A 227,119-nucleotide genomic window follows, 5' to 3' on the forward strand; every position below is an offset into this window, starting at 1 on the left:
CCAAGAGAAGACATCGTCTTATCAACGCAGTCTCATTCGGCCCAATACCCTGGTCAAGGTGCTGCCCGACGTCTCCAAGCAGGCGTTGGATGCCATGCTGGAGGAATTCAAGGAGCTGGAGCCGGTGTTCGATGCGCTTCGCGAAATCGGCAAAACGCCGTTCAACGCGGCCGAAGCCGATTCCGTTTCGGGCATGAATACGGAGCTGCTTGACCTTGCGCTGGAGGTCGGCCTTCTGGGTATCCATGAAGGCACCGAGCGTGCTCCGGAGCGGTATCGCGTACCTGAACTCTATCGCCTGGGGCTTGGGATGGCCCGCAAGGGACAGGCATGAATGCCCAGTTGATGTGTCATCGGTATCTACGGCCCCCGGCTGGGGGGACGTGAAAAACCTGGAGGAAGATACCATCACCGAGAAGCTCAGGGACAACACCCTCGCCGGCGGCCCCGTGGAGAGCAGCGTGGCCTACCACGCCCCCTTCTACCACCCGGATCGGGCGCAGGACTACCGCACAGCCTGAGCCATCTTCCAGCAACGCCATTCCGAGAGCTGAAGGAGACGTCATGTTCCAACCGGGCACCTGGGTCCAGACGCACCCGGGCCGAGTCCAAGCGGAGGGCCGCCCGCCGGGCGGGATGAGGGGCCAGTCAGACACCGGCTCGGCGGCTGGCTTACGCCCCCCTCACCCCGGCCCGCTCTCCCGGCGGCGAGACGGTGCCAGTGGGTTGCGGCTTGTTTCCGTCCTGGGGGGATGAACTGATGCTGCCCTCCGTCGTCGCCAGCGAACTCCAGGACGCCATCCGCCGCTTTCTGCAGGCCACCTTCCCCATGACTACCCCGGGTTTCCGGCGTGACGACGGCAGCACCATGCTGGACGATCTGCTGGCGGATCCGCGGGCCCTCTTCCGGGGTCCCTACCTCAGCCTGGGGCTGCCTTTTCGCCGGATGGGGGAGGGTGATGAGTTGCCCTTCGAGTACCTGGAGCTATCCTTCACACCCTACCGCCATCAGCAACGGGCCTTCCAGCGCCTGTGCGGCCCGAGCCCCCACTCAACCCTGGTGGCCACGGGTACCGGCTCCGGCAAGACCGAATGCTTCATGTTGCCCATCCTGGACTACTGCGCCGGACAGAAGGGCCAGGGCGTCAAGGCCATCGTTATCTATCCCATGAACGCCTTGGCCACCGATCAGGCACGGCGCTTCGCCCGGGAGATCCATAACCGCCAAGGCCTTCGAGGCAAGGTGAGTGTGGGGCTCTACGTAGGCGACCAGGAGCGGACGCCCCGGAAAACTATGGCGCCGGACGACGTGATCACCTGCAAGGAAACGCTGCGGGAGTATCCCCCGGACATCCTGCTCACCAATTACAAGATGCTGGATTTCCTGCTCATGCGCCCCCGGGACCAGCGCCTGTGGCGCTTCAACGAGCCGGGAAGGCTGCGCTACCTGGTGGTGGACGAGTTGCACACCTTCGATGGTGCCCAGGGAACCGATCTGGCATGCCTGATCCGCCGCCTGCGGGACCGCCTGGTGCCCCAGGCGGACCTGGCCTGTGTGGGTACCTCGGCCACCCTGGGCGGCGCCAGCGCGGCCCGGGAATTGGTGCACTACGCCGAGCGGGTGTTCGCCGGCCCCTTCGGCGAGGACGCGGTGATTCTGGAGGATCGCCAGACGGCGGATGAGTTCCTGGGCGAAGCGCCAGTAGAATTCACCGAGTGGCCCACCAGCGGCGTCAACCGGGCCATCCGCCCGGAACTCCACGACTCCGCGGTCGATTACCTGCGCGCCCAGGCATTGCTTTGGTTTGGTGCCGCGGCCCCCGAGCTGGATGCGTCAGAGCCGACAGGGGCAACGAAGGCGCGCTTCGATCTGGGGAACCGCCTCAAGGAATGTGCCGCCTTCAGGGAGCTGGTCTCCCGCGCCAATTCCATCATAGACATCGGGCCCCTGCTGGCGGAGTGGGAGGCCCGGTTCCGAATCGGCCCTACCCAGGCCCGACAGATGCTGGAGAGCCTGCTGGCACTGGTCTCCTGGGCGCTTAGGGCCAAGACGCCGGGTGTCGAACCGGGAGGTGAGGATGACGGCGGGCCATTGGTGGATGTGCGCGCCCAGTTGTGGCTGCGGGAGCTGAGCCGCCTGGTGGCCGTCGTAGGCCGGCGGCCGACCCTCCACTTCGCCGATGATCTGACGGAGCTGACGAGCCCGCTCCACCTGCCGGCCGTGCACTGCCGGGAATGTCATGCCACGGGCTGGGTATCGGTGCGTGAGCCCAGCGAGGGCCGTCTGGAATCTGACCTCCAGACCATCTATCGGGCCTACTTCGCCCGCCATCCTGATGTCTCATTGTTGTTTCCCCTGGACAATGATCCACCCACCGGCGAGATCAAGGGCATCGATGCTCTCGCCTGCCCGCAGTGCGGGCAGATCTTCTCCAGGCGCGACGCCGACGCCTGCCCGCAGTGTGGCGCCGGGGAGGTTGTCCGGGTGTGGGAGCCCAACATGCGCCGGACCGTAAGCAGGGGCGACCAGAACCAGCAGCGCAGCCATCACGACTGCCCGTTCTGTGCTGCCGCCGAGGGCCTGAGCCTCATCGGCTCCCGCGCGGCATCGCTTTCCAGCGTGCTTATCGGCAAGCTTTTCGCCACGCCCTACAATGACCACCGCAAGCTGATCGCCTTTTCCGACGCAGTCCAGGATGCTGCCCATCGGGCCGGCTTTTTCGGGGCCCGCACCTACAGCACCCTGGTGCGGTCGGCCATCGCCCGTTTTATCCATGCCCAGGGCGAGGGCATGCCGCTGTCCATGGTGGCGGCGGAAACCCCACGCTACTGGCGCAACCACGTTGCTGATGACGAGACCTTCGTGGGTACCTTCATCGCACCCAACATGGAGTGGCTGAGAGGCTACGAGCGCTTGCGGGAAGATGGACATTTGCCCACCCCCAGCGACCTGCCACAACTGGTGGAGGAGCGTCTGACCTGGGAGGTCTTGCAGGGCTTCGGACTGCGGGCACGCATCGGCCGCACCCTGGAGCGTTCCCTCACCGCGGCGGTAGGGGTGGACGAGAATACCCTGCGGGAGAGCGCGCGCCGGCTCGCCACGCGGCTTGGCGAGGAGATCGGCACCCTGCGCGGCCTTGGCGAGGAACCCACTTATCGGTTCCTGCAAGGGCTGTTGTGGCGGCTGCGGGTACAGGGGGCCTTCTACCATCCGCTGCTGGACGGTTATATCCAGGCCCGGGGCAAGCCCTACGAACTCTACCGAACGCCTCAGATGCCCAACTATGGTGGCGCCGCGCGGCCGCCGGCGCTGGTCACCCTGGCCCGGCTTTGTGATTCCTTCACGGCGCTCCACCACGAGGGCCAGTCCTGGTATTACGGCTGGTTCAACAAGGTGATGGCGCTCGATGAGGCCGTGCTGGCCTCCGCCGAGTATCGCCAGGTGATGTCTCTGACGGTGGAGCACCTGACCCGCGACGATTACCTGGTGGAGCGCCACACCACCGGCGAGTCGGTTTGGGGGCTGAACCCGGGACAATGGATCTGCACCACGGCCGTGGACGACTTGGCCTGTCATCGTTGCGGCCACCGCATCCAGGTGCCGCGGGAGGACCGCGCCGCATGGCAGGATATGCCTTGCCTGCGCGCCGCCTGCGCAGGCGCCTACCAGCCTGCCCCTGCCGGCCGCCCCGAGCGCGTCATCGGGGCCGGCCCGCCTCACCGGCTGGTGCCTGCGGAGCACACTGGCCTACTGGACGCGGACCTCCGCCACGAGGTGGAGCAATCCTTCATGCGCGGCACCGCGGCCTGGGATGTCAACCTGCTGTCGGCAACTCCCACCCTGGAGATGGGAATCGACATCGGGGACCTGTCCAGCGTGCTGCTGTGCTCGGTGCCTCCCGCCCAGGCCAATTACCTGCAACGGATCGGGCGTGCCGGCCGGCGGGACGGTAACGCCCTGACCGTCACGGTCGCCAATGCCCATAAGCACGACCTCTATTTCTTCTCCGATCCTCTCGCCATGCTGGCCGGCGAAGTGCGTCCCCCGGGCGTTTTCCTGGAGGCCACCGCCGTGCTGGAACGACAGCTCATCGCCTATTGCTTCGACCGCTGGGCGGCCACCGGCATCGATGATACCGCCATCCCGGGTCAACTGCGGGTCGTCCTGGATGGGTTGGAGGCCACGGGCGGGGAACGTTTCCCCCAGTCTTTACTGCAATTCATCGAGGGCGCAAGGGCCGATATCCTGCGCGGGTTCCTCGCACTATTCCCCGACCTCACCGAAGAAGCCCAGGAGCCTCTTCGTGCCTTTCTTTATGGTACCAAGGACAAGTCGGGGCTCGCCCATCGACTGACAAACCGTCTCTATCAGTTGGTGGACGAGCGCCATAGCCTCACCAAGCGCATAGACCGCCTGAAGGATCAGAAGAAGCGCCTGGAAAACCAACCCCAGGACGAGGCCGTGCGGGAGGAATTGGACGGTTTGGAGGCGGAGCGCGGTGCCTTGCAGGCCCTGCGGCGGCGCATGAACGCCAAGCCTACCCTGAATTTCTTTACCGATGAGGGCCTGCTGCCGAACTACGCCTTTCCCGAGGAGGGCGTGACCATCAATTCGGTGATCCTGCGGCGAATTAGCCAGGCGGAACGCACCGGCGATGATGCGGGCCAGCGGTACGAGCGCATCAACTTCCAGATGCAGCGCCCCGCCCAAGCCGCCCTGAGCGAGCTGGCTCCCCTCAGTCGCTTCTACGCCGTAGGACGGGAGGTGGAGATCGACCAAGTGGACCTGTCGGTCAGCCAGACCCAGGAGTGGCGACTGTGCGACCGCTGCCACTACACCGAGAATCTGGCGGAGAGCGGTGATCCCCACAGCGTGTGCCCCCGTTGTGGCAGCCCCCAGTGGGCGGACGCTGGCCGCAAGCGTACCCTGCTGAGGTTGCGCCAGGTGTTCGCGACCGCCGATGACCGCACGAGCCGCATCGGTGATGACAGCGATCAGCGGGCGCCCTCGTTCTTCAACCGCCAGATGCTGGTGGACGTGCCGCCGGGTTCCGCGACCCACGCCTATCGGTTGGCGGCCGAGCAGTTGCCCTTCGGTTTCGAGTACGTGCCGCGGATGCGACTGCGGGAGATCAACTTCGGCCAGCCGGAAGGCCAAGCCGAGGAATTCGCCGTGGCCGGAGAATTCAGTTCCCGGCCCGGCTTTCAACTCTGTCGCCATTGCGGCAAGGTGCGCCGCAACGCCCGCGGCCGGCGTCCCACGTTCCAGCATGCCTATGATTGCCGCCTGCGCCGGCCCGGTGCGCAGGAGAAGGACGAGGACTACTTCGACAGCCTCTACCTGTTTCGTGAGTTGGAGTCTGAGGCAGTCCGCATCCTCCTGCCCCTGGCGGAAGTGGGGACGTCCGGCAAACGCCTGCACTCCCTGATCGCCGCCTTGAGCCTCGGCCTGCGCCGTTACTTCCGGGGCAATGTGGACCATATCCAGCTGGCCCACCATTCCGAGCCCACGGGTGGCGAGAGCCGCAAGCACTACCTGGTGCTTTACGACAGCGTGCCGGGGGGAACGGGCTATCTCAAGGAGTTGTTGAGAAGACCGGAGAACCTGATGGCGCTCCTGCAGGGGGCCTATGACGTCATCAGCCGCTGTGGGTGCCGGGAGGAGGAGGGCAGGGATGGTTGCTACCAGTGCCTGCTCGCCTATCGGGAGAGTCGCAGGATGGACGAGATCTCCCGCCAGGCGGCCGAGGAGATCCTTGCGAAGATCCTGGCCGAGGCGGATACCCTTCAGCCCATCGATGGTCTGGGATCCGTGGACATCAACGCGCTCCTGGAGAGCGAGTTGGAGCAGCGCCTGGTGAACGCCCTGGGCAACGCGCCGGGCGTGACGTTGTCGCCCGAGTTAGTCAATGGCAAGCCGGGCTTCTTCCTGACCATTGGCGGCCCGGGTACCGGATTCGAGCGCGCCGCCGCCTGGAAGGTGGAGCCCCAGGTCAACCTGGGGCCGGCCCACGGCGTCGCCACCAATGTGAAGCCGGACTTCGTCCTGTGGCCGTTACGCGAGCGGCCCGGGCTGCTGCCCGTTGCGATTTTCGCGGATGGTTTTCAATACCACTATGCCAAGCTCGCCGACGACACCCTGAAGCGCCAGGGCCTGTTGGACAGTGGGAGGTTCCGCGTCTGGAGTCTGGGCTGGCATAACCTGCCCATCGCCGGCATGAAGCAAATGAACCCCGCCGAGCATCTGCTGAAGACCGGCCAGCAGTCCATGATGCAAGAGCTCTGGAGCAGGCTGGCCGCGCAGGGGGGTTGGTCCCATTACATGGAGTACTCGAGCTTTATTGCCGAGGGCCCCTTTCGCTGGCTGCTCGCGTACCTCAGCGCTAGCGACGATGCGCTCGACCGGCTCCGGCATGCCGCGCTCTCCCGCACCATCGGCTGGCTGGACCCGCGGAGCCGTCGGGACCCCGAATACCGGCGGGCGATGCTCGCGGAACTCTCCACCCAACTGCCGGGCCACGTACACGAGTGGCTGGGCAGAACTTCAGAGGATCCGTCGCTACTCGGGGGCATGCTGGCGGCCGCAGGGACCTTGGAAGGCGAGATTCGTGCAGTGTGCCGGCTGCCGTATAGCGCCATGGAGCAGGCCAAGCAAGGGGTACTCGAGCCACTGTGCGGAGAGGTGTCCGTACATGTGGCCATCGATGACGTCCATGCCCGCCAGGACAAGGACTTCGAGGGTGTGTGGAGTGGCTTCTGGGGTTGCGCCAACCTGTTGCAGTTCCTCCCCGCCTTGACCCTGTCGTCAGCCACCGGGGTGACACAGGGCATCTATCCTATTTGGACAACGCCGCCCAAGGGTGAGGTGGCGGCTGCAGGACAGTCGGAAGCAGCGGATGGCAACTGGCGGGAGGTGGCCGACCTGTCCGTATTCGGCGAGGCCATCCTGTTGCTGAAGGCGCAGGGGCTGCCACCCCCCGAGGTCGGTGTCGAGCTGCTAGATGGCTCCGGCGAGGTGCTGCCCGAGCTGGAGTTGGCATGGCGGGACCAGCGCCTCGCGGTAGTGGAAGAGCTGGGTTCAGATGCACAAAAAACGTATGAGCAGATGGGCTGGACCCTGTTCGTAGGGCTCGACGAGACGGTCGCCCGGGAGCTGGCGGGGCGGCTCGGTGAATAAATGGCACAAGAAGGAGCAGGAGGGTGAATGAAATGAAGCCGATGGTGGCCATCTACGACGACTTCCTGGAGGCCTATGCCGCCATCCCCAAGGCTCAACAGAAGAAGGTGATGAGCTTCGTCACCAAGTTCCGGCATGGCCCGTTCAGCTCCGGCATCAACTACGAGAAGATCAACGACGCCGCCGATCCGAACTTCCGATCCGTTCGCATCGACCAGGACTACCGCGGGATTGTGCTGAGCCCCGAGCAGGGCAACGTCTACATCCTGCTGTGGGTGGCCAAGCACGATGATGCCTACGATTGGGCCCGGAACCATACCTGCCAGGTGCATCCCGAGACCGGCAGCCTCCAGCTATTCGAGTCGGCAACCGAAAGTGCCTTGGCCCCCGATGCCGCGAAGCCCGACGCGGACACGGCGCCACCCCTTTTCGATCTGCGTGACCGGGAGCTTCTGCGCCTGGGTATACCGGAGAATCGGCTCGACTTGGTCAAGTCCCTGCGTACGGAAGAAGCGCTGGAGGCCATCGAAGATCAGCTGCCCGTGGATGCGTTCGAGGCCCTGTACCTGATCGCGGCAGGGAGCGACCCAGAAGAGATCATGCAGGAGTATGCGGCAAAACAGGCCGTGGATACCTCGGACTTCGCAGCTGCCCTGCAGCGGAACCAGTCCCAGCGCAGCTTCTGTGTGGTAGAGGATGACAAGGAGCTGGAAGCCATGCTCTCCGCGCCCCTGGAGAAGTGGCGCGTGTTCCTGCATCCCTCCCAGCGGCGTCTTGTGGAGTGGAACACCAACGGCCCGATCCGGGTGCTGGGTGGGGCCGGAACAGGCAAGACAGTGGTGGCCATGCACCGCACCCGCTGGCTGGTGCGCCAGGTGCTGGCTGCCACCGACAAGAGGGTCCTGTTCACCACCTTCACGGCCAATCTGGCCACCGACATCAAGGAGAACCTGCGCAAGATCATGAAGCCGGAGGACCTGCAACGGGTGGAAGTGACCCACGTGGACCAGTGGGTGAGCCGGTTTCTGAAGCAGCACAAGTATCCGCACCAGATCGTCTACGACAGCCAGCAGAAGTACAGGAGATGCTGGCAGTTGGCGATGGACGCGAAGCCAGCCGAGCCCGACTTGCCCGAGAGCTTCTTCAAGGAGGAGTGGGAGCGAATCATCCTCCACCAGCGGATCACCGACCGCAAGGAGTACTTCCAGGCCAAGCGCACGGGACGTGGAGTAGCCCTCACGCGCGCGCAGCGCGCCGCTATCTGGCCAGTCTTCGAGGAGATGAGGATTCAGCTCCACCAGAAGGGCCTGCGCACCATAGAGGACGCGACCCAGGACGCTGCGGACCTGCTGGACGGCGGCCAAGCCTATCCACCCTTCGCCGCCGTGGTGGTGGACGAGGCCCAGGACATGGGCCCGGAGGTCATGCGCCTGATCCGCAGGCTGGCGCCAAAGGGAGGAAACGACCTGTTCATCGTCGGTGACGGGCATCAGAGAATCTACCGCCGCCGCTACGCCCTGAGCGCCTGTGGCATCGAGGTGCGAGGGCGCAGCCGCAAGCTTAGGATCAACTACCGGACCACAGAGGAAACCCGCCGGTTCGCGGTTTCCGTGCTGGAAGACCAGCCGGTGGACGACCTCGACGACGGCACTGACACCGAGTCCGGCTACCGCTCACTGATGCATGGTGAGCCCCCCCAGGTGAAAGGGTTCTCGACGCAGGCGGAAGAGTTCGAGTGGCTGGCGGAAGAGATAGGACGCCTCCATCAAGCCGGCGAGCCCCTGAAGAACATCTGTATCGTTGCACGCACCAATGCCCTACTGGAGGCCTACGAGGCCGCGCTGCAGGAGCGTGGCATAGCGTGCGCCCGACTGAGCCGCAAACAGCCCGACGACCGCAACAGGGAGGGAGTGCGCCTGGCAACGATGCACCGGGTAAAGGGCCTGGAGTTCCGCTACGTGATCATCGTCGCGGTAAACCACGACATTATCCCGCTGCGCCATGCGGTCCAGAGCACGGAGGATCCCACCGAGCAGCGCGCCACTGAGCTAACCGAGAGGGCCCTGTTGCACGTATCCGCGACGCGAGCGATTAATGCGCTGGCGGTCACTTATTACGGGGCGCCAAGTCCGTTTTTACACGAGAGTTAGCTCAGAAGCGGAGCGCATGGGTATTGGAGAACTGGCTGTGCTCAAGTATCGCGGGGGGGTGGCCGATACTGAGATTGCATGGTACAGAAGTGATTACTTGGCTCCGTGTTTCTGAGCAGAAACGCCTGCCTGTGACACACGGCGGAAGATGGTCTCTAACCGGTGATCCAGGGTAGGGACAAGGCCTGAATGGAGGAGTGCCAGGATGAGTAAGTCATTAAAGCCGCGGTCGGTTTTCGCGGAATCTGAAGACGGGCGAGGCATGTTGAACGGTTCGCTGCCAGAGGTCGTGGTCACTTCCATGTATGAATATGAGGACATCCTAGAGAACTTTGCTCTTAATCCCAAGAAGGGCCTCGAGTATCAGCGGCTTGCCGAGGCAGGTGATCCGAAAGGCCAGTTCGCGTTCGCCATGTACGCGTTGCATGGTTACCCACCAACCTGTTTCACGGATGGTATGGCTTGGATGAGAGCCTCTGCTCAAGGTGGCTTCCGTGCGGCTCAGTATTTTCTGGGGCGCTTCTACTCGGCCCCCGTCCGAGAGGAGGCTGAAGTGCAGGCCGCTTGGGCAGCGAAGATCTTGGCAGAGATATTCGATCAAGGTGCTGGAGTGCCCAGGAACGCCGGGGTTGCGAGCCGGTGGTGGGAGATGTCGGCACACTGGAACGAGTTTATCCCTGATTCTGTAGTCACCGGGCAGCAGTTGGCGGAAAGAGTGGCGGGCGAGCCCTGAATCGGCGAGGAGTGGGGTGCAGGGTCCGCATCAGTGCCCGGGCGGCCGGGGGCTGTAACTTTGGGTGTCGTTTGTCGATGAGGAACCGTACCTTTGTGGTGAAGGCTATCCGGCCTGTCTAAGGTGTCGCAGCCCCGTTCGGCATCCGGGGATGCCTTCCAGGCGCTCTTGAGGCAGCTGCCCGGGGATCAGAACACTCCAGATCAACCTGATCGTTGGCGCCGCCGCCACGTTCGTGACCCCCGTCACATTTGGGTACGCCGGGGTTGTCCCCCAGGGGTTGGGGGAGTAATATTTCCACTGCGCCGATTTGAGCCGACAGCTTGCGGGCGCTTTATAAATGCAGCTAAAGCGGAAGACACCCGTTCTGGCTGCGCCGAACGGGTTTTTTTGTGCCGCCGATTTGAAGCGACAGCTTGCAGGGGCGGGATAACAAGTACTTGCTAAAGCGTCAGCGGTCCGACTTCTCCCCCGGGCCCGCTCACGCGGGTATCTGACCGGGGAGTCCAAGGAGTCGAACCATGCCTGAGTTTGCCGTCGGTGACCTCGTCATCCTCCAATACCCCGACCATTACTTCCGTTACGACGGCGTCCACGCCCTCGTTATAGCGCTCCTTGACCACGGTGCGGAGTACTGGGTCCAAGTGTTGGGCGGGCCAATGTTCCGCTGTGAGCCCCACCAGTTGCGCCGGCCGGACTTCGATGAGGAGGAGACCTCATGCGACGTGGCGATGGTGAGCGCGTGAAAGGGAAAGCCATGTCCAGTCAATTCGATGTCATCGACCACGCCATCATCAGCGATTACCTGGAGGTGGCGCGCCCGCCCGGGGCCGCGGACATCGACCTCGGGTTGCACCTGTACGCCCGGATCGAGCGTGGGCGCGACCTGCTGGGTGGCGAGGAGAATCCGCTGGAGTGGAGGTTCGACGATTTGAGCATCAGCAACGCCGTCGCGCGCCTCGTTCTCGCGCCGGTGGTGGACCAGGTGCAGGCGGTGGTGCCATACGAGAGACGTGTGGAACGGATGCGCCCGTCGCCAGTGGTCTCGCAGTTCCTGTTGGCGGTGCGCTGGCATGACAGCGGTCCCAATCCCTCGCTGGAGGGCTACACCCTGGGCTACCTGCCGGAGTACGAACAGTACGTCCTGGTTGCCTCCCGCAAGGGGGGCTTCTGGTACGGGTACAGTGACCGAGCGGTGGCCGCCATGCCGGCGGATCGGCCGGCCCCCGAGGCGGCCGAGGCCCTACTGGTCGAGTGGTGGACCGTCCTGCTGAGTGGACTTCCATCGCAGCCATGGGAGGAGGTCTGGGCGGCCGGGAGCGTCGATGAGGTCCAGGCGCTGGCTTGGGCATCCCGGGTATGGGGCCCTGAGCTGGTGGAGGCTATCAACCGGGACCCGCGCCAACCCGGGCCCCGGCCGGACCGGGAGCGTAGCGTGGCGGCCCTTGACGCCATCGTCGCGCGGCGGCGAGCGGCCGCGGCGGACAACGTCACGCCCCTCCCTGGCGCCGGGAGATACCGAGTCTTCAAGGGCACCGCCGCGCTTGCCAGTACCTGCTTCATGGAACTTCGCCCCGGGCGCGGAGATGGGACCTACTGGCACGAGAGCGCCCTCTACGTCGACGAGGAGGACTTTCACATTGCCGACTTCGCCGTGAGGCGGCACCTGCGGAGCTATGACGAGTACAACACGGACAACAACCTGCCCAGGGTCCTGGGCCTGCGCGTGGCGGCCGACTGGGAGGCCGCGGCAGGGGCGCTGGAGGAGGGCTCGGCCGTGGCCCGGATGTACCGGGACCTGGCCGCCGGGCTGCGGGAGATGTACGAAGACGAAGAGTGGATCTGCATCATCGGGATTTAACTTTCTGCAAGGAGGAACACAATGGAAATCATGTTTCCAGAATCGGATATCCATGGGCTCGGGTTATCGCTTGGAGATTGGCGGTTCGCCATACCACCTTCCGATGTCCCCGTAGACACTGACCTTGATTACTGGCTGGGGCAGTCCCAGGACGGCCGCGTCTGGGGATTGGCCGCCACACCAAGCGGTGTAGAGGAGGGCGATTATCCACAGCCGGAGGTGCTGCTCCTGCTCCTGGACCCGCCCAAACGCCAGCCCGGGGCCATCTCCAGCATTCTGTTCAGGGTGTGCTTCGCGGGGAAGGAGGAGTCCGTGGAGGACATCCTCCGCAGCGCGCCGTTCCAGTCGTACCGTTCGGTCCGAGACTTTCTCCCGGGCCTGCCGGCGTCCTGGCTGGATTTACCCGCGACCTTGTCCATCCGGTTCGAGGTATCGGAGAACGGTGGGGTCGGCCCCGATACCTTCGAGGAGTACTACCGCAATTCATTGGCGGGGGCCATGCGTGTGCTGACCGAGGAGCGGTTATGGGGCGTCCTGGTCGGCTACTCCCTGTCGGTGCAGGAGGTGGTGCCGTTTATGGGCTGGAACGTGGACTGGCCCCTCTCCCGGAGGGGTAGGGACAGGCCGACCCGTCGGGAAAAGGAACAGGGAGTGGCACCCTGGGAGCGCGAGGACAACAGCACGTTGTTCACCGTCTACCAGGTTACGCGCCGCGTCGGTTATGGGCTTCAACCGCACTGCTGCGCCGACACCTCGCTGCGTCTCGAGGTGGGCGGCCGCACGCCTGAGGAGGCCACCGAGAACTGGCACCAGTGCGCCCGGTTGCTGAGGCGGGTGAAGAGGGGGCTCGTGTGAGGGGCTAGAAGTTTCCTGGAGCCGACAGTCAGCGCCGCGTGCAAAAGCACGACGGTTAGCACAAACGGGATCGTCTCAAGCTTCGTTCCGAATTAGTTCAGCATGTTCTAAGTTTGAAGATGGCAGGAGTGGCTTGTTCTTCTGAGAGCTGCTTGTATGGACCAAGGAGATAATTCACGGAAACGAGAGGTGTCGGCCATGATTCCTGAAGAAACCGCAGGTGTTCTTGCAGTCGCGCAAACCGCACTGCTGGGAACTGCTGTGTATTTTATATACAAGTTAATAAAAGGTTCGAGCACCAGAGAAACACGATTCTATTATCCGCGCCTCTGGAGCGCTGCGGCAGGAGGTATAGCAACATTCGTTACCGTGCGCACCGCTTTCCTTAGTTCTGAGACTTATCCATTATCTGTAGTGGTGCAATTGTGGATGGGAATATTCGTACCACTGGCGGAAGGCGCCATTATTTCGGGCATCGGCTACGAATAATTTAGAGGCCGTGCTGGGAAGGCCCGCGCAAAGCGTGTTGCCCGGAAAGAATGGAAGTAGGACATAGGAAGCGATACAGCGGGGGAGTCATCATGTTCGAGGCTTGTCCAAAATGCGGAAAAAAGAAGAACAAACTCCTGAAGTGCTCACACTGTGGTTTTCAGCACTCTAAAAGAGAGGCTCCATACCGTAAAAAGTACGCATCGGGAGCCGCCTCGAAAGATACTGGTTCATATGAGGAGAGAGGTAAACCCGTGAAGTCGAAGAAAAACCGAGGGAAGACAGGCTTAAGTTATACGAAGCAGGAGTTGATGCGTGAGATAAAGCGTCTGGAATCCCTGTTAGCTTCCAGGCATGCTACTGATATCTATAAGAGCAGAAGACGGCTAAGGACGCTAAAAATTGAATATACACATCGGATTTCGGGATATCGACGACCGCCACGGATCGTCTCGGGCGGCGGCACAGGACTAAAGCGGTAGAGAAGGTGTAAAAGTGGAAAGCAACGGTGTCCGGCTTGCCTCACAGGTACGCCATCAACATGGGGCATAGCTGGCTCTCATAGAGCGCCAGGGAGGCGGGTTTGTGAAAACAGTGTTTGAAGAACCTCAGCACTTGGCGGCTCACCTTGGAGGTATAGCGGAACACCGGGGTGCTCCAGTCGGGGCGAGCGGTCCCGTCTGTTGCCGCGGTCTGCCGGCGGTCCTGTTTGCGCAGGGCCTTCTCGTCCTCGACGCCGTGCTGACCCATGGTGCGGTGCACCAGCATGGCCACGAGGAGGGAAGTGATGATGGCCAGGCGCACCTGGTTGTCGATGGCCACGACACTGGCGCCCCAGGCCTTGGCCTGGCTGAAGTCGTTCTTCCAGGTATCGAAGCACTTCTCCTCTTCCCAGCGGCGGGAATACAGGAAGGCGACGAGGCCGGGCTCGAGGTCGAAATCGTTGGTGAGGAACTCCACGAGGCGGCCGCGCCGGGAGCGGAAGGTGACCAGCTGCCAGAAGGCCTGGGAGCTGCCCAGGGTGATACGCAAGTCCTTCACGATGCCTTCGTTGACGGCGATGTCGGCCACCGGCAGGGTCTCGGTGGAATCGATGCGCAGGTTCTTTTTCATGCGGGTCACCAGCGTCACGCCCAGGCCCTTCTTCTTCTGGTCCCAGAAGCGGGCGTCGATGAAGGCGCGGTCGACGAGCCACAGGGCCTTCCTGTGCCGGGTCATGGCGTGCGAATGCCTCATGTCCGATGGTAGTCTGACGCCATGTGCACCCGCTACATCACGCCAGACCAACGCGCGATAGAGAGCTATCTCTCTCACGTGCCGCCGTGGTGGCGACAGAGCTTCGATGTCCGGATCACCAACTTGGTTCCCGTTGTGCGAGCCACTGCAGACGGTGAGCGGGCCCTTGAGCAGATGTACTGGACGCTCCTGCCGCCGAAGTCTGACAAGAAGGCCTGGCGCATGCCGACGTGGAATCTGAGGGGCGAACGGCTCGAGGAGAGTCGGATGTATGCCTCACCTTTCAAATCCCGGCGCTGCGTGTTGCCGGCAGCCGGATTCTACGAGTGGCCCGAGGTCAACGGCGAGAAGCAGCGGCACTGCATCCGCCCAGCGGACGGCGGCATGTTCCTCTTCGCAGGTCTGTGGAACCCCTGGGCATCGAAGGACGGGACTGAGGAAGGCGCCACCGTGGGCATCATCACGACCGACGCCAACGAGTTCATGAGGCCGCTCCACAACACAGGCAAGAATCCGTATCGCATGCCGGTTATCGTCGACCCGCAGCTGGGGGACACTTGGATGTTCGGCGAGGTTGAGGATGCCAGAGAACTCGTTGGGCCGTGTCCGAACGAGTGGCTGCAGGCCTACCCCGTACCGCGCAACCTGGGGAACGAACCTGCGCAGATGGAGCCAGTCGGAGATGTGCTTCGTCCCGGAAGGAGTGCGTAGAAACTACGTTACCAAATGTGATCGCTTCTTCTAAAAGCGAAACTGTCGGAAAACTTTACAGTGGTTCGAGCCCTCCAGGACGCGAATTCCTGGATTGGCGCGCTTCTTCTATTGGCGAACCCTGCTGGGCCCTCGACGGGGGGATAGTCAGTCACTTTGCCCTGGATGTGGTGGCGAGTAGAATCTGCCTAACGCTTTCCAATGACGGTTAACGTCGCGGAGATCTCTCCGGTACATCAGCTGCTCCCAAGCGCTCTTGGCTATAGTAATCGCATGGAAGCCTTCCACCTTTCCCCATCCCCCGTCCTGCGGGGGATACCTGCCACACCTACAAGCTAGGCTGCCAAGAACATGAAGCCAGTGCGTTTTTTAAGGGGCGCCGGCGAGATGCGATGTCCGATGGAAGGGCGGAGCGTCTTGGATAGACGGAAACCTTTCGTGTTTAAACACGGGAACTTTGCTACCCCATGAACTACTAGGCTGCAGATTAAGTACACGGAGTATTGATGCAGATAACAGAACTGAAGACGGTGGCATAAAAAGAGGTTGCGATGAAAAACATCTGCTGGTTGATTCTAATATTTGTCACACTGCCAGCTTCGGCAATTGGAGAAGGCCTGGAAAAATCCTACGAAAAACACAACAGCAAAGACATGGCCGGATGGAAAAAAGATATGGCCGGATGGAAAGGTATTGTTTTTATTTGTTCTATCGATTCAAGTGATAAAGTTCTTGAAAAAATATGTCGTCGGGCAGAAACAGATATTGAGTTGTTAGCTGCAAGCAATAATGTGCCTCTGAAAGTCGTAGATGCAAATAAATTTGCACACGCCGTGTTTTTTGCGTCCGCAAATGATTTTATAATTCTTGAATATGAGCTAATGGCAACCCAAAGCAGAGGCAATTATGATGCGAAGGCTGTACATGCTCGCCTTACATTTGAAGCTTTCTATTTAAATGCAATAGAGAAAGACTCAAAACCTACTTCTACCAATAATATCCCCAGATCTGGCTATTTAGAGTTATGGTCGCGAAGCGTTATCGGTTCTGGTACGCCGAATGGTATTGTGGAGCCGTTTAGTAACGGTGCTGAAACGCATATTAAGAAAGCATTGATTTTGTATTTGAAGTACAGCAAGTAATGCCTAACAATCACATCAAATTCGCTCCCTTCGGTCGCCGAACGCTTGTACCTCGTGCCGTTTATGTGTGGCGTTAGCTGCTGATACCAAATGAGCAATTTCCGCTACCGCCTAAGAGAAACCGTAAGAATCTTAGCTGTGGGCGAAAATGATGTAAAGAATAGATTGGAGTTAGCCTGTAGCAAACATCTATTTATGGCCACTCCCTTTTTTGAGCCAGATCTTCCAGACTATTTTAAATTTAAATACGACAAAATAATTGAAAGTCTTACACAAAAGGAATGGGGTGTGCTAGAAATAAAAGGTGACAGACTTCGGGCCACATTACATAGAATGCATAAGAAAACGGCTTCAAATATCGCACTAGATATTTTGGTACTCTATATAGAATACGAAGAATATGTTCATGGCAATTTTCTACAGGAAAAAAGCAGCTAAACTGGTCAAGTTCGCCCGCTGCACGGGTTGGGGCCTCTGGTTAGCTGCCTTTCCTTACCTATCTCGTTAGGCGAATAAAGCGATCAGCGGGCTTTAAAACGATGCTAATTGAGCTTGGGCCCCAGAAGATTTCTGCGATAATTGGCGCTGTTATGGTACTGACTAGCTGCGGTGATCCCGGTCCTCCCGAAGACGAGGCATATAATGTTGGTTATGACATGGGTCTTGCCGATGAATGCAGTCATCGCGGGGTTTTAAAACAACCAATGCCTTCGGCATACGGTGATTCTTTAGATGAGGGTAAAATGGCGTCAGCCTTTCAAAGAGGATATTGGGCAGCACGAAATGAGACACGGCCATGCAAATGAAGCCAATGTACAATGTGCAGTTATCGCCTAAACAGGCGCTCCATTCGCGTAAATGAGCTTGGTCGTTAAGGAAGAATGATAATTAGCATGGATCTCAAATCAAAGTCTGTCGAGTTCCAGATTCCTATTGACCATTTTCGTGGATCTTATGCATGGGGCGTAGGAGCAAGGGAGAGTTTCCTGAATAACCTTGCGCTGCACCTTCGGGGTACGATAACTAGTGGCCCAACGCTGGTAGGAAAGATCGCGATAATAGATATTGAAGCACTAAAGGGAGAGGAGCCCAGCTCTTATGATAAAGAGTGGTTTAATGAAACAGTGGCCATAGGTCAAGTGAATGTTGGCGGGAATACCTTGCGCGTACACGCTAATGTTGCACGCTCCGGCATCCAATTCATGCTTAATCTTCTTAATTCATCTAAAGAAGCAGAGTTGGTGATGACTTGTCTTCCGTTGGAAGATAATGGCTTCGGGGGCCAGAAAAGCGACTTACTGAGAATATCTCTAGATTTAGGACGGTAGGAAACAGATCTAACAGCCACCTCCAACGTGACGCGGCATCGCTGCTCGCTTGAGGAGAGGCTTTAGGGCTCGCTTCTCCCAATACCGAAACGAGGTGACCTCACGTCCTTGAATTCGTCCCAACCTCCGGGCAACCGTTCCAGGATCGCGTCAGTCCGGACGACAACAGATATTGCCTTGATCAATACAGGCATGGACACTCCTTGCTTGCCGGCTTTGAGAATTCCGACAGCCAGGTAGAGAGCAGGCAAGCGGGCCTTGCGGTTGGACGCCGCCCGTCGAAGAAACAACCGCGCTCCGGTATCATGCGGCCGTCGTCATCATGCACGACCGGCGCCTCGTGCAAGGGCAGGTATTGCCCGGCAGTCAATACATTTCAGATCGCTCGGGTGCCGGTGACGATTCACATGACCGACCGATTACCCAGCATTCAACGAGTCCAATGAATAGCCCTAAAGCCCCGGAAATCCTTCAGATCCCCGTCGCCGAATTCGATGTATCCACGCTGCCCGCGAATGCGCGCACGCCCGGCACGGAGGCGTTCGAGCAGGCTGTGCTGACCTACTTGGCGCTCAGGTATGCCGAGCGGGGATGGGCCGCGGCCGTAACAGTGGACGATGGGTACATCCGGGTGGTCGCCGTCCCTGAGCAGGGGGTGGAGCCGAAGCACTATGTGATCGGCCTGTTGCAGCATGGCTTCCTCGAGGACGCCCTGCCGATGCTCGAGGCGCTGTACGGCATGCTCGATGACCCGGACATCGCCTACAACTACGGCATCTGCCTCAGCGAACTCGGCCGCACCGATGAATGCATCGAGCCGCTTAAGCATTGCCTTCGACTCGACCCCACCTACGCGCATTCGGCCGTGGGTCTTGGGGTGGCCTATGCACGAAGCGGACGCGACGAGGAGGCCGCAGAGACCCTGCGCAACGCGCTGGAGCTGCAACCGGGCGATGCGTTCGCGCTGCGCAACCTCGCCGCGGTTCTGGGCCGGCAGGGCAAGCTGGCCGAGGCGTTGCCGTTGTTTCGTCAGGCGGTCGCCGCCGCACCGGACCAGCCGGAAGCGCTTTACAACCTGGCCCAGTGTCTCGAGCAGCTGGGTGGCGGCCACCGCGGTGAGGCGGAGGCTTTGTACAAGAAGCTGATTCAGAAGTTTCCGCAACACGCGGTCGGCGATGCCGCCATCAAGGCCGCGAACCGCATGTCCAACGAAGACCTGCACCGTGCGGTCGATGGCAAGCCGCGGCCTGATGCGATCCAGTACATGCTGGGCGCCATGGAGACCTTTGCGAAGCTGCCACGTGAAAAGAGCGGAGAGGTGGTAATGGAGATCGCCAAGCTCGGGCAATCCGGCCTTTCGATTAATGAACCGGGCAAGCGACACACGCTGCAAGCCCTGCCGGGGGACTACTCCGGCTTGCAGCTGCTGTGCCTGATGCACGTCGGCTTCCGGCTTTTCGATCCCAATACCGATCCGGGTACCGGACTGCAGCGGGAGTACGAAATCGCCAAGGGCATGCAAAGCAAGCCGAAATGAGCGCTATCCCGAAGCCCTACCTCGAGATTATCGAACCGCTGATGGGGGCGGCCAGGGGCTTCCTTGAACAGGGTGAGTCGCTGGTCCCGTTCGCCTTTGTCGGCACCTTGAGCACGCAACAGGTACACCCGGTGAAAATGGATGCAACGAGCGAGGCGTGCAAGGATGCCTCGGCGCGGGAGATCCGCGCGCTTGCCCACACTTATGCGGCCGACTTCGTGTTCGTGATCATGGAAGCGTGGTCGTTGCCGCCGAAAAAAGCCGCGCGCATCGACGACATCCTGGACCGCTACGGCTCGATCGGCGCCTCATGTTAGCGGCTGAGTAAATCCGCGCATAAATGGCGAAGGTCGCAGTCGCGGGTTCAGGCGGCGTGACTCGGCCTCAGCGCGGATAGGTCGCCTCGACTCAAGCCAGGTCACGCCGCCGGGGTGGGCTTAAGAGTCGGCTCAGAAGATCAAGTCATCGTCGTCGACTTCAAAGGTCGTTATGCGGTCTTGTTGCATGAGTTCGACCAGCTGCCGATCGTATCGGCTCCAGATGGCATCGCGGAGTTCGTCGATAAAGTCATCAGATCGCCAATGCCTGCTCTGGTGTCCAGTCGTCCGGTATCGGGGGATGGGTCATGGTTGGGCTCCTTTGTTGGATTTGGCTGCGGATTGGCGCCGCTGCGCCTGTTGCTGCTGTCGCTCCTTGGCCTCCTTGAGCCGGTAGGATTCACCTTCGATAGTGAGGATCTCGGAGCGGTGTACCAGCCGGTCCACGAGGGAGACCACGCAGGAGGCGTTGGGAAAGACTTCACCCCATTCGGCGAAGGGTCGGTTGGTGGTGACCAGGGTGGATTTCTCCTCGTAGCGGCGGGAGACGATCTCGAACAGCAGATCGGCATGGCGATTGGAGTAGGCGAGATACCCCACCTCGTCGACCGCTAGCAGTTGAGGGCGGGCGTAGCGGGCGAGGCGCCGCTTGAGGGCGCTGTCGCCATCCTGGGCGGCCAAGTCATTGAGCATCTGGCCGGCGCTGGTAAAGAGGACGCTGTGGCCGGCCAGCACCGCTTGATGGGCGATGTTGCGGGCCAGGGTGGATTTGCCGACCCCGTTGGGTCCCACCAGGATGATATTGACCGCCTCGGTAAGGAAGTCGAGGCGCATCAGCTCACTGACCAGTTCCCGGTCGCAACGGCTGGGCCAGCCCCAGTCGAAGTCGGCCAGGGGTTTGAAGCGGCCCAGCCGCGCCCCTTCATGCGCCGCTCGAGGCTGCGGTCGGCACGTTCTTCCTCTTCCCACTGGATCAGGGACTCGACCCAGCCAGCGTCGGCGTGCTCCTCCCAATGGCTCAGCAGGCCATGGAGCTTGAGGGCCGTGGCCCGTTCTTTCAGGGATGGGTTAGGGATCATTGGGGCTCCTCCTGGGCGTCGTCTTCGGCTTCGGGCGGGGTGGACTGCAAGGCGTCGTAGCCGCCCAGATCATGGGTGCGTACCACCAGCCCCCTGGCGCGCGCGTGGTCGATGCGCACTCCCACCCGGGGCGGCTGGTTTCTCGCCTCGCGCCTCCGCTGCAGGGCGATGCGCACGCCGTTGGGGTGAGCGACCCCGTGGGCCAGGCTCTCCTGGATGGCCGCTTCCAGCTCGGGGGCGCCGTAGGCATCGAGGAGGCGCAGCAGGGCGGCGGTGATGGCGCCGAGGTTGTCGCCACGCTCAGCGGCCTGTATGAGTAACTGCCGGCTGGCCGGTGCGGCCTGGGCCAGGTGGTCCTGGCCGCGATGATGCCGGGCCTGGCGTTTGATCTGGACCAGTGCCTCGATGTGTTCCGGCTGTTCGATCTGCCGGCCCTTGTCGTAGCTGCGCGGGTGGCGGGCGATGACGTCTCCGCCGTCGAGGATCCGCACCTCGGTGGGTGAGGCCGAGACGGTGAGGGTGCGGCGCACATGGGTGTGGGGCACGCTGTAGTCGTTGCCCTCGAAGCGCGCGTAAGGGGTCTTGCCGATGTGGACCTCGACCCGCTCGTCGGTGGGATAGGGGTTATCGGGCAGCGCCAGCAGGGGCTCCTGCTCGAAGGCCTGGCGCACCGAGAGGGCACGGTCCTCCGGGCAGGGCCGGTCCATGGCCCAGCCGTTGCACCAGGCCTCGGCCTGGGCATTGAGGTCATCGATGTCGGTCCATTGGCGGGCCGGCCAGAAATTATCGCGTATCGTGCGGATGGCGCGTTCCACCCGCCCCTTCTCGTTGCCCCGGGCCACCGCCACCGGACGGGGCTCGAAGCGGTAGTGGGCGGCGAACTCGAGCAAGGTGGGATGGAAGCGGATGGCCTCACCCTGGCGCTCCAGCACGGCGCTTTTGAGGTTGTCGTAGAGCAGGACCTTGGGCAGGCCGTTCGAGGCGGTGAAGGCCGCCTCATGGCCCCGCAGGAAGTTGGCCATCTTGGCATCGAGGAAGAAGCGCAAAAAAATGCGCCGGGAGTAGCTGAGCACCATGACAAAGGCCATCAGGGCATGGGTTGCGCGGCCGATGGTGAGCTTGCCGAAATGGCCCCAGTCGATCTGTCCCTGGTCGCCGGGCAGGGTCTTCAGGCGCAGAAAGGCCTCGGGCCGGGGGCGTGGCCGGTAACAGGCGAGCTGATGGCGGAAGTGGTCGGGGCCGCCGGGGTAGCCCCGTTCACGCACCATGCCGTAGAGGCGGCTGGCGGTGAGCGTGGGGAACTGGGCCAGGGTGTCGGTGATGAACGGCAGATAAGGATCGATCATCGACGGCTGCGCAGCCCGCTCGACCTTCGGCATGCCGGCCTGGGAGAGCACCCGATTGACGACGTTGTGGTGTACGCCCAACTGGCTGGCAATGGTGCCCACCCGCCACTTCTCGACGTAGTGATAGCGCAGGATCTGCGCCTCTTGTTCTTTGCTGATGGCCAATGCGTTTCTCCTCATCTCGTGGCCGGCCGGCTCAAGGGGGCTGAGCCCGGGCGCCTGGTGGCCCCTGTCGGGTGACTGTTCCAAGCGCAGCAGCGGCGGTGGCGCGATGAAGCGGGCCGGTACGCAGGAAAGGTCCGCACTCACGGCCGCAGAAGTGGCAGCGAATGGGCGCCATCATCGGCGCGCCATCCGCACCGCGGCGGCCAGCCGGCCTCGCCGGAACGGGGGGTAGTGGATCATGAGGGGGCGGGGCCGGGGAACCCTGATGCGTCACTTTCTGCCTTCTCGCCCGGTAGCGGCGTTGCCGCTCGGCATGCTTGTGCCGGCCCTGGCGGCTCTGCTGGTAGCGCCAGCCGGCGGCCCGCAGAGACGCGCTTCGTGCCACCTGCGCACACCCCTCAGGGCAATAGATGTTGCCGCGGTCACAGCCGCTGCAGATCATCACTTGACGGTGACAACGGGCGCAGTTGTACAGGCGTGCAGAGTTCTCCATCGGCGATCCAGGCCGATGAGGACTTGATTGTCAGGGGAAAACGAGAAATAGTGTGCGGGCTCGTGCTCTGCACGGCCCGGGGTGCGATACCGGGATCGACGGCCAAGTCAATTAGACCCGGTATCGCACCTGTCTCAACGGCCCCTCTTCATCTACCCGATTCCGGCACTCTTGTCACCGGTTGCTCGCGGCCGCCCGCCTGCCGGCTCAGCGACTGATTGGCCTACCAATCAATCCTTCGCCAGATATGCGCGGGTTTTTACAGCCAGCTACACCTCACCGTACCGGATCGATGTGGTGACGTTCTCGCTCGAAACCCGGCACGGCATCTGGGTGGCCCAGGCGCCCATCAAGCCGAAGGGCGTCTCAAAGAAGCGGCGGACCTTCGCCATGCCGGAATTCCGGCTATTCACCGAGGCAGAAGGGCGGTTCGTGGATCTATTGCCGGAGAAGGACGGGGAGAACAGAGCGGCGGGCGGGCTGCATTAGGCCGCTGCGACCATGGCGTAGGCGGTACACTGGGGATCATTGCCGAAGGCGCCGAGCACCAGCGCGCTATAAATGCGCCGTTGCAGGAGATCGGCCGACACCGGGCGCGTACGGCGCGGTAGTAGCCGTTGGCGCAGTTCTCCACCGCGGATCTGCCCAGTTCAGCCGCCGAGCGGCGGGGATGTCCCACTCGCTGCGCCGCAGGCTCGCCATTTCGGGTGGGTCGACAGGCGGGGATATTCGCAGCATAGTGTGCATGACTCCGGTAAGGTTGGTCGCTCAGGTGCTTTTACCTGCGGTAACAGCATGCCGATATAAACCTGAGGCGATCAGGAGGATAGGCAAGCAAGCATCTCGGAGGCAGAAGGAATCCCGTTCTCTTTTTGGGTCGGTTCTTCTATGACCGAAACCGTCTCCCGGCGGGCTCGTCGGCTAAAATCGCTTTTCAGGACGGAGCGCCCCATTTCCAGATAGAACGTTTCGTTACAACCGCCATGTCTTAGCTCAGTGTTCTGAACAACGGCCGATCACAGTATTTGTATCGCCGAAGTGATTTGCTATTAGGTAATCGATGAAGTGTTTCTATTAAAGTTTATGAGCACCCCAAACAACGGCGGGGATAGCTACGGTGCACAACGCAAGGACGTTCTCGAAAGACGTTAGGTGCCAACAAGTATGGCTAAGCCGAGAAGAACTCATCAGGCATTTCTTGCTTTACTGCAAGGAAAAGAGGCAAAGGGCCTCGCAGTCACTACTGCCGAAATCTTGGCCGCGACAGAATGGAAAGCGGTGTCGCTTGAGACCTACGTCAATAAGGGTCAGCTATCCGAGTATTTAAGCCAAATCGATGAAGGAAAATTCGCGGTCGCTAACACGTTGGCAGTCGACCCGCTTACCTTTAGTCGCAAGCTCTCTCAGAGCAAGCACCGCCGTGAACTGGGCTTTAACTGCAAATCCGGACTCGCAAAGGCCTTACTGAAGAAATCACGCGACAACATGATCTTGGCGCTCGAATTATACAACCGGCCTTCGCTGGAGAACCGACTTGACTCTTTCGTCCTTTGTTTCTGTGTTGCGTGGGAACAGCTTTTGAAGGCGATCATCATAGAACGTGATGGAGAGGGATCGATATTCAAGACCAGCACTAGGTCAGGGGCAATCCGAGAAACGATTTCTCTCCGAGAATGTTTGAATAGGCAATATAAGGAAAATAGCCCTATCCGCAAGAACGTCGCGCGAATTACTTATTACCGCGATCAGGCTGTCCATTTACTTATGCCAGAAGTTCAGGGAATAATGTCGCGTATATTTCAGTCGGGGATCATGAACTACAGTACGGCGTTCCAAAAGTTTTCCGAGCAGCAGTTTCTACCAACATCGCAAGCGGGGATGCTTTCCATAGTCGGCGATTTGGGCAGTTCATCGAATGCGGCAATTATCGCGAAGTACGGACAAGCGGTGGGGAAGGAGCTGATATCGATATCAGAGGCTCTGGAATCGGAAGCCAAGAATGTGGACGATATACAGTTTGCAATTCCTCTCAATGTAAAGCTGGTGTTCGCAACAGATGATGATCAGGGCAACATGGTTACGCTCTCGAAAGCAGAAGCAGGCATGGAAGGTCTCGCGAACGCCATCGTCGTGGAGAAACCAGTCGACCGTAGCAAAACGCATCCATTTCGGGCTACCGACGCGGTTAAGGAGATTAATCGACGACTAAAGGAGCGGTACAGCGAAGACGTTTTGAGAGAATACTTAAAGGCTGGCAAGGCCAAGCCTGACCGTACGAGCATAAATGAATTCGATTTTCGAGCGCTTGCCTACAAACTAAAATGGCGAAACAGCAACAACTCTGAACACTACCTGCACAAGAACCCGGAGACACGGTACTATTCCGACTCGGCAGTAGAGAAGTGCATCGAAAAGATCATGAATACTAAGGGTTTCCTCGGTAGCGCGCGGGCCAGTGCTAGTGCAAAGAAATAGTCGCGCATAACCAGACGCGGAACGTCACTCAATTCCATGGCCTACATCAGGCTTTCAATTCGCTATGCGATCCGCCAACTGAAGAATATTCTCTTCTAGCGCTGGCTTACGTAAGCGCCGCGTGATTGTGGGTGAATATGGAGCCACCCAAGTACAGTGAACGGGGACGCTTTCAAGCGTCCGTGCACCACCCCGCCCACGCCTTCATCAGCTCCCGACGGCGCTCCAATAGGTCTCCCCGCTGGTAGGCCGCCTCGGTCTTGCTGTCCAGCACGTGGGCCAGGGCCGCCTCGGCGAGTTCGCGGGGGTAGTTGGTGTGCTCGGCGGCCCAGTCCCGAAAGGTGGACCGGAAGCCGTGGACGGTGATGTCGGTGCGCTCCAGGCGCCGTAACACGGCTGTCAGGGTCATGTTGCTGAGCGGCCGGCCGCGTTTTGACCCGGGAAGACGTAGGGTTCCTCTTCTATATGGGGCAGGCCCTCCAGGAGCGTCACGGCATCCTCGGGGAGTGGCACTCGGTGAGGGCGGTTGGCCTTCATGCGTTCGGCCGGGATGGTCCAGACCTTCTGGTCGAGGTCGACCTCATCCCACCGGGCGCCAAGTACCTCCCCCGAGCGGCAGGCGGTCAGGATGGTGAACTCCAGTGCCTGGGCTCCGAGGCCGTCCTGGGCGCGGAGCAGGGCCATGAAGTCGGCCATCTCGGCCCAGGGCAGGGCCGCGAAGTGCTTCACCCGCTTCACCTTGCTCACCTTCGGGAGCAGGTGGTCGAGGTGGCCTCGCCAGCGGGCCGGATTGGGGCCCGTGCGTTGCTCCAGGGCGATGGCATAGTCCAGGACCGCCTCGATGCGCTGGCGTACGCGTGAGGCCGTCTCCGGCTTCTCTGTCCAGATGGGCTTCAGGACATTGACGACCGCGTCCGTGTCCACCTGGGAAACGTCCAGGTCACCGAGGGTGGGAAAGGCGTAGCGCTCCAGGGTCGAGGTCCACTGGGCGGCGTGCTTGGCGTTGCGCCAGCCGTGCTGCTTTGATTCGATGAGCGCGGTTGCTGCGGCGAGGAAGGTGGCCCGCTTCCGTGCCCTGTGCTTTCCTCTGGCCTCCAGGGGGTCAACCTGATCCACCAGGTGAGCCCGCTGCTCTTCGGCCTTCTTGCGGGCCGTGGCGAGGTCGATGGTGGGGTAGGGGCCGAGCCCCATGTCCCGGCGCCTGCCGTTCAACATGTAGCGCAGGGTCCAACTCTTGGTGCCGGAGGGCTGGACCACCAGGTAGAGCCCGCGGCCGTCGGCATGATAGCCTCGCTTGGCGGTCTTGACCTTGGCGGCGCTCAGCCAGTAGGCCCCACTCCGCTTGGGGCGTCGTGTCTCTGTCATCCCATCAAAACGGTCGAATCGTCGTGGCAGGCTTAGCATGTTTCGGTCTTAGCCCAGTTCAGCGCACCTTGGACCGGAACGGCGGCCAGCGGGCGGCGAGGTTGGCAGGATCCGGCCGGACGGGTTGGATGCTGTGGGCAAGGGCGGGGAGGACGGGTGGTATTTGGTGCAAAAAGGGTGCACCAACCTGCTCAAACAGTCTTAAACGAACACAAACGCCAGTCTAGTGAAGTGACCTTAAGCTATTGTTTTAAGGGAGAATATGCAGCCTTTCGTTTGTGCTGATTTGAGTCCAGGGGGGACTTGAAAACCGGCGACGGGCGACCGTCCGTGGGTTCGAATCCCACCCTCTCCGCCATTTGCAATGTGGGCCCGTGAGCTCTTTCCTTTTCTGTGCTATTCCGCGGGTGAAGTGCCTGCACTAATCGATCCTCTCGGGCGCTATTCGCCGCCATGATCGGCAACGCAGGCATCCGTAACGCGTTGTAATCTTAAGAGTGTCAGGGAAAGTGGATTGTGTTAAGTTGATTTTGCAAGGCCATGGAGATCCCGTGGCAGGTGGCCGGCTCCGGGTTCTGACCCTGTCCCTTCGCCATTAGGAACCATTGCCTATCAATCCGATTTCGTCACCCGCGCGCCGCGGGGCCGCGGGAGCGTTGAGCGGGCATTCCCGGGATTTGGTCGCACAAGGAGGTCCATTGATAGAGCCACCCTCTCCCCAGCCAGGCGCCGCGAACGCCGTCCCCGACAGTCGGGCGCGCTACCGCGGCGCCTTGCTGGGCCTCGCCGCCGGGGATGCCCTGGGCACCACGCTGGAGTTCGAGCCACCGGGTACCTTCACGCCCATAACGGACATGGTGGGGGGTGGACCGTTCGGCCTCGAGGCCGGCGAGTGGACCGATGACACCGCCATGGCCCTGTGCCTGGCGGCGAGCCTGGTGGAGTGTGAGGGCTTCGATCTGGTGGACCAGATGGAGCGCTACGTGCGCTGGTATCGTAACGGCTATATGAGCGCCACCGGAAGCTGTTTCGACATCGGCCATACCGTGGCCGCAGCCCTCGCCCGTTTCGAGTCCCGCGGCAACCCCTTCGCGGGGGATCGCGCCCCCCGTTTCGGCGGCAATGGGTCCCTGATGCGTCTGGCCCCCGTGCCCCTGGCCTTCGCTCATGACCCGTACGAGGCCATCCGGCTGGCCGCTGTCATGTCCCGCACCACTCATTCGGCTGCGGAGCCCGTGAGCGCATGTCGCTACCTGGCCGGGCTCATGGTGGGGGCGCTGCGGGGCGTGCCCAAGGAGCGCTTGCTGGCCGCCCGTTACAGCCCCATGCCCGAGCTGTGGGACCATCACCCGCTGGCGCCGCGCGTGGATGCCGTGGCGGCCGGCTCTTTCAAGACCCGCCGGCCTCCGGATATTCGGGGAACGGGTTACGTGGTTCAAACCCTCGAGGCGGCGTTGTGGGCCTTCTGGACCACCGACGATTTCGCGTCCGGGGCCCTGGCGGCGGTCAACCTCGGCGAGGACGCGGATACCACCGGCGCCGTCTATGGCCAACTCGCCGGGGCCTGGTACGGCATCGACGGCATTCCACGGCCCTGGATCGACCGCATTGCCATGAAGGAACAGATCCTCGATCTGGCGGACGGGCTCCTGGCCTTGGCCACGGCTCCGGCCCTTTCCGAGGTGCCTTGACGAGCCAGCCGTCCCGGGCCCGCCCGAGGACGGGAACCCGCGAGTAAACATCGAGCAAAGCCTTTCCTGGCCGTGCTCAGTCGCGCTTGTGGGGCGTAGGTCGGCGTAATCCTCCGCGCGACCGTCACTGCCGCATACCCTGCGTCCTTCGGCGGTCGGTCTTCCCCCCGGCCGTCGTAGGGGAGCGTAGTAATACGCATGTCTATCCGTACACATTCCACTTAGCCTTCAGCCACGCGGCGGCTAGGCTAGACCCTACGTCGAGTGATGGCATCCAAGGGCCATGCTTTGCGAACTGTACGATTCGATTATTCCAACCCGTGGTCTCTGTGGAGGAGACAATAATGCTGAAATCCGCTCTTGAAAGAGATATGAAGGCGCGACCCTTCGAGAAGCCCATGAGGGAATTCGGGGAAGTGTTGAAAGACGATGAGGGGCTTTACAAACGGTTGAGCGACACCCCCAGCAAAGAGAGTTTCATGACGCTGTATCTGGATATGGCGGCCGAGCGGGGCTTCAACTTCAGCCATGACGATCTGGAGGTGGCCGTGCAAGAACAGAAACAAGGCCAGAACTGGATAATTCCCCCGAAGATCCAGCGTCTTGTCCGGGAACGTTTCTGAGCCAACCTATTTCGAGCGCAGGAGGAAGGATCATCATGAGTGATGAAATAACGACCGACGCCGGCCGCATCGTGGGTAGCTGGAACGGACAACACGTGAATGATCTGGAACAGGAGCTGCAACGTATTCGTCAACAGATCCAGACGGAAGGCACCAAGGAACGTCTGGTGGCCCGTGAAATGCCTCACCGGGATCAACTGCCCGAGGACCTCCACAACTTCAAGGCATATCACATATGGGGATGTGACGTCCAAGGCAACTGTCTGGTGGGAACGCACGCAAATCGCGTGGAACCCGTAGAAAAGGTAAGGACGTTTTCATTGATCGACCATCATTAATTAATGGTTCATGTTCCCTGGTTGAACATAACGTATGCTAAGGTCCCCTGAGTGGTGGAAACGGTATACATTTCTGACTTCAAGAGGCGAGCCCTGCATCGTCCTACGGAAGAGGATGCCAACGCGATTCTGTCTCGTGTGCAGGAAATCGCCAAGGAGATCGTAGCACCGGGCAGTGAGGAAACGGACAAGCAGGCCCGCTGGCCCGCCGAGGGGCTACGGGCATTGCAACATGCGGGGCTCGGTGGCCTGGTGGTGCCGCCCGAGTATGGTGGAAAGGGACAGGGCCTGCTGACACTGACCAAGGTATGCGAGATCCTCGGCAGGGAGTGCGCCTCCACCGCCATCTGTTTCGGCATGCATTGCGTGGGGGCATCGGTCATTGCGGCCAATGCCACCCTGGATCAACAGATCCGCTACCTGGCTCACATCTGTGAGGGCCGGCATATCACCACCCTGTCCCTGAGCGAGTCGGGTACGGGCGCTCACTTTTATTTTCCCAAGACTGCCCTGGAATATGTCGACGAAGGGCATTTTCTGTTGCGGGGCGGCAAGACCTTCGTCACCAATGGGGGCCAGGCGGACTCCTATGTGGTTTCCGCGGTGGCCGCGGATCCCGAGGCACCGGTAGGCCAGTTCTCCTGCGTGGTGGTGGATGGTGACGCCGCGGGTATCAAGTGGGGACCGCCGTGGGAAGGCCTGGGGATGCGGGGCAACTCATCGCGTTCCATGGAACTGGATGGGGTCAGGATTTCCCGCAACAACCTGCTGGGGAAGGAAGGTGACCAGATCTGGTATATCTTCAACGTGGTCACACCCTATTTCCTGGTGGCCATGGCCGGTACCTTCCTGGGGGTGGCGAGCACCGCGCTGGAGGAGGCGCGCCGGCACATGATGCGGCGCTATCATGCCCACACCGGGGGCAATCTGGCCCAGTCCACCGTGCTCCAGCACCGGCTGGCCGTCCTCTTCGGCATGGTCGAGCGCACGCGCGCCCTCGTTTATCGCTCCGCCAGCCGTTACGATGCCGGCGAACCCGATGCCCTGGTGGCTGTTATGGCGGCCAAGGCGGAGGTGGCCGATTGCGCCGTCCAACTGGTCAACGAATCCATGACTCTGATGGGGGGTATCGGATACCGAGACGGTTCGCGGCTGCATCGCCTGCTCCGAGATGCGCGGGCGGCCCATCTCATGTCGCCTACTACCGACGTGCTTCGCGTGTGGATAGGCCGGGCATTGCTGGGCCAACCCCTGTTCTCCGATTAATTGCCGTGAAATCGCTGGCCCCGGACAATCAGGAGGTGGTGGGCTGCGCAAGCATTGTCGGGGTCGATCCGCGATTGCTGGAAAAGATCGACCGCATGTTTCCCGACGACCTCGTCGTGGATTTCATGGATGATCTGGAAGAGCTGTTCCAGCAGCTGGAAAGCGGGGACATGCTGGTTGATGCCGTGGTGTTGGGCATGGGGGCCGAGGACGCCGTGCGGGCGGCCCAGCGCATCAACACCTACGACAAGCTGATCCCGGTGCTTATCCTGGCCGCGCCGGCCGTCAGCGAGGAACTCAAGCGTACCCTGCTGTTCAGTCCCTTCCTCGGCAATGAGGTGGCCGTGTGGCCCACCGACGACATGGACATCCTGCCCGCCGCCCTGCGTGATGCCGTCATTCGTCGCCGCCAACGGTTACGGTATCGCGATACCCTCTCCAATGCACAGATCCGATTGGAGAAGTTCCCCCTCCAGAAGCCCGAGGCGACCCACTACCTGGACCGGTTGCTCGATTATGCCCCCGTGGGCGTGGTGACCGTGGATCTCGAGGGTACCATCACCACCCTGAACCGCCGGGCTCAGGAACTGCTGACGAGTACGGAACGTCCGGTGCTCGGCCAGCCCTTGGGCGCCTTCTTCGCGGCGGCGGAGCGCGAGCGCCTGGTCACGCTGCAGGAACGATGCGCGGCGGATGACAAGTATCAGGGCCGTGCCGTGCTCGAGATTCATTCTCTCGCCGGTGAGGCATCGTATATCGAGGTGACCATCGCGCCGCTGGCCTATCGCACGGGGCAGCGGGGTTTCATGTTGATCCTCCAGGATGTCACTTCGCGAGTGGAGGCCGAGGAGGACATGGGCCGCCACGTTACGGTTTTGCGCAAATTTCACGGCATCATTTCCTCCGAATCCCTTTCCTTGGAGGAGAAACTGGACGAAGTATTATGCCTCGGCTGTGAGCAGTTCAGGTTACCCGTAGGCGTACTGTCGCGCATCGACGGTTCCTACCTCGATGTGTTGCGTTCCGTCGGTGGAGAGAATCGGTATCCGGCGGGCGCACGGTATCCGATAGATCAGACCTACTGCGGAAAATCCATCGTGGCGCCGGAGCCGCTGGCCATCGCCAATGCGGGGGAAGAGCCGGAATGGGCCGACCACCCGGCCCATCGTGGTGCGGGCCTCGAGGCCTATATCGGCACCGTGGTGCAGGTCGACGAGGGTGTCAATGGCACGCTGTGTTTCCTCGGCGAGAGTCCCCGCAACAGGCCATTCACCTCCGCCGACAACGAACTGTTGAAGCTCATGTCCCGCTGGGTGGCGAGCGAACTCCAGCGGGAGCGCGCAGATGCGCGCATGCGCAAGCTGTCGGGGGCGCTGGAGCAGACGGCCGATATCGTCACCATCACCGACCGTAACCGCTACATCGAGTACGTCAATCCGGCGTTCGAGCGGCTGACGGGATACGCGCAGCAGGAGGTGCTGGGGCGCAAGACCCATTTCCTGCGTTCCGGCTTCCATAACGCCGTGTTCTACAACGATTTGAACGATACCATCAATAAGGGGGAGGTGTATCGGGGTACCCTCACCAACCGGAAGAAAGACGGTACCCTCTATTACGAACAGAAGACCATCAGTCCGCTCAAGGACCGCAATGGCGAGATCACCCACTTCATATCCACCGGCCGGGATATCACCGCCCTGCTGGAAGCCGAGGAGAAGGCTCGGGCGCGGCAGGCGGAACTCACCCATGTGGCGCGTTTGAGCACCCTCGGGGAGATGACCTCCGGGTTGGCCCACGAGTTGAATCAGCCCTTGTGTGCCATAACCACCTATGCCCAGGGTTGCCTGCAGATCCTTCAGCGCGGTGACTGTGAGCCGGAGCGGGTGCGCTACGGTCTCAAGCAGGTGGTGAAACAGGCGGAACTCGCCGGGGGAATTTTCCGCCACCTGCGGGACTTCGCCCGCAAGGGCGAGATGCACCGGGAGTCGCTGCGGATGGCGGCCATCATTGAGGAGGTACTGGACTTCGTGAGCGCCGAGGCGCGACAGAAGATGATGGACACCCATGTGGATTTGCCGGCCGACCTGCCTCCCGTGTATGCCGACAGCATCCAGGTGGAGCAGGTGCTGCTCAACCTCGTGCGCAACGCCTTCGATGCCCTCGCCCATCTCGATGCAGGCGAACGGCGGATCTTCCTGGCCGCCTTTGAAGACCCGGCCGGATTCGTGACGGTGGAGTTCAGGGATACCGGTCCCGGCTGCCCGGCGGGCACGACCGAGCGCCTGTTCGACCCCTTCGTGACATCCAAGCCCGAGGGGTTGGGTATCGGCCTGAGTATCAGTCAAAGCATCATCGAGAGCCATGGCGGCAAGATGTGGCTGGCGGAGAACTCAGCCGGCGGGGCGGTGTTCCGGTTCACACTCCCCGTGGCCGTCGAGGCGGGCACTGGACATGCCTAGGAAGCCGAACGGTGGCCGCACGACCGTGCATGTAGTGGATGACAATGCGGCGGTGCGGGATGCCATCTGTTGGCTGGTAGAGCAGGTGGGCCTGATGGGCAGGCCTTATCCGTCGGGCCAGGAATTTCTGGCCCAGTGCGATGAGAACTGTCGCGGCTGTCTGGTGCTGGATATCCGGATGCCGGGTATGAGCGGGTTAGAGTTGCAGGATCGGCTGCAGGGACTGGGTGTCCATATGCCGGTCATCATCATCACGGGCCACGGTGACGTGCCCATTACCGTGCGTGCCATGAAGGCCGGTGCCTTCGAGTTTCTCCAGAAACCGTTCAACGACCAGGAATTGCTGGATTCCATCCAGGCAGGCCTGGACCGCTACGCCGCGGTATGGGATAAACAGGACGAAGAGGCGGCCCTCCGGGCCAATCTGGCGAGCCTCACGCCGCGGGAATGGGAGGTGCTGGAACACCTCGGCCTGGGCAAACCCAACAAGCTGATTGCCTATGAGATGGATCTCTCGGTCAGAACCGTGGAGGGCTATCGCGCGAAGATCATGAGCAAGCTCGGCGCCCGTACCATTGGTGAACTCATGCAGATCGTACTCGACGCCGGGCTCGATAACCGGGATAAGCACTGAAGAGAGCCCGACGGGTTCTTGGCCTTCCGGGGGCGGTAAGACGATTACCACTATCACCGAGCCCACGATAGGCCCGCAACCCATACGATTGAACGCCCCCGCCTACCGGGACCCTAACGTCGCGCCTGGCGTCGCGGCCATCAGACCCTACTGTAGATCACGCTGCCCCGATAAGTAGTTTTACGGCTGTTCGGACCTGCCCTCCAAACTTTATAAATGACTACAGGTAGGTAACCGCATCGTGTCGATGCGGGAATCACCACAGATGTTTCAATATCACTAGGAGGAGCAGTAAAAATGCGCAAGCTAATCTTCGGACATTTGGTCTATATGTATACGCCCATCGGCCTGCTGGCCTGTTTGGCCGGTGTACTCCTCGGAGGCCCCTGGGTTTGGATCGGCGCCGGCATATTTGCCGTCAACATCGTCATGGATACCGTCTCCGGTATCTTCCACACCAGCGGTGCGGCGACGGACCGCAAGGGGCGTCCCGCCGGGTGGGGGCCGCTACTGAACCTAATCATGTATCTTCAGCTGCCCGTTTTCATCTCGCTGCAGCTGGCCCTCGCATGGCGGGTGTTCCAGTATGTGAGCGGCGTGCCCGTGGAGCCTATGGTAGTTACCGGCACAGTGTTGGGTAACGAGTACAGTGTGGCCTACACCAACGGGATTACGGGGCTGGGACTGATGGGCGCGACCCTGTCGGTGGCCCTGCACCAAGGGTTGGGCATCATCTTTGGACACGAACTGTCCCATACCAAGGGCATCGGCTTCCTGATCTCCCGCTGGATCATGGCCCTGTCGGGTGCCGCCCACTTTTGTTTCGCCCACGTCTACAACCATCATCTGGAACTCGGTCGTGCGTGGCTCGGGCCAGAAGGCAACAAGATGGGTGACGATACCGATCCGGCCACCGCGCCGCGCGGTCGCAGCCTCTACAAGCACTTCATCGTCTCCTATGTGGGCCAGTCCTACTTCGGCATCATGACGGAGAAGAAGCGTCTCACCCGCCAGGGCAAGAGCTTCCTCTCGCCGTCGAACCGCTGGATTCGGGGTTACCTCATGAGCCTGCCGACGGTGGCCTTGTTCGCCGGAGCCGGTTATATGGGCGGTGGCACCGAGGGTCTACTGGTGGGCCTCGGCGTGATGCTGTACGTGTGGGTCATCTCCAACTTCGAACTCGAGGCCCTCAACTACATGGAGCATTACGGCCTCATCCGCGTGAAGGACGAGCCCATCGAGTACCGGCACTCCTGGGATAACGACAATGCCTTCACCAGCTGGGCATTCATCGAAATCGGTCGCCAGGCCGATCATCATGACCGCGGTGAAACCCACTTCTGGGAGCTGTCCAGTGTCGGTGGCGCGCCTGAAGGGGCACCCAACACGGGCATGGGCTATTACGCGGAGTTCGTGCTGGCCCTGGTGCCGCCCCTGTGGCACTACGTCATGAAGCGCAAACTGGCCATCTGGGATCGTGACTTCGCCAGCCCCGCCGAGCGCAAGATCGCGGAAGAGATAAACAGGAAGGTGGGCTATGAGGTCGATCCGAAGGAGGTGGATGGTCGTAACCTGACGGTGAGCTACGCGATGTAACTAATAGCGAGCGGAAAAAAGGAGTCTGCGGCCGTCGCTGAACGGCCTCAGACTTCCTCTACCCTGAAGAAGACGGATAACTGGAGAACAAGTATGAGCGCAACGAGTGAGGCAGTGACTCACCATCAGGCCGCAGAGTCGGCCAGCCTTTACGAACGTTTGGGCCGGCGCCCCGGCATCGAAGCCATCGTCGAGGATATATGGAATAACCACATCAAAAATCCCCTGATAAACAAACGTTATGCCGCGAGCGATCCGAACGAGGTCAAGCGCCTGGTGACGGAGATGTGTTGTGCCGGATTCGGTGGGCCGGAATCCTACACGGGCAAGGATATGATCGCCGCCCACAAGGGCATGAACATCAACGATACGGAGTTCGTTGCGGTATGCGATGATGTGCTCGCGGCCCTCGACAAGAACAACGTGGGCCAGCGGGAGCGGGATGAGGTATTGTGCATCCTGTACTCACTGAAGCCCGAAGTGGTCTATCTTTAGTCCCGAACTCATTGGTCACGCAGACGTGTCGACCGCCCCCAGAGCCCAAGGATTTCTTATGCTTTTTGGATTATTCGCCCCCAAAGGGCCATTCGATGCGAAGGTGTCCCCCAGCGGTGAAACCATCACCGTAAAGAAGGGCGAGAATCTCCTGAAGGCGGGGCTCGAGGCCGGTCTGGCATGGCCCCACGATTGTCGCGTTGGCAGCTGCGGCACCTGCCGCACGAAGTTGTTGAGCGGCAAGATCAAGGAGCTGAACGACTTCAGCTACGTGCTGGATAAGGACGAACTGGACGCCGGTATGATCCTGGCGTGCCAGACGGCCCTGCGCAGTGACGTGGAGGTGGAGGTCCAACTGGATACGGACCATGTGCAGCAACCCATCAAGGTGGTCCCCGGCGTCATCGACACGTACAAACCGCTTACCCATGACATCGTGGAGATCGGCGTGCAGCTCGACGAACCCCTGCCGCTCTACATGGCGGGACATTACGCCGACATTGCGGTACCGGGATCCATAGACAAGCCCCGCAACTACTCTTTCGCCGAAGCTCCCGACGGCGGCGAGGTCCGGCATGTCTCGTTCTTCGTGCGCCTGGTACCCGGCGGCGAGATGACCACCTGGCTGCACGAGCAGGACCGTCAGGGCCAGCGGGTGCAAGTGAGCGGGCCCTATGGGACCTTCTTCCTGCGGGAGTCCGAGGCGCCCATCGTGTGCATCGCCGGGGGCAGCGGCCTGGCACCCATCAAGGCGCTGCTGGAGCAACTGGCCGCCGAGGGGTTCAAGCGCAAGACGGTGTTCCTGTTCGGGGCGCGTACCCAGAAGGATCTGTATTGTCTGGATGAGATGAAGGCGTTCGAGGAGCAGGGCAAGGGGAACTTCGAATTCATCCCGGTGCTGTCTGAAGAGCCTGATGACAGCGACTGGCGGGGGCGGCGCGGGCTGGTCACCGAATTCGTGGCGGAGGCGGTCCCCGATGTGAAGGCGTGCCATGCCTATCTCTGCGGCCCACCCCCAATGGTGGACGCCGCCATAGCCACTTTGGGGGAGCAGGGGCTTGGCAAGGAATCCATTTTCTTCGACAAGTTCCTGGATGCGTCCCATCTGCCGGGGGGACGCCACTAGCGAAACGCCGAATCGTTCAGCGTTTTCCGGCGATCCCCCCACGGTCAGGCGCCCGCTATACCCAGGGAGAAGTTTGGTTGTATCTTTCGCGTTATTTCGCGTCTTTCGTGGTTAATAAAAGGTTTTAGGCAGTTTCAAATCCCCAGGAAACGGGACAAGGGATATTGAAAGGTATCCTCATGACACTTGAGGGCATTCAGCACCCCGCTGCCCGAGAACAGGCGGACATCGTATTGACACAGGCTCACGACGGGGAACCGGTGCGCCAGTGAACAGTTGAATCGGGTTTCGAACGCCATCAGTTCGCCAAGGTCCAGGCCCTGGTCCAGGAACCAGGCCATATCGCCGAGGACCCGCAAGGCCTGACCACCATCACGCAGGGCCATGACGAAGCTGTATTCGAAATAGTCCAGCATCTCCTGCGCGCTCCCCATACCATCGCTCACCACCAGCTGTCCGCTTCCCACGGCTCGCTCCAGGTCGGGATAGACTTCTTGCAGGTTTTCGAGGATCGCATCTCGCGTTGGTGCCGTGGCCACGAGGTAGCAGATGTCTCCGCTATGCAGACCGTCGGCCAAAAAAGGCACGCTCAGCTTGAGGCGGCCGAGTTCGCTTTCGTAGAACGTACACAGATGGCTGCCGTATTCGATGGAGATGCCTTCCAGGGTGATGTGTGCCGAGGGCAGAGGCTGGTCTGACACGCGGCCGTTCAGGGCTGCGGGGGTATCCCTGTCTTCTACGAAGGCCTGCAGATCCTCGCGGCGGAATCTTCGTTCACGGCGACGGCCTACACGCGAGCACTTGAGGCGCCCTGAGTCGGTCCAGCGCCGGAGGGAGACCTCACTGACGTTCAGCAAGGCTGCAGCCTGCTTGATATTCAATAATGGGTCGCTCGATTCCAAGGCGTTCATCTCCATGGTCTGAGTGCGAGCGAGTGCCGCCCCATCTCCACACGTGATGCAAACATCGGCCCGGAGCCATCCTCGCTGGCGTCCCGAGGCCCTTTGGTACCGACTCCGCGCTTGCTCGGAACCGCCGGTGGTGGCCGGTGAGGCCCGGCAGATTGCCATGCACAGCATGATAACTTGATCAGGATAGTTATCAATACTACGCTTTGTTCATCATTAATGCTCACAAAATGGATTTATGTCATCCATGAAGGAGTTTCTTATCATCGGTTGCCGTATTCAGATTTGCCGCCGCGCCGTGCTGGTGGCCCTGGTTGTGGGGACCCTGCTGAACCTCATCAACCATTATGACGTGGCGTTGGGCGCAGTCGTGGATATCGAGAAAGCGATGCAGATCGTCCTCACCTATCTCGTTCCGTACTTCGTGTCTACCCATGGCCAGGTCGTCGCGACGATAGGTGATCGAAACGCGTGAATCCACATGAGCCCCCGCCACCGCGTTCCCGCGGGCGGCGACAGTCAGTGGCCCGTGGACGTAAAACGATGAAAACCACCCAGGAGGATACATATGAATACCAGAATTGTAGACGGCGATTTCTATGGCGCCCTCAGCCATGCTCCCGTGAGGGCGGCCGGCAACGATGTGGACCTCAATATCTATCGCGGTGGGGGCGAGACCCAATACGGCACGTACCGATACAAGGCCCCTTTTTCCGGCCTGGTGCAGACCGGTTGGCCCGATGATCCGAAGACCGAGTGGACGGACGAATTCGATATTGCCTGGACCAAGGTCGGGGATGCGGGTCCCTTGTGTCTGTTCATCCACGGCGTACCGTGCAACCGCGGACAATGGGAGGAGGTGCAACGCTTCGTGGGCCGGTTCTGCGAGACCATCGCCATCGACATGCTGGGCATGGGTGAGAGTACCCAGCCGCGCATGTACGGGCGTAGGGACGACCAGGACAATGTCGAGCCCAACGAACGCTGGCACTGGAACAACGACGTGGATTATGTCGAGAAGCTGATGCAGCATGAGTATCCGGGGCGCAAGTTCATCCTCATCGCGGATGACTGGGGCAGCGGCATCGCCTCACATTATGCGGCCAGGCACAACGATCGGCTTGAGGCGCTGATCCAACTCGACGCCATCACCTTCGATGGTTACCCGGTCAACGAGATCCAGGCCATTGGCCGGGCCTCTCAGATCCCCAATAACCCGGAGGGCGACGCCATGTTCGCCCAGCTCTTCGGGGCCTTCGATCAGACTCTGGTGCAGATCCTCAAGACCATGGTCTGGAACCCCGCCGTCTATAACCAGTACAAGGTTCGGTTACTGACGTTTCCTTATGTCGAGGTGGACTACCATCGCAACGGCGCGGGCGACGGGTTAACAGACGTGGCCAAGTCCGTCACCCTGCGCCAGAACGTGCACAATATGCGCGTGCTTGCCGATCGGGCGGCGATCCTGAGCCCGGCCCTGCTTCTCCCCTATGATGCCGGCCGCAATCCCAACGGCGTCGATTACGGCAACATCACGGTACCGGCCCTCATCGCCTGGGGCGAGTTCGATAACATGATGCCGGCGGCTCAGACCCAGCGCTTCGCCCACGTGCTGGGTTCCGATGACGTGCAGATCGCCTATATCGCCCGTGCCGGACACTTTGCCCACACGGACCAGCCCCTGCTGGTCGCCGATACCATTCTCAATTTCGTACGCCGGGTCGCCGGACGCAGCGCGCTTGCGGATATCTACATCGGCAACGAAGGCATATGGAAGGGGGACGAACGGCAGATGATCGATGATCTTCGTGACATCTACGGGATAAAGGCCGCTCCCCTGGTGTGACCCGGGCGCCCCGGCAGGCACATCTTCGCCGGCCGTCCCCGGCGAGCCTTGTTGTAGCCGCCGGGGACGACTGGGGTACGGGCGCCACACTGCAGGGGCGTCCCCGGGGCCGGGATGACCGCCGCTTCCAGGATGGATGGGGGCCCTGAACCGCGCGACAAGCGCGGCCTGCGTAGATGTGCCCGTGGCGACCGTGGTAAAAAGGGGGCCAGCCAGTCCCACTGTCCCCGGAGACCCATGTTGCCATGAGCGAGCTATCCCACGTCGACCCCGAGGGCCGTGCCCGCATGGTGGACGTATCCGCCAAGGATGACACCGTGCGGGTGGCCACTGCCGCCGCCGCCGTGCGTATGCAACCCGCCACCCTGGCGTTGATTCTGGAAGGAGGCCACCACAAGGGCGATGTCTTCGCGGTGGCCCGCATCGCCGGGATCCAGGCGGCCAAGCAGACCTCGACCCTCATCCCCCTGTGCCATCCCCTGATGATCAACAGCGTGGAGGTGGAGTTGTCCGCCGATGTCCCGGCGGCCACCGTGCACATCCGCGCCACCTGCCGGGTCACGGGCAAGACGGGGGTGGAGATGGAGGCCCTCACCGCGGCCTCGGTGGCCGCCCTCACGGTCTATGACATGTGCAAGGCGGTGGACCGCGGCATGATCATCGAGGGCGTCCACCTGCTGGAGAAGATGGGTGGGCGCAGCGGCCACTGGCAGGCGTCGTCGTCATGAAGGTGCTGTACTTCGCCAGCCTGCGGGAGGCCGTGGGCACGGAATCCGAGGAGTTGGAGCCCGCGGCCCACGTGCGCAACGTGGGCGATCTGGTGGCGTGGCTGGCGGCGCGGGGCGAGCCCTGGAGCGGCGCCTTCGCCGCGGGCAACCGGGTGCAGTGTGCCGTCAACCAGGTGATGGCCCGCCCCGACACGCCCGTCTCCGCGGCCGATGAGGTGGCCTTCTTTCCCCGCGTGACCGGAGGCTGAGGCGGTGCAGGTACGGGTACAGACCGAAGACTTCGATCCCGGCCACGTGATCCACGACCTCGGGAACGGACGCCCGGACATGGGGGCCATCGTCACCTTCGTGGGGCTGGTGCGGGATATGAGTGGTACGGGCGCCGTCAACGCCATGACCCTGGAACACTATCCCGGCATGACGGAACAGTCCCTGGAGGCCATCGTGGCCGAGGCGGAGGCGCGTTGGGATCTGCAGGACGTCACGGTGATCCACCGGGTGGGGCGGCTGGAGCCGGCCGATCGCATCGTCATGGTGGCGGTGGCGAGCGCCCACCGCGGGGATGCCTTCGCGGCCTGCGAATTCATCATGGATTACCTCAAGACCCGCGCTCCCTTCTGGAAAAAAGAAGAGACCGCGCAGGGCGCCCGCTGGGTGGAGGCCAGGGACAGCGACGACAGCGCGGCGGCCCGCTGGGAGGACCGCGGATAAGCGGCGCCCCGCCATCGGCCCGCGGCGGATCCAACCAATCCTCTACATATTGGCCGGCGTTTTCCGGTTCCCGCCTTCCGCATAGTGTCGAATGGCGCCAATGAAATGCAGCGCCAGCAAAGCCGGGAGTAGATATATACCGATATTCACATGAAGCCATTCCATGGGCTCATGGATGATCGATAAACTCTCCAGCGGCAGACAAACGGAAAACCACCCAAAAACATTTAGGCATTCATTTTCGGTGAACAGATACATCGGGCCCGTAACCACTTGAAGCGCTATGAGAATCAATATCGCCCTGTGAGCTATATAGGCAGCCCGGCGTTCCAGCGCGCTTTTCCCTATATTCTCAGGGAAACCCTCCCACAGTCTGAATATCACGCGCCAAGCTATGAAGAGAAACACAAAGAAACCCAGAGAAATATGAACGCCCAGGACATAATCTTCGATTGTCTCTGATGGCGCCGCTGCCGTTGCATAGCCCAGCGCGAGCATCACAACGACGAGAAGTGCGGTAACCCAATGATTAATTGTGGATATTGGAGAGTAGCGGTTTTGATTTGACATGGTTTCCCCTTTGCTCGCTGGTCAAGCCTGTTGTGCGGTATTGGCACCGCCGTGTCACGGACTCAGGATAAAAGCCATGCAACGCAGCAAGCGAAGACAGCAGTTGTCGGCAGGCGCGATTGCTCCGTTGCACGTGGCGCATCACTTCATCTCGACTTCCGGGGTTGAGTCCTGTTCGCTTAGCGGATGACCCGGTGAGGCCTTGTGCTGCAGCGACGCGGGGGTCTTAGCACCTTTCAGGTAACGGGATGGGTCGGAGCCGGGGCGGAACTCCACCTCGAGTTCCCTCAAGGCGAGACTCGCCGGGTCAAGCTTCAGTTCAACCTTGTTGCGGTCGCTGTCGTGTCCCTTGATCTCGTAGCAGCCATCGTCGATCTTCAGTCGACTGACTTGAATGCCGAGCTTGGCCGCGTGCTGCACGACGGCGTCCTGCGGCTGCCATTGCGACATCGGGCTGTGGCAGTCGTCATCGGCGAAGGCTGCGTCCACTCTGAAGAACGAAACGGCAAGGATTGCGGGGGTAAGAATACGTGGCATGGGAAGACTCCTTCGTTTGCGATGGTGCCCTTTGTCGCATGCCAGACTGACGCGAAGCTGAAGCCCGCACATCTTATGCTTCAGTTTCCTGTCAGGCGGGGTCGCTCCAGGCAGGATAGGACAAAAAAGTTACAATGAACCATGCGTATTCTGCTTGTTGAGGACGATACGACCCTTGGTGCCGCCATTCGCGACCAGATCGCGGGCGATGGACAGTCGGTCGATTGGGTGACGCGGCTCGACGACGCCAGCGGTGCCCTCAGGGTCGCTGGGTTCGACTTGATCCTGCTCGATCTGATGCTGCCTGACGGGCGCGGTATCCCCTATCTGGAATCCCTGCGCGCAAAGGGCGATGTGACACCGGTCATTATTCTGACGGCGCTCGACCAGGTGTCGGAGCGCATCGCGGGGCTGAACGCGGGAGCTGACGACTATCTCGTGAAACCCTTCGATCTGGCCGAGCTGAGCGCGCGAATCGGCTCGGTCGCGCGGCGCTATACCGGTAACCCTAATCCGCGGATCAGCCATGGCGAACTCGACATCGACCTGGCCGCGCGGCGCGTAACACGCTTGGGCCGCCTCGTGACGCTGACCGCGCGGGAGTGGGCCTTGTTCGAGGCGTTGCTCGCGAGGCCAGGGCAACTCCTGTCCAAGGCCCAGCTGGAAGAGAAGCTTTACGCATTCGACGCCGAGTTCGAAAGCAATACCATCGAGGTTCATGTGAGTCGCCTGCGCAAAAAGCTGGGCCGCGAAGTGATCGTGACCGAACGGGGTCTGGGCTACCGTCTGGGTCTGGCATGAGCTGGCCGGACAGCCTTCAGAGCCGGCTTGCGCTGAGTCTCGGCCTGGCGTTGACGGTGCTGTGGCTTGCCGCGACGACGTGGACGGTGATCGATCTGCGCCACGAAATGGACGAGGTGTTCGATTCGGCCTTGCAGGAAACCGCGCAGCGCCTGCTGCCCCTTGCCGTGACTGAGATCGTCAACCGTGACCCGGCGGGCGGTGTGCAACGGCTCGCGCCGATCAGCGAGCATGAAGAGTACTTCACCTATCTGGTGCGCGATGCCGACGGCGTGATTCTGATGCAATCGCACGCCGCCGATGCGGCCATGTTTCCCGCTTGGGACGGCCCCGGCTTTCGCCACAGCGCCACGCACCGCTTCTACAACGAGGCGACGCTGCAGGATTCTATCCGCCTGACCGTGGCTGAGCCGCTGGCAAAACGGCAGGACGTGGCGCGCGAGATTGTGCTGCGTCTGGGCCTTCCCCTTTTGCTGGTGCTGCCGGTGACTTTGCTCGCGGTCGTGGGGCTGGTACGTCTGGGCCTTGCAGGGCTGCAACGCTTTCGGGTGGGTATCGCCGGGCGCGGGGCCCGCGACCTTTCTGCGGTGCCGGTGGAGGGCCTGGCCAGCGAACTGCGTCCCATCGCCGATACGGTGAACGATCTGCTTGCCCGGCTTTCGGCCGCCTTTGAGGCTGAGCGTGGCTTTGCCTCCAATGCCGCGCACGAGTTGCGCACCCCGCTGGCAGGCGCGATTGCACAGGCGCAGCGGCTACGCCACGAGACCGCCGATCCTGCTGCCGCTGAGCGTGCGCGGGTGATCGAAGCGACCCTCAAGCGCCTGGTCCGTACCGCCGAACGCCTGATGCAGCTTGCCCGCGCCGAGGGCGGACGGCTGCGCAGCGATGCGCTAATCGATCTGCGCCCCGTGCTGCGCATGGTGAGGGATGAGATCGGGCGCACCGGCGCCGCAGATCGGCTCAGGCTCGACCTGCCCGATACGCCGGTGCTCTCGGATCTCGACCCGGACGCACTGGCTATTCTCTCGCACAATCTGATGGACAACGCACTGCGTCACGGCACGGTGGAAGGACCGATCGAAATCAGCCTGGATCCGAGCGGGCGCCTGGCCGTCGCGAATGACGGGCCGCCGGTCCCGCCGGAGCAGTTGCCGCGGCTGACCGATCGATTCGCTCGCGCCGGTCAGGCTGAAGGCAGCGGCCTTGGCCTCGCCATCGTCGCTGCCATTGCCAGGCGCACAGGCGGAACATTGCAGCTGCAGTCGCCGAGATCCGGGTCCGATAGGGGGTTCGAGGCCATTGTCTGGCTCCCTGTCGCCGCGCGGCCTTAAGGGTAACGCCTTACGCGAGAGGGTACCTCCATGGGCGTCCCGGGAGGTGCCGAAGTACGGGCCGTGGCGCGCTGGTGCCCCTTAATCAAGCCGCGTGGGCGTAGACGAAGGGAGCGGCGAGGCCGACCCGGTTGTCCTGGCGCCACTCCACGTCGTAGTCCTTGTAGAATGCATTCCGGGAATAGCCTATCTCCAAGGGATGGCTGGGAGAGACCGCCAGGGGGTGATTGCTCACCATCACCTTGCCGCCGTCCTCGCCCTCCAGGGCATGGGTGAAATTCCTGCCGATCCCCGGGATCTGCAGGAAATGTTCACCGTGTTCTTCTTTGAATTCGATGGGCACGGATTTGACCCCCATGAGTTCTCCCACCAGGCTGGCCAGCACGGCCGGGTGACCACCCACCTCGCCGCCGAAGATCCGGGTGAGGGCGGTGGTTTGCGCTTCGTCGGCGCGATCATCCAGGTATAGGGCCAGGCGCCATCCGCCATCGGTGAGCATGCCCGGTGAATGCAGCCATGCGGCGATGTTGAGGCCGTCGAGGTTCACGTCGCCCATATGCCCCTGGTCCACATGCCAGCCCACGAAGGCCTCGCAGAACCCCTTAGTGGGCGGGCGCAGGAAGATGCAGGGGCACACGAGGTCACAATTGCAGGACTCGAAATAGTTGCCCTCGAGTTTCCAGACGGTGTCATTGGCCATGGTGCCTCTCTCCAATTCGGGGGTGTGGGAATCGTTTTGGGGTGTTGCCGATGCGTCGCGGGCAACGGCCCCCATGCCGGCCAGGGAGGCGGCACCCGCCACACCCGCGACACCCGCGTCTTTCAGGAATCTGCGTCTAGCGAAGTTCATCATTTTGAGTCCCCTTTGATGTGTGTGCTCGAGAAGCTGCCAATGCCCGGCGAAATATAGCGGGCCTCGTTCAGCGATCGCTCCCATCCCTGCATGCCGCTCGCCCGGGGGGCCGTGTTCCGCCAAACACCGGCTCTTGGGGTTCAGGCTATTAGCTCACGCACCCGAGGCATATACGTATAAACACCTGCATCGCCCGTAGTTATCTACAAAAACGCGGGTAACCGGCTTTGGTAGACTGACTTTTCCCCGTTTCCATACCTCGTCACCAGGCGACTTCCGTTATGACAGACGCAGCCCCGCACACCGTCTCCGCCGCAGCGCCGCCCCGGCTCACCGCTCGGGAGTACCTGGTAGTGGGCGGCGGGCTGGCGGGCATCGCCCTCGCTGGCTGGGCCTACATGGTCTACATGGCGTGGGCCATGGCCAACATGGACAAGGTGGATATGTGGATGCCCCCCATGGGGGACGTGGCGTGGAGCGCCTGGGATTTCACCATGCTGTTCGTCATGTGGGCCACCATGATGGTGGCCATGATGACCCCGTCCATCCTCCCCATGGTGTCCATGTTCGCCACCCTGAACCGCAACCGGCGGGCGCGGCAGCAATCCTATACCCCAACCTTCATCTTCGTGGCCGGCTATCTGGTGGCCTGGAGCGGGTTCAGCGTGCTGGCCACGGTGGCCCAGTGGCCCCTGCACATTGCCGGTCTGTTGAACCCCATGATGGACAGCCGCAGTTATCTCATGAGTGGCACGGTGCTGGTGGCCGCCGGCATCTACCAGTGGACACCCTTCAAGGACGCCTGCCTGACCTCCTGCCGCAGCCCCCTGGGCTTTCTCCTCACCGAGTGGCGTGACGGTACGGGCGGGGCCCTGATGATGGGGATCCGCCACGGCATCTACTGCGTCGGCTGTTGCTGGGCCCTGATGCTGGTGCTGTTCGCCGTCGGCGTCATGAACATGCTGTGGGTGCTCCTCATCACGGCCTTCGTGGTGCTGGAGAAGATCCTGCCTGCCCCTGGTGCCCTGCGTGCCGCCAGTGGCCTCGGGCTGGTGGCGTGGGGCGGCTACTGGATCGGTCTTTATTTCTCCTTGTGAAGGGCACTCGTCACGGCGCCGTCAGGGCTGAGTCCGAGCCGGCCGGGGCGCCGCGACCCGTGTCGCGGCTATCGGATGCAATCAAAGGGCCGGTGCCTTCGTCTAGAGGTAGAGGGCCCGCGAAGCGGGCCCCTACCCTCAGACAAAGGAGAGATGAAACATGAACGATCCCCATCACAAGCTCGGTACCGCCGTCGCCGGTATCTTCGCCGCCTCCGCCCTGTTCATGGCCGCCCCCGCCCACGCCGTGCCCGACGCCCCGGATACCTGGGAGAAGTGTGCCGGAGTGGCCAAGAAGGGCATGAACGACTGCGGTTCCCTGGATGGCAAGCATGCCTGCGCCGGCCAGGCCAAGGTGGACGACGATCCCAACGAGTGGGTCTACACCCCGGAGGGCACCTGCGCCAAGATCGGCGGCGAGGTGGCCATGACCAAACCGGCCAAGTAAGGTCCGGGGCGCCGCACGGATGGTCGGTGAACCTGCAGGCGCCGGCGTCGGCCTGCGGGGCTGTCACATGGCCGAGGTCCTGGACCGTGGCACCGACGTGCCGTGGTTCGAGCTGCTGGCGGATAATCACATGGCGCGCGGTGGCGTGACGGCGGCCCAGGTGGAGGCCCTGCGGGGCCGCTGGCCCCTCACCCTGCACTGCGTGGGCATGAACCTGGGCGGCGTGGACCCCCTGGACCAGGCCTATCTGGCGGGTGTCGTCCACCTCGCCCGGCGTATCGGCGCGGCCTGGATCTCCGACCATCTGTGTTTCACGGCCTGTCACGGCCGCCATTACCACGATCTCCTGCCCCTGCCCTATACGGAGCAGGCCCTGACCCACGTGGCGGCCCGGGTGCACGAGGTGCAGGAGCGTCTCGGCCAGGCGCTGGTGGTGGAGAACGTGTCGGCCTATCTGCGCTATGGTGAGTCCGCCCTCGGCGAGGCCCAGTTCCTGGCCGAGCTGGTGGCGCGCACCGGCTGTGGCATCCTGCTGGATGTGAATAATCTCTACGTCAATCATTTCAACCACGGCGACGACGTGGCCGCCTACCTCGACGCCCTGCCCCTGGCGGCGGTCAGAGAGATCCACCTCGCCGGCTATCAGCACCAGGGGGACTACCTGCTGGATGCCCACAACGGCCCCGTCGCCGCCCCCGTTTGGGCGCTGTTCGAGGAGGTGGCGGGGCTGCTGCCCCGGGTCCCGGTGCTCATCGAGTGGGACGACCGCATTCCGCCCTTCGCCGTGCTTCGGGAAGAGGCCCGGCGGGCCGAGGCCGTGATGGCACGCTGCGCCGAGACGGTCTCCCATGCCTGAGTTGGCCGTTACCCTCGAATTGTTTACCCGGGCCCTGGACGGCGACGATGAGGCGGCTGCGGCCTTCGGGCACCTGGTGGCGGAGCGTCCCCCGCTGACGGCGGCCCAACGCCTGGCCGTATATGGGGACAGCTCCAGGGCCGCCCGTATCCGCGCCCTGGAGCAGGTCTATCCCGTATGCGGCGCGGTGCTGGGGGAACGGTGCCTGCGGGCCCTGGCGCGGGACCATGTGCTGGCCTGCCCGTCCCGCCATCCGGACCTGGAGCGTTTCGGCGCAGACTTCGATGAAACCCTGGCGACCTTTCTGGAACAACGGGCGGGTCCGGCCTTCTCAGGCATGGCGTATCTGCCCGACCTGGCGCGTCTCGAGTGGCTGTGGCACCTGATTCACGATGGCGCCGACGACCCGGGTTTCGACGGCCCGGGATTCCTGCGGGCCGCCGCGGATGCCCCGGAGCGTATCGTCCTCAGGCCCTCCCACTCCCTGCGGCTGTTCGCATCGCCATGGCCGGTGCACGGCCTGTGGCGGCGTCGTGGATTGCCGTCGGAGGGCGAGCAGGACACCGTGGGGCCGGACCGCGTGGTGCTGTGGCGGCGCGGCCTCGAGCGCCATGCCGAGGCGGTGGATGACGCGACCTTCGAACTGTTGCAGCAGCTGGTGGCGGGGGCGACCCTGGAAGAACTGGCCGCCACCGCCCCGCAGGAGCTGTTAGCGCATGCTGTGGCCACGGGCTGGGTGGCCGGTTACGAGATGCGGGATCCCCATGACCGGCGCTCCTTTTGACCGCGAGGCGCTGCAAAGCGCCTATCGCTACTGCCTGGCCCTGACGGGCCACGAGGCGGCGGCCTACGATTTACTGCAGGACGGCTTGGAACGTTACCTGCGCGGCGTCGAGGCGGCGGAGAATCCCCGGGCCATGCTCTACCGCATCCTGCACAATCGCTTCATCGATACCCGGCGCACCAGCCGCGACACTCTGCATGACGACATCGATGCCCTGGACGACCATTGCCTGAGCCTCGGTTTCCACGGCCTCGATGACATGGTCATCGCCCAGCAGGAACTCGCCATCATCTGGCAGGGCCTGGCCCCGGCGGAAAGGGAATTGCTGCATCTGTGGGCGGTGGAGGGCCACACCGCCCAGGAGGTGGCCGAGCAGCTGGGGGAGCCGCGGGGCACGGTGCTGTCCCGCATCCATCGCCTGCGCCGGCGCCTCGAGGCGGAACGCGCCCACCGTTCCGGAAATCAGGGGGGCGTGGCATGAAGCCGACATCCAGGGTCGTGCCCCTAAAAGATGCCGTGCGGGAGCAGCAGTCCCGCTACCATTTGCACCCTCACCAGCTGGATCGGCTGCTGGCGATGCAGGGGAAGGGGATGGAAGCCTCCCGCCGCCGCACACCGCCCCGGGGGCTCATGTCGGCCGTCGCGGGCATGGTGTTGGCCTTCGGTCTGGGCTGGCTCGCGGTCTGGTACAGCCAGCCGCCGGCCCAGTCCATCACCGAACTCATCGCCGACGAGGTGGCACGCAACCATCTCAAGCTGAAGCCCATGGAGGTGCGGGATGACGAGCTGCCCGTCCTCAGGGAGTATTTCGATCAACTGGACTTCCGGCCCGTGGACAGCCCGCTGCTGGCCGCCAACGATATCCGTCTGCTCGGGGGGCGCTACTGCTCCCTCCAGGGCCATATCGCCGCCCAGTTGCGGTTCAGGACCGCGGACGGGGACCGCGGGACCCTCTATCAGGCGCGCTATGACCCGGAGGTGTTCGGCCCCCTGCCGCGGCGCGGCCAGGGCGAGACCCCTATCACCGTCGAGGCCCGGGGACTGGCCGTGACCATCTGGGTGGAGCAGGGGGTGGTGTTCGCCATGACGGGTGCGAGTCCCTGAAAACAGCTGTCGGGCCGGGCTAAGGCATGCCCGCCGCCTCGCATTGCGAGGTCCCGTCGTTACGGCACAGGCCGGGCCCAAGCGCGTAGCCCGTTGCATGCCTCCTGAGCGGTCCGAAGGGCGAGCGCAGGCAGCGGGTAATCCGGGGTCGGTGGCCACCACGCAGGCTCGTCGCCGTGTTGTGATGCCGTGGCGCTTAGGCCCGTTAGATTCTCCGCTCAGGGGGTGTTGGCAGGAGGCTCCACCACCTCGGATTCCGGATTGAAGACCAGCCACGCGAAGGCGAAATGCACGCCGGCATCCACCTGGGTGAGTCGTTGGCCTTTCAGGGGGCCGGCGACGGCGTGGCCGAGGATGTTCCATTCGGAGCCCGTCTCCCGGTCCATCACCGCGTCTCCGCGACGTTCGAAAGAGAGGGTGCGTTCCTTCAGACGCCGATCATAGGCGGCCGCGGCCGGCACCCGGCGGGAGGCCCGGATCTCGCCGGCATCCAGGGCGGAGAGGGTTCCGGCCTTGGCGAACACGGCGATGGGGGTGTCCCCCACCTCGTCCGCCAGGGGCGCGGCGGCGGCGAGCCGGGACAGGGGATAGACCTTCGTTTCACTACCCGCCTGGACGCCGAGCACCCGCTCCATGGCGGGCAGGCGGGGATCGGCGGGTTGGCGCAACAGGAAGGGCTGGTCGCCGATGCGGTCATAGCCCCGGTAAGGATTCTGGCCGTAGTCCCGGCGGTGGCCGGTCTGGCGGGACAGCACATCGCCGCCGGGATGGGCGTCCCGGAAGTCCTCGAAGGCGACGATGGGGGCGGCGATGCGCTCCAGTTCCCGCCCGGCGTAGTCACCGGCGATGGCGGTGCCGGAGAATTGTTGCCACCAGGATTCGGTCTGGCGGTCGTACATGACGAGGTCGCTCAGACGCAGCTTGCCGGTGGTGCCGAAATCCAATACCCGCCCCGCCAGGCGCCTATCGAACACGATGGCGGCGTTGCACAGCGGACAGAAGGTCACGGACACCGGCGTACCGGCCAGGGTGTCGTTGACGATCTCGTGCCAGATGAGGATCTGCAGGGGATAGGCCCGGGCCTGGCCTTCGATATCGAGGGCGATCACCGGTTCCCGGGGATGAAGCCAGGCGGCTGCCTCCTCGGTCGTCTCTAAGCGCGGCCGGTCGATGGCCGGGATGCCATCCTTGGGCGGCCCACCGGAGATGATCTCCGATACATCCACGGTAGTGTGTTCGAAGTCCGTACGGGGCCACTGGTCGCCGAACTTGTTCCGCCACTCGTTGGCCGAGACCCCGCCGGCCATGAGGGCGAACAGGACGGCGCCAAGGAGGACGAAGGCCTGCCACGGCGCACCATGCCCGGGTTGTGATATACCGCCGGCGTCGGATGGACGGGATATCCGACGAAATGTCCGACGAACGGTCGGGTTATAAGAAGGTGTGGCCGTGGGTCGCTTCGCGGACAGGAAGGGGGTTGTGTGCACTGCGCTGCTCCTGGGTCATGATCCGGCACCGGCCTTTTATGAACCGGGCCTCGTTGGGATCCTGACCCTGGGCGAGGGAACATTCTTACCTGTTTCGGGGCCAGTTTTAATGTCGGGATGAATCCCGACCTACAAAAAGCGTTACCGCGAAAGACGCGAGTGACGCGAAAAGGGAGAAGGTCAGGGAGGAATGGCAGTTCGAAAAGGCGCAGTTGTGTAGGTCGGGCTGTAGGTCGGGCTTCAGCCCGACACCGAACCCTGGCGGGGATTCCAACCCGGCGTGGGGTGCGTGAGGCGGGGTTTAATGTCGGGATGAATCCCGACCTACATCCGTGCCAAAGGAATGGGCGTTGGGGGTGTCGTGTGGGTCGGGCTGTTGGGCTGTAGGTCGGGCTTCAGCCCGACAGCCCGCCGGCGGGGATTCCGACCCGGCGTGGGGTGCGCGGGGCGGGGTTTAATGTCGGGATGAATCCCGACCTACAGCCCGACACCCAACTGTCCCCGTATTCAGATCACGAGCAGGTCGACGAAGCGGTGCACGGGCGTGGCCGCCAGGGCCTCGGCGTCGAGGCACAGGTCGTATACCCGCCGGGCCTGAACCCGGGGCAGGCGGGTTCGGAGGGCATCGAGGAATTTCTGCTCCAGCAGGGCAATCCCTTCGGCCCGGCGGCGGCGATGGCCGACGGGGTACTCCACCTCCACCTTTTCGGTAACGGTGCCGTCCTTGAAGAACACCTGCACGGCATTGGCGATGGAGCGCCTGTCGGGATCCAGGTAGTCGCGGCTGTAGCGGGGGTCCTCCGTCACCGTCATCTTGTCCCGCAGGGCATCGATGCGCGCGTCCGCGGCCACTTCGTCCTCGTAGTGGGCCGCGGTCAGGGCGCCGTGGATGAGGGGCACGGCCACCATGTATTGCAGGCAGTGGTCCCGGTCCGCCGGGTTGTACAGGGGGCCCTCCTTGCTGATGATGCGGATGGCCGATTCCTGGGTGGTGAGCTCCACCCGCTCGATGTCGTCGATGCGGTCGTTCACCTGGCCGTGCAGCGCCAGGGCGGCCTCGACGGCGGTTTGGGCATGGAACTCGGCGGGGAAGCTGATCTTGAACAGGATGTGCTCCATCACGTAGCTGCCGTAGTCCTGGGTGCGCTCGAAGGGCCGGCCCTCGAACAGCACATCGTAGAAGCCCCAGCGCGGCGCCGTCAGCGCCGAAGGCAGGCCCATCTCGCCCTTCATCACCATGAGGGCCAGGCGTACGCCGCGGGAGGAGGCGTCACCGGCGGCCCACGACTTGCGCGAGCCGGTGTTGGGGGCGTGGCGGTAGGTACGCAGGCTCTGGCCGTCCACCCAGGCGTGGGACAGGGCATCCACCACCTGGTCCTGGTCCGCCCCCATCATGCGTGCCGCCACCGCCGTGGAGGCCACCTTCACCAACACCACGTGGTCGAGGCCCACGCGGTTGAAGGCGTTCTCCAGGGCCAGGACGCCCTGGATCTCGTGGGCCTTCACCATCCATCGCAGCACGTCGCCCATGATCATGGGGGCGTCGCCCCGGGCCACGGCTTCCCGGGACAGCCAGTCCGCCACCCCCAGGATGGCCCCCAGGTTGTCGGAGGGATGGCCCCACTCGGCGGCCAGCCAGGTGTCGTTGAAATCCAGCCAGCGCACCATGGCGCCGATGTCCCAGGCCGCCTTCACCGGGTCCAGCTGATGGGGCGTGCCGGGCACCCGGGCGCCGTTGGGCACCACGGTGCCGGGCACGATGGGGCCGAGGTGCTTGGTGCACTCCGGGAACTGCAGGGCCAGCAGGGCACAGCCCAGGCTGTCCATCAGGCAGTTGCGGGCGGTGTCCAGGGCCTCGGCGGAGTCGATGGGGCTCTCGCAGACGTAGCAGGCGATGTCCACCAGCTCGGGGTCGGGAGTGGGCCTGACGTTAGCGTCGGCGTGATGGCTGCTCATGCGCTTACTCCTATTGAGGGGACAGTTTACTTAATTCGATCGGGCATCCTTGACGCGGCGGGAGTACGGGGCGAATTAAGGGGCTTGTCGGCAGAATTCGTGTGTGTAGAGAGCAGAGTTCCTCTCGCCAAGACACCAAGATCGCCGAGTCAGGGATCATTCTTGGTACTGGCTGCCGTACTCCTTAACCCCTGGGTCACCGGATATTGATTAGGCCTGCAATATATAGTCTCTCACGGAGGCACAGAGGCACAGAGAAATACAGATGCAGGGTCTGAAGGCAGCTTTGACTTCGTGGTGAGAGTCCGCCCCACCCCCACTGCGGAAGGCCACCCTCGACACAAGGCAGAATCGGCAAGTCCCATAACCTCAGTGCCTCTGTGCCTCCGTGAGAGATGATGCTTATTTGGTCAACGACGAACAGGCCACTAATACAAGGAAAAACAATCAGCTTAAAGTGTTCTTGGCGATCTTGGCGCCTTGGCGAGAGGTTAGTTTTTCCGTTCCTGGATGGGCACCCAGGGCAGGTTCTCCGGCCCGGTGTAGTGGGCACTGGGGCGGATGATCTTGCCGTCCTCGCGCTGCTCGATGACGTGGGCCACCCAGCCGGTGGCGCGGGAGATGACGAAGATGGGCGTGAACATGGCAGTGGGGATCCGCATCATGTGGTAGGAGACCGCCGAGAACCAGTCCAGGTTGGGGAACATGCGCTTGGCGTCCCACATCACCGATTCCAGGCGCTCCGCCACCGCGTACATGGTGGTGTCGCCGTCCTCCTCGGACAGGCGCCGCGCCACATCCTTGATGACCCGGTTGCGGGGGTCGCCGGTGGTATACACGGGATGGCCGAAGCCGATGATGATCTCCTTCCTCGCCACCCGCTCGCGGATATCGGCCTCGGCCTCGTCGGGGCCGGCATAGCGTTGCTGGATCGCGCAGGCGGCCTCGTTGGCCCCGCCGTGCTTGGGGCCGCGCAGGGCGCCGATGGCCGCGGTGACGGCGGAGTAGATGTCGGAGTTGGTGCCGGCCACCACCCGGGCGGTGAAGGTGGAGGCGTTGAACTCGTGCTCGGCGTACAGGATGAGGGAGGTGTCCATGGCCCGCACCCAGGAGGCCCGCGGGGTCACGCCGTGGAGCAGGGTGAGGAAATGGCCGCCGATGGAGTCGTCGTCCGTGTCCAGTTCGATGCGCCGGCCGTGGTGGCTGAAGTGGTACCAGTAGAGGAGCATGGAGCCGAAGCAGGCGATGAGGCGGTCGCCGATGTCCCGTGCCCGCGCGGCGTCCATGTCCGCTGGTTCCGGCGCCAGGGTGCCCAGCACCGAGCAGCCGGTGCGCATCACGTCCATGGGGTGGGCGGAGGCGGGCAGGCACTCCAGGGCCCCCTTGAGGGGGGCGGGCAGGCCACGCAGTTCCCGCAGCTTGCGTTTGTAGGCATCGAGCTCCGCCGCGGTGGGCAGCCGGCCGTGGATCAGCAGGTGGGCGATCTCCTCGAATTCGGCCTCGTCCGCGAAGTCCAGGATGTCGTAGCCGCGGTAGTGGAGATCGTCGCCGCTGATGCCCACGGTGCAGATGGCGGTATTGCCGGCGGTGGTGCCCGACAGCACCACGCCCTTCTTGATCTTCTTCGCCTCAGACATGCTCGTTGTCCCCCTCCTGCGCGAACAGCGCATCCAGCTTCTCTTCGTAGTGGTGGTAGTCCAGGATCTCGTAGAGTTCCTGGCGGGTCTGCATCTGGGCCAGCACGCCCTGCTGGCTGCCTTCGGTGCGAATGGTCCGGTACACCTCCAGGGCCGCCTTGTTCATGGCGCGGAAGGCGGACAGGGGATAGAGGATGAGGCCGACCCCGGTGGCCGCCAGCTCGTCGCGGGTGAACAGGGGCGTATGGCCGAACTCGGTGATGTTGGCCAGCACCGGCACCCCCACGCGCTCCACGAAGGTGCGGTACTGGGCGAGCTCGGTCATGGCCTCCGGAAACACCATGTCGGCACCGGCCTCGACGCAGGCCGCGGCCCGCTCCAGGGCCCCCTCCATGCCCTCCACCGCCAGGGCATCGGTGCGCGCCATGATGACGAAATCGTCATCGCGGGCATCCACCGCGGCCTTGATGCGGTCCACCATCTCGGCCCGGGACACGATGGCCTTACCCGGCCGGTGGCCGCAACGCTTGCTCTGCACTTGGTCCTCGATATGGATGCCGGCGGCGCCGGCGCGCATCATCTCCCTTACCGTGCGGGCGATGTTGAAGGCGCCGCCCCAGCCGGTGTCGGCATCCACCAGCAGGGGGAGATCCGTGGCGTAGGTGATGCGGCGCACGTCGATGAGCACATCTTCGAGGGAGGTGATGCCGAGGTCCGGCAGGCCGCAGGAGGCGGCGGCCACGCCACCCCCCGAGAGGTAGATGGCCTGGAAACCGGCATGTTCGGCGAGCATGGCGTGATAGGCGTTGACGGCGCCCGCCACCTGCAGGGGGCGCTCGGTGGTGAGGGCGGTCCTGAGGCGTCGTCCGGGGGAGCTGGTGGTCATGGCGGGTCCTGGGTCGGGGCGGCGGTGGCCACCGCTTGGGGATCGAGCTGGCGCTGGGCGTTGAGGCGCGACTGGCGTATATGGCGGCGCATGAGCAACTCGGCCAACTCGCCGTCGCCGTCGGCGATGGCATCGACGATGTGCCGGTGCTCCCTCAGGGCATGGGTGATCCGCGGGCCGGCGGTGCCGAACTGGGCACGGTACATGCGCACCTGGGAGTAGAGGTCGCGCCAGAACACCTCGATGAGCTTGCGGTTCCTGCTGCCCTGGATGATGCGGAAGTGGAAATCCAGGTCGCCCCCCTGCTGGTAGTAGACCGGGGCCTCCCGTCCCTCCATCTCGAGGCGCTGGGCGTCCAGCAGGCGGCGCAGATCCGCCACCTCGGTGGCGGACATGTGTTGGGCGGCGAGGCGGCAGGCCATGCCCTCCAGGGCCTCGCGAACATAGTAGATGTCGAAGAGCCCCTCGAGGGTGAGCGCCGCCACCCGTGCCCCCACGTTGGCGCGACGCACCACCAGCCCCGAGGATTCGAGGCGCCGGATGGCCTCCCGCAGGGGGCCCCGGCTGACACCGTAGATACGGGCGATCTCCGGCTCGCTGATCTTGCTGCCGGGTGCCATGCGGCCGCTGACGATGGCATCCTGCAACTGCTGGAAGAGGCTGTCGGCAAGGGTGGTGACGGTGGGTTCCGGGTTATTCATGGCTGCCTAATATTGTCGACATTCTTGAGGGTGATTGCCATTCAAGCCGGATATAATCGTTGACTGCATGGGGTGAAATTCTATAATTGTCGACATCTTTGTCAAGCATGCCCCATCACCGAATAGTGGAGGAAGTCTGATGCCGAGCTATGTCGTCCCCCTGGAGGAACTCGGAAAAGATGACGTGGACCGCGTGGGCGGCAAGAACGCCTCCCTGGGCGAGATGATCCGTCATCTCCGGGAGGCGGGAGTGGCGGTGCCGGGGGGCTTCGCCACCACCGCCGAGGCCTATCGGGATTTCATCAGCCACAACGACCTCGACGCCCGCATCCACGAGTTGCTGGATGCCCTGGACGTGGACGACGTCACCCGGCTGGCCGAGGTGGGGCGCCAGTTGCGCCAGTGGATCGCCGAGGCCCCCCTGCAACCGGCCCTGGACCAGGCCATCGACGAGGCCTACGCGCGCATCATGGCCGATGGCGAGCACGCCGTGGCGGTGCGCTCGTCGGCCACCGCCGAGGACCTGCCCGACGCCTCCTTCGCGGGCCAGCAGGAGACCTTCCTCAACATCAACGGCCTCGGGCAGACCAAACGGGCCATCAAGGATGTCTTCGCCTCCCTCTTCAACGACCGCGCCATCTCCTACCGCGTGCACCAGGGCTTCGACCACCGCGAGGTGGCCCTGTCCGCCGGTGTGCAGCGCATGGTGCGCAGCGACATCGGCGCCAGCGGCGTCATGTTCACCCTGGATACCGAGTCGGGTTTCACCGATGCCGTGTTCATCACCGCGGCCTACGGCCTGGGGGAGACGGTGGTCCAGGGCCAGGTGAACCCCGACGAGTTCTATGTCTACAAGCCGGCCCTGGCGGCGGGACGTGCGGCCATCCTGCGGCGCACCGTGGGCAGCAAGGCCATCCGCATGGTGTATGCCGACAGCGACGACCATCACGGCACCGTCAAAGTGGAGGAGGTGCCCGGGGAGCTGCGGCGGCGCTTCTGCATCGACGACGACGACGTCAACACCCTGGCGCGTCAGGCCCTCGTCATCGAGGAACATTACGGCTGTCCCATGGATATCGAATGGGCCAAGGACGGTGAGGATGGAAGACTCTACATCGTGCAGGCACGGCCGGAGACGGTGCAGAGCCGGCGCGCCCGGGTGCTGGAGCGCTTCCATCTCCAGGGCACCGGCACGGTACTCTCCGAGGGCCGCGCCATCGGCCAGCGTATCGGCACCGGCAAGGCCCGCATCGTCGAGGGCATCCACCAGATGTCCAAGGTGGAACCCGGGGATGTGCTCATCACCGACATGACGGATCCGGACTGGGAGCCGGTGATGAAGCGGGCCGCCGCCATCGTCACCAACCGCGGCGGGCGCACCTGCCATGCCGCCATCATCGCCCGCGAGCTGGGGATCCCGGCGGTGGTGGGTTGCGGCGACGCCACCAAGGCCATCCCCGAGGGCGTGGAGGTGACGGTGTCCTGTGCCGAGGGCGACACCGGTCACGTCTACGAGGGGATCCTGGACTACGAGGTGCGCCGCACCGAGCTCGATGCCATGCCCGAGCTGCCCCTCAAGATCATGATGAACGTGGGCAATCCCGATCAGGCCTTCGATTTCGCGGGCCTGCCCAACGCCGGTGTGGGCCTCGCCCGGCTGGAGTTCATCATCAACCGCGCCATCGGCATCCATCCCAAGGCGCTGCTGGAGTTCGATGACCTGCCCGCCGACCTCAAGAAGCAGGTGAGCGAGCGCATCGCGGCCTACGGTGACCCCGTGCGCTACTACGTGGAACGCCTGGCCGAGGGCATCGCCACCATCGGCGCGGCCTTCGCCCCCAACCCGGTGATCGTGCGGCTGTCGGACTTCAAGTCCAACGAGTATGCGAACCTGCTGGGGGGCGAGCGCTACGAGCCCGAGGAGGAGAACCCCATGCTGGGTTTCCGGGGTGCCTCGCGTTATCTCGCCGACAGCTTCCAGGACTGCTTCGCCCTGGAGTGCGAGGCCATGCGCCGGGTGCGCGACGACATGGGGCTCACCAACGTGGAGGTAATGATCCCCTTCGTGCGCACGGTGGACGAGGCCCGGGGAGTGGTGGAGCTGATGGCGGCCAACGGCCTGGTGCGGGGCGAGAACGGCCTGCGGGTGATCATGATGTGTGAGCTGCCCTCCAACGCCCTGCTGGCGGATCAGTTTCTCGAGCACTTCGACGGCTTCTCCATCGGCTCCAACGACCTCACCCAGCTCACCCTCGGTCTCGATCGGGACTCCGGCCTGGTGGCCCGCATCTTCGACGAGCGCAACGATGCGGTGAAGGCCCTTCTGTCTATGGCTATCCAGGCCTGCCACAAGGCGGGCAAGTACGTGGGGATCTGCGGCCAGGGCCCTTCCGACCACCCCGATCTGGCCCGCTGGCTCCTGGAGCAGGGCATCGACAGCGTGTCCCTGAACCCCGACACGGTCATCGAGACCTGGCTGTATCTGGCGGAAGAGGTGGTCAAGGACTGAGGGCCCGGCCCGTCCATGCCCGGACCGCGCGGACCCGAATCGATGCTTATACCCCATTTGCGCAGGTGCAATGGGGGCCGTTCTTTATTTAATCTATGGGCACCGCACACCGGGCGGCATGCCGCGCGCAGCGCCGCCCGGCACCGTCCATTGCAAACGGGGCGTCTGCCCCCAGGAAACAGGAGACGAACATGTCAGGTACATTTTCATTCAAGGGAGACACACTGGTCCATAAGGCGGAGGATCCCGGCTACCGGGTGGGCTGGAAGTACAAGTATCAGTTCGAGAAGGGGCATCTGGACGACGAGATGAGCTATGGGGAGGCCCTGAAGAAGAGTGGCGAGCTGGCGGCCAAGGAGCCCGAGAAGACCTTCTGGCCCGAGTTGGTGCTCACGCCCAATTTCTGACGGCCCTGGACGAGGGATCCCAAGAACCCCGCCCCGCGCGGGGTTTTTTTACGTCCCCAGGTCCACCACCACCCGCCCCGTCACGCCGCCTGCCAGGATGGTATCGATGTAGGGGTCCAGCCCCTCGAGGCCGACCACCGTGGCCATCCCTTCGAGCGCGGCGGGCCTCCAGTCGCTGGCCAGGCGTTGCCAGACCCGCCGGCGTCGCTCCATGGGGCAGCCCTGGGAGTCGATGCCGGCCAGGGTGATGCCCCGGAGGATGAAGGGAAATATGGTGAGATGCAGCTCCGTCGAGGCCACCATGCCGCAGCAGGTGACCACGCCGAAGGGTTGGGTGGCCTTGATGCCCGATACCAGGAGATCGCCCCCCACCGTGTCCACCATGCCGGCCCAGCGGGGTCGCGCCAGGGGGCGGGCCGTCTCTTCCAGGGCCTCCTCGCGGCCGATGATGCGCGCGGCCCCCAGGGCCCTGAGAGTCGCCGCGGCCTCGGGCTTGCCCGTCACCGCCACGGGCGCGTAACCCAGGCGGGCCAGGATGGCGACGCTGAGGCTGCCCACGCCGCCGCTGGCGCCGGTGACGAGGATCTCCCCCTGGTCCGGGGTGATGGTCCCGGCCAGGGCCTCCACCGACAGGCCGGCGGTGAGGCCTGCGGTGCCCAGGACCATGCTCTCCTGCAGGGTCAGGCCGCGGGGCAGGGGGACCACCCACGCCGCCGGCACGCGGATGTACTGGCCGAAGCCCCCCGGCGTGTCCATGCCGAGGTCGTAGCTGGTGACGATGACCTGGTCACCCTCGGCGATCCCCGGAGCGGTGCTGGCCGCCACCACCCCGGCGGCGTCGATGCCGGGGGTATGGGGGTAGTGGCGGGTGATGCCCCTGGCGCCGGTGGCCGACAGGGCGTCCTTGTAGTTGAGCGACGACCACGCCACCCGCACCAGTACCTCGCCGGGCGGCAGTTCACCCACGGCGCGCCGGCGCAGCACGCGCCTGAACTGCCCGTCCCCGGCCTGCTCCGCCACCAGGGCCATGAATGCTTGTTCATTCATTGCTTATCTCCCCCTTTCGTGTCGGCCGAAACGCGCCTGGAAGGCTTCCACCACCACCCGCAGATCGGGGGTCAGGAGGGACAGGACGGTGTCACGGATGGTGTCAGGCACGCCGCCATAGAAGGCCTCCGCCATGCCGCCGGCGATGCAGGCGAGGGTATCGCTGTCGCCACCCAGGGAGACGGCGTTGCGCACGGCGTCCTCGAAGGAGTCGGAGTCGAGGAAGGCGATGATGGCCTCGGGCACCGTGCCCTGACAGGACACGTCGAAGCCGTAGCCGGGACGGATGTCTTCCACGCTGCGTTCGAGGTCGTAGTCGAAACGTTCGGCGATGAGCGCCCTGATGGCCTCCTTGTCGTGCCCGGTGCGGGCCAGGAAGACGGCGAGGGCGGTGGCCTGGGCCCCCTTGATGCCTTCCGGATGATCATGGGTGAATGCCGCCGTCTTCGCGGCTTCCGCCAACACGTCCCGTTCGGTGTCGAAGGCAAAACCCACGGGGCTCACGCGCATGGCGGCGCCGTTGCCCCAACTGTGGTAGGGGCGCGGCGCGGCGGCGAACAGCCAGCTTATGAAGCGCCCACCGTAGCCGGCATCGGGATGGCGGCGCCCGAACTCACGCACCGCGTCCTCGTAGGGTCGCCCGCCCAGAATCGCATCGGCGATGGCTACCGTCAGCACGGAGTCGTCGGTGAATCGGCCCTGGGGATGAAACAGCGGGAAGTCCTTGGTCTTGATGGGCCATGCCTCGTAGACCGAGCCGATGATGTCGCCGGCGATGGCCCCGATCATGGCGCGGTCCCACGCTTGATGAGAACCCCATTCATGGGCGGTCCGCTCCCCTGCGCCAGCGGATGGAGGGCCATGGAATGATGCACGGGAAAGGAAACCATGGCATCAGGGTAGCCCACGGATACCCTTGAACAAAACCGGAGCGACAGGGCCGAAAAGTCGGGCGCAAAAAAACCCCTCCGTGGGGAGGGGGGAGTCGAAACCGGTGGGGCAGTGGCTGGGGAGAGTGGAACGGGTATTCAGAAGTCTCCCATGGCCGCACGCTCGATGAGTTCGTTGAGGGCGGCGCTGACCTCCAGGGCCCCTTGCTTCAGATCGGGCGGCAGGGTCTTGCCGCCGTGGATCAACATGTCCAGATCCATCATCTGTAACCACAGGGTGCCGTCGGGGTCGGCGACCAGGGCGATGCGGCAGGGCATGAAGGCGGTGTAAGTGTTGTTGTAATCCGCCATCATGGCGCCCACCCGGGCATCGCAGAAGGAGAAGAAGTTGATGTAGCGGTAGGGCTCGCCCGTCACGGCCTCCACCTGCTTGTAGAAGGGTGCCTCGCCCACGAACAGCAGGTCGAGGTCCACCGCGACGCTCTTCAGGGACTCGGCGACGTCCTCGGGCGTCAGGCCTTCCTTTACCTTTTCCACTCGCACCAGGGCGGTGCCGGGGTCCAGGGTTTCCAAAAACCGACCGCCCACTTCCTGGTAGACCCGAAAGGCTTCGGGATCGAGTTTCGCGGCGAAGCTCTGAAACTGGATATAGCCAATTCCTGCCAGGATCAGCGCCAGGGCCCCTATGAGAGCGAGCAGATTTCTAATGATGTTCATGACGTGACTCCCTCGAATGTCATAAAAAACGCCGCGGGGTCCGTTAGTCCCGCGGCGCGATGGTTATCGATCCCGCCCACCCCCTGACCGTTGCCCGGCCATGGTGTGGGCGGGGAACCCTCAGGTGAACATATCGGCCGTGATATTGTTGAACCAGCTTCTCTGGTACACCGCCTCCCGTTTCCGGATTTCGGGGCTGGCATCGCTGGGGGAAACTCCGCTGGCGCCTTCGACCGCGACAATCTTGCCATCTTTGTATTGATAGACTGCCGCTACCGAGATGCCGTAGTCCGGTGTAACGATACTGTAGCAGGTGTTGACATAGGAGGGCTCAGGTTCCTCCCGGCCGTTGACCCGAGCGGCAATCATGGCGGCACACACTTTACCCTGGGAGTTGGCGGCGTAGGCGGACTTCGGCATCGCACCCGCGATGCAGGAGTCGCCGATGACGAACACGTCCTTGTGCAACGAGGACTCGAAGGTGCGCTGGTCCACCGGGCACCAGCCGGAATCGTCCACCAGGCCGCTGCGGGTGGCCACCGCACCGGCGCGCTGGGGCGGGATGATGTTGGCGACGTCCGCCTTGTGCTCGCTGAAGTCCGTGATCAGCAGGCCTTTCTTGGCATCCACCGCCATTACCTTGCCGTCCTCGGCGCCCGACACCCAGGAAATCATGTCCCCGTAAGCCTGTTTCCAGCCGGCGGTGAACAGGCCCTGCTTGGAGAACTTGGTCTTGTGGTCCAGAACCATGACCTTGGATTTGGGCTTGTGCTGTTTCAGATAATGGGCGATCTGGGCGGCACGCTCGTAAGGTCCGGGGGGGCAGCGGAAGGGATTGGGCGGGGCCGATATGAATACCACCCCACCATCCGGCATGGCCTCGAGCTGCTTGCGCAGGAGCAGGGTCTGGGGCCCGGCCTTCCAGGCATGGGGCATCAGCTCGGCGGCCGCCTCGTCATAACCGTCGATGGCTTCCCACTTGAAGTCGATTCCTGGGGCCACCACCGCGTAGTCATACTTCAGGGCGTCACCACCCTTGACCTTCACCTGCTTGTTGGCGGCGTCGATGGCTTCGACCTCTCCGTGCACCACTTTGACGCCATGGCCTTTCAGACCATCGTAGCCGAAGGTCAGGCTGTCTATGGTGCGATCACCGGCCAGTACCTCGTTGCTCGAGGGGCAGGATATGAACTTGGAATTCTTCTCGACCAGGGTCACGTCGATGCCCGGGTCGGCCATGCGCAGGTACTTGGCGGCAATGGCGCCGGAATAACCCCCGCCGACCACTACTACACGTGCCTTGGTGCCGGCGCGGGCCAGCCAGGGCGTTCCGGCGAGGCTGAGCACCGCCGCGCTACCCGCCAGCTTGACGAACGTTCTACGATTCAACTGAGACATACTTTACTTCCTCCGTGGGTGGACTTACTGCTGGCTGGCGTAGAAATGAGCCAGGGCCTTGAGGTCATCTTCGGTCAGGGCCTGGAACAGGGTGCGCATCATCTTGGAGCCTTCGGATATGGGCGTATCCGGGTTGGCGATGTCCAGCATCTGGAAGTAAAGGTACCCGGCGTACTGACCGGCGATTTGAGGCGTGGTGTCATTCGACATCTCCCCGCCGGCACCGTGGCATCCACCGCAGAACTTCTCTCCGTGCAGCGTCTGGCCCCTCGCCACCAACTCGGGGTCCGTCTCCTGAGCCGCCGGCTTCCAGGTCTGCTCCGCAAAAAACGTCGCCATGGCGTCGATCTCCGCGTCGCTATAGCCCTTGGCGATGCGGCCCATGATGGTGGAGTAACGGGAATCGTCCCGGTAGGTCTTCATGGCCGATACAAGGTATTCCTTGGGCAGGCCGGCGATGGTCGGTGCCTCGCCTTCGCTCACTCCATTGGTACCGTGGCAGCCGGCGCAGGTATTGCTGACCATGGCGGCATCCACCCCGCCGGCGATCGCCGGTGCGGTGGCCAGCAGCATGGCCGCCGCCGTCAGGGATACTGTCAGGTTACGGGTATGCATAAAAGTTCCTCTCTCCTTCGATGGATATATTGGTAGTTGGGAGGGCGGTGTAACCGCCTCCTGCGAACTCCATTCGCGGTGTCGTCCGAGTCTCCATGGTGTACGGGACATCGAATGTTCCCATTCAATTCTTAGCCTCAGCGCATGACGCTGGACCCTTAAAAGAGTAGGTGTAATTTCTTAAGAAAACCTTAAAAAGAAATCTTTGTTGAGCCAATAATCGATTTATTAATCTATATCTATTCCACCATTACCGCCTGTATTTAAATATAACGAAATAATTACTAACTTATATATTCAATCTATTGATCCTCATCATGTCCGATGCAGCTGTCGATTGACAGGAGTACCTCTCCATTTAGACTCTGCAGGCGCGTAACCATAGCCTTATCGAACCACGTGGTAGCCGGTTTACTTGTAGCGTGGTTCGACCGGCATGCAAGGACGATGGAAGTTCGGATCGTTAATCTTTCGTCTACGACATCGATGGAGTAGTTTCGCGCCCGCCTATTGCGCTAACATCATCGAGTCGAAGGCAGAAAAGCGGATGATAAGCGTCCGGCTCGGACCGACTGCGCGGTGCATGACATACCATCCTGTCTTCGCGCTGAGCCGACGTTCATAAGTTAACGTGAAAGTCGCGAAGCACGATCTCCCCCTCTCCCTCTGGGAGAGGGATGGGGTGAGGGAACGAACATGGCGATACGCGCTCCTCTTTCATCCTCTTGGGCGGCGCGTATCGCCATGAGAGTTAATGTGATGTCGTTTGGATAGGTTTCATCTGTAATTGAAATGGAAGGGTTACCCGGGATTATTCATGTCATCTCGGAATAACTTAAATTAAATAATAACCGGGATAAATGGGCCCGGGAGGAGGAGTCAAGCATGAGCACGAGGCCATCACCGCGGGCCCATATCTATCGCCTGATAGTCATACTGGTAGCTGCATTGGCCGTCATCGGCTGGGGCGGTCAGGCGCTGGTACCGGACACATGGGACAGCGATAACTGGTATCGCAAGGCAGCGCTTGTGGAATTGGCACAGAGACCGCCGCTGCATGGCGGGAACATGTCTTGCGAGACATCGTCCTGCCACGATGGCTCCGACGAGCAGCATGCCAAGCGTCTCGCGGAGCTGCCGAAGGGGACACACTACGGCTTGGCCTGTGAGTCCTGTCACGGCCCCCTTGCGTCTCATGTGGAGAATGGTCGTAAGACGGCCGACGCGCGCATCATGCGCACCGGCGAGGCCTGCCTCACCTGCCATGCAAACCTCCTCGGCCGGGACGGCAAGGTCGGCCAGTTTTCCAGTGAGCACCCGATTCACAAGGCCATGCAGGTGACGGAGGCGAAGTACTGTGGCCAATGCCATAACCCTCACCTTCCCAAACCCCGGAAGAATCAATAAGGAGGTTGTCTGGATATGAGTACCATGACCACGAGTCGCCGCAGCTTCCTGCGTGCCTTGGTGGCGGTGGCCGGTTCGGCCGCCGTCGCTTACCGTCCTTCAGCGCTGGCCTCCCTCGTCGGTGGCAAGGGCTCCATGGATACCACCGACGCCGACTATGTCTTCGTAGTCGATATCGACCGTTGTATCGGCTGCGGTAAGTGTGTGCAGGCCTGTTCGGTGGAGAATCATGTGCCTGCGGGGCATTTCAGGACCTGGGTGGAGCGTTATGTGCGCACCGCCGAAGGCACCTGGATTGATTCCCCGGACGGTGCCATCAACAGCTTTCCCCCGCTTGCCGAAGACGTCACGGCCGCGGCAAAAGAGACCACGTTCGTCCCCAAGTTGTGTAACCAATGCGATAACGCACCGTGCGTGCAGGTCTGTCCGGTGGGTGCCACGTTCAAGGCACCGGGCGGGTTCGTGCTCATCGATCCGGAGCACTGCATGGGTTGCAGCTACTGTATTCAGGCCTGTCCTTTCGGCGTGCGGTTCCTGAATCCCGCCACCCACATGGCTGACAAGTGCGACTGGTGTTACCACCGTGTCTCCAACGGGCTCCAACCCGCCTGCGCCACCGTATGCCCCACCGGGGCGCGGGCCTTCGGCGACCGCAATAAGCCGGAGGGTACGGTGGCGGAGGCCCTCGAAGAGGATCGCTGGAGGATACTCAAACCCGGCATGCATGCCCACAATCGGGTTCTCTATCGCCGTCTGCCCCGGGAGGTTATCTGAAATGACCAGTTCCACGTTACCGAACGAAGCATTGGTAAACTACATATTTCCGAATACGCACATCGACTGGTCGTTGATGATCGTGATCTACCCCTATATCACGGGCCTGGTGGCCGGGGCGTTCGTGGTCTCGGCCTTGTACCACGTATTCAATGTAAAGACCTTCGAACGCATATCGCGTTTCGCCCTGATCGCGGCATTTTGTTTCGGCCTGTTCGCGGGCGTACCGTTATTGTTGCATCTGGGACAACCGCAACGGGCGTTTAATATCTTCCTCACGCCCAATACCACGTCGGCGATGAGCATCTTCGGCTATGTCTACGCGAGTTATATGCTGCTGCTCACCGTCGAACTCTGGCTAACCTATCGCGAGTACATCATTCAAAGGGCCAAGGAGACGAAAGGAATTCCGGGGGTGATATGGAATGTGCTTACCCTGGGGGTCAGGACCTACACGCCGGAAGCGGCGCGCGTGGACCACAAGGTCACGGTGTTCCTGGCCGCCATCGGTATTCCCTGGGCCTTCCTGCTGCACGGCTACGTCGGGTTCATCTTCGGCTCCGTCAAGGCCAACGCATGGTGGGCCACGCCCCTCCAGCCCATCGTGTTCCTGGTATCGGCCATCGTCAGCGGCATGGCCATGCTGTTGTTGATGTATACCTTCATCCGCTGGCGTGCCCGCAAGGCCTATGATCTGGACATGATCAAGACCATGACCATCTACCTGTGGTGCATATTCCTGCTGGCCTTTACGCTGGAGACCCTGGAGGTGGTGTATGCGGCCTATGAACAGGGACATCACTGGACGGTCATAGGCCCGTTGCTGGCCGGACCGCTGTTCGACAGTTTCGTCATCGGCCAGGTGCTCACCCTTTCGGTATTGCCGATCCTAATTCTGGGTTATGCCGCATTGTCGAATGTCTGGGGCAAGCCGCTGTTATACCTCGTCAATATTGGTGCCTTCCTGCTGGTGTTGCAGGTGTTGTTCATGCGCTTCAACGTCGTGGTCGGTGGCCAGATGCTGAGCAAATCGGACCGCGGGTTTGCGGAGTTCCATCTCGAGGTCCTCGGTCGGGAGGGATTGATCATGGCGATCATCGTATTCGCGGCACCTTTCGTCACCTATTACATCATCAGCCGCATAATCCCGATATTCGATGACCAGCCGGTTCGGGGCTGATATTGACGGGTTGGCGCCAGCGGCCTATTGGTTAAGGAGCAATCATGAAGAATTTCAAAAAGATAATCATCTGTGCCCATCCCAAGTTCACGGATCTCGAGGCTGTGGAACGGCTTGCGGGTATCGCCAAGAACAGCGGCGCTCATATCACGGTGATGCATGTGGTCAGTGATTATCCCGAAGATGTACGGGAATGGTGGAACGTTCGAAATCCCGATAAGTTGAAGGAAAAGATCGTCAACGAGCGGCAAGGGTTCCTGGATGAAGTGGCGGGTCGGCTCATCCGGCTGGGTGCGCCGTCGGCGGATACGCGTTTGCTGTGGGGCAAGGAATTCATCGAGGTCACCCATGAGGTACTGGAAAAGTGCTATGACCTGGTGGTCCTTACCACCCGCAGGAAAACACCTCAATCCAAACGTCTCAAGGAATGTCCGTCCCGTGAGATGTTACGCCACTGTCCGTGTACGCTCTGGCTCACCAACGGTGTAATGACGGGCCGTTTCCACCGCGTACTGGCGGCCATCAAGGGCAACGGCGCGGAGGTGGACTGTAAGGGGCTGGATGGCAAGATCCTCGCGACCGCGGCCGCGGTGGCCGAGTCGGAGGGCAGTGAGCTACACGTGGTCCATAGTCTTCCAAGCGTCGGCCGGCCTCAACGCAAGGGCAAGCCAATGCCCGTGGACCTCGCGGAGTACATGGCTAAACTTCGCAAAAGTATTCGGGATAGCTGCACGGAGATCACCGGTAAGGCCCTGCTGAAGGAGGAGAACGTCCATCTGCCTCTGGGCCAGCCCATCGACGCCATCCCCGCCCTCGTCCGCGAGGTGGAGGCGGACCTGCTGGTGATGGGTACCGCCACCCGACCGGGATTGCGGGCGGTCCTCGGTGGCAATCCGACGGAGAAGATGCTCGATGTGATTGGGTGTGGAATGCTCGTGGTCAAGCCGGATGATTTCGTATCGCTGGTGGAACTCGAGGAGGAACTCGATGGTAAGCTGCAAAGGAAATGCGATACCGAGGAGACCTCCTGACCCCGGCAGCGCCCCATGCACCACTGGCCCATGCTCCACTGGCTTATGGCGCCGGGAGCCGGCAACCGGCGTCGGGCTCGCTGAAGGTTCCAATGCTATCGCGAGGTGCACGCACGGTGGGCGTTCAAGCCCGAACCGCCGGGGGGCTGTCGTTTTTCCATGGCGCTGAATGAATCGGTCCATGGGCCGGTGGTGAACACGGACGCGCCAGGCGAGGATACGGAAAGTACCGCGCGGGCGGCGGCGCGAGACTTTCTGGAGCGCGTACCGCCGCCGGAAGCGCCTACAGTGACCTATCGTTCCGCGGGACGGGTGGTGCTGTGGGGAGACGGATCCGTGGCTATCCAGGCGGCGCAGGAACTGGGGCGCCGTGGGCTTGCCTGCACCGTGATCATCGAGGGTGGCGTGGTGCCGGTCCGAGAGGGGCGGGGCCCGGAATACGGGTTCACCGTGGTGCAGGGACGCATGGTCTCCGTGCAAGGCCATCTCGGTGCGTTCCGGGTGGCGCTCCAGGACGGCGAAAACACGGTAGACCTGGCCGAGTATCTGGGGCTCTCCGGTTTCGATATCGTGGTGGATATGGGCGCCACGCCGTATCTGGATTGGCCCGTGCTCCCTCTCGGTTATCACGCCTGTGGACCCGATCCGACCCGCCTCGCTCAGGCCCTTGACCAGGCTGCGCGACTGGTGGGTGATTTCAGTAAGCCACGCTTCTTTGCCTATGATCCTCAGATCTGCGCTCACGGTGCGGCCGGGGTAAACGGATGCACCCGCTGCCTCGATAGCTGTCCCACCCGCGCCATCCTATCCGTCAAGGATCGCATCCAGGTGGACCCCTATCTCTGTCAGGGGGAGGGGATTTGCTCGACGGTCTGTCCTACGGGGGCCATTCGCTACGCCTATCCGGCATTCGACAGCCTGCTGGCCAACCTCAGGGAGGCCCTGGCGCGGTATCGTCAGGCGGGTGGGATCCAGCCGGCATTGATGTTTCACGACCTCGACGACCATGCCCTCGAACAGGCCCTGTCCGGGGTGCCCGAGTACGTGGTGCCGGTGGCCCTGAAAAGAATGGCCGCGGCAGGTATCGAACTGTGGCTGTTGGCCCTGGCACATGGCGTGCGCCAGGTATTGTTGATAGGCAGGGCCGGCATGCCCCGGGACGTGTTCCGGGCCCTGAATGCACAAGTCGTTCTGGCCCAGGCCTTTCTGGGAAGCCTCGGTTATGACCCGGCGCGAGTCCTTTCACTGACTTTCCGGGGGGAGCAAGGGCTGGAGCGAAGGGTTTCCCGCATACCACCTCTGGACCCGACCGCCGACCGGGAACTGCCGGTGGTGGAAGGCAAACGCGAGGCCATGGGGCGCGCCCTCGAAGCGCTGTATGACCGCGCTCCTGCCCATCCTGCGGTTTCGGAACTGCCGGAGGGGGCCCCTTACGGCGAGGTCCGGATCGATCCGGATGGCTGTATTCTTTGCATGGCATGTGTCCACGTGTGTCCTGGGAGGGCGTTGCGCGGTGAGGCGGGCACGCCGCGGCTGTTCTTTGTCGAGGATGACTGCGTGCAATGTGGCCTGTGTGCGGGCAATTGTCCCGAGGGAGCTGTCACCCTTGCCCCCCGTTTCGTCTGGTCCCGGCAGACCAGGAAGTCAGCCCGTCTCCTGCACGAGGAACGGCCCTTCCATTGCATTCGCTGCGGTACGCCGTTCACCACCGCGAGCATGCTGCAGCGCATGACCGAGCGTCTGGAAGGCAACTGGGTGTTCGCCCAATCGGCGAGCGCCCGGCGTCTGCAGATGTGCCCGCGCTGCCGCATGTTGGACGTCTCCGCGGAGGGCATGCCGGGGCCGCCCGGAGCAGAGACGGGAGAGGTTTGACCCTCGTAATCCGGGCCCGGTATGGGTCAGATAAGCGTTTTCTATGGGTCCTGAGGAAGGCCGTTCCGGAGTTCGTCCGCAGTGGCGTCCCGTACATCGACGATCTCGATGTCGAACTGGAGGGTCAGGCCGGCGAGGGGATGGTTGCCGTCCAGGAAGACGTTGTCTGAGACGACCTCAGTGACGACGAACAGGCGCTGGTTCAGTCCGCTGCCGAAGTGAAACTGCATGCCCGGTTCGAGTTCGTCAGGGCCGTCGAATTGCGAGCGATGCGCCTTGATTAGCAACTCATCGTCCTTGTCTCCGTAGGCCTTTTCCGGCGGAATCGTGATATGGAGCCTGTCGCCGGCCGCGTGACCTTCCATTCCTTCGTCCAGACCCGCGATGACGTTCCCCGCGCCGTGGATATAAGTCAGCGGCCCCCGCCCTTGGGTGGTGTCCAGAACCAGGCCTTCACTGTCAGTCAGGGTGTAATGGAGAGAGACGACCTTGTTGGTATCGATGAGCATCGACGGTTCCTTATCCGGTGACGGGTTGGTATTCCAAATAGCGCGGTAGACGGGAGGAGATTAAAGTCTTCCCGAAGGGACATCAATTCAGTGCAGGCAGGGTATCAGACCCTCGCCGGTTCCCACCCTGGCATGCCTCCCGCCCGGGAACGCAAGGTGCCGCCGGGCTTCGTCATGATCTGGATCAACGCTCATGGTCGGCACGGTGGTGTTATGCGATACAGGGGGGTCTAATCGGTTTGCAAAACAAACCAAATAAAAATAGCCGAGAGATTTGGTCGAGTATAATGCGCATCGATTGCCGCGGTGCCTGCATCCATGGTTCGGCATTCCCGAGTGTTCCGGAGAGGCTTATGCTGTCCGCCCGTTGGAGGCGGCGAGCCGATGTTTGCGGCTGGCGTTTTGGGGGGCGCCGGGGTCAACGATGAGAACGGGAGATTCGCAGCATGCATGTACTGCTTATTGAGGATGACACGGTCCTCGTGGATAGCCTGACGAAGCTGTTGTCCGGTCATGGCCATAGCGTGACCGCGGTCACCGACATTCCGGAGGCCCGATGTGCCCTGCCCCAGGGCCACTTCGACGCCGTGGTGCTGGATCTCAACCTGCCGCGTGGCGATGGTATGGATCTGCTCAAGAGTTTCCGTACGGTCTTCGAGCGCGTGCCGGTCCTCGTGCTCACCGGGCGCACGGATCTCGCCAACAAACTTCGCGCCTTCAACATGGGGGCGGACGACTACCTGGCGAAGCCGTTCGAGTTCGCGGAGCTGCGCGCCCGCCTCGGGGCCATATGCCGTCGCTATCGCGAACGCTCCGAGGGCCTCATCGCCCACGGTGGTATAGTCCTCGACGTGGAGGGACAGACCGCCACCGTCGATGGCAAGCCCCTTCCCTTGTCCATGAGGGAACTTTCCATTCTTCGCTGCCTGCTGGAGAGCCGTGGCAAGGTGGTATCGCGTCCCCGTCTGGAGGAGAACCTCTACGGCCTTTTCGGCGCCATCTCCAGCAATGCCGTCGAGGTGCATATCCACAATCTGCGCAAGAAGATTCCGGCCGATACCATCAAAACGGTACACGGCCTCGGCTACACGGTGGAATCGCGCATCGGATGATGTCTCTCCGCCGCCAGCTGCTCTCCACCCTGGGCACGATCATCGTGGTGATCTGGCTGGTGGTTACCGTTGCCACGGTACTCGCCACCCGACAGGAAGTAGGGCGGTTGCTGGATGCCCGGCTGGCAGCGGTGGCTCACGCGCTGTCCACCGCCACAGATGAGGCGGAAGCCGCAGCCGGCAGCGAACTCAAAGGTGCCGCCAATCCCGGCCTGGTGTCCCTGGTCTACCAGGTGTGGTCGCCGTCGGGCCGCCTGCTGAGCGCCAGCCCCGACGCGCCCGTCACACCCCTCTCCGGTCCCACGCCGGGCTACGGGGAAGCGCATGTGGAAGGCCACGGCTGGCGCCTCCTGACCGCGTCTCTACAGGAGGGGGACGTCATCCATGTCGCGGTCCGCTCCGCCGATCGTGATGAGCTGATGCTGGCGGCCCTCGGAAGGGCCCTGATGCCGGTATTCCTGGCGCTCCTGTTTATTCTCGCGGGGCTATGGTTCGGTATTCGCACCTGCCTGCACCCTCTCGCTCGTCTGTCGGCGGAGATTGCCACGCGGGACGCGAACAATCTGGAGCCCCTGCAGGTGCGACGTGTGCCGCAGGAGATCCGTCCCCTGGTGGCTGAAGTGAACTCTATGCTGGGCCGACTGGAAGAGGCCTTCGGCCGTTTCGACCGCTTCGCCGCCGATGCCGCCCACGAGCTGCGGGCCCCGGTGACTGCGATCCGGAATCAGGCCGAGGCCGGTCTGGCGGTGGCGACGGAGGATGAGCGACGGCACGCCCTGAAGCAGATCCTCAAGGTATCGAAGAACTGCAGCGAACTGGTGGAACAGGTCCTGTTGCTGGCGCGCCTCGAGGGCGATTGGAACGTGATGATGGACAGCGAACTCGAACTCGAGGCCCTGTCCCGGGATGTCATGAGCGATGTGGCGCCGAAGGCGCTGGTGAAGGGACTCGATCTATCCTTCCGGGGACATGGGCCGGTGTATGTTCGTGGCAATGAGGAACTCATGCGGGTGCTGATCCGCAACCTCCTCGACAACGCCATTCGCTGCACCCCGGCTGGCGGCAGTGTAAAGCTGGATATCAGCGGCGATGCCAACGGTATCCATATGTTCGTGGAGGATACCGGTCCGGGGATACCCGCCAAGAAGCGCAGCCAGGTATTGCAGCGTTTCTGCCGGCTGCCCGCGGCCGTGGGCGAGGGTTACGGTATCGGGCTGTCCATCGTCGAGCGCATCGCCGAGGTCCATAAGGGACGCGTGCTGCTGGAAGACGGTAGCAGTGGCAGGGGGCTCAAGGTCGGCGTGTGCTTCCGCGCCTGATGTCCCTCCGGGAACAGGCGGTGGGGGGATATCTGTAGGTCGGGATTCATCCCGACACCCAACATTGGCGGGATTCATCCCGACATCCAACATTGGGGGTTCCGCCCCGGCGCGGGTGCATGGCATGGCACCGGATGTCGGGATGAATCCCGACCTACATCCGTGCCGTTGGAACGGGCGAGGGGGGGATCTGTAGGTCGGGCTTCAGCCCGACAGCCCGCCGATGGGGGTTCCGCCCCGGTGCGGGTGCATGGCCCGCTTCAGGCCGATGATCCGGCTTGCGGGGGGCTAGAAATCGGAGAGGTCGTCGTCGTCCAATGGGATGGCCCTTTCCGCGGCGCTCTTTTTCCCTGGCCCATGTCGCCCCGGGGACAGTGAGCGTGCGGTCACGGCGTGACGGTGGTTCGGGGCGGGATGCGGTGGCCGCGGAGGGGCGGCCGCGGAGGGGCCTTCATCTGCGGTCGAGCCGTTGCCGTCGATCAGGATCTCGAGGGCGTGCACGGCACGCGACATCTCGGCGGCCTGGGCCGAGAGTTCTTCGGCGGCGCTGGCGGATTCCTCGGAGTCGGCGGCATTCTGCTGCACCACCTTGTCCATCTCGGTGGTGGCCGTGTTCACTTGGTCGATACCCCCCGCCTGCTCCTTGGAGGCGGCGGCGATCTCACCCACGAGGGTGCTTACCGCGATGGAGGAGTCGCGAATCGTCTCCAGCTGTTTCGCCACTTCCCCGGCCATGGTGACGCCGTCGCCGGCGATCTTCTGCGACTGTTCGATGAGCTGGCCGGTGTTGCGGGCAGCCTCGGCGGAGCGCTGGGCCAGATTCCTCACTTCCTCGGCCACCACGGCGAAACCCTTGCCGGATTCGCCGGCGCGGGCGGCCTCGACGGCGGCGTTGAGTGCCAGGAGGTTGGTTTGAAAAGCGATGTCGTCGATGGTCTTGATGATGTTGGAGGTCTGCTTGGCCGAGCTGGCGATCTCCTTGATGACGGCGTTCATGTGCTCCATGGAGGTGACGCCGGAGTTGACGGCATTGACGGTGTCCTTGATGGAGCGGTCGGCCTGATCGGCGTGGTCGGCGTTCTGGCGGGTCTGGGCGGCCATCTCCTCGAGGGCCGATGAGGTCTCTTCCAGGGATGCGGCCTGCTCGCTCGCTCCCTCGGCCAGCTGCTGGCTGGCGTCCGCCACCTGATGGGCCGCCTGGGCGACCTGGCCGGCTCCCGAGGACAGACCCGTGATGATGTGGGTGATGGGCCGGGTAAAGGATTTCGTGATCAGCCAGGCGACGAGGACCACGGCAGCGATGCCGATGAGGGCCACCACCGAGCCGGAGAGCCCCAGGGCCGACAGGACGGCGGTGCGCTCCCGTTGGGGCACGGCTATGAGCAGCGAGAATTCCCGTACCGGGGTGCCATCGAGGGAGACGCCCAGCCGTTCGAGCCTGTGGGGGGCGCCGTCGATGCGGGTGTGGCCCGCCTCATCTCGGGAGGACCCCAGGAAGGCCGCGGCGAGATCGTGGTCGAAGGTGGCGCCGTAGACCAGCAGTCGTTGTCCGGCATAGTGCCGGCTGTCGACCTGGTACTTCGACTTGACGGTGGCGTCGATGGGCTTGTCGCGGTTTTCCATCACCACGGCCGCCTCGGCGTCGAGCAGGCCCTTTAATTCTTCGAGATTGCGGGATTTGGGGTAGTAGCCGACCTTGAACAGGCCCGCGAAGCGGCCGCCGGCCTCGACCGGGGTGATGGCATCGAAGCTCAGCAGGCCGGTGGAGGAGGACACATTGACCCCGGCCTCGGCCGTCCTGGACTTGAGGGCATTGCCGAACAGGCGCGTCTTGGACTTGTCGTCGCCGGACTTCGCGGGATTGTGCCCGCGCACCAGGACGATACCGTGGGCATCCGTCACCTCGATGGTGTTGATGTCCTGGTCCAACTGATGAAGCCGCTGGAAGAGGGGCGGCAGGATGGCCTGCAGGGCCGTGCTGTCACCCGCCGCTACCGCGGCGGCGATGGCCTCGTCACCGGCGAGAATGTGGGAATAGGTGGCCAGTTTCTCCACTTTCCCGGCGAAGTAATGGTCGGCCACGCCCTGGAGGACGGAGACCCGTTGTTCGTGAATGGTGTCGAGGGAGCCGGAGGTCCTGACGAAGATGATGCCGAGGGTGGACAGGATGACCAGGACCATGAGGGCTCCGACCATCAGCTGCAGCTTCGTCGCCAGTTTGAGTCTGGACGCCATGGTGTTCCCTCATATGTGGTCTTGTGATGATTCCCCGTTTCCTAAGTCGTCATGGCATGAGAAAACTTTATGACGAGTTACATTCGTCATGCCGGGCTTGACCCGGCATCCAGTTAACAGGGTTGAATCGTGCGCGGGGCCGGGGATCACTTCACCGTTTCTGCCCGCGAGTCTCCCCTGCCAATTGGATGGTGGGTCCGCTGCGCTTGACCCACCCTACGGTGCTGCCAATTGGATGGTGGGTCCGCTGCGCTTGACCCACCCTACGGTGCTGCCAATTGGATGGTGGGTCCGCTGCGCTTGACCCACCCTACGGTGCTTCGGGTTGACCCTTCCAATCACTCCCGGGCCAGACTCTGCCATTTCCCATTTCCCATTTCCCATTTCCCATTTCCCATTTCCCATTTCCCATTTCCCATTTCCCATTTCCCATTTCCCATTTCCCATCCTCATCCCCCCTCCGCCACCTTACGCGCCGCCTGGCGCTCCAACCCCTGCCGGAACAGCCCCATCACCTTGCGCACGTAGTGCCGGGTCTCGGGATAGGGTGGGACCTGGTTGTCGAAGCGGGCCACGGCGGTTTCGCCGGCGTTGTAGGCGGCGAGGGCGAGTTCGAGATTCAGGTAGCGGTCCATGAGTCGGCGCAGGTAGCGGGTCGCGCCCTCGATGTTCTGGGCCGGATCGTTGGGATCGGCGACGCCGAAGGCGCGGGCGGTGTCGGGCATGAGCTGCATGAGGCCCATGGCCCCGGCGCTGGACAGGGCATCGGGGTTGTAACCCGACTCGGCGGTGATGACGGCATCGATGAGGGCCTGATTGAGGCCGTGGCGGCGGGCGGCGGCGTCCACCAGGGGCCAGAAGCGGGCGCGGTTCTCGGGCATGGGCCGGACGCGGTCCGGCGACCAGGCCTTGCGGGTGCGCACGATGAGCTTCCAGTCATCACCCGCGGGCTTGTCCGAGAGGTGGATGACGCCCTGTTCGTCGATGAGGCGGTAGATATCGGCCGCCACCGGCGCGGCCGCGGCCAGCAGTGCGGGCAGGAGCAGTGCCGGGATGCGGGTGCCCGGTGGTCGGGGGCGTTCCCGGGATCCGGCGGTCCCGATCATGTCACGGGCTAGGAGCGGTAGCCGACGGTTCGTCAGACCGGCCGGTCACGGGCACCGGGGGCTCCGGCTCGGGAAACTTGTAGCGTCGGATCTCGGCGATGAGGCCGAAGACGGGGTGGTCCACGTAGTGGATCTCGCCGGAGCGCATGCGCCGGCTCTGGCTGAGGCGAAAGACGGCATTGGCCGGCCGGGGCGCGGCTGCGCCGCCGTCCGCCGCCGCCGGCGTATCGACCGGGCCTGTCTCATCGGGTCGTCCCGGGGGGATGTCCCGGGCGTAGACCAGGTCGGCGCGGAGATGCAGGTAACGGGACAGGTGGACCCGCAGGGTTCCTTCCAGCAGCGGCGCTTCGTTGGGCGGGCCGACGCGCACCAGGATGGAGGTGGCGTGCCGCTCGTCGCGCCCGGCCTGGCGCCAGGCCATGTGGACCAGGGGCTCATAGGTCGATGAACGCCTGAGGGCGCGCACGATGCCCGTGAGCTGGCGTCCACCGGCGGTGGCGGGGAGGAGGGGCGACATTTTGCCGGCGGCGGTGTCCACCAGGGGCATGCCGTCCGGTGTCAGGGGCACGGCGGCGGTGAGGTCCGGCCGGCCGGGGGCCTCGGGCCAGATCTCCTCACCGAGTCCCGCGGTCCCCTTATGGGCGAATACCACCACCTCCACCGTGAACCACGGGATAGCGGGGGCATCCTGGGCCGGCGCGGCCCCGGGCGCCAGCCAGGCCATGACCGCCATGAGCAGGGGAGGGAATCGTCGGGACCTTGCCATGGCGCGGATCATAACCCGTCACGCCACCGCGGTGGTGGTGAGGCGATCGAAGACCCCTTCCAGGGCGTGGATGCGGCTGTCCAGGTCCGGCATGTCTCCGAGAAGACGCAGGCGGTCGCCGCCCTCGAGACGAAACTCGCCGGGGCGGTCCTGGATGAGGTTGATGATGGCCACGGGATCCACGTTGGGCTGCTCGTCGAAGATGATGCGCCCGCCGGCGTTGCCCACGTCCACCTTGCGTACGCCCAGAGGCGTCGCCCGGAGCTTGAGCTGGGTGATGCGGAACAGGGTCTGGGTCTGCTCCGGCAGCAGGCCGAAGCGGTCGATCATCTCCACCTTGAGGTCCTTTAGGGCCGCCAGGGAGTCGGCGGCGGCGATGCGCTTGTACATGATGAGGCGGGTGTGGACGTCGGGCACGTAGGTCTCGGGGATGATGGCCGGGATGTGGAGGTCCACCTCGGTGCCATGGTCCAGCGGGCGGTCGAGCTGAGGACTGCGGCCGGCCTTGAGGGCCGCCACGGCGCGCTCCAGCAGATCGGCGTACATGGAGAAGCCCACCTCATGGATCTGGCCGCTCTGGTCCTGGCCCAGCAGTTCGCCGGCGCCGCGGATCTCCAGGTCGTGGGTGGCCAGGGTGAAGCCCACCCCCAGGTCCTCGAGGGACTCCACCGCCTCCAGCCGCTTCACGGCGTCCGCGGTCATGGCCTTGGGATGGGGCACCAGCAGGTAGGCGTAGGCGCGGTGGTGGGAGCGCCCCACGCGGCCACGCAACTGGTGGAGCTGGGCCAGGCCGAAGCGGTCGGCGCGGTTGATGACGATGGTGTTGGCGGTGGGGATGTCGATGCCGGTCTCGATGATGGTGGTGCACACCAGCACGTTGAATCGCCGGTGGTAGAAATCCAGCATCACCCGCTCCAGATCGCGTTCCGGCATCTGGCCGTGGGCGATGCCCACCGCGGCCTCGGGCACCAGTTCCGCCAGCTCGCGGGCGATGCGCGGGATGGTGTCCACCTCGTTGTGAAGGAAGAACACCTGGCCGCCGCGCCGCAACTCGCGCTGGCAGGCCTCGCGCACCACGGTGTTGTCCCACTGCTGGACGAAGGTCTTGATGGACAGCCGCTTGGCCGGCGGCGTGGCGATGAGGGACAGGTCGCGCATGCCCGACATGGCCATGTTGAGGGTGCGGGGGATGGGGGTGGCGGTGAGGGTGAGGATGTCCACCTCCGCCCGCAGGGCCTTGAAGCGCTCCTTGTGGCGCACCCCGAAACGGTGTTCCTCGTCGATCACCACCAGGCCCAGGTTCTTGAAGTGGATGTCGCTGCCCAGCAGCTTGTGGGTGCCGATGATGATGTCCACGCGACCGTCCGTCAGGGCCTTGAGGGTGGCCGTCTGTTCCTTCTTGGAACGGAAGCGCGACAGATGTTCGATGCGCACCGGCCAGTCGGCGAAGCGGTCACGGAAGTTCTGGTAGTGCTGTTGGGTGAGCAGGGTGGTGGGCACGAGGACGGCGACCTGGCGGCCGCCCTGCACGGCGATGAACGCGGCGCGCATGGCCACCTCGGTCTTGCCGAAGCCGACGTCGCCGCACACCAGGCGGTCCATGGGGCGGTCGGCGCGCATGTCGGCCACCACCTGCTCGATGGCCGTCTGCTGGTCCGGGGTCTCCTCGAAGGGAAAGGCCTGGGCGAAGGCGCGGTAGTGGCCGTCGTCGATGTCGAAGGCATGGCCGGGGCGGGCGGCGCGGCGGGCCTGGAGGTCCAGCAGCTCGGCGGCCACGTCCCAGGCCTTCTCGGCGGCCTTGCGCCTGGCCTTCTGCCACTGGCCGCTGCCCAGGCGGTGCAGGGGAGCGGTGTCGGGGTCCGTGCCGGTGTAGCGGCTGATGAGATGCAGCGAGGACACCGGCACGTAGAGCTTGTCGCCGCCGGCGTATTCCAGGTGCAGGAACTCGTTGGTCATGCCCCCCACGTCCAGGGTGGTGAGGCCGAGGTAGCGGCCGACGCCGTGGTCCTCGTGCACCACGGCGGCGCCCTCCCGCAACTCCGTGAGGTTACGCACCACCGCCTCGGCGTCCCGCGAGGGTGCGCCGCGGCGCCGGCTCTGGGCGGCGCGGGCACCGAAGAGCTGGGACTCGGTGACCACCGCCAGGGGCGGTTCCTCGATGACGACGCCCTGTTCCAGCTCGGCCACTGCGATGGCCAGGGCCATGTCGCCGGCGACGAAGGCCTGCCAGTCCGCCACCACCTCCGGGCGCAGGCCATTGTCGGCGAAGGTCTCCAGCAGGGCCTCGCGGCGTCCGGCGCTCTCGGCCGCCAGCAGGATGCGCCCGCCGAAGGTATCCCGGAAGCGCTTGAAGTGGTCGAGGGGGTCCGGGGCCCGCGCCTCCACCGGCAGGGCGACGGGGGCGCGGGTGGCGAAGTTGGCGGCCTCGGCGGCCGGGTCCTCGAAGGTGGAGAGGTCGACCCGGGGCAGGCGGTTCAGTCGTGCCTCGATGTCCTCCGGCCCCAGGAACAGGCGCGCGGGCTCGAGGAGGGGTTGCTCGCGGTCATGGCGGCGGTTCTCGTAGCGCTCCGCGGCCTCCCGCCAGAAGGCCTCCGCACCCGCTGCGGCCTCCCCGAGCACTATCGCCAGGCTGTGGTCCGGCAGGTAGTCGAACAGAGTCTGGGTGTCATCGAAAAACAGCGGCAGGTAGTACTCCACTCCCGGTGGCGCATGGCCGTTGGAGACATCCCGGTAGATGCCGCAGCTGCTGGGGTCGCCCTCGAACTCACGCCGCCAGGCCTGGCGGAAGGTGGCGATGGCGTCCTCGTCCAGGGGGAACTCCCGGGCCGGCAGCAGGCGGACGGAATCCACCCGCTCCAGTGAACGCTGAGTCTCGGGATCGAACTGGCGCAGGGTCTCGATCTCGTCGTCGAAGAGGTCGATGCGGTAGGGCGCGGAACTGCCCATGGGGAAGAGGTCGAAGATGGCGCCCCGCACGGCGAATTCCCCGTGCTCCATCACCTGGCTCACGCAGCGGTAGCCGCTCCTCTCCAGGCGCTCGCGCATGGACTCCACGTCGAAGCGCTGGCCGCGGTCCAGCACCAGGCTGTGGCCGTCGATGTGGCTGCGGGGCGGCAGGCGCACCATCAGGGTGTTCGCCGGCACCACCAGCACTCCCCGCTCCAGTCCCGCCAGGCGTACCAGCACCGACAGGCGCTCGGAGATGATGTCCTGGTGGGGCGAGAAGGGGTCGTAGGGCAGGGTCTCCCAGTCCGGAAAATGCAGCACCGGCAGGTCGTCATCGGCGTCGCCGAAGAAGCGTATCTCCGCCTCCAGGCGCGCCGCCGCCAGGGAATCCGGCGCCACCACCAGCAATGGGCCGTTGTGCTCCGCGGCGGCGCGGGCAATGGCCAGGCCGCCGGCACCGCCGTACAGCCGGCTCCAGTGGACCGGATGGCCGGCGCGGTCCGGGCTCGGGGGATAAAATGGATTCAGCACTGGATCTAGGGGCTGATAGCTGCGGGTTGCGTCAGGGCTGCAATCCCTTGTGGCTGCCGTCGCAGTAAGGTGGAGTGGCCGTCTGCTTGCAGGCGCAGTAGCCGCGCTTGCGCTGCTCGGTCACGGTGAACATCAACGGCGTGATGTCCGTGCCCGCATGGGAGCCGTCACAAAACGGTTGGTTGCGGGAGCGGCCACAGGCGCACCAGAAATAGTCGCCGGGCTCGAGTTCCAGCACGTAAGGCGTGGTGCCGGCACAACGGGGGTCGGGCATTTCATCCTCCTGTATGGCATCGCGATGGGGTCTCGAGGAGCGGGATCTTAGCAGGATGGGACGGTGGAAAGCCCCTGCCGGGAGGATGAAATGCCAATTTTTAATTTTTAATTTTTAATTGCTGTGGCGCGTCGCTGCGCTTGCGCCTCTCTTTTAAGTGAAACTGACTGATTGAACCGCTTGCCCGGACATTAAACGATGGCCTTGGGGTTCAAGGACTTGCGAGCGCCAGCGAGCGCATTAATTAAAAATTCAAAATTCGTGCAGCGTAAGGCGCTAGCGTATTTCTTCGATGGTGAAATGCTTCTCCGGTACCTGCGGGATCAGCAGCGCGTAGCCTTGCTGCTGCCAGTGGACCAGCTCGGTCATGGCGGACGGCGCCACTTCGATGAAGTCCTGGAGATCCGCCGGCGTGTAGCCGTAATCCTCCGCCGCCAGCCCGCATACTCTGAATTTGACGCCCAACTGGGCGTAGTATTTCATGCGGTCCACGATGGTCTTGTACTTGTCATAGTTCCGATTGGCAACGGTGACCAGCTCGGTGCCATGGATGACCACCACGATGTTCATGAACTCCGGCGCCATGCCGTAGGGCTCTTCCATCAGCGGGTTGATGAAGGCACGTAGCCAGTGCAGGGCACCGGCGGCCTTCTCGGGACGGTCGAAGTAGAATTCGACGACCACCTTGGGGTCTTCGTAGGGCGGTTCCACCACGGTGGCACCGCCGCCTTCCGCGCGGGCCCCGGGAAGGGCGGCCAGCAGCAGGGTGAGAACCACAAGCGAGCGCCGGAGCCAAGACGCCGCCAGTGGCGACCGCAGTGCCGCGGTGTGTCCGATGCCGGATATCTTCATGGGCGTTACTCTCCCCGAGGGCGCCGTCCGTTCGGTGTCGGGCTGAAGCCCGACCTTGTATGTTGGAGTTATCTGGCATGTTAGGTTTTTTGCCAGACACCGGGGAAGCCGTCCCGACCTGGAGGCAGGAAGTTTCTGACCTCGCGCGTAGATGGGCTCCCCGCCTCATTGCCGATTTCGAGGAGTATCGGGAAGCCAGCCTGGCTGGACTTCGTATCACAAGGTCGAACCGGCAAGAAATGCGAGGTCGGGGAACCGGTGATCAGTGTGACGCAACCGACCCCAGAAGGGAAAGGAGGAACAACGATGAGCGTTTATATCGGCATTGATGTCGCCGCACGCTCCTTCGACTTGCTCTGCCGTCGTGACGGCAAGAACAGTAAGGTCTACACCTTCCCACAGACTGCCCAAGGTCACGCCCAGGCGATCCGCAAGCTGCAGGCGCTGCAACCGGCGGGCATCGTGCTGGAGGCCACTGGCATCTACTACCTGGACCTCGCGCTGGCCCTGCACGAGGCCGGGCTGCCGGTGTCCGTGATCAACCCGCGCAGCTTCCGGCATTTCGCCGAAATTACGCTGCGCGGCAGTAAGACCGACCCGCTCGACACCGCCCTGTTGGCCGAATACGCCGAACGCATGACGCCTAGGCGCTGGACCCCGCCGCCATCGACCTATCGGGCCCTACGCGACTTCGGCCGGCATCTCAACCGCCTAATGGACGCGCGGACCCAGGCCAAGAACCACCTGCACGCCCTGAAGGCGCAACGGGGCACGCCAGCCCTGCTGATCGAGGATGCCGAGGAAAGCATCGCTCAACTGGACCAACGCATCGAACGGGTGCAACAAGCGGCCCAGGACTTGATCCAGCAGACCCCCGAGCTGGCGCAACATCAGGCCCATCTCTGTGCCGCCACCGGCCTCGCGGCAGCCAGCAGCCTGGCTCTGCTGGCCGAGCTATCCACACTGCCCAGGGACCTGAAGGCCAAACAAGTCGCTCGTCATGCTGGGCTGGACGTGCGCCTGCATGAGTCGGGCTCTAGCGTCCATCGACCCGGGCGCCTAGCCAAGACCGGCAATGCCTACCTGCGTAGCGCCCTGTACATGCCAGCGATGGTGGCGATCGTGCATGACCCGTATGCCAAGGCGTTCTATAACGCTCTGGTGGCCCGGGGCAAAAAGCGGATCCAAGCCTTGTGCGCCGTCATGCGCAAGTACCTCACCGGAATCTGGGCCTGCATGCAGCATGATCAGCCTTTCGACTCCTCCAAGCTGTTTAGCGATCAGCATCTCCAAACCGCTTGACAGGAAACGGAGTATCTACAGATACACCCCCGCCGCCTGTTCCTTCGGCACGAATGTAGGTCGGGATTCATCCCGACATTAACGCCCGCCGCGCACACCACGGGCCGGGCCGGAACCTCCCGCAGGCTGTCGGGCTGAAGCCCGACCTACAGATACACCCTCACCGCCTGTTCCTTCGGCACGGATGTAGGTCGGGATTCATCCCGACATCCCGGCCCGTAGATGCGCCCAGCGCCTGTTCCTTCGGCACGAATGTAGGTCGGGATTCATCCCGACATTAACGCCCGCCGCGCACACCACGGGCCGGGCCGGAACCTCCACCGCTGACTGTCGGGCTGAAGCCCGACCTACAAAAACGAAGCCCGACCTACAGATACACCCCCACCGCCGGTTCCTTCGGCACGAATGTAGGTCGGGATTCATCCCGACATCCGGGGGGTTAGCGATAGTAGGGCTGGCGCATCTGGTTGAACTGCTGGCGGTAGTAGCTGACCGCACTGATGCCGTTGGCCGTGACGTCGAAGACCTTCCAGCCGGAGTTGCCGCGGTAGAAGCGGAACTGCAGGCGTACCGGCTGCTCGTACATGGAACCTCGCACCAGGGCCCCCACGGCGACCTGACGGGCGTCGCGTCGCACGCGGGAACCGAAGATATCGATACGGGGCGGCGGGTTGGACAGGGCCTTGAGGTTCTTGGCCAGGGCGCTGAAGAACATGCCCTTGAGGCGCTGGGTGAACTCGCTCTTCTGACCCTCGCTCATCTGGTCATAGCCGCGCCCCAGTACCCAGCGGGACATGAGCGGAAAGTCGAAGTAGGGCGCGATCTCGTTATCCAGGAAGGCGAGCAGTTCCTGAGGGTCGAGGCTGCCCTGGGATAGGAAGCCCTGCATGCGGTCGAGTCCCTGGCGCAGTATCTGCTCGGGTGTCTCCACCTCAGAAGGGGCCTGGGCCGGGCGCGCCATGGGGGCGCCCTGGGGGGCGTAACCGGGGTGGTAGGCGCGAGCCCCGTAGGGTTGGGCCTGGGCCGCGGTTGCCGCGAACAAGAGCACTGCCGTAGCTGCCAGAAATGGCTTTTTCATGGTTTCTCCTTCCTCGTTAACGTGAAAGTCGCGAAGCACGGACTCCCCCTCTCCCTCTGGGAGAGGGATGGGGTGAGGGAACGAACATGGCGATACGCGCTCCTCTTTCATCATCTTGGGCGGCGCGTATCGCCATGAGAGTTAAGATTGCGTCGGTCGGTCGGGGACGGGGCAGGCAACGTTTCCGGCCCGCCCGCGTTCGCCGCCAAAGATGCGGCGCCCCACCATCCCCATACCTTAACCGGACACCGGCGCGATAGCCATGGTGCCGGCTCGGGGGCAGGCCGTGCGATGGGGAGCGCTCAGAGGTCGCCCACCAACTCCTCGAGTTCGAATTCGAAGACGATATCGTCGCCGTCGCTGTCGATGCGCACATGGCCGCCCTTCTCGAGCTTACCAAAGAGCAGCTCTTCGGCCAGCCCTTTCTTTATCTTCTCCTGGATGAGCCGGGCCATGGGCCGCGCACCCATGAGGGGGTCGTAGCCGTTGGCGGCCAGCCAGGCCCGCGCCTCCTCGGACACCTCGAGGGTGACGTTCTTGTCCTGGAGCTGGGCCTCCAACTCGAACACGAACTTGTCCACGACGCTGCCGATGGTGGCGGGGTCCAGGGGCTTGAAGTTGACGATGGCATCCAGGCGGTTGCGGAACTCCGGTGTGAAGGTCTTCTCAATGGCCTCCCTGGAGTCCCCGGAGTGGTCCTGCCGGGTGAAGCCAATGGAGGCCCGGCTCAGGCGCTCGGCGCCCGCGTTGGTGGTCATCACCAGGATGACGTTGCGGAAGTCCGCCTTGCGGCCGTTGTTGTCGGTGAGGGTACCGTGGTCCATGACCTGCAGCAGCAGATTGAACACGTCCGGGTGGGCCTTCTCGATCTCGTCCAGCAACAGCACCGAGTGGGGATGCTTGTTGATGGCATCGGTGAGCAGCCCGCCCTGGTCGAAGCCCACGTAGCCCGGCGGGGCACCGATGAGCCGGGATACCGTGTGGCGCTCCATGTACTCGGACATGTCGAAGCGCACCAGCTCGATGCCCATGATGCGGGCCATCTGGCGGGTCACCTCGGTCTTGCCCACGCCGGTGGGGCCGGCGAACAGGAAGGAGCCGATGGGCTTGTCCTGGTTGCCGAGGCCGGAGCGGGTCATCTTGATGGCCGTTCCGAGGGTGGAGATGGCTTCCTCCTGGCCGTAGACCACCATCTTGAGGTCACGCTCAAGGTTGCGCAGTACATCCTTGTCGTTGCGGGACACGCTCTTTTCGGGGATGCGGGCCATCTTGGCGACGATGGATTCCACCTCGCCCACGCCGATGGTCTTGCGGCGTCGCGACGGTGGTATCAGGCGCTGGCGGGCGCCGGCCTCGTCGATGATGTCGATGGCCTTGTCCGGCAGGTGGCGGTCGTTGATGTAACGGTCCGCCAGCTCGGCGGCGGTGCGCAGGGCCTGGCGGGAGTATTTCACCTGGTGGTGCTCCTCGAAGCGAGACTTGAGGCCCTCGAGGATCTTCACCGTGTCGTCCACCGATGGCTCGCTGATGTCGATCTTCTGGAAACGCCGGGCCAGGGCGCGGTCCTTCTCGAAGATGCCGCGGTATTCCTGGTAGGTGGTGGAGCCCACGCACTTGAGTTCGCCCGAGGCCAGCATGGGCTTGATGAGGTTGGAGGCGTCCATGACGCCGCCGGAAGCGGCGCCGGCACCGATGATGGTGTGGATCTCGTCGATGAACAGGATCGCTCCTTCCTCCTTGCGGAGCTGGGCCAGCAGGGCCTTGAGGCGCTTCTCGAAGTCGCCGCGGTACTTGGTGCCGGCGAGCAGGGCCCCGAGGTCGAGGCTGTAGATGACGGCATTGGAGAGGATCTCCGGCACCGCCCCGTCCACCACCATCTTGGCCAGGCCCTCGGCGATGGCGGTCTTGCCGACCCCCGCCTCGCCCACGAACAGGGGGTTGTTCTTGCGCCGCCGGCACAGGATCTGCACCGTGCGCTGGACCTCGTCGCGGCGCCCGATGAGAGGGTCTATCTTGCCCAGCAGGGCCTGCTCGTTGAGGTTGATGGCGTAGTTTTCCAGGGGGCTGTTGGAGCCGCCCTCGGCAGGCTTCTCGTCGTCGCCGGCCAGACCCGCATCCTCGCTCTCCTCGGCCCCGGATACCTTGGAGATGCCGTGGGAGAGGAACTTCACCACGTCGAGGCGGGAGATGTCCTGTTTGGACAGGAAGTATACGGCCTGGGACTCCCGCTCGCCGAAGATGGCCACCAGCACGTTGGCGCCCGTGACCTCCTTCTTGCCCGATGACTGGACGTGGAAGACCGCCCGCTGCAGCACCCGCTGAAAGCCCAGGGTGGGCTGGGTCTCGCGGTCCTCGTCCGGCCCCAGCAGGGGGGTGTTCTGGTCGACGAATTCCAGCAGCTCGGCGCGCAGGCGCTCCAGATCCGCACCGCAGGAGCGCAGCACCCTGGAGGCCGCAGGCTCGTCCACCAGGGCCAGCAGCAGGTGTTCCACCGTGACGAACTCATGGCGCTTGTCACGGGCCGCCCTGAAGGCGGAATTCAGCGTGTATTCGAGTTCTTTGCTCAACATGTGGGCGCTCCAGAGTCAGTCACCGGCTCAGGCCGGTTCCATGGTGCACAGCAGCGGATGCTGGTGTTCACGGGAATGCATATTCACCTGGTGGACCTTCGTTTCGGCGATCTCCCGCGTGTACTGCCCGCAGGTGCCCCGCCCCTCGGTGTGGATCTGCAACATGATGCGTGTCGCCTTGTCCCGTGGCAGGTTGAAGAAGGTCTCCAGGATCTCGACGACGAAATCCATGGGCGTGTAGTCGTCGTTCAACAAAATCACGTTGAACAGGGGGGGAACCTTGAGTTTTGGCCGCGCCTTTTCTACGGCGAGGTCATCGTCATTGATGCGTTCCGGTAAATCAGCCATGGGAGTTACGGTGTCTCTCTTGTCTCTGAAATTGACGGCGCGCGGCGCAGGGAGTTCCCCCCGTCGCACTCTTCCTACCGGAATAAGGATAGTAGGAGATGGGGCCGCTGCGAAGGGGGCGCCGGAAATCGGCGCAAGCGACTGGGCCTGGCGCCGGATGCCGGCGACGAACCCAGTCTAGGCAGGCCCCGGGGGGCTTTGCAGGGTCAATCCATGTGGTTAATGAGGGCGTCGCCGAAGCCGGAGCAGCTGAGGAGCGTGGCGCCCTCCATGAGGCGTTCGAAGTCGTAGGTCACGTGTTTGGCCGCGATGGCCCCGCCCATGCCCTTGACGATGAGGTCCGCGGCCTCCGTCCAGCCCATATGGCGCAGCATCATCTCGGCGGACAGAATGAGACTGCCCGGATTCACCTTGTCCTGGCCGGCGTACTTGGGGGCCGTGCCATGGGTGGCCTCGAACATCGCCGTGGTGTCGGAGATGTTGGCGCCGGGGGCGATGCCGATGCCTCCCACCTGGGCCGCCAGGGCGTCCGAGATGTAGTCGCCGTTGAGGTTCATGGTGGCGATGACGCTGTAGTCCTCGGGGCGTAGCAGGATCTGTTGCAGAAAGGCGTCGGCGATGACGTCCTTGATCACTATCTCCTTGCCCGTGCTGGGGTTTTTCAGGGTGCACCAAGGCCCGCCGTCGATGGGTTCGGCGCCGAATTCGTGGCGGGCGAGGGCGTAGCCCCAGTCCTTGAAGGCCCCCTCGGTGAATTTCATGATGTTGCCCTTGTGCACCAGGGTCACCGAGGGCCTGTCGTTGTCGATGGCGTATTGGATGGCTTTACGTACCAGCCGCTCCGTACCCTCCCGGGAAACGGGTTTGATGCCGATGCCGCTGGTCGCAGGGAAGCGGATCTTCTTGACCCCCAGATGCTCCTGCAGGAATTCGATGAGCCGGATGGCCTCGGGGCTCTCGGCGGCCCACTCGATGCCGGCGTAGATGTCCTCCGAGTTCTCGCGGAAGATCACCATGTCCGTCTTCTCCGGCGCCTTGAGGGGACTGGGGGTGCCGGGGTAGTAGCGGATGGGGCGCAAGCACACGTAGAGGTCCAGATGCTGGCGCAGGGCCACGTTGAGGGAGCGGATGCCGCCACCGACGGGGGTGGTGAGGGGCCCCTTGATGGAGACCACGCAGTCCTGCACCGCCTCGAAGGTCTCGTCGGGCAGCCAGGTGTCGTCGCCATAGAGCGCCACGGCCTTCTCGCCGGCATAGACCTCCATCCATGCGATGGCGCGCCGGCCACCGTAGGCCTTGGCTACCGCCGCATCCACCACCTTGCGCATCACCGGGGTAATGTCCACGCCGATGCCGTCACCCTCGATGAAGGGGATGATGGGACGGTCGGGGATGTGCAGGGTCTGATCGGGATTGACCTTGATGGTCTCGCCGCCGGCGGGAATCTGGATATGTTGGAAGCTCATGATTAGTCGTCCTGGAGGTCGGGATAAAGTGTGAAATTTAACCGCAGTTTAACATGGTGTCCCGGCGAGGATGCCCGAGTAATCCAGGACGGGTGGTCCCTGCGGGCGCAATGGTCACTATCCGGCTCGGGGTGATGGCGCCCTGGATACCGGGTTAACGTAAAAGTCGCGAAGCACGAACTCCCCCTCTCCCTCTGGGACAAATCCGTCGGGAACGGATTTGAACGCGCCTTGGCGCGGCCCGCAGGGCGAAGGGCAGGATGCCCGGAGTACAGGGCTGGGGTGAGGGAACGAACATGGCGATACGCGCTCCTCTTTCATCATTTCGGGTGGCGCGTATCGCCATGAGAGTTAAGCCCGGCAGGACGGTTGAGGAGGCCGGCCTGCCGGTGTAAGTGGCCAGCGCCGGATACGGAGGTGGCCGGTACGGGCTCAGGTGAGCAATTCCTCCAGTACCCGCCGGTACATCAGGGCCAGGCGGTCGAGGTCCGCGATATTCACCCGTTCGTCGACCTTGTGGATGGTGGCATTCACGGGCCCCAGTTCCACCACCTCGGCGCCGGTGGGGGCGATGAAGCGCCCGTCGGAAGTGCCACCGGCCGTGGAGAGCCGGGTCGCCATGCCCGTCACCTCTTTGGTCGCCACCTTTACCGCCTCCACCAGGGGCCCCTCGGGAGTGAGGAAGGGCTCGCCGGACAGGCGCCAGTCGATGTCATGGCTTATCCCGTGGCGCCGCAGGATGGCCGCCACGCGGTCCTTCAACTCGGCGGCGGTGACGGCGGTGGAGAAACGGAAGTTGAACCACAACTCCAGGGCGCCGGGGATGACGTTGTCGGCCCCGGTGCCACCATGGATGTTGGAGATCTGGAATGTGGTGGGCGGAAAGTGCTCGCTGCCCTCGTCCCAGAGGGTGGTGGTGAGTTCCAGCAGGGCGGGGGCGAGGGTGTGGATGGGGTTGTCGGCCAGGTGCGGATAGGCCACGTGGCCCTGGGTGCCGTGCACCGTGAGCCGCCCGCCGAGGGAGCCGCGGCGCCCGTTCTTGACCGTGTCGCCGGCCCGCTCGGTGCTGGAGGGCTCGCCCACCAGGCACCAGCGGATGGCCTCGCCCCGGGCCTCGAGGGCCTCCACAACCTTCACGGTGCCGTCCACCGACGGACCTTCCTCGTCGCTGGTGATGAGGAAGGCGATGGAGCCTTGATGGTCCGGATGGGCGGCCACGAAGGCCTCGCAGGCGGTCACCATGGCCGCCAGACTACCCTTCATGTCGGCGGCGCCCCGGCCCCACAGTTCGCCGCCGTGCACGGCCGGGGAGAAGGGCGGGTATCGCCACTGGTCGGCGGGACCCGGGGGGACCACGTCGGTGTGGCCGGCGAAGCAGAACAGGGGCTCCGTCTCGCCGCGCCGGGCCCACAGGTTGCTGACCTCGCCGAACCCCATGGGTTCGAGCTCGAAACCCATGGCCGCCAGGCGCTCCCCCAGGAGCCCCTGGCAACCGGCGTCCTCCGGGGTCACGGAGGCCCGGGAAATGAGCTCTTTGGCCAGTTCGAGGGTGGTACTCATGGGGCCTCAGTCCTCGTCCGGGGTCTTGGCCCTGATGGACAGGGCGTGGATCTCCGATTCCATGGCGTCACCCATGGCGTCGTAGACCATGCGGTGGCGCTTGATGAGGGGGATGCCTTCGAAGGCCGCGGATACCACTAGAACGTTGAAGTGGCCGCCGCCGGCCTGGGCACCGGGATGACCCGCGTGCTTGTGGCTCTCGTCCTCGACTTCCAGGCGGGTGGGCTGGAGAGCACCGGTGATGCGCTCGCGGATCATGGCGATACGGGGGTTGTCTTCACTCATGGTAGTACCCTTTTGAACGGTTTGACGGTGACTTTGTCGTAGACCCCCGCCGCGAAGTAGGGGTCCGCGTCGGCCCAGGCGCGGGCTTCTTCCAGGGAAGGGAACTCGGCGACGATGAGGCTGCCCGTGAAGCCGGCGGCGCCCGGGTCCGAGGCATCCACCGCGGGCAAGGGGCCCGCCATCAGCAGTCTCCCCTGACCCTTGAGGTGCTCCAGGCGGGCCAGGTGATCGGGACGGGCATCGATACGTGCCGCGAGGGTGCCGGGTCGGTCCTCGGCCAGGATCAGGTAGAACATGGGGGGATGGGCAACGGTGAAAAGTGAATGGTTAATGGTGAATGGTTGGGCATGGGGTGTCTAGGTGGTGGATGGCGATGGCTGGGGAATGGGGGATAGAGATGGTGGATAGAGATCATAGTGAATGGTGAATGGTGAATGGTGAATAGTGAATAGTGAATAGGGAATAGGGAATAGGGAATAGGGAATAGGGAATAGTGGATAGGGGATAGGGGATAGGGGATAGGGGATCCCGGTCTCGTCGTGGCGGCGCAGGGCGGTAGCCGGGATGGATTTCCCGGCGATTATTCAATGTATGGTGGAGTGGTTCCACTGATCGTGGTAGGCCTGTAGGAGTTCCTTCACGGCCGCGGGATAGGCCACGCGCGCCATCTCGCCCATGCCCTCGCGGAAAAAGGCGGGCATGTCCGCGGGGATGTGCCCGGCCATCCGGTCGAAGGTGCGTCTCATGAGGGCGGTGTCGTGGCTGCGGGTGGCGATGATGCCCCAGTTGAGGTTCATCACCCGCCACGGTCGCATGGGATTGGAGGCCTCGAGATCCGCCTTGACGGCCGGACTGGCACTCATCAGCACCTCTTCGAGCAGTACACAGAGTTCTGCAAGGTCGGCCGGGTCCCGGGTGCCGTTGGCCACCGCGGCGAAGGCGTTGGCCACCGGCTCCAGGTGTTCCAGGCGTGCCCCGGCCCGCGCCAGCCACACCGAGGCGCCGGCCACGGCGCGCTGGAGCATGGCCTGGTCCGCCGGCGCGCCATGGCCCTGCACACCGTCTACCACCGCCTCCATGAGGGTCAATACATGGTCACCGATGCGGTCCATGTCTTCGGTGGTGAGCCGCGTGAGGGCCTCGTCGCCGGAATCCACGTATGCCGCGATGTCCACGAACTGGCCCAGGGCATCCCCCAGGGTCCGGGTGGTCTCCCGGGTCTTTGGGTCGTCGGGGCGGGTCGCCGCGAAACGGTCCACGTTCTCCTTCAGAACCTTCCCGAAGGCCTGGATGTCCATTATCAGAATACTCATGGGGCGGGCAGTATAACGTCTTCAGCCCTGCAAACCGGGCTTTCCTGCGCGCCGGCAGCGGGGAGCGATGCGAATCCTGCAGAACATGCGGCCAAATAGGCGGTGTTATTCGGTTACAATGCCGCGTTATGTCCACCCTGTGCTATGACCTCCATTCCCACTCCACCGCTTCCGACGGCACCCTGGCGCCGCGGGATCTGGTGGAACGCGCCGCGCGCTCGGGCGTCCACGTGCTGGCCCTCACGGATCACGACACCACCGCCGGCCTCGCGGAGGCCGAGCAAGCGGCCGGGCCTCTGGGACTCGAGGTGGTGAGAGGCGTGGAGGTGTCCGTCACCTGGGGCGGGCGCACGGTGCACATCCTCGGCCTCAACGTGGCTCGCGACTGCGTCGCCCTCGAGGATGGCCTCGCGCGCCTGCGCGTCGAGCGCGAGGGGCGGGCCCGCCGTATCGCCGCTTTGCTGGAGGAGGCGGGGATCCCGGGGGCCTACGAGGGCGCCCGGGCCCTCGCCAAGGGCAGTATCCTCAGCCGCACCCACTTCGCCCACTTCCTGGTGGCCGAGGGCGTGGCGGAATCGGTACGCGACGTGTTCAAGAAGTATCTCATCAACGGCAAGCCCGGCCACGTGTCCGGCGAGTGGGCCGGTCTGGCCGAGGCGGTGGGCTGGATCCGGGCCGCCGGCGGACAGGCGGTCATCGCCCATCCGGCGCGTTACGGTTTCACGGCGGCCAAGCTCGGCCGCCTGGTGGCGGAGTTTCAGGAGGCCGGCGGGCGGGGCCTCGAGGTGGTGTCCGGCAGCCATGCCCCCGAGGATAACGACCGCATGGCCACGGTGGCACGCCGGCACGGCCTGCTGGCCTCCAGCGGCAGTGACTTTCACGGCCCCGAGAACCCGTGGCGCGAACTGGGGGCCATGCCGCGGCTGCCTGCCGATCTCCGGCCGGTGTGGGCGGATTGGGGTGGGCAGGCCGCCTGATATGGCGCAATTCTTCGTCATCCATCCCGAGAACCCCCAGGCCCGGCTGGTGAATCAGGCGGTGGCCATCATCCGCGGCGGGGGACTGGTGGTGTATCCCACGGATTCGGGCTACGCCCTGGGCTGTCACATCGGCGACAAGGCGGCCCAGGAGCGCATCCGCCGCATCCGCCGCCTCGACGACAAGCACAATTTCACCCTGGTGTGCCGGGACCTGTCGGAGATCGCAACCTACGCCCGCGTGGACAACGCGGATTACCGGGCCATGCGTAACTCGACCCCGGGGCCCTACACCTTCATCCTGCGGGCCACCGGCGAGGTGCCGCGGCGACTCCAGAACCCCAAGCGCAAGACCATCGGCATCCGTATTCCGGACAACGGTATCACCATGGCCCTGCTCGACGCCCTGGGGGAACCCCTCATGAGTTCCACCCTCATTCCCCCGGACAGTGCCCTGCCCATGACCGATCCCGACGTCATCCGCGAGGAGATGGGGGCCCACGTGGACGTGATCATCGACGGCGGTTTCTGCGGCCTCGAGCCCACCACGGTGGTCGATCTCACGCAAGACGTGCCCCAGGTGGTCCGCACCGGCCGGGGCGATCCGGAACCCTTTCTCTGATGCCCTCACCGTCACCACGACGGGGCCGCTGCCGTGGGTGAGCTGGGCCTGTTGCAGCGTATCGTCATCTGGGTGCTGCCGGTGGTGCTCGCCATCACCGTGCACGAGGTGGCCCATGGCTGGGTGGCGAAGCTGTTCGGCGATACCAGCGCCGAGCAGGCGGGTCGCCTGACCTTGAATCCCATACCCCATATCGACCCCGTGGGCACCGTGCTGGTGCCGGCCATGTTGCTGGTATCCAGCGCCCTGTTGCAGACGGGTATGTTCGTGTTCGGTTGGGCCCGGCCGGTGCCGGTGTCGTGGCAACGCCTGCGGCGCCCCAAGCAGGACATGGCCTATGTGGCGGCGGCCGGGCCGGCGGCCAACCTGGTGATGGCGTTGCTGTGGGGCCTGTTCGCGCACCTCATGGTCCGGGTGCTGGCGGGGGGCACCGAGGTGGTGGTGCCCCTGGTGCTGATGGGGGTGGCGGGGATCTTCATCAACGCCATCCTCATGGTGCTCAACATGCTGCCCCTGCTGCCCCTGGACGGCGGACGGGTGGTCACCAGCCTGCTGCCCGTCAACATGGCGGTAAGATTCGCGCGCCTGGAGCCCTACGGCCTGGTGATCCTCCTGGCCCTGTTATTTACCGGTATGCTGCAGTGGATCCTGGGTCCGCCCCTGATGTGGGTATTGGCGGCCTTGTCCGCCACCACGGGGTTGACCGGCGCCCAGTATATGGGACTGCTGCAGGTCCTGATGGGACACTAGGGATGTGCCGGCGGCATTGCTTTCCCGTATGGCAAGGGGGGCGTAGCTGCGTGCCGGGGTATCCGTCCGGCCGCCGGCGACCGATGAATTCTCGAAGGGAGGTTATATTTCCGTGACCAGCCAGCACCAGCGGGTGCTCTCGGGGATGCGTCCCACGGGGGCGTTGCACCTGGGCCACCATCATGGCGTCCTCAAGAACTGGATCAAGCTCCAGCACGAGTACGAATGCTTTTTCTTCGTGGCCGACTGGCATGCCCTCACCACCCATTACGAGGACCCGGGCGATATCGCCGGCAGCGTATGGGACATGGTGGTGGACTGGCTGGCCGCCGGCATCACCCCCGGTGAGGCACGGCTGTTCATCCAGTCGCGGGTGCCGGAGCACGCCGAGCTCCATCTGCTGCTGTCCATGTTCACCCCCTTGGGATGGCTGGAACGCGTGCCCACCTACAAGGACCAGCAGGAGAAGCTCAAGGAGCGGGACCTCGCTACCTACGGCTTCCTGGGCTATCCGCTGCTACAGTCCGCCGACATCCTCATCTACCGCGCCGGCCTGGTGCCGGTGGGGGAGGACCAGGTAGTGCACGTGGAACTGACCCGCGAGGTGGCGCGGCGTTTCAATTACCTCTACGGCCGCGAGCCCGGTTTCGAGGCCAAGGCGGAGGCGGCGGTCAAGAAGATGGGCAAGAAGGGGGCCAAGCTCTACAGCCAGCTGCGTCGCGCCTGGCAGGAGAGGGGTGACGCCGAGGCCCTGGACAAGGCCCGGGCGTTGCTGGAGGCCCAGCAGAACATCAGCATCGGCGACCAGGAGCGCTTGTTCGGCTACCTGGACGGCGGCGGCAAGGTGATCCTGCCGGAGCCCCAGCCCCTGCTCACGCCCGCACCCCGGATGCCGGGCCTGGATGGCCAGAAGATGTCCAAATCCTACGGCAATACCATCGCCCTGCGGGAGGATCCGGAATCGGTGACCCGCAAGCTGCGCACCATGCCCACCGACCCGGCGCGGGTGCGGCGCTCGGACCCGGGGACGCCGGAGAAGTGCCCGGTGTGGGAGTTCCACCGGGTCTATTCCGACGACGCCACCCGGGCCTGGGTGCAGGAGGGCTGCACCAGCGCCGGTATCGGTTGCCTCGACTGCAAGCAGCCGGTGATCGACGCCGTGCTGGCGGAGCAGGCCCCCATCCGCGATCGCGCCCACGAGTACCTGGACAGGCCCGATACGGTGCGCGCTATCGTGGCAGAAGGCATCGACGAGGCGCGCCAGGTGGCCCGGGACACCCTGGACGAGGTGCGCGAGGTCATGGGGTTGTCCTACCGATGACGGCGGAACAGCCGGTGGAGGGTGCGGTCCACGCACCCCAGCAGGAGGAGATGCCCTTCGCCATGGTGCAGGGCATGCCCTACACCGAGCTGCCCCACGACCTGTACATCCCCCCCGATGCCCTGGAGGTGTTCCTGGAGGCCTTCGAGGGGCCCCTGGATCTGCTGCTCTATCTGATCCGCCGCCAGAACCTGAATATCCTCGACATCCCCATCGCCGAGATCACCCGCCAGTACGTGGAGTACGTGGAACTCATGAAGGAATTCCGCCTGGAACTGGCGGGCGAGTATCTGGTGATGGCGGCCATGCTGGCGGAGATCAAGTCCCGCATGTTGCTGCCACGGCCGGCCGCGGCGGAGAGCGAGGAGGAGGACCCGCGGGCCGAGCTGGTGCGCCGCCTCCAGGAGTACGAGCGCTTCAAGCAGGCGGCGGAGGACCTGGACGCCCTGCCGCGGGTGGAGCGGGACATCATCCCCACCGCCGCGGTGGCCTCTCAGGTGAAGCTGGTGCGGGCCCTCCCGGAGGTGACCCTCAAGGAACTGCTGGTGGCCATGAAAGAAGTGATCTCCCGGGCCGAGATGTTCACCCACCATCATGTGCAGCGCGAGCCCCTGTCGGTGCGTGATCGCATGGCCCAGGTGCTGGGCTCCCTGGACTGCGACCGCTTCGTGGAGTTCCACACCCTGTTTCCCCACGACGAGGGCAGGATGGGGGTCGTGGTCACCTTCCTCGCCCTCATGGAGTTGCTGAAGGCCACCCTCATCGAGCTGGTGCAGAACGAGCCCTACGGTCCCATCCACGTCAAGGCTCATGCCGCCCCATGAACGACGACGAGATCAAGAACATCGTGGAGGCGGCGCTGCTGGCCTCGGGCAATCCCCTGACCCTGGACGACTTGCTGGGGCTGTTCCAGGGGGCGGACAACCCCCCCGGGCGGGACACCCTGCGCGGGGCCCTGGCGACCCTTGCCGCGGACTACGAGGGACGGGGTATCGAGGTCAAGGAGGTGGCGAGCGGCTATCGGGTCCAGGTGCGCCAGGGCTACGCGGAGCGTATCCGCGGCCTGTGGACCGAGCGTCCCGGACGTTACTCCCGCGCTTTGCTGGAGACCCTGGTACTCATCGCCTATCGTCAGCCCATCACCCGCGGCGAGATCGAGGACATCCGCGGCGTGGCGGTGAGCACCAACATCATTCGTACCCTCCAGGAACGGGATTGGGTCCGCGTCGTGGGCCACCGTGACGTGCCGGGCCACCCGGCCATGTACGGCACCACCCGCCAGTTCCTCGATTACTTCAACCTCAGGAACCTGGCCGAACTGCCGTCCCTGGCGGAGATCCGTGACATCGACGAGATCACCCGGGACCTGTTCCGGGAGCAGGGGATCGCCGTGCCCGATTCCTTCGACGGCCCGGAGCCGGAGGAGCGCGAAGCCGCTTCCGATGTGGATGACGATACCGGCGTCGCTGAGGGGGCCGCCACCCATGCCACGATGGCGGAGCCGGCGGCAGCGTCTCCCGAGGCCTCCGGTGCCCAGGACCCGCCCGATAGCGAAGCCGACGATGCTCCCCGGGATGGGAGCGCTGGATGAGGCCGCGCGACCCCAAGTTCGGCCCGGCGCCGGCGGTCTCCACCGCCACCGAGAAGGTGCAGAAGGTGCTGGCCCGCCTGGGGCTGGGCTCACGCCGTGAGGCCGAGACCTGGATCAGCGCCGGGCGCGTCAGCGTCAACGGCAGCATCGTGGGGCTGGGGGCGCGTGTCGGTGCCACGGACGTGGTGCGTCTGGACGGGCGGGTGGTGACGGAGCGCCGGCCGGTGCGCCAGGCTACCCGCGTCCTGGCTTATCACAAGCCGGTGGGGGAGGTGACCAGTCGCCAGGATCCGGAGGGCCGTCCGACGGTGTTCGCGAATCTGCCCTCGGTGGGCCGCGGGCGCTGGATCGTCGTGGGGCGGCTGGATATCACCACCGCCGGCCTGCTGTTGTTCACCAATGACGGCGAGCTGGCCCATCGGCTCATGCACCCGTCGTCCGCCATCGAGCGCGAGTACGCCGTGCGTATCCACGGCCGGCCCCAGGAGGCCATGCTGGAGGCCCTGCGCAGCGGCGTGGAACTGGAGGACGGCGTGGCCCGTTTCGAGCGCCTGGTGGATGCCGGGGGCGAGGGGGCCAACCACTGGTACCACGTGGTGCTCAAGGAGGGGCGCAATCGCGAGGTGCGGCGCCTGTGGGAGTCCCAGGGCATGGAGGTGAGCCGCCTCACCCGCATCCGCTTCGCCTCGGTCACCCTGGAGCGCAGCCTGCGACCGGGCAAGTTCCGCTTCCTGGAGCCGGCGGAACTGGACCCGTTGTGCGCCACGGTGGACTACCGCCGTATCCGCCCCACGGCACCCCGCAAGAAAGCCGTGAGGCGCCCACGCCGACGTTGACGTTAAAATTCAGAATTCGCCCGCAGGGCGTTATTCAGTTGGCGCTCGATGCGCTTCTTGTAACGCAGGTACTGGGCCGTGCGGCCGCGGCGGGGGCTGTCGGTGGCGATGATGCCGGCGAGGTCGATGTCGGTGATGTGGATGGGGTAGGGCTCGCGCTCATTCCGCCGCTGGAGGATATGGCGGGCCACCACCTCGAACAGGCGCTTGCCGTGGTCCAGGGTGGAGAACTCCCGGTCGTCGTAGTAGATGGCCAGCTCCGTTCTGTCGCCGATGCGCTCGGTGATCACCTGCAACTCGCCGCGGCCCGCGAGACCCGGTGCCGCCGGGGGCTTGACGGGCACGCGCTCGAAGCGCCCCAGGCGATGCTCCAGGCGATAGTAGCGAGTGGTCCGCTCCGGCATGCCCATGCCGGTGAAGGTGGCGCCGGCCGTCTCCCGGTAGTCGATGGCGTCGAAGAAGCGGCTGAACTGGGCGAGCAGACTGGCCTCCCGGTGCAGGGGCTGAACGTCGTGGAACAGGGCGCCTCCCTCGTCCAGCACGTAGATGTAGGCCCGGCCGCGAGCCGGAAAGTAGAGAAAGGTGATGGCGTCCCGGCGATGGCTCCTGAAGACGGCGGGCAGGGGGGAGTCGGCCTCGGCGTAACGATCGAAATACACCGGCAAGAAGTCGGGCAAGGACCTCGAGAAATAGCCCAGGAGGCTGGCATAGTCGCCGAGGTGGCGATGCATGGGCTTACCATCCTGCATGGCCAGGAGATGATAGCCGTTGCCGGCCTTGACCACGAAGCGCCCCCCGTCGCCGTCGTTGGCGAGCCGGCTGGTGATGTCCTCGTGCAGTTCCTTGAGCCGGGTGGCGGAGACCATGCCGCGGTCGGCCGAGAAGCCGAAGGTCTCCAGGGTCAGGCCGATGTGTTGTTGGGCCGCCTGGTGGTGAAGGGCCAGCAGCTGCGCCAGGCAGTCCCGCAGGCCGTCGTCGCCGGCATAGTGGAAGACGAACACCTCCTGCCAGGTGGTGACGTAGACGAGGTCGAGTTCGCGCACGAGATTGGTGCGGGCGTTGCCCGAATTGAGGGGATCGTCGCGCCCCGACTCGAGGGCATCCAGGCGCCGGGCATAGTCCTCCGGGGGCGCCACGCCGACGTTGATGAACAGACCGGCGGTCTGGGGACAGGCCGGCTGCGACAGCCGTTCCAGGGTGGGCGGGGTGAAACGTTGCTGGGGAAAGAGCCGGCGCAGGGCCGTGCGCACGGCATCCAGCTCGCGGAACTCGCCTGGACTCGAATGGAGGCCGGCGTTGACCTGGGTGGTGGTCTGGACGACGCCGTTGAAATGGCACCACGCCAGCATCTCCACCAGGGTATAGGCGCGGTGCAGCGGGGTGGCGGCATCGCCGTCGTCGGCCCCGCCGCGGTACAGCAACCAGCTCACGGTATGGTCGCCGACCACCTTCTCGATGTTGAGATGGGGCTCGTAGAGGTCCTGGACGAAGCCCTCGAAGACCCGCTGTACCTTGCCCGCCTTGCGCTCGAAGGCGGCGAACAGGCGGCGCCCCAGCACCGTCATGTCGTGCTCGCTGATGGCCATGATCTCGCGCCGTTCCCGGGCGAAGCCCGACAGAAAGCGGTAACTGGTCATGAGGGCGTTCATGAGCAGGTTGCGTTCCGCCAGCACCTGTTCGAGGCGGCGGTCGCCGCGGGCCTGGAGCCGCTTGACGTGGCCCTCGTCCCAGCCCCACTCACGGCAGACGGTGGCGAGGAAGGCGTGTTTGGCCCCGTCGTCACCCGCCGGCCGGCGCAGGTGGTGGCTGGTGCGGTGAAAGAAGGCCTGGCGTGCCAGTTCGAGGCGTTCGTGGTCACCGCCGGCGGACAGGTGTTTTTCGACCTTGCGGAAGAGCTGCACATAGGGGTCGATATCCGCGAGTCCGACTCGGCCGGCGTAGATGTTCTGCTTGTAGCGCCGGCTCAGCAGGGCCACCTCGGGGTATTCCGCGGCGTAGGTCTCCAGCAGCAGGATCTTGAGGATGGACTTGTAGGGGGAGTCCATGGCCTTGTATAGCTGCCACAGGCTGGCACCGAAGAATTCGTTGGAAGGGATGTGGTCCAGGCCGCCGAAGTCCACCGTTTCTCCCGGCTTGACGAAGCGCTGTTCCGTCAGTCGCCGGGTATAAGCCGTGTAGTCCATATCCGTGTCGGGCGGCACCAGCCACCACAGGGGATAGCGGCCGCCGGCGAGCATGGCGGTGCGGTAGAACTCGTCCAATAACAGATGGCGCTGGGCGGTGCCGCTGCTTTCGTGGCTGAGGTCCGTGAGGCGCCCGGCCCTGAAGTCGGCGGCGGTCATGACGAAGAAATAGGCCTCCAGCCCGAGTTCCCGGGCCCACGCCGAGACCAGGGCCGCCTTGTCCCGGAGTTTGCCCACGTCTTGCGCGGGCAGGTCGGGACGGTGGCACAGCCAGATATCGAAATCGCTGTGGCGGGAATAGGCGATGGTGCCGGCGCTGCCCATGAGATACACCGCCTCGATGTCGAACTGGCGCGGCGCCTTGCGCTTGTAGTCGAAGCTGCGGGCGATCCGCCGGGCGCTCGCGATGGTGGTCGCCGGCGGCGTGTACATGGCCAGTCCCATGGGGCACTCCTGGGCCGAGAAGCCGGGCAGCATGGGGTGGTTGACGTGGAACAGGAATGGCAGCAGCTCCAGGAACACCCGCTGGCGGGCGGGCAGGGCCTGCTCGGCCTGGAGCAGGCGCTGGCGGTTGACCGCCAGGAAACGGTTCCTGATGCCGGTGATGTCATCGGGCACCAATGGCTTGGGCGGCGGGTGCTGCGGCGCGCCGGCGCCCTCCATCGGGATATCCGTGGTGTTCAGGGACGGCCCCCCAGCAGGGTGAGCCGCATCACCGCGAAGCCATCGTCGAGGTTGGTGAGGGCGATGCCCGCGAAGCCCTCGCTCCAGGTGCGGTCACGGACCTCGAACAGTACCTTTTCGCCGCCGCCGCGCCAACTATCGTAGCGGCTGTCGGCTGCGGCCCCGGTGCTCCCCAGTGCCCATGCGGTCAGACAGATGGCCAGGGTTCTCGTCATGGGTTTCCTCCGTTCGGGTTGTTTGGGCAAACCCGGAAGTCTCAGGGTTTGTCTGAGGTTAGCGGCATCCGGCACGTTTCTTTTGGGGCCTGCGGCTCGCCCGGGGGGGGCAGAGGGAATGATTATAGAGGGTCGGCGCCTGGGGTCGCTGCCTCAGAAGGGCCCGCCGGAGGCGCCAGTGGCACCCGCAGGCGCGAAGCGAGCGAATTCCGCGGGTACCTCCGCGGCCGCCACCGGTTTGCCGAACAGCCAACCCTGGCCGGCGTCGCAGTGCTCCTGGCGCAGGAAGCGGCACTGGCCTTCGTTCTCCACGCCTTCGGCGATGACCTTCTTGTTGAGGTTGTGGGCCATGGCGATGGCGGCCCGCACCACATTCTGGTCATCGTGGTCCGTGGCCAGGTCATGCATGAAGCTGCGGTCCAGCTTCACCACCTCGAAGGGCAGGCGCTTGAGCAGGCTCAGAGAGGAATAGCCGGTGCCGAAGTCGTCCATGTGGAGGCTGATCCCCATCTCCCGCAGCTGATGGAGCATGGGCAGGGTGCTGTCCAGTTCCTGGATAACGGCGGTTTCCGTGAGTTCGAGGCGCAGGTAGGGCGCGGCCAGGGGATAACTGGAGAGGACGCGCTCCAGGGATCGCAACAGAGTACCGGCGGTCAGCTGGCGGGCCGATATATTGACGGCCAGGGATGGCGGTGTCTGGAAGGCCTCCACCCAACCCGACAGCTGGCGGCAGGCCTCATCCAGGATCCACTCGCCCACGGGGATGATGAGCGCGGTGTTCTCCAGCAAAGGAATGAACTGGCCGGGGTAGATGAGGCCCCGTTGGGGATGGTGCCAGCGCAGCAGGGCCTCGAAACCCAGGGGCTCCAGGCCGTCGAGGGTCACCTTGATCTGGTAGTCGAGATGGAACTGGGCCTGTTCCAGGGCCAGGCGCAGCTCGTTCTCCAGGGCCAGCTTCTCCCGGGAGGACACCTCCATCTCCGCCGAGAAGATGCTGGCGGTCACCCCCTTGTGGCGCTTGGCGTGGTACATGGCGCTGTCGGCGCGTCGTAACAGGGTCTCGGCATCCCCCCCGCTCTCGGGGTACAGACTGATGCCGATGCTGGGGGCGGGTGTCAGGCGGTGGCCATGGATGGTGAGGCTCTCACCCAGGCAGCTGTGGACCTTGTCGGCGATGAGGGTGGCCTGTTCCATGACGTCGATGCCCTCCAATAGCACCGTGAACTCGTCACCCCCCATGCGGGCCACGGTGTCGGATGCCCTCACACAGCGGGGCAGGCGTTGGGCCACGGCCTTCAGCAGCTCGTCACCCACTTCATGGCCCAGGGTGTCGTTGACGTCCTTGAAGCGGTCCAGATCCATGAACATCACCGCGGCCCGCTTGCCTGTGCGGCGCGCCCGGGAGATGGCCTGGCGCAGGCGGTCATTGAACAGTGTGCGATTGGGCAGGCCCGTGAGGGCATCGTGGAAGGCCATGTGCTGGATGCGGGCTTCGGCCTCCTTGCGTTCGGTGATGTCGTGGAGCATGACCAGGAAGGCCCGCTCGCCCCGCCACTCGGTCTCCGATACGGACATCTCGGCGATACCGTTACGGCCGTCCGCACGGATGATCTCCATCTCCTGCTGATCGCCGAGGGGCGGGGTGCCGAGGTTGGTGCCCTCGAGGTCGCTGGTGGGGTGCCCGAGGAGGCGCTTGGCGGCCGGGTTGGCAAAATGGATGTCTCCCGCCCGATTGACGATGAGAATGCCGGTGCGGTTCTTCTGCACCAGGCTGTCGAAGTGTTCGCGACTGAGTCTGAGCTGTTGCTCGAACTCATACTCACGGGTGACGTCGATGCCGGAGGCCAGCAGCCCCGAGGCGTCGCCGGAGCGGGCTCGCTCCATGGGCCGGATGTTCCAGGCGATGGCACGGGTGCCGCCGGCATGGTCCGTGAGGGAGGACTGGAATGATTCCGTGGTGTCGTCTCCGTCCGCCAGCACCTTGAGGAGTACCTGGCGGTCCCGGTTGCGGTCGGCGGCGGGGACGAATTCCTCCAGCCAGGACTTGTTGAGGATATCGTGGCGGGAAAGGCCGAGGATACGGCAGGTCTGTTCGTTCACCATGGTGACGTGCAGGTGGCTGTCCAGCAGCACCATGAGGGTGCCCGTGGTATTGAAGATATGCTCCCAGCCGGCGGCGCTCGCCACCGCCCGCGCCTCCGCCTTCCTGAGGACCCGGTTCAGCTGGCTGGTCCTGGCGGCGTAGGCCCCGAGAGCGGACAGGGCGGCGACGAACAGGATCACTGCCAGCATGTGCTCCCGCAGGAAGCCCGTCAGATTGAAGTGAGCGGTGGCCTCATAGGGCGGTTCGCCGAGTTCCTCCAGCAGTTCGTGGACGGGCTGATAGTTGGCGGGTACGGACCACCCGGCGTAGCGGCCGGCACGGGCCGCCTCGTCGGCCGGGTCCATGGCCAGCAAGGCAGCCGCCACGGCACGCTGGCGCGGCTCGGGGACGTGGGGCAGGGAGGCGATGGGCCATTCGGGGTAGAGGCGGGTGGAGCGGTACAGCGCGAACCCGTCCTGGCCGCTGCGGTCCGCCAGCACACGCAATTCACCGGGCTCGAGCTTGCCCTCGGCGTGCATGCGCTCGATGGTGTCGGTGCGCACGATGCCGGCGGCGGCACGCCCCGCCAGCACATCGGCAGCGACGCCGTCATGGGTACCGCTGAACAGCACCTTGGCGGGGGTGATGTCCTCCCGCCTGAGTTCACGCCGTGCCATGAGGTAGCCACCCAGGGAACGCGCATCCACCGCCGCCACCACCTTGCCTGCCAGATCGGCGAGGGAGAGCGGGGCACCACGGTCGCGCCGGGTGAAGATCACGGAGCCGAAATGGTCGTAGGTGCCCGTGCCGTGGCGGTTGCGCAGGGTCGCGATGCGCCGCACGCGGTAACGGCGCTCCAGGAGCACATAAAGCGCGGAGTTCACCAGCACCAAGTCCGTGCGCCCCGCCTGCACGGCGGGGATGACGTCCTCGAAGGCCAGGGGCAGGAGCCGGAAGCGGGCATCGGGCAGCCGCCGCGAGAGATAGTCGGCGGTGGCCTGCCACTGGTCCTGGGCCTGCTCGAAACCGCGCTTGGCGAGGACCCCGAACACCAGTTCGTCGGCGGCAGAAACGGCTGCCGGCGCTACGAGCAACGCCATCATCATGAGGGCCCCGACGCGGATCGCGACCCCTATGCTCCCTGTGATGTCGGCCATGTAAGCGCCTCTTCCCCCGACAATTCCCTTCGAACCCGATGATCCCGGCAACGGCGGGCAGGCCTTGGTGGAGTCGGTCGGCTCCCTACCAAGGAAAGGTATCATGCCCTGCTGCTGACAAGGATACACGGACCGGCCCGTGTTTTGCGCTAAAAGGGTCAGTGCCCTTAGAAGACCCAGGCGATGAGGAGGGTGATGATGACGAAGAAGAGGAAGAATCCCACCAGCATGAATTGGATCTCGCCGATGAGGCCGTCTCCGGCGGCGATGGCGAAGACGATGAAGAGCACCACCGTGGCCACGAAGGACCACAGGGCTGCGTCCTTGAGGCCTACACCCTCGTCGAGGGCGGTGATGCCCTCCTGCAACAACGGGGGGGCGAACAGAACGCCAGCCAGGACCAGCCCCCCCACCATGGCCAGCACCACCGCCCACATGCGCAGCTCGCTGTGCTTCTCGGTGTCCATGGGTGGCTTCAGTCCGCGCCCTGCCCCTTGATGAACTCGCGGATCTTGTCGGGGTTCGGCATCCCTTTTATCACCAGTTCCGGCTCGTCGCCGGCGGTGTAGACCTCCACGTTGCCGGCGCTGAGGATACGCTGGAGCAGGGACTGGTTGACCCGCACCGAACGCAGGGAAGACATGTTGATCTCCGTGTACTGCTTGTTGATGAGGCCGTGCTCCCAGACGATCTCGTCGGTTTTGATGGTGAGCTTGTCCGCCTTGGTGGTGAGCCACCACCACAGCAGGACCAGGATGCCGATGCCGAGGGGGATGAGCAGGATGGCCAGCACGGTACCGAAGGGGTACATGCGGATCATGGAAGGGTGGGCTTCGTAGAGGACTTCTGACATGGTGTTCCGTCTCCGCGTCTCAGGGGTTCGGGGCCGGTCTCCGGGATGGCGGGCTCCTGTGCCGGGGGTGCCTCAGGAATGGCTTTCTAAGCCATGGGCACGGCCGGCGCTCGCTCGCAGGGAGCGAAACCCCCGGCAAAGGACATGGCTATTACAGGATTGGGGCCGAGAGTGGACTGTAACCGAGGCCGGCCCCGCCGGCAACGGCGCGCGTCGAGATCCGGGGCCGGCGGCCCATGGGCCGGCACCCCCCATCACCGTGTCCAGGAGAAGCGCGTTTCGTACACCTGCCAAATCCGCGCCGCGGTGAAGGAAGTGAGGCGCTGCGCCACGGCCCTCAGGCGGGAAACATCGTTGACCTCATCGATACCGGGGGTGGTGCGGAATTTTCAGCGCTTCCAGGACTCGCGTATCCTCTCTGGTCTTAATCAAACAGCAGGGGGGCTACATGGCCGACTCGACCATCAAGACCGACGAGAAGAAGCAGCACTTCGACGACATCTACGTGGCAAAGACGCCGGTTCCGTTCAAGGAGCGCATCCTCGACGCGCTCGAGTACATCTCCGACGACTTCAACCGGCAGACCTTCGATCGGCTGATCCTCCCCTGGGTGGAGAAGCGCGCCGCCGGCTCTCCGGTTCGTTTCGTGGACCTGTGCGCCTGTTTCGGCAACACGACCATGGCCACGGTGTACGGCATGGACTATCGGGCCATCTGCAGGAACTGGCAGGACGAGACGGCGTGCATGACCATCATGGCCGACCGTCGTTTCCCCGCACACACCACGGGGATCGATATATCGGCCAACGCCATGGCCTATGGCGAGGGCCGGGGCCTGTTCGACGAGGTGATCGTGGCCGACCTCAACGCGCCGTCGCCGGAACAGCAGGAACGGGTTCGCGAGACCATGAGCCAGGCCGATATCCTCATCTCCACGGCCGCACTCGTCTATCTCGACACCCCGGCCATAGAGAACCTTCTGGATGCATTCGCGGGTACCCAGCGGGAAGGCTATGTGATGGTCAACTTCCTCAACCCCTTCGGCCTGGAGAAGGCCGACGCCACGAAGCGCCTGCTGCTCGAGCGGCTCGACTTCGTCGGCAGCACCGCGACGCGGCACCGCAAGCTCTCGCCGTTGGAACGCGAGAACTACCCCGACGAGGAATGGGCGCTGCTCGAGATCTGGGTGCTGCGAAGGAGGTAATGGGCTCCGGACCATAGGCCGTGGCCGGCTGGGAAGGGCTTCGTGGATGGAGACCTGTTTGTGGACTATATTTGGTCTCATCAAGGAGGTAATTATGAAATTCTCGAATCAGATCAAACCAATCAGTTATTTAAAAGCCCATGCCGCAGAAATCGTGCGCAATCTGTCGGGGCAGGGCGAACCCCTGGTCATTACCCAGAACGGCGAAGCCAAGGTCGTGATGCAGGACGTCGAAAGCTATGAGCAAACCCAGGAGACCATGGCGCTTTTGAAGATTCTTGCGCTCGGTACGCGGCAGGTAGAGGAAGGCAAAGTTCAGCCGGCCCGTGATGTTACTCAGCGACTGCGAGATCGGAACAAGAGTCGCTGATGGCTTTTCGGGTCTTTCTGACCGACGACGCGTGCCGGGATCTGGAAGACTTGTATGACCATATTGAATCTCACGATGCCCCGGGAAGAGCGTATTACGTTCTCGATCAAATAGAGAAGGTCTTTTCAAGCCTGTCGGAAAACCCGGAACGGGGAGTCTATCCAAAGGAACTCCTGGCCGTCGGCCTGCGTGAGTATCGGGAGATATTTTTCAAACCCTATCGTGTCATCTACCGGATCATGGACGAAAAGGTCTATGTCATGGTGATCGCCGATGGCCGCCGCGAAATGCAGACATTGTTGCAACGGCAATTACTGCAAGCCTGACCGGCATTCCGAGCGAGGTTTTCATGCGAATCGTGGTCGGACCTGGGGGGGATAGGAAAATCAATATCCTGCCGAAGGTCAGTGGGCACGAAAGGGAATCGCCGAGGGGGCTCGGTTCCTACCGGGGGACGATTTACGATGTAGGAGGCCAGCCCCCTGGCCGATTCGTCGGTGGGGTGCGATTGTCGTCGAGTGCTTCCCGCCGACCGCCTGCCGGCTCAGCGACTGATTGCCCTCGCAATCAATCCTTCGCCAGATATGCGCGTTTTTACAGCCATCTACATACGAGGCCTGGTTCATCGCCGCGGCCCAATCGCTCCAAGGGAAGCGTGGTTTCAGTTGCGATCCGATGGACGGGATCGATCCCGAGACGCCGAGGGACGCCAAGGGTTGGGTAAAGGCACGTATGGTCGGTGGTGCCTACGGCGAGAGTACCGACCAGCCCGCATTCACTGCAGTAATGGACCTGCAGGACGCTTTCGATCGAAGCCGGTCCTTTCGAAAGCTGTGTACCGAGTGGAGTCGACAGATCGAGGCCACGTGAGTCGGGGTCTGATTTTGCGCGGCCGAGTCCGGCAAATCGCGTATCGGGGCCCTACTCCCGGGAGGCCGGAACCACGGTGAGGTTGACCCGTTCGCCGTCCCGCAGCACGGTCATGGCGGTGGACTCCCCCGCCTTCAGGCCGGCCAGGGCGTTCATGAAGTCGTGGATGGTCTCGATCTCCACCCCTGCCAGCCCCACCAGCACGTCACCGCCCTGGACGCCGGCCCGTTCCGCCGGGCCGTCCTTGACGGCGCCCTGGAGGCGGACTCCCGCCACCCCCTCGTCCTGGCCGTAGGCCGGGATGGTGCCGAGGTAGGCCCGCAGGTGCCGGCGGGACAGCCCGCCGCCGTCCCGTGCCACCTCCAGGTAGTCGGGCTCCGTGGTGCTGCGGGCCAGGGAGCGGGTGATGCCGGCCATCAGCCGGGCGACATCCCGCAGGCCCTCGTAGTTGAGCTTGTCCGCGGTGTCGCGGGGGCTGGAGTAGTCCTCGTGGGCGCCGGTGAAGGCGTTCAACACCGGCACCCCCTGGAGGTAGAAGGGGGTGGAGTCGGTGGGCAGGTAAGGGTCTGCCTTGGTGCCGATAGCCAGCCCCACGGGCACATTGCGGCGCTCGATCTCCCGCGACCAGGCGGGGCTGGAGCCGGTGCCCTGGAGATACAGCTTGTCCCGCAGGTGGCCCACCATGTCCAGGTTGAGATAGGCGCTCACCCTGCCCCGCAGATCGCCGCCGGCGGCAAGCTTGCGGACGAAGTGGCCGGAGCCCAGGGTACCCAGTTCCTCGCCCGACCAGGCCGCGAACAGGATGTCCCGTCGCGCCTCGAGCCGGCCGTCGCGAGCCATGGCGGCCAGGTACTGGGCGCTCTCCAGCAATGCCGCCACCCCCGAGGCGTTATCGTCGGCCCCGGGATGGATGGCCCCGCGCTCCGCCTCCAGAGCCAGGGAGCCCTCGGCCTGGCCGCGGCCCAGATGGTCCACGTGGGCGCCCATCATCACGGGTGGCCCCGCCGGCCCATCCCCGGCCGGCAGCCGGGCGATGACGTTGCGGCCCTGGCGCTGCTGGCGGACGATGTCCAGCACCGCCGCCACCTCGACGCCTGGCAGCTCGAAGCCGGTCACCGCCTCGCCCCTGTCCAGGGTCTCCTGGAGCGCCGCCAGCTCGCGGCCGGCGGTGGCCACCAGCTCCGCGCCCAGGGCATCGCTGACTGACACACCCGCCAGGGAGGTGGGGGCGCTGGCGGCATCGGCCCGCAGATCCACCAAGCGCTCGCGGGCGTCGGCTCGCGGACCGGTGACCACGATGATGCCCAGGGCCCCGCGACGCTTGGCCACTGCGGCCTTGTAGGCGAGATCGGCGTAGTGCAGCAGGTGGCGGCGCCAGGCGGCCGGCACCTCCTCGGGCAGGAAACGGAACATCATCACCCACTTGCCGTCGACATCGAGGTCGCCATAGGCATCGTAATCGGGCACGCCATCGACGCCGGGGGCGACGATGCCGTAGCCGGCGAACACCACCCCGGCCGGCCTGGCTTCGCCGTGGCGGGACAGGGCCAGGGGCCGCCAGTCCCTGTCGAGCACCGGCGCGGCGGTCCCGCGGAGGCCCTCGATGCGCAGCCCATTGTCATCCCCGAGGTTCGCCCCGGCGGTGAAGGGGAAGTACTGGAACCAGCCGCCGTCATCCCCGGCGGGCTCCAGGCCCAGTTGCTCGAACACCGCCGCCACGTAGGCGGTGGCCCGGCGCTCGCCGGCGCTGCCGGTGAGCCGCCCGGCCATCTCCTCGGCGGTGAGGCGCTCCACGTGGAGGCGGGCGTCCGCGGCGCGGATGGCATCCGCCGTGGATTCCAGATCCACGTCCGCGGGCAGATCCACGTCCGCGGGTGGCGGTGCCTCCTCCGGCTCCTCATCGTCCAGCCCCAGCAGGCGGCGGGCCGCGGCGTCGTCCCAGCGCGCCAGGAAGATCTGGCTGTTGCCGTCGGCGGTGCGGTTGGAGGTCCAGGCCAGTCGGGTGCCGTCGGGTGAGAATACCGGCAGGCCGTCGAAGCCGTCGGTGTAGGTGACCCGCACCGGCTCGCGCCGGCCCTTGACGTCCACCATGAAGAGTTCGAAGTTGGCGAAGCCCTCGCGGTTGGAGGCGAAGATCAGGTAGTCGCCGCTGGGATGGAAGTAGGGGGCCCAGGACAGCTTGCCCATGCGGGTCACCTGGCGCTCCTCGCCGCTGGCCAGATCCATGGTGTAGATCTCGGCGGTGGCGCCGTCGGGAGAGAAGCGGCGCCAGGTGATGCGCCGGCCCTCGGGGCCGAAGAAGGGGCCGCCGTCGTAGCCGGGGGCATCGGTGAGGCGCCCCAGGTTGGAGCCATCGGCGTCCATCAGGTAGAGGTCCATCATGAAGGACTTGTCGTGCTCGAACACCGCGGCCTCGGCGGCCGTCATCTCGCCGGACCAGGCGGCGCGGTTGGAGGCGAACACGATGCGCTCGCCGTCCGGCGAGTAGGCGCCCTCGGCGTCGTAGCCAGGGGCGTCGGTCAGGTTCCTGAGGGTGCCGGTGGCCAGGTCCTGCTCATAGATGTCGAAATTCTCGTCGTAGTCCCAGCTGTAGCGCCGGGTCTTGCCGGAGGCGCGGAAGTCCAGCTCGGCCCGCATCTTGGCCCGGGCGTCGGGGTCGTGATGGGTGGAGGCGTAGAGCACCTTGCCGGCATCGGGGTGGATCCAGCCGCAGGTGGTCTTGCCGTGGCCCGGCGACAGCCGCTCCACGTCGCCGGTCTCCAGGTCCATGAGGTAGATCTGGTAGAAGGGATTGTCGGGCTCCCGCTCCGACTGGAAGATGAGTTGGGTGCCGTCGGCGCTGAAGTAGCCCTCTCCCGCGCGGCGGCCCTCGAAGGTGAGCTGGCGGGTGTCCGAGAGCAGGGCCGCCTCCCCTTCCGCTGCGCCGGTATTCGCGGCCGGGGCCATGGGGAACGACGACATTAATAGATACAGGGCGACACCGGCGCGGCGTGGGTGCACGTTGGGCCTCTTTGGGTGTGGAGTTCGGATGAGATGCTCGATTCTATGTGACAACAATTCTCATCTTCAACAAATCGTGCCGCCGATCTCAACACATGCTTGCCCATATCTGGCTATTGCCTCGCCGCTTGCTCCCGTAAGGTCAAAAAGCTAACGAGGCGACAATTATGGTGACGCGGGGGCTTGGTCTGGGGTTGGGCCCCGCCAAGGGCTGTGGCCGCGTTGTTCTAGGAATGGCCCGATTTCTATACATGTCATCCCGCACATGCATAAAAAACCAGTTTTTCTTGACATGAAGGGCATTCGTGTATAGAAAAACGTCAAGTCTTATACAGGTGCCCCGCCCAAGTGCCAGCCGTCACCCTGTCGCTACTTCCGCCAAAATCCGAGTTGGAGACCCGGGCCGTGCTCAAGCGGCTTGCGCCGGCGCACCGCTACCTTGCGGAACTGAAGGGCCTGGCCTCGACGATCCCGAACGAGCACATCCTGATCAACACCCTCGCGCTGCAGGAGGCGAAGGACAGCTCCGAGATCGAGAACATCATCACCACCCAGGACGACCTGTACAAGGCAGACCTCTTTTCCGACTACATCCGCGACCCTGCGGCGAAGGAGGTGAGCCGTTACGCCACAGCACTCAAGAAAGGCTTTGCGCTGGTTTCCCGTGACCGCCTGCTGACCACGAACCGCATCCTCGACATCCACCACGAGCTAGTACTGAACGACGCCGGTATCCGCAAGATGCCCGGCACGGCGCTGAAGAACGAGCGGACCGGCGCGACCGTTTACACGCCACCACAGGATCACGCCGAACTCGTGCGCCTGATGACGAACCTGGAGCAGTTCATCAACGACGACGCCCTGAGCGATGCCGACCCGCTGGTGAAGATGGCGGTGATCCATCACCAGTTCGAGAGCATCCATCCGTTCTACGACGGCAACGGGCGGACTGGCCGGATCATCAATATTCTCTACCTGGTCGCCAAGGGCCTGCTCAACATTCCCGTGCTGTACCTCAGCCGCTACGTCATTCGCACCAAGGCCGAGTACTACCGGTTCTTGCAGCAGACCCGTGATACCGGCGACTGGGAGCCTTGGATCCTCTACATGCTGCAGGGTGTGGAACTGACCGCGCGGCAGACCATCTGGATCATCGGCCGTATCAAGGCCCTGATGATGGACTACAAGCACCGCATCCGGGCCGAGCTGCCCAAGATCTACAGCCAGGACCTGCTGAACAACCTGTTTCGGCACCCGTACACCAAGATCGAGGCGCTGCAAAACGACCTTCAGGTGTCGCGCCTGACCGCGACCAAGTACCTCGACCGTCTGACCGACGAGGGCTTTGTCGAGAAGCACAAGATCGGGCGCTACAACTACTACGTCAACTTCCCGTTGATGCGGGTCTTCACGGAAATCCCGGACGAGCCAGAAGCATTCGACGCACCGGTGATGGAGAGCGATTGATGCCAGACAAGGAGGCGTGCCCGTGACCCCACCCGCTGGACCGAACGAGGCGTTCTCCCGTGTCGTCATCGACACCCAGCTCGAGGATGTCGGCTGGGACCTGAGCGATGGGCATAGTGTCCGCTACGAGTACCGGCTGCCGGACGGGGCCGTTGCCGACTACGTCCTCTGCGACCGCCACGGGCGAGCCGCAGCGGTGGTCGAGGCCAAGCGCGCCGCGGTCAACCTGCAGGAGGCCGCCGCCCAAGGGCGCGCCTATGCAGAACAGCTGCACGACGAGGCCTTTGCTCACGAGAAGCCCTCGCCGGAGGTGCGTTACGCCGACTTCGTCGTGTCCGGCTTCGGCAGGGAAGATACGGTGGATGGTGCCACCAAGATCAAGCGGTTCAAGAAGGAGAAGTTTCCGCAGATCCTGGTGTCGGTGAACATGCTCGATACCGGCTTCGACGCCCCCGAGGTGGTCAACCTGGTGCTGGCGCGCTTCACCCGCTCCGTGGTCCTCTACCGCCAGATGCGCGGCCGGGGCACCCGCAAGGTGCCCGGCAAGAGCCTGTTCACCCTGTTCGACTTCGTCGGCGTCACCGACTACCACGATGATGACGAGACCGTGCCCGAGGGCGGGAGGGTCCGTGAGGACAAGCCGCGGAGGTCCCATCGGCCGCGCACCCTGCTGACCCTCGACGTCGACGACCACATCGACCCCACCACCCGCGAGTGGGTCACGGTGAATGACAACGGCAACTTCGTCTTTCTCGATCCCGACGCCCGCCACGCCGCCTTGATCGGTGCCCGGTTCGAGGCCTGGATCGGGGCGCGGCCCGATCTGGACTCCGAGCAGCGGCGGTTGCTGCGCACCGTCGGCGAATACCTCAAGGCTAACGCCGGCGAGTTGGAGGAGTTCACCGTGGACCACTTCGTCGTGCCGCCCTTCGCCAACATCGGCGGCCTGCAGCGTGCCCTCCAGACCTTCGGCAGCGAGGACGCCCTGGCCAGGGTCATCGCGGACATGAATGCCGCGGTGTTCCCCGAGGCCGGCGCGGCCGCGCAGTCCGCAGACCACCCTGAACCCTGAGTGAAGCGATAACCCATGCCTCTTGGCCCTGACACCCGGCGCAAGGTCGACCAGATCCGCGACTACCTCTACGGCGGCGGTTATTAGGCGGCGTGCAATCGGTGACTAAACAACAGGAAGTCGCATCGATCATGGCGGATTTGACATTTCAGGCCGTACTAAACCAAGCCTTTACGGCTAATCTGTGACCAATGACAGAAGTCCTCCGTGAACAAACCCTCTCTCAGCCCGAGCCATAGCCCATGCTGACCCACATCACCATCCGCAACTTCAAGGGCTTCGAGGAGGTGTCATTCGAGCTCGGCGACCGCGTGGTCTTCATCGGCCCCAACAACTCGGGCAAGACCTCGGCGCTCCAGGCCCTGGCGCTGTGGGACATCGGCCTGAAGCGCTGGATCGAAAAGCGCGGCACCGGCACCGTCTCGGGCAAGCGGCCCGGCGTCACGGTGAACCGCCGCGACCTCATCACCGTGCCGGTGCCCGATGCCAACCTGCTGTGGCGCAATCTTCATGTCCGCGAGTCGACCAAAGGCAAGGGTACACAGAACATCCGCATTGACATTATCGTCAGCGGTGTCTCCGGCGGGGAGGAGTGGCAGTGCGGCCTGGAATTTGACTATGCGAACGACGAGTCGTTTTATTGCCGTCCATTGCGGCTCAGCGAGGACAAACACCCTGATCGGATGCCGGTGCCCGATCAGGCGCAGGGCATCCGGGTGGCGTACCTGCCGCCGATGTCAGGCCTGACGGCCACCGAAACCCGGCTGGACGTCGGCGCGATCAACGTCCGCCTGGGGGAGGGCCGCACTGCCGAGGTGCTGCGGAACCTCTGTCATCAGATCCTGGAAGGCGAGAACGGTAAGCAGCGCTGGGCGTTGTTGGCGGAACGCGTCTGTCATTTTTTCGGTGTCGAACTGGAGGAACCGCGTTACATCGCCGAGCGTGGCGAGATCACCTTGGCCTACAAAGACCGGGGCATTCGGCTCGATATCTCGTCATCCGGCCGCGGGCTCCAACAGACGTTGCTGTTGCTGGCCCACATGATGGTGAACCCGAAGTCGGTGCTGCTGATGGATGAGCCTGATGCGCATCTGGAGATCCTGCGTCAGCGCCAGATCTACCAGTTGCTCACCGAAACCGCCAGCGAGTACGGCAACCAGATCGTTGCCGCCAGTCATTCGGAGGTCATCCTGAACGAAGCGGCCGACCGCGATATGGTCGTCGCGTTCGTCGGCAAGCCGCATCGCATCGACGACCGTGGTTCTCAGGTGCTCAAGTCGCTTAAGGAGATCGGTTACGACCAGTACTACCAGGCCGAGGAATCTGGATGGGTCCTTTACCTTGAAGGATCGACGGATCTCGCGATCCTGAGGGCATTTGCCAAGGCATTGGATCATCCGGCACAGGAATGCCTTGAACGGCCATTTGCGCACTATGTGTCCAATCAGCCGCAAAAGGCACGGGATCACTTCTACGGGCTGCGTGAAGCGAAAGGCGATCTTGCTGGAATTGGTATCTATGACCGGCTCGATCGCGACTTACCCGCTGATCCAAACCTCCAACAGCGGATGTGGGAGCGACGCGAGATCGAAAACTATCTTTGTTCGAAGGATGTGCTCAAGAGGTGGGCGAAGAAAACTGCAGAGACGGAATCGGCCGGACCTCTGTTCGCGGGTCAATGGGAAAGCGTCATGGACGAAACGCTAACCGACTTGGAGAAGGCCCTGGAAACCTTGGCCAAACCGTCTCCGTGGAGTGCCGATATCAAGGTGACGGACGACTTTCTCGATCCGTTGTTTGAGTCGTTTTTCAAGAAGCTTGGCCTGCCAAACCTGATGCTAAAGACCGACTGCCATGTGCTCGCGAATTATGTGGATTCCGCCGAGCTCGATCGGGAAGTGACGGATGTGCTAGACGCGATTCAGCGGGTCGCGGGCTCGGTGAAGGTCTGAGACCACCGCCGGCTATCGGCTGGTCAGCCGAACTTCCGCGCCAGGTCCTCGGCCTTCAAGTGCGTATACCGCCGCCGCATGCGCAGGTCCTTATGTCCGGTGATGCTCGCGACCTCCATGATGTTCAGCCCCTTCTCGAACAGGCGGGTGGTGGTTGCCTCGTGGCGCAGGTCGTAGAAGCGGAGGTCTTCGATGCCGGCCCGTCGGATTGCGCGCATAAAGGACCGCTTCACCGCCTCGGTCGTGACACCGGGGAAGACGTCACCGTGTAGGGCTTTTTTTGTGCCTACTCCCTGGAGCCTTGCCCTGCTGCTTACATGGCGCTTACACGGGAAAGTCGGCGTTGGCGGTAGTTCTGTCTAAGTCGTTGTTTTATTTGGTGGGCGCGGCTGGGATTGAACCAGCGACCCCTGCCGTGTGAAGGCAGTGCTCTCCCGCTGAGCTACGCGCCCGTCAAGGCGGGGAATAATACGTAGGGGCGTGGGTCTGGTCAACGGGAAAGGGCCGCCGGCCGCGCGGGGACGGTCGCTGCGGGCGGAGTGGTCCGCCGCGGGGCGATCACTCCTTTACCTTGGCATGCCCCGGAGAAGGCCGGGATGGCTCCATTCAGGGCTCTCCCTCGGGGACTTGCCGGGCCTCACAGGGGCCATCGCCAGGCGTCGGCTTCGGGCAGGTCGATGCCGTGCTCGTGGGCGTAGTGGCGGCATTCGATCTGCATATTGAGCAGGCGTTCCTTCACGTGGGCGCCGGCCACGTGGAGCTTGGGGACACGGCGGATCACGTCCATGGCCAGGCTGAAGCGGTCGATTTCGTTCTCGATGGCCAGTTCCAGCGGGGTGTTGATGTTGCCTTTCTCCTTGTAGCCGCGCACATGCAGGTTGTTGTGGTTGGTGCGCCGGTAGGCGAGGCGGTGGATCAGCCACGGATAGCCGTGGAAATTGAAGATGATGGGGCGGTCGAGGGTGAACAGGCTGTCGAAGTCCGCATCGGGCAGGCCATGGGGGTGTTCGCTGGGCGGCGTCATGCGGAACAGGTCCACCACGTTGATGAAGCGTACCTTGAGGTCCGGGAAGTGCTCCCGCAGCAGGGCGGTGGCGGCCAGGGCCTCCTTGGTGGGGATATCGCCGCAGCCCACCATCACCACGTCGGGCTCGCTGCCCTGGTCGTTGCTGGCCCAGTCCCAGATCCCGAGGCCCTTGGTGCAGTGCTTGATGGCCGCGTCCATGTCCAGGTATTGGAGGTGGGGCTGCTTGTCGCAGACGATGACGTTGATGTCGTCGCGGCTTCGCAGGCAGTGGTCGGCGGTGGACAGCAGGGTGTTGACGTCGGGGGGCAGATAGATGCGGGTGACCTCGGGGTTCTTGTTCACCACGACGTCGAGGAAGCCCGGGTCCTGGTGGGTGAAGCCGTTGTGGTCCTGGCGCCACACCGTGGAGGTGATGAGCAGGTTGATGGAGGAGATGCGCGCCCGCCAGGGGATATCCTCGCAGATGGCCAGCCACTTGGCATGCTGGTTGTACATGGAGTCGATGACGTGGACGAAGGCCTCGTAGGTCGCGAAGAAGCCATGGCGCCCGCTCAGCACGTAGCCCTCGTACCAGCCCTCCAGGGTGTGCTCGGACAGCATTTCCATGACCCGGCCGTCGGGCGATAGCTCGCCGCCGTCGGCATCCTCGGGCAGGTAATCGGCCAGCCACAGCTTCTTGCTCACTTCGTAGATGGCGTCCAGCTTGTTGGAGGTGTTCTCGTCCGGCCCGAAGACCCGGAAGTTGTCCATGTTGCGGGCCATGATGTCCCGCAGCATGGCCCCCAGGGGGCGGGTGTTGGGGGTAGTGGTCTTGGCCGGTTGGGGCACCGGCTGTGCATAGTCCCGGAAATCGGGCATGCGCAGGGGGCGACGCAGCAGGCCGCCGTTGGCGTGGGGGCTGGCGCTCATGCGCTGGGTGCCTTTGGGGGCCAACTCCCGCAGTTCCGGGACCAGCCGGCCGGTGCTGTCGAAGAGTTCCTGCGGTCGGTAACCCCTGAGCCAGGCCTCCAGCTGCTCCAGATGCGCCGGGTCCTCGTGGATGCCGGCCAGGGGCACCTGGTGGGCGCGCCAGGAGCCCTCCACCTTGTGACCGTCCACCTCCGCCGGGCCCGTCCACCCCTTGGGGGTGCGCAGGACGATCATGGGCCAGTGGGCGCGCCGCGCCTGGCCGCCGGAGCGGGCCGTCTGCTGGATGGCGCGGATTTCCTCCAGGCAGGTGTCCAGGGTGGCCGCCATGGCCTGGTGCATGGTTTCGGGGTCGCTGCCCGTCACGAAATGAGGCGTCCAGCCGTAGCCCTTCAGCAGGCTCGCCAGTTCCTCCTCGGGGATGCGTGACAGCAGGGTGGGGTTGTTTATCTTGTAGCCGTTGAGATGGAGAATGGGCAGCACCGCACCGTCGCGGACCGGGTTTAGGAACTTGCCGGAATGCCAGGAGGTGGCCAGGGGGCCGGTCTCGGCCTCGCCGTCACCCACCGCCACGGCCACCAGCAGCTCCGGGTTGTCGAAGGCGGCGCCGAAGGCATGGGAGATGGAGTAGCCGAGTTCGCCGCCCTCGTGGATGGACCCTGGGGTCTCGGGGGTGCAATGACTGCCGATGCCGCCGGGGAAGGAGAACTGCTTGAAGAAGCTGCGCAGCCCTTCCTCGTCCTCGCCCTTGTTGGGGTAGATCTCCGAGTAGGTTCCCTCCAGGTACACGGGTGCCAGCACCCCGGGGGCGCCGTGGCCGGGCCCGGCGAGGAAGATGGCCTCCTGGCCGTGGGTCTTGATGATGCGATTCAGATGGACATACATGAAGGCGAGTCCCGGGCTCGCCCCCCAATGGCCGAGGAGACGCTGCTTGACGTGCTCGGGTTGCAGGGGCTCTCGCAACAGCGGGTTGTCCCGCAGGTAGATCATGCCGGCCGCGAGGTAGTTACAGGCCCGCCAGTAGGCGTCCATGGCGTTCAGTTCCGTGGCGGACAGGGGGGTGGTTTGGCTGTTCATCGAAGACTCTCCTCCATGGGATTCATGCCGTGTGCCGGCAAGGGGTTCTTGCGGGCCGGGGGGCGCTCCGGCCCCATGGTGCCCATCATGACGAGCTTATGATGGGCCCATGACGTCGCGGTGACCATCAGGCGTCATGGCCTCCCGCAGGCGCGGCCCCCAGGCAGCGGGCGGTGGCCCGGGCGATGGCCAGTTCCTCGTTGGTGGGGACCACCAATACTGCCGGCGCCGCCCCATCGGGGCTGATGCAGACGTTGCCTTCGGCGTTGCGGTCCGGGTCCAGGGCGATACCCAGGAAACCGAGATTGCCGCATACGTCCCCGCGCAGGGCGGCGTCGTGCTCGCCCATGCCGCCGGTGAATACCAGGGCGTCGAGACCGCCCAGCACCGCCCCATAGGCCCCGATATACTTGCGCAGGCGATGACAGAAGATGTCGATGGCCAGGCGGGCATCCCCATCCCCGGCCTCGGCCCGCCGCCGGATGGCCCGCATGTCCGCCTCGCCGCACAGGCCCAACAGTCCCGACTGGCGATTGAGCAGTTCCTCCACATTGTCGGCGTCCATGCCGGTACGACGCTGCAGGTGACAGACGATGGCGGGGTCCACGTCACCGGAACGGCTGCCCATGACCAGGCCTTCCAGTGGGGTCATGCCCATGGAAGTATCGACACAGCGGCCCCGATCGATGGCACTGGCGCTGGCGCCGTTGCCCAGATGCAGGGTGATGAGACGCAATTCATCGAGGGGGCGTCGCAGGTGGCCCGCGGCGGCCTGGGCCACGTATTCATGGGAGATGCCGTGAAAGCCGTAGCGACGGATTCCATGGGTATCGGCCAACTCCCTGGGCAGGGCATAGCGCCAGGCCTTTTCCGGCAGGGAAGCGAAGTAGCCGGTGTCGAAGACCGCCACCTGGGGTACTCCCGGTGTCACCGCGAGGGCCGTCTCGATACCCAGCCGGCAGGCCGGGTTATGGAGTGGCGCCAGCTCATCGAGGCGCCGCAGCCGTTCGAGCACGGTGTCGTCCACCCGCACCGGCTTGCGGAACTCCCCGCCGCCATGGACCACCCGGTGGCCCACGGCCGCGATGGGGTGCCGAGCCGCCGTGGCCTCGAACACCCGGCGCAGGGCCTGCTCCCGCTGCGAGCCCGCTTCACCCGTGGGGTCCAGGTGCTCCACCGTGCCGTGATCCAGCTCCCTCTCATGGGCCATGTCGTAGAGCCGGTATTTGAGGGATGAACTGCCGGAATTGACGACGAGGATGATCATGCGGGCCTGATGGAAGTCACGGTGGTGGTCCGGGGGTGGAGCGCGCGAGTGGTGCTGAACACTTTCGGTGTCGCCCTTAAACCTTTGACAACAACCTTAGACAACTCCGGGGCAGGATCCCAGGGAAGGGAAACGGTGGGTGCCCATAGGTGAACCCTTTCCCATGCTGATAGAATCCGCCGACACCAATATTGGCTCCGGATGATCCCATGACCACCGTCAGAACCCGCTTCGCCCCCAGTCCTACCGGCTATCTCCACGTGGGCGGCGCGCGCACGGCCCTGTTCTGCTGGCTCTACGCCCGCAAGCACGGCGGCCAGTTCGTGCTGCGCATCGAGGACACGGATCTCGAGCGCTCCACCCCGGAGTCGGTGAACGCCATCCTCGAAGGCATGACCTGGCTGGGGCTGGAATACGACGAAGGGCCCTTCTACCAGACGGCCCGTTTCGATCGCTACGAGGCGGTCATCGAGGACCTGATGGCGCGCGGGCTCGCCTACCGTTGTGACTGCAGCCGGGAGCGCATCGACGCCCTGCGCGAGGAGCAGATGGCGCGCAAGGAAAAGCCCCGCTACGACGGTCACTGCCGGGAGCGGGAGGTGGCGGCGGACGCGCCCCATGTGGTCCGCTTCCGGACGCCACGGGACGGCAGCATCGTCGTCGACGACCTGGTGCAGGGCCGGGTGGCCTTCCCCAACGGTGAGCTGGATGACCTCATCATCCGCCGCACCGACGGCTCGCCCACCTACAATCTCACGGTGGTGGTGGACGACATGGACATGGAGATCACCCACGTCATCCGCGGCGACGACCACCTCAACAACACCCCGCGCCAGATGCACATTCTCCAGGCCCTCGGGCGCACCCCGCCGCGCTATGCCCACGTGCCCATGATCCTGGGGGACGACGGCTCGCGCTTGTCCAAGCGCCACGGTGCCGTGAGTGTGGTGCAGTACCGGGACATGGGCTATCTGCCGGAGGCCCTGCTCAATTACCTGGTACGCCTCGGCTGGTCCCACGGCGACCAGGAGATCTTCTCCCTGGATGAGATGATCGCCCTGTTCGATATCGACGCGGTGAACAAGTCGGCTTCCCGCTTCGACCACGAGAAGCTGATGTGGCTCAATCAGCATTATATCAAGGAGAGCGACCCGGCCCGCGTGGCCCATTTGCTGAGCCCCCACATGGGGCGTTTGGGTATAGATCCGGCCGCGGGTCCCGATTTGGTGGAGGTGGTAAAGGCGCAGCAGGAAAGGGCCCGCACCCTGGCGGAGATGGCGGAGATCAGCGCCTTCATCTACCAGGACTTCGATGACTACGACGAGACCTCGGCCAAAAAACACCTGCGCCCCGTGGCCCTGGAGGCCCTGGAGCGCATGCGCGGCGCGCTGGCGGAACTGGCCCCCTGGAGCGCCGTCGCCCTCCATGACGCCGTGGCCGGCATCAGCGAAGAACTCGGTCTCAAGATGGGCAAGGTGGCCCAGCCCCTGCGGGTGGCGGTGACGGGGCGGGCGGCCTCCCCCGGCATCGACGTGACCCTCTACCTGGTGGGCCGCGAACGCACCCTGGCCCGGGTGGACCGTGCCATCGAGTACATTCGCCGGCGCCAGGAGAACCAGTAGGTGAACGACCGTGCCCCTGTGAGAGATCAATCGCCGTTAGCGCATGAATCACAATGCCCATGAATACTGAGCCCACCCGTCCCACAAACTTCATCCGCGACATCATCGAGGCCGACCTGGCCGCCGGCCGGCATCAGGCCATCAGGACGCGCTTTCCGCCGGAGCCCAACGGCTACCTGCATATCGGCCATGCCAAGTCCATCTGGCTGAACTTCGGCGTGGCGGCGGACTACCGGGGCACCTGCAACCTGCGTTTCGACGATACCAACCCCCACAAGGAGAATCCGGAGTTCGTGGCCGCCATCCAGGAGGACGTGCGCTGGCTGGGCTACGACTGGGCGGACCGGCTCTACTTCGCCTCGGACTACTTCGAGCAGCTCTACGGCTTCGCGGTGGAACTCATCGAGAAGGGTCTTGCCTTCGTGTGCGAGCTGGATGCCGAGGCCATGCGCGCCTACCGCGGCACCCTCACCGAGCCCGGCCGCCCGAGCCCCTATCGGGAACGTCCCGTGGCGGAGAACCTGGATCTCTTCAGGCGCATGCGGGCGGGGGAGTTCCCCGATGGCTCCCGGGTGCTGCGGGCGAAGATCGACATGGCGGCGCCCAACATGAACATGCGTGACCCTGTGCTGTACCGCATCCGCCACGGCGTGGTGCACCACCAGACCGGGGCCGAGTGGTGCCTGTATCCCATGTACGACTTCACCCACCCCGTGTCCGACGCCCTCGAGGGCATCACCCACTCCCTGTGCACCCTGGAGTTCGAGGACCACCGGCCCCTCTACGACTGGGTGGTGGCGCACGTCTCGGTGCCCAGCCGGCCCCGCCAGATCGAGTTCGCACGCCTCAATCTCAAGTACACGGTGATGAGCAAGCGCCGGCTTACCCAGCTGGTGGAGCAGGGCCACGTGGCGGGCTGGGACGACCCCCGCATGCCCACCATCGCCGGCCTGCGCCGGCGCGGCGTGCCGCCGGCGGCCATCAAGGATTTCTGCCGCCGGGTGGGGGTCACCAAGGCCGATGCCATGGTGGAGATGGGGGTGCTGGAGAACTGTGTGCGCGAGGACCTGGACGCCGCGGCGCCACGGGCCATGGCGGTGTTGCGACCCCTGAAGGTGGTCATCGACAACTACCCCGCGGACACCACCGAGCTTATCGCTGCGTCCCGCCACCCCAAGGACGCGGCCATGGGCACCCGCGAACTCACCCTGGCCCGGGAGATCTACATCGACCGCGAGGACTTCCGCGAGGAGGCCAATAAGAAGTTCAAGCGCCTGGTGACGGGGGGCGAGGTGAGGCTGCGTAATGCCTATGTCATCCGTTGCGACGGGGTCGTCAAGGACCCGGGCAGCGGCGAGGTGACGGAACTGCATTGCAGCTACGATCCCGACACCCTGGGGGCCGACCCGGTGGGCCGCAAGGTGCGCGGCGTCATCCACTGGGTGCCGGCGCACCAGAGCCTGGCCGCCGAGGTGCGGCTCTACGATCGCCTGTTCACGACACCGGTGCCGGGCGCGGGGCGGGAGGACAAGGACTTCATCGCCGATCTGAACCCGGAATCCCTGGTGGTGCTGGCGGGCTGTCGGGTGGAGCCGAGCCTCGCGGCGGCGACCCCGGGCGCGCGCTTCCAGTTCGAGCGGGAAGGGTACTTCTGCCTGGATGCGGACACCGGAGAGGGCGGGGTGCCGGTGTTCAACCGTACCGTCACCCTGCGGGACAGCTGGTCGCGTACCGAGGCCGCAGGGGGACCCTAGGCGAAGCCAGGATGTCGGGCTGAAGCCCGACCTACAACAACATCACCCCCGTCTGTTCCTGTGGCACGGATGTAGGTCGGGCTTCTCGTAGGCCTTCTGCAGGTTCATCCAGTAATCGGCGCTGGTGCCGAAATAACGCGCCAGCCGTAGCGCAGTATCGGCAGTGATACCGCGTTTGTGGCGCAGGATTTCAGTAATCCGGTTTGCTGGCACGCCTAATGCCCCGGCGAAAGCCGTGGCACTCAGGCCAAGCTCATCCAGCTCTTCCTTCAGTTGTTCGCCCGGATGAATGGGGCGCATCCGATTGGTCATGCTTCAACCTTTGTCTTAGTGGTAGTCGACGATTTCCACCGCGTCCGGGCCGTCGTTGCTCCAGACAAAACAGATCCGCTACTGCTCATTGATCCGGATGCTCCATTGTCCCTTACGGTTGCCGCGCAGATGCTCCAGCCGGTTGCTGGGGAGCGCCGACAGATCAGCCAGACAGGTCGCCTGGTCCAGTCGGTTGAGACGGCGCTCTGCCTGGGCACGGATTCCGTCGAACCGCCGCACGCGGTGGCCCTCAAACAGCTTCTGTGTGTCCTTACACCTGAAGCCCTTGATCATCCGCTCATCGAGCAAGCTGTAAATAATACGAGATCCGTACAGCGTAAATTCCGGCTTCCGCGGCCGGGTCTACTCGGAACCGCTTGCGCTTATCCCGGCCATCGATTGATGGCTTTCTTTCCGTCATCCCGGCGAAGGCCGGGAACCAGATTGCCAGATGAAGACATAAGGCATGCATTGTGCTATTTTTTTTACGCATGAAGTCGATTGCCTGGAATGCGGAGAAAAACGCCCATCTCAAGGCCGAGAGAGGCATCTCGTTCGAGGATGTGGTGTTTCATATCATGGCCGATGACATCCTCGATACGGTGGACCATCCCAACCAGGAACGTTATCCCGGCCAGCAGATACATGTGATCGACATAGAGGGGTACATTTACCTCGTCCCTTTCGTCGAGACGGAAGATGAGGTTTTCCTGAAGACCATCATTCCCAGCCGAAAGGCAACCAAGAGCTATTTGGGTGGAAGCAAATGAGCAAACTCAATACCGAGGAACGCGAGATCCAGGAAGCCTTCGAAAAGGGTGAGCTGAAGCGTTCGAAAAAGGCCGCAGAAACGCAAAAGCAGCATCAGGAGTATGCGAAAGCAATGTTCAGGAAGGATGCGCGGATCAACATCCGGCTTTCTTCCAGGGATCTTCGCGGTCTGCAGAAAAAGGCACTGGCCGAAGGTATTCCGTACCAAACGCTGATTGCCAGTATTCTACATAAATATCTGGAGGGCCGGCTGCACGAAAACACCTAACCCGCCGCGTAGGGTGCGCACAGCGCATGCGCGGGTATTCTTCCGCTGGAGGTCAATATCCCCCGGCCGAACCACGTCGTTAGCTACGTTCTCTATCCGGCTTATAACAGCAGCCCCGCCCGACCTGGCACTCCTGCATCCGCGGCAGGATTTCTACACCGGCAGCTACTCCGCTTCTTCCCCTCTCCTCGGGGAGAGGGCCAGGGTGAGGGGATAACTCGAGCCTGCTCCCTTTGGCACGAATGTAGGTCGGGATTTATCCCGACAATCAAACTGACCGGTTCCCGGAAGCCGCCTATTTCGAGGTTCAGGCCGAAGAAGGGCGCATCGTCCTCGTCCCGGTGCGCTCGGAGGGGGCCGAGATGGTGCGGGAGCGGCTGGAGGCCATGGGGATCACCGATGCAGATGTGGATGCCGCCATCGCCTGGGCCCGGAGGCCCTGACGATCCGCGCTGTATTCGACACCAACGTCGTTGTATCGGCCCTGGCATTCAAGAGGGGCCGAACAACGTTATTCTGCGGGTCCGACCACGTTCACCTGGCGTAGGGCAGGTCAAGCGCAGCGGACCTGCCGGCCGCTGAGCCGACGCCCCACCGGCCCAATATCGGAACCACTGCGCTTGTCCTCCATGCCATGAGATGGGGCGAGTGCTACACTCATCACCCCAAGGAGAGCAAAGGAAGCCGCCCATGTCCGCAACCGCCGAGACCCTCGCGCGCCTGCACCGCCTGACGGTGGCGGACTACCGCCGTATGGGCGAGGCTGGGCTGTTCGCCCCCGGGGCGCGTATGGAACTCATCGAAGGAGCGATCGTCGATATGACCCCTATCGGCCCTAACCACGCGGGTGTGGTGACACAGCTGAATCAGGCACTTGCATTGGCCGTGGGGAGAAGTCTGATCGTCGCGGTGCAGAATCCGCTTCACCTGGGGAACTGGTCCGAGCCGGAGCCGGACCTGGTGCTACTGCATTCTCGCGATGATTTTTATCGGAGCCGCCACCCCCGGCCGGAGGACGTCGTGCTCCTGGTGGAAGTGGCCGACACCACCGTCGCCTTCGACCGCCACACCAAGCTCCCCCTCTATGCTCGCCATGGCATCGCCGAGGCCTGGCTGGTGGACCTGCCGGCCGGCGTCCTGGAGGTCCACCGGGAGCCGGGGGAGGGTACCTACACCCGCCTCGAGCGCCTGGGCCCCGAGGACCTCGCCGCCGTTCCCCTGCCCGGCATCCCGGACGCGACCATCGACCTCACCGGCCTCCTGTAGCCCCGTAGGGCAGGTCAAGCGCAGCGGACCTGCCGGCCGCCGGAGCAATGCCCCACCGCCCCAACCGCGGAACCCCCGCGCCTGCTCCCCCAAGCCCCTGCCAAAGGGCCCCCAATTCAGAATTCAAAATTAAAAATTCAAAATTGCCTCTCCCCAACCCGTCATGCCGGGCTTGCCCCGGCATCCAGGGCGGCGGGCGTGGCGGCCGGGGCGGAACCACTGCGCTTGTCCTCTACGCCATGAGATGGGGCGAGTGCTACACTCATCACCCCAAGGAGAGAAAAGGAACCCGCCCGTGTCAGCAACCGCCGAGACCCTCGAGCGCCTGCACCGCCTGACGGTGGCGGACTACCACCGCATGGGCGAGACCGGGGTGTTTGCCCCGGGGGCGCGCACGGAACTGATCGAAGGAGCGATTATCGACATGACGCCCATAGGAAGCCGCCATGCCGCCTGCGTCGACCGGTTGACCAGGCAGGTACTCCTCGCAGTAGGGCAGCGTGCGGTGGTGAGAGTCCAAGGGCCACTGATTCTGGCGGAGTACACTGAGCCCCAGCCCGACTTGGCGTTGCTGCGTCCGCGGGAGGACTTCTATGCCCGCGCTCACCCCCGGCCGGAGGATGTTGTGCTCCTGGTGGAAGTGGCCGACACCACCGTCGCCTTCGACCGCCACACCAAGCTGCCCCTCTACGCCCGCCATGGCATCCCCGAGGCCTGGCTGGTGGACCTGCCGGCCGGCGTCCTGGAGATCCACCGGGAGCCGGAGGAGGGGGCCTACACCCGCCTCGACCGCCTGAGCCCCAGGGACCTCGCCGCCGTGCCCCTGCCCGGCATCCCGGACACGACCATCGACCTCACCGGCCTCCTGTAGTAATGGTTTCTGACCATTTGATGTGCTTGGAAGGAGTTCCCGCCCGCCATAAAATACACAGAGAGTCACGGGAGCGAGAGGATGGATACTGCCAAAGATGAATTGAAGACCCTTCTGGAGCAACAACCGGAAGATAGCACTAGCGAAGAGCTAGTAAGGGAACTCGCCTTTCATGTAATGATTCAGCGGGGTTTGGCGGATTCTGATGCAGGACGCACCATTTCGAATGAGGAAATGGGCCGGCGTATCCGGTCGTGGCCGAAGTAAACTGGACGCTTGAGGCGCAGAAATGGCTCGAAGACATATTCGAGCACATTGCCGAGGATAATCCCAGGGCCGCTGGGGACGTTGTGGCCGGGATATACGAGCGGTCGCAAGTTTTAATAGATCATCCCGAGATCGGATACCGCTATCAATCCTCGTCCCGCCGAATCCGAATACTATTGTATGGACACTATCGGATAGCATATCTAATCAAAGATAGCGGCGATATCGATATTCTTGGGGTATTTCATGGAGCCCTCGATATCACCAAGTATTCACTATGAACGCACATAATACCGATTTCTCGGGCTTTGGTCCCAGCGCCAGTGGTGTTGTACATTTCTGTATTCCTTTTTTCTGGCTCGTCCGCAAAATCTGTGGGTAAATATTTCGGTCGCAGTGAGCAGGCTGTCGGACTGAAGCCCGATCAACACCCCTCACCGCCCATTCCTTTGGCACGAATGTAGGTCGGGATTTATCCCGACAATCAAACTGACCGGTTCCCGGAAGCCGCCTATTTCGAGGTTCAGGCCGAAGAAGGGCGCATCGTCCTCGTCCCGGTGCGCTCGGAGGGGGCCGAGATGGTGCGGGAGCGGCTGGAGGCCATGGGGATCACCGATGCAGATGTGGATGCCGCCATCGCCTGGGCCCGGAGGCCCTGACGATCCGCGCCGTATTCGACACCAACGTCAGGAGCGGGCTTGCCTGCGAACACTGACCTCTGGTCCAGCCGCCCCCTTGCTTTCCGTTGGCACTGGGCAATAATGTCTGGATGAGCATTCGACCAAACCCGGCGGCTTTGGCCGTCGAAGCAGAATGGGACCCCGAGGCTGGAGTGTGGGTGGCCACGAGCGAGGATGTGCCCGGCCTGGCAACAGAGGCGGAAACCCTTGAAAGCCTAATGGCAAAACTGCGGGTGATGGTTCCCGAGCTCCTGGAGGAGAACGGGGTCGACGTTGGCATGGCCGGCGGGAAAGATGTGCCGCTTCAGCTGGTCTCTCGAAGGGAAGAAATTCTTCACTTGCCCTGAGCATGGCCGATTTCGTACCGGCGTTACGGAAGATGCTGGAGGAGGCGGGGTGCCGTTTCGTGCGCCGCGCGAAAGGCGATCACGACCTTTGGGAGAGTCCAATCACCAACCGGAGGGTCGTGGTGGAAGGAACCATCAAGTCGCGCCACACAGCAAACGCCGTACTCAAGCAGGCCGGGCTACCCAAGGCATTCTAAGCTTTCGGCCGCGCGTACAAGCAACACACCGCTGCCGCTGATAGGACCTCCAGTGAATCCGGCCTGCCGCGCCTGCCCCCCAAACCCCAGCCAAAGGGATGACGTGATAGCATGGCCCAGCCTTGTGCGCCGAGGGTCGGCGCTTGGGGGAAGAGATATATGAACTGGCAAAACCACATCGACTCCGACGCGGCAGTACTGGCGGGCAAACCCGTCATCAAGGGGACGCGTCTGTCCGTCGATTTCCTGCTCGGTCTTCTCGCGGAAGGATGGTCGGAGAGCGAAATCCTGGAGAACTACCCGCAGTTGTCCCGGCTGTCTCTTCGAGCGGTTTTTGCCTTTTCGGCAGAGTGCATGCGCGAGGAAGCCATCTACCCGCTGCAGAGCGGCGCCGGGCATTGAAGCTGCTCGCCAATGAAAACATCCCGATTGCCAGCGTATCCGCCCTGCGGGAAGCGGGATATGACATCCTCTCCATTACCGAGGAGGCACCGGGCCTAAGTGACGAGGCCGTGCTTCGCCGCGCCCAAGTGGAGGAGCGAATCGTGCTCACTTTTGACAGGGACTACGGCGAGTTGCTCTTTCGTAAGCGGCTGCCGGCTCCAGCCGGAGTCGTGTATCTGCGCTTCCTACCGGCGCATCCAAGGGAAGCCTTCGAACATTTCCAGCGCTTGATCGCAAGCGGGATCAAGCTCGTCGGCTCCTTCACGACGGCGGATCAGGAGCGGGTCATGCAGCGCCCCTTGTAAGAGGCGCGATGGAGCATCGCCATTTCTACCCCCAAACTCGCAATTCTCCTCTCTCTCACCGACTTATCCCCACCCGTCCTGCCACCCCCACCCCAGCAATCAGGCCGCATCCCGCACAGTGGCGTGAATGACCAACTCATCGAACGGTGCCGAAAGTTGGCCCCGGGGATCCTTCTCCAGGAGTTGCAGTTCCATCAGCCGGGCCACGTCGGTATGCACATTCTTGTAATCCCGCCCCAGTTTTCCCGCCAGCATATGCGTATTCAGCCCCGGTTGTTGAGCCACGAAACGCACCAACTCCAGGCGTTTTTCCGTAATGGCGGAAAACAATTCATGCAGGCTGCCGAAGACGATGCGGGGAGGGATATCCTCTCCGGCCTGGCTGCGGCGCCATGTATCGGCAAAAGTGTCCAATGCGGCCTGGGGCTTGAGTACCTCGAACTCGATCCGGCTCATATGTCCCACCTCCATCCGGCCAGTCGTGTGCAATCCTGGCTAAAATCCGTAACCAGCCGTTCCAGGGACTGGAAATGATAGGCCTCCTCCCTGTCACCATAGTGGCGATGGTCACCCTTACCGCGTTCATTGTCGTAACGGACCAGACACTCGTCACCGCTGCCACAGTAAAGCCGGTACTTCAGGCCGTGCGGTCGATGCATGTCCGCTTGTGGCAATGCCCAGATAACCATTTCGACCAGAATTCGGCCTTGCGTGGTCTTGTAGTAAAAGAGCTTCCTTGCGCGCACGATGGTATGTTAGACCATAACTCATACAGTGTAGAAGACCATATGGCAGCGGGCCAGTCGCCCGTCATCCCGGGCTTGCCCCGGCATCCACCTCTCTCCGTCATGCCGGGCTTGCCCCGGCATCCAGGGCGGCGGGCGTGGCGGCCGGGGCGGAACCACTGCGCTTGTCCTCTACGCCACGAGATGGGGCGAGTGCTACACTCATCACCCCAAGGAAAGCAAAGGAAGCCGCCCATGTCCGCAACCGCAGAGACCCTCGAGCGCCTGCACCGCCTGACGGTGGCGGACTACCACCGCATGGGCGAGGCCGGGCTGTTTGCCCCCGGAGCCCGTACGGAACTGATCGAAGGAGCGATTGTCGACATGACGCCCATTGGAAGCCGCCACGCAGGGACCGTCCGACACCTGACAACAGTGCTGCACCGGGTCTTGCAGGACAACCTGATCATTTCCGACCAGGCGCCCCTCATCCTGGAGAGTCTCTCCGAGCCTCAGCCGGACATAGCGGTGCTCAAGCCGAGTGCGGACTACTACAAGACCCGTCATCCCGGCGCGACTGACGTGATCCTGCTGGTAGAAGTGAGCGACACCAGCGTGGATTTCGGCCGCCACACCAAACTCCCCCTGTACGCCCACCACGGCATCCCCGAGGCCTGGCTGGTGGACCTGCCCGCCGGCGTCCTGGAGATCCACCGGGAGCCGGAGGAGGGCGCCTACACCCGCCTCGACCGCCTGGGCCCCGAGGATCTCGCCGCCGTGCCCCTGCCCGGCATCCCGGACACGACCATCGACCTCACCGGCCTCCTGTAGACGCCGACACTCCACAGCCCCAGCCGCCCCTCTACGTCCGCTATCGCCTGGAGAACCCGGGCCGGCGCTGGACTCAGGAAGAGTTGGAGCGCGACCTTGGCATGGAGGATTGAGTGGGACGACGCCGCAGTCAAGGAACTGCGCGGCCTGGACCGCCAGGTGCAACGGACCATCCTGCGTTATCTCCGGGAGCGTATTGCAGGCACCGAAGATCCTCGACGATTCGGCAAGCAACTGACGCGGGACTTGGCCGGCCTGTGGCGGTACCGCATCGGGGCTTATCGTGTCGTGTGCGAGTTCGAAGACGAACGCCTCAAGGAAAAGGCCGCCGAAGAGCCCATCCCTTGTAAGTCGGACCTGTAGGTCGGGCTTCAGCCCGACAGCCAGCGGCCGGTTCCGGCCCGGCGTGGGTGAGGGCGTCGAGACTGAATGTCGGGATGAATCCCGACCTACAATCGAGCCCTGGGAAGAGGCGCCGGTGATGTTTTGTAGGTCCGACCTGTGGGTCGGACCTGTAGGTCGGGCTTCAGCCCGACACCCTCGTCATGCCGGCCCCACCCCGACACTCCCCCAACCCGTCATGCCGGGCTTGCCCCGGCATCCAGGGCGGCGGGCGTGGCGGCCGGGGCGGAACCACTGCGCTTGTCCTCTACGCCACGAGATGGGGCGAGTGCTACACTCATCACCCCAAGGAAAGCAAAGGAAGCCGCCCATGTCCGCAACCGCAGAGACCCTCGAGCGCCTGCACCGCCTGACGGTGGCGGACTACCACCGCATGGGCGAGGCCGGGCTGTTTGCCCCCGGGGCGCGTACGGAACTGATCGAAGGAGCGATTGTCGACATGACACCCATTGGAAGTCCCCATGCTGGTGCTGTTATACGCCTCAACACCGCGTTCTCTCGCGTGGAAGGGCGCATTGGGATCATCGCCGTACAAAGCCCCGTAGTCCTCGGTGACCTCTCGGAGCCCCAGCCCGACCTGGCGTTGCTGCGCCCGCGGGAGGACTTCTATGCCCGCGCTCACCCCCGGCCGGAGGACGTCGTGCTCGTGGTGGAAGTGGCCGACACCACCGTCGCCTTCGACCGCCACACCAAGCTGCCCCTCTATGCCCGCTCTCGCCTCCCCGAGGCCTGGCTGGTGGACCTGCCGGCCGGCGTCCTGGAGATCCACCGGAGGCCGGAGGCGGGGGGCTACACCCGCCTCGACTGCCTGGGCCCCGACGACCTCGCCGCCGTGCCCCTGCCCGGCATCCCGGACACGACCATCGACCTCACCGGCCTCCTGTAGCCACGTAAGGCAGGTCAAGCGCAGCGCACCTGCCGGCCGTCGGGGCAACCCCCCACCGTCCCAACCGCCGAACCCCCCGCGCCTGCTGCCCCAAGCCCCTGCCAGAGCGCCCCCAATTCAAAATTCAAAATTCAAAATTGCCCCTCCCCCCACGCGCTATCCAACCACAGCCCCCTCGGTGACTTTTTTGACGCCGTGCATATTCGTGCATACACTCACGGTCAATGGACTACGAGTGGGATTCGGCCAAGGCCACGGCAAATCGAGAGATGAGGAAAGAGTACGACTTCACCAACGGCAAACGGGGCCCCGTGGTGGCAGCGCCGCCGGGGAAGACGCGGATCACCATCCGCCTGGATCAGGACGTGCTCGAGTGGTTCAAGGCCCAGGTGGAGGCCGTAGGTGGAGGAAACTACCAGACCCTGATCAACCAGACCCTCAGGGAGTACATGACAGAGGCGCGCGAGCCCCTGGAGGACACCCTGCGCAGAGTGGTGCGCGAGGAACTGCGCCACACCGGCTGAGGGGCAACATCCGAAGCCATCTACCCGCTGCAGAGCGGCGCCAGGCATTGAAGCGTGTAGCTGCGCAGGCGATGGATAGAGATGCCGTCGTCCGTAGCGAGGACGTTAGTCGGCCAACTCGTCTTTCAATGCCGCCTCCACCAGTGCATTCAAGCTGACGCCCGCCGCTGCGGCAGCGGCTGTTGCGCGTTCATGTAATTCCGGTGGAATTCGCACGTTGAATCGGCCCGAATACTGCTTCCGGGGTTCGACGCCGTCCTCCTCGCACATTTCAAGGAACACCTTCAGCGAGGTCGCGCCTTCCCGCTTCAACCCCTGGATGTCGCGGGCGTAGAAATCGGCACTACCATTCAGGCCGATAAACTCGCCCCGGAACATCTCGATCTCCGGGTCGTACAGAATCACTGCCTTTACACCGTCGATCTCCATTAAATTCATCATGGCCTCACCCCATTTTCGCTCAACCATTCGCGAATCGCCGCCACTGCACCCTTGTCAGTATTCGGAGAAGGATGGGGCCGATGAAATACCCGCCGCTCACCGAACAGTCTCACACCAATCCGGGAACCTTCCCGCTCGGTCAGCTCGGCACCCAACTCGACCAGCAGCCCCTCAATGTCCTGCCACTTCACGTTTGCGCTGGGTGGGCGCCGATAGAGCAGTTCAAGCGTTCGCTGGTGTTTTCGCTTCATCAAATAATGGTACCGTACCGCGGTACCATTTCAAGTCCCTCGCGGATGGGCCACTCACCACCCCCGCACCGACGGCCCCGCCCCGGCACTCCCCAACCCGTCATGCCCAGTGCGACCAGCAACCTCACCGGCCTCCTGTAGTCCCGTAGGGCAGGTCAAGCGCAGCGGACCTGCCGGCCGTCGGGGCAACCCCCCACCGTCCCAACCGCCGAACCCCCGCGCCTGCCCCCCCAAGCCCCCGCAAAAGCGCCCCCAATTCAAAATTGCCCCTCCCAGCCCGTCATGCCGGGCTTGCCCCGGCATCCAGGGCGGCGGGCGTGGCGGCCGGGACGGAACCGCTGCGCCTGTCCCCGGCGCCATGAGATGGGGTGAGTGCTACACTCTTCACCCCAAGGAAAGCAAAGGAAGCCGCCCATGTCCGCAACCGCCGAGACCCTCGAGCGCCTGCACCGCCTGGGCGAATGGCTGGCCGAGCAGAGCCTGGGCAAGCCCAGTGGCTTGAGAGAAATTTATATCGATGAAGCGCATCATATGGACAGACTATTTCGAATATCGGGTAAAACTTAGAGGGTTTGATCTATCAAATATAGAAGAAGTACTCAGGTATAGTACGGAGAGATATTACGATACTGCCACAAACAGATTAGTTGTTGTCGGAAAGGATGCTGGCATTATGGTTATTATCCCGCATGAGATTGATGATGAGAACAATATCGCTCCTTTTACAGTACATGCTACAAGTCGACAGCAAATTAACTACAGAGTAAAGAGTGGGAGATATGAAAATGAATGACTCTAAAATGACCTGCTTTCAAAAGGAAGATATTTTGCATTTGGCAATATCAGATGAGAAGGAAGCTGCGAGCGTTGAAGTAAGTCCAAACATTACTGCAGAGTTAAATGGTGAAGGTGAGCTTATAGGAATAGAAATACTTGGAGCTAGTAAATTCTTGAGGGACTCTATATTGGAATCAACACAAGCCAAGCTACTACAGCTATCTAATAAAGTCGCATAACGAAAGCGTAAAATCGGACCCACCAAACCTCTTTGATTCTTTGATTCTTTGATTTCGGCTAGATCTGCCGCAACACTGTCACGGGATCAAAAAGGCGCATGGGAACAAAAAGGCGCATGGGATTATCAGTAGAGGGTTCAAAAATCCCATAGCGCTGATAAAAGCACAGTGCAGATTTATCCAGCACATCCAGTATCAAGCCTGGCTCACGGTGGGGCAGCCCATCCCTTGCAGGTCGGGCTTGTAGATCGGAGTTCAGTCCGACACCTCCCCCACTGTCATGCCGGGCTTGCCCCGGTATCCAGGGCGGCGGACGTGGCGGTCGGAGCGGTGCCACTGGTTTGGGAGGGTGCGCCAGCCCTGGATTACTCGCTGCGCTCGCCCTTCGGGCGGCCCTGCAGGCGTTTAACGCTTCGCATTGGTCCGGCCTTCGCCGGAATGACGCCGTGCTTCGCCGCTCCCAAGTGGAGGAGCGAATCGTGCTCACTTTTGACAGGGACTACGGCGAGTTGCTGTTTCGTAAGCGGCTGCCGGCCCCGCCCCCGCACCCCCCAACCCGTCATGCCAACTGCGACCATCGACCTCACCGGCCTCCTGTAGCCCCGTAGGGCAGGTCAAGCGCAGCGGACCTGCCGGCCGCCGAGGCAACGCCCCACCGCCCCAACCGCGGAACCCCCGCGCCTGCTCCCCCAAGCCCCTGCCAAAGGGCCCCCAATTCAAAATTGCCTTCCCCCCTCCCGGCTATTTGCTTCGCGGTAGATGATCGGAAAGCGTAAACTTCAGTGGATTGGGCGTAAAAACAGGCAGGAGCACCATTATGCTGCTGGATGAACTGCGAGCGAGACGTGACCAGATCGCCGAGCTGGGCGGGCGTTATGGGGCCCGCCGCATTCGAGTGTTCGGTTCTGTTGCCCGGGGCGAGGAGCGCTCAGACAGTGATGTGGATTTCCTCGTGGAGCTGCCTCGCGGGTATGACCTGTTTGGGCAACGTCTACCCCTAACCGAAGGGCTTGCGGACCTGCTCCATCGCCACGTGGAGCTGGTACCCGAACACGAACTCAACCCTCATATTCGACAGCGGGTGCTGGAGGAGGCGGTAGAGCTGTGACCAAACCATGGCGGCCGTACGCGCTGCATATCCTGGACGCCATCGCCAGGATCCGGCGCATTCAGGCGCGGGGCGACCTGACGCAGGACGAAATTCTCTACGATGCCGCCTTGCGAAATCTGCAGACCCTGTCCGAGGCAACACAGCTACTGCCAAACCATAAGAAGGCGGGCTGCCCCCCGTGCCAATATGAGTTGCGACACCTACCCCCGAGAGATCAGTGAGTAAAGAGGTAGGTATGAAGATCAACCAGCAGTCGAAGGTGCCCATGCACGCAGAGAATGTTTCTTCCGATCCGGGCGCATCGCAAGGAGCCCGTAGGGCGACTGAAGATGCGCCCGGATCGGCGCCGCCCCCGATCCCGCCCGGCAGCGATTCCGAGGTGGTGCCGCGTGCGCGTCGCCGCACCTTCACCAACGCCGGCAGGCGTGGCGGCCGGGGCGGAACCACTGTGCTTGTCCCCTACGCCATGAGATGGGGCGAGTGCTACACTCATCACCCCAAGGAGAGCAAAGGAACCCGCCCGTGTCAGCAACCGCCGAGACCCTCGAGCGCCTGCACCGCCTGACGGTGGCGGACTACCACCGCATGGGCGAGGCCGGGGTGTTTGCCCCCGGGGCGCGTACGGAACTGATCGAAGGAGCGATTATCGATATGGCACCTATCGGTTCGACCCATGCCGGGGCGCTGAAGCGGTTGAACGCGGCTATTTCCCGCGTTGTCGCAGATAAGGGTGTCTTGTCCGTACAGGATCCTGTCGTCCTCGGCGACCTCTCGGAGCCCCAGCCCGACCTGGCGCTCCTGCGCCCGCGGGAGGACTTCTATGCCCGCGCTCACCCCCGGCCGGAGGATGTTTTGCTCGTGGTGGAAGTGGCCGACACCAGCGTCGCCTTCGACCGCCACACCAAGCTCCCCCTGTACGCCCGCCACGGCATCCCCGAGGCCTGGCTGGTGGACCTGCCGGCCGGTGTCCTGGAGATCCACCGGAGGCCGGAGGAGGGCGCCTACACCCGCCTCGACCGCCTGGGCCCCGACGACCTCGCCGCCGTGCCCCTGCCCGGCATCCCGGACGCCACCATCGACCTCACCGGCCTCCTGTAGCCCCCCGTATCGTTTGGAGTAAACCTGTGGAATCAGAGAATGCCAAGCTAACCATCCGTTTGCCCAGGAAAGATTTGGAGTTTGCAAAGGCTTATTCCCGTGCCCACGGGCTCAGCGTGACGGAGTTCATCGACCGCTACTTGCGCCGGATGCGCGCCCTGGAGCAGCACACCCCCGGTCTTGAGCTGGAAGCCATTACAGGCCTGGTACCAGCCGATGTAGACGCAGAATCCGAGTATCGGCGCCACATTTCGGAGAAGCACGGCCGTTGATCCTCGTGGACCTCAATGTGCTGTTGGATGTTATCCAGCAGCGCGAGCCCCATTATCGAGCGTCCGCGGCCGTCCTGGAGGAAGTCGTCCGGCGGCGGGTGGAAGGTGGCCTCGCGGCCCATGGACTGACCACCGCGCACTATCTGGTCCGGCGCTACCAGGACGGGCCGACCGCCGATGGGGCTGTGGATTGGCTGCTTCGTTATTTCACTATCCTCGGGGTGGGGCAGGTGGAGCTGGTGCGGGCGCGGGGTTTGGGGTGGCAGGATTTCGAGGACGCAGTGGTCGCGGCCGTCGCCGAGGCCAGTGGCTGTGCGGCCATAGTCACGCGCAACGTAAAGGACTTTGCCGCCTCCCCCGTAGCGGCCTTGACGCCGGAGGAGTATCTGGCCAGCACTGTCTGAATGCTCGCCAAGGCATCCACCCCTTCTTCATCCTGCAGCCGCAGCGGCGCAACCGCCGCGCCCGTTCCCCCACGCCCCCTGTCAAAGCGCACCCAATTCAAAATTCAAAATTAAAAATTGCCTCTCCACCTGCCAACCCCCTCACAAAAACCCACAGCAATTCATGATCCGTTAATATACCCCCGCGATAATGGAGGAAACGCGGAGGAACCGGCATCCCATGGCCATACTGAACATCAAGAACTTCCCCGACGACCTCTACGAGCGCCTCAAGGAAAAGGCCGCCGGCGAGCGGCGCTCGGTGTCCCAGGAGGTCATCGTCATGCTGGAAGCCATGCTCCGTAACGAAACCTCCGAGCCGCCGCAAACCCGTTGATTGGCCTGGCATTATGACCAACACCATCAAGGGCATCATCCTCGCGGGCGGCTCCGGTACGCGGCTCTATCCCCTCACCCGGGCCATGAGCAAGCAGCTCCTGCCCGTGTACGACAAGCCCATGGTCTACTACCCCCTGTCGGTGCTGATGCTCGCCGGCATTCGGGACATCCTCATCATCTCGACGCCGGAGGACCTGCCGGGCTTCCAGCGCCTGCTCCAGGACGGCAGCCAGGTGGGCCTCAACATCACCTACGCCGAGCAGCCCCGCCCCGAAGGCCTGGCCCAGGCCTTCACCATCGGGCGGGGCTTCATCGGCCATGATCGGGCTAGCCTGATCCTGGGGGATAACATCTTCTACGGCCACGGCCTGACCGACTCCCTGGCCAGCGCCGTGGCCCAGGAGACCGGCGCCACCGTGTTCGCCTACCGCGTGCGCGACCCCGAACGCTACGGCGTGGTGGATTTCGACACCGCAGGCCGCGCCATCGCCATCGAGGAAAAACCCGCCAAACCCCGCAGCAACTACGCGGTTACCGGCCTGTACTTCTACGACAACGACGTCGTGGACATCGCCGCCGGCCTCGAGCCTTCCCCCCGCGGCGAGCTGGAGATAACCGACCTCAACGCCCACTACCTCGGGCAGGGCCGCCTGCACGTGGAGAAGCTCGGGCGCGGCATTGCGTGGCTCGATACCGGCACCCACGAATCCCTGCTCCAGGCCGGCGCCTTCATCGAGACCATCGAGGAGCGCCAGGGCCTCAAGGTGGCCTGCATCGAGGAGATCGCCTACCGCATGGGGTACATCGGCGCCGAACAGCTGGCGGCCCTCGCGGACCCCCTCACCAAGAACCAGTACGGCCACTACCTCAAAGACATATTGGCCGAGGATGGAAGGGCCGAGGATGGCGGGGCCGAGGACGGACACCCTTCATGAAAGCCGCACCCCTGGCCATCCCCGAGGTGCTCCTCATCGAACCGGACGTGTTCGGGGACAGCCGCGGCTACTTCCAGGAGACCTGGCACGCGAAGAAATACGCCGAGTTGGGGTTGCCCGCCGACTTCGTCCAGGACAACCACTCCCGCTCGACCCGCGGTGTCCTGCGCGGCCTCCATTACCAACTGGACCACCCCCAGGGCAAGCTGGTGCGGGTGGTGACGGGCGCGGTGTTCGACGTGGCGGTCGATATCCGCCGCGGCTCGCCCACCTTCGGCCACTGGGCAGGCGCCGAACTCACCGAAGAGAACTTCCACCAACTGTACGTACCGCCGGGCTTCGCCCACGGCTTCTGCGTGCTCTCGGAGACCGCGGACTTCCTTTACAAGTGCACCGACTTCTACGCCCCCGAGAGCGAGCACGGCATCATCTGGAACGACCCCGACATCGGCATCCAGTGGCCGGCCCCCGGCGGCGCGGCCGACTTCCGCATCTCCGACAAGGACCGCGCCAACCGCCGGCTCCGCGACATGGTGGACGTCCTGCCCGCCTACGAGGCCACGCCGTGAAGGTGGCCGTCACCGGCGCCGGCGGCCAGCTCGGCACCGATCTCGTCCGCCTGTTGCGCGCCGAGGGCCACGACGTGCTGCCCCTGCACACCGCCGACATCGACTTCGCCGTCCCCCAGGGCGTGGCGGACGCCATCCGCGCCACGGCGGCCCATTGGGTGGTCAATTGCGCCGCCTACACCGCCGTCGACAAGGCCGAGGAAGAGCCCGACCTGGCCCTGCGCATCAACCGCGACAGCGCTGGCGAAGTGGCCCGGGGCGTGGCCGCCGGCGGCGGCCGGCTGGTCCACATCTCCACGGACTTCATATTCGACGGCACCCAGAGCCGCCCCTATACCGAAGACGAGCCCGCCAACCCCCTCGGTGCCTACGGGCGCAGCAAATGGGAGGGCGAGCAACAAGTGCGGCGCCACCTCCCCGAGGCCGTCATCCTGCGCACCGCGTGGGTCTATGCCGCCCACGGCCGGAACTTCGCCCGCACCATCCTGCGCCTGGCCGCCGAGCGCGAGCAGCTCAAGGTGGTGGACGACCAGGTGGGCACCCCCTCCTGGACCGCCGACATCGCCCGCGCCGTCCTCGCCCTGATGCGCGCCGAGGCCACGGGCACCTACCATTTCACCAACGAGGGCGTGGCCTCCTGGTACGACTTCGCCCAGGCCATCGTGGAAGAGGCCCGCCCATTGGGCATGGAGCTGGCCCTCCGGGAACTCCTGCCCATCCCCACGGTGGATTACCCCACCCCGGCCACCCGCCCCGCCTACTCGGTCCTCAGCAAACAGAAGATCCGGCCGCTGTATGGGGAACCCATCCCCCACTGGCGCGACAGCCTGCGGGCAATGCTGAGAGAGCTGATCGAACAGGAAGCTTCTATTCCTCGGGGACAGGACTATCAGCAAACTTCCCCTCTCCCGCAAGGAAGGGGCTATCAGCAAACATCCCCTCTCCCCCCGGGAGAGGGCCATCACCAAACTTCCCCTCTCCCCCCGGGAGAGGGCCAGGGTGAGGGGAATCATGCCTAGGAACATCCTCATCACCGGCGGCGCCGGCTTCATCGGCTCCAACTTCGTCCACTACTGGCTGGCCCACCACCCCGAGGACCGCGTGGTCAACCTGGACCTGCTCACCTACGCCGGCAACCTGGCGAACCTGACCCAGGTGGAAGACCATCCCCATTACCGCTTCGTCAAGGGCGACATCTGCGACCGCGCCCTGGTGGCGCAGGTCATGGCGGAGGAGAGCATCGATACCGTGGTCAACTTCGCCGCCGAGTCCCACGTCGACCGTTCCATAACCGGGCCCGAGGAGTTCATCCGCACCAACGTCCACGGCACCTTCACCCTGCTGGACGTGGCCCGTACCCTGTGGGCGGAAGACCCCAACTGCCGTTTCCTGCATGTCTCCACCGACGAGGTCTACGGCAGCCTGGGGCCCGACGATCCGCCCTTCACCGAACGCACGCCCTACGCCCCCAACAGCCCGTACTCCGCCTCCAAGGCGGCTTCGGACCACCTGGTGCGCGCCTACCACCACACCTACGGCCTGCCGGTGGTCACCACCAACTGCTCCAACAACTACGGCCCCTACCAGTTCCCGGAAAAGCTCATCCCCCTCGTCATCCTCAACGCCCTGGAGGGCAAACCCCTGCCGGTATACGGGGACGGCAAGAACATCCGCGACTGGCTGTACGTGGAGGACCATTGCAGCGGCATCGACGCCGCGCTGCACCGGGGCCGGGTAGGGGAGACCTACAATATTGGTGGCAACAACGAGATCCACAACATCGACATCGTGCGCACCGTATGCCGCCTGCTGGACGACAAGGTGCCCGCCGACCGCCCCCGGGAGGAACTGATTACCTTCGTCAAGGACCGCCCCGGCCACGACCGCCGCTACGCCATCGACGCCACCAAGACGGCCACCGAGCTGGCCTGGGAACCCGCCCACGGCTTTACCGGAGGCATCGACAAGACCGTGGACTGGTATTTGGCCCACCGCCCCTGGTGCGAGGCCGTGCGCAACGAGACCTACCAGCGCTATTACGCCCAACAATACGGCGGCGGAGGCAACCCGGCATGATCCAAGCCCCAGCGCCGAAGGGACGCCTCCTCCCGCCCTCTCTCGCTAAACCCCCTCTCCCCCTGGGAGAGGGCCGGGGTGAGGGCCCTCCCCCATGACCACGGACGCCCAACAAGCCACCATGGCGGCCCCCCCGGAAACGCCCCAAAAGCCCCGCCGCAACCTCGCCCAGCGCCTGCTTTCCGGCGCCGCCTGGGTCTTCGCCGCCAAGATCATCGGCGTCACCAGCGGCCTCGCCATCAACGCCTTCCTGGCGCGCATGCTCCCGCCCGAAGAAATGGGGGCCTATTTCCTCATCACCAGCGTCGTCATGTTCGCAGCCATCGTCGCCCGATTCGGCCTCAAACAGACCGTAGTGCGCCTGGTGGCGGAATCCATGGCTACCGGCCAACCGGGCAGGGCCCGGGCTACCCTGCGTATCGTCTACGTCATCGTCACCCTGGGCGCCCTCATCGTCGGAGGCGGCTACTACCTGGGTTTTGGCACTTGGCTGGCCGAGGATGTCTTCTCCATCCCGGTCCTGGCCAGCGTCACCGGCCTTACTGCCCTGTGGATTGCTGTCTTAGCCTTCCAAACCCCCGTGGCCGAGACCCCCCGCGCTTGCTTCCCATGCGTTCTGCACCTGACGCGGCGCTGAACCCAGAACGGCCAGCGCTTCTAAAGCAACGCCCGGAATCTAGTGGCGACCTGTACGCTTGCGCGCAGGATTGCCCGCAGTCCAGAGTTGGGGCTGGAAGTCGGCCGGGGCATGAATGAAGGCGGCGTAAGTGGCCTCGATTCGAGCCAGGCGTCGTCAGATGGTGGCCAAAAATTGCCATCAACCGACACAATAGGGCAGGCTATCCCGAAGCTAGCCGGGCGCAGCACAAGCGCCAATTATGGCGGGCCGGGAATAACCTGACCAATGGATAAGGTTGTGATGCTGCCCAATACAGAACTGGCTGTCATCGTCGAAGAAAAAGTCCGTGATTATCTGCTGTCGGATACCCACCCCCTGGGAAGATTCAAGGCGGCAATATTCCGTGGCCTTGGTTACCGACAAAGCGAATGGAGCCGTTTGTCAGCTGACTTGAAGGGCTTTTTGTCAAAGGAAGCCAACCCTCAGGAATCGACCAAGTATGGGCAGAAGTATGAAATTCGGGGTAGGTTAACGGGGCCAAATGGAAAGTCAGTGTACTTGGTAACGGCCTGGATCGTCCTAAGGGGGGAGGATTTTCCTCGATTTATAACCGCATACCCGGGGGAACGAAAATGACCATCAAGGTGCTGGATACCGTCGTATTGAAACGAGATATCGCCGAGCATCATCTCAAGAGCGGTGATCTTGGCGCAGTAGTGGAAGCTTATGAGCCGGACGGAATCGAAGTCGAGTTCGTTATGGGGACCGGTAAGACCCATGCGTTAGTGACACTGACGACGAATGATGTACGGTCGCTGTCGGAATCAGATGTTCTATCTGTAAGGTCCGAACACGCTGCCTGAGAGAAGAATTCCGCAGCATCCGGCCCTGGCCGGGCATATAGGCCGGGACAACGGCCGCACGTCCGTTTTCGGCATCCCGGACGCGACCATCGACCTCACCGGCCTCCTGTAGCCCCGTAGGGCAGGTCAAGCGCAGCGGACCTGCCGGCCGCCCGGGCAACCCCCACCGTCCCAACCGGCCAACCCCCGCGCCTGCCCCCCCCAAGCCCCTGCCAGAGCCCCCTCAATTCAAAATTGCCTCCCCCCCTGCCAACCCCCTCACAAAACCCCACAACAATTCATGATCCGTTAATATACCCCGGCGATAATGGAGGAACTGCGGAGGAACCGGCGTCCCATGGCTATACTGAACATCAAGAACTTCCCCGACGACCTCTACGAGCGCCTCAAGGAAAAGACCGCCGAGTCCCACGTCGACCGTTCCATAACCGGGCCCGAGGAGTTCATCCGCACCAACGTCCACGGCACCTTCACCCTGCTGGACGTGGCCCGCACCCTGTGGGCGGAAGACCCCAACTGCCGTTTCCTCCATGTCTCCACCGACGAGGTCTACGGCAGCCTGGGGCCCGACGATCCGCCCTTCACCGAACGCACGCCCTACGCCCCCAACAGCCCGTACTCCGCCTCCAAGGCGGCCTCCGACCACCTGGTACGCGCCTACCACCACACCTACGGCCTGCCGGTGGTCACCACCAACTGCTCCAACAACTACGGCCCCTACCAGTTCCCGGAAAAGCTTATCCCCCTGGTCATCTTGAACGCTTTGGAGGGCAAACCCCTGCCGGTATACGGGGATGGCAAGAACATCCGCGACTGGCTGTACGTGGAGGACCATTGCAGCGGCATCGACGCCGCGTTGCACCGGGGTGGGGTAGGGGAGACCTACAACATCGGCGGCAACAACGAGATCCACAACATCGACATCGTGCGCACCGTGTGCCGCCTGCTGGACGACAAGGTACCCGCCGACCGCCCCCGGGAGGACCTCATCACCTTCGTCAAGGACCGCCCCGGCCACGACCGCCGCTACGCCATCGATGCCACCAGGACGGCCACCGAGCTGGCCTGGGAACCCGCCCACGGCTTCGCCGGGGGCATCGACAAGACCGTGGACTGGTACCTGACCCACCGCCCCTGGTGCGAGGCCGTGCGCAACGAGACCTACCAGCGCTATTACGCCCAACAATACGGCGGCGGAGCCAACCCGGCATGAGCCACGCCCCATCGCCGAACGGAGGCCTCCTCCCGTCCTCTCTCGCTAAACTCCCTCTCCCCCTGGGAGAGGGCCGGGGTGAGGGCCCTTCCCACTTACTCCCCCTCCCCCTGGGAGAGGCACTATTCTTACTCCCTCTCCCTCTGGGAGAGGGCCGGGGTGAGGGCCCATCCCCATGACCACGGACGCCCAAAAAGCCACCATGGCGCCCCCCCCGGAAACGCCCCAAAAGCCCCGCCGCAACCTGGCCCAGCGCCTGTTGTCCGGCGCCGCCTGGGCCTTCGGCGCGAAAATCATCGGCGTCACCAGCGGCCTCGCCATCAACGCCTTCCTGGCGCGCATGCTTCCCACCGATGAAATGGGGGCCTACTTCCTCATCACCAGCGTTGTCATGTTCGCGGCCATCGTTGCCCGCTTCGGCCTCAAGCAGACCGTAGTGCGCCTGGTGGCGGAATCCATGGCGACCGGCCAACCGGGCAGGGCGCGGGCCACCCTGCGTATCGTCTACGTCATCGTCACCCTGGGCGCCCTCATCGTAGGCGGCGGGTACTACCTGGGTTTCGGCACATGGCTGGCCGAGGATGTCTTCTCCATCCCGGTTCTGGCCAGCGTCACCGGCCTCACCGCCCTGTGGATTGCTGTTTTAGCCTTCCAAACCCCCGTGGCCGAGACCTTCCGGGGGCTCCACGATATCCGCCTGGCCGTTTTCCTGGACGGCATCCTGGCCAGCGCGTTGTTGGCGTCAGTCCTCGCTGTTTTCTGGTTCAATGGCCTGAAGGTGGACTTTGCTCAGGCCGTCCTGCTGTCCTTGGTGATGGCGGGGGTGAGTCTATTGTTCGGGATGCTGTTGTTTCTAAGAAGGGTCCATGTGTTTGAAGGGGAGGGGGATGTTGGAACCAAGGAAGTAGTGGCAATTTCGAGCCCACTCTTCGTAACCAATATCGCAAATCAAGCGATGACGAACTTCAGCCTATGGATTGCTGGAGCGTATCTTGTCGCCGAAGATGTAGCGCTGTACGGAGCAGCCTGGAAGTTGGTCGCGCTGGTGTCGCTTCCGTTGCTATTGATGAATATGTCAGTCCAGCCCTTCATTGCGCAACTCTATGTGACGGACAAAAAAGCACGCCTACAGAATGCGCTGCGGGGAACCGCTACGCTAGCCGGCGTGCCCGCAATGATAGTGCTCATAGCATTCATCTTGGCCGGCGCGACTATTCTAGAAGTGGTTTACGGTACTCACTATAGAGAAGCCGCGACAGTGCTTACTATTCTAAGCCTAGGCCTAATGGCAAACGTCGCTACTGGTTCATGCGGGATGGTGCTCGCCCTTACTGGGCACCAAAAAGCGCTGATGCAAGTAACCATTGCCGCAAGCCTGATCTCCGTCTCTCTAACCGTTCTAGGCGCCCAATATGGCGGGCTAGTTGGGATAGCAAGTGGTGTAGCCGTGGGCCGTGCCTTGCAGAATCTTCTGAACTGGTTAGTTACCCGCCGAAAGACAGGCCTCTGGACACACGCGACTGTTAGTCCTTCATTTGTTGGCCAAGCATGTAATCGAGTTCTTAGTCGTTCAACTTAAGAAGATACCTAGGTCTAAAGGCCATTTAGTGCAACCAAACGAGAGCCATATAATGAGTTCAACCAAACGAGACGTTGAAATTGTAAACTTCCTAGGGATCGGTGCGCCTAAAGCAGGAACCACCTGGTTATGGAAACAGCTAAATTCCCATCCGCAAATTTGGTTGCCGCCCCGTAAAGAAATACATTATTTTGACAGAAGCACGAAATATCCGACTTCTAGTCACTTAGCCTCCGATTCCGTGTTAACCCGAGCATTCGGAGTTCAAAAAAATAACCGTGAGTATCGACGACTTTTTTTAAAAGAACTAATAGGAAAATTAAGCAAACGAAAGCTTGCGGAGGCGAAATGGACAATAAACTATTTCTCGGGACCTTTCGACGATGAATGGTACCGCTCTCTCTTTTCAATAGGTCAAGGTAAGGTATGTGGCGAAATATCTCCCGGGTACTCACTTCTTGACGATCACGATGTCAAGAGAGTAAACGCCCTTCTTCCAAATGCGAAGATAATTTATATTCTTCGCGATCCAGTCGAACGAGCCTGGTCCCAAGTAAGATACGAATGGACTAGGGGCCGACGGCAGAACTCCTCAAATGTGGAAGAACTGATTCGCCGGTGTCGCGAGCATAAAGTTATTGCTCGGGGACGCTATTCTGAAATAATCGCTCGGTGGAGCGGATGCTATACACGAAATCAAGTCTTTGTCGGATTTTTTGATGAGATGATAACGGATCCGGCCAGCTTTCTCGAAAAAGTACTAAATTTTTTAGAGGTAAAAGACGGAAAAGAGCGGTATCAATGGCCAAAAGAAGCTCGAAGAGTCATCAATGCTTCAAAGCCACAAACTATGCCTGCGGCGCTTAGAAAAGCCCTCTGCGCTGATTATCAAGCAGAATTAGAGTCTTTAGCGCAACAATACGGCGATTATCCTAAAGGGTGGTTGGCCCGTTGTCGTATTGCATAAAGTAAAAATAATCGTGAATTAAATTAGATCTAGAAAAACTCTAGGTAAGTAAGGAAATGACACGCACCGAATCTCTTAGCGCTAATAAGTACCAAGCAATTGGTTTCTTGGATTGGCTTTTTTTTATATGGCTGCTGTCTTTACCGTTTCGTACCTTCAGCTTAGTCGGCGACCTATCGTTAGATAATATGTTGACGCCTTTTCTAATAATAGTATGGCTAACTCGTCATTTATTCCTTCAAGAACCCTTTCGAGCATATTTAATTCGTTTTTCTATTCCTATTTTCCTTATGCTGGCGTATTTGTCATTAATGCATCTTAGGCCAATGGGAAGTGAGGAGACCGCAGCGGCGCGATTAATTGACGAAATAAAAATTCTAACATACTTCCTAATTCCTATTTTCTACGTCACTGACCACGTTAGGTTACAGATTGCCAACGGAACGATTGTGTTTCAGGCACTAATTGGAGGCGCGTCTGCTCTAGCTGCTTCATTGGGGTTTATCGAGTTTGCCAACGTAAGATTTGAAGAATCGCGCCTAGGTATTGACGAACTTCCCAAGGCTATAGGCCTGTATGGGTCATATGGAGACCTCGCGTTACTTTACGGGTACGCGTTAGTCGTCATACTATTTGGACAAGTGCCACGCCTGCTGCCCGCCGGAAAGGCATTCCTCACTCGGGGAATTCTGAGTATTTCATTAATAATTGGCTGGCTAGGCTCCCAGTCCCGAAATGTTTTGCTTACATCATTGATAGCAATAGCCTGTTATTTGATTTTGCGAAGCTTATATCGGCAAGATTCTCACAAAAGAGCCCTCTCAGGGATAATTTTACTATCAGTCGCCTTATTTGGCGTTGGCGGTATATACTATTTTTCTGAAGCAATCTATGAATTAATCGCGACATTGGGAGGATCCGGCGCCGCTCGCACTGTTCAATCGCGTGTCGATTCATACACCGTCGCGCAAGCCTTGATTAAAGACTCACCTATCTTCGGCGTTGGAGTTGCCGAATATCAGCGATATGGTGAAATCCTAGACGGCCTTCATAATATGTGGCTGTCAATTTGGGCGCTCGGCGGAGTGGGCGCCCCGATCTGTTTGCTATTTCTATTGTTGCTGGGCGCCAAAGTGGCACACCGTTTTGCCATTCTTGAAAAGTCTAAAGAAGCAATTATGATCGTTGTATTAATTATCTGCATTCTACAGGCAACTCAGTTTTACGTCGCGAAAAATTCACAGGCCCTTTGGGTCATGATGGGGGTTTCTATGGTTTACTTCGTATACGGTCGTCGAATGCTGCCTAGACCAACTAGGTAGCGGCAAGGAATAAATTGTTTTCCCGATTGGCGAAATTAAAGAAAGGTCGGCAAATTATGTTAACGCGCGCTTTATAAGATGGAACCAGTATATATTTTTTCTTTGCCGCGCTCAGGTTCCACGCTATTACAACGCTCTCTAGCTGGACGTAGCGAAATTGCCACAGTTTCAGAACCATGGTTCTTGCTGCCTTTGATCTACTCGCTAAAGAAAGAGGGCGTCTACGCAGAATATAGTCATAGGACGTTATATTCGGCAATAGAGGACTTTTACCAACAATTGCCCGGCGGCAAAAGAGACTACATGGAAAGTATTGCGGTCTTTGCTAAAGAACTTTATGAAAAGGCTGGCGGTTCAGAGAAAATGTATTTTCTGGATAAGACGCCTCGCTACCATCTTATATGCCAAGAGATAATTGATTTATTTCCAGGTGGGAAGTTTATATTTCTGTGGCGTAATCCTTTGGCATGTTTGGCTTCAAGACTTCACAGTTATGACGGGAACTGGAGAGTGCATCGAGCGCGGGTGGACCTATATACCGGGCTGGTGAATCTTGTTAACACGGCCAAAAATAATGAGGAGCAAGTGCTTCAAGTACGGTACGAAGACTTTGTTGCTTTTCCAGAACAAGAGATGAGGCGAATTCTAGACTATCTATCGCTAAGTGACGATGTGGAAGATGGTATTCATTTTAACAATTCATCACTAAAGGGACGCATGGGCGATCAGCGTGGGGTCAGTAAGTATACTGAAGTATCAGTGAACTCCGTTGAGGAGTGGAAGAAGACGTTGGCCTCCCCTGTTCGGAAAAGTTGGGCAAAGCGCTATTTAGAATGGATTGGAGAAGAACGATTGGCATATATTGGCCATGATAAAGCGGCTCTGGTTAGCGAACTAAAGGAACTCGATTCCAACCACAAGCAAATGGCGTCGGATATAACCAGGATCGCATTTGGGGCACTAGATAGTTTGTTAGATATAGAAATTGTTCTAGAAAAAATTAAGGCAAGGCGTAAGGGTGGGATATATTTGCCACTTAGGTAAAGTGCATTACCCGGGATATGATGGGCTATGGCGAAATAAAGTTTCTGTGCGAGGGAAAAGAGTGAACGTTGCTATCTTCGCTACTTCAGATTTTCCCGATGGTACTGCAACTGCGTATAGGCTCCGCATGCTTGGAAGATGCCTTGTTGAGGAGAATGTTGGATGTTATATCTGCCTTATACACCCGTCTACAAAAGGTCGAGATGAAACATTAAGTTCTGATGATCAGAGCGTAGATGGAATTACATTTTTCTTCGCGACTGGTAGGAATAAGCGGCCGATTCAGCGAAGCGCTCGGATCATAGAGGTTTTGAAAGGATGGTTTGGTTCAGTGCGTTTTCTTTGGCGCCTCAGAAAGCGCCAGTCTATTGACGCCATTCTATTGTTTACACCGAACTTCGTTAAGGTTTGGCCGATTATCTTATATGGAGGCATCCTAAGAATTCCTCTATTTTCAGAGGTTTGTGAGATCCGGAGTTCCATGGTGGACCAGCATGTAAATGTCAGCACTATACTGAAACTCGGCAATCAAGTAACAGAAACTTTAATTCCGTTGTTAAGTAGAGGGGTGATAGCAATATCTCGGCCAATAAGAGATTTTTACGTAAGAAAAGGAGTCAAAAAAGAGGATGTTATTATCATTCCTGCTCTAGTAGAGACTTCCCAATTTTCAATAGAAAGTTCAGATAAAGTGCCGCCACTTGAAAACAGTAGATATTTTTTAAGTTCTGGATCCCTCAATGAGAAAGAGGGTTTGAGTTACCTGCTTGAAGCATTATCCAAGCTTAGGGAGACCCACGAGGACGTCAGTTTGGTGCTTACTGGCGGGATAAAGGACGCGGAGCAGCTTACAATAATAGGCATGGCCAAGGAGTATGATGTATCGAATGCGATAGTTTTTACGGGGATGCTGACAAGGGAAGAGCTCGCCTGGGCATACCAAAACGCGCAAGGTCTGCTCGCTTGTAGGGTGGATAGCAAGTTTGCACAGTACGGCTTTCCAAACAAGCTAGTAGAGTATCTGGCATCAGGTACTCCCGTTATATTAACTCCGATAGGGGATATCGGTGCTTACTTGAGAGATCCCTATGATGCGTACTTCGCGGAAGCGCGGAGCGGTGAAAGCATAGCGGTGAAGATGATGGAAGTACTTAGTAACCCTAATCAAGCTCGTGTTGTAGGTCGAAGTGGTCAGGAGGTCGCTTTCTCGCACTTTGAGAGGCGGATGCATTCGAGGACCTTGACTGCGTTTTTACAGGATCGACTCTAGGAAGAAACTGAGCGGTTTAGCGTTGCGAAGGGGGCCTCTAACGTTATTAGAGGCTCGATACTTTCTGATTCGTGTGCTGGATGCCGTATAGAAAGGGATGCTTTTAATGCACTTTTACTTCGTGCGTTAAACGCAAAAGTTGGCCAACCACGAATTGCCTTGACTGGTTCGCCATAGAGCGTTACGTACGAGACGATAGATAAAGATCATTAAGTAATGCAGTCTAGGGCCGTCCCGTCGAAGGGCACTAACAATTAGCAGTAGGGGAGGGTAATAGAAGTAGGGGCCCGTATGCTTTGTTATTGTTGATGATAGGTTCTTCTCAACATACTGGAAACGCGAGAGGGTACTGTGAAAAAGTTTATGATTGTTTCAGCTCAGCGGTCAGGCTCGACGTGGGTTGCGGACATGTTGGGTAGCCATCCGGAAGTCACTATGTTTTCGGAGTTATTTCTTAGGAGTGGCGAGGGATTTCCCGATTGGTCCCCAGAAGGAGGCGTTGCTTACTGGAATACGTATAAGAAAGAACGCAAATGGGCCGAAGGGGTTTTCTTACGCCCAAGGCTTGTTTGGGTATATCTGAATAGCGTATTTGCCCCGAGATCTAAGAAGTCTGCTTGTGGGTTGAAGGTTATGTACGATCAATTCATAAGATTTCCAGAAATTTTATTGTATATCCTAGTAAAGCGAGTATCCGTTATTCATTTGGTAAGAGAAGACGTTGTCGCCTCTTATATATCTGGTCGAATTAGTCATGCGAGAAAGCAACCTCACGCCAGGACAGATGAAGCCGTCAAAGATGTGTCCGTACATATTGACGTTAAGAGAATGAAGAAGAAATTGGCACGAAGTGAGGCCATGATTAAGGCGACGAGAGTGTTATTTAAGGTGCTCGGGATAAAGTATATAGAAATTGGTTATGAGGATCTGGACCATAACCGAAAAAACTTTGACAACTTGCTGCTCTTCGTTGGTGTAGAAATTCACGACTTAAAATCCTCATTAAGGAAATTGCGGGAAGCCGGGTACGGTAAGTATATAGAGAACAGGAAGGAAATTTTAGAGGCATTTTCTAATACGAAATGGAACCAATTAGCTAAAGAAGCTTTGTCATGAAGTATCCTTGTTCAAAGGGATCTCTCGAATTGGAAGAGTTTACGGCTCCCAATTTTAGTTGACGGGCAGGAGGCGGTTATATGTTCCGTAGGACTTTTTTGAAGGCGGCCGCCGGAGTTTGCTTTTCCGGAGCTTTTTCCAAAGTGGGAGCCGCGAGTTGGAGTGGCGCTAGGGGGGTTAATTGTAATTTCGCGCTTGCTGAGGAGGACTTGGTAAGATTGCGGTCCTTGAATTGTTGTCTTGTGAGGCAAAGTTTCGCGTTTAGACCGTTAATTAGTAAAGAGCCACCCTATCATTACGACGAGGAGATGTTTCGATATCTTCGTTGGCTCGTAGACAGAACGAGAGAATATGGGATAAAGATCGTATTAGATCCTCATACGAGTCCGGGTTTCAGAAAAAACACGAGTACAAAGGCAGATGATGCCTTCTGGTATGATTCCAAGTGGCATGATTATCTTATTGACCTATGGGGGCGGTTGGCAAAGGAATTTCGCGACGATGGAGACGTGTTGATTGGATACGACCTAGTAAATGAGCCGACTTTGCCGAGGCAGACCGCTCTGGCTGGGGCTTCGGATTATGGGCTATTGATCAGGCGGCTAATTGAAGAAGTTAGACGTTACGATCTAGACCAGTGGTTGATTGTTCAGATTCCAAGGATACATGGCGGGGGTACGAATGGTATTGGTCCGTTTTTCAGGGATGTTTCTGGCATGCCGCAACTTGTGGATGAACGTTTGGTTTACAGCTTTCATATGTATTGGCCATTTCGATTCACGTTTTCCGGACTTAAAGATCTTAAGGATGGTGTGACAACTTACCCTGGTCGAGTTGGTAGGATGCAGGTAGATAAGAGCACCTTACAGGAAGTCTTAGAGCCAATTCGAGAACTTGGAATCATGCAGGAACGCCCGATTTTTGTGGGGGAATTTAGTGCGGTTCGGTGGTTAGGTGATTCGGGAAATGAGTATCTGAGGGATTTGATTGATATATTTGAACAGTATAGATGGAGTTGGGCGTATCATGCTTTTCGCTCCGCGCATATGTGGGATGCGGAATTGTCGAATTTCGAGCGATCTGATAAAAGTTATGTCGGTGATACACCCAGGATTAGATTATTGAACGAGGCTTTCAAGCTGAGCAAATGTTGGTGATGTTTTATAAATGCGGAAATAGAGAAAAGTGAATTTAATCATTGCCGGGGTGAACAAAGCGGGAACGACATCCTTGTTCTCGATGTTAGCAGCGCATCCTGAAGTATGCGGGTCTCTCGTGAAAGAGACGTGTTATTTCCTTCCAATAAGATATGGAGGGCGTATTGGTCCAATTCAAGACTACGAGCGTCAGTTTCAACATTGTGGACGCCACGCATACTTGATGGAAAGCACGCCGGGTTATTTTTATGGCGGAAAGGAAATCGCTGAAGCGATTAAGGAAACGCTTGGCTCAGTAAGGGTAGTGGTTGTATTGAGAGAGCCTGTATCAAGAGCTTTTTCTTTTTTTAGATTCCAGAAGGCCATGCTTAACTTGCCGGAGGGCATGTCATTCACGGAGTATGTCACCGCTTGCGGTTCGTTTGAGTTGCAAGACTTAAGATTGCAGGAAAATAATGCATACTTTGGATTGGAGGGTGGCAATTACGGGAAGTACCTGCAGGATTGGGTGGGTATTTATGGTCAGGAGTTGAAAATTGTTTTTTTTGAGGACTTGGCTAATGCTCCACAGGACAGCCTAGGTGAATTGCTCGACTGGTTAGGGCTTGATAATTGTGTTGATGAGGAATTAACTAGGAGTAGTGAGAATGTGACGGTTGCGGTTAGGTGGCGTCAGTTTCAACGCTTTGCGTTAACGATGAATCGGCATTATGAATCTTTTTTTCGACGGCACCCAGGCGTGAAGTGGGTGCTTCGCCGCGCATACTATTCTATTAATGGAGACAAAAAGATTGAGGAGTTTCCTGAGGAAACAAGAAGGCAATTGATAGAGTACTATAGGGCGTCAAATAGGCAAGCGAGGTCTGTTTTGAGTAGTCAAGGGTACGATAATGTACCTGAGTGGCTATCAGAAGTTTAAAAGTGCTTAGCGTGAAGTATATTTCGGTGTTAGTTTCTATGCAGGTAATTCTTTTTAAGCGGGAAGTGTGACGTGATATTTATCTAGCACGTAAGACCAAGCAAAGGAGCGTCGATGTAATTGTATGCTTGCTTTTTTCATTGTTAACAAATCTTCGGAGTCTGGAGTTAGGGCAGTTAGTGCGTTAGATAGGGAATCTGCGTCAGCAAAGTAGATTGAAACTGGACCGGCGACCCAACTATTGAAGTTATTGTCATGAGCGATAATCGGATTCCCCGCGCCCAGCGCCTCGACTAGGGAGGGATTGGTCCCGCCGACTTGATGCCCGTGAATGTAAAAAGCGGCGTGGTACCGCAGCGCTTGCACATTGCGTTTGTCGTAGATCGCCCCGGGAAAAAGTACCGCGTTGTTTGCAGCATCTATTACGGCTCGATGGTATGGGTTCTGCTCATCATAGTTGCCCAGGACCACCAGCTTGTAGCCTCGCTCCTGCTGGGAGAATGCCGACACGATTTCCAGGATCGAGTTCTCGGGCTCGGGCCGAGCGATTACGAGGGCGTACTTCCCGGGTTCGATGGGCAAATCCTCATATGGTGGGGGAGGGTTCTCGTAGAGGGCGTCCGAGCCGTAAGGGATCATGGTTATCTTCTTTCGTGAGACCCGGGTCGCCAGGTGGTTCTCGATCTCCGGATGGTCGGCGATGAGATGGTTCGCCAGGTAACAGCCGGCCCATTCGTTCAGGTACAGCCAGAGACGTTCCATAGGTGACCACTTGGCCCGCTTCCACTCGATGCCATCCATATTCATGAGGTGGGGGATTCTCTTCAAGCGGTAGGGAATAGAGAAGATCGCCGTGTTGTATCCGAGGGTGAGTACGACGCCCTTTTCCTTGATGGCGTGGCGCATGGCCTTCCAGTCGAAGAGAACGGTGCCTTTCGCGCCCGGTTGGTTCACCGGGATGATCACCCGGCGTACGCCTTGCCATTCGTCTTCCCGTATCGGGCCGGTACCGTCTTCCTGGCAGTACACAGTGACCCGCCACCCCTGCTGAACCATATAAGGTGCCAGATGCTCGGCGAAGGTCTCGAAGCCGCCGTGCTGTGCGGGGACGCCGCGGGTACCTAGGATACGGAGATGCGGTTTGTCAGGGTTTCGCGGATCCGTCATCTATATATCCGAGTTTGGAAGACATATCGTCGAAGAGTGGGATGAGCTCTGGGATCAATTCCGGTTTGGGCGCCGGGACCTTGGTATACAGCACCTTGGTCGCGTAGGTCAGGACGTCGGCATCCGGGTTGAGCTGACAGTGGTGGAATAGCTTAGCCAACTCCGCTTCGGGGGCGGCGACCAGGTCTTCATAGCGAATGTGGTGGACCTGTTTCGGGTAGCGTTCGACGGCGGCGAGGCCCTCCCGCATGGTGACGATCCATTCCGTAGCGGCGCGGTTCACCTGGTCAAGGTCTGTGGGATTGAGCCCGTGGAGGGGCGCAAGCTCCGGATCGCCGCGAACCAGTTCGTCCCACAGGTAACGCCATTTGCAGTCGTTGCGGCCCCACCAATCCTCTGTTTCGTTACCGTCTGCGACGCCTTTTCGGTCAGACCAAGTGGAAATGGAACGACAGGCGTCGGCACCATTGCGCGTGATCAGTATAAAGCGCGCATCGGGGAAGAGGCTTAGGACGTAGTCTATTCGGAATACCAGTTCAGGGTACTTGTCCAGCACGCGGCTGGCGGCGACGGCACGGGCATAGCGGCTGTATAGGCGCTGCGCGGCAAGTCGCTCTTTCTCGGAGATTGTTTCCGGCACTAAACGGAACCACGCGGGCCCCTGACTGTAGTCACCGGTCACGTCATGGGCCGGGTCGATGACGGTCCACATGGCCTTCGGCTCGTTGAGGAAGCCGACATGGCGATGGAGAGAGAGGATGAGGCCTAGGATGGTCGTGCCGGAACGGCCCAGGCCAATCAAAAAGATTGGGGCCTTGGGTTGCGGGTTTCCCGGAAATGCCGCAAGGGTTCGCAGCAGCCCGAAGACTACCGGATTGAACCACTGCCCCTTGGTGGTGTGAGGACGGCCTTCGAACAGGGCGTAGCTCGCCAGGCGCCGCACAACCTTTGGCAAGCCGAAGCTTCGGTATTCCCTATCGATCTGGGCGACCATCGTCAGGCAGCCTTCCGCGAGACCAGTTCTTGGTATAGGGCGCTCATCTGTTCGAAATACCGTTCAATCGTGTAGTGGTTGGCCACGCATTCTCGGGCGGCCTTTCCCTGCTCGGTGACGGCGGGGTCCGGCAAATCGCGGTATCGGAGGAGGGTATCGGTGAGCGCGTCGGTGTCGCCAGACGGGAAGAGGGCGCCGGTGCTGCCGGGCTGGACCAGTTCGGGTATGCCACCGATGTCTGCGCCGATGACGGGTTTGCCCAAGGCATAGCTCTCCAGCACCGACATGGGCGCGTTCTCGTACCACTCCGACGGCAGTACAACAGCGCGTGCGGAACGGATGAGGTCCCACAGGGCATCGCCGCTTTGGTAGCCCAGGAATTCAATGTTCGGCGCGTCGCCGGCCAACCGGTGCAGGTCTTGCTCGATGGGGCCGGTGCCAGCGATGCGGAGTTGGATGCCCGAGTTCATGGCCGCGGCGATGAGCGTCCGCAGGCCCTTCTCGGGCGCCAGCCGGCCGAAGTATACAAACGCCTCTCCCGCGGTAAAGTCGGGCTTGTAGCTCTCCGCGTGGACGTAGTTGGGGATGTGGACGAGTTTCTCCCGCGGCCATCCCCATTCGGCGAGCTTCTCGCCGTAGAACCGGCTGGGGACGACAACACGGTCCAGGTTCCGCTTGTAGACCCCCAGGAGGTGATGAACGGCGGACTCGATGGCAATGAGGCTGCTGATTCCCGCAGAGTTGTGAATGCACCGATGGAGTGCCACGTTGAGGACGTTGCCGCCCTTGCAGCGCTCGCAGACTCCACCGCTGTTGAGCATCTTGTATGCGGGACAGGCGATCTTGAGATCGTGGGCGGTAAGCACCGTAGGGACCCCTCTTTTCTTCAGCAGGGGCAGCACCGATGGGGACAGATGGTGGTAGATGCAATGAATGTGCGCCACGTTGGCGGGGAACCGATCCAACAGCGTGCCAAGTTTGCGCTGGGCCTCGAACGAGTAAATCACCTTGGAAGCCATTTTCGCCTTGGCCAGCGGTGAGTAGCTGTGTCCGAACTCGATCTCGTCCACGAAGTACTCGCTCCATGGCGACGGATCGTTCTTGGGATGGTGCATCGCCATCATGGCCGTATCCCACCCGTTTCGGCGGAACAGGGCATCGTGTTCGAGGAACACCACGTCCGAACCACCGCGTCGGTAGTGGTAATTATTGAGAGACAGCAGTTTCAAGTGGGGCGAGACCGGTTAGATAAGAAAAATCCGGCGCGATGCTACCACAAGGATCTTTCTACTTGTTGGCGGTACGTCTCACTACGGTGACCTCGGCAAGAATCGTTTTTGGAATGAGACGGCCGAAAGGGCTGGGAGGCCGAGACCGGCCCCTGCACCGTGTCGGTGCATCCGCGGCATTTCTGCCCCACGGAGGTCGAGACCCTGCTGGGAGATCCCACCAAGGCCAAAGGGAAAGGATGCATGGCTTGCACAGTTCTCGTCTCTGACGGGTTTTGATTCTAGTTCCGGCATGTGGCCGTATAATGATACGGGCCGGTGCGTGGTTGCTCGCTCTAAGGGGTATGGCTTTAGACAGATCGTATGACAGTAGGTGTCATACCGCTGCCGTAGACTCCGCCGCCGTCAGGCCGGAAGGCCGCGGAAAGAAGCAGAGCCGGGTGATTACGCCCGTTGGGCTTAACAGAACATGCGAGGGGTGAATTAGTGATGGGTGGGAATAGAAAGAAGGCGCTGATAACGGGCGTGACGGGCCAGGACGGGGCATACCTCGCCGAGTTCCTGTTGGAGAAGGGCTACGAGGTCCATGGCATCAAGCGCCGGGCGTCGTCCTTCAATACGGACCGTATTGACCATCTCTACCAGGACCCCCACGAGACGGGGCGGCAGTTCGTGCTCCACTACGGGGACCTGACGGATTCCACCAACCTCATTCGCATCGTCCAGGAGATCCAGCCGGACGAGATCTACAACCTGGGGGCCCAGAGCCACGTGGCGGTGTCCTTCGAGAGCCCGGAGTACACGGCGGACAGCGTGGGCCTGGGGGCGTTGCGCATGCTGGAGGCCATCCGCATCGCCGGGCTAACGGACAAGGCTCGCTTCTACCAGGCCTCCACCTCGGAACTCTACGGCCTGGTGCAGGAGGTGCCCCAGAAAGAGACCACGCCCTTCTACCCGCGCTCGCCCTACGCGGCGGCCAAGCTCTATGCCTACTGGATAACGGTGAACTACCGCGAGGCCTACGGCATGTATGCCTGCAACGGCATCCTGTTCAACCACGAATCACCCGTGCGCGGCGAGACCTTCGTCACCCGCAAGATCACCCGCGCCCTGGCCCGTATCCACCTGGGGCTCCAGGACACCCTGTACCTCGGCAACATGGATGCCCTGCGGGACTGGGGCCATGCCAAGGACTACGTGGAAATGCAGTGGCTGATGCTCCAGCAGGAGGTGCCGGATGATTTCTGCATCGCCACCGGGGTGCAGTACTCGGTGCGCCAGTTCGTGGAGCGCGCCTACTCGCACCTGGGCAAGGCCATCCGCTGGGAAGGGCAGGGGGTGGACGAGAAGGGCTATGACACCGAGACGGGGGCGTGCATCGTGGCGGTGGACCCGCGCTACTTCCGCCCCACGGAGGTGGAGACCCTGCTGGGGGACCCCACCAAGGCCAAGGAGAAGCTGGGCTGGACGCCAAAGATCACCTTCGACGAGATGGTGACGGAGATGATGGAAAACGACCTGCAACTGGCCAAGCGCGATGCGCTGGTGAAGGAGGCGGGGTACCGGGCGTTTGATTATCACGAGTGAGGCGCGCCGTGCCGCGGCATGGCCGGGTCAGTTCGCGCCCAAGGGCGCCCCTACGGGTTGAGTTGATTCCATGAACAAAGACGCACGCATCTATGTAGCCGGCCACCGCGGCCTGGTGGGGTCGGCCATCGTCCGGGCTTTGGAGGCCGGGGGGTATGGCAACATCATCATCCGCACCAGCAGTGAGCTGGACCTCAAGGACCAGGCGGCGGTGCGGGCCTTCTATGCCGCCGAGGCGCCGGACTACGTGTTCGTGGCCGCGGCCAAGGTGGGGGGGATCCTGGCCAACGACACCTACCCGGCCGAGTTCCTCTACGACAACCTGATGATCGAGGCCAACCTCATCCATGGTGCCCACGAGGCCGGGGTGCAGAAGCTGCTGTTCCTGGGCAGCACCTGCATCTACCCCAAGCTGGCGCCCCAGCCCATGAACGAGGACGCCCTGCTCACGGGCCCCCTGGAACCCACCAACGAGTGGTACGCGGTGGCCAAGATCGCCGGCATCAAGCTGTGCCAGGCCTACCAGAAGCAGTACGGGTCGCGCTTCATCTCCGCCATGCCCACCAACCTCTACGGCCCCGGGGACAATTTCGATCTGGAGAAGTCCCACGTCATGCCGGCGCTCATCCGCAAGTTCCACGAGGCGAAGGTGAACGACGCCGGCGCGGTAACGGTATGGGGCACGGGCACGCCGCGGCGCGAGTTCTGCCACGTGGACGACTGCGCCGCGGCCTGCCTGTTCCTGATGGAGCACTACGACGGCTACGACTTCGTCAACATCGGCGTGGGGGAGGACATCACCATCCGCGAGCTGGTGGAGATGGTGCAACGGGCGGTGGGCTTCGCGGGCGAGGTGCTGTGGGACACCACCAAGCCCGACGGCACGCCGCGCAAGCTGGTGGACGTGGGGCGCCTCCATGCGCTGGGCTGGCGGGCGCGCATGCCCTTGGAGGAGGGGGTGCGTTCCACCTACCAGTGGTTCCTGGAGCACCAGGGGGGTTACCGGGGGTGATGGGGCTGCCGGCGGGTCCGCTGCGCTTGACCCACCCTACGGGCCTGGTCGTGTTGGGGTTCGTTCCTCACCCCAACCTACGAGCTGGAGCACCAGGGGGATTACCGGGGGTGAGGGGGCTGGGTGTCAGGATGAATCCCGACCTTGTGGGGCCTCAGGTATATGGCGAAAAAGCCATACACGCGCTATCCTCAAGTTGTTATGGATGAAACGGATTTCGAGTGGGACGACGTAAAGAGTCTTGAGAATGAGCGTAAACACGGAATTTCATTTTATGAGGCCCAGTATGCCTTTCTCGACGAGCGCCGTGTAATCGCTCAGGACTTGTCTCATAGCCAAGGCGAGTTCCGTTACTACTGCTTTGGATTGGACAGGGAGGGCACCGGGGTGCTCACGGTGCGCTTTACGTTTCGCGCCGGACGTATCCGGATCTTCGGGGCGGGATATTGGCGAAAAGGCAGAAAGGTGTATGAGCGAACGAATTCACTATAGCGACGAACCACTGGGAGAGTTCGAGGTGGTTCCGGATTTCCTGCCGTCCCCAGATGAACTCGCGCTGAAGAGCCGTCGGACCAAGGTGACTATCTCCTTGAGTGCCGAGAGCGTGGCCTATTTCAAGGACGCTGCCAGAAAGCATCACATGCAATACCAGAAGATGATCCGGCAGCTGCTGGATGAATACGTGGCTCGGCAGAAGGAGGCAGATAAGCGTAGACATCGGTGACCGGCTCGCGCTCCCGGCACATAGATGTCCAGTGGTTCCTGGAGCGCCAGGACGCCACCTGTACTTGTTTAGTGAGAGTGCTGCGGGGTGAGTCCGCCAGAAGGGCGGAGTTGTCATCTGTGAACGTCGTTAGCCTTCCTCGGCATGACCCCTGGTAGGCTGCCGCGGCTTCGCGATTTTCAGTCCTTATTAGGTTTGCATAAGATACAGGCAATATTCGCACCATATGTACCCATCCCCCTGAATTATATTGAGTATCAGATCCCTTCACTGCTGCGCTCGCGGTTCCCTGGTCAATGAGTGTAAGAAATTCCGACACCCGAAGTCGGTTTCGGGGCTCAGATTAATCGCCGTGGGGGCTCGGCTCCTACGGGTGGGTTCGATTCGCGATGCAGGAGCCAGCCCGCTGGCCGATTGGTCGGTTACGTGGACGACTGCGCCGCGGCCTGCCTGTTCCTGATGGAGCACTACGACGGCTACGACTTCGTCAACATCGGGGTGGGGGAGGACATCACCATCCGCGAGCTGGTGGCCATGGTGCAGCGGGCAGTGGGCTTCGAGGGCGAGGTGTTATGGGACACCACCAAGCCCGACGGCACGCCGCGCAAGCTGGTGGACGTGGGGCGCCTCCATGCGCTGGGCTGGCGGGCGCGCATGCCCCTGGAGGAGGGGGTGCGGGCCACCTACCAGTGGTTCCTGGAGCACCAGGGGGATTACCGGGGGTGATGGGGCTGCCGGCGGGTCCGCTGCGCTTGACCTACCCTACGGACCTGGTCATGTTGGGGTTCGTTCCTCACCCCAACCTACGAGCTGCCCTTGGCAGCCGAGGGAAACTCGGGGCTTTGCGGGCGCGGATGTCGGTTGCCAAGAGTAACCGCCCTACGGGCCGCGTCAAGGCGCGTTCAAATTCGTCCCCGACGGATTTGTCCCTCGGGGAGAGGGGGCGAGTTGTTCGCTTCTCCTCTGGCTTGCGGGAAGCAGGGGATACTCGCATTGACACAAGTGGCCCCCGCTATAAACTGACGTGCGGTCATAAAAGCAGGGGTGTCTAATGCGTACTGTTCAATTCGTCGAAGCCAAAGCCAGCTTCTCCGCGCTCCTGGCGGCCGTCGAGGCCGGCGAAGAAATTGCCATCACACGCCATGGCAAGGTCGTGGCTCGCATCGTTCCCGACACGCCCCGCATGGCCGCAGACCTTTTCCGGCCTTTCTGGGGCGGGGAGGATGTCGATCTGGAGGCTCCGGCCGACGGTCCGCCGGAGCCTGCTCCCGAATTGGACTGACATGCGCTACCTGCTGGACACCAATATCCTTATCGCTGCGATCAAGGGGGTGCCGCAGGTGCGTGAGAAGCTGGAGGCGACCCCACTTTCGGACATCGTTCTTTCGCCCATCGTCCTGGGTGAATTGGAGCATGGTGTGGAAAAGAGCCAACAGCTCCAACGCAATCGTGATCGCCTGACGAGGGTCGTCGAAGGCCTGCCGCTCATCCCACTGGATGCCCGGGCCAGTGAACACTACGGCGTCGTCCGGGCGAAGCTGGAGCGCCAGGGGATTCCCATCGGGCCAACGATTATTGGATTGCCGCCCAAGCTCTATCTTTGGGTGTGGTGTTAGTTACCGACAACGTGGGGGAGTTTTCCCGGGTGCAGGGGCTGTCGGTGGAGAACTGGCTATAGTTTCTACATTCTCGCACCTGGACAAGGCCATCCGCTGGGAAGGGCAGGGGGTGGACGAGAAGGGCTATGACAGCGAGACGGGGGCCTGCATCGTGGCGGTGGACCCGCGCTACTTCCGCCCCACGGAGGTGGAGACCCTGCTGGGGGACCCACCAAGGCCAGGGAGAAGCTAGGGTGGACGCCGCGCATCACCTTCGACGAGATGGTGGCGCCCACTGTCGGCAGAGCTGATGGAGAACGACCTGCAACTGGCCAAGCGCGATGCGCTGGTGAAGGAGGCGGGGTATCGGGCGTTTGATTATCACGAGTGAGGGGGTGGTCCCCCCCTCACCCCGGCCCTCTCCCCCCGAGGGGGGAGATGGAGTATTTGTTGGGCTCCCCCCCTCACCCTGGCCCTCTCCCCCCGAGGGGGGGAGAGGGAGTATTTGTTGTTCACGTACGGCACACAAGGTGCTACTTTAAGTGCGTGAAGACCTTCTCATGGGATTCAGCCAAAAACGATTGGCTCATGGCCGAACGGGGTGTGTCCTTCGAGCGGGTGTAGCTGGCTGTAAAAACCCGCGCATATCTGGCGAAGGATTGATTGCCAGGCCAACCAGTCGCTGAGCCGGCAGGCGTGCGGCGGCAAGCAACCGGTGACAAGAGTGCCGGAATCGGGTAGATGAAGAGGGGCCGTTGAGACAGGTGCGATACCGGGTGTAATTGACTTGGCCGTCGACCCCGGTATCGCACCCCGGGCCGTGCAGAGCACGTGCCCGCACACTATTTCTCGTTTTCCCCTGACAATCAAGTCCTCATCGGCCTGGATCGCCGATGGAGAACCCTGCACGCCTGTACAACTGCGCCCGTTGTCATCGTCAGGTGATGATTTGCAGTGGCTGTGACCGCGGCAACATCTATTGCCCTGAGGGGTGTGCGCAGGCGGCACGAAGCGCGTCTCTGCGGGCCGCCGGCTGGCGCTACCAGCAGAGCCGCAATGGCCGGCACAAGCATGCCGCGCGGCAACGCCGCTACCGGGCGAGAAGGCAGAAAGTGACGCATCAGGGTTCCCCGGCCCCGTCCCCTCATGATCCACTACCCCCGTTCCGGCGAGGCCGGCTGGCCGCCGCGGTGCGGATGGCGCGCCGATGAGGGCGCACATTCACTGCCACTTCTGCGGCCGTGAGTGCGGGCCCTTCCTGCGTACCGGCCCGCTTCATCGCGCCACCGCCGCCGCTGCGCTCGGAACAGTCACCCGACAGGGGCCACCAGGCGCCCGGGCTCAGCCCCCTTGAGCCGCCCGGCCACGAGATGAGGAGAAACACATTGGCCATCAGTAAAGAACAAGAGGCGCAGATCCTGCGCTATCACTACGTCGAGAAGTGGCGGGTGGGCACCATTGCCAGCCAGTTGGGCGTACATCACAACGTCGTCAATCGGGTGCTCTCCCAGGCCGGCATGCCGAAGGTCGAGCGGACTGCGCAGGCGTCGATGATCGATCCTTATCTGCCGTTCATCACCGACACCCTGGCCCAGTTCCCCAGGCTCACCGCCAGCCGCCTCTACGGCATGGTGCGTGAACGGGGCTACCCCGGTGGCCCCGACCACTTCCGCCACCAGCTCGCCTGTTACCGGCCACGCCCCCAGCCCGAGGCCTTTCTGCGCCTGAAGACCCTCCCTGGCGAACAGAGCCAAGTCGACTGGGGCCATTTCGGCAAGCTCACCATCGGCCGCGCAACCCATGCCCTGATGGCCTTTGTCATGGTGCTCAGCTACTCCCGGCGGATCTTTGTACGCTTCTTCCTCGGTGCCAAGATGGCCAACTTCCTGCGCGGCCACGAGGCGGCCTTCACCGCCTGGAACGGCCTGCCCAAGGTCCTGCTCTACGACAACCTCAAAAGCGCCGTGCTGGAGCGCCAGGGTGAGGCCATCCGTTTCCATCCCACCTTGCTCGAGTTCGCCGCCCACTACCGCTTCGAGCCCCGTCCGGTGGCGGTGGCCCGGGGCAACGAGAAGGGGCGGGTGGAGCGCGCCATCCGTACGGTACGCGATAACTTCTGGGCGGCGCGCCAATGGACCGATCTCGATGATCTCAACGCCCAGGCCGAGGCCTGGTGCAACGGCTGGGCCATGGACCGGCCCTGTCCGGAGGACCGTGCCCTCTCGGTGCGCCAGGCCTTTGAGCAGGAGCCCCTGCTGGCGCTGCCCCATAACCCCTATCCCACCGACGAGCGGGTCGAGGTCCACATCGGCAAGACCCCTTACGCGCGCTTCGAGCGCAACGACTACAGCGTGCCCCACACCCATGTGCGCCGCACCCTCACCGCTTCGGCCTCCCCCACCGAGGTGCGGATCCTCGACGGCGGGGACGTCATCGCCCGCCACCCGCGCAGCTACGACAAGGGCCGGCAGATCGAACAGCCGGAACACATCGAGGCGCTGGTCCAGATCAAACGCCAGGCCCGACATCATCGCGGCCAGGACCACCTGGCCCAGGCCGCACCGGCCAGCCGGCAGTTACTGGTCCAGGCCGCCGAGCGCGGCGACAACCTCGGCGCCATCACCGCAGCCCTGCTGCGCCTCCTCGATGCCTACGGCGCCCCCGAGCTGGAAGCGGCCATCCAGGAGAGCCTGGCCCAGGGGGTGGCCCACCCCAATGGCGTGCGTATCGCCCTGCAGCGTAGACGCGAGGCGAGAAACCAGCCGCCCCGGGTGGGGGTACGCATCGACCACGCGCGTGCCAGAGGGCTGGTGGTACGCACCCATGATCTGGGCGGCTACGACGCCTTGCAGTCCACCCCGCCCGAAACCGAAGACGATACCCAGGAGGAGCCCAAATGATCCCTAACGCATCCCTGAAAGAACGGGCCACGGCCCTCAAGCTCCATGGCCTGCTGAGCCATTGGGAGGAGAGCGCCGACGCTGGCTGGGTCGAGTCCCTGATCCAGTGGGAAGAGGAGGAACGCGCCCACCGCAGCCTCGAGCGGCGCATGAAAGGGGCGCGGCTGGGCCGCTTCAAACCCCTGGCCGACTTCGACTGGGGCTGGCCCAGCCGCTGCGACCGGGAACTGGTCAGTGAGCTGATGCGCCTCGACTTCCTCACCGAGGCGGTCAATATCATCCTGGTGGGACCCAACGGGGTGGGCAAATCCACCCTGGCCCGCAACATCGCCCATCAAGCGGTGCTGGCCGGCCACAGCGTCCTCTTTACCAGCGCCGGCCAGATGCTCAATGACTTGGCCGCCCAGGACGGCGACAGCGCCCTCAAGCGGCGCCTCGCCCGCTACGCCCGCCCTCAACTCCTGGTGGTCGACGAGGTGGGGTATCTCGCCTACTCCAATCGCCATGCCGATCTGCTGTTCGAGATCGTCTCCCGCCGCTACGAGGAGAAATCCACCCTGGTCACCACCAATCGGCCCTTCGCCGAATGGGGTGAAGTCTTTCCCAACGCCTCCTGCGTGGTCTCCCTCGTGGACCGGCTGGTACACCGCTCCGAGATCCTCACTATCGAAGGTGAATCCTACCGGCTCAAGGAGGCCAAGGAGCGACAGCAGCAACAGGCACAGCGGCGCCGAGCCGCCGCCAAATCCAACAAAGGGGCCCAATCATGACCCGTCCCCCGATACCGGACTACTGGACGCCAGAGCAGGCATTGGCAGTCTATGACTTTATCGACGACCTCCGCGATGCCATCTGGAGCCGATACGATCGGCAGCTGGTCGAGCTCATGCAACAAGAACGCATAACGACCTTTGAAGTCGACGACGATGACTTGACCTTCTGAGCCGACCCTTAAACCCACACCGGCGGCGTGACCTGGCTTGAGTCGAGGCGACCTATCCGCGCTGAGGCCGAGTCACGCCGCCTGAACCTGCGACTGCGACCTTCGCCATTTATGCGCGGATTTACTCAGCCGCTAACAGCGGGTGATGCAGCGTATTGAGATGGGCCAGGTGCTCGATGTGGTTCGGCACCCGAATCCGGAAAGGTATCCGCACCAGAGGATGTTTATCGTGGATATCGATGGTTACGCCTGCCTGGTTCCGTTCGTTGAATCCGGTGACGAGGTTTTTCTCAAGACGATCATCCCAAGCCGCAAGGCGACGAGACGATACCTGGGAGGACGGTGATGGCCATCCAGCTTAGCCCTGAGGAAAAGGAACTGTTGGACTCCTACGACAACGAGGAGTGGGAGTCTGTGATGTCTGTTCAGGAGTTGCGGAAGTACCAGGAGGCCGCGCGAAATACGTTCAGGAAGGACAAGCGCGTCAACATCCGGATGTCAGGCAAGGATCTGGAATTGTTCCAGGCGCGGGCCTTGCGGGAGGGCATTCCTTACCAGACCCTGATGGCGAGTGTCCTGCACAAATATGTCTCGGGAGACCTGGTCGATAAGACCCGCAACGGCTAACGGAGTAGGTCGGCTGCTCCTAGCAGCCGACGGGGCTTGGGCGCGGGGTTCCGGGGGTTTCGGGGACAGTTTACTTGGGTTCCGGGGACCAGGTGACCTACGGGCCTCTGGGAGCGATCTCGATTAGGGTCTCGCCTTCCAGGAACTGTCGCTCGATCTCCGGAAGCAGGGTTTCGAACCATCCAAGCAGTGCGCGGCGGGTGGTATTGCCCAACCGGACCCACACCAGTGCCGGGCCGTCGGGCAGGAGAGTTCTGAGGCTGACGAAGTCTTCGTCCTTGGACACAAGTACTGCTTCGCGCCGTGATGCCTCCTCCCAGATTGCGCGGTCAGGGGCGTCCGCCAAGCCGATATCATAGACGTGCGCCGCGTGGTGCCCCTGCTCGACCAACCAACCAGCGTGCGAGCGCCGGCGGTAGCTGGGCGTCAATCAGGAACCGCACCGTTCGTTAGGCTACCCGGAGCACCGGGTGGTCGGTTTGGCGTGCTGCGAAGTCCAGGGCGGCGTGAATATCAGCGGATTCGAGGTAAGGGTAGTCCACCAGAATATCCTCGGGGCTGGCGCCGGAGGCGAGCATGGCAAGAATGTCCGAGACCCTGATGCGCAGACCCCGGACGCAGGGGCGGCCACCGCAGACGGTGGGGTCGATGGTGATTCTCGGTTGCTCATTCATGGTGTTCTGCGAATTACCTCGGCGCGAACGATAGTTTAGTTGATTTCGTGATTCCGGGGCAGCTTACTTGATCCGCTGTACGGCACGCTAAGACCGGGGCCTGCATGGTGGCGGTGGACCCGCGCTACTTCCGCCCCACGGAGGTGGAGACCCTGCTGGGGGACCCCACCAAGGCCAGGGAGAAGCTGGGCTGGACGCCGCGCATCACCTTCGGCGAGATGGTGATGGAGATGATGGAAAACGACCTGCAGCTGGCCAAGTGGGATGCGCTGGTGAAGGAGGCGGGGTATCGGGCGTTTGATTAAGATGAAGGTAATAGCTCGTAGGCCACCTACCCGGTGAAGTTCCTCTACGACAACCTGATGATCGAGGCCAACCTCATCCATGGTGCCCACGAGGCCGGGGTGCAGAAGCTGCTGTTCCTGGGCAGCACCTGCATCTACCCTAAGCTGGCGCCCCAGCCCATGAACGAGAAGACATGGATCCCCTCCCGATCTCCCCCGCAAGCGGGGGAGGTGCGTTCCAAGTCTCCCTCCTGGCCTTCCCCTTGGCTGTGTTGGCGTGTTCCCGGCCAGAGGCGGCGGGGAAGCTTACGTATGGAGTTAGGGTATCGGTATGCCGTTGGTTGAGCAGGGTGGCGTCGCGATGCCAAGTTCGCTTTGTGCTTGAAGTGAAACGACCTTTTACTTAGAGTGGGACCAACTGGATGGACCATGTGGAGGGGCCATGACGATCGAAGTGAACATCAACGAGGCGAAGGCAAGGCTCTCCAACTTGGTGGCGCGGGCCGAGCGGGGCGAGGAGGTCGTCATCGCGCGGGCCAACAAGGCGGTGGTGCGGCTCGTGCCGGTGAAGGCTGGCTCCGGCGGCCGGCGCCTTGGGGAGGCCAAGGGGCTGGTGGAGATCGGCCCTGATTTCGACGACCTTCCGGACGACTTCATGGACCATTTCCGGTGAGGGTGCTGCTGGATACTCATGCATTCCTGTGGCTGGTGACTGACGACCCGAGGGTCTCTCAAGCGGCGCGTGAGATATTCCTGGATGCGGAGAACGTGATTTTTCTCAGCGGGGTGAGCGGACTGGAGATCGCCGTCAAGTACAGCCTGGGCAAGCTGAAGCTTGCGGCCCCGCCCCGGGAGTTCATCGAGGCCCGTATCGCGAATAACGACCTGCTGCCCCTGCCGGTCGCGCTGGCCCACACTTACCGGCTTGCCCACCTGCCGTTCCATCACCGCGACCCGTTCGATCGCCTCCTGGTCTCCCAGGCCATGGAGGAGGACCTGCCGATCGTCACCAGTGATGCCGCGCTGGGGGCCTACGACGTGGAGACAATGTGGTGAGCAGGGGGGGAAGCGAGGCGAAGGTGAACGACGCCGGCTCGGTGACGGTATGGGGCACCGGCACGGGCACGGCGCGCCGCGCCGGGAGGCTCCCACATGGATGAATCGCCGAGGGGGCTCGGCTCCTAGTGCGTCCGTGGAGGCGCATTTTCCGCACGGTGAGAGTCCGTGTCGGGGTAAGCCAAGGCCCCGTAGTCGAAGGTAACTGCGTCGTCGCGAGGCGGGGTGGAGAGCAACCGGAGGCGAACTGGCGGTCCGTAGGATGACGAACTCGATTCGGCGGTACGGGACGGCGAGCCCGCTAGGAGAAGGTGAAGCCTGAAAATCATCGGATGCGCTGGGATTGGCGTGGAAAGCGACATTCGGGTCCCCTCCGTGGTTGGAGACGGAACGCTGGGAAGGAAATGCGAGAGAAGCGGGGAGACCTGACCGCCGTGGTGACGGTGGGCAGGAGTCAGAGCCTTCGTAGTACTGAACGGTTCTGCTGCGGTCATGGCGAGGTGCTGCGGAAACGCGGACCCAAGAGCTGGAGGGCGTCCTCCGCCTAAAACCGTGGGTGGTGCCGGGAAAGCGCGAAGAACAGAAATCGCGCCGAGGGAAGGGAGGCAGGAAGGTGGATGGGTGAAGTCTGGAGGAGGTGAGCGCGTATGCAAAGGGTCGAGAGTGTCTCGCAAGAGGCTAAGCCAGACTCGTCCAACCCGGTGGAATGGCCGTGGGTGGACCGCACGATCTGGACGGAGCGCATGTTGGCGGCGCTGGGTAACGGCGTCCAAGGGACGAAGTGGTTCAGTCTGATCGACAAGGTGCATCGCCCCCAGACCCTGGAACGGGCGTGGCAGGATGTGCGGGCCAACCGGGGTTCAGCGGGGGTGGATGGCCAGAGTGTGCAGCGTTTTGAGGCCCATGCCGAGCGGTATCTGGCGGAGCTGGGAGAGGCGCTGGGAAGTGGACGGTACCGACCGGATGCGGTGCGTCGGGTGGAGATTCCGAAGGGGACAGGGACGCGTCCCCTGGGCATTCCGACGGTGAAGGACCGGATTGTGCAGGCGGCGATGAAGCGGGTGCTCGAGCCGATTTTCGAGCACCAGTTTTTGCCGATGAGTTACGGGTTTCGCCCGGGTCGCGGGTGCAAGGATGCGCTGCGGGAAGTGGATGGGCTGGTTCGGGAGGGCTACACCCATGTGGTGGATGCCGACCTGGCCCAGTACTTCGACACCATCCCGCACGAAGCGTTGATGGCCCGGGTCGAGGACCGGATCAGCGATGGTCGGATCCTCGACCTGCTGCGCGCCTGGTTGCGCCAGGACGTGGTGGCGGAGATAGCGCGCTGGACGCCGACCCGGGGCTCGCCCCAAGGGGCGGTGATCAGTCCGTTACTCGCGAATCTGTACCTGCACGGGCTGGATGTACACATGACCCAGCGCGGCTATCGGATGGTTCGGTATGCTGACGACCTCGTGATCCTGTGTGCCAGTCCGGACGAAGCCCAGGAGGCGCTGCAGGAGTTGCGGCACTGGGTGGAGGCCAATGGTCTGCAACTGCACCCGGAGAAGACCCGTGTGGGGGATTGCCGGCAGCCCGGGGAAGGCTTTGAGTTTCTCGGGTACCGGTTTGAAGCGGGACGGCGGTGGGTACGCAAGAAGAGCCGCAAGGCCCTTTACGACCGGGTCCGGGCCAAAACCCGGCGCAGTCGTGGGGATTCGCTGGCGCGGATTGTGGCCGACCTGAACCCGATGCTGCGTGGCTGGTTCGTGTATTTCCAGCACGCGCACCCGTGGACCTTTCCTCGCGTGGACGGTTTTGTCCGACGTCGATTACGGGCGCTGTTGCGCAAGCAGCAGAAGCGCCCGGGAGCGGGTCATTGTCAGTCCGACCATCTCCGCTGGCCGAACGCGTTCTTCGCTGCGGCTGGGCTTTTCACCATGACCGAAGCCCGGACGTTGGCGAGCCAATCCCGATGAGGTAACCACCGACTGGAGAGCCGTGTGCGGGAGAACCGCATGCACGGTTCGGAGGGCGGGGAGGGTCACTCCTTCCCGACCCCTATCGGGTGGGTTCGATTCGCTTCGTCAATATCGGCGTGGGGGAGGACATCACCATCCGCGAGTTGGTGGCGATGGTGCAGCGGGCGGTGGGCTTCGAGGGCGAGGTGCTGTGGGATACCACCAAGCCCGACGGCACCCCCCGCAAGCTGGTGGACGTGGGGCGCCTCCACGCCTTGGGCTGGCGGGCGAAGGTTCCTTTGGAGGAGGGGGTGCGGACCACCTATGAGTGGTTCCTGGAGCACCAGGGGGATTACCGGGGCTGATGGGGTTGGGTGTCGGGATGAATCCCGACCTACATTCGTGCCGTAGGAACGCGCCGTGGGGGGGTAGGTCGGGCTTCAGCCCGACATCCCGCAAACCGGGGACAGACCACGGTTAAGTGGGGTGTGAAGGCGGCCCTGCTACCCGCATAAACAATGGCGTGCCCCAGTTAAGCCGGTCCGCAAGTTCCACTTTGAGGACGTTAAGGCATGGTTGGACAAAAGAAGAAGGCGCTGATCACCGGCGTGACGGGCCAGGACGGGGCGTACCTGTCCGAGTTCCTGCTGGAGAAGGGTTACGAGGTCCATGGCATCAAGCGCCGGGCGTCGTCCTTCAATACGGACCGTATTGACCACCTGTACCAGGATCCTCACGAGACGGGTCGGCAGTTCGTGCTGCACTACGGAGACCTGACGGATTCCACCAACCTCATTCGCATCGTCCAGGAGATCCAGCCGGACGAGATCTACAACCTGGGGGCCCAGAGCCACGTGGCGGTGTCTTTCGAGAGCCCGGAGTACACGGCGGACAGCGTGGGCCTGGGGGCGTTGCGCATGCTGGAGGCCATTCGCATCGCCGGGCTCACGGACAAGACCCGTTTCTACCAGGCCTCCACCTCGGAGCTCTACGGCCTGGTGCAGGAGGTGCCCCAGAAAGAGACCACGCCCTTCTACCCGCGCTCGCCCTACGCGGCGGCCAAGCTCTATGCCTACTGGATTACGGTGAACTACCGCGAGGCCTACGGCATGTATGCCTGCAACGGCATCCTGTTCAACCACGAATCACCCGTGCGCGGCGAGACCTTCGTCACCCGCAAGATCACCCGCGCCCTGGCCCGTATCCACCTGGGGCTGCAGGACACCCTGTACCTGGGGAACATGGATGCCCTGCGGGACTGGGGCCATGCCCGGGACTACGTGGAGATGCAGTGGTTGATGCTCCAGCAGGAGGTACCGGATGATTTCTGCATCGCCACCGGGGTGCAGTACTCGGTGCGCCAGTTCGTGGAGCGCGCCTACTCGCACCTGGGCAAGGCCATCCGCTGGGAAGGGCAGGGGGTGGACGAGAAGGGCTATGACACCGAGACGGGGGCGTGCATCGTGGCGGTGGACCCGCGCTACTTCCGCCCCACGGAGGTGGAGACCCTACTGGGGGACCCCACCAAGGCCAGGGAGAAGCTGGGTTGGACGCCGCGCATCACCTTCGACGAGATGGTGACGGAGATGATGGAGAACGACCTGCAACTGGCAAAGCGCGATGCGCTGGTGAAGGAGGCGGGGTATCGGGCGTTCGATTACCACGAGTGAGGGGGTGGTCCCCCTCCGCCCCTCACCCCGGCCCTCTCCCGGCGGGAGAGGGGGAGTAATCAGAGGGTTCTCTACGGGGGGATTACCGGGGCCGATGGGGCAGCCGGTGGGTCCGCTGCGCTTGACCCACCCTACGGGCCGGAATGGGCCGGGATGTCGGGATGAATCCCGACCTACATTCGTGCCCTGGTCATGTTGGGGTTCGTTCCTCACCCCAACGAACTGCTGTCTATCCGGCCTAGAGGTCCGACTCCTCGATACCCGCAAGCTTCATCAGGTGTCGTTGCAGGCCAGCCTTTAGCGGCTGGCGTTAGCACCCACAAATCAGTAATCTGGCGGCCTTGACGGAGTAATCCATTGGATTACTATATGAGGTATGCATACAATCGTGGAACTACCGGAATTTCAGCGTCGAGCGATGGCTCTGCTCTCTGATTCCGAAAAGCAGCGAATTATCAGCTACTTGGCTGCGCATCCGCAGTCCGGTGCAGTTATGCAGAGCACTGGTGGTATCCGGAAACTTCGGTGGGCATCTGGTAGCAAAGGGAAAAGTGGTGGTGTCCGCGTCATTTACTACTACCACAACGAATCGATGCCGCTGTTCCTGTTAACCGTATTCGGCAAAAGCGAAAAGGCCAATCTTTCCAAAGCCGAACGGAATGAATTTGCCAAGTTCACGAGTATCTTGGCTAAGAATTATGGTGGAAAAAATGTCTGAAATATTCAACAGTATCAAACAGGGCTTGAAAGAGGCAGTAGCGTACTCCGAGGGAAAATTCCCTGAGGCCGTAGTGCATGAATTCTCCCCAATCGATGTAAAGAATGTCCGAGCGAAAATGGGCATGAGTCAAAACGAATTTGCGTCGGCGTTTGGCATCAGCGTCAGCACACTGAGGCACTGGGAACGTGGAGATCGCGTACCTCATGGACCGGCCTTAGTTCTACTCAACGTGGTTGAAAAAGAACCCCAGGCCGTACTTAAAGCCCTGGGCGGCTAATCGGCACAAACCGCGGACAGACCACGGTTAAGTGGGGTGTGAAGGCGGCCCTGCTACCCGCGCTCGCCCTACGCGGCGGCCAATCTCTATGCCTACTGGATAACGGTGAACTACCGCGAGGCCTACGGCATGTATGCCTGCAACGGCATTCTTTTTAATCACGAATCACCCGTGCGCGGCGAGACCTTCGTCACCCGCAAGATAACCCGCGCCCTGGCCCGTATCCACCTGGGGCTGCAGGACACCCTGTACTTGGGGAACATGGATGCCCTGCGGGACTGGGGCCATGCCCGGGACTACGTGGAGATGCAGTGGTTGATGCTCCAGCAGGAGGTACCGGATGATTTCTGCATCGCCACCGGGGTGCAGTACTCGGTGCGCCAGTTCGTGGAGCGCGCCTACTCACACCTGGGCAAGGCCATCCGCTGGGAAGGGCAGGGGGTGGACGAGAAGGGCTATGACAGCGAGACGGGGGCCTGCATCGTGGCGGTGGACCCGCGCTACTTCCGCCCCACGGAGGTGGAGACCCTGCTGGGGGACCCCACCAAGGCCAGGGAGAAGCTGGGTTGGACGCCGCGCATCACCTTCGACGAGATGGTGACGGAGATGATGGAGAACGACCTGCAACTGGCAAAGCGCGATGCGCTGGTGAAGGAGGCGGGGTATCGGGCGTTCGATTACCACGAGTGAGGGGGTGGTCCCCCTCCGCCCCTCACCCCGGCCCTCTCCCGGCGGGAGAGGGGGAGTAATCAGAGGGTTCTCTACGGGGGGATTACCGGGGCCGATGGGGCAGCCGGTGGGTCCGCTGCGCTTGACCCACCCTACGTTGCTGCGTGTTTTGGCGTCATGGGAAGGTCCCTTCTCCCTTGGGGAGAAGGACAGGATGAGGGGATGCTGGGCGGGGGGTGTAGGTCGGGCTTCAGCCCGACAGCCCGCGGGTGGGATTTCCGGCCCGGCTCATGGTGTGTGCGCCCGGGTTGGATGTCGGGATGAATCCCGACCTACATTCGTGCCCTGGTCATGTTGGGGTTCGTTCCTCACCCCAACCTACGAGCTTGTCGAACTCCCGGTAGGCCTGCCGCGGTGCTATAGACGCACCCCGGCATACGGATCATACTGATCGCATCAATCGATATGCTTGAGAGGAACTCATGATTACCGAAGTCAATGCCGTAAGTTTCCGGCAGAACCTGGGAGACATGATCAACCGGGTGCAGTACCGGAATGACAGTGTCGTCATCAACAAGGATGGCAAGCCGGTAGCGGTGCTGGTCGACGCGGAGTTGTTTGCCCGCATCCAGCGCATGCGTGCCCGCTTCGATGAACTGAGTGCGCGTATTTCGGAGGGTTACGCCGATGTGCCGGCCGAGGAGGGGCTGGCCGAGATTGAAGACGCGGTAGCTGCGGCGCGCAAACGGCGCTGATGCCCGATTTGCGTGTGGTCCTCGACACCAACGTGCTGGTGTCGGGACTGGCCTATCCGGGCAGCGTGCCGGGGCGTATCGTCGCCGCCTGGCGCCAGGGCGGCCTGGAGGTAGTGCTGTCCCATTACATACTCGACGAGCTGGCGAGGGTGCTGCCTCGGTTGTCCAGGGTCCGGATGTTGCAGGTGGAGGCCCGTGACTTGACCGATAGTCTGATGTTCCTTGCCGATATCGTCGAGGCGCGAGGTATGCCTGATGAAAACCTGCGTGACCCTGCTGATCAACCAGTGCTACTCACCCTGGTGGCGGCGCGGGCTGACTACCTCGTAACCGGCGACAAGGATTTGCTGGCCCTGGCGGCCAAGTATCCCATTGTCACACCGGGAGAGTTCTGGAGACGCCACGGAGAGTAAGCGGGTCGGTTGGGTTCCGGGCGGTTCCGGGTAGAGTAGAGAGCAGGCCCTAACGCCCGTAGGTCCGGCTTAGCGGTTCCCGCCCCTTTCGTTTGGCGGTGCCTAAATAGCCGGGCCGTAGCCACCAAGGCCAGCCCTCCCTCATCAAACCGTGCATACGGTTCTCCCGTACACGGCTTTCCGATGTGCCAAGCGCGATGCGCTGGTGAAGGAGGCGGGGTATCGGGCGGTTGATTATCATGAGTGAGGGGGTGGTCCCCCCCCCTCACCCCGGCCCTCTCCCGGAGGGAGAGGGGGAGTAATCAGAAGGTTCTCTACGGGGGGATTACCGGGGCCGATGGGGCAGCCGGTGGGTCCGCTGCGCTTGACCCACCCTACGTTGCGGTGCGCTTTGGCGTTATGGGAAGGTCCCTTCTCCCGTGGGGAGAAGGACAGGATGAGGGGATGCTGGGCGGGATGAAAAGGTTTGCCGAGGCGTTGCACTGCGTATTGCTCACGTGGGGCTCACGTGTGCGCTTGCCGGCAATTGACATAAAAATGTCTGCTTAGTATGTTTCGGCGCATGAGGACCACCGTACGATTGGACGATGAGTTGTTGAGAGAGACCAAACGTTTCGCCGCCGAGCACGGGCGGACCGTGACGAGTCTCGTCGAGGATGGGCTGCGTGAAATCCTCTCACGACGGGCAGGTCCGGCGGCGGCCGGGCCCATCAGGCTGCACACTGTCGCGGGTTCGGGACTTCGGGCCGGCGTGGATCTGGATGATTCGGTGGCGTTGCTCGAACACATGGATGAGGACGGGTGATCCTGCCGGACGTCAACGTGCTGGTCTACGCTCACCGCGAGGATGCCGGGAATCACACTGCTTACCGTGAGTGGTTGGAAGCCGAGCTGAGTTCGGAGCGCAGCTACGGCATCTGTGATCTGGTCCTGAGTGGCTTCGTCCGGATTGTCACCCATCCTAAAGTATTCAAGGAACCGTCCACTATGGAGGATGCACTGACGTTTGCGGGGCAGGTGCGGGGCCGGCCCAATTGTGTCTGTGTCGTCCCGGGACCCCGCCACTGGGGCATCTTCACCCGGCTGTGCCGTGAGCGCGGCGTCAAGGGCAATCTGGTGCCGGATGCCTACCTTGCTGCCATCGCCATCGAATCCGGCAGCGAGTGGATCACTTCGGACCGCGACTTCAGCCGCTTCACCGGGCTGCGATGGCGCCACCCGCTGAGTTGACCCGGACTCGGGCTTCGGGAAAACCGGGGACAGCAGCGGCTTGGCCATGCCCGGGACTACGTGGAGATGCAGTGGCTGATGCTCCAGCAGGAGGTGCCGGATGATTTCTGCATCGCCACCGGGGTGCAGTATTCGGTGCGCCAGTTCGTGGAGCGCGCCTACTCGCACCTGGGCAAGGCCATCCGCTGGGAAGGGCAGGGGGTGGACGAGAAGGGCTATGACACCGAGACGGGGGCCTGCATCGTGGCGGTGGACCCGCGCTACTTCCGCCCCACACGGAAGTGGAGACCCTGCTGGGGGACCCCACCAAGGCGAAGGAGAAGCTGGGTTGGACGCCAAAGATTACCTTCGATGAGATGGTGACGCCCACTGTCGGCAGACATGATGGAAAACGACCTGCAACTGGCCAAGCGGGATGCGCTGGTGAAGGAGGCGGGGTATCGGGCGTTTGATTACCACGAGTGAGGGGGTGGCCCCCCCCCCTCACCCCGGCCCTCTCCCGGAGGGAGAGGGGGAGTAATCAGAAGGTTCTCTACGGAGGGTGCGTTCCACCTACCGGTGGTTTCTGGAGCACCAGGGGGATTTCAGGGGGTGAGGGGGTGGGGTGTCGGGATGAATCCCGACCTACATTCGTGCCGTAGGAACGCGCCGTGAGGGGGGTGTAGGTCGGGCTTCAGCCCGACATCCCGCCGGTGGGATTTCCGGCCCGGCTCATGGTGTGTGCGGCCGGGTTGGATGTCGGGATAAATCCCGACCTACATCCGTGCCCTGGTCATGTTGGGGTTCGTTCCTCACCCCAACCTACGAGTTGTTCACGTACGGCACACAAGGTGCTACTTTAAGTGCGTGAAGACCTTCTCATGGGATTCAGCCAAAAACGATTGGCTCATGGCCGAACGGGGCGTGTCCTTCGAGCGGGTGATGCAGCGTATTGAGATGGGCCAGGTGCTCGATGTGGTTCGGCACCCGAATCCGGAAAGGTATCCGTACCAGAGGATGTTTATCGTGGATATCGATGGTTACGCCTGCCTGGTTCCGTTCGTTGAATCCGGTGACGAGGTTTTTCTCAAGACGATCATCCCAAGCCGCAAGGCGACGAGACGATACCTGGGAGGACGGTGATGGCCATCCAGCTTAGCCCTGAGGAAAAGGAACTGTTGGACTCCTACGACAACGAGGAGTGGGAGTCTGTGATGTCCGTTGAGGAGTTGCGGAAGTACCAGGAGGCCGCGCGGAATACGTTCAGGAAGGACAAGCGCGTCAACATTCGGATGTCAGGCAAGGATCTGGAATTGCTCCAGGCGCGGGCCTTGCGGGAGGGCATTCCTTACCAGACCCTGATGGCGAGTGTCCTGCACAAATATGTCTCGGGAGACCTGGTCGATAAGACCCGCAACGGCTAACGGAGTAGGTTGAGGTATCCCCACAATTCGGTGGTGAAAAGGTCGCGGGGACAAGTGGATAGAGGATCGACGCGCATGCAGATCGAGGAGGCCTTTCGTGACACCAAAGGGCACCGTTGGGGATTCGCGATGGCCTACGCCCGAACCCGCACAGCCGCGCGCCTGGAGCGCCCGCAACCGGGTAGAGTAGAGAGCAGGCCCTAACGCCCGTAGGTCCGGCTTAGCGGTTCCCGCCCCTTTCGTTTGGCGGTGCCTAAATAGCCGGGCCCTAGCCACCAGGGCCAGCCCTCCCTCATCAAACCGTGCATACGGTTCTCCCGTACACGGCTTTCCGATGTGCTTCACGCCAAGGCATGCGCTGAGCGCCAGCCTGCTTTATGGGATAGCTTGAGTAATCCAAGGGCGTCGTGGAGGTGGGCGTAGGGATGTAGATGGCTGTAAAAACCCGCGCATTATGTCACGCAATACATAATGCGCGGGTTTTTACAGCCAGCTACACCGCTAACACGCGACACTACAAAGGTGTACGAGCAACTCCTTTGGCGGGACTCTAACCCGCTAGTTAATCAGCCTGTTACGGCATACGGACAGACCACGGTTAATCGCGGCTTGCGGCGCGTCTGACGCGTCAATCACGAATCACCCGTGCGCGGCGAGACCTTCGTCACCCGCAAGATAACCCGCGCCCTGGCCCGTATCCACCTGGGGCTTCAGGACACCCTCTACCTCGGCAACATCAGAGTTCGATGGCGCGGGGTCGCAAAGGATACTTTTGTCACACCCGAAGCACCGGCCCGGGATAGTGGGCCAGGCGGTCGTCCGCGGTCAGGAGCGTGAAGCCCTCCGCCTCGGCCTGGGCCAGGAGCAGACGGTCGAACGGGTCGCGATGGATGGGGGGCAGGTGGTCGATGGCGACGGCATGGGCGCTGTTGACGGCCAGTTCGACGTAGCCGTTCTCGAGTAGCCCGCGGCGCAGGACCCTGGGTTGCACCCGGAAGTCCTCCCTTCCTAGCCCGCTCTTGATGGCGATTTCCCAGATGCTTGCGGCGCTGAAATGCAGGGTATTCAGGGGCTCCTCGATCAATCTGCGGGCCTCAGCGGAGAGCCGCTCGGGGTCTCCTGCGGCCCACAATAACAGGTGGGTGTCCAGCAGCAGATTCACGATTCGCCGGTGAACAGGCGCTCGATGGCTTCATCACCCATGGTATCGAAGTCATCCGGAACGGCGATTTGGCCGGCCAGGAAACCCAGGCGCCGAACGTTTCGTGGCTCGGGGGCATCGACGGCCATTACCTTGACCAGGGGTTTGCCCGCTTTGGCGATGATGAAGGGCTCGCCCTTGGCGGCTTGATCCAACAGCCGTGATAGATGGGTCTTGGCCTCGTGGACGTTGACGATGCGCATCGCTTCGTTCCTCTGCTGATGGACTAAGTTTAGTAAACTTAGGCTAATCTGTCCGGTGCTGCAACGGGTTGCGGGTAGAGTAGAGAGCAGGCCCTAACGCCCGTAGGTCCGGCTTAGCGGTTCCCGCCCCTTTCGTTTGGCGGTGCCTAAATAGCCGGGCCCTAGCCACCAGGGCCAGCCCTCCCTCATCAAACCGTGCATACGGTTCTCCCGTACACGGCTTTCCGATGTGCTTCACGCCAAGGCATGCGCTGAGCGCCAGCCTGCTTTGTGGGATAGCTTGAGTAATCCTAGGGCGTCGTGGAGGTGGGCGTAGGGAAAGCGTTCGTAACCGCGCGTGCGAGTGCGCACTTTGTGACGCCGCCGCAGTTGGGTACGCACGCGTTCCTCAGTGAACCACCGGACGCGTCCGAAAGCCTTGGTGCAGTTGCCGTAGTGGAAGTAGCCCGGCCAGCCGCGTAGCACTTGGTTCACTTCCGTGATCATACGCGGCATCGGCACCGGGGTGCGGCGCCGCGCGGTGAGTTCCTTGATGCGCGCCTTGATCCTTCGTTCGGCGCGGCGGCTCGGCTCAACGTGAGGGTAGCCGTTGCCGGTTCGTCGGCTGCGTGCCCATTTGATGCTGAAGCCAAGAAAGTCGAACGCCTGTCGGCGGGCATCCACCACGTGGGTTTTCTCCCGGTTGAGCGTCAACTCCAGGCGTGTCAGCACCGTCTCAAGCACCGCCATGGCCGGCGCGGTGTCCCCACGACACAGAATCACGGCATCGTCAGCGTAACGCACGAGGCGCGCCCCTAACCGTCGTTCCAAGTCGTGCCGTTCCCAAATCCGGTCCAGCAGATGTAGATAAAGATTGGCCAGCAGCGGGGAAACAACCCCGCCTTGCGGCGTCCCTTTCCGATTCCCTTTACCGCCACTCGGGCGTTGCTTGCCTCGCCCATCCTCTTCGATGACCGGGGCCTTGAGCCATTGCTGAATGAGGGCGAGGACGCCCCCATCGGCAAGGCGCTCGGCAACCACGGCCATGAGCTTGGCGTGCGGGATCGTATCGAAATACTTCGATAGATCCGCATCGATGATTTGGGTCTTTCCCTGAAACAGACCGTCGGTGACGGCCTTCACCGCATCATGGGCCGAACGCTGCGGGCGAAATCCATAGGAGTGCTCGCAGAAATCAGCCTCGAAGATCGGCTCCACCACCAGCTTGAGCGCCATCTGTACGATCCGATCCCGGATTGTGGGGATCCCCAATGGGCGCTCACTGCCATCCGGCTTGGGTATCCAGACCCGACGCACGCCGTCCGCGCCGTACGTCTTCTGCTCCAGTTCCCGTTGCAATTCCGCCAAGTAGGCGTCTCTTCCGACCCCCGCCTCGATGGCCTCACAGGTCACACCATCGATTCCTGGCGCGCCCCGATTGGACCTGACACGATCATAGGCGTGACCGAGAGTGTCTGCCCGATAGACCTTGTCATACAAGGCGTAGAAGCGAAACGCCGGCTCTTGCTTGGCCTTGACGTAGAGCTTCCTCTGCAGCGTCCTGATCTTTTCCGGAGTTGTTAGCGACATCGCCGCAATCTCCTGACCCTCTGCGTTTCGGTTGCGTGCACAAAGTAGGGTCCCTTCCCTCAGGTCGGGTTATGTTGTCCCAGACCCTCAATCGGTACTATGAACCCCTCCGACTCCCACGACGGTCGATGACGACTTCGGACTGGCCTTATACGCCACCGTCGGCAGTTCTCACCTGCCACCGCCGCGGGCCTCCCGCACTGGGACCAATCAACTTCCACCACATGCCACCCGTACTACCCCGGAAGACTCAGCGGGACGCTCTCGTCGTCTCCTCCCACCAACAGCGGCCTTCCCCGACTGTCCACCGGGTCGGCATCTTCACTTTGTTCACGAGGCTACATCTCGGTTCGCTTGCGCTGCGGCCTGCGGTTTTGCATCTACGTAACTTACGACCCCCGGTTACCCGGACGCCGCTCCGCGACACTACAAAGGTGTACGAGCAACTCCTTTGGCGGGACTCTAACCCGCTAGTTAATCAGCCTGTTACGGCATACGGACAGCTTACTTAATTCGCTGTGCGGCACGCCAAGAGCGGCGCCTGCATCGTGGCGGTGGACCCGCGCTACTTCCGCCCCACGGCGGTGGAGACCTTGCTGGGGGACCCGACCAGGGCGAAGGAGAAGTTGGGGTGGACGCCGCGTATCACCTTCGACGAGATGGTGACCCCCCTGTCAGCGGAGATGATGGAGAACGACCTGCAGCTGGCGAAGCGGGATGCGCTGGTGAAGGAGGCAGGGTATCGGGCGTTTGATTATCACGAGTGAGCGTGTGGCCCCCCCCCTCACCCCGGGTTTCTCCCCCCGAGGGGGAGAGGGAGTATTTGTTGGGCTTTCCCCCGTCACCCCGGCCCTCTCCCGGAGGGAGAGGGGGAGTAATCAGAGGGTTCTCTACGGGGGGATTACCGGGGTCGATGGGACAGCCGGCGGGTCCGCTGCGCTTGACCCGCCCTACGTTGCTGCGCGCTTTGGCGTCATGGGAAGGTCCCTTCTCCCATGGGGAGAAGGACAGGATGAGGGGATGCTGGGCGGGGGGTGTAGGTCGGGCTTCAGCCCGACAGCCCGCGGGTGGTTTCGACCCGGCCCGTGGTGCGTGCGGTGGGCTTTAATGTCGGGATGAATCCCGACCTCCCGGCTGTGGGTCCGCTGTGCCTGCCCCACCCTGCGGCGCTACGGCGATGGTCTCCGGGAGTCCGGAGGATGGGAATGAGGCCGTCTTCAGGGGTTGAATGGGTTCAGCGTAGCCACGCCTGTCGGTGTGAAGTGTCGGGTGTTGCGAGTCACCACGGTGAGGCCGTGCTCCAGGGCCGTTGCCGCGATCAACAGGTCGGCGCTTTGGTTACCGATGGCGGCGCTGAGTTGTCCCCAGCGGCGGGCGACGGGGATATCCACCGCAAGTACCCGATCGGCGTATAGGTCGAGCACGGTGTCGAGCCAGCGGGCGAGGGTGATGGCGAAGGCGGGGTTGCGGCCTCGTTGCTGCACAATGCCCCGCTCTATCTCGCCGATGGTGACCACGCTGAGGAACAGGTCCGGGGTCCGTTGATTCGCGATCCACGCCACCAGATGCGGATTCCGGTGCTGCTTGCGCAGTTCCGACAGGACCACGGTGTCCAGAAGGTGCATCAGAGCTCGATGGCGCGGGGTCGCAAGGGGATGCGGTCGAAGTCGAGGTCGTCCTGGGGCACGGTGAGCAGTAGTTCGCCGAAGGTGGGCGCTGCGGTTTTTCCCTGTCGTCGCAATCGCTCGTACTCATCGGCGGCGATGACCACCACAGCCGGTTTGCCTCGTCGGGTCACCCGTTGGGGGTCACCCTTGAGCGCCCTGTCAACCAGTGCACTGAAACGATTCTTGGCGTCATGTAGGGACCATTCCGGATCAGACATTTGAGATTCCTGGCTAGATAAGATGGCTAGATTAATGGACTGTTTCCGCTCTAGTCAATCGGGCACTGTCGGGGGTTCCGGGGACCGTTTACTTAATTCGCTGTACGGCACGCCAAGACTGGGCCCGCATGGTGATGGCGGACCCGCGCTACTTCCGCCCCACGGAGGTGGAGACCCTGCTGGGGGACTCCACCAAGGCCAAGGAGAAGCCGGGGTGGACGCCGCGTATCACCTTCGACGAAATGGTGGCGCCCACTGTCGGCAGAGCTGATGGAAAACGACCTGCAACTGGCCAAGCGCGATGCGCTGGTGAAAGAGGCGGGGTACCGGGCGTTTGATTATCACGAGTGAGGCGCGCCGGGCTGCACAATGACCGGGTCGGTTCGCGCCCGAGGGCGCTCCTAGGGGCGGGTGCGAGCCACCCACCAGTGGCTTCTGGAGCACCAGGGAGATTACCGCGGGTAGGGCATTCTCTTCCGGTCCTGGTGTAAAATCTGAGTCAGAAGAAAATCGCCAGCCAAGGGCCGGAGCAGAATGCCATGAGGACGCTAACGAAAGGGAAGCCCGATCCGAGGGAGATGCCTGCCTACGCTATCTCGGAAGCGGCGCATTATCTCGGAGTGCCCCAGGCAACCATCCGGTATTGGGCAACGGGTCAGAACCAGTATGGGGGGCTCATCCATGTGCCGAAACTTCGGCCCGTCCTGCTGTCCTTTCTTAACATGGTCGAGTTACATGTCCTGGCGGCCTCCGGCGCAAGCACGCGGTGACCCTGCCGAAGGTGCGGGCAGCCATCGAGTACCTCAAGGAGAACACCGAGGGGGAATCGGATCGCAGACATCCCCTGATCAGCCGACAGCTGGAGACCGATGGGCTTGACCTCTTCATCCAGCGCTACGGTCAACTGGTGAACATCAGCCGGGCGGGCCAGGTGGCCATGCGCGAGGTCATGAGTGCAGCGCTGCAACGCATCGAGCGGGATGCCAGCGGCGTTCCCGTAAAGCTCTACCCATTCACCCGTAGCCAAGTCGAAGGGGCGCCCGCGATGGTGGTGATCGATCCCGCTTTGTCCGGCGGGAGACCGGTGATCGCGGGAACCGGACTAGCGACAGACGTGATTGCGGAGCGCTACAAGGCGGGTGAATCGGTGAGCGAACTGGCCAGGGACTACGAGCGTGACGAAGCCGAGATCGAGGAAGCGATCCGCTGCGAACTCCAGGCGGCCGCCTGAAGCGCCTGTCTATTACCTCGACCGGAATCTCGGTAGGCATCGCATCGCGGATGCCCTGAGAGAGGCAGGGCTCGTGGTGGAGATCCACGACGACCACCTGCCCTAGAACGCCCCGGACGATGACTGGATTGCGTTGGTGGGAAGCCGCGGGTGGGTTGCGCCCTGACCAAGGACAAGAACATCCGTTACCGTACGGCAGAGCTTGATGCGGTGAGGCGGCATAGCGCGATGGTGATCGTCATTCGCGCCAAGGACGCGACAGCTGACGATATGGCGGCCTTGCTGATCGAGCATTCTGCGCAGATTGCGCGCTTCGTGCAGCGCACCCAGCCGCCTTTCGTCTGCGGGTTGGACCGCTCAGGGAGGCTGAAGCACTATGACTTATGAACGCACGAACGGGCAAACCAGCAAACCAGGGACACAAACCAGGTAGAGTAGAGAGCAGGCCCTAACGCCCGTAGGTCCGGCTTAGCGGTTCCCGCCCCTTTCGTTTGGCGGTGCCTAAATAGCCGGGCCGTAGCCACCAGGGCCAGCCCTCCCTCATCAAACCGTGCATACGGTTCTCCCGTACACGGCTTTCCGATGTGCTTCACGCCAAGGCATGCGCTGAGCGCCAGCCTGCTTTATGGGATAGCTTGAGTAATCCAAGGGCGTCGTGGAGGTGGGCGTAGGGAAAGCGTTCGTAACCGCGCGTGCGAGTGCGCACTTTGTGACGCCGCCGCAGTTGGGTACGCACGCGTTCCTCAGTGAACCACCGGACGCGTCCGAAAGCCTTGGTGCAGTTACCGTAGTGGAAGTAGCCCGACCAGCCGCGTAGCACTTGGTTGACTTCCGTGATCATACGCGGCAGGCGTGCGGGATCGTATCGAAATACTTCGATAGATCCGCATCGATGATTTGGGTCTTTCCCTGAAACAGGCCGTCGGTGACGGCCTTCACCGCATCATGGGCCGAGCGCTGCGGGCGAAATCCATAGGAGTGCTCGCAGAAATCAGCCTCGAAGATCGCCTCCACCACCAGCTTGAGCGCCATCTGTACGATCCGATCCCGGTTTGTGGGGATCCCCAATGGGCGCTCACTGCCATCCGGCTTGGGTATCCAGACCCGACGCACGCCGTCCGCGCCGTACGTCTTCTGCTCCAGTTCCCGTTGCAATTCCGCCAAGTAGGCGTCTCTTCCGACCCCCGCCTCGATGGCCTCACAGGTCACACCATCGATTCCTGGCGCGCCCCGATTGGACCTGACACGATCATAGGCGTGACCGAGAGTGTCTGCCCGATAGACCTCGTCATACAAGGCGTAGAAGCGAAACGCCGGCTCTTGCTTGGCCTTGACGTAGAGCTTCCTCTGCAGCGTCCTGATCTTTTCCGGAGTTGTTAGCGACATCGCCGCAATCTCCTGACCCTCTGCGTTTCGGTTGCGTGCACAAAGTAGGGTCCCTTCCCTCAGGTCGGGTTATGTTGTCCCAGACCCTCAATCGGTACTATGAACCCCTCCGACTCCCACGACGGTCGATGACGACTTCGGACTGGCCTTATACGCCACCGTCGGCAGTTCTCACCTGCCACCGCCGCGGGCCTCCCGCACTGGGACCAATCAACTTCCACCACATGCCACCCGTACTACCCCGGAAGACTCAGCGGGACGCTCTCGTCGTCTCCTCCCACCAACAGCGGCCTTCCCCGACTGTCCACCGGGTCGGCATCTTCACTTTGTTCACGAGGCTACATCTCGGTTCGCTTGCGCTGCGGCCTGCGGTTTTGCATCTACGTAACTTACGACCCCCGGTTACCCGGACGCCGCTCCGCGACACTACAAAGGTGTACGAGCAACTCCTTTGGCGGGACTCTAACCCGCTAGTTAATCAGCCTGTTACGGCATACGGACAGCTTACTTAATTCGCTGTGCGGCACGCCAAGAGCGGCGCCTGCATCGTGGCGGTGGACCCGCGCTACTTCCGCCCCACGGCGGTGGAGACCTTGCTGGGGGACCCGACCAGGGCGAAGGAGAAGTTGGGGTGGACGCCGCGTATCACCTTCGACGAAATGGTGGCGCCCACTGTCGGCAGAGCTGATGGAAAACGACCTGCAACTGGCCAAGCGCGATGCGCTGGTGAAAGAGGCGGGGTACCGGGCGTTTGATTATCACGAGTGAGGCGCGCCGGGCTGCACAATGACCGGGTCGGTTCGCGCCCAAGGGCGCTCGGCAAACGGGTTACGGTGGCGTGGCAAGGTCGGTGTGGATGAAATCCTGCCCCTTATAGAGCAGCGGGGCGCCCTCTACTTTCGCGAGGGCGTAAGCAAAGCAGTCACCGTAGTTCAGACCGGCCGGATGGCGGCCCTTGCCGAACTCCCGGTAGGCCCGCCGCGCCAGGTTGCCCTGGTCCACGTCAACGGGAATGAGTTCGATGTGGGCCTTGCTCAGGAACAGGTCGAGGTCCCGTGCCCCCTCCATGCCAAAGCGGGCTTCTATGACGATGGCGGTCTCCAGGAAGTTGGCCACCGACATGACGCACGGCGCCGCAGCCTCTATTACCGTTACGAACGTCCGGCGCTCAGGTTCGTTCATGAGGATCGCGATTAGTGCGGAGCTGTCGAGGACAATCATCGCGGGATGCCGCGGGAATCGTAGTCCAGGATCTCTTCGGGCGAACGGTCGTCCAGGACCGGCAGGTTCGCACAGTGCAGGGCGATTTCGTCCAGCTCATCTGCCAGCCGCGGCCCGGCGGGTTGGCGCTTGAGGCGCTTGAGCTGCTCGCGCAGGGCATCAGTGACTGCCCGGGTCTTCGTTTGGCCGGTAAGCCGTGCAAGCTCGTCGGCCAAGCGCTCGGCATCTGGGTTTCGAATATTTAGCGCCATGGTCTCGGTGTGTAGCTGTGTTGAAAAATGTAAGCATACTACACAGGAGGGGCCCGGGCCCAATGCAGGCTACGGGATGCGCTGGTGAAGGAGGCGGGGTATCGGGGACAGGGTATCGGGGTCAGCAGCGGCTTGGCAATGCCGCACATTCTAGCGGGTGGGAATCCCGCCCGGGTAACCGCTAGCCACGGGCCCGGTATCGAGCCTTGCAGTCAGTCCGGTGACGGGCTGGTTGATGCGTAGGTACGAAAGCAGGCGAGGTGCAAGGGTAACGGGTGAAGCCGACCTTGAAGGTGTGGAGCTCCGAAAAGTTCGTCGGTGAGTGCCGATGGGTTTGTCCCACCAGCAGGCAACAGCCGTCATGCGCCCTGGCAAGCATGACGGGCACTCCCCGGAGTCCGAGGCCGTATCGAGCCTGACATTGCGAATGTGCGGTAACCAAGGAGATCCCATCATCGGTGTGCAGGAGGTGCGCACCCGTGGACAAGCGATAACAAGCGAGGAAGCGGGCGGTGTTGATGGGAAGTCGGAGGCACCCATAGTAGCGAGGAGTCCCGGTAATCCGGGAGGAGCCAAGGGGTGTCGGCTTGAGATAACGGGAGAGGGGCAACACGGCCCTACGCTGAGAGGACTATGCCCGTGAGCACACGACTCGAACGTTTCACACAAAAGGCGCGTGCCGAGCCGCAGTTGCGGTTCACGTCCCTGATGGGGATGCTGTTCGATCCCGAGGGGCTGCACGCCAGCTTCGAGCGCCAGGACGGAAGTAAGGCGCCCGGAGTGGATGGGGTAAGGAAGGAGACGTATCTACAGGGACTGGACGAGCGGATAGCAGACCTGTCGGCCCGCCTGCGCCGGCTGGGCTACCGGCCCAAACCGGCCCGGCGAACCTACATCCCCAAAGGGGACGGTCGCTACCGCCCGCTGGGTGTCCCCAGCTTCGAGGATCGGTTGGTGCAGGACCGGCTGAGCCAAATCCTGCAAGCCATCTGGGAACCGGAATTCCGCGACTGCTCTTAGGCCACTGACGAGAATTAGCTTGTCACTCTGATAGCCGCATCGAGCTTATCCGTAGTAGTCGCCAGATCGAAAGATGGCAAGTTAATTTCGATCAGGCTCCTTACGGCTTCCGTCCGGGCCGAAGCGCCCACGACGCCCTGCGCCGGATGGCGGAAGTCATCACGAACGAGCAGACGCAAAGGGTGGTGGAGGCCGACATCAAAGGCTTCTTTGACCACGTCAGCCACGACCACCTGATGCGGTTTCTGGCCCACCGGATAGGCGATCCGAATTTTCTGCGGATCATCCGCCGATTTCTCAAGGCAGGGATCATGGAAGATGGGGTGTTCACAGCCAGCGACGAAGGCACCCCGCAAGGCGGGCTGGTGTCCCCCGTGCTGGCGAACATCTACCTCCACTATGTACTGGACCTGTGGTTCGAGGCGCGCTATGCCCGGCAGTGTCAGGGCAAGGCGTACCTCATCCGCTATGCGGACGACTATATCGCCTGCTTCCAGTACGAAGAGGACGCCAAGGGCTTTCATCAAGCGATGAAAGCGCGCTTGAGCGCATTCGACCTGGAAGTCGAGCCCAGCAAGACGGCCATCCTGCGCTTCGGCAGCACCGCCCTGCGTATCCCTGCGCGGGAGGGAGAGCCGAAGACCTTCAGCTTTCTCGGCTTCACCCACTACGTGGGCCGCAGCCGGAAAGGCCGGTTTGTCGTTGGGCGCAAGACCGACGGCAAGCGACAGCGCAAGAAGCTCAAGGCGCTCAATGCCAAGCTGAAGGCCATGCGCAGCAAAGGAGGGGCGGCGATGATTGCCTTCCTGCGGCGGCACCTACGGGGCCATATCCAGTATTACGGCGTCAGCGGCAACAGCCGGAGCGTGGCGAGCTATGTCTACTTCGCCTCCGGCTACCTGTTCAAGTGGCTGAACCGCCGTAGCCAGCGACGCTCGCTGACCTGGAAACGCTTCGGCGAGGCCATCAGTCCGTGGCTGCCGACCGCCTGCATCGTCCACATCCTCTACCCCGTGCCGAAGTGGAAGACTCAAGCTGGGAGCCGGATGGTGTAACTCTCCAAGTCCGGTTCTGCGAGGAGCCGGGGACGAACCGACGCATGGCCGAGATATTGTGGCACCGCCGGGAAACCAGGCGGCAAACAGAGAACACAAACTTCGGCCTAACCGTCGGCAAGGAACCGGCTTACTCTCCGTTTACTTAATTCGCTGTACGGCACGCCAAGACTGGGGCCTGCATGGTGGTGGCGGACCCGCGCTATTTCCATCCCACGGAGGTGCAGACCCTGCTGGGGGACCCCACCAAGGCCAGAGAGAAGTTGGGCTGGACGCCAAAGATCACCTTCGACCAGATGGTGGCGCCCACTGTCGGCAGAGATGATGGAGAACGACTTGCAACTGGCCAAGCGGGATGCGCTGGTTAAGGAAGGGGGGTATCGGGCGTTTGATTAAGATGAAGGTAACGGAGTACTTTCTGGCGACGCGTCAGCGCCGTGATAGGGCAGCGATACAGGAAGCCTGGATTCGTCGAGTCATGGAGATGCCGGAAGAGGAAGAGCGACAGGCAGATGACCGGATTCGGCGTTGGGCTCGAGTGGAGGAAGCGGATGGAAAGGTGTTGCGGGTCGTGTTGCTGGAGGACGGCGAAACAGTCCACAACGCGTTCTTCGACCGGGGGTATAAGCCATGAAGGTACAGTATTTCCAGGATACGGACACACTATACGTCGAGTTCCGAGGCGATGAGATCACCCAGACTAGGGACTTGGACGAAAACACCGTTCTTGATTTGAATGCTCTGGGGGACGTTTGTGCGTTGACCCTGGAGCATGCGAGCAAGCGGGCCGACTTGGGCCATCTCATTGTGGAAGGTATCGCTGCATAGCTCGTAGGCCACCTACCTGGTGAAGTTCCTCTACGACAACCTGATGATCGAGGTGAACCTCATCACATGGTGCCCACGAGGCCGGGGTGCAGAAGCTGCTGTTCCTGGGCAGCACTTGCATCTACCCCAAGCTGGCCCCCCAGCCCATGAACTCATTCGCAAGAATCGCCGAGGGGGCTCGGCTCCTAGTGCGTCCGTGGAGGCGCATTTTCTGCACGGTGAGAGTCCGTGTCGGGGTAAGCCAAGGCCCCGTAGTCGAAGGTAACTGCGTCGTCGCGAGGCGGGGTGGAGAGCAACCGGAGGCGAACTGGCGGTCCGTAGGATGACGAACTCGATTCGGCGGTACGGGACGGCGAGCCCGCTAGGAGAAGGTGAAGCCTGAAAATCATCGGATGCGCTGGGATTGGCGTGGAAAGCGACATTCGGGTCCCCTCCGTGGTTGGAGACGGAACGCTGGGAAGGAAATGCGAGAGAAGCGGGGAGACCTGACCGCCGTGGTGACGGTGGGCAGGAGTCAGAGCCTTCGTAGTACTGAACGGTTCTGCTGCGGTCATGGCGAGGTGCTGCGGAAACGCGGACCCAAGAGCTGGAGGGCGTCCTCCGCCTAAAACCGTGGGTGGTGCCGGGAAAGCGCGAAGAACAGAAATCGCGCCGAGGGAAGGGAGGCAGGAAGGTGGATGGGTGAAGTCCGGAGGAGGTGAGCGCGTATGCAAAGGGTCGAGAGTGTCTCGCAAGAGGCTAAGCCAGACTCGTCCAACCCGGTGGAATGGCCGTGGGTGGACCGCACGATCTGGACGGAGCGCATGTTGGCGGCGCTGGGTAACGGCGTCCAAGGGACGAAGTGGTTCAGTCTGATCGACAAGGTGCATCGCCCCCAGACCCTGGAACGGGCGTGGCAGGATGTGCGGGCCAACCGGGGTTCAGCGGGGGTGGATGGCCAGAGTGTGCAGCGTTTTGAGGCCCATGCCGAGCGGTATCTGGCGGAGTTGGGAGAGGCGCTGGGAATTGGACGGTACCGACCGGATGCGGTGCGTCGGGTGGAGATTCCGAAGGGGACAGGGACGCGTCCCCTGGGCATTCCGACGGTGAAGGACCGGATTGTGCAGGCGGCGATGAAGCGGGTGCTCGAGCCGATTTTCGAGCACCAGTTTTTGCCGATGAGTTACGGGTTTCGCCCGGGTCGCGGGTGCAAGGATGCGCTGCGGGAAGTGGATGGGCTGGTTCGGGAGGGCTACACCCATGTGGTGGATGCCGACCTGGCCCAGTACTTCGACACCATCCCGCACGAAGCGTTGATGGCCCGGGTCGAGGACCGGATCAGCGATGGTCGGATCCTCGACCTGCTGCGCGCCTGGTTGCGCCAGGACGTGGTGGCGGAGATAGCGCGCTGGACGCCGACCCGGGGCTCGCCCCAAGGGGCGGTGATCAGTCCGTTACTCGCGAATCTGTACCTGCACGGGCTGGATGTACACATGACCCAGCGCGGCTATCGGATGGTTCGGTATGCTGACGACCTCGTGATCCTGTGTGCCAGTCCGGACGAAGCCCAGGAGGCGCTGCAGGAGTTGCGGCACTGGGTGGAGGCCAATGGTCTGCAACTGCACCCGGAGAAGACCCGTGTGGGGGATTGCCGGCAGCCCGGGGAAGGCTTTGAGTTTCTCGGGTACCGGTTTGAAGCGGGACGGCGGTGGGTACGCAAGAAGAGCCGCAAGGCCCTTTACGACCGGGTCCGGGCCAAAACCCGGCGCAGTCGTGGGGATTCGCTGGCGCGGATTGTGGCCGACCTGAACCCGATGCTGCGTGGCTGGTTCGTGTATTTCCAGCACGCGCACCCGTGGACCTTTCCTCGCGTGGACGGTTTTGTCCGACGTCGATTACGGGCGCTGTTGCGCAAGCAGCAGAAGCGCCCGGGAGCGGGTCATTGTCAGTCCGACCATCTCCGCTGGCCGAACGCGTTCTTCGCTGCGGCTGGGCTTTTCACCATGACCGAAGCCCGGACGTTGGCGAGTGTTAGCGGCTGAGTAAATCCGCGCATAAATGGCGAAGGTCGCAGTCGCGGGTTCGGGCGGCGTGACTCGGCCTCGGCGCGGATAGGTCGCCTCGAGTCAAGCCCGGTCACGCCGCCGGGGTGGGCTTAAGGGTCGGCTCAGAAGGTCAAGTCATCGTCGTCGACTTCAAAGGTGGTTATGCGGTCTTGTTGCATGAGTTCGACCAGCTGCCGATCGTATCGGCTCCAGATGGCATCGCGGAGTTCGTCGATAAAGTCATAGATCGCCAATGCCTGCTCTGGCGTCCAGTCGTCCGGTATCGGGGGATGGGTCATGGTTAGGCTCCTTTGTTGGATTTGGCGGCGGCTCGGCGCCGCTGTGCCTGTTGCTGCTGTCGCTCCTTGGCCTCCTTGAGCCGGTAGGATTCACCTTCGATGGTGAGGATCTCGGAGCGGTGTACCAGCCGGTCCACGAGGGAGACCACGCAGGAGGCGTTGGGAAAGACTTCACCCCATTCGGCGAAGGGTCGGTTGGTGGTGACCAGGGTGGATTTCTCCTCGTAGCGGCGGGAGACGATCTCGAACAGCAGATCGGCATGGCGATTGGAGTAGGCGAGATACCCCACCTCGTCGACCGCTAGCAGTTGAGGGCGGGCGTAGCGGGCGAGGCGCCGCTTGAGGGCGCTGTCGCCGTCCTGGGCGGCCAAGTCATTGAGCATCTGGCCGGCGCTGGTAAAGAGGACGCTGTGGCCGGCCAGCACCGCTTGATGGGCGATGTTGCGGGCCAGGGTGGATTTGCCGACCCCGTTGGGTCCCACCAGGATGATATTGACCGCCTCGGTAAGGAAGTCGAGGCGCATCAGCTCACTGACCAGTTCCCGGTCGCAGCGGCTGGGCCAGCCCCAGTCGAAGTCGGCCAGGGGTTTGAAGCGGCCCAGCCGCGCCCCTTTCATGCGCCGCTCGAGGCTGCGGTCGGCACGTTCCTCCTCTTCCCACTGGATCAGGGACTCGACCCAGCCAGCGTCGGCGCTCTCCTCCCAATGGCTCAGCAGGCCATGGAGCTTGAGGGCCGTGGCCCGTTCTTTCAGGGATGCGTTAGGGATCATTTGAGCTCCTTTTGAGTGTCGTCTTCAGTTTCGGGCGGAGTGGACTGCAAGGCGTCGTAGCCGCCCAGATCATGGGTGCGTACCACCAACCCCCTGGCGCGCGCGTTGTCGATGCGTACCCCCACCCGGGGCGGCTGGTTTCTCGCCTCGCGCCTACGCTGCAGGGCGATGCGCACGCCGTTGGGGTGAGCCACCCCGTGGGCCAGGCTCTCCTGGATGGCCGCTTCCAGCTCGGGGGCGCCGTACGCATCGAGGAGGCGCAGCAGGGCTGCGGTGATGGCGCCGAGGTTGTCGCCGCGCTCGGCGGCCTGGATCAGCAACTGCCGGCTGGCCGGTGCGGCCTGGGCCAGGTGGTCCTGGCCGCGATGATGTCGGGCCTGGCGTTTGAGCTGGACCAGTGCCTCGATGTGTTCCGGCTGTTCGATCTGCCGGCCCTTGTCGTAGCTGCGCGGGTGGCGGGCGATGACGTCTCCGCCGTCGAGGATCCGCACCTCGGTGGGTGAGGCCGAGACGGTGAGGGTGCGCCGCACATGGGTGTGGGGCACGCTGTAGTCGTTGCCCTCGAAGCGCGCGTAGGGGTCTTGCCGATGTGGACCTCGACCCGCTCGTCGGTGGGATAGGGGTTATCGGGCAGCGCCAGCAGGGGCTCCTGCTCGAAGGCCTGGCGCACCGAGAGGGCACGGTCCTCCGGGCAGGGCCGGTCCATGGCCCAGCCGTTGCACCAGGCCTCGGCCTGGGCATTGAGGTCATCGATGTCGGTCCATTGGCGGGCCGGCCAGAAATTATCGCGTATCGTGCGGATGGCGCGCTCCACCCGCCCCTTCTCGTTGCCCCGGGCCACCGCCACCGGACGGGGCTCAAAGCGGTAGTGGGCGGCGAACTCGAGCAAGGTGGGATGGAAGCGGATGGCCTCACCCTGGCGCTCCAGCACGGCGCTTTTGAGGTTGTCGTAGAGCAGGACCTTGGGCAGGCCGTTCGAGGCAGTGAAGGCCGCCTCGTGGCCCCGCAGGAAGTTGGCCATCTTGGCACCGAGGAAGAAGCGTACAAAGATCCGCCGGGAGTAGCTGAGCACCATGACAAAGGCCATCAGGGCATGGGTTGCGCGGCCGATGGTGAGCTTGCCGAAATGGCCCCAGTCGATCTGTCCCTGGTCGCCGGGCAGGGTCTTCAGGCGCAGAAAGGCCTCGGGCCGGGGGCGTGGCCGGTAACAGGCGAGCTGATGGCGGAAGTGGTCGGGGCCGCCGGGGTAGCCCCGTTCACGCACCATGCCGTAGAGGCGGCTGGCGGTGAGCGTGGGGAACTGCGCCAGGGTGTCGGTGATGAACGGCAGATAAGGGTCGATCATCGACGGCTGCGCAGCCCGCTCGACCTTCGGCATGCCGGCCTGGGAGAGCACCCGATTGACGACGTTGTGGTGTACGCCCAACTGGCTGGCAATGGTGCCCACCCGCCACTTCTCGACGTAGTGATAGCGCAGGATCTGCGCCTCTTGTTCTTTGCTGATGGCCAATGCGTTTCTCCTCATCTCGTGGCCGGCCGGCTCAAGGGGGCTGAGCCCGGGCGCCTGGTGGCCCCTGTCGGGTGACTGTTCCAAGCGCAGCAGCGGCGGTGGCGCGATGAAGCGGGCCGGTACGCAGGAAAGGTCCGCACTCACGGCCGCAGAAGTGGCAGCGAATGGGCGCCATCATCGGCGCGCCATCCGCACCGCGGCGGCCAGCCGGCCTCGCCGGAACGGGGGGTAGTGGATCATGAGGGGGCGGGGCCGGGGAACCCTGATGCGTCACTTTCTGCCTTCTCGCCCGGTAGCGGCGTTGCCGCGCGGCATGCTTGTGCCGGCCATTGCGGCTCTGCTGGTAGCGCCAGCCGGCGGCCCGCAGAGACGCGCTTCGTGCCACCTGCGCACACCCCTCAGGGCAATAGATGTTGCCGCGGTCACAGCCACTGCAGATCATCACCTGACGATGACAACGGGCGCAGTTGTACAGGCGTGCAGAGTTCTCCATCGGCGATCCAGGCCGATGAGGACTTGATTGTCAGGGGAAAACGAGAAATAGTGTTTGGGCTCGTGCTCTGCACGGCCCGGGGTGCGATACCGGGATCGACCGCCAAGTCAATTAGACCCGGTATCGCACCTGTCTCAACGGCCCCGCTTCATCTACCCGATTCCGGCACTCTTGTCACCGGTTGCTCGCGGCCGCCCGCCAGCCGGCTCAGCGACTGGTTGGCCTGGCAATCAATCCTTCGCCAGATATGCGCGGGTTTTTATAGCCATCTACAGCGAGCCAATCCCGATGAGGTAACCACCGACTGGAGAGCCGTGTGCGGGAGAACCGCATGCACGGTTCGGAGGGCGGGGAGGGTCACTCCTTCCCGACCCCTATCGGCGGGTTCCGGGGACAGGGTTCCGGGGTTCCGGGGTTCCGGGTAGAGTAGAGAGCAGGCCCTAACGCCCGTAGGTCCGGCTTAGCGGTTCCCGCCCCTTTCGTTTGGCGGTGCCTAAATAGCCGGGCCGTAGCCACCAGGGCCAGCCCTCCCTCATCAAACCGTGCATACGGTTCTCCCGTACACGGCTTTCCGATGTGCTTCACGCCAAGGCATGCGCTGAGCGCCAGCCTGCTTTGTGGGATAGCTTGAGTAATCCAAGGGCGTCGTGGAGGTGGGCGTAGGGAAAGCGTTCGTAACCGCGCGTGCGAGTGCGCACTTTGTGACGCCGCCGCAGTTGGGTACGCACGCGTTCCTCAGTGAACCACCGGACGCGTCCGAAAGCCTTGGTGCAGTTGCCGTAGTGGAAGTAGCCCGACCAGCCGCGTAGCACTTGGTTGACTTCCGTGATCATACGCGGCATCGGCACCGGGGTGCGGCGCCGCGCGATGAGTTCCTTGATGCGCGCCTTGATCCTTCGTTCGGCGCGGCGGCTCGGCTCAACGTGAGGGTAGCCGTTGCCGGTTCGTCGGCTGCGTGCCCATTTGATGCTGAAGCCAAGAAAGTCGAACGCCTGTCGGCGGGCATCGACCACGTGGGTTTTCTCCCGGTTGAGCGTCAACTCCAGGCGTGTCAGCACCGTCTCAAGCACCGCCATGGCCGGCGCGGTGTCCCCACGACACAGAATCACGGCATCGTCAGCGTAACGCACGAGGCGCGCCCCTAACCGCCGTTCCAAGTCGTGCCGTTCCCAAATCCGGTCCAGCAGATGTAGATAAAGATTGGCTAGCAGCGGGGAAACAACCCCGCCTTGCGGCGTCCCTTTCCGATTCCCTTTACCGCCACTCGGGCGTTGCTTGCCTCGCCCATCCTCTTCGATGACCGGGGCCTTGAGCCATTGCTGAATGAGGGCGAGGACGCCCCCATCGGCAAGGCGCTCGGCAACCACGGCCATGAGCTTGGCGTGCGGGATCGTATCGAAATACTTCGATAGATCCGCATCGATGATTTGGGTCTTTCCCTGAAACAGACCGTCGGTGACGGCCTTCACCGCATCATGGGCCGAGCGCTGCGGGCGAAATCCATAGGAGTGCTCGCAGAAATCAGCCTCGAAGATCGGCTCCACCAGCAGCTTGAGCGCCATCTGTACGATCCGATCCCGGATTGTGGGGATCCCCAATGGGCGCTCACTGCCATCCGGCTTGGGTATCCAGACCCGACGCACGCCGTCCGCGCCGTACGTCTTCTGCTCCAGTTCCCGTTGCAATTCCGCCAAGTAGGCGTCTTTTCCGACCCCCGCCTCGATGGCCTCACAGGTCACACCATCGATTCCTGGCGCGCCCCGATTGGACCTGACACGATCATAGGCGTGACCGAGAGTGTCTGCCCGATAGACCTTGTCATACAAGGCGTAGAAGCGAAACGCCGGCTCTTGCTTGGCCTTGACGTAGAGCTTCCTCTGCAGCGTCCTGATCTTTTCCGGAGTTGTTAGCGACATCGCCGCAATCTCCTGACCCTCTGCGTTTCGGTTGCGTGCACAAAGTAGGGTCCCTTCCCTCAGGTCGGGTTATGTTGTCCCAGACCCTCAATCGGTACTATGAACCCCTCCGACTCCCACGACGGTCGATGACGACTTCGGACTGGCCTTATACGCCACCGTCGGCAGTTCTCACCTGCCACCGCCGCGGGCCTCCCGCACTGGGACCAATCAACTTCCACCACATGCCACCCGTACTACCCCGGAAGACTCAGTGGGACGCTCTCGTCGTCTCCTCCCACCAACAGCGGCCTTCCCCGACTGTCCACCGGATCGGCATCTTCACTTTGTTCACGAGGCTACATCTCGGTTCGCTTGCGCTGCGGCCTGCGGTTTTGCATCTACGTAACTTACGACCCCCGGTTACCCGGACGCCGCTCCGCGACACTACAAAGGTGTACGAGCAACTCCTTTGGCGGGACTCTAACCCGCTAGTTAATCAGCCTGTTACGGCATACGGACAGTTTACCTAACCTGTCAGGGGCGGCCGAGCGAAGGGCTCGGGAGAAGCTGGGTTGGACACCGAGGATCACCTATGACGAGCGGGTGACCCGACTGTCAGCGTCCGGGTTGACGCTGTTTTCATGCATTATTCGTAATGACTCCATAGCCGTAACACCTTAACGACCCGCTCCTTTTCCAGCACTTGGTATACCAACCGATGCTGTATATTGATTCGCCTCGAATAAGCTCCAGCAAGATCGCCGACGAGCTTCTCGAAAGAGGGCGGCTTCTGAAACGGGTCTTCAGCGAGGATGGCCAATAACTCCCGTCCCTTTGGTTTCAATCCGCTTGAAGCCAGCTTCTTCGCGTCCTTTTGTGCTTGCTTCGTATAGACTAGCCGCCAACTCACCAATCCAGGTCCTTGGCGCACTCGTCAATGGGCGTTTCCATGCCTTCCCGGATCGATTCGCGCATACCAGGGACAGATAGCAGAAACAGCGTCTCTTGGATCGCCTCCCAGTCTTCCTCGGCAATTAGCACCGCTTTGTTCCGCTTTCCCGATATCAGCAACGGCTGATGTGAGGATGCGGCCTCGTCGATCAGGCGATACAAGTTAGCACGGGCTTCACTGGCCGTAATTGCGGTCATGATACCTCTCCGTTAGGGCTGTCTGGCTTCAGTGTACGTAATATCGTACGTACGTCAAGAGGTACGCCCCGGCTGCATGACGTGGATATCGATGGTTACGCTTGCCTGGTTTCGTTCGTTGAATCCTGCTTGATCCCTCGTTGCCACGCCCCCATGTTTCCGGAAAAAGAGGGCAGCATGGCCAGCACCGATCCATCCCCCTTCACCCGGTGGCGCAAGCGCCGTCAGCGGCAGGGCTTCGTGCGCGTCGAGGTTCAGGTCCGGAAGGAAGACGCCGCTCTCGTTCGGGAGGTCGCTACAGCCCTCGGCGATCCCGAGCGCGAAACCGAGACGCGCGCCATCCTCCGAGAGAAGATCGCGCTGCCCTGGACCGGCGATCTCAAGGCGCTGCTCGCCTCTGCGCCGCTCGAGGGAATCGATCTCGAACGCCCGCGCGATTTCGGGCGCGATGTCGTGCTGTGAGTTTTCTCATCGACACCAACATCGTCGCGGAGGTTCGCAAGGGCGACCGCTGCGATCCGGCCCTGGCGGCTTGGTGGGCGGGCGTCGCGGAGGACGACCTCTGGCTCAGCGCGCTGGTGCTGGGCGAGATCCGCAAGGGCGTGGAACTGGTGCGAGGGCGCGATCCCTGGATGCGGATGGGCAGCGCCTCGATATTGTGCTCATGCATCTGGGCCCGGATTTTGCGTTCGATGAGGCTCAGCAGCATCAAGGCGACGAACCATATCAGGAGCATGGCCTCGATGCGCCGGTTATTTTTGAGAAATACCGGGGCGACCTGCAAGACGGTCTTGCCGGCGCTGAAGCGCTTCTCCAGATGGGGTTGGTCCTTGTAGGCGAGGAAGACTTCCTCGGGAGACAGGTCGGTATTGTGCAGCAACGGGAACAGTCCGTCGGTGCGCCGGGCGGCGGCGATGGCGCGGTCGTTGCGCTGCCAGTGCAGCTCGAAGGTGACGTGCTCGCGGGTTTCGTACCGGCTGTTGGGGCCGGGGCGTCCCGGGCCGACTTTCACCCTTTCGGAGCGGTGGTGCTCGCTCAGCTGCGCGTCGATGTAGGGATGGGCACTGCCGAGCGCCTTGTCCACGGCCTTTTCGATGGCCTGCCGGGATTTGAGTCGATGCCGGCCGAGCTTGCCGGCCAGCTCGGTCAGCGCCTGTTCGGCCTTGTCGAGGGTCCGGTCGCGATTGCCCCGTTCCAGGGCGGCCTTGCTCTCGGAGTGGACCCACACGATGCGATGGCCCTGCCAGGGCTGCGGGGCCTGGAACAGGCGGTAGTGTTGTTCGTCGCCTTTCTTGCGCGGATTGGGGCGGCTCAGCTGCTGTTGCCAGGGGATGTCGGTGCCCTCGCGGATCTGCTCGAGGAAGGCGGTGACGGGCTTGAAGTTCCGGGGCATGATCGTGATGAACTGCCCGCCGTGTTCGGCGATGCGGTCGAGGTTGTCCTGGGCGCAGAGCTTGCTGTCGGCGACGTAGATGAAGTCGCTGCGGCCGAGCAGCTGGCGTAGCGCCTGCCAGTTGGTCTGATGGGTGGTGACATCGCTGCGGTTGCCGTCGTACCACTGCGCCAGCAGTGGCACATGGCCGTCGGCGGTGACGTTCAGGCCGAAGACGATCTGCTTGCAGTCTGGCCGGTGGTCTTTGTTGTAGCCGTGGCAAAGATAAGGAGCAGGCGCAGGCGGCCGAGCACTGGGTGTTGGAGAAGGCGCAAGCCATCCTTGAAGGACGTTCCGGCCCAGTGGCGGCCGGGATAAGGATCAAGGCCAAGCGCTGCGCGCTGTCAGCGAAGAAGCAAGAGGTCATCGCGACAGTGGCGAATTACTTGACCAACCATACTGCGATGTTGCGTTACGACCAGTTCATGCAACAGGGTTACCCGATAGCAACCGGCGTGATCGAAGGCGCGTGCCGCCATCTGATTGCTGATCGGTTCGAAATAACGGGGGCGCGTTGGTCGCTAAAAACCGCGGAGGGCATCCTTCGGCTTCGTGCGATCCGCGCCAGTGGCGACTGGGATAGGTATCAGGCATTCCACAAGAAGCAGGAGTGGAAAAGAAACCACCTTCAGCGCTTCCACGGGCCGGAAACACAAGCCATGGTTTGGGCGGAATGAGTCGTTCTAAAAGAGCCGCACCCTAAGTCTTTGTCAACTAATGTATTCCGTTGTCATAAGACTCTGAGGGTGTTGCTGAATTGGCGGCTTTGATCTAAGTTATATTTCTGAATGCCATCATAAGCATAGCTGTTAGGGTCCGCGGGCGGGGCGCTCGATCTCGCCTGCCGTCGGCAAATAGGGAAGGGGACCGTACTATGGGCCAGGAACAGCCACTCTTTTCCTTGATTTCCAGCCAACCGGAGGCGCTTGCCGCTTGGCTGAAGCCTCATCTCGAGCATCTAAAACCCGATTCCATCCGTTATCTGACCCCCGGGGCGCTGGCGACTGTGGTATTGGGGCCTCATGAGGCCTTGATAGTCGACTTTACCTCGTTCGATGCGGATCCCCGGGCAGGGATTGCATGGTCCAAGCTCAAGAACCACCCGGTGCTCGGTCTGCTTCCTGCCGAGGAGATCGAAATACCCAGTCAGCGTACCCAAGGCTGTAGTGAGGTTATAGCCTGGCCGGGAGTGCATGAGGAACTGGCGGCCAAACTTCAGCGCCTGCAGCGTCTGGCCTCGGCCGGGCGACGGATCGAACAGACATTGCTGCTCAAAATCAACCTCATTGGTGAATCCGAGGCGTTTCGTAAGGTCATGTCGGATATCGGCAAATATTGCAAATGCGATGCGCCGGTGTTGATTCTGGGCGAGACCGGCACGGGCAAGGAGATGATCGCCCGCGCTATTCACTACCAGGGGCTGGAGGATGGTAAGCCGTTCGTCGCGGTCAACTGCGGCGCCTTGCCGGATAACCTGGTGGAAAACGAACTCTTCGGTCATGCCAAGGGCGCGTATACCGATGCCCGGCAGGCGCAGTGCGGTCTGGTGGAGCAGGCCAAGGGTGGCACGTTGTTTCTGGATGAGATCGAGGCCCTCAGTGCCAAGGGCCAAGTGGCCTTGTTGCGGTTTCTGCAGGATTATGAGTTTCGGCCCTTGGGCGCGTCGCGCAGCAGACGAGCGCAGTTACGCCTGATCACCGCCAGCAACGAGCCCTTGGAGCACCTGGTAGCACAGGGCTTTTTCCGCAGGGACCTGTTTTATCGAATCAATATACTCAGGTTATGCCTGCCGCCCTTGCACGAGCGCGGTAATGATGTGGTAATGCTGGCCGAGCATTTTGTCTCCCGATATCGAGAGATTTATCAGCAGTACGACAAATATCTGGATCCCAATACGCTCAGGTGGATGGTGCACTACGACTGGCCCGGGAACGTGCGCGAACTGGAGAATCTGATCCTGCGTGAATTTTTACTGTCCGATTCGTCCTGTATCAGCATACAACCACTCTCCGCCGCTGTCGGCGAGGGGCGCAGCAATATCTGTGAACGTCGCTTTGGCGATCTCTACGACCGTAATTTCCAGGACGCCAAATCGACGGTGGTGCAGGAATTCGAGCGCAGTTATCTGCAATATGTGCTCCAGGAGGCCAACGGCAACGTGTCTCAAGCGGCGCGCCAGGCGGGCAAGGAGCGCCGCACCTTCGACAAACTGCTGGAAAAGCACGGTATTAGCAGAAAGCAATTTGTCAGCGAGTGATACCGTACCAGGCCATCCATTAAACGCTGCAATTCAATCGTCCCCTGTGCCGTGAACAGGAGGGATAGCCCTGCTGTCGCTGTGCTATGCCCGCAACATCCCCGGCGCGCCGCGGTACCGCGCCCGCTATAGGGGCAAATCTGCCCAACTCAAGGGGAAGGATGCGGGCCTTTTTACCCGAGTGGCCGCCCTCAAACGCAGGGCCCATCATTAAGGATCAAGAGGTTACCTCCCGTGATTGCTTGGCATGCTTTCTGCTCACCCCCTTAGGTAAGCAACGAGCATGAGGTCACCCATGGGTGAGAGGGAGGAGCGGGTCCGCGACGTGGCCCGAGAAATCGAACATTACTTAGAGTCTCATCCACAAGCGGCCGACTCCCTCGAGGGCATCGCCAACTGGTGGATATCGCGACAGCGCTTGCAAACCGAACTCGAAGTGGTTCGAGCGGCTTTGGAACAGTTGTCTCAAGCGGGAATTGTTTCCGCCCGGTGGGGCCGTGACAGGCAGGGCCCGATTTATCGTCTGAACAAGAAAAATCACTGAGCAGTGACCATAGGCGTTGATTAGAGACATGGCGACGATCAAGAGCATTCATTCGGTCTGTAACTCCATCGTTCAGTATCTGCATAACGCCTATGAGGCCTATCCCGTGCCCGACGGGGAGCCAAATTCCACCATGCAGGACGAGCACCCCTGCCGCTTTCGCGTACTGGCCTCTGGGGAGCTTGAACCCAATGCGGAGTTCGGGACATCCCTGACCCTCTATCTCTACCGCGTCCTGATTAACGAACACGTGCGCAGCCAGCCCTCGGTACGCGGAGGAGATAGTGACAAACTGCCACTACCAGTGGACCTGCACTTTCTGATCAGCATCTGGGCCGATAGCGCAGCGGCCGAGCAGACCATCTGTGCCTGGGTTATGAGTCAGCTGCATCAACACCCCATCATGGATGTATCGTCCCTGACGCTAGAGGGAGGCTGGCGCCAGGACGACGTGGTACAGATCATTCCGGCGGAGCTTTCCAACGAAGATCTAATGCGCATCTGGGATGCCCTGGCTCCCAACTATCGCCTGTCCCTGTCCTATATTGCCCGCGTTATTCGTATCGATCCGGACGATGCCGGAACGGGTCTGCCGGTCGTGGCGACACGTTATCAATATCAAGCGAAGGGCGAAGTCGATGCCGGTTGAGCGCATAGAACAACGGGTGTTGGGGGCGCTACGACTGGTGGACCGGGCCACCCAGTCACCCGTGATGGGTCCGATGAAGATCACATCCGATGCCGTCCGGCTGATGCGCAACCGGCGCGGCCTGTTCGTCATCACCCATGCCGACGGCCTGGAGTCTCATGCGGAAGAGTTTTTTGAGCCACCGGACAGACCGGCGCCGGCGGCCAATCAATACAGACTCGCCATCGAGGATCCGCAACGGCGGTATCTGCCACGTCTGCTGATGGTGCGCCTGCCGCGCGATCCCGACCCGGACAATGTGGCCAATCCCGACTCGCTCTTTACGCCCCAGGATGTGGCCATGTATCCGGCCAGCACCGCCAGCCTGGCCCACAACTGGAGCAGTGTTCGCGTTGCCGTGAGTCAGGGCCCTGATGCCCGGACTGCGCCGCCGCTGCGCGGCGTCTTGATCCGCATAATCGATATCGAGAACGAAGCCGTACTTGCCAGCGGCATCTCCGACTTGCGGGGCGAGGCGCTGGTGGTCGTACCCGGCGTCCCGGTAACCAAGTTCGCCGACGAGGAAGAGGAAGGTCCACCGGAAGTTGTCCCCCCGGGCGGCGGACACGAGGATGAGCCGGCGGTGCTGGTCCACGCCCTGGCGGTACGGCTCGAGTTGTCATTTGCGGCGGGCGGCGAGTGGCCCGTCAATCCGGATCTGCTGGAACGAAACCATGAAAGCAATAGGCGCGTGAGCATGGGTCTGGAACTCGTCACCGGACGAATGGAACGCCTAGCAATCAACCTGACTTCATAAAGGGAGACCGACCATGCCAGAGTATCTAGCCCCCGGCGTCTACGTGGAAGAGACCAGCTTTCGCGGTAAATCCATCGAGGGTGTCAGCACGAGTACCACCGCCTTTACGGGTCCGACGCGTAAGGGTCCGACCAGCGGTGAACCAGTGTTGATCACCAGCTTCGGCGATTTCGAGCGCATCTTCGGTGGTTTCGAGAACCTCGACTTCGGCGCGGGCGAGGTGCCCAACTATGTGGCCCATGGGGTGCGCAATTATTTCGATAACGGCGGTGCGCGACTGTTCATGGTGCGCGTTTACAGCGCAAGCGGCGGCGACGGCATTGCCCGCAGTGCCTTCGCCGGGGGTGATGCCGACGATAACAACAATATCCGCTTCATTGCCCGTTCACCGGGTCGCAGTGGCAACGGCACGCTCACCGTCTCGTTGTCCCAGACGCCGGTTACCGCCATGTCGCTCGATCGTGCGCCGTTCGGCACCTTGATGGACGATGGCGGTACGGTATTCATCCGCACCGAAGCGGGTTTCGTCGACGGCAGTGACAACGCCTTCGGTGGCGCCGGCTCGCTGGGCGGTGATGAAAACTTCATCAGCGCCAGTGTGCTGGTCAGCGATGCCGACGGTAATGAGATGTTTTATGAGAATCTCGGCCTGGCCGCCGGCCACCCGCGTTACATCGGTGACATCCTCAGCCCCAACCCGGACCGCCTGGTAGACCAACTCGAACTTCCTTTTGCCCTGGAACTGGGCGATGGGGTGGATGCCTTCCGTCTCCATGGCATTCTCGACGGCATCGACGGGACGGCACAGACCCTCGCCGGCGGGGGCGATGGCGGCGAACCCGCAGCGGGTGACTACACCGATTCCCTGATGGAACTGGGACGCGTGGATGACATTTCCATCGTCGCCGCGCCGGGCTATGCCTCGTTTGCCGACCGGGAGGGGATTCAGGGCGCCTTGATCGGCCATGCCGAGACCCGCAAGGCGTATCGATTTGCCGTGCTCGATGCCCGCCAGGGCATCCTCCCCACCGAGGCCCTTACGGATAAGAGCGTGGTCGACTCCAGTTATGCCGCCATGTATTACCCCTGGATAGTGGTTTCCAATCCGTTGGCACGTCCCGATGATGTGAGCATCCCGCGCGAGATCACACTGCCGCCCTCCGGTTTCATCTGTGGTATCTATGCCCGCAACGATATCGCTCGCAGCGTCGCGAAGTCACCGGGCAATGAGGTGGTGCGCGGTGCGCTGCGCTTCGAAAGGAACATCAGTCATGCCGAACAGGAGTTGCTCAATCCGCGAGGCGTCAACTGCCTGCGTTTCTTTTCCGGGCGCGGCTATCGGCTGTGGGGATCGCGCACAGCCAGTTCCGATCCGGAATGGAAATACATCGGTCCGCGGCGTTACTTCCTGTTTCTTGAACACTCCATCGATCGCAGTACCCAGTGGGCCGTGTTCGAGAACAACGGTCCCGAGCTATGGGCCAATGTGCGGGAGGCGGTAACCAGTTTTCTTTATAACGAATGGCGCAGCGGCAACCTGCTCGGCAATACGCCGGAAGAGGCCTTCTTCGTGCGCTGTGATCGCAGCACCATGACTCAGAACGATCTGGACAACGGCCGCCTGATTTGCCTCATCGGTGTGGCTGTGCTGAAACCGGCCGAGTTCGTGATCTTTCGAATCGGTCAGAAGACCGCAGAAGCGCGTGGCTGATAAGGACTGGAATGCTGAGACATCCCCAACCTTTCCTTGGGTGACAGCGGGCACGGGATGAATCTAAAGAAAACAGCAGCGCCGGGCTCTGCCCAATAAGAATCATTGAACCAAGGAGACAACCATTATGGCTGAACGCACCACCCCCTACGGCGCTTTCAATTTTCTGGTGAACCTTAATGGTCCGCTTGGGCCGGAGGCGCCCCTGGGCGGTTTCTCCGACGTCAGCGGACTGGGCGTCGAGATCACCATGGCTGAGTACCGCAACGGCAATGAAAAGGAGAACCACGTACGTAAGGTGGCCGGTATCCACAAGGTCTCCGACGTCACATTGAAACGCGGTATCGTCAACTCAGAAGATCTGTGGGACTGGATCAAACAGACCCAGCGCAGCGGCCCTGAGGCCAAGCGCACCGTGGTCATCACCCTGCGGGACGAGGCCGGAGAGAGCGTCGAGTCCTGGACCCTGCGCAACGTGGTGCCCATGAAGTACACCGGTCCCACCCTGGCCGCCAAGGGGGGCGGCGATGTGGCTATGGAGGAGTTGGTATTGTCTTCGGAAGGCATTGACCTGGAAGTCGCCTGAGTAGGTTAGCCGAAGCCCCGACACACCTTTCCCTCAGCACCCTGAAGAGCATGAAGGAGCGGGCTGGGGTGAGGAGATATGAAAAATTCAAACAGTGGAGGGTGGTTATCTGATCGCCCCCCCAACCCCCTCCTTGAAAGAGGGCGTGTTAAAGCAAACGCAACTAGAGGAAACAAGCAACCAGCAATGAAAGGCCTGATCTTCGAAGCCCTGAGCCCCCAAATGGCTGCGGCCTCAAACCGCACCGATGTAGCCTGCTTTATCGGCTTCGCGGCTATGCGCGAGATCGATCCGCCGGCCTCTGTGAGGCGATGGCTTCAACACGAAGGGTGGTGGTCCACGGTCACTACCAGGGGTATCCAGACCGGCGCAGAGTCACTCTACGACGTGCCCATCCCGCTCCACAACTGGGAAGAGTTTGATCAGTTGTTTGCATGGGACCAACGTGAATATGGTGATGCGGAAACATTGGGGGCGACCTATCTGGGAGCAACGGTGCGATCATTCTTCGCCCAGGGCGGGCGCAAGTGCTTCGTCATCTCTCTGGCTGACCCCGTAGCCGTTGCGGCGGACCGCGCCACGCGCGACGACTTGCTGTTGCAATTGGTACCCCACTATAAAGGCCAGCGCTCGCGCCGTAGCGAGTGGCACGGGCTCCATCATCTCTTCGGCCTTCCCGAGGTGTCGTTCGTGGCCATGCCCGACCTGGCCGAGTTGGCCTCATCGTATCGCGAGGATAGGGCAACGCCGGTTGAAGTGCGGCTGCCCGAACCCCAGTTCGTGGCGTGTTCACAGCCCAGCGTGCCTGCCGTGGAGCGGCACGTGATCCATCTCGCCGCGCCACGCTGTAGCGATTCCGAGTATGAGGTCTGGTGCACGGTGCTGCGTCGTACCGCGCAGTGGATCTCGACGTTCCGTCGCGACGTGCAGTTGCTGGCCGCCTTGCCCCTGCCCCATAAAGAGAGCAGTGCCGCGCGCGATCTGCTCGCCTTCATGCACCTGCAGGGTTGGCTGAACGGCAATCTGCAAATCGGCAACAGTCTCGCCACGGCTTTTCTGCAACTGGGGTATCCCTGGCCGCAGCAGCGTTATGCAGGCGATTTGCCAGCCACGCTGGAGCCGCCGGAAGGTGTCATGGCCGGACTGCTGGCGCGCAATGCTCTGACACGCGGCACCTTCCGCAGCGCCACTACTGTGAATATTCAGGACGTGATCGACATCGCCCCGCATCTCTCGCACGCGCAACAGTTCGCGCACAACCCGGCGGCACCGCTCCGGGCCTCGCCGGAGGCACCGTTGATCGACCGCGTCTCCCTGTTGGCACAAACGGCGGAGGGTTATCGCCTCATCTCGGATGTCACCACCAGTAACGATAGCACTTACCGCCAGGGCAATATCAATCGCACCATCGCCCTGGTGATGCGCGCCGCACGTACCATCGGCGAGGAGTACGTCTTCGAAACGTCGGGTGAACGGCTGTGGCAACAGATCGAGACCCGTCTTGGCGATGTGCTCGGCGCCATGCAGGCGGCCGGCGCGCTGGCAGGACGGCGCCCCGCGGACGCCTTCCAGGTGCGATGTGATCGTTCCACCATGAGCCAGCAGGACATCGACAGCGGCCGGATCATGGTGCTGGTGATTATCCGCCCCGCTGCCAGCATCGAGACTCTACGTATTCAGCTGGCCATCGGTGACGGCGGCAGGGTTTCCCTCTCGGCCCTGGGTATGGAGGCTGCATGAGCGATGTCTACGACTATCCGCTGCAGGGTTTCCGCTTTCAGGTGGATTTCAAGGAGCAGATGCTGGGCAATGACACTGCCGGCGGTGAAGTGGTCCTGTGCAGCGGGGCCTTCTCCGAGTGCAGCGGCCTGGAGGTGACCATGGAACCCAAGTCCATCGAGGAAGGCGGCCGCAACTGGGGTGCGGCCCAGCGTATGGGTGCCGTCAAGTTCGGCACCGTGGTGCTGAAACGCGGCCTGACGCAGACCGACGATCTGTGGGCCTGGTTCAACCTGGTGGGCGAGGGCGCCTACGCCCAGCGGCTGAATGTTTCCATCACCCTGTTCGATCAGGCTGGTAAGGGCGTCTTCACCTGGACCCTGAAACGGGCCCTGCCCACTAAGTTCAAGGCGCCGGACCTAAACGCCAGCAACAACGAAGTCGCCATCGAGGAACTGCACCTGGTCCATGAAGGTCTGGCCCGTGTCGCCGCCGCTGTGAAGCAATTATAGGAATCCTTCATGCCCGATACACCCAACATCGTCAGAGCCAACTTCAAGATTCGCGGCAGCGATGATAGCTTTGAGGTCCACTTCAATCCGGCGTCACTGCAATACACCATCAGCAACCAGATGAAGAATACCGGATCGGGCAACTCGGCTAAGCAATACGTGGACGAGAGCACCGGCAAGCTTTCCCTTGAATTGGTCTTTGACACCACAGACAGCGGCGAGGATGTGCGACTGCACTCGGTCAAGGTGGCCAAGTTGATGGAGCCGCAGGAGAGCGACAAGACACCACCCGTCGTCGAGTTCGAATGGGGCCTTTATACCTTCGCTGGCATGATGGAACAGTACAAGGAGACCATTGACTTCTTTTCCCCTGACGGCGTGCCGTTACGCGCCTCGGTGAACCTGACCCTGGCCAGCCAGGACGAAGTCTTCGAGGGCGGTTCCTCTGAACGCACTGCCAACACCACTGGTTCGCTTGCCGCCAGCACTGGCATCAACAGTGTGCAGACGCCACCGCCGCCCGACAGCGACGGTCGCGGTGTCACCCAGGTGGCCACCCAGGCGGGCAATCCTACGGCCGCGCGTGCGATTGCGGCGCAAAACGGACTTGAAAACATGCGCTTTACGGGCGGCGCCCAGTTGCAGCTCAACGCCTCGGTGTCGGCGGCCGGGGTTTCATCATTGGCCGCTGTCAGTGGCGCTGCGGGGAGCGCATTTGGCGGCTTGCATACCCAGGCGAAGGGCGCGCCCGGCGGGGCCATCAAACTGAACAGCTTCTTGCGCCCCGCCGGCACCGCCCAACTGGGCACGGAGGCTGTCGCCGCTTTCGCCGTCGGCGGCCAGGCGCGCCTCCAGGGATCGGCCAGTTTCAAGGCCGATGTGGGCACGGCGGGCGCCCTCAAGGCGCGCATGGAATTCGACGGAGGTGAATGATGAGCGTGGTATTCGACGAGGTGGTGACGCAGGTGGAGACGCCGCCGAAGCCGGCGGACAATGAACAGACGCCAAGCAACGAACAACCATCGCCGCACCAGAGGGCCCATTGCTGGCAGCAGCAACAGGCGACTTTCTGGCGCCGGAAATTGCGTCTCGAGGCGGATTGATAGCCATGCTCTGTGAAAAGAGCCCGCGCTCGTTTTGCCCGGTAGAGGGTTGGGTTGCAGGAATGGAAAACAAAACACAACCCGTGCCGACAAGCCAGAAGCCCTGTAGTTCATGAGCGTCACCGCCCTCAACCGCGCTCCCGTCTACAATGCGCGTCCCATGGTGGAGGTGGACGGCCAACGCTTCGACAAACTCAACGAGCTGTTGCTGGCCATGGAGATGCGCGAGCAGGAAGGCGGCCTGTCGGCTATGGAACTGCGCCTCAGCAACGTCGCTAGTGACCCAGACGGTAGCGCCGCTTACGCTTTCGAGGACGAACGTGAGATACGTTTCGGTTCCAGCATCACCGTGTTTGCCGGCGATGTCAGGGAACCGCAGGAGCTGTTTCGCGGCATGGTGACGGGGCTCGAGGCGGACTTTCCTGAAGGCGCGCCGCCGGAGTTGTTGGTCTTGGCGGAGGATAAGTTGCAACAGGCGCGTATGGCTCGCCGCAGCCACTCGTATCGGGACATGTCCGTGGCCGATATCGCCAACGAGATCGCCCAGCGTCTTAGCCTGCAGGCACGGGTCACCGGCCTGACCTCTCCCACCGGCACGTGGGTGCAATTCAACGAAAGCGATCTGGCCTTTTTGCGTCGACTGTTGCGTCGCATCGATGCCGACCTGCAGATCGTCGAGGATCGGCTCGAAATCGCGCCTGTCAGCGAAATGCAGCGCCAGGTGATCCAGATGGAGATGTTCCATGATCTGCGCAGTGTGCGCTTCATCGCCGACCTGGCTCATCAAGTCAGCGAGGTTACGTGCGCTGGCTGGAATCCAGTGGCCGGCCAGGCGGTCAGCGGCCGCGGCAGCGGCGTCAATCTCGGTCCCGGACAGGGACGGCGCGGTTTCGATCTGTTGCGCGACGCCGTGGGCGACCGCAGCGAGCACGTAGGCCATATTCCGGTCACCACGGATGAGGAGGCCCAGGCCCTGGCCGACACAGTGTTCGATCAGCGGGCCCGTGGCTTCGTGTGTGCCGAGGGCACGGCCGGCGGCCATCCCAATATTCGCGTTGGCAGCCATCTACAACTGGGCGGTGTGAGTGCGCGTTTCGAGAACACCTATTATGTCGTCAGCACCCATCACCGCTACGACGTGCGGTCCGGTTATCTGACCGACTTCAAGGCCGAATCCTCAGCGTTGGGGGAGGCCTCATGAGCGACCAGGCGCTGATGAGACAGCTCATCCCCATGCTTCATGGCGGCAGTTATCTTGCCCGGGTGACGGCGGTGAACGATCCCGATGGCATCGGCCGGGTGAAAATCCGCCTGTTTTGTTTCGATGCGGCCGACACTCAGGACGCGGAGATCTGGGCCCGCGTCGCCGTACCCTTCGCCGGCAACAACCGCGGCGCCTTTCTTATTCCCGATGTGGGAGACGAGGTGCTGGTGAGTTTCGTCAACAGTGATCCCCGCCAGCCTATCGTCATCGGCGGACTATGGAGCGGCAGCACCGACGTGCCCGAGACTTTGGGCGGCAGCGGTGACAGCGTCGACCGTTGGAGCATCACCGGCAAGGCCGGTACCCATATCGCCATCGTCGAGGAACAGCCATCGGATGCCACAATCAGCTTCACTACCCCGGGCGGTGTCAGCGGTGAGCTGACCGACGCGGGCGGCGGCAAGATCGAGTTCCGCATCAGCGGCACCACGGTCACTTACGAACCCCAGGGGGTGACGGTTGAAACGGGCATGAACGTCAAGGTGCAGGCCACCCAGGTGGAGGTCACCGCATCGATGGTGACGGTCAATGCCGCCATGTCGCGCTTCAGTGGGGTGGTGCAGTGCGACACCCTGATCAGCAACAGTGTTATCAGTGCGTCCTATACACCGGGGGCGGGCAACATATGGTAATGCTAAGAAGTAACGGACGCAGGCCTGACGTCAAGGTGGGATGGCTCGGCCCCCTGCCAGTCTGGGCGCGGCCCGGCCCCGCAGGCCTACGCCTGGCGGACAACGGGCGCGCCGGTCGGCCTGCCATCCTGCGTTTCGATCACGATGACTTCATGCAGGAATACATCGGGATTCTGGGGAGTGAGCCGGAACGCCTGGATGAATGGGTCGCTCAACCGGAGACTTGGCGCGCGCCCATGGCCTCACCCAACCCCCCGCAGGCCGAAACACCGGAAGTTTCCCGGGTCGCGTTCCTTTTTGACAAGACCTACCGATTGGCGTCGGCCAGGAAACTGCAGTTGCCCATGGCCATCAATCTGCAACCGGTGAAGGGCGCGTTCAGAAAACAGCATCCGGTTCCGGTCTCAACCGTTGCTGATGAACAATTGCCGCTGAAACTGTTTCAGCCGGCGCAGAAACGCCATTATCTGGTGGCCGCCTCGCTGATCTGCGAACAACCCGGTCTACCCGATTGCGTACTGCAACTGACCCGGCAGGAAAAGGTGAGCTTCGTCGTACGTCGTCTGCTGCCGCCGGAGGACAATGCTAGCGCGCCGCTGGAGCAGTGGGAGGAATACGCCTTCGTGTCCGGGCCGAAACAGAACAGCTGGCGCCGCATCGGCACGCATGACGGCGCCGTTCCTCGCCGCCTGGTGGCCGGCGAGGAGCAACTGCCCATGTTCCCCGTCAGCTTCGCCCACAAGGTGTGTGGCGACAGCCGCAAACTGTTCAACGGCACCATTCCCGTCGGTCGGCGTGAACAGTGGGTGGGGGCGGAAGTGGGCGCCGATGCGGTCGCCGACGACAGCTTGAGCGCCGGTCGCAGCGTGGCCGCGACGTTGTTGCAGGCCGATGTGGTGGCGCCGTGGAAACTGTTGCTGGAACAGGCCGAGTTCAAAAAGAACGGCGCCGATAAGAACTTTTCCAACTTCGGCGCTGATGCCACGGCCCAGGCCCGTGAGCGCAAGCGGCTGCTGCGCAGTGCGCGCGATGCGTTGCAAACCGGCGCTTGGTACGTGCTGCTCGATCTCGCCCGTTTTATCGGGCAACACCTACCCGATGTGTGGCAGGCGCTTGAGGGCGAACGGGAATTCTCCAGCCTCAACGGAGGCGAGCAGGCGCTGGTGACCACCCTCAACAACACGGCGCTCGCCGGTGAACTGGGTTGGGAGCTTGTCGCCGGCAAACCGACCGCCGAGGCCCTCACCGATGCTGAGCGCAATCTGCTCGAGTTGTTGCAAATCCTCGCCTGGTGGAATCAGGGTAATCCGGGCGCCATCGATGACGACTTGCTGGAACTGCTGTACGGCTTGGGCTGGGGTCATAACATCCCCTCAGCCGGCGCCCCTTACAAGTTCACCACGCTGAAGTGGACCTTGAGCGATGCCCTGCTTGCCGCAGCAGATGCGGAGCAGGGGCTGGAAGCCGTGGACACCACCTTTATCCGTTTCAACGAAGGCGGTGCGCCGATTTCGGTGGATGACCAGTGGCCGGATTTCATTTTCCCCCTGGCCGATCCCGACCGCGATGCCCCCATGCCGGCGGTGGCAGATTCCGAGCTGCATGGTCTCAACGGTCTGGAACGCAAACAGACGGCCGTCGATGCGTTGGCCGAGATGATCGAGGCGCTGCTGCCGCCGGGCGAGCCGGCGGACGAACTGATGGATAGGGTGCCGGTGGGTGATATGCGCGAGGCCTGGTTTGTGATCCGTTGCGTCTACGAGCGACCGCATTGCGGCCCCCTGTTTCCGGCCCTGGTGAGTGCCGCGACGCAGAAATTTCAGATGGCACCGTTCTTCGATCCCGATGCCCCGGCGCGGCCGGTGCGCATCCCCATGCCGTTGGATATCTCGCCGGCGGGTCTGCGCAAGTATCAAAAGAACACTGGCTTCGTCATCTCCGACATGCTGTGCGGCAAGATCAAGGGCATCCGCAAGATGAGCTTCGCCGATCTGGTGTTGTCGGTGCTGCCCTGGCCGTTTCACAAGGACCTGCCCGATACCGGTGGCGGTACATGCAGGGACAGCGGCGGCAACGGTTTCGGCATGATCTGTTCGCTGTCGATTCCCATCGTCACGCTCTGCGCCCTGATCCTGATGATGATCATGGTGGCGTTATTTGATCTGGTTTTCCGCTGGATGCCGTATCTGTTCACCTGCCTGCCCATTCCGGGATTAAAGGGCAAGAAGGCGTGATGAGGAGCACCCCATGACAAGTAACAGCGAAGTCATCCCCTTCAACTGGCCGTTACTCGGCGTCCCCGATGCGCGGGGCCGCCTGCGCTATCCGGGCCTGGCGGAGAGTGTGCGCCAGTCCATAAAAATAATCCTGCAGACTCGCCCCGGCGAGCGTCTCATGCGGCCCACCTTCGGCGGCGGACTGGAGCGCTATCTACACGAGCCCAACACGCTCACCACGCGGCGCCAGATCCGTGACCTGATCAATGAGTCACTGGCGCGCTGGGAGCCGCGCATCCTGTTGGACCGGGTGGACGTGTGGGAGGTGGAGGAGCGGCCGGACACGGTGCGAGTGGAGATCGTCTACCGCCTGCGCCTCACCAATCAAGCGCAACAGTTGGGCATCACACTGGAGTTGGAAGGATAGGGCTATGCCAATCACACCGCCCCGTTTGGATGATCGCCGCTACGATGATTTGGTTGAGGAACTGTTGGCCCGGGTCCCGGCCCATACACCCGAGTGGACGCCGCAGCAGATGGGTGATCCGGGCCGCACCCTGCTGGAGCTGTTCGCCTGGCTGGCCGACGCGGTGTTGTATCGCGCCAACCTGGTACCCGAGCGGCAGCGCCTGGCCTTTCTGCAACTACTGGGTATGCCTATGCAGCCGGCGCACGCCGCGCACGGCGTGGTGTCGATTGCCTTGGACGAAAAGAATCCCATCACCTCGGTCACCCTGGCCAGGGAGGCGCGCCTCATCGGCCCGGTAAATTTTGAAACGCTTTCCGAAGTCACCGTGCTGCCTGTGACAGGTGAGTGTTATTACAAACGCGCCCTCAGTGGCGATGAGAAGGATGAGCTTTCGGAGGTGATCGAAGGGCTGCGCCAGTTCCATCAGATAGAGGGCAATGTGGACGCCTATGTGACCACACCCGCCTTCGTCGATGGTATGTTAGACAAGGCGGGCCTGGACGTGGTTCAGGACACCGCTGACCGCAGTCTGTGGGTCGCGCTACTGGCCAGTCGTCCTGAGGACGTGGCGGCGGTGAAGTCGGCCCTGGCCGGTGGCGGCGACAGTGCTGAAATTCTGAACATGGGCATCGCCCCGGCTATCGAACTGCCCGCCAGTTTCGACGAAATACGCCGCATCGGTGCCCTGGAACACAGCTGGTGGATAAGCACCTCCGACCTGGTGGACGACGCGCCGGTCTACAGCAACCTGCGCCGCATCGAAGACAGCACCCGCGATTTCACCCGCCGCGGTATCGAGAAACTGGTCTTCCCCGGTGGTATAGAGGACTTCGGTGTGCTGGAAGGTGACGCGCGCAAGGAGGCCAATGCGGGGGTCGGTGATCGCCCGCCGCGTATCGACGATCCGGATCGCCTGGCACGTCTGGTGGCGTGGCTGCGGCTGCGCCCGGCGGACAAGCTGGAGACCATGCGCCTGAGCTGGGCCGGTATCAATGCGGTGGAGATCGACCAGCGCCAGAGCGTGCAAGACCGGGTCATCGGCCAAAGCGACGGCAGTGCGGATCAGCTGTTTAGGCTCCAGGCCAGCTCGGTGGATGCGACGGGTTTTGAGTTGCAAGTGGAGGAGAGCGGCCGCGGCTATGTGCAGTGGCAGGCGGTGAGTGATCTGGCCCTGAGCGGTCGCGATGACGGCGTCTTCGTGCTCGACAGCGAGGCGGGAACGGTAAAATTCGGCAATGGCATATACGGCCGCATCCCCGAGGCCGGGCGGCGCATCCGCGTGGCCCGGATGCGCGCCGGCGGCGGTGCGGCTGGCAACCTGGCGGCGGGTACCCTGCAGGAGATCGAGGCCCGAGGCGTGGACGGCGCCGCCATCGCCCGCAAACTGAAGGTCATTCAAGGCATCAACACCGGCGGCGGCAGCGCGGCCGAGACCCTGGACCAGGCCGAGCGACGTATCCCGGCGCGGCTGCGCCATCGCAATCGGGCCGTCACCGAGGATGATTATCGTTCCCTGGTGGCCGAAACCCCCGGCGCCAACATCGGCCGGGTGGAGGTATTGCCGCGCTTCATGCCGCGGCAACGGCGTTTCAACGTGCCCGGCGTGGTCTCGGTGATGGTGCTGCCGCGCAAGCAGATGCAGGAGCCGCCCAATCCGCGCCCGGACCAACCCCTGATCCAGAAGGTGCACGACTACCTGTCGGTGCGTCGGCCGCTGGCCACGGAGTTGTATGTGATCGGCTGTGAATACATCCCCGTGGCCTTGACCGCGGGTATCACCGTCAAGGCTGGTTTCGGTCATGAGCAGATCAGCCACGACGTGCGTCAGGCCCTGCAGCACCATCTCTGGAGTCTGTCGCCGTATGGTCCCCAGAGTGAGGGCTGGCCCCTGGGCCGCAGTGTGCGCGACCGCGAACTGGAGGTGGTGGTGGCGCGGGTCCAGGGCGTGGCTACGGTCAACGGTGTCAACCTGTTCCGGCGTCAGAACAAACAGTGGCAACAGGTGCAACGCGTGCAGCAGTGCGAAGCCATCGAGATCGGCCTCGCGCAGTGGCAGTTGCCCGAATTGCTGGCCGTTGCCGTGAGCACCGACGGTGTCACACCGGAAGAGGTGGTCGGCGCCACTGCCGGTGGTGGTGCCGGCACGGCCGGCGAAGGCGGTGGTGTGGCCTTACCCGTCGTCCCCGAAGTCTGCTGATGGACGCCAACGGTCTCAAATTCTGGTTATTGGCCGACGAGGCCCACTGGCACCTGCCGGGGGAGCCGCCGGCGTTGGAGTATGACGCCCAGCGCCGTAGCCTGCGGCTGGCGCGGCAGCGCCGTGAGCAGACTCTGGCCGAGGATCGGGAGGCCTCCGAAACACGCCTGGAGACGGTGCCCCAAGCGCGCGACGAGCACGGCAACCGGGCCTGGTGGGATGCCGAATGGCAGCGCATCCTGGCCGTAGGCGTAAATGACACACCGCGGATCATCTACAGCTTTACTGAAGAAGTGACACTCACCGATATGGCCCTGGCCGACGACGGTGTGCTCTATATGGCGGTGGACGGCACCGTGATCATGCACGACCGACGTCAACGTTGGCGCGATGCGGTGGTGAGCGCGGACGACTTCAGCGCCTGGCATCTCAGTCCCGTGCCGGGCGGCGGCTGCTGGGTCCTGGATCGGGATGATGGCAAGCTGGCACGCCTGACCGGCTATCCCATCTCCGACCGCGCCCACAAACCCTATACCCCCGAGACGGTACGCCCCTGTCATGAGAATGCCGACCCGCCGCGCCTGATGGTGCTGGATAAGGTGGCGTGGCCCGCGACAGAGGCGCCGGTGGCCCTGGCCTGCAGTCTTCATGGCAAACTGGTCGTGCTGAGCTGGGTAAGCGATAGCGAGGCGGTGTTGCGCCAACTTACGGAAGCCTTCGAACTCAGTTCACCCATGACGCTGCTGGGCACGCACACGCCGTACAGTCTGGCCTGGATCGCCAGGGGTCGGGTCGCGGTGCTGGTGGGCGGCGAGACCACGGATGAAACCCCGCCCCGGGCCAGGAGCGAGGCGCGGGTGTACAGGGTCGATGCCGATGTGTCGGCACAGTTTCCCTCCGGTGACCTGTACCCCCTGAAGCGCGACTACGACTTCGGTCCCTTTATCCACGGCCTGGACTATCCGCCCCATTATCCGGCCTTCACCACCAGTCATCCGCTGCATCGTCTGTCGTTTCCGTTCTTCACCCGGCAGGGTGAGGCCTATAACACGGGCCTGCACATGCAGCTGGACAGCACCGGGGTGGATTCGGTATGGCATCGTCTCTACATCGAGGCCTCCATCCCGACGGCTTGTGGCGTGCGTATCTGGCTGGCGGCCAGCAACGAGGTGAAGGACCATATCCGCGACACGGAATTGCAATGGTTCGAACACCGCTTCGGCGAACGCTATCAACAGGGTGCGCCCAGTGATGTCCCTGTGGGCAGCTGGATGCCGCAGGCCTCCGAACTCCCCCACCACCCCGGTCTGCTGCCGTGTGACAGTGAAGCCGGGCGCAAGGGGCTGTTCACGGCGTTGATTCAGCGCGCCGGCCTGCAAGTGCGCAACCTGCGCGGCCGTTATCTCTACGTCAAGGTGGAACTCTGCGGCCCGGGCAACGCCACGCCCGAACTGTTCGCCGCGCGTGCCTACGCCAGTCGTTTCTCCTATGTTGAACACTACCTGCCCAGGCTCTATCGCGAACAGACTTTCGCCCCGGAGGCCGACGAGACCGGCACGGCCACGCCGGCGGATTTTCTCGAACGCTATCTCAATAACATCGAAGGTCTGTTCACTATGATCGAGGACAGGGTCGCCTACAGCGACCTGGTGACGCGGCCGCAGACCGTGCCGTCGGAGGCACTGGAGTGGTTGTCCGACTGGATCGGTTTTCAGTTTGAGGCAGCCTGGTCCGAGGCGCAGCGGCGGCGTTTTCTGGAAAACGCCGCTGAGCTGTATCGCTGGCACGGCACCCTGCGCGGCTTGAACCTGGCTCTGGAGATCGCCACGGCCGGCGGCGTCAACGGCGGCGAGATCGTAGTGTTGGAGGATTACCGGCTGCGCCGTACCTTCGCCACCATCATCGGTGCCGATCTGGATGACGATCGGGACCCCCTCACCCTGGGCGGCATCGAGACCGGCAATTCATTCGTGGGCGACACCCTGTTCATCGGCGATGAGCAGCGGCGTGAGTTTCTGGCGCTGTTTTGTGCCGATCTGGAAGTGAGTGGGGCGGAGCAGTCTGCCATCGATACCTTCTTCGATCGGCTCGCCTTTCGCGTCACCATTCTTGTTCATCAGAATGTCGCCCCGCAGGACCTGGGCATGATCCAGCGCATGGCCGAGCGCGAGGTGCCGGCCCATGTGCAGTTTCGCATCCTCACCACCAGCGCGCCCCTGCTGGCGGGGATTACGTCATTGGTGGGCGTGGACACCTATCTCAGCTCAAGGCCCGAGCCCGGCCCGGCGCGCATCAACCGCAGCCATGTGGGCCATGGCGATTACGTCATGGGGCCGGCCACCCTCGATTCACGTCTTGAAGGTATCGGTGCCGGCGTGCCGCAGCAACGACCCATCGCCCGTGCCGAGGACGTGACGGCCGCCTTCGGCGATGATTTCACCCTGGACGGCTCCGACTCGGAGGCGCCCCCGGGCCGCAGCCTGGTTGGCTACCGCTGGTCTTTTTTAGACCGTGATAACAACGGAGGAGACAACACATGACCACCAAGACTCTGGAAGACATCAGAGCCAATGACATCGAGACCACCGACGCCACGCTCACCATCACCATGCCCAATGAAAAACTCAAGGTGGGCAGCCATAGTTTTCAACTAGAGGTGAAGGATGACTCGGGCAATGTCTCGGCCCCGGCCAGAGTGATGCTGGTGGTCCTGGACACCCAGGCGCCCACGGCGGTGCTGACCGTCCACGACGAAGAGGGTCGGCCGCTGGAAAACAACGCCATCGGCTTCGGGCGGACATTCATGCTCAATGGCAAGAAGTCGGTGGACGTGGGGGGTGGCAGCATCGTCAGCTATACCTGGTCCCTGGTTGATTAAGGGATTTTATTCCGGATATGGCCGACTTCAGGCGCCAAAAGCAGTTCGAGACGCGCGAGCCGCAGCTCAAGGTGGAGGGCGGCCTGCCGGCGGGCACCTATGTCTTTCAGCTGGAAGTAGAGGATGACAGCGGCAATCGCAGTCGTGCCGCCCGGGTGCGGGTAAGGATTCTGGATCCGCGCAACCCGGTGACGCCCATTGATCCTGGTGACCTGCGCATCGAACGCCCGGTGATCGACCGCGATTCCATCGTCATCCGCCGGCCGGACGATTTATAGCAAGGAGAGAGAAAATGGCAAAAGGCGAAGATTCATTGCCCCTACCGGAAGGCCCGGACCGGGTTCACTACGCCACCGGCGTGTTGCTGGGGGCGGAGGACTTCCGGGCCGAGCAGGACTATCACCGCAGCCGCCTGGCGCGCGCGCTGGCCTATGCCATGGGCCACGGCACCTTGGCCGGGCTTGAGGTGGTGCACCAACCGGAAAAGCCGGCCGATCCCATTAATCCCGCCCGCTCGGAACGCCTGTTTCTGGAACCCGGCCTGGCCATCGACCGGCTCGGGCGCATGATCGAGGTGGTCAAGCCGCGTTGCCTGAAACTGGCCGAGTGGTACCAGGCCCAGTCGCCGCAACTGCTGCGTCAAGCTTGGCACGACAGCGGTAATCTCTGGCCCGGTTCGACCGCCGGCATCGCGGCCGACCTGTTCATTCGCTTCGTTGTGTGCGAGCGCGGCAAGACACCGGCCTTCGCCAGTGATGCCTTCGACAGTTTCGATAGCGTCACCGCCGCGCGCCTGCGTGACGGTTTTGAAGTAAACTTGATCCTGCGTCAGGAGACCGATCCGGCCCTGCCCCAAACTCAGTGGCCCGATTTCGGCGACGACGCCGCTACCCTGCGCGAGGCCATCTTCGAGGGTTGGCGCGCGGGCAGTGCCTACAGCAGCCTGCAAGGGTTGGATCCACTGCCCGAGCACGTACCGGGACAGGACACCAGTTCGTTGTTTCTGGCGCGTGTGCTGCTGCCGGCGGATCAGGCGCCGGCGGGACAGCGGCCTGAACGTCGTACCGCCGAGGATGTGGTGGTACGTAATGAGTGGCGGCCGTTCGTGGTGACCGCGAATGCCTTGGCGCGCTGGCTCGATATTCAAGTGACGGCAAGCGTTTGATTAGCCCGAATCATTCAGGGAGACCCGCAATGAACAAACTCACCACCGGCCCGGCACGCGAAAAGATCGACCTGGCCGAGTTGCAGAAATCGCAACGACAGGGCACCGTCATCACGGATGATCGGCGCCGCCGCCCCCTGTGGTTCGACGGCCGGTTTCTCGATGCCCAGGCCCTGAATGCGGAGCAGAACTATTTTCTGGCGCGCCAGAGCGATTACGGCCGTGCGGCCGGCTTCGGTGTCATCAGCGGCCTCGGGGTACGCGCCCACAGCGAAAAGGCGGGCACGGTGCTCATCGATGCCGGCCACGGTCTGACCCCATCGGGCAGTCAGGTGGTGTTGCCGCAACCGCTCACGGTCGACCTGGCCAGTGTAGCCGAGGGCCAGCGTCTGGATGCCAGCTTCGGCCTCGCCGCCATCCCCAAGGCCTCGCCCTTCAACCGCAGTGGGCTGTATATCGTCGCCCTGCGCACGGTGGAGTACACCGGCAATTCCACCGCCGCCTATCCCACCCATGTGGATGCGCCGCGCACGGTGCACGACGGCTCGGTGATCGAGGCCACGGCGGTGAGCTTGATTCCGTATCCCGATCCGGGCGCAGCCACCGAGCTGCAGCAGCGCCGCAGTCATGTGGCGCGCGAGATCTTTTTCGAGGAGAGCCTGAAAGGTCAGCCCGAGGACGTGCTGCCCCTGGCCATGCTGGCGCTGGACCACGGCATCATCCGCTGGCTGGACATGTTCATGGTGCGGCGTGAGATCGCACAGCGCGAGCGCAATGTCTGGGGCCTGGGTATCTCGCCACGGCCGCTGCGAGCTTCTCATCTGCGCCAGTACAGCATCCAGCTCAACGCGTTGCAGGCACAACTGGGCAGCGCGGCACGCCTCGTCGCCAGCGAACACTTCAGTGTGCTGCCGCCGGCCGGGCCCATGCCCGCCAGCGGTGTCAACGGTGCGGATTTCAGCCACAGCTTCTTCCCCGCCGAGATGGATGTGGAACTCTCCATCGTGCCGGACGATGAATTGCCGGCGCTGCTGGAGGATTCCATGCTGTTGCCGCCGCTGGATCTGGAACTGAGCGGCGAGGCCCAGGAGTCCACCTCGGTGCTGGTGGTGATGCCGGTGCCGCGGCATCGGTTCCGCGCTCTGAGTCAAAACCTCCCTACCCTGAGCCGCGAACTGCCGGCGGCTCAGCCCGGCATGATCGCGCGGCGCAAACCGATCACGGCCCTGAATCAGTTGCTGTCGCGGCGCATGCCGGCGATGCCGGAGCCGGCTCAGCAGAGCGCCGATAGCTTGTGGCGCAGCGAGTTGAGCCAGCAGGACCAGCTCTGGTATCTGCGCCGCCGTAACCTGCATTACAAGGCCGAGGTCACCTCCTGGTCGGTGGAGATCCGTAGCGCCGAACGGGAGTCTGACGAGCGGGTCACCGAGCGCATCAACAGTCTGAATCTCAAGACCCGTTACCATGCCCTGCTGTCGCGCAGCACCACCACGGCGGTGGCGGAGCTGACCTCGTTTCTGGGCTCACCGATGATGCTGGGCGGCTCCGATGCCACGGTACGGGCGGCAGTGAACGAACTGGAAAAGGCGGAAGCGGTGGACAGCCGCGAGGTGATGAAGGTAGCCGAACGTTTCAGCGAACCGGGTTTCGGGGAAGGTCTGGCGCGACTCGAAGGCGTCAGTGAAAGCTTCAGCGGCAACACCCGGGTGATGGAGAACCTGGCCAAGTCGGGCAAGCTGCCCGAACTGGACCGGCTCAGCCGCAGCCTGCCGGAGGCCGAGTTCAAGGCTCTGGCCGAGGAGCTGGCCGCGGCCGGCGGCGGCGCTGACGTCGCGGCGGTTGAAAAGGTCACCAGAATAGTAGAGGAGAAGGCCGGAGCCGCCGGGCTGCGCCGCGGGCCGGTGGTCAGCCAGCCGATCTCTACGCAGCCGCGTATCGGCGGCAACATCAGCGGCGGTATAACCAGGAGGTGAGGGACATATGAAGGTCTTTCCCATCGATGATCCGGTCCGCGGCGAACAGCTGCTGGCGGTCGAGCCCGCCATCGAGCGCTACCCCGATGCCGACTGGCGCCAGCGGCTGGAATACTTCACCGGCCGCGCCCTGACCCACACCGCCCTGCGCCTGGAGCAGCAAAGCCGCGCCGGGCATCTGGCCACGCTGGGTCAGGCGGTTTCTCCCGGCGTGGTGACGGGACTGGAAGCCGATGCGGCTCAGGGCGGTGACGGCGTGGTGATCGAGATCGCCGCCGGCATGGGCATCGCCGCCAGCGGCGAGATGGTCCATATCAATCGCAATCGGCAGCTGATGCTGGAGGATATCCGCGTCTATGCCCCGGCCTCCCTACTGGCAGGCGAGGGTGACGAGGGCGCCTATCGGCTGGGGGATACCCTGGGCGAATTGCGCGCCGCGGGCGTGGCCCTGCCGCAGGCCATGGTGCTGCTGTTGCAGCCGGTGGCGGTGGAGCACTTCGGTCAGCCGGATTCGAGTGATCCTTGCGACTACGATCCCACCGACGAGGCTTTCGAGAACTGGCAGTGGCTGGATGGTTGTCGCCTGGTGTTGTATACGTGGGATGTGCGACTCGGGCCCTTGCCGGTAGTCGGATACTGGCGCCGCAATCGCATCGCCTATGCCATATTCGAGTATGAGCGGACCTTAAGCGAGGGCGAATACCTGCCCTGGCTTTCCGTCGGCGTGCCCATCGCTCTGATCGGTCTGGATAATGCCCTGGCGTTTGAATTTATGGATCGCAATGCCGTGGTTCGTCGCGGCGGCGAGGCCAGGGGCGACGACCTGCCCATCACGCCGGGGGGCAATCGCTTTTTGTGGCAGGCGCGCTTCGAGCAGTTCAACGAGCAACTGGTGGGCTGGCTGATGAATACCCCCGGCCTGGCGCCTGCGGATATAGAGGCCGGCGCCGAGTTTCGTTATCTGCCGCCGGCGGGGGTGCTGCCCAAGGAGGCGGTCGCCTCGCGCCAACAGTTGCAGCACTTCTTTCCGCCCGCCTATGCCGTGCGCGCCCTGGCCATCCCCTATGAGCAACTGGACCTGGCCATGGAGGAGAGCGCCAGTCTGCTGCCCTATGATCTCAACACCCCCGATCATGTCGAGGTGCTGGTGCCCGTTCCGCAGCGGCACTACGATCCCAAGTTGCTGGTGGTGGAGGTGATCGATCCCATCTTCGAACAGACTATTGCCCGTTACACCACCCTGCGGAATCATTGGCTGGGACGACGCCTGGTGGTGCGCAACAAGGCCTCGACCCTGTTTCAGGCCATCAAGGGCAGGCCCTTGCTTTATCCCACCGACGACCCCATGGCCATCGATTCCCTGGAGCAGGCCGCCGAATTCGAACAACAACTCGTCAAAAGCGGCGACAGTTGTCGCTATTTCAAGGGTCAGACCGCGCCCCCCAGCAACTGGTTCCAGAATGGCTTCGACGATGCCGATTGGGCCCCGGGGATAACCCGCATCGGTTATGGCACCCCCGGTCTGGGTACTGCCCTGGCAGACATGCCGGGCACTTACGTGACCGTGTTTTTCCGTCACCAATTTAGGTTGGACTCCATCGAAGAGGCGCATCGTTACACCCTCAGCGTCACCACCAGCGGCGGATTCTACGCCTGGCTGAACGGCCGCGCCCTCAGTTCGGCCAATGTGACGCGGCCTTTGCATAACGCCCCGGCGACACAATCCCAAGAGCTGCAAGAGCGCCTCTATGAATTGGGTGAGTTGAAGGGACGTCTGCTCACCGGTGAAAACGTGCTCGCCATCCAGGCCCACAACAGCAGCCTGCAGGAAGAAGCGTTCAGCATCGGTGTCGAGCTGCTGGACACCGAGGACCGTTTCGGCACGCGGGAGGTGATTCCCGGCAAGCTCCAACCGCCCTTCGGTCACGAGCAATACCAGGTCGAGACGCTGGCGGAACTGCGTGGTTACCTCGATACCACCACGCCTCTTTCCGATGGGGAGGTGGCTCAGCTGGACGAGATCGGCCTCGAGGCCTACATCGACCTTCTGCAGCAGAAGATCAATAAGGCCGACGATCGCGTCGAGTTCGGTTTCCTGCGCCTGCGTGCCGACATGTATCGTGTGCGCCAGTCCATGCTGGGCAATGAGGTGGGGACCAAGCTGGCCACTTCGCCGGCGCTGGCCGAGATCGCCAAGGGTGAGTCGGCGGTGGCGACGAAGATTGAGCTGTCGCAATTTTATCAGCGTATCAAACAGGCGCCCGGAACCGATGGCGGCGATGGCGGTGGCGGTGGGACCGATGTCCCGGTCACGCCCGTGCCCACCGGCGGCGGGGAGGCCACGAGCGCCGGCGTGCGTCATATTGACGTGGCCAGCGGGAATGCCCTCGTTTCCGGAGAGTTGAGTGGCGCCGATGGCTTTGGCGGCGCGTCAATGGAGAACGCCGTGCTGCGAGACATGGCACTGCGCAACCGCAACATCGGCATCGCCGGTGTGGAAGGCGTGGAACTGAAGGCGGCCAACCTGTTCCGGGCCGAGAGCAGCAGCGCTGCACTGTTTAATGTTGCCACCGCCCGCGAGGTGGGCGAACAGAACCCCATCGTCGGCATGGTGCAGAACTTCAACCACGCCACCGTGGGCGAGCGGTTGGAGGAATCCAACGCCAATGTATCCTACATGGCCGGGGTGGCGGTTAAAGGGGAGTTGCTGGGTGAACTGCTGGACACCGACATCAATATCGACGATCTGAGCGTGCCCGGGGTGACGTCTGATGGCGAGCCGGTCTCCTTCGCCGCCATGCGTGCCGACAACTCCATCCTGGACGGGGTTATAAGGGGCAACTATGACCCGGTAGGCCGTGACGACGAGGCGGGTTATTTCGATGCCGGCATCAAGGCGCTGGAAAACGTGGTCGGGGTGTTGCGCCTGATCGAAGGGCGGGTTCAGGCTTATCGCCGCGCCATCGCTCGCTGCAAGGATACTTTGGCCGAGATCCGGGGCGAATTGAACAAGGCCGACCGACGTCTCAAGACCATCGCTGACGAACTGGCCGAGGCGCGTCACGATGTCTCGGTGGCGCGTGCCTTGAAGTTCGAGGAGCAGGCGCGAATCGACGCGCTGAACGCGAAGCGCGACAAGCTGCTGGCCACCCAGGTGCCGTTCCTGCTGTTCCGCCGGCCACGCACGCTTGATGCGCGCCTGGATGCACCCCTGCACTACCTCAATCCGGACCTTTCCCATCAGCCCCTGCCCCTATGCGATCTGTCGGAAGTGGAGACGCCCGGGGCGGTGGCCGCGATGCTGGAGGTGGTGCGTGACGCGCCCATGAAATGGTTTGTGGCGGTCAACTGGATCCTGCCGCAACTGAGCCACCTGGCCGACCTCCATGTGACCCTGGCCAATGCGAAGCAGCGTGCCACATCCAGTATCAGCATCCATCCGTTCATGAAAACGAATTTCCAGGTGCCGGACAGGCTGCTCCAGGGCCTGGGCGCCGCGTTGACCCAGTCGCAGCAACGGGTCCGGATAGAACGCAAGAAGACGGCGCAGCTGGATCTGGCCGCCTTCCAGCGTTTCGGCTGGCAGGAATCCATCAAGCGCGTGCCCGAGGTGGTATCGCTGGGCGATCTCATCGACGGTAGTCACGGTCGTATGGGGGCGAGCCAGCGTGCCGCTCAGGAGATGGAGACGATCTCGAAGGTGGTCACCTGTCTGTATGTCAGGTTCTCGGAAATACCGGCCGGGATCCGCCTCGACTGGGCCGAACGCCTGAGCCAGTTCGACCGCCCGGTGAGTCTGCGCAATCTCTACAGCCTGCCGCGCTTCTTCGAGCTGGATTTCAGCGACCGCCACGACATGCAACGCCTGGTGGATTGGCTCTATGGCCGCGTGTTCAGCAGATACAGCGAGGCCCAGCACATGATCAGTGACCTGATCCGCATCGCCCTGCTGTCCGCCAGTCATGCCCCGGTGAACCAGCTGATCGCCGGTTATATCCCGGCGCCCATCGTGGTGCGGCCGGGGAGCTTGGTCACGGTGGTCGCCGACCTGACGCGGGTCAGGGTGGGTATGGCGGTCTCCATGGTGTCCGGCGGCGCCACCCTGGTGCGCGGCAGGGTGGCGGACATCGCCGGGGGGCAGGTGAGCGCGGAGGTGCATACGGTGCTGGGGGAGAGCGCGCAATTCGAGTCCGGGGCGCGGGTGCAGATAGGCGAGCGTCTTGGCATGACGTTTTAGCGCCGTGTTCTGAGATGCCGGCAAGCCCATTTGCTTTTTAATAGATCGGGGTAGGAGGGCGTCATGCGCCAGCCGGAACGCCGGGTCCGCAAGCTCACCCTCAGGGGTGGGGGGCATGTCCAACTGCTGCAGGCGCGCTATGTCGTGGAAGAGGCGCTGCGCACCGCCAGCCTGCCCGGCGTGCCGCTCCACGCGGACGTGTTGGTGCGGCATCTGGACCTGGGAACCCTGCACCCGAATCTGCCGTTTACTGTGTTGGCTCATAAAATCACCGCCTTGTTGCGTCACCTGGCCGCCGCTGCGGTCTGTGTGGACGAACAGTCCAGTCCTGACGCCGAGGTGGTCTGGTTCAGCGATCCCGTGCAAGTCTATGTGACCCTGTTGACGCGCTTGCTGGATGGAAAGGCCGTCAACGAATGGTATTGGCGCAGTTTGTTTCCCGGTCAGGACCTTTCCTTGCAGCCGGCGACGATCGAATGGCTGTTACTGGCGTCGCGTCAGACAGCGTTACAGGAATTGGCGCCCGCACATGTCCTCCAAGCCGTTGTGGAGGCGCGATCCTGGCCACGCCTGCTCGCCTTCATCACTCCCACGTTGGCGCGACGCATGTTACATGGGGCAGGCCTGTCGCCGGTGGCGGCGGTTAAGCATAACGGGGCGCGTGCCTATGGCCCGAAAGCCATCCAGCCAGCCCCGTTGAATGCAGACTGGCGCGAGGCCCTGAGGCTGGCGGTCGAGACATGGGGTGACGCGGATGTGCGCAGCCAGTGGCTGGCCTGGCACGCATTGGTGTTGCATCGGCCGGCGTGGCTGGAATGCCGGGATTGTCTGCAGCGGCTGGATTTAGTCCGCTGGATGGCGGACGCATCTGATGGTCGGCGCCCGGTTCAGGGAGATGATCCCGCGCCTCATTCCGCTTTAGGAAAAGCCCAGAATACAACGGCGGCTGCGGATTATCAGCGCAGCAATATCCTTCGCTCAGCGCCGCCGGATCCCGGTGCTTCGGCGGCGGCCGTGCAGGATCCGCCGTCCTCACCCGCCACCGGGCACAGGCAATACCCGGCGGGCGTCGACGCTGGGCGGGATTTAAGGCCCGATCCCGCAAGGCATCCGCAAGGCCGCGGCAAGGGAGCTGCCGCGCTCACCCGTTTCACTTCCCAGGCCGGATTCGCCTTCGTCGTCCCGCTGCTGCAACGCCTCGCCCTGGCCGAGCTGCTGCAGCAAGATCAGAGACTGATACAGCTCGATTTTGCACGCCAGCTGCTATGGTCCATGGCCAGACGTTTTGGAATCCAGAAGCACGATCCGATTTGGTCCCTGTTCGAGGACTTCGAGCCTCAATCCGATGTCGCGTTAGCGGACATTCCTATCCCGCGTCTGTGGTTACGCCTTAGCGGTAAGCACGTATCGAGCACATCACTCCATGCGCTGATCAATACCATACAGCTGACCGCAGAGGCCTATCTGCGGCGTTACTGCCAGCTGTCATTAGGCAGCCTGCTCAACCGCCCCGGCCGGGTATCGATTACCGCCACCCACTGGGACGTGCACTTCGACATTAATCAGACCGAACTGCGGCTGCGCCGTGTGGCGCTGGATACAGATCCGGGCTGGACACCGTGGCTGGGCCGGGTGCTGCAGTTTCACTACGACCATGAAGGATAGAGCCATGTATAGCCGGACCCCACAAGGGAGTGGGAGCGAGTCCCTGCACCGGAGCCAACCCACAAATCTGTTGCTGCGCCATGTGGCGCTGGCCTGTGTAGGCCGCCTGCTGTTCGCCGAACCCGAGGTGGAGCCCCTGGGGGCGGAGCAGGTCTATCTCTACAAGCATTACGATCCCTTGCGCGACGTCACCGACGTGAGACAAGTGTTGACGGAGTTACTGGCCCATCCGGCCCCGGCGGACCGACACATCGTGCGACTGGCGCGGCACTTGAATCTCACCTCGGTCGAAGTCATCGCCCTGGTGCTGGCGCTGATGGTTGAAGAGGAGCCCATGGTGGGCCGGGTGTTGGCCCATATCCAGGCGCCGGTGGGCGGCTCGCGGCCGGCCCTGGGTATGTTGGAGGCGGCCCTCGCGCCCCTGGCGAGGGACGCCTGGATTAGCGGAACCATGCTGGCGGGAGCCGCCATCACCTGCGGCGCCTTGCAACTGCTCAATCAACAGGCGCCCTTGCCGGAACAGACCGTGAAGATCCCCATGGGGTTGGCCTTGCTGTTGCGGGGCAAGTCCTTGGTGTGGCCAGGCTGCGGCGACATCTGCGATGAAGAACAGATGCATCTACCCTTATCCACGGTGAAGACCGCGGCGCGTCAGGCCGCGGCCCTGACCCGCGATGAGGACAGTATCCTGGTGATCCGCTCCGCGTCCAAACTAGAGGCGCGCGCGGTGGCGGTCGAGGTGGCGGGGCAAATGCAGCGCGACGCCTTGTTCATCCGGACGGCGAATGAGGCCCTGGAGGGTCTGGGTGTGGCCTGTCTCATGGATGAACGCCTGCCGGTATTCGAATACGTGCTGGGCGCGGAGGGCCAGGCCCGGGTGCCTGAGCTGGCCGGCTATCACGGGCCCCGATTGGTATTGACCGGGCCCGACGGCCAGGTGAACAGCGCTCGCGGTTCGATCCAGCAATGGAATCTGGTTCCTCCGCCGCAGCATGAACGACAACAGTTGTGGCTGGCCTATCTGGATCAGGATGCACTGGCGCAGCGACTGGCCAGGGAACATATACACTCCAGCGGTCGCATTGCCGAGCTGGCCCGCCTGGCGCAGCGGCAGGCGCGCCTGCAACGGCGCGAACGTCCAGATATCAACGACATCCGGCGCGCCGCCTGGGATGCCGAGGCCGGCACCCTGGGTAGTCTGGCCCAGGCAATCAACGCCGACATCCCGGATGTGGCGCTGGTGTTGTCGAAATCAGTGCGCCAGGAACTTCAGCAGCTGCTGGCCCGCTGCCGCGCCCGCGAACACCTGGATGCGTCCCTGG

225 protein-coding genes, 1 tRNA gene, 15 pseudogenes and 1 riboswitch (2 of these 242 cut by a window edge) are annotated in these 227,119 nt (G+C 62.6%); of the genes and pseudogenes, 170 read left to right on the plus strand and 71 right to left on the minus strand.

Features of this window, described 5'->3' with window-relative positions; genetic code table 11:
- From U5S82_19925 to U5S82_19965, 9 genes are all read left to right on the plus strand, one after another.
- Positions 1-334: the final stretch of a ParA family protein gene (locus tag U5S82_19925; GenBank protein ID MDZ7753846.1), read on the plus strand. 2,345 nt of this gene lie to the left of the window's left edge; the window shows 334 of its 2,679 coding nt (coding positions 2,346-2,679); its start codon lies beyond the left edge, outside the window; the stop codon is at positions 332-334.
- A 49-nt stretch (positions 335-383) separates the two neighbouring features.
- Positions 384-521, plus strand: coding sequence for a hypothetical protein (locus U5S82_19930; protein ID MDZ7753847.1), 138 nt, complete (start codon positions 384-386; stop codon positions 519-521).
- A 239-nt stretch (positions 522-760) separates the two neighbouring features.
- On the plus strand, positions 761-7,177 hold the full coding sequence (locus U5S82_19935) for a DEAD/DEAH box helicase (GenBank protein MDZ7753848.1): 6,417 nt from the start codon (positions 761-763) through the stop codon (positions 7,175-7,177).
- Between the two features lie 32 nt (positions 7,178-7,209).
- Entirely contained in the window at positions 7,210-9,327 is a 2,118-nt protein-coding gene (locus tag U5S82_19940) for a 3'-5' exonuclease (protein MDZ7753849.1), read from the plus strand.
- Positions 9,328-9,532: 205 nt separating this feature from the next.
- Entirely contained in the window at positions 9,533-10,060 is a 528-nt protein-coding gene (locus U5S82_19945) for a hypothetical protein (GenBank protein MDZ7753850.1), read from the plus strand.
- Between the two features lie 292 nt (positions 10,061-10,352).
- Positions 10,353-10,431: riboswitch (SAM riboswitch) on the plus strand.
- A 150-nt stretch (positions 10,432-10,581) separates the two neighbouring features.
- Positions 10,582-10,806 (plus strand): hypothetical protein, encoded by a 225-nt coding sequence (locus U5S82_19950; GenBank protein MDZ7753851.1) that lies wholly within the window; start codon positions 10,582-10,584, stop codon positions 10,804-10,806.
- 11 nt (positions 10,807-10,817) lie between these two features.
- Positions 10,818-11,921: a hypothetical protein gene (locus U5S82_19955; GenBank protein MDZ7753852.1), complete on the plus strand. Its 1,104-nt coding sequence runs from the start codon at positions 10,818-10,820 to the stop codon at positions 11,919-11,921.
- A gap of 21 nt (positions 11,922-11,942) precedes the next feature.
- Positions 11,943-12,776 carry a hypothetical protein gene (locus tag U5S82_19960; protein ID MDZ7753853.1) on the plus strand — a complete coding sequence of 278 codons (834 nt, stop codon included), beginning with the start codon at positions 11,943-11,945 and terminating at the stop codon, positions 12,774-12,776.
- A 198-nt stretch (positions 12,777-12,974) separates the two neighbouring features.
- Positions 12,975-13,265: a hypothetical protein gene (locus U5S82_19965; protein MDZ7753854.1), complete on the plus strand. Its 291-nt coding sequence runs from the start codon at positions 12,975-12,977 to the stop codon at positions 13,263-13,265.
- A 522-nt stretch (positions 13,266-13,787) separates the two neighbouring features.
- Here U5S82_19965 and U5S82_19970 read toward each other — a convergent pair.
- Positions 13,788-14,483, minus strand: a complete 696-nt coding sequence (locus U5S82_19970; GenBank protein MDZ7753855.1) for a hypothetical protein — start codon at positions 14,481-14,483, stop codon at positions 13,788-13,790.
- 39 nt (positions 14,484-14,522) lie between these two features.
- On the opposite strand from U5S82_19970, the gene U5S82_19975 reads away from it, so the two are divergent.
- The 6 genes from U5S82_19975 to U5S82_20000 all read left to right on the plus strand — a co-directional run bounded on the left by U5S82_19975 (position 14,523) and on the right by U5S82_20000 (position 19,536).
- Positions 14,523-15,212 carry an SOS response-associated peptidase gene (locus tag U5S82_19975; protein MDZ7753856.1) on the plus strand — a complete coding sequence of 230 codons (690 nt, stop codon included), beginning with the start codon at positions 14,523-14,525 and terminating at the stop codon, positions 15,210-15,212.
- A 551-nt stretch (positions 15,213-15,763) separates the two neighbouring features.
- The gene (locus tag U5S82_19980; protein ID MDZ7753857.1) at positions 15,764-16,354 is read left to right on the plus strand and encodes a hypothetical protein; all 591 of its coding nucleotides are present in this window, start codon (positions 15,764-15,766) and stop codon (positions 16,352-16,354) included.
- 90 nt (positions 16,355-16,444) lie between these two features.
- On the plus strand, positions 16,445-16,792 hold the full coding sequence (locus U5S82_19985) for a hypothetical protein (GenBank protein ID MDZ7753858.1): 348 nt from the start codon (positions 16,445-16,447) through the stop codon (positions 16,790-16,792).
- Between the two features lie 455 nt (positions 16,793-17,247).
- Complete coding sequence (locus U5S82_19990) at positions 17,248-17,682, plus strand: hypothetical protein (protein MDZ7753859.1); 435 nt, start codon at positions 17,248-17,250, stop codon at positions 17,680-17,682.
- 442 nt (positions 17,683-18,124) lie between these two features.
- A complete protein-coding gene (locus U5S82_19995; GenBank protein ID MDZ7753860.1) occupies positions 18,125-19,219 on the plus strand; it encodes a tetratricopeptide repeat protein in 1,095 nt (364 codons plus the stop codon).
- Positions 19,216-19,536, plus strand: a complete 321-nt coding sequence (locus U5S82_20000) for a hypothetical protein (protein ID MDZ7753861.1) — start codon at positions 19,216-19,218, stop codon at positions 19,534-19,536. The genes U5S82_19995 and U5S82_20000 overlap by 4 nt, the downstream gene beginning before the upstream one ends.
- A 306-nt stretch (positions 19,537-19,842) precedes the next feature.
- On the opposite strand, the pseudogene istB (U5S82_20005) reads toward U5S82_20000, so the two are convergent.
- A pseudogene (gene istB / locus U5S82_20005) lies at positions 19,843-20,615 on the minus strand (IS21-like element helper ATPase IstB).
- Positions 20,612-22,126, minus strand: coding sequence for an IS21 family transposase (gene istA, locus U5S82_20010; GenBank protein MDZ7753862.1), 1,515 nt, complete (start codon positions 22,124-22,126; stop codon positions 20,612-20,614). The pseudogene istB (U5S82_20005) and the gene istA (U5S82_20010) overlap by 4 nt, the downstream one beginning before the upstream one ends.
- 790 nt (positions 22,127-22,916) lie before the next feature.
- On the opposite strand from istA (U5S82_20010), the gene U5S82_20015 reads away from it, so the two are divergent.
- Both U5S82_20015 and U5S82_20020 read left to right on the plus strand, forming a co-directional pair.
- Entirely contained in the window at positions 22,917-23,108 is a 192-nt protein-coding gene (locus U5S82_20015; GenBank protein MDZ7753863.1) for a hypothetical protein, read from the plus strand.
- Positions 23,109-23,783: 675 nt separating this feature from the next.
- On the plus strand, positions 23,784-25,094 hold the full coding sequence (locus tag U5S82_20020) for a DUF3644 domain-containing protein (GenBank protein ID MDZ7753864.1): 1,311 nt from the start codon (positions 23,784-23,786) through the stop codon (positions 25,092-25,094).
- A gap of 172 nt (positions 25,095-25,266) precedes the next feature.
- On the opposite strand, the gene U5S82_20025 is transcribed toward U5S82_20020, so the two are convergent.
- The gene (locus U5S82_20025) at positions 25,267-25,503 is read right to left on the minus strand and encodes a hypothetical protein (GenBank protein ID MDZ7753865.1); all 237 of its coding nucleotides are present in this window, start codon (positions 25,501-25,503) and stop codon (positions 25,267-25,269) included.
- The gene (locus U5S82_20030) at positions 25,500-26,459 is read right to left on the minus strand and encodes an integrase arm-type DNA-binding domain-containing protein (protein MDZ7753866.1); all 960 of its coding nucleotides are present in this window, start codon (positions 26,457-26,459) and stop codon (positions 25,500-25,502) included. The genes U5S82_20025 and U5S82_20030 overlap by 4 nt, the downstream gene beginning before the upstream one ends.
- A gap of 698 nt (positions 26,460-27,157) precedes the next feature.
- Between U5S82_20030 and U5S82_20035 the strand changes: the two genes are divergently transcribed.
- The 9 genes from U5S82_20035 (at position 27,158) to U5S82_20075 (ending at position 36,687) form a co-directional block, all read left to right on the plus strand.
- On the plus strand, positions 27,158-28,150 hold the full coding sequence (locus U5S82_20035; GenBank protein ID MDZ7753867.1) for an ADP-ribosylglycohydrolase family protein: 993 nt from the start codon (positions 27,158-27,160) through the stop codon (positions 28,148-28,150).
- Between the two features lie 344 nt (positions 28,151-28,494).
- On the plus strand, positions 28,495-28,773 hold the full coding sequence (locus U5S82_20040) for a hypothetical protein (protein ID MDZ7753868.1): 279 nt from the start codon (positions 28,495-28,497) through the stop codon (positions 28,771-28,773).
- Positions 28,774-28,808: 35 nt separating this feature from the next.
- Entirely contained in the window at positions 28,809-29,111 is a 303-nt protein-coding gene (locus U5S82_20045) for a hypothetical protein (protein ID MDZ7753869.1), read from the plus strand.
- Positions 29,112-29,204: 93 nt separating this feature from the next.
- Positions 29,205-30,377 carry an acyl-CoA dehydrogenase family protein gene (locus U5S82_20050; protein MDZ7753870.1) on the plus strand — a complete coding sequence of 391 codons (1,173 nt, stop codon included), beginning with the start codon at positions 29,205-29,207 and terminating at the stop codon, positions 30,375-30,377.
- Between the two features lie 5 nt (positions 30,378-30,382).
- Complete coding sequence (locus U5S82_20055) at positions 30,383-32,836, plus strand: PAS domain S-box protein (GenBank protein MDZ7753871.1); 2,454 nt, start codon at positions 30,383-30,385, stop codon at positions 32,834-32,836.
- The gene (locus tag U5S82_20060; GenBank protein ID MDZ7753872.1) at positions 32,829-33,470 is read left to right on the plus strand and encodes a response regulator transcription factor; all 642 of its coding nucleotides are present in this window, start codon (positions 32,829-32,831) and stop codon (positions 33,468-33,470) included. Before U5S82_20055 ends, U5S82_20060 begins: the two co-directional genes overlap by 8 nt.
- Before the next feature lie 522 nt (positions 33,471-33,992).
- A complete protein-coding gene (locus tag U5S82_20065) occupies positions 33,993-35,066 on the plus strand; it encodes a fatty acid desaturase (GenBank protein MDZ7753873.1) in 1,074 nt (357 codons plus the stop codon).
- 93 nt (positions 35,067-35,159) lie between these two features.
- Positions 35,160-35,561, plus strand: coding sequence for a group 1 truncated hemoglobin (locus tag U5S82_20070; GenBank protein MDZ7753874.1), 402 nt, complete (start codon positions 35,160-35,162; stop codon positions 35,559-35,561).
- Between the two features lie 103 nt (positions 35,562-35,664).
- The gene (locus U5S82_20075; GenBank protein MDZ7753875.1) at positions 35,665-36,687 is read left to right on the plus strand and encodes a 2Fe-2S iron-sulfur cluster binding domain-containing protein; all 1,023 of its coding nucleotides are present in this window, start codon (positions 35,665-35,667) and stop codon (positions 36,685-36,687) included.
- A 134-nt stretch (positions 36,688-36,821) separates the two neighbouring features.
- Here U5S82_20075 and U5S82_20080 read toward each other — a convergent pair whose 3' ends face one another.
- Entirely contained in the window at positions 36,822-37,604 is a 783-nt protein-coding gene (locus tag U5S82_20080; GenBank protein MDZ7753876.1) for an MEDS domain-containing protein, read from the minus strand.
- Between the two features lie 238 nt (positions 37,605-37,842).
- Here U5S82_20080 and nrtS point away from each other — a divergent pair, with 238 nt between their 5' ends.
- The 5 genes from nrtS to moaE all read left to right on the plus strand — a co-directional run bounded on the left by nrtS (position 37,843) and on the right by moaE (position 40,880).
- Positions 37,843-38,070 (plus strand): nitrate/nitrite transporter NrtS, encoded by a 228-nt coding sequence (nrtS, locus tag U5S82_20085; protein ID MDZ7753877.1) that lies wholly within the window; start codon positions 37,843-37,845, stop codon positions 38,068-38,070.
- Between the two features lie 93 nt (positions 38,071-38,163).
- Complete coding sequence (locus U5S82_20090; GenBank protein ID MDZ7753878.1) at positions 38,164-39,441, plus strand: alpha/beta hydrolase; 1,278 nt, start codon at positions 38,164-38,166, stop codon at positions 39,439-39,441.
- A gap of 245 nt (positions 39,442-39,686) precedes the next feature.
- Entirely contained in the window at positions 39,687-40,169 is a 483-nt protein-coding gene (gene moaC, locus U5S82_20095; GenBank protein MDZ7753879.1) for a cyclic pyranopterin monophosphate synthase MoaC, read from the plus strand.
- On the plus strand, positions 40,166-40,417 hold the full coding sequence (gene moaD, locus U5S82_20100; protein ID MDZ7753880.1) for a molybdopterin converting factor subunit 1: 252 nt from the start codon (positions 40,166-40,168) through the stop codon (positions 40,415-40,417). Before moaC ends, moaD begins: the two co-directional genes overlap by 4 nt.
- A gap of 4 nt (positions 40,418-40,421) precedes the next feature.
- Entirely contained in the window at positions 40,422-40,880 is a 459-nt protein-coding gene (gene moaE / locus U5S82_20105) for a molybdopterin synthase catalytic subunit MoaE (GenBank protein MDZ7753881.1), read from the plus strand.
- A gap of 42 nt (positions 40,881-40,922) precedes the next feature.
- Here moaE and U5S82_20110 read toward each other — a convergent pair whose 3' ends face one another.
- Positions 40,923-41,450 carry a cytochrome b/b6 domain-containing protein gene (locus U5S82_20110; protein ID MDZ7753882.1) on the minus strand — a complete coding sequence of 176 codons (528 nt, stop codon included), beginning with the start codon at positions 41,448-41,450 and terminating at the stop codon, positions 40,923-40,925.
- A 141-nt stretch (positions 41,451-41,591) separates the two neighbouring features.
- Positions 41,592-41,987 (minus strand): PepSY domain-containing protein, encoded by a 396-nt coding sequence (locus U5S82_20115; GenBank protein MDZ7753883.1) that lies wholly within the window; start codon positions 41,985-41,987, stop codon positions 41,592-41,594.
- A 141-nt stretch (positions 41,988-42,128) separates the two neighbouring features.
- On the opposite strand from U5S82_20115, the gene U5S82_20120 reads away from it, so the two are divergent.
- Together U5S82_20120 and U5S82_20125 are read left to right on the plus strand one after the other, a co-directional pair.
- Positions 42,129-42,788 (plus strand): response regulator transcription factor, encoded by a 660-nt coding sequence (locus U5S82_20120; protein MDZ7753884.1) that lies wholly within the window; start codon positions 42,129-42,131, stop codon positions 42,786-42,788.
- A complete protein-coding gene (locus U5S82_20125) occupies positions 42,785-44,119 on the plus strand; it encodes an ATP-binding protein (protein ID MDZ7753885.1) in 1,335 nt (444 codons plus the stop codon). Before U5S82_20120 ends, U5S82_20125 begins: the two co-directional genes overlap by 4 nt.
- Before the next feature lie 85 nt (positions 44,120-44,204).
- On the opposite strand, the gene U5S82_20130 is transcribed toward U5S82_20125, so the two are convergent.
- On the minus strand, positions 44,205-44,972 hold the full coding sequence (locus U5S82_20130; protein ID MDZ7753886.1) for a DUF1326 domain-containing protein: 768 nt from the start codon (positions 44,970-44,972) through the stop codon (positions 44,205-44,207).
- A gap of 281 nt (positions 44,973-45,253) precedes the next feature.
- Between U5S82_20130 and U5S82_20135 the strand changes: the two genes are divergently transcribed.
- The 6 genes from U5S82_20135 (at position 45,254) to U5S82_20160 (ending at position 49,261) form a co-directional block, all read left to right on the plus strand.
- Positions 45,254-46,069, plus strand: a complete 816-nt coding sequence (locus U5S82_20135) for a DUF2182 domain-containing protein (protein ID MDZ7753887.1) — start codon at positions 45,254-45,256, stop codon at positions 46,067-46,069.
- 160 nt (positions 46,070-46,229) lie between these two features.
- Complete coding sequence (locus U5S82_20140; protein MDZ7753888.1) at positions 46,230-46,517, plus strand: DUF2282 domain-containing protein; 288 nt, start codon at positions 46,230-46,232, stop codon at positions 46,515-46,517.
- Between the two features lie 19 nt (positions 46,518-46,536).
- Positions 46,537-47,373 (plus strand): DUF692 domain-containing protein, encoded by an 837-nt coding sequence (locus U5S82_20145; protein ID MDZ7753889.1) that lies wholly within the window; start codon positions 46,537-46,539, stop codon positions 47,371-47,373.
- Positions 47,366-48,157: a DNA-binding domain-containing protein gene (locus U5S82_20150; GenBank protein MDZ7753890.1), complete on the plus strand. Its 792-nt coding sequence runs from the start codon at positions 47,366-47,368 to the stop codon at positions 48,155-48,157. Before U5S82_20145 ends, U5S82_20150 begins: the two co-directional genes overlap by 8 nt.
- Entirely contained in the window at positions 48,138-48,638 is a 501-nt protein-coding gene (locus U5S82_20155; protein ID MDZ7753891.1) for a sigma-70 family RNA polymerase sigma factor, read from the plus strand. The genes U5S82_20150 and U5S82_20155 overlap by 20 nt, the downstream gene beginning before the upstream one ends.
- Complete coding sequence (locus tag U5S82_20160; protein MDZ7753892.1) at positions 48,635-49,261, plus strand: hypothetical protein; 627 nt, start codon at positions 48,635-48,637, stop codon at positions 49,259-49,261. The genes U5S82_20155 and U5S82_20160 overlap by 4 nt, the downstream gene beginning before the upstream one ends.
- Positions 49,262-49,479: 218 nt before the next feature.
- On the opposite strand, the gene U5S82_20165 is transcribed toward U5S82_20160, so the two are convergent.
- From U5S82_20165 to U5S82_20185, 5 genes are all read right to left on the minus strand, one after another.
- On the minus strand, positions 49,480-50,748 hold the full coding sequence (locus U5S82_20165; protein ID MDZ7753893.1) for a DUF3179 domain-containing protein: 1,269 nt from the start codon (positions 50,746-50,748) through the stop codon (positions 49,480-49,482).
- A gap of 507 nt (positions 50,749-51,255) precedes the next feature.
- Positions 51,256-52,704 carry a bifunctional 2-methylcitrate dehydratase/aconitate hydratase gene (locus tag U5S82_20170; protein ID MDZ7753894.1) on the minus strand — a complete coding sequence of 483 codons (1,449 nt, stop codon included), beginning with the start codon at positions 52,702-52,704 and terminating at the stop codon, positions 51,256-51,258.
- 491 nt (positions 52,705-53,195) lie between these two features.
- Positions 53,196-54,341, minus strand: coding sequence for a 2-methylcitrate synthase (gene prpC, locus U5S82_20175; GenBank protein MDZ7753895.1), 1,146 nt, complete (start codon positions 54,339-54,341; stop codon positions 53,196-53,198).
- On the minus strand, positions 54,334-55,227 hold the full coding sequence (gene prpB / locus U5S82_20180; protein ID MDZ7753896.1) for a methylisocitrate lyase: 894 nt from the start codon (positions 55,225-55,227) through the stop codon (positions 54,334-54,336). Before prpB ends, prpC begins: the two co-directional genes overlap by 8 nt.
- A complete protein-coding gene (locus U5S82_20185; protein MDZ7753897.1) occupies positions 55,224-55,928 on the minus strand; it encodes a GntR family transcriptional regulator in 705 nt (234 codons plus the stop codon). The genes prpB and U5S82_20185 overlap by 4 nt, the downstream gene beginning before the upstream one ends.
- Positions 55,929-56,067: 139 nt before the next feature.
- Here U5S82_20185 and ppsA point away from each other — a divergent pair, with 139 nt between their 5' ends.
- Together ppsA and U5S82_20195 are read left to right on the plus strand one after the other, a co-directional pair.
- Positions 56,068-58,437, plus strand: a complete 2,370-nt coding sequence (gene ppsA, locus U5S82_20190) for a phosphoenolpyruvate synthase (protein MDZ7753898.1) — start codon at positions 56,068-56,070, stop codon at positions 58,435-58,437.
- A 191-nt stretch (positions 58,438-58,628) separates the two neighbouring features.
- On the plus strand, positions 58,629-58,844 hold the full coding sequence (locus tag U5S82_20195) for a hypothetical protein (protein ID MDZ7753899.1): 216 nt from the start codon (positions 58,629-58,631) through the stop codon (positions 58,842-58,844).
- 48 nt (positions 58,845-58,892) lie between these two features.
- Here the strand turns inward: U5S82_20195 and U5S82_20200 are convergent, their stop codons facing one another.
- The 5 genes from U5S82_20200 to U5S82_20220 all read right to left on the minus strand — a co-directional run bounded on the left by U5S82_20200 (position 58,893) and on the right by U5S82_20220 (position 63,511).
- On the minus strand, positions 58,893-59,891 hold the full coding sequence (locus U5S82_20200) for a YhdH/YhfP family quinone oxidoreductase (protein ID MDZ7753900.1): 999 nt from the start codon (positions 59,889-59,891) through the stop codon (positions 58,893-58,895).
- A gap of 3 nt (positions 59,892-59,894) precedes the next feature.
- A complete protein-coding gene (locus tag U5S82_20205; protein ID MDZ7753901.1) occupies positions 59,895-60,680 on the minus strand; it encodes an ADP-ribosylglycohydrolase family protein in 786 nt (261 codons plus the stop codon).
- Positions 60,681-60,919: 239 nt separating this feature from the next.
- On the minus strand, positions 60,920-61,498 hold the full coding sequence (locus U5S82_20210) for a DUF302 domain-containing protein (GenBank protein MDZ7753902.1): 579 nt from the start codon (positions 61,496-61,498) through the stop codon (positions 60,920-60,922).
- A 120-nt stretch (positions 61,499-61,618) separates the two neighbouring features.
- Positions 61,619-62,896, minus strand: coding sequence for an FCSD flavin-binding domain-containing protein (locus U5S82_20215; GenBank protein ID MDZ7753903.1), 1,278 nt, complete (start codon positions 62,894-62,896; stop codon positions 61,619-61,621).
- Between the two features lie 24 nt (positions 62,897-62,920).
- On the minus strand, positions 62,921-63,511 hold the full coding sequence (locus U5S82_20220) for a c-type cytochrome (protein MDZ7753904.1): 591 nt from the start codon (positions 63,509-63,511) through the stop codon (positions 62,921-62,923).
- 885 nt (positions 63,512-64,396) lie between these two features.
- On the opposite strand from U5S82_20220, the gene U5S82_20225 reads away from it, so the two are divergent.
- The 5 genes from U5S82_20225 (at position 64,397) to U5S82_20245 (ending at position 69,775) form a co-directional block, all read left to right on the plus strand.
- Positions 64,397-64,918, plus strand: a complete 522-nt coding sequence (locus tag U5S82_20225) for a cytochrome c3 family protein (protein MDZ7753905.1) — start codon at positions 64,397-64,399, stop codon at positions 64,916-64,918.
- 15 nt (positions 64,919-64,933) lie between these two features.
- Positions 64,934-65,692 carry a 4Fe-4S dicluster domain-containing protein gene (locus U5S82_20230; GenBank protein ID MDZ7753906.1) on the plus strand — a complete coding sequence of 253 codons (759 nt, stop codon included), beginning with the start codon at positions 64,934-64,936 and terminating at the stop codon, positions 65,690-65,692.
- Between the two features lies 1 nt (position 65,693).
- Positions 65,694-66,872 carry an NrfD/PsrC family molybdoenzyme membrane anchor subunit gene (gene nrfD / locus U5S82_20235; protein MDZ7753907.1) on the plus strand — a complete coding sequence of 393 codons (1,179 nt, stop codon included), beginning with the start codon at positions 65,694-65,696 and terminating at the stop codon, positions 66,870-66,872.
- A gap of 44 nt (positions 66,873-66,916) precedes the next feature.
- Complete coding sequence (locus tag U5S82_20240) at positions 66,917-67,903, plus strand: universal stress protein (GenBank protein MDZ7753908.1); 987 nt, start codon at positions 66,917-66,919, stop codon at positions 67,901-67,903.
- Between the two features lie 159 nt (positions 67,904-68,062).
- Entirely contained in the window at positions 68,063-69,775 is a 1,713-nt protein-coding gene (locus U5S82_20245) for a 4Fe-4S binding protein (protein MDZ7753909.1), read from the plus strand.
- Between the two features lie 41 nt (positions 69,776-69,816).
- Here the strand turns inward: U5S82_20245 and U5S82_20250 are convergent, their stop codons facing one another.
- Positions 69,817-70,284 carry a peptidylprolyl isomerase gene (locus U5S82_20250; protein MDZ7753910.1) on the minus strand — a complete coding sequence of 156 codons (468 nt, stop codon included), beginning with the start codon at positions 70,282-70,284 and terminating at the stop codon, positions 69,817-69,819.
- A gap of 446 nt (positions 70,285-70,730) precedes the next feature.
- Here U5S82_20250 and U5S82_20255 point away from each other — a divergent pair, with 446 nt between their 5' ends.
- Positions 70,731-71,396 (plus strand): response regulator transcription factor, encoded by a 666-nt coding sequence (locus U5S82_20255; GenBank protein MDZ7753911.1) that lies wholly within the window; start codon positions 70,731-70,733, stop codon positions 71,394-71,396.
- Positions 71,393-72,715, plus strand: coding sequence for an ATP-binding protein (locus U5S82_20260; protein MDZ7753912.1), 1,323 nt, complete (start codon positions 71,393-71,395; stop codon positions 72,713-72,715). The genes U5S82_20255 and U5S82_20260 overlap by 4 nt, the downstream gene beginning before the upstream one ends.
- 288 nt (positions 72,716-73,003) lie before the next feature.
- Here the strand turns inward: U5S82_20260 and U5S82_20265 are convergent, their stop codons facing one another.
- The 6 genes from U5S82_20265 to U5S82_20290 all read right to left on the minus strand — a co-directional run bounded on the left by U5S82_20265 (position 73,004) and on the right by U5S82_20290 (position 81,425).
- On the minus strand, positions 73,004-74,950 hold the full coding sequence (locus tag U5S82_20265; GenBank protein MDZ7753913.1) for a methyl-accepting chemotaxis protein: 1,947 nt from the start codon (positions 74,948-74,950) through the stop codon (positions 73,004-73,006).
- A 449-nt stretch (positions 74,951-75,399) separates the two neighbouring features.
- On the minus strand, positions 75,400-76,056 hold the full coding sequence (locus U5S82_20270; protein ID MDZ7753914.1) for a lytic transglycosylase domain-containing protein: 657 nt from the start codon (positions 76,054-76,056) through the stop codon (positions 75,400-75,402).
- 1 nt (position 76,057) lies between these two features.
- Entirely contained in the window at positions 76,058-76,822 is a 765-nt protein-coding gene (locus U5S82_20275; protein MDZ7753915.1) for a CsiV family protein, read from the minus strand.
- Between the two features lie 18 nt (positions 76,823-76,840).
- The gene (mfd, locus tag U5S82_20280) at positions 76,841-80,299 is read right to left on the minus strand and encodes a transcription-repair coupling factor (protein MDZ7753916.1); all 3,459 of its coding nucleotides are present in this window, start codon (positions 80,297-80,299) and stop codon (positions 76,841-76,843) included.
- Positions 80,300-80,330: 31 nt separating this feature from the next.
- The gene (locus U5S82_20285; protein ID MDZ7753917.1) at positions 80,331-80,573 is read right to left on the minus strand and encodes a CDGSH iron-sulfur domain-containing protein; all 243 of its coding nucleotides are present in this window, start codon (positions 80,571-80,573) and stop codon (positions 80,331-80,333) included.
- 276 nt (positions 80,574-80,849) lie between these two features.
- Positions 80,850-81,425: a DsrE family protein gene (locus U5S82_20290; protein MDZ7753918.1), complete on the minus strand. Its 576-nt coding sequence runs from the start codon at positions 81,423-81,425 to the stop codon at positions 80,850-80,852.
- Between the two features lie 306 nt (positions 81,426-81,731).
- On the opposite strand from U5S82_20290, the gene U5S82_20295 reads away from it, so the two are divergent.
- Complete coding sequence (locus U5S82_20295; protein MDZ7753919.1) at positions 81,732-82,727, plus strand: IS110 family transposase; 996 nt, start codon at positions 81,732-81,734, stop codon at positions 82,725-82,727.
- A gap of 439 nt (positions 82,728-83,166) precedes the next feature.
- On the opposite strand, the gene U5S82_20300 is transcribed toward U5S82_20295, so the two are convergent.
- The 8 genes from U5S82_20300 to U5S82_20335 all read right to left on the minus strand — a co-directional run bounded on the left by U5S82_20300 (position 83,167) and on the right by U5S82_20335 (position 91,347).
- Entirely contained in the window at positions 83,167-83,805 is a 639-nt protein-coding gene (locus U5S82_20300) for an ABC transporter substrate-binding protein (GenBank protein ID MDZ7753920.1), read from the minus strand.
- Positions 83,806-84,107: 302 nt separating this feature from the next.
- The gene (gene clpA / locus U5S82_20305) at positions 84,108-86,375 is read right to left on the minus strand and encodes an ATP-dependent Clp protease ATP-binding subunit ClpA (GenBank protein ID MDZ7753921.1); all 2,268 of its coding nucleotides are present in this window, start codon (positions 86,373-86,375) and stop codon (positions 84,108-84,110) included.
- Positions 86,376-86,402: 27 nt separating this feature from the next.
- The gene (gene clpS / locus U5S82_20310; GenBank protein ID MDZ7753922.1) at positions 86,403-86,723 is read right to left on the minus strand and encodes an ATP-dependent Clp protease adapter ClpS; all 321 of its coding nucleotides are present in this window, start codon (positions 86,721-86,723) and stop codon (positions 86,403-86,405) included.
- A gap of 206 nt (positions 86,724-86,929) precedes the next feature.
- Positions 86,930-88,189 carry an NADP-dependent isocitrate dehydrogenase gene (gene icd / locus U5S82_20315; protein ID MDZ7753923.1) on the minus strand — a complete coding sequence of 420 codons (1,260 nt, stop codon included), beginning with the start codon at positions 88,187-88,189 and terminating at the stop codon, positions 86,930-86,932.
- Between the two features lie 432 nt (positions 88,190-88,621).
- A complete protein-coding gene (gene dapE / locus U5S82_20320; GenBank protein MDZ7753924.1) occupies positions 88,622-89,749 on the minus strand; it encodes a succinyl-diaminopimelate desuccinylase in 1,128 nt (375 codons plus the stop codon).
- Positions 89,750-89,755: 6 nt separating this feature from the next.
- Positions 89,756-90,034, minus strand: a complete 279-nt coding sequence (locus tag U5S82_20325; GenBank protein ID MDZ7753925.1) for a BolA family protein — start codon at positions 90,032-90,034, stop codon at positions 89,756-89,758.
- Positions 90,031-90,330 (minus strand): YciI family protein, encoded by a 300-nt coding sequence (locus U5S82_20330; protein ID MDZ7753926.1) that lies wholly within the window; start codon positions 90,328-90,330, stop codon positions 90,031-90,033. Before U5S82_20330 ends, U5S82_20325 begins: the two co-directional genes overlap by 4 nt.
- A 288-nt stretch (positions 90,331-90,618) precedes the next feature.
- Positions 90,619-91,347 carry a hypothetical protein gene (locus U5S82_20335; protein ID MDZ7753927.1) on the minus strand — a complete coding sequence of 243 codons (729 nt, stop codon included), beginning with the start codon at positions 91,345-91,347 and terminating at the stop codon, positions 90,619-90,621.
- Between the two features lie 128 nt (positions 91,348-91,475).
- Here U5S82_20335 and U5S82_20340 point away from each other — a divergent pair, with 128 nt between their 5' ends.
- The 7 genes from U5S82_20340 (at position 91,476) to U5S82_20370 (ending at position 97,444) form a co-directional block, all read left to right on the plus strand.
- Positions 91,476-92,324 (plus strand): PHP domain-containing protein, encoded by an 849-nt coding sequence (locus U5S82_20340; GenBank protein MDZ7753928.1) that lies wholly within the window; start codon positions 91,476-91,478, stop codon positions 92,322-92,324.
- 1 nt (position 92,325) lies between these two features.
- Positions 92,326-92,946 carry an L-threonylcarbamoyladenylate synthase gene (locus tag U5S82_20345; GenBank protein ID MDZ7753929.1) on the plus strand — a complete coding sequence of 207 codons (621 nt, stop codon included), beginning with the start codon at positions 92,326-92,328 and terminating at the stop codon, positions 92,944-92,946.
- A gap of 33 nt (positions 92,947-92,979) precedes the next feature.
- Entirely contained in the window at positions 92,980-93,696 is a 717-nt protein-coding gene (locus U5S82_20350) for a site-2 protease family protein (protein MDZ7753930.1), read from the plus strand.
- A 106-nt stretch (positions 93,697-93,802) separates the two neighbouring features.
- Entirely contained in the window at positions 93,803-95,017 is a 1,215-nt protein-coding gene (locus tag U5S82_20355) for a tryptophan--tRNA ligase (GenBank protein ID MDZ7753931.1), read from the plus strand.
- Entirely contained in the window at positions 95,014-95,841 is an 828-nt protein-coding gene (locus U5S82_20360) for a ScpA family protein (GenBank protein ID MDZ7753932.1), read from the plus strand. The genes U5S82_20355 and U5S82_20360 overlap by 4 nt, the downstream gene beginning before the upstream one ends.
- Entirely contained in the window at positions 95,838-96,608 is a 771-nt protein-coding gene (scpB, locus tag U5S82_20365; GenBank protein ID MDZ7753933.1) for an SMC-Scp complex subunit ScpB, read from the plus strand. The genes U5S82_20360 and scpB overlap by 4 nt, the downstream gene beginning before the upstream one ends.
- A complete protein-coding gene (locus tag U5S82_20370) occupies positions 96,605-97,444 on the plus strand; it encodes a pseudouridine synthase (protein ID MDZ7753934.1) in 840 nt (279 codons plus the stop codon). Before scpB ends, U5S82_20370 begins: the two co-directional genes overlap by 4 nt.
- 2 nt (positions 97,445-97,446) lie before the next feature.
- Here U5S82_20370 and U5S82_20375 read toward each other — a convergent pair whose 3' ends face one another.
- The 5 genes from U5S82_20375 to U5S82_20395 all read right to left on the minus strand — a co-directional run bounded on the left by U5S82_20375 (position 97,447) and on the right by U5S82_20395 (position 104,619).
- Complete coding sequence (locus U5S82_20375) at positions 97,447-100,290, minus strand: class I adenylate cyclase (protein ID MDZ7753935.1); 2,844 nt, start codon at positions 100,288-100,290, stop codon at positions 97,447-97,449.
- Positions 100,291-100,307: 17 nt separating this feature from the next.
- The gene (locus U5S82_20380; GenBank protein MDZ7753936.1) at positions 100,308-100,526 is read right to left on the minus strand and encodes a hypothetical protein; all 219 of its coding nucleotides are present in this window, start codon (positions 100,524-100,526) and stop codon (positions 100,308-100,310) included.
- A gap of 153 nt (positions 100,527-100,679) precedes the next feature.
- Positions 100,680-103,766 (minus strand): EAL domain-containing protein, encoded by a 3,087-nt coding sequence (locus U5S82_20385; protein ID MDZ7753937.1) that lies wholly within the window; start codon positions 103,764-103,766, stop codon positions 100,680-100,682.
- A gap of 167 nt (positions 103,767-103,933) precedes the next feature.
- On the minus strand, positions 103,934-104,233 hold the full coding sequence (locus U5S82_20390; GenBank protein ID MDZ7753938.1) for a hypothetical protein: 300 nt from the start codon (positions 104,231-104,233) through the stop codon (positions 103,934-103,936).
- A gap of 8 nt (positions 104,234-104,241) precedes the next feature.
- Positions 104,242-104,619 carry a PH domain-containing protein gene (locus tag U5S82_20395; GenBank protein ID MDZ7753939.1) on the minus strand — a complete coding sequence of 126 codons (378 nt, stop codon included), beginning with the start codon at positions 104,617-104,619 and terminating at the stop codon, positions 104,242-104,244.
- A 448-nt stretch (positions 104,620-105,067) separates the two neighbouring features.
- Between U5S82_20395 and U5S82_20400 the strand changes: the two genes are divergently transcribed.
- The 3 genes from U5S82_20400 (at position 105,068) to U5S82_20410 (ending at position 106,519) form a co-directional block, all read left to right on the plus strand.
- Positions 105,068-105,823 carry a class I SAM-dependent methyltransferase gene (locus tag U5S82_20400; protein ID MDZ7753940.1) on the plus strand — a complete coding sequence of 252 codons (756 nt, stop codon included), beginning with the start codon at positions 105,068-105,070 and terminating at the stop codon, positions 105,821-105,823.
- A 94-nt stretch (positions 105,824-105,917) separates the two neighbouring features.
- On the plus strand, positions 105,918-106,193 hold the full coding sequence (locus U5S82_20405) for a type II toxin-antitoxin system Phd/YefM family antitoxin (protein ID MDZ7753941.1): 276 nt from the start codon (positions 105,918-105,920) through the stop codon (positions 106,191-106,193).
- Positions 106,193-106,519: a type II toxin-antitoxin system RelE/ParE family toxin gene (locus U5S82_20410; GenBank protein ID MDZ7753942.1), complete on the plus strand. Its 327-nt coding sequence runs from the start codon at positions 106,193-106,195 to the stop codon at positions 106,517-106,519. Before U5S82_20405 ends, U5S82_20410 begins: the two co-directional genes overlap by 1 nt.
- Before the next feature lie 595 nt (positions 106,520-107,114).
- Here the strand turns inward: U5S82_20410 and U5S82_20415 are convergent.
- Positions 107,115-110,063 carry a M28 family peptidase gene (locus U5S82_20415; protein MDZ7753943.1) on the minus strand — a complete coding sequence of 983 codons (2,949 nt, stop codon included), beginning with the start codon at positions 110,061-110,063 and terminating at the stop codon, positions 107,115-107,117.
- 348 nt (positions 110,064-110,411) lie between these two features.
- On the opposite strand from U5S82_20415, the gene U5S82_20420 reads away from it, so the two are divergent.
- The 3 genes from U5S82_20420 to U5S82_20430 all read left to right on the plus strand — a co-directional run bounded on the left by U5S82_20420 (position 110,412) and on the right by U5S82_20430 (position 114,554).
- Positions 110,412-111,530: a Fic family protein gene (locus U5S82_20420; protein MDZ7753944.1), complete on the plus strand. Its 1,119-nt coding sequence runs from the start codon at positions 110,412-110,414 to the stop codon at positions 111,528-111,530.
- 22 nt (positions 111,531-111,552) lie between these two features.
- The gene (locus tag U5S82_20425; protein MDZ7753945.1) at positions 111,553-112,602 is read left to right on the plus strand and encodes a helicase-related protein; all 1,050 of its coding nucleotides are present in this window, start codon (positions 111,553-111,555) and stop codon (positions 112,600-112,602) included.
- A 242-nt stretch (positions 112,603-112,844) separates the two neighbouring features.
- A complete protein-coding gene (locus U5S82_20430; protein MDZ7753946.1) occupies positions 112,845-114,554 on the plus strand; it encodes an AAA family ATPase in 1,710 nt (569 codons plus the stop codon).
- Positions 114,555-114,577: 23 nt separating this feature from the next.
- Here the strand turns inward: U5S82_20430 and U5S82_20435 are convergent, their stop codons facing one another.
- The 4 genes from U5S82_20435 to U5S82_20450 form a co-directional block, all read right to left on the minus strand.
- Complete coding sequence (locus U5S82_20435; protein ID MDZ7753947.1) at positions 114,578-114,787, minus strand: tyrosine-type recombinase/integrase; 210 nt, start codon at positions 114,785-114,787, stop codon at positions 114,578-114,580.
- 144 nt (positions 114,788-114,931) lie between these two features.
- Positions 114,932-115,006: transfer RNA gene (locus tag U5S82_20440), tRNA-Val, on the minus strand.
- A 185-nt stretch (positions 115,007-115,191) separates the two neighbouring features.
- Positions 115,192-117,564: a phosphoketolase family protein gene (locus tag U5S82_20445; GenBank protein MDZ7753948.1), complete on the minus strand. Its 2,373-nt coding sequence runs from the start codon at positions 117,562-117,564 to the stop codon at positions 115,192-115,194.
- 127 nt (positions 117,565-117,691) lie between these two features.
- A complete protein-coding gene (locus tag U5S82_20450) occupies positions 117,692-118,831 on the minus strand; it encodes an acetate kinase (GenBank protein MDZ7753949.1) in 1,140 nt (379 codons plus the stop codon).
- A 209-nt stretch (positions 118,832-119,040) separates the two neighbouring features.
- Here U5S82_20450 and gltX point away from each other — a divergent pair, with 209 nt between their 5' ends.
- Together gltX and U5S82_20460 are read left to right on the plus strand one after the other, a co-directional pair.
- On the plus strand, positions 119,041-120,453 hold the full coding sequence (gene gltX / locus U5S82_20455; protein MDZ7753950.1) for a glutamate--tRNA ligase: 1,413 nt from the start codon (positions 119,041-119,043) through the stop codon (positions 120,451-120,453).
- A gap of 59 nt (positions 120,454-120,512) precedes the next feature.
- Entirely contained in the window at positions 120,513-122,207 is a 1,695-nt protein-coding gene (locus tag U5S82_20460; protein ID MDZ7753951.1) for a glutamine--tRNA ligase/YqeY domain fusion protein, read from the plus strand.
- A 42-nt stretch (positions 122,208-122,249) separates the two neighbouring features.
- On the opposite strand, the gene U5S82_20465 is transcribed toward U5S82_20460, so the two are convergent.
- The gene (locus U5S82_20465; protein ID MDZ7753952.1) at positions 122,250-122,519 is read right to left on the minus strand and encodes a HigA family addiction module antitoxin; all 270 of its coding nucleotides are present in this window, start codon (positions 122,517-122,519) and stop codon (positions 122,250-122,252) included.
- Positions 122,520-122,534: 15 nt separating this feature from the next.
- Positions 122,535-122,813: pseudogene (locus tag U5S82_20470) on the minus strand (type II toxin-antitoxin system RelE/ParE family toxin).
- A 197-nt stretch (positions 122,814-123,010) separates the two neighbouring features.
- Between U5S82_20470 and U5S82_20475 the strand changes: the two are divergent.
- The 9 genes from U5S82_20475 (at position 123,011) to U5S82_20515 (ending at position 127,935) form a co-directional block, all read left to right on the plus strand.
- Positions 123,011-123,289 carry a BrnT family toxin gene (locus tag U5S82_20475; protein ID MDZ7753953.1) on the plus strand — a complete coding sequence of 93 codons (279 nt, stop codon included), beginning with the start codon at positions 123,011-123,013 and terminating at the stop codon, positions 123,287-123,289.
- A complete protein-coding gene (locus U5S82_20480) occupies positions 123,286-123,558 on the plus strand; it encodes an antitoxin (protein MDZ7753954.1) in 273 nt (90 codons plus the stop codon). The genes U5S82_20475 and U5S82_20480 overlap by 4 nt, the downstream gene beginning before the upstream one ends.
- Before the next feature lie 690 nt (positions 123,559-124,248).
- Positions 124,249-124,824, plus strand: coding sequence for a Uma2 family endonuclease (locus U5S82_20485; protein MDZ7753955.1), 576 nt, complete (start codon positions 124,249-124,251; stop codon positions 124,822-124,824).
- A 295-nt stretch (positions 124,825-125,119) separates the two neighbouring features.
- On the plus strand, positions 125,120-125,695 hold the full coding sequence (locus U5S82_20490; GenBank protein MDZ7753956.1) for a Uma2 family endonuclease: 576 nt from the start codon (positions 125,120-125,122) through the stop codon (positions 125,693-125,695).
- A 254-nt stretch (positions 125,696-125,949) separates the two neighbouring features.
- Positions 125,950-126,243 (plus strand): type II toxin-antitoxin system RelE/ParE family toxin, encoded by a 294-nt coding sequence (locus tag U5S82_20495; GenBank protein ID MDZ7753957.1) that lies wholly within the window; start codon positions 125,950-125,952, stop codon positions 126,241-126,243.
- A gap of 488 nt (positions 126,244-126,731) precedes the next feature.
- Positions 126,732-126,989, plus strand: a complete 258-nt coding sequence (locus tag U5S82_20500) for a DUF1902 domain-containing protein (GenBank protein ID MDZ7753958.1) — start codon at positions 126,732-126,734, stop codon at positions 126,987-126,989.
- A 2-nt stretch (positions 126,990-126,991) separates the two neighbouring features.
- Positions 126,992-127,186, plus strand: a complete 195-nt coding sequence (locus tag U5S82_20505) for a type II toxin-antitoxin system HicA family toxin (GenBank protein ID MDZ7753959.1) — start codon at positions 126,992-126,994, stop codon at positions 127,184-127,186.
- 159 nt (positions 127,187-127,345) lie between these two features.
- A complete protein-coding gene (locus U5S82_20510) occupies positions 127,346-127,588 on the plus strand; it encodes a DUF433 domain-containing protein (protein MDZ7753960.1) in 243 nt (80 codons plus the stop codon).
- Positions 127,585-127,935: a DUF5615 family PIN-like protein gene (locus tag U5S82_20515; protein MDZ7753961.1), complete on the plus strand. Its 351-nt coding sequence runs from the start codon at positions 127,585-127,587 to the stop codon at positions 127,933-127,935. Before U5S82_20510 ends, U5S82_20515 begins: the two co-directional genes overlap by 4 nt.
- A 99-nt stretch (positions 127,936-128,034) precedes the next feature.
- Here U5S82_20515 and U5S82_20520 read toward each other — a convergent pair whose 3' ends face one another.
- Both U5S82_20520 and U5S82_20525 read right to left on the minus strand, forming a co-directional pair.
- The gene (locus U5S82_20520) at positions 128,035-128,391 is read right to left on the minus strand and encodes a hypothetical protein (GenBank protein ID MDZ7753962.1); all 357 of its coding nucleotides are present in this window, start codon (positions 128,389-128,391) and stop codon (positions 128,035-128,037) included.
- A complete protein-coding gene (locus U5S82_20525; protein ID MDZ7753963.1) occupies positions 128,388-128,624 on the minus strand; it encodes a DUF6516 family protein in 237 nt (78 codons plus the stop codon). The genes U5S82_20520 and U5S82_20525 overlap by 4 nt, the downstream gene beginning before the upstream one ends.
- 291 nt (positions 128,625-128,915) lie before the next feature.
- On the opposite strand from U5S82_20525, the gene U5S82_20530 reads away from it, so the two are divergent.
- The 4 genes from U5S82_20530 (at position 128,916) to U5S82_20545 (ending at position 131,303) form a co-directional block, all read left to right on the plus strand.
- On the plus strand, positions 128,916-129,491 hold the full coding sequence (locus U5S82_20530) for a Uma2 family endonuclease (protein MDZ7753964.1): 576 nt from the start codon (positions 128,916-128,918) through the stop codon (positions 129,489-129,491).
- A gap of 96 nt (positions 129,492-129,587) precedes the next feature.
- Positions 129,588-129,854 (plus strand): type II toxin-antitoxin system RelE/ParE family toxin, encoded by a 267-nt coding sequence (locus tag U5S82_20535; GenBank protein MDZ7753965.1) that lies wholly within the window; start codon positions 129,588-129,590, stop codon positions 129,852-129,854.
- 349 nt (positions 129,855-130,203) lie between these two features.
- Positions 130,204-130,779, plus strand: coding sequence for a Uma2 family endonuclease (locus U5S82_20540; GenBank protein MDZ7753966.1), 576 nt, complete (start codon positions 130,204-130,206; stop codon positions 130,777-130,779).
- 224 nt (positions 130,780-131,003) lie between these two features.
- Positions 131,004-131,303 carry a BrnA antitoxin family protein gene (locus U5S82_20545; GenBank protein MDZ7753967.1) on the plus strand — a complete coding sequence of 100 codons (300 nt, stop codon included), beginning with the start codon at positions 131,004-131,006 and terminating at the stop codon, positions 131,301-131,303.
- Positions 131,304-131,408: 105 nt separating this feature from the next.
- Here U5S82_20545 and U5S82_20550 read toward each other — a convergent pair whose 3' ends face one another.
- Together U5S82_20550 and U5S82_20555 are read right to left on the minus strand one after the other, a co-directional pair.
- Positions 131,409-131,744 carry a type II toxin-antitoxin system HicB family antitoxin gene (locus tag U5S82_20550; GenBank protein ID MDZ7753968.1) on the minus strand — a complete coding sequence of 112 codons (336 nt, stop codon included), beginning with the start codon at positions 131,742-131,744 and terminating at the stop codon, positions 131,409-131,411.
- Positions 131,741-131,995 (minus strand): type II toxin-antitoxin system HicA family toxin, encoded by a 255-nt coding sequence (locus U5S82_20555; protein ID MDZ7753969.1) that lies wholly within the window; start codon positions 131,993-131,995, stop codon positions 131,741-131,743. The genes U5S82_20550 and U5S82_20555 overlap by 4 nt, the downstream gene beginning before the upstream one ends.
- A 414-nt stretch (positions 131,996-132,409) precedes the next feature.
- On the opposite strand from U5S82_20555, the gene U5S82_20560 reads away from it, so the two are divergent.
- The 24 genes from U5S82_20560 (at position 132,410) to U5S82_20675 (ending at position 151,923) form a co-directional block, all read left to right on the plus strand.
- Positions 132,410-132,562 (plus strand): hypothetical protein, encoded by a 153-nt coding sequence (locus U5S82_20560; protein MDZ7753970.1) that lies wholly within the window; start codon positions 132,410-132,412, stop codon positions 132,560-132,562.
- A 218-nt stretch (positions 132,563-132,780) separates the two neighbouring features.
- Complete coding sequence (locus U5S82_20565) at positions 132,781-133,011, plus strand: DUF2283 domain-containing protein (GenBank protein ID MDZ7753971.1); 231 nt, start codon at positions 132,781-132,783, stop codon at positions 133,009-133,011.
- Positions 133,012-133,828: 817 nt separating this feature from the next.
- Positions 133,829-134,119, plus strand: coding sequence for a nucleotidyltransferase domain-containing protein (locus tag U5S82_20570; GenBank protein ID MDZ7753972.1), 291 nt, complete (start codon positions 133,829-133,831; stop codon positions 134,117-134,119).
- Positions 134,116-134,343 (plus strand): HepT-like ribonuclease domain-containing protein, encoded by a 228-nt coding sequence (locus U5S82_20575; protein MDZ7753973.1) that lies wholly within the window; start codon positions 134,116-134,118, stop codon positions 134,341-134,343. The genes U5S82_20570 and U5S82_20575 overlap by 4 nt, the downstream gene beginning before the upstream one ends.
- 301 nt (positions 134,344-134,644) lie before the next feature.
- Positions 134,645-135,220 carry a Uma2 family endonuclease gene (locus U5S82_20580; protein ID MDZ7753974.1) on the plus strand — a complete coding sequence of 192 codons (576 nt, stop codon included), beginning with the start codon at positions 134,645-134,647 and terminating at the stop codon, positions 135,218-135,220.
- Positions 135,221-135,246: 26 nt separating this feature from the next.
- Positions 135,247-135,492 (plus strand): DUF6364 family protein, encoded by a 246-nt coding sequence (locus U5S82_20585; GenBank protein MDZ7753975.1) that lies wholly within the window; start codon positions 135,247-135,249, stop codon positions 135,490-135,492.
- A complete protein-coding gene (locus U5S82_20590; GenBank protein ID MDZ7753976.1) occupies positions 135,489-135,896 on the plus strand; it encodes a PIN domain-containing protein in 408 nt (135 codons plus the stop codon). Before U5S82_20585 ends, U5S82_20590 begins: the two co-directional genes overlap by 4 nt.
- 220 nt (positions 135,897-136,116) lie before the next feature.
- Positions 136,117-136,272, plus strand: a complete 156-nt coding sequence (locus tag U5S82_20595) for a hypothetical protein (protein MDZ7753977.1) — start codon at positions 136,117-136,119, stop codon at positions 136,270-136,272.
- A gap of 13 nt (positions 136,273-136,285) precedes the next feature.
- Positions 136,286-137,209, plus strand: coding sequence for a glucose-1-phosphate thymidylyltransferase RfbA (gene rfbA, locus U5S82_20600; protein ID MDZ7753978.1), 924 nt, complete (start codon positions 136,286-136,288; stop codon positions 137,207-137,209).
- Positions 137,206-137,778 carry a dTDP-4-dehydrorhamnose 3,5-epimerase gene (gene rfbC / locus U5S82_20605; GenBank protein MDZ7753979.1) on the plus strand — a complete coding sequence of 191 codons (573 nt, stop codon included), beginning with the start codon at positions 137,206-137,208 and terminating at the stop codon, positions 137,776-137,778. Before rfbA ends, rfbC begins: the two co-directional genes overlap by 4 nt.
- The gene (rfbD, locus tag U5S82_20610; protein MDZ7753980.1) at positions 137,775-138,797 is read left to right on the plus strand and encodes a dTDP-4-dehydrorhamnose reductase; all 1,023 of its coding nucleotides are present in this window, start codon (positions 137,775-137,777) and stop codon (positions 138,795-138,797) included. Before rfbC ends, rfbD begins: the two co-directional genes overlap by 4 nt.
- Entirely contained in the window at positions 138,790-139,854 is a 1,065-nt protein-coding gene (gene rfbB / locus U5S82_20615) for a dTDP-glucose 4,6-dehydratase (GenBank protein MDZ7753981.1), read from the plus strand. The genes rfbD and rfbB (U5S82_20615) overlap by 8 nt, the downstream gene beginning before the upstream one ends.
- A 94-nt stretch (positions 139,855-139,948) precedes the next feature.
- The gene (locus tag U5S82_20620; GenBank protein ID MDZ7753982.1) at positions 139,949-140,491 is read left to right on the plus strand and encodes an oligosaccharide flippase family protein; all 543 of its coding nucleotides are present in this window, start codon (positions 139,949-139,951) and stop codon (positions 140,489-140,491) included.
- 282 nt (positions 140,492-140,773) lie between these two features.
- Complete coding sequence (locus U5S82_20625; GenBank protein ID MDZ7753983.1) at positions 140,774-141,109, plus strand: adhesin; 336 nt, start codon at positions 140,774-140,776, stop codon at positions 141,107-141,109.
- Positions 141,106-141,336, plus strand: a complete 231-nt coding sequence (locus U5S82_20630) for a DUF4926 domain-containing protein (GenBank protein MDZ7753984.1) — start codon at positions 141,106-141,108, stop codon at positions 141,334-141,336. The genes U5S82_20625 and U5S82_20630 overlap by 4 nt, the downstream gene beginning before the upstream one ends.
- 337 nt (positions 141,337-141,673) lie before the next feature.
- Positions 141,674-142,549, plus strand: coding sequence for a dTDP-glucose 4,6-dehydratase (rfbB, locus tag U5S82_20635; protein ID MDZ7753985.1), 876 nt, complete (start codon positions 141,674-141,676; stop codon positions 142,547-142,549).
- A gap of 175 nt (positions 142,550-142,724) precedes the next feature.
- Positions 142,725-144,128 (plus strand): oligosaccharide flippase family protein, encoded by a 1,404-nt coding sequence (locus U5S82_20640; protein MDZ7753986.1) that lies wholly within the window; start codon positions 142,725-142,727, stop codon positions 144,126-144,128.
- A 52-nt stretch (positions 144,129-144,180) separates the two neighbouring features.
- The gene (locus tag U5S82_20645) at positions 144,181-145,095 is read left to right on the plus strand and encodes a sulfotransferase (GenBank protein MDZ7753987.1); all 915 of its coding nucleotides are present in this window, start codon (positions 144,181-144,183) and stop codon (positions 145,093-145,095) included.
- A 56-nt stretch (positions 145,096-145,151) separates the two neighbouring features.
- Positions 145,152-146,417 carry an O-antigen ligase family protein gene (locus U5S82_20650; protein ID MDZ7753988.1) on the plus strand — a complete coding sequence of 422 codons (1,266 nt, stop codon included), beginning with the start codon at positions 145,152-145,154 and terminating at the stop codon, positions 146,415-146,417.
- Positions 146,418-146,495: 78 nt separating this feature from the next.
- Complete coding sequence (locus U5S82_20655) at positions 146,496-147,461, plus strand: sulfotransferase (GenBank protein ID MDZ7753989.1); 966 nt, start codon at positions 146,496-146,498, stop codon at positions 147,459-147,461.
- A 61-nt stretch (positions 147,462-147,522) separates the two neighbouring features.
- Positions 147,523-148,731, plus strand: coding sequence for a glycosyltransferase (locus tag U5S82_20660; protein ID MDZ7753990.1), 1,209 nt, complete (start codon positions 147,523-147,525; stop codon positions 148,729-148,731).
- Between the two features lie 351 nt (positions 148,732-149,082).
- Complete coding sequence (locus U5S82_20665; GenBank protein MDZ7753991.1) at positions 149,083-149,847, plus strand: sulfotransferase; 765 nt, start codon at positions 149,083-149,085, stop codon at positions 149,845-149,847.
- 80 nt (positions 149,848-149,927) lie between these two features.
- Entirely contained in the window at positions 149,928-151,004 is a 1,077-nt protein-coding gene (locus U5S82_20670) for a cellulase family glycosylhydrolase (GenBank protein ID MDZ7753992.1), read from the plus strand.
- A gap of 28 nt (positions 151,005-151,032) precedes the next feature.
- Complete coding sequence (locus U5S82_20675) at positions 151,033-151,923, plus strand: sulfotransferase (protein ID MDZ7753993.1); 891 nt, start codon at positions 151,033-151,035, stop codon at positions 151,921-151,923.
- A gap of 54 nt (positions 151,924-151,977) precedes the next feature.
- On the opposite strand, the gene U5S82_20680 is transcribed toward U5S82_20675, so the two are convergent.
- The 3 genes from U5S82_20680 to U5S82_20690 are packed head-to-tail and all read right to left on the minus strand — an operon-like array spanning position 151,978 to position 155,262.
- Positions 151,978-153,090 carry a DUF1972 domain-containing protein gene (locus U5S82_20680; protein MDZ7753994.1) on the minus strand — a complete coding sequence of 371 codons (1,113 nt, stop codon included), beginning with the start codon at positions 153,088-153,090 and terminating at the stop codon, positions 151,978-151,980.
- Entirely contained in the window at positions 153,068-154,084 is a 1,017-nt protein-coding gene (locus tag U5S82_20685) for a sulfotransferase (protein ID MDZ7753995.1), read from the minus strand. The genes U5S82_20680 and U5S82_20685 overlap by 23 nt, the downstream gene beginning before the upstream one ends.
- Before the next feature lie 2 nt (positions 154,085-154,086).
- The gene (locus U5S82_20690) at positions 154,087-155,262 is read right to left on the minus strand and encodes a glycosyltransferase family 4 protein (protein MDZ7753996.1); all 1,176 of its coding nucleotides are present in this window, start codon (positions 155,260-155,262) and stop codon (positions 154,087-154,089) included.
- Between the two features lie 177 nt (positions 155,263-155,439).
- Here U5S82_20690 and U5S82_20695 point away from each other — a divergent pair.
- From U5S82_20695 to U5S82_20760, 14 genes and pseudogenes are all read left to right on the plus strand, one after another.
- Positions 155,440-155,550: pseudogene (locus tag U5S82_20695) on the plus strand (GDP-mannose 4,6-dehydratase).
- 252 nt (positions 155,551-155,802) lie between these two features.
- Positions 155,803-156,900 carry a GDP-mannose 4,6-dehydratase gene (gene gmd, locus U5S82_20700; GenBank protein MDZ7753997.1) on the plus strand — a complete coding sequence of 366 codons (1,098 nt, stop codon included), beginning with the start codon at positions 155,803-155,805 and terminating at the stop codon, positions 156,898-156,900.
- Between the two features lie 70 nt (positions 156,901-156,970).
- Positions 156,971-157,912 carry a GDP-L-fucose synthase gene (locus U5S82_20705; GenBank protein MDZ7753998.1) on the plus strand — a complete coding sequence of 314 codons (942 nt, stop codon included), beginning with the start codon at positions 156,971-156,973 and terminating at the stop codon, positions 157,910-157,912.
- Between the two features lie 201 nt (positions 157,913-158,113).
- Positions 158,114-158,404: a BrnT family toxin gene (locus U5S82_20710; GenBank protein MDZ7753999.1), complete on the plus strand. Its 291-nt coding sequence runs from the start codon at positions 158,114-158,116 to the stop codon at positions 158,402-158,404.
- Positions 158,382-158,636, plus strand: a complete 255-nt coding sequence (locus tag U5S82_20715; GenBank protein MDZ7754000.1) for a CopG family transcriptional regulator — start codon at positions 158,382-158,384, stop codon at positions 158,634-158,636. The genes U5S82_20710 and U5S82_20715 overlap by 23 nt, the downstream gene beginning before the upstream one ends.
- 426 nt (positions 158,637-159,062) lie before the next feature.
- Complete coding sequence (locus tag U5S82_20720) at positions 159,063-159,362, plus strand: hypothetical protein (protein ID MDZ7754001.1); 300 nt, start codon at positions 159,063-159,065, stop codon at positions 159,360-159,362.
- Positions 159,363-159,687: 325 nt separating this feature from the next.
- The gene (locus tag U5S82_20725; protein MDZ7754002.1) at positions 159,688-159,918 is read left to right on the plus strand and encodes a type II toxin-antitoxin system prevent-host-death family antitoxin; all 231 of its coding nucleotides are present in this window, start codon (positions 159,688-159,690) and stop codon (positions 159,916-159,918) included.
- 1 nt (position 159,919) lies between these two features.
- Complete coding sequence (locus tag U5S82_20730; protein ID MDZ7754003.1) at positions 159,920-160,252, plus strand: PIN domain-containing protein; 333 nt, start codon at positions 159,920-159,922, stop codon at positions 160,250-160,252.
- A 91-nt stretch (positions 160,253-160,343) separates the two neighbouring features.
- A pseudogene (locus tag U5S82_20735) lies at positions 160,344-160,625 on the plus strand (GDP-mannose 4,6-dehydratase).
- A 994-nt stretch (positions 160,626-161,619) separates the two neighbouring features.
- A complete protein-coding gene (gene istA, locus U5S82_20740; protein MDZ7754004.1) occupies positions 161,620-163,134 on the plus strand; it encodes an IS21 family transposase in 1,515 nt (504 codons plus the stop codon).
- Positions 163,131-163,904, plus strand: coding sequence for an IS21-like element helper ATPase IstB (gene istB, locus U5S82_20745; protein ID MDZ7754005.1), 774 nt, complete (start codon positions 163,131-163,133; stop codon positions 163,902-163,904). The genes istA (U5S82_20740) and istB (U5S82_20745) overlap by 4 nt, the downstream gene beginning before the upstream one ends.
- On the plus strand, positions 163,901-164,077 hold the full coding sequence (locus tag U5S82_20750; protein ID MDZ7754006.1) for a hypothetical protein: 177 nt from the start codon (positions 163,901-163,903) through the stop codon (positions 164,075-164,077). The genes istB (U5S82_20745) and U5S82_20750 overlap by 4 nt, the downstream gene beginning before the upstream one ends.
- Positions 164,078-164,222: 145 nt before the next feature.
- Complete coding sequence (locus U5S82_20755) at positions 164,223-164,423, plus strand: hypothetical protein (GenBank protein MDZ7754007.1); 201 nt, start codon at positions 164,223-164,225, stop codon at positions 164,421-164,423.
- The gene (locus U5S82_20760) at positions 164,420-164,704 is read left to right on the plus strand and encodes an antitoxin (GenBank protein ID MDZ7754008.1); all 285 of its coding nucleotides are present in this window, start codon (positions 164,420-164,422) and stop codon (positions 164,702-164,704) included. The genes U5S82_20755 and U5S82_20760 overlap by 4 nt, the downstream gene beginning before the upstream one ends.
- Before the next feature lie 97 nt (positions 164,705-164,801).
- On the opposite strand, the gene U5S82_20765 is transcribed toward U5S82_20760, so the two are convergent.
- Positions 164,802-165,134 (minus strand): DUF5615 family PIN-like protein, encoded by a 333-nt coding sequence (locus tag U5S82_20765; protein ID MDZ7754009.1) that lies wholly within the window; start codon positions 165,132-165,134, stop codon positions 164,802-164,804.
- A 19-nt stretch (positions 165,135-165,153) separates the two neighbouring features.
- Positions 165,154-165,378: a DUF433 domain-containing protein gene (locus U5S82_20770; GenBank protein ID MDZ7754010.1), complete on the minus strand. Its 225-nt coding sequence runs from the start codon at positions 165,376-165,378 to the stop codon at positions 165,154-165,156.
- Between the two features lie 92 nt (positions 165,379-165,470).
- Between U5S82_20770 and U5S82_20775 the strand changes: the two are divergent.
- The 18 genes and pseudogenes from U5S82_20775 (at position 165,471) to U5S82_20860 (ending at position 176,567) form a co-directional block, all read left to right on the plus strand.
- Positions 165,471-165,683: pseudogene (locus U5S82_20775) on the plus strand (GDP-mannose 4,6-dehydratase).
- 24 nt (positions 165,684-165,707) lie between these two features.
- A pseudogene (locus U5S82_20780) lies at positions 165,708-165,851 on the plus strand (NAD-dependent epimerase/dehydratase family protein).
- Positions 165,852-166,104: 253 nt separating this feature from the next.
- Positions 166,105-166,335: a type II toxin-antitoxin system prevent-host-death family antitoxin gene (locus U5S82_20785; protein MDZ7754011.1), complete on the plus strand. Its 231-nt coding sequence runs from the start codon at positions 166,105-166,107 to the stop codon at positions 166,333-166,335.
- The gene (locus U5S82_20790; GenBank protein ID MDZ7754012.1) at positions 166,332-166,718 is read left to right on the plus strand and encodes a type II toxin-antitoxin system VapC family toxin; all 387 of its coding nucleotides are present in this window, start codon (positions 166,332-166,334) and stop codon (positions 166,716-166,718) included. The genes U5S82_20785 and U5S82_20790 overlap by 4 nt, the downstream gene beginning before the upstream one ends.
- Positions 166,719-167,365: 647 nt before the next feature.
- A complete protein-coding gene (ltrA, locus tag U5S82_20795) occupies positions 167,366-168,679 on the plus strand; it encodes a group II intron reverse transcriptase/maturase (GenBank protein MDZ7754013.1) in 1,314 nt (437 codons plus the stop codon).
- A gap of 89 nt (positions 168,680-168,768) precedes the next feature.
- Positions 168,769-169,026 (plus strand): hypothetical protein, encoded by a 258-nt coding sequence (locus U5S82_20800; GenBank protein ID MDZ7754014.1) that lies wholly within the window; start codon positions 168,769-168,771, stop codon positions 169,024-169,026.
- A gap of 207 nt (positions 169,027-169,233) precedes the next feature.
- Entirely contained in the window at positions 169,234-170,331 is a 1,098-nt protein-coding gene (gene gmd, locus U5S82_20805; GenBank protein MDZ7754015.1) for a GDP-mannose 4,6-dehydratase, read from the plus strand.
- A 376-nt stretch (positions 170,332-170,707) separates the two neighbouring features.
- Positions 170,708-171,049, plus strand: coding sequence for a type II toxin-antitoxin system RelE/ParE family toxin (locus tag U5S82_20810; protein MDZ7754016.1), 342 nt, complete (start codon positions 170,708-170,710; stop codon positions 171,047-171,049).
- Positions 171,042-171,329, plus strand: coding sequence for a NadS family protein (gene nadS, locus U5S82_20815; GenBank protein ID MDZ7754017.1), 288 nt, complete (start codon positions 171,042-171,044; stop codon positions 171,327-171,329). The genes U5S82_20810 and nadS overlap by 8 nt, the downstream gene beginning before the upstream one ends.
- Positions 171,330-171,383: 54 nt before the next feature.
- Positions 171,384-172,019: pseudogene (locus tag U5S82_20820) on the plus strand (GDP-mannose 4,6-dehydratase).
- Positions 172,020-172,480: 461 nt separating this feature from the next.
- The gene (locus tag U5S82_20825; GenBank protein ID MDZ7754018.1) at positions 172,481-172,753 is read left to right on the plus strand and encodes a type II toxin-antitoxin system Phd/YefM family antitoxin; all 273 of its coding nucleotides are present in this window, start codon (positions 172,481-172,483) and stop codon (positions 172,751-172,753) included.
- A complete protein-coding gene (locus U5S82_20830; protein ID MDZ7754019.1) occupies positions 172,753-173,166 on the plus strand; it encodes a putative toxin-antitoxin system toxin component, PIN family in 414 nt (137 codons plus the stop codon). Before U5S82_20825 ends, U5S82_20830 begins: the two co-directional genes overlap by 1 nt.
- 580 nt (positions 173,167-173,746) lie before the next feature.
- A complete protein-coding gene (locus U5S82_20835) occupies positions 173,747-173,971 on the plus strand; it encodes a hypothetical protein (GenBank protein MDZ7754020.1) in 225 nt (74 codons plus the stop codon).
- Positions 173,968-174,396 carry a type II toxin-antitoxin system VapC family toxin gene (locus tag U5S82_20840; protein ID MDZ7754021.1) on the plus strand — a complete coding sequence of 143 codons (429 nt, stop codon included), beginning with the start codon at positions 173,968-173,970 and terminating at the stop codon, positions 174,394-174,396. Before U5S82_20835 ends, U5S82_20840 begins: the two co-directional genes overlap by 4 nt.
- Positions 174,397-174,438: 42 nt before the next feature.
- Positions 174,439-174,861 (plus strand): annotated as a pseudogene (locus tag U5S82_20845) (GDP-mannose 4,6-dehydratase).
- Positions 174,862-175,242: 381 nt separating this feature from the next.
- Positions 175,243-175,518, plus strand: a complete 276-nt coding sequence (locus tag U5S82_20850; GenBank protein ID MDZ7754022.1) for a BrnT family toxin — start codon at positions 175,243-175,245, stop codon at positions 175,516-175,518.
- Positions 175,515-175,799: an antitoxin gene (locus U5S82_20855; GenBank protein MDZ7754023.1), complete on the plus strand. Its 285-nt coding sequence runs from the start codon at positions 175,515-175,517 to the stop codon at positions 175,797-175,799. Before U5S82_20850 ends, U5S82_20855 begins: the two co-directional genes overlap by 4 nt.
- A gap of 630 nt (positions 175,800-176,429) precedes the next feature.
- A pseudogene (locus tag U5S82_20860) lies at positions 176,430-176,567 on the plus strand (GDP-mannose 4,6-dehydratase).
- Between the two features lie 7 nt (positions 176,568-176,574).
- Here U5S82_20860 and U5S82_20865 read toward each other — a convergent pair.
- The 3 genes from U5S82_20865 to ltrA (U5S82_20875) all read right to left on the minus strand — a co-directional run bounded on the left by U5S82_20865 (position 176,575) and on the right by ltrA (U5S82_20875) (position 178,772).
- Positions 176,575-176,961 carry a type II toxin-antitoxin system VapC family toxin gene (locus U5S82_20865; protein ID MDZ7754024.1) on the minus strand — a complete coding sequence of 129 codons (387 nt, stop codon included), beginning with the start codon at positions 176,959-176,961 and terminating at the stop codon, positions 176,575-176,577.
- Entirely contained in the window at positions 176,958-177,203 is a 246-nt protein-coding gene (locus U5S82_20870; GenBank protein ID MDZ7754025.1) for a type II toxin-antitoxin system prevent-host-death family antitoxin, read from the minus strand. Before U5S82_20870 ends, U5S82_20865 begins: the two co-directional genes overlap by 4 nt.
- Positions 177,204-177,437: 234 nt before the next feature.
- Positions 177,438-178,772 (minus strand): group II intron reverse transcriptase/maturase, encoded by a 1,335-nt coding sequence (gene ltrA, locus U5S82_20875; protein ID MDZ7754026.1) that lies wholly within the window; start codon positions 178,770-178,772, stop codon positions 177,438-177,440.
- A 533-nt stretch (positions 178,773-179,305) separates the two neighbouring features.
- Here ltrA (U5S82_20875) and U5S82_20880 point away from each other — a divergent pair.
- Positions 179,306-179,539 (plus strand): annotated as a pseudogene (locus U5S82_20880) (GDP-mannose 4,6-dehydratase).
- Positions 179,540-179,989: 450 nt separating this feature from the next.
- Here the strand turns inward: U5S82_20880 and U5S82_20885 are convergent.
- Both U5S82_20885 and U5S82_20890 read right to left on the minus strand, forming a co-directional pair.
- Positions 179,990-180,397, minus strand: a complete 408-nt coding sequence (locus U5S82_20885; GenBank protein ID MDZ7754027.1) for a type II toxin-antitoxin system VapC family toxin — start codon at positions 180,395-180,397, stop codon at positions 179,990-179,992.
- Positions 180,397-180,657 (minus strand): type II toxin-antitoxin system Phd/YefM family antitoxin, encoded by a 261-nt coding sequence (locus U5S82_20890; protein MDZ7754028.1) that lies wholly within the window; start codon positions 180,655-180,657, stop codon positions 180,397-180,399. Before U5S82_20890 ends, U5S82_20885 begins: the two co-directional genes overlap by 1 nt.
- A 128-nt stretch (positions 180,658-180,785) precedes the next feature.
- Here U5S82_20890 and U5S82_20895 point away from each other — a divergent pair.
- The 3 genes and pseudogenes from U5S82_20895 to U5S82_20905 all read left to right on the plus strand — a co-directional run bounded on the left by U5S82_20895 (position 180,786) and on the right by U5S82_20905 (position 182,275).
- Positions 180,786-181,008: pseudogene (locus tag U5S82_20895) on the plus strand (GDP-mannose 4,6-dehydratase).
- Positions 181,009-181,423: 415 nt separating this feature from the next.
- Positions 181,424-181,888: a DUF433 domain-containing protein gene (locus U5S82_20900; protein MDZ7754029.1), complete on the plus strand. Its 465-nt coding sequence runs from the start codon at positions 181,424-181,426 to the stop codon at positions 181,886-181,888.
- A gap of 150 nt (positions 181,889-182,038) precedes the next feature.
- On the plus strand, positions 182,039-182,275 hold the full coding sequence (locus U5S82_20905; GenBank protein MDZ7754030.1) for a hypothetical protein: 237 nt from the start codon (positions 182,039-182,041) through the stop codon (positions 182,273-182,275).
- A 202-nt stretch (positions 182,276-182,477) separates the two neighbouring features.
- On the opposite strand, the gene U5S82_20910 is transcribed toward U5S82_20905, so the two are convergent.
- Complete coding sequence (locus U5S82_20910; GenBank protein MDZ7754031.1) at positions 182,478-182,729, minus strand: group II intron maturase-specific domain-containing protein; 252 nt, start codon at positions 182,727-182,729, stop codon at positions 182,478-182,480.
- Complete coding sequence (locus U5S82_20915; GenBank protein MDZ7754032.1) at positions 182,726-183,274, minus strand: reverse transcriptase domain-containing protein; 549 nt, start codon at positions 183,272-183,274, stop codon at positions 182,726-182,728. Before U5S82_20915 ends, U5S82_20910 begins: the two co-directional genes overlap by 4 nt.
- 533 nt (positions 183,275-183,807) lie before the next feature.
- Between U5S82_20915 and U5S82_20920 the strand changes: the two are divergent.
- Positions 183,808-184,042 (plus strand): annotated as a pseudogene (locus U5S82_20920) (GDP-mannose 4,6-dehydratase).
- Positions 184,043-184,102: 60 nt separating this feature from the next.
- Here U5S82_20920 and U5S82_20925 read toward each other — a convergent pair.
- The gene (locus U5S82_20925; protein ID MDZ7754033.1) at positions 184,103-184,492 is read right to left on the minus strand and encodes a type II toxin-antitoxin system VapC family toxin; all 390 of its coding nucleotides are present in this window, start codon (positions 184,490-184,492) and stop codon (positions 184,103-184,105) included.
- Positions 184,492-184,746: a type II toxin-antitoxin system VapB family antitoxin gene (locus U5S82_20930; GenBank protein ID MDZ7754034.1), complete on the minus strand. Its 255-nt coding sequence runs from the start codon at positions 184,744-184,746 to the stop codon at positions 184,492-184,494. Before U5S82_20930 ends, U5S82_20925 begins: the two co-directional genes overlap by 1 nt.
- A gap of 639 nt (positions 184,747-185,385) precedes the next feature.
- Between U5S82_20930 and U5S82_20935 the strand changes: the two genes are divergently transcribed.
- The 7 genes and pseudogenes from U5S82_20935 (at position 185,386) to ltrA (U5S82_20965) (ending at position 189,670) form a co-directional block, all read left to right on the plus strand.
- Positions 185,386-185,766 carry an RNA-directed DNA polymerase gene (locus U5S82_20935; protein ID MDZ7754035.1) on the plus strand — a complete coding sequence of 127 codons (381 nt, stop codon included), beginning with the start codon at positions 185,386-185,388 and terminating at the stop codon, positions 185,764-185,766.
- 65 nt (positions 185,767-185,831) lie between these two features.
- Positions 185,832-186,821: a reverse transcriptase domain-containing protein gene (locus tag U5S82_20940; protein MDZ7754036.1), complete on the plus strand. Its 990-nt coding sequence runs from the start codon at positions 185,832-185,834 to the stop codon at positions 186,819-186,821.
- 167 nt (positions 186,822-186,988) lie between these two features.
- Positions 186,989-187,217 (plus strand): annotated as a pseudogene (locus tag U5S82_20945) (GDP-mannose 4,6-dehydratase).
- 1 nt (position 187,218) lies between these two features.
- Positions 187,219-187,455 carry a hypothetical protein gene (locus tag U5S82_20950; protein MDZ7754037.1) on the plus strand — a complete coding sequence of 79 codons (237 nt, stop codon included), beginning with the start codon at positions 187,219-187,221 and terminating at the stop codon, positions 187,453-187,455.
- A complete protein-coding gene (locus U5S82_20955; GenBank protein MDZ7754038.1) occupies positions 187,452-187,649 on the plus strand; it encodes a DUF2283 domain-containing protein in 198 nt (65 codons plus the stop codon). The genes U5S82_20950 and U5S82_20955 overlap by 4 nt, the downstream gene beginning before the upstream one ends.
- Positions 187,650-187,671: 22 nt before the next feature.
- A pseudogene (locus U5S82_20960) lies at positions 187,672-187,798 on the plus strand (NAD-dependent epimerase/dehydratase family protein).
- 558 nt (positions 187,799-188,356) lie between these two features.
- Positions 188,357-189,670 carry a group II intron reverse transcriptase/maturase gene (gene ltrA, locus U5S82_20965; protein ID MDZ7754039.1) on the plus strand — a complete coding sequence of 438 codons (1,314 nt, stop codon included), beginning with the start codon at positions 188,357-188,359 and terminating at the stop codon, positions 189,668-189,670.
- A gap of 125 nt (positions 189,671-189,795) precedes the next feature.
- On the opposite strand, the gene U5S82_20970 is transcribed toward ltrA (U5S82_20965), so the two are convergent.
- From U5S82_20970 to U5S82_20995, 6 genes and pseudogenes are all read right to left on the minus strand, one after another.
- The gene (locus U5S82_20970) at positions 189,796-189,972 is read right to left on the minus strand and encodes a hypothetical protein (protein MDZ7754040.1); all 177 of its coding nucleotides are present in this window, start codon (positions 189,970-189,972) and stop codon (positions 189,796-189,798) included.
- A gap of 2 nt (positions 189,973-189,974) precedes the next feature.
- On the minus strand, positions 189,975-190,742 hold the full coding sequence (gene istB, locus U5S82_20975) for an IS21-like element helper ATPase IstB (GenBank protein MDZ7754041.1): 768 nt from the start codon (positions 190,740-190,742) through the stop codon (positions 189,975-189,977).
- A pseudogene (gene istA, locus U5S82_20980) lies at positions 190,739-192,267 on the minus strand (IS21 family transposase). The gene istB (U5S82_20975) and the pseudogene istA (U5S82_20980) overlap by 4 nt, the downstream one beginning before the upstream one ends.
- Before the next feature lie 1,059 nt (positions 192,268-193,326).
- Positions 193,327-194,661, minus strand: a complete 1,335-nt coding sequence (gene ltrA / locus U5S82_20985; protein ID MDZ7754042.1) for a group II intron reverse transcriptase/maturase — start codon at positions 194,659-194,661, stop codon at positions 193,327-193,329.
- Between the two features lie 628 nt (positions 194,662-195,289).
- Positions 195,290-195,553 (minus strand): Txe/YoeB family addiction module toxin, encoded by a 264-nt coding sequence (locus tag U5S82_20990; GenBank protein ID MDZ7754043.1) that lies wholly within the window; start codon positions 195,551-195,553, stop codon positions 195,290-195,292.
- The gene (locus U5S82_20995) at positions 195,550-195,792 is read right to left on the minus strand and encodes a type II toxin-antitoxin system Phd/YefM family antitoxin (GenBank protein ID MDZ7754044.1); all 243 of its coding nucleotides are present in this window, start codon (positions 195,790-195,792) and stop codon (positions 195,550-195,552) included. Before U5S82_20995 ends, U5S82_20990 begins: the two co-directional genes overlap by 4 nt.
- A 177-nt stretch (positions 195,793-195,969) precedes the next feature.
- Between U5S82_20995 and U5S82_21000 the strand changes: the two genes are divergently transcribed.
- Positions 195,970-196,254, plus strand: coding sequence for a hypothetical protein (locus U5S82_21000; GenBank protein ID MDZ7754045.1), 285 nt, complete (start codon positions 195,970-195,972; stop codon positions 196,252-196,254).
- Here the strand turns inward: U5S82_21000 and U5S82_21005 are convergent.
- On the minus strand, positions 196,172-197,527 hold the full coding sequence (locus U5S82_21005) for an IS1634 family transposase (GenBank protein MDZ7754046.1): 1,356 nt from the start codon (positions 197,525-197,527) through the stop codon (positions 196,172-196,174). The two genes, U5S82_21000 and U5S82_21005, sit on opposite strands and share 83 nt — an antisense overlap.
- On the opposite strand from U5S82_21005, the gene U5S82_21010 reads away from it, so the two are divergent.
- The 24 genes from U5S82_21010 to U5S82_21125 form a co-directional block, all read left to right on the plus strand.
- The gene (locus U5S82_21010; protein MDZ7754047.1) at positions 197,482-197,901 is read left to right on the plus strand and encodes a hypothetical protein; all 420 of its coding nucleotides are present in this window, start codon (positions 197,482-197,484) and stop codon (positions 197,899-197,901) included. The genes U5S82_21005 and U5S82_21010 overlap by 46 nt on opposite strands.
- A 197-nt stretch (positions 197,902-198,098) precedes the next feature.
- On the plus strand, positions 198,099-199,481 hold the full coding sequence (locus tag U5S82_21015) for a sigma-54 dependent transcriptional regulator (protein ID MDZ7754048.1): 1,383 nt from the start codon (positions 198,099-198,101) through the stop codon (positions 199,479-199,481).
- A 295-nt stretch (positions 199,482-199,776) separates the two neighbouring features.
- On the plus strand, positions 199,777-200,025 hold the full coding sequence (locus U5S82_21020) for a hypothetical protein (protein MDZ7754049.1): 249 nt from the start codon (positions 199,777-199,779) through the stop codon (positions 200,023-200,025).
- 28 nt (positions 200,026-200,053) lie between these two features.
- Entirely contained in the window at positions 200,054-200,674 is a 621-nt protein-coding gene (locus U5S82_21025; protein ID MDZ7754050.1) for a DUF4255 domain-containing protein, read from the plus strand.
- A 37-nt stretch (positions 200,675-200,711) separates the two neighbouring features.
- Entirely contained in the window at positions 200,712-201,470 is a 759-nt protein-coding gene (locus U5S82_21030) for a hypothetical protein (GenBank protein ID MDZ7754051.1), read from the plus strand.
- Between the two features lie 13 nt (positions 201,471-201,483).
- Complete coding sequence (locus tag U5S82_21035) at positions 201,484-203,181, plus strand: phage tail sheath subtilisin-like domain-containing protein (protein ID MDZ7754052.1); 1,698 nt, start codon at positions 201,484-201,486, stop codon at positions 203,179-203,181.
- Positions 203,182-203,308: 127 nt separating this feature from the next.
- Positions 203,309-203,767 (plus strand): phage tail protein, encoded by a 459-nt coding sequence (locus U5S82_21040; protein ID MDZ7754053.1) that lies wholly within the window; start codon positions 203,309-203,311, stop codon positions 203,765-203,767.
- A gap of 186 nt (positions 203,768-203,953) precedes the next feature.
- Positions 203,954-205,507 carry a hypothetical protein gene (locus U5S82_21045; GenBank protein ID MDZ7754054.1) on the plus strand — a complete coding sequence of 518 codons (1,554 nt, stop codon included), beginning with the start codon at positions 203,954-203,956 and terminating at the stop codon, positions 205,505-205,507.
- The gene (locus U5S82_21050) at positions 205,504-205,998 is read left to right on the plus strand and encodes a phage tail protein (protein MDZ7754055.1); all 495 of its coding nucleotides are present in this window, start codon (positions 205,504-205,506) and stop codon (positions 205,996-205,998) included. Before U5S82_21045 ends, U5S82_21050 begins: the two co-directional genes overlap by 4 nt.
- Before the next feature lie 9 nt (positions 205,999-206,007).
- Positions 206,008-206,931 (plus strand): hypothetical protein, encoded by a 924-nt coding sequence (locus U5S82_21055; GenBank protein MDZ7754056.1) that lies wholly within the window; start codon positions 206,008-206,010, stop codon positions 206,929-206,931.
- Positions 206,928-207,101, plus strand: a complete 174-nt coding sequence (locus U5S82_21060; protein ID MDZ7754057.1) for a hypothetical protein — start codon at positions 206,928-206,930, stop codon at positions 207,099-207,101. Before U5S82_21055 ends, U5S82_21060 begins: the two co-directional genes overlap by 4 nt.
- 112 nt (positions 207,102-207,213) lie before the next feature.
- Positions 207,214-208,302 (plus strand): contractile injection system protein, VgrG/Pvc8 family, encoded by a 1,089-nt coding sequence (locus U5S82_21065; GenBank protein ID MDZ7754058.1) that lies wholly within the window; start codon positions 207,214-207,216, stop codon positions 208,300-208,302.
- Positions 208,299-208,997 (plus strand): phage baseplate assembly protein V, encoded by a 699-nt coding sequence (locus tag U5S82_21070; GenBank protein MDZ7754059.1) that lies wholly within the window; start codon positions 208,299-208,301, stop codon positions 208,995-208,997. The genes U5S82_21065 and U5S82_21070 overlap by 4 nt, the downstream gene beginning before the upstream one ends.
- Before the next feature lie 152 nt (positions 208,998-209,149).
- Positions 209,150-211,231, plus strand: a complete 2,082-nt coding sequence (locus U5S82_21075; protein ID MDZ7754060.1) for a hypothetical protein — start codon at positions 209,150-209,152, stop codon at positions 211,229-211,231.
- 13 nt (positions 211,232-211,244) lie between these two features.
- Complete coding sequence (locus tag U5S82_21080) at positions 211,245-211,640, plus strand: GPW/gp25 family protein (GenBank protein MDZ7754061.1); 396 nt, start codon at positions 211,245-211,247, stop codon at positions 211,638-211,640.
- Positions 211,641-211,644: 4 nt separating this feature from the next.
- Complete coding sequence (locus U5S82_21085) at positions 211,645-213,879, plus strand: putative baseplate assembly protein (protein MDZ7754062.1); 2,235 nt, start codon at positions 211,645-211,647, stop codon at positions 213,877-213,879.
- Positions 213,879-216,419: a phage tail protein gene (locus tag U5S82_21090; protein MDZ7754063.1), complete on the plus strand. Its 2,541-nt coding sequence runs from the start codon at positions 213,879-213,881 to the stop codon at positions 216,417-216,419. The genes U5S82_21085 and U5S82_21090 overlap by 1 nt, the downstream gene beginning before the upstream one ends.
- Positions 216,416-216,757, plus strand: a complete 342-nt coding sequence (locus U5S82_21095) for a hypothetical protein (protein MDZ7754064.1) — start codon at positions 216,416-216,418, stop codon at positions 216,755-216,757. The genes U5S82_21090 and U5S82_21095 overlap by 4 nt, the downstream gene beginning before the upstream one ends.
- 17 nt (positions 216,758-216,774) lie before the next feature.
- Complete coding sequence (locus tag U5S82_21100) at positions 216,775-217,035, plus strand: hypothetical protein (protein ID MDZ7754065.1); 261 nt, start codon at positions 216,775-216,777, stop codon at positions 217,033-217,035.
- A 14-nt stretch (positions 217,036-217,049) separates the two neighbouring features.
- The gene (locus U5S82_21105; GenBank protein ID MDZ7754066.1) at positions 217,050-217,922 is read left to right on the plus strand and encodes a hypothetical protein; all 873 of its coding nucleotides are present in this window, start codon (positions 217,050-217,052) and stop codon (positions 217,920-217,922) included.
- 29 nt (positions 217,923-217,951) lie between these two features.
- A complete protein-coding gene (locus U5S82_21110) occupies positions 217,952-219,895 on the plus strand; it encodes a hypothetical protein (GenBank protein MDZ7754067.1) in 1,944 nt (647 codons plus the stop codon).
- A 7-nt stretch (positions 219,896-219,902) separates the two neighbouring features.
- Positions 219,903-224,132, plus strand: a complete 4,230-nt coding sequence (locus tag U5S82_21115; GenBank protein ID MDZ7754068.1) for a hypothetical protein — start codon at positions 219,903-219,905, stop codon at positions 224,130-224,132.
- 63 nt (positions 224,133-224,195) lie between these two features.
- Positions 224,196-225,797 (plus strand): hypothetical protein, encoded by a 1,602-nt coding sequence (locus U5S82_21120; GenBank protein ID MDZ7754069.1) that lies wholly within the window; start codon positions 224,196-224,198, stop codon positions 225,795-225,797.
- 4 nt (positions 225,798-225,801) lie between these two features.
- Positions 225,802-227,119: the 5' portion of an ATP-binding protein gene (locus U5S82_21125; protein MDZ7754070.1), read on the plus strand. It continues 683 nt past the right edge of the window; the window shows 1,318 of its 2,001 coding nt (coding positions 1-1,318); its start codon is at positions 225,802-225,804; its stop codon lies beyond the right edge, outside the window.

The organism is Gammaproteobacteria bacterium (genome assembly GCA_034522055.1).
Taxonomy (GTDB): domain Bacteria; phylum Pseudomonadota; class Gammaproteobacteria; order JAABTG01; family JAABTG01; genus JAABTG01.

Bases quoted from the DNA above. Each gene is read 5' to 3' on its own strand.
- U5S82_20020 (MDZ7753864.1), top strand. From the start codon at position 23,784: ATGGCTAAGCCGAGAAGAACTCATCAGGCATTTCTTGCTTTACTGCAA.
- U5S82_21020 (MDZ7754049.1), top strand. From the start codon at position 199,777: ATGGGTGAGAGGGAGGAGCGGGTCCGCGACGTGGCCCGAGAAATCGAA.
- rfbA (MDZ7753978.1), top strand. From the start codon at position 136,286: ATGACCAACACCATCAAGGGCATCATCCTCGCGGGCGGCTCCGGTACG.
- U5S82_20825 (MDZ7754018.1), top strand. From the start codon at position 172,481: ATGATTACCGAAGTCAATGCCGTAAGTTTCCGGCAGAACCTGGGAGAC.
- U5S82_19985 (MDZ7753858.1), top strand. From the start codon at position 16,445: ATGAGCAATTTCCGCTACCGCCTAAGAGAAACCGTAAGAATCTTAGCT.
- U5S82_20630 (MDZ7753984.1), top strand. From the start codon at position 141,106: ATGACCATCAAGGTGCTGGATACCGTCGTATTGAAACGAGATATCGCC.
- U5S82_20390 (MDZ7753938.1), bottom strand. From the start codon at position 104,233: ATGGACACCGAGAAGCACAGCGAGCTGCGCATGTGGGCGGTGGTGCTG.
- U5S82_20220 (MDZ7753904.1), bottom strand. From the start codon at position 63,511: ATGCATACCCGTAACCTGACAGTATCCCTGACGGCGGCGGCCATGCTG.
- U5S82_20395 (MDZ7753939.1), bottom strand. From the start codon at position 104,619: ATGTCAGAAGTCCTCTACGAAGCCCACCCTTCCATGATCCGCATGTAC.
- U5S82_20430 (MDZ7753946.1), top strand. From the start codon at position 112,845: ATGCTGACCCACATCACCATCCGCAACTTCAAGGGCTTCGAGGAGGTG.
- U5S82_20525 (MDZ7753963.1), bottom strand. From the start codon at position 128,624: ATGGTTATCTGGGCATTGCCACAAGCGGACATGCATCGACCGCACGGC.
- U5S82_20205 (MDZ7753901.1), bottom strand. From the start codon at position 60,680: ATGATCGGGGCCATCGCCGGCGACATCATCGGCTCGGTCTACGAGGCA.
- U5S82_20265 (MDZ7753913.1), bottom strand. From the start codon at position 74,950: ATGGCGTCCAGACTCAAACTGGCGACGAAGCTGCAGCTGATGGTCGGA.
- U5S82_20505 (MDZ7753959.1), top strand. From the start codon at position 126,992: ATGGCCGATTTCGTACCGGCGTTACGGAAGATGCTGGAGGAGGCGGGG.
- U5S82_20755 (MDZ7754007.1), top strand. From the start codon at position 164,223: ATGCAGCGTATTGAGATGGGCCAGGTGCTCGATGTGGTTCGGCACCCG.
- U5S82_20185 (MDZ7753897.1), bottom strand. From the start codon at position 55,928: ATGAATAACCCGGAACCCACCGTCACCACCCTTGCCGACAGCCTCTTC.
- U5S82_21045 (MDZ7754054.1), top strand. From the start codon at position 203,954: ATGAAAGGCCTGATCTTCGAAGCCCTGAGCCCCCAAATGGCTGCGGCC.
- U5S82_20260 (MDZ7753912.1), top strand. From the start codon at position 71,393: ATGATGTCTCTCCGCCGCCAGCTGCTCTCCACCCTGGGCACGATCATC.
- U5S82_20255 (MDZ7753911.1), top strand. From the start codon at position 70,731: ATGCATGTACTGCTTATTGAGGATGACACGGTCCTCGTGGATAGCCTG.
- U5S82_20330 (MDZ7753926.1), bottom strand. From the start codon at position 90,330: ATGTTCTACCTGATCCTGGCCGAGGACCGACCCGGCACCCTCGCGGCA.
- U5S82_20930 (MDZ7754034.1), bottom strand. From the start codon at position 184,746: ATGGCGCTAAATATTCGAAACCCAGATGCCGAGCGCTTGGCCGACGAG.
- U5S82_20340 (MDZ7753928.1), top strand. From the start codon at position 91,476: ATGTCCACCCTGTGCTATGACCTCCATTCCCACTCCACCGCTTCCGAC.
- U5S82_20485 (MDZ7753955.1), top strand. From the start codon at position 124,249: ATGTCCGCAACCGCCGAGACCCTCGCGCGCCTGCACCGCCTGACGGTG.
- U5S82_20625 (MDZ7753983.1), top strand. From the start codon at position 140,774: ATGCTGCCCAATACAGAACTGGCTGTCATCGTCGAAGAAAAAGTCCGT.
- U5S82_20465 (MDZ7753952.1), bottom strand. From the start codon at position 122,519: ATGACCAATCGGATGCGCCCCATTCATCCGGGCGAACAACTGAAGGAA.
- U5S82_20360 (MDZ7753932.1), top strand. From the start codon at position 95,014: ATGACGGCGGAACAGCCGGTGGAGGGTGCGGTCCACGCACCCCAGCAG.
- U5S82_20890 (MDZ7754028.1), bottom strand. From the start codon at position 180,657: ATGTCTGATCCGGAATGGTCCCTACATGACGCCAAGAATCGTTTCAGT.
- U5S82_20410 (MDZ7753942.1), top strand. From the start codon at position 106,193: ATGGCTTTTCGGGTCTTTCTGACCGACGACGCGTGCCGGGATCTGGAA.
- U5S82_20710 (MDZ7753999.1), top strand. From the start codon at position 158,114: ATGGATGAAACGGATTTCGAGTGGGACGACGTAAAGAGTCTTGAGAAT.
- U5S82_19995 (MDZ7753860.1), top strand. From the start codon at position 18,125: ATGAATAGCCCTAAAGCCCCGGAAATCCTTCAGATCCCCGTCGCCGAA.
- U5S82_20090 (MDZ7753878.1), top strand. From the start codon at position 38,164: ATGAATACCAGAATTGTAGACGGCGATTTCTATGGCGCCCTCAGCCAT.
- U5S82_20705 (MDZ7753998.1), top strand. From the start codon at position 156,971: ATGAACAAAGACGCACGCATCTATGTAGCCGGCCACCGCGGCCTGGTG.
- U5S82_20250 (MDZ7753910.1), bottom strand. From the start codon at position 70,284: ATGCTCATCGATACCAACAAGGTCGTCTCTCTCCATTACACCCTGACT.
- U5S82_20870 (MDZ7754025.1), bottom strand. From the start codon at position 177,203: ATGCGCATCGTCAACGTCCACGAGGCCAAGACCCATCTATCACGGCTG.
- U5S82_20885 (MDZ7754027.1), bottom strand. From the start codon at position 180,397: ATGCACCTTCTGGACACCGTGGTCCTGTCGGAACTGCGCAAGCAGCAC.
- U5S82_20555 (MDZ7753969.1), bottom strand. From the start codon at position 131,995: ATGAAGCGAAAACACCAGCGAACGCTTGAACTGCTCTATCGGCGCCCA.
- U5S82_19940 (MDZ7753849.1), top strand. From the start codon at position 7,210: ATGAAGCCGATGGTGGCCATCTACGACGACTTCCTGGAGGCCTATGCC.
- U5S82_20750 (MDZ7754006.1), top strand. From the start codon at position 163,901: ATGACCCGTCCCCCGATACCGGACTACTGGACGCCAGAGCAGGCATTG.
- U5S82_20300 (MDZ7753920.1), bottom strand. From the start codon at position 83,805: ATGAAAAAGCCATTTCTGGCAGCTACGGCAGTGCTCTTGTTCGCGGCA.
- U5S82_20160 (MDZ7753892.1), top strand. From the start codon at position 48,635: ATGAAGCCGACATCCAGGGTCGTGCCCCTAAAAGATGCCGTGCGGGAG.
- U5S82_20070 (MDZ7753874.1), top strand. From the start codon at position 35,160: ATGAGCGCAACGAGTGAGGCAGTGACTCACCATCAGGCCGCAGAGTCG.
- U5S82_20565 (MDZ7753971.1), top strand. From the start codon at position 132,781: ATGAATGACTCTAAAATGACCTGCTTTCAAAAGGAAGATATTTTGCAT.
- U5S82_19990 (MDZ7753859.1), top strand. From the start codon at position 17,248: ATGGATCTCAAATCAAAGTCTGTCGAGTTCCAGATTCCTATTGACCAT.
- U5S82_20540 (MDZ7753966.1), top strand. From the start codon at position 130,204: ATGTCCGCAACCGCAGAGACCCTCGAGCGCCTGCACCGCCTGACGGTG.
- U5S82_20970 (MDZ7754040.1), bottom strand. From the start codon at position 189,972: ATGACCCATCCCCCGATACCGGACGACTGGACGCCAGAGCAGGCATTG.
- U5S82_21100 (MDZ7754065.1), top strand. From the start codon at position 216,775: ATGGCCGACTTCAGGCGCCAAAAGCAGTTCGAGACGCGCGAGCCGCAG.
- U5S82_20715 (MDZ7754000.1), top strand. From the start codon at position 158,382: ATGAGCGAACGAATTCACTATAGCGACGAACCACTGGGAGAGTTCGAG.
- U5S82_20245 (MDZ7753909.1), top strand. From the start codon at position 68,063: ATGGCGCTGAATGAATCGGTCCATGGGCCGGTGGTGAACACGGACGCG.
- U5S82_20285 (MDZ7753917.1), bottom strand. From the start codon at position 80,573: ATGCCCGACCCCCGTTGTGCCGGCACCACGCCTTACGTGCTGGAACTC.
- U5S82_21110 (MDZ7754067.1), top strand. From the start codon at position 217,952: ATGAACAAACTCACCACCGGCCCGGCACGCGAAAAGATCGACCTGGCC.
- U5S82_21025 (MDZ7754050.1), top strand. From the start codon at position 200,054: ATGGCGACGATCAAGAGCATTCATTCGGTCTGTAACTCCATCGTTCAG.
- U5S82_20560 (MDZ7753970.1), top strand. From the start codon at position 132,410: ATGTCCGCAACCGCCGAGACCCTCGAGCGCCTGCACCGCCTGGGCGAA.
- istB (MDZ7754041.1), bottom strand. From the start codon at position 190,742: ATGATCCCTAACGCATCCCTGAAAGAACGGGCCACGGCCCTCAAGCTC.
- U5S82_20955 (MDZ7754038.1), top strand. From the start codon at position 187,452: ATGAAGGTACAGTATTTCCAGGATACGGACACACTATACGTCGAGTTC.
- U5S82_19955 (MDZ7753852.1), top strand. From the start codon at position 10,818: ATGTCCAGTCAATTCGATGTCATCGACCACGCCATCATCAGCGATTAC.
- U5S82_20530 (MDZ7753964.1), top strand. From the start codon at position 128,916: ATGTCCGCAACCGCAGAGACCCTCGAGCGCCTGCACCGCCTGACGGTG.
- U5S82_20595 (MDZ7753977.1), top strand. From the start codon at position 136,117: ATGGCCATACTGAACATCAAGAACTTCCCCGACGACCTCTACGAGCGC.
- U5S82_20130 (MDZ7753886.1), bottom strand. From the start codon at position 44,972: ATGATGAACTTCGCTAGACGCAGATTCCTGAAAGACGCGGGTGTCGCG.
- nadS (MDZ7754017.1), top strand. From the start codon at position 171,042: ATGTCTGAAATATTCAACAGTATCAAACAGGGCTTGAAAGAGGCAGTA.
- U5S82_21040 (MDZ7754053.1), top strand. From the start codon at position 203,309: ATGGCTGAACGCACCACCCCCTACGGCGCTTTCAATTTTCTGGTGAAC.
- U5S82_21055 (MDZ7754056.1), top strand. From the start codon at position 206,008: ATGCCCGATACACCCAACATCGTCAGAGCCAACTTCAAGATTCGCGGC.
- U5S82_20120 (MDZ7753884.1), top strand. From the start codon at position 42,129: ATGCGTATTCTGCTTGTTGAGGACGATACGACCCTTGGTGCCGCCATT.
- U5S82_21035 (MDZ7754052.1), top strand. From the start codon at position 201,484: ATGCCAGAGTATCTAGCCCCCGGCGTCTACGTGGAAGAGACCAGCTTT.
- U5S82_21090 (MDZ7754063.1), top strand. From the start codon at position 213,879: ATGGACGCCAACGGTCTCAAATTCTGGTTATTGGCCGACGAGGCCCAC.
- U5S82_20210 (MDZ7753902.1), bottom strand. From the start codon at position 61,498: ATGAACATCATTAGAAATCTGCTCGCTCTCATAGGGGCCCTGGCGCTG.
- U5S82_21095 (MDZ7754064.1), top strand. From the start codon at position 216,416: ATGACCACCAAGACTCTGGAAGACATCAGAGCCAATGACATCGAGACC.
- U5S82_21080 (MDZ7754061.1), top strand. From the start codon at position 211,245: ATGACAAGTAACAGCGAAGTCATCCCCTTCAACTGGCCGTTACTCGGC.
- U5S82_20045 (MDZ7753869.1), top strand. From the start codon at position 28,809: ATGAGTGATGAAATAACGACCGACGCCGGCCGCATCGTGGGTAGCTGG.
- U5S82_20295 (MDZ7753919.1), top strand. From the start codon at position 81,732: ATGAGCGTTTATATCGGCATTGATGTCGCCGCACGCTCCTTCGACTTG.
- U5S82_19950 (MDZ7753851.1), top strand. From the start codon at position 10,582: ATGCCTGAGTTTGCCGTCGGTGACCTCGTCATCCTCCAATACCCCGAC.
- U5S82_20475 (MDZ7753953.1), top strand. From the start codon at position 123,011: ATGAAGTCGATTGCCTGGAATGCGGAGAAAAACGCCCATCTCAAGGCC.
- U5S82_20950 (MDZ7754037.1), top strand. From the start codon at position 187,219: ATGAAGGTAACGGAGTACTTTCTGGCGACGCGTCAGCGCCGTGATAGG.
- rfbB (MDZ7753981.1), top strand. From the start codon at position 138,790: ATGCCTAGGAACATCCTCATCACCGGCGGCGCCGGCTTCATCGGCTCC.
- U5S82_20995 (MDZ7754044.1), bottom strand. From the start codon at position 195,792: ATGACCGCAATTACGGCCAGTGAAGCCCGTGCTAACTTGTATCGCCTG.
- U5S82_20500 (MDZ7753958.1), top strand. From the start codon at position 126,732: ATGAGCATTCGACCAAACCCGGCGGCTTTGGCCGTCGAAGCAGAATGG.
- U5S82_20545 (MDZ7753967.1), top strand. From the start codon at position 131,004: ATGGACTACGAGTGGGATTCGGCCAAGGCCACGGCAAATCGAGAGATG.
- moaC (MDZ7753879.1), top strand. From the start codon at position 39,687: ATGAGCGAGCTATCCCACGTCGACCCCGAGGGCCGTGCCCGCATGGTG.
- U5S82_21115 (MDZ7754068.1), top strand. From the start codon at position 219,903: ATGAAGGTCTTTCCCATCGATGATCCGGTCCGCGGCGAACAGCTGCTG.
- U5S82_20645 (MDZ7753987.1), top strand. From the start codon at position 144,181: ATGAGTTCAACCAAACGAGACGTTGAAATTGTAAACTTCCTAGGGATC.
- U5S82_20810 (MDZ7754016.1), top strand. From the start codon at position 170,708: ATGCATACAATCGTGGAACTACCGGAATTTCAGCGTCGAGCGATGGCT.
- U5S82_19945 (MDZ7753850.1), top strand. From the start codon at position 9,533: ATGAGTAAGTCATTAAAGCCGCGGTCGGTTTTCGCGGAATCTGAAGAC.
- prpC (MDZ7753895.1), bottom strand. From the start codon at position 54,341: ATGTCTGAGGCGAAGAAGATCAAGAAGGGCGTGGTGCTGTCGGGCACC.
- ltrA (MDZ7754026.1), bottom strand. From the start codon at position 178,772: ATGTCGCTAACAACTCCGGAAAAGATCAGGACGCTGCAGAGGAAGCTC.
- U5S82_20445 (MDZ7753948.1), bottom strand. From the start codon at position 117,564: ATGAACAGCCAAACCACCCCCCTGTCCGCCACGGAACTGAACGCCATG.
- U5S82_20650 (MDZ7753988.1), top strand. From the start codon at position 145,152: ATGACACGCACCGAATCTCTTAGCGCTAATAAGTACCAAGCAATTGGT.
- U5S82_20335 (MDZ7753927.1), bottom strand. From the start codon at position 91,347: ATGAGTATTCTGATAATGGACATCCAGGCCTTCGGGAAGGTTCTGAAG.
- U5S82_20830 (MDZ7754019.1), top strand. From the start codon at position 172,753: ATGCCCGATTTGCGTGTGGTCCTCGACACCAACGTGCTGGTGTCGGGA.
- U5S82_20290 (MDZ7753918.1), bottom strand. From the start codon at position 81,425: ATGAAGATATCCGGCATCGGACACACCGCGGCACTGCGGTCGCCACTG.
- rfbB (MDZ7753985.1), top strand. From the start codon at position 141,674: ATGGCTATACTGAACATCAAGAACTTCCCCGACGACCTCTACGAGCGC.
- U5S82_19980 (MDZ7753857.1), top strand. From the start codon at position 15,764: ATGAAAAACATCTGCTGGTTGATTCTAATATTTGTCACACTGCCAGCT.
- U5S82_20140 (MDZ7753888.1), top strand. From the start codon at position 46,230: ATGAACGATCCCCATCACAAGCTCGGTACCGCCGTCGCCGGTATCTTC.
- U5S82_20910 (MDZ7754031.1), bottom strand. From the start codon at position 182,729: ATGATCACGGAAGTCAACCAAGTGCTACGCGGCTGGTCGGGCTACTTC.
- nrtS (MDZ7753877.1), top strand. From the start codon at position 37,843: ATGAAGGAGTTTCTTATCATCGGTTGCCGTATTCAGATTTGCCGCCGC.
- ltrA (MDZ7754039.1), top strand. From the start codon at position 188,357: ATGCAAAGGGTCGAGAGTGTCTCGCAAGAGGCTAAGCCAGACTCGTCC.
- U5S82_20460 (MDZ7753951.1), top strand. From the start codon at position 120,513: ATGAATACTGAGCCCACCCGTCCCACAAACTTCATCCGCGACATCATC.
- U5S82_20155 (MDZ7753891.1), top strand. From the start codon at position 48,138: ATGACCGGCGCTCCTTTTGACCGCGAGGCGCTGCAAAGCGCCTATCGC.
- U5S82_20325 (MDZ7753925.1), bottom strand. From the start codon at position 90,034: ATGAGTGAAGACAACCCCCGTATCGCCATGATCCGCGAGCGCATCACC.
- U5S82_20785 (MDZ7754011.1), top strand. From the start codon at position 166,105: ATGACGATCGAAGTGAACATCAACGAGGCGAAGGCAAGGCTCTCCAAC.
- U5S82_19935 (MDZ7753848.1), top strand. From the start codon at position 761: ATGCTGCCCTCCGTCGTCGCCAGCGAACTCCAGGACGCCATCCGCCGC.
- U5S82_20135 (MDZ7753887.1), top strand. From the start codon at position 45,254: ATGACAGACGCAGCCCCGCACACCGTCTCCGCCGCAGCGCCGCCCCGG.
- U5S82_20240 (MDZ7753908.1), top strand. From the start codon at position 66,917: ATGAAGAATTTCAAAAAGATAATCATCTGTGCCCATCCCAAGTTCACG.
- U5S82_20375 (MDZ7753935.1), bottom strand. From the start codon at position 100,290: ATGGAGGGCGCCGGCGCGCCGCAGCACCCGCCGCCCAAGCCATTGGTG.
- U5S82_20385 (MDZ7753937.1), bottom strand. From the start codon at position 103,766: ATGGCCGACATCACAGGGAGCATAGGGGTCGCGATCCGCGTCGGGGCC.
- gmd (MDZ7754015.1), top strand. From the start codon at position 169,234: ATGGTTGGACAAAAGAAGAAGGCGCTGATCACCGGCGTGACGGGCCAG.
- U5S82_20550 (MDZ7753968.1), bottom strand. From the start codon at position 131,744: ATGATGAATTTAATGGAGATCGACGGTGTAAAGGCAGTGATTCTGTAC.
- rfbC (MDZ7753979.1), top strand. From the start codon at position 137,206: ATGAAAGCCGCACCCCTGGCCATCCCCGAGGTGCTCCTCATCGAACCG.
- U5S82_20725 (MDZ7754002.1), top strand. From the start codon at position 159,688: ATGCGTACTGTTCAATTCGTCGAAGCCAAAGCCAGCTTCTCCGCGCTC.
- U5S82_20215 (MDZ7753903.1), bottom strand. From the start codon at position 62,896: ATGTCTCAGTTGAATCGTAGAACGTTCGTCAAGCTGGCGGGTAGCGCG.
- U5S82_20620 (MDZ7753982.1), top strand. From the start codon at position 139,949: ATGACCACGGACGCCCAACAAGCCACCATGGCGGCCCCCCCGGAAACG.
- U5S82_20450 (MDZ7753949.1), bottom strand. From the start codon at position 118,831: ATGATCATCCTCGTCGTCAATTCCGGCAGTTCATCCCTCAAATACCGG.
- U5S82_20110 (MDZ7753882.1), bottom strand. From the start codon at position 41,450: ATGTCAAATCAAAACCGCTACTCTCCAATATCCACAATTAATCATTGG.
- U5S82_20145 (MDZ7753889.1), top strand. From the start codon at position 46,537: ATGGTCGGTGAACCTGCAGGCGCCGGCGTCGGCCTGCGGGGCTGTCAC.
- U5S82_21075 (MDZ7754060.1), top strand. From the start codon at position 209,150: ATGCAGGAATACATCGGGATTCTGGGGAGTGAGCCGGAACGCCTGGAT.
- scpB (MDZ7753933.1), top strand. From the start codon at position 95,838: ATGAACGACGACGAGATCAAGAACATCGTGGAGGCGGCGCTGCTGGCC.
- U5S82_20520 (MDZ7753962.1), bottom strand. From the start codon at position 128,391: ATGAGCCGGATCGAGTTCGAGGTACTCAAGCCCCAGGCCGCATTGGAC.
- clpS (MDZ7753922.1), bottom strand. From the start codon at position 86,723: ATGGCTGATTTACCGGAACGCATCAATGACGATGACCTCGCCGTAGAA.
- U5S82_19975 (MDZ7753856.1), top strand. From the start codon at position 14,523: ATGTGCACCCGCTACATCACGCCAGACCAACGCGCGATAGAGAGCTAT.
- ppsA (MDZ7753898.1), top strand. From the start codon at position 56,068: ATGCCGAGCTATGTCGTCCCCCTGGAGGAACTCGGAAAAGATGACGTG.
- ltrA (MDZ7754013.1), top strand. From the start codon at position 167,366: ATGCAAAGGGTCGAGAGTGTCTCGCAAGAGGCTAAGCCAGACTCGTCC.
- U5S82_20000 (MDZ7753861.1), top strand. From the start codon at position 19,216: ATGAGCGCTATCCCGAAGCCCTACCTCGAGATTATCGAACCGCTGATG.
- U5S82_20065 (MDZ7753873.1), top strand. From the start codon at position 33,993: ATGTATCTTCAGCTGCCCGTTTTCATCTCGCTGCAGCTGGCCCTCGCA.
- U5S82_20670 (MDZ7753992.1), top strand. From the start codon at position 149,928: ATGTTCCGTAGGACTTTTTTGAAGGCGGCCGCCGGAGTTTGCTTTTCC.
- U5S82_20230 (MDZ7753906.1), top strand. From the start codon at position 64,934: ATGAGTACCATGACCACGAGTCGCCGCAGCTTCCTGCGTGCCTTGGTG.
- U5S82_20225 (MDZ7753905.1), top strand. From the start codon at position 64,397: ATGAGCACGAGGCCATCACCGCGGGCCCATATCTATCGCCTGATAGTC.
- U5S82_20115 (MDZ7753883.1), bottom strand. From the start codon at position 41,987: ATGCCACGTATTCTTACCCCCGCAATCCTTGCCGTTTCGTTCTTCAGA.
- U5S82_20170 (MDZ7753894.1), bottom strand. From the start codon at position 52,704: ATGAGCAGCCATCACGCCGACGCTAACGTCAGGCCCACTCCCGACCCC.
- moaD (MDZ7753880.1), top strand. From the start codon at position 40,166: ATGAAGGTGCTGTACTTCGCCAGCCTGCGGGAGGCCGTGGGCACGGAA.
- U5S82_20080 (MDZ7753876.1), bottom strand. From the start codon at position 37,604: ATGGAGATGAACGCCTTGGAATCGAGCGACCCATTATTGAATATCAAG.
- U5S82_21015 (MDZ7754048.1), top strand. From the start codon at position 198,099: ATGGGCCAGGAACAGCCACTCTTTTCCTTGATTTCCAGCCAACCGGAG.
- U5S82_19960 (MDZ7753853.1), top strand. From the start codon at position 11,943: ATGGAAATCATGTTTCCAGAATCGGATATCCATGGGCTCGGGTTATCG.
- U5S82_20570 (MDZ7753972.1), top strand. From the start codon at position 133,829: ATGCTGCTGGATGAACTGCGAGCGAGACGTGACCAGATCGCCGAGCTG.
- U5S82_20270 (MDZ7753914.1), bottom strand. From the start codon at position 76,056: ATGATCGGGACCGCCGGATCCCGGGAACGCCCCCGACCACCGGGCACC.
- U5S82_21105 (MDZ7754066.1), top strand. From the start codon at position 217,050: ATGGCAAAAGGCGAAGATTCATTGCCCCTACCGGAAGGCCCGGACCGG.
- U5S82_20150 (MDZ7753890.1), top strand. From the start codon at position 47,366: ATGCCTGAGTTGGCCGTTACCCTCGAATTGTTTACCCGGGCCCTGGAC.
- nrfD (MDZ7753907.1), top strand. From the start codon at position 65,694: ATGACCAGTTCCACGTTACCGAACGAAGCATTGGTAAACTACATATTT.
- U5S82_21120 (MDZ7754069.1), top strand. From the start codon at position 224,196: ATGCGCCAGCCGGAACGCCGGGTCCGCAAGCTCACCCTCAGGGGTGGG.
- U5S82_20510 (MDZ7753960.1), top strand. From the start codon at position 127,346: ATGAACTGGCAAAACCACATCGACTCCGACGCGGCAGTACTGGCGGGC.
- U5S82_20195 (MDZ7753899.1), top strand. From the start codon at position 58,629: ATGTCAGGTACATTTTCATTCAAGGGAGACACACTGGTCCATAAGGCG.
- U5S82_20770 (MDZ7754010.1), bottom strand. From the start codon at position 165,378: ATGAATGAGCAACCGAGAATCACCATCGACCCCACCGTCTGCGGTGGC.
- dapE (MDZ7753924.1), bottom strand. From the start codon at position 89,749: ATGAGTACCACCCTCGAACTGGCCAAAGAGCTCATTTCCCGGGCCTCC.
- U5S82_20060 (MDZ7753872.1), top strand. From the start codon at position 32,829: ATGCCTAGGAAGCCGAACGGTGGCCGCACGACCGTGCATGTAGTGGAT.
- U5S82_20655 (MDZ7753989.1), top strand. From the start codon at position 146,496: ATGGAACCAGTATATATTTTTTCTTTGCCGCGCTCAGGTTCCACGCTA.
- U5S82_20915 (MDZ7754032.1), bottom strand. From the start codon at position 183,274: ATGTCGCTAACAACTCCGGAAAAGATCAGGACGCTGCAGAGGAAGCTC.
- U5S82_20370 (MDZ7753934.1), top strand. From the start codon at position 96,605: ATGAGGCCGCGCGACCCCAAGTTCGGCCCGGCGCCGGCGGTCTCCACC.
- clpA (MDZ7753921.1), bottom strand. From the start codon at position 86,375: ATGTTGAGCAAAGAACTCGAATACACGCTGAATTCCGCCTTCAGGGCG.
- U5S82_20030 (MDZ7753866.1), bottom strand. From the start codon at position 26,459: ATGACAGAGACACGACGCCCCAAGCGGAGTGGGGCCTACTGGCTGAGC.
- U5S82_19970 (MDZ7753855.1), bottom strand. From the start codon at position 14,483: ATGACCCGGCACAGGAAGGCCCTGTGGCTCGTCGACCGCGCCTTCATC.
- U5S82_20380 (MDZ7753936.1), bottom strand. From the start codon at position 100,526: ATGACGAGAACCCTGGCCATCTGTCTGACCGCATGGGCACTGGGGAGC.
- icd (MDZ7753923.1), bottom strand. From the start codon at position 88,189: ATGAGCTTCCAACATATCCAGATTCCCGCCGGCGGCGAGACCATCAAG.
- U5S82_20480 (MDZ7753954.1), top strand. From the start codon at position 123,286: ATGAGCAAACTCAATACCGAGGAACGCGAGATCCAGGAAGCCTTCGAA.
- U5S82_20640 (MDZ7753986.1), top strand. From the start codon at position 142,725: ATGACCACGGACGCCCAAAAAGCCACCATGGCGCCCCCCCCGGAAACG.
- U5S82_20275 (MDZ7753915.1), bottom strand. From the start codon at position 76,822: ATGGCAAGGTCCCGACGATTCCCTCCCCTGCTCATGGCGGTCATGGCC.
- U5S82_20730 (MDZ7754003.1), top strand. From the start codon at position 159,920: ATGCGCTACCTGCTGGACACCAATATCCTTATCGCTGCGATCAAGGGG.
- U5S82_21065 (MDZ7754058.1), top strand. From the start codon at position 207,214: ATGAGCGTCACCGCCCTCAACCGCGCTCCCGTCTACAATGCGCGTCCC.
- prpB (MDZ7753896.1), bottom strand. From the start codon at position 55,227: ATGACCACCAGCTCCCCCGGACGACGCCTCAGGACCGCCCTCACCACC.
- U5S82_19965 (MDZ7753854.1), top strand. From the start codon at position 12,975: ATGATTCCTGAAGAAACCGCAGGTGTTCTTGCAGTCGCGCAAACCGCA.
- gmd (MDZ7753997.1), top strand. From the start codon at position 155,803: ATGGGTGGGAATAGAAAGAAGGCGCTGATAACGGGCGTGACGGGCCAG.
- U5S82_20405 (MDZ7753941.1), top strand. From the start codon at position 105,918: ATGAAATTCTCGAATCAGATCAAACCAATCAGTTATTTAAAAGCCCAT.
- U5S82_20125 (MDZ7753885.1), top strand. From the start codon at position 42,785: ATGAGCTGGCCGGACAGCCTTCAGAGCCGGCTTGCGCTGAGTCTCGGC.
- U5S82_21070 (MDZ7754059.1), top strand. From the start codon at position 208,299: ATGAGCGACCAGGCGCTGATGAGACAGCTCATCCCCATGCTTCATGGC.
- U5S82_20025 (MDZ7753865.1), bottom strand. From the start codon at position 25,503: ATGACCCTGACAGCCGTGTTACGGCGCCTGGAGCGCACCGACATCACC.
- U5S82_20400 (MDZ7753940.1), top strand. From the start codon at position 105,068: ATGGCCGACTCGACCATCAAGACCGACGAGAAGAAGCAGCACTTCGAC.
- U5S82_21000 (MDZ7754045.1), top strand. From the start codon at position 195,970: ATGGCCAGCACCGATCCATCCCCCTTCACCCGGTGGCGCAAGCGCCGT.
- U5S82_21085 (MDZ7754062.1), top strand. From the start codon at position 211,645: ATGCCAATCACACCGCCCCGTTTGGATGATCGCCGCTACGATGATTTG.
- U5S82_20040 (MDZ7753868.1), top strand. From the start codon at position 28,495: ATGCTGAAATCCGCTCTTGAAAGAGATATGAAGGCGCGACCCTTCGAG.
- ltrA (MDZ7754042.1), bottom strand. From the start codon at position 194,661: ATGTCGCTAACAACTCCGGAAAAGATCAGGACGCTGCAGAGGAAGCTC.
- U5S82_21060 (MDZ7754057.1), top strand. From the start codon at position 206,928: ATGATGAGCGTGGTATTCGACGAGGTGGTGACGCAGGTGGAGACGCCG.
- istB (MDZ7754005.1), top strand. From the start codon at position 163,131: ATGATCCCTAACGCATCCCTGAAAGAACGGGCCACGGCCCTCAAGCTC.
- gltX (MDZ7753950.1), top strand. From the start codon at position 119,041: ATGACCACCGTCAGAACCCGCTTCGCCCCCAGTCCTACCGGCTATCTC.
- U5S82_20685 (MDZ7753995.1), bottom strand. From the start codon at position 154,084: ATGGTCGCCCAGATCGATAGGGAATACCGAAGCTTCGGCTTGCCAAAG.
- U5S82_20680 (MDZ7753994.1), bottom strand. From the start codon at position 153,090: ATGACGGATCCGCGAAACCCTGACAAACCGCATCTCCGTATCCTAGGT.
- U5S82_21050 (MDZ7754055.1), top strand. From the start codon at position 205,504: ATGAGCGATGTCTACGACTATCCGCTGCAGGGTTTCCGCTTTCAGGTG.
- U5S82_20200 (MDZ7753900.1), bottom strand. From the start codon at position 59,891: ATGAATGAACAAGCATTCATGGCCCTGGTGGCGGAGCAGGCCGGGGAC.
- U5S82_20345 (MDZ7753929.1), top strand. From the start codon at position 92,326: ATGGCGCAATTCTTCGTCATCCATCCCGAGAACCCCCAGGCCCGGCTG.